The 225,139-nt window shown below is 68.0% G+C and carries 210 protein-coding genes, 2 pseudogenes and 2 riboswitches (2 of these 214 only partly in view); of the genes and pseudogenes, 104 read left to right on the plus strand and 108 right to left on the minus strand.

Features of this window, described 5'->3' with window-relative positions:
* From ABL843_RS18710 to ABL843_RS18720, 3 genes are all read left to right on the plus strand, one after another.
* Positions 1–493 carry the 3' portion of a TetR/AcrR family transcriptional regulator gene (locus ABL843_RS18710; RefSeq protein ID WP_126022003.1) on the plus strand. The gene continues 113 nt to the left of window position 1, outside the view, so the window shows 493 of its 606 coding nt (coding positions 114–606); the start codon falls outside the window, past its left edge; it ends in the stop codon at positions 491–493.
* Between the two features lie 365 nt (positions 494–858).
* Entirely contained in the window at positions 859–2,262 is a 1,404-nt protein-coding gene (locus ABL843_RS18715) for a DUF2868 domain-containing protein (RefSeq protein WP_418116833.1), read from the plus strand.
* Positions 2,259–3,677, plus strand: coding sequence for a GTPase/DUF3482 domain-containing protein (locus ABL843_RS18720; protein ID WP_418116834.1), 1,419 nt, complete (start codon positions 2,259–2,261; stop codon positions 3,675–3,677). The genes ABL843_RS18715 and ABL843_RS18720 overlap by 4 nt, the downstream gene beginning before the upstream one ends.
* A gap of 4 nt (positions 3,678–3,681) precedes the next feature.
* On the opposite strand, the gene ABL843_RS18725 is transcribed toward ABL843_RS18720, so the two are convergent.
* Positions 3,682–4,668, minus strand: a complete 987-nt coding sequence (locus ABL843_RS18725) for a sialic acid TRAP transporter substrate-binding protein SiaP (RefSeq protein WP_418116835.1) — start codon at positions 4,666–4,668, stop codon at positions 3,682–3,684.
* Positions 4,669–4,834: 166 nt separating this feature from the next.
* Here ABL843_RS18725 and ABL843_RS18730 point away from each other — a divergent pair, with 166 nt between their 5' ends.
* The 8 genes from ABL843_RS18730 (at position 4,835) to ABL843_RS18765 (ending at position 12,594) form a co-directional block, all read left to right on the plus strand.
* Complete coding sequence (locus ABL843_RS18730; protein ID WP_418116836.1) at positions 4,835–5,350, plus strand: O-acetyl-ADP-ribose deacetylase; 516 nt, start codon at positions 4,835–4,837, stop codon at positions 5,348–5,350.
* Between the two features lie 40 nt (positions 5,351–5,390).
* A complete protein-coding gene (locus ABL843_RS18735) occupies positions 5,391–7,145 on the plus strand; it encodes an IlvD/Edd family dehydratase (RefSeq protein ID WP_418116837.1) in 1,755 nt (584 codons plus the stop codon).
* A gap of 26 nt (positions 7,146–7,171) precedes the next feature.
* Positions 7,172–7,942 (plus strand): class I SAM-dependent methyltransferase, encoded by a 771-nt coding sequence (locus ABL843_RS18740; protein WP_418116838.1) that lies wholly within the window; start codon positions 7,172–7,174, stop codon positions 7,940–7,942.
* A gap of 161 nt (positions 7,943–8,103) precedes the next feature.
* On the plus strand, positions 8,104–9,555 hold the full coding sequence (locus ABL843_RS18745) for a glycerophosphodiester phosphodiesterase family protein (RefSeq protein WP_418116839.1): 1,452 nt from the start codon (positions 8,104–8,106) through the stop codon (positions 9,553–9,555).
* A 34-nt stretch (positions 9,556–9,589) separates the two neighbouring features.
* Positions 9,590–10,213, plus strand: coding sequence for a PAQR family membrane homeostasis protein TrhA (gene trhA, locus ABL843_RS18750; protein WP_418116840.1), 624 nt, complete (start codon positions 9,590–9,592; stop codon positions 10,211–10,213).
* Between the two features lie 35 nt (positions 10,214–10,248).
* A complete protein-coding gene (locus ABL843_RS18755) occupies positions 10,249–11,166 on the plus strand; it encodes a bestrophin family protein (protein ID WP_418116841.1) in 918 nt (305 codons plus the stop codon).
* A gap of 54 nt (positions 11,167–11,220) precedes the next feature.
* A complete protein-coding gene (locus tag ABL843_RS18760) occupies positions 11,221–11,649 on the plus strand; it encodes a hypothetical protein (protein ID WP_418116842.1) in 429 nt (142 codons plus the stop codon).
* Positions 11,650–11,706: 57 nt separating this feature from the next.
* Complete coding sequence (locus tag ABL843_RS18765) at positions 11,707–12,594, plus strand: amidohydrolase (RefSeq protein ID WP_418116843.1); 888 nt, start codon at positions 11,707–11,709, stop codon at positions 12,592–12,594.
* 12 nt (positions 12,595–12,606) lie between these two features.
* Here ABL843_RS18765 and bla read toward each other — a convergent pair whose 3' ends face one another.
* Positions 12,607–13,494 carry a class A beta-lactamase gene (gene bla / locus ABL843_RS18770; RefSeq protein WP_418116844.1) on the minus strand — a complete coding sequence of 296 codons (888 nt, stop codon included), beginning with the start codon at positions 13,492–13,494 and terminating at the stop codon, positions 12,607–12,609.
* A gap of 175 nt (positions 13,495–13,669) precedes the next feature.
* On the opposite strand from bla, the gene ABL843_RS18775 reads away from it, so the two are divergent.
* From ABL843_RS18775 to ABL843_RS18805, 7 genes are all read left to right on the plus strand, one after another.
* Positions 13,670–14,020, plus strand: coding sequence for an ArsR/SmtB family transcription factor (locus tag ABL843_RS18775; RefSeq protein ID WP_126021990.1), 351 nt, complete (start codon positions 13,670–13,672; stop codon positions 14,018–14,020).
* A gap of 51 nt (positions 14,021–14,071) precedes the next feature.
* Positions 14,072–14,608 carry an SRPBCC family protein gene (locus ABL843_RS18780; protein ID WP_184637025.1) on the plus strand — a complete coding sequence of 179 codons (537 nt, stop codon included), beginning with the start codon at positions 14,072–14,074 and terminating at the stop codon, positions 14,606–14,608.
* A gap of 241 nt (positions 14,609–14,849) precedes the next feature.
* Complete coding sequence (locus ABL843_RS18785) at positions 14,850–16,937, plus strand: LamG-like jellyroll fold domain-containing protein (RefSeq protein ID WP_418116845.1); 2,088 nt, start codon at positions 14,850–14,852, stop codon at positions 16,935–16,937.
* A gap of 51 nt (positions 16,938–16,988) precedes the next feature.
* Positions 16,989–17,177, plus strand: a complete 189-nt coding sequence (locus ABL843_RS18790; RefSeq protein WP_369661808.1) for a hypothetical protein — start codon at positions 16,989–16,991, stop codon at positions 17,175–17,177.
* Positions 17,178–17,226: 49 nt separating this feature from the next.
* Positions 17,227–19,425 carry a phosphocholine-specific phospholipase C gene (locus tag ABL843_RS18795; protein ID WP_418116846.1) on the plus strand — a complete coding sequence of 733 codons (2,199 nt, stop codon included), beginning with the start codon at positions 17,227–17,229 and terminating at the stop codon, positions 19,423–19,425.
* A gap of 173 nt (positions 19,426–19,598) precedes the next feature.
* Positions 19,599–20,375: a DeoR/GlpR family DNA-binding transcription regulator gene (locus tag ABL843_RS18800; RefSeq protein WP_126021986.1), complete on the plus strand. Its 777-nt coding sequence runs from the start codon at positions 19,599–19,601 to the stop codon at positions 20,373–20,375.
* Between the two features lie 119 nt (positions 20,376–20,494).
* A complete protein-coding gene (locus tag ABL843_RS18805) occupies positions 20,495–21,523 on the plus strand; it encodes a DUF2272 domain-containing protein (RefSeq protein WP_418116847.1) in 1,029 nt (342 codons plus the stop codon).
* Positions 21,524–21,538: 15 nt separating this feature from the next.
* On the opposite strand, the gene ABL843_RS18810 is transcribed toward ABL843_RS18805, so the two are convergent.
* From ABL843_RS18810 to ABL843_RS18820, 3 genes are read right to left on the minus strand one after another with little or no spacing between them, the layout of a single operon-like run.
* Entirely contained in the window at positions 21,539–21,787 is a 249-nt protein-coding gene (locus ABL843_RS18810; protein WP_126021985.1) for a DUF3297 family protein, read from the minus strand.
* 46 nt (positions 21,788–21,833) lie between these two features.
* On the minus strand, positions 21,834–22,310 hold the full coding sequence (locus ABL843_RS18815; protein WP_369661806.1) for a ribonuclease HI family protein: 477 nt from the start codon (positions 22,308–22,310) through the stop codon (positions 21,834–21,836).
* Positions 22,311–22,317: 7 nt separating this feature from the next.
* A complete protein-coding gene (locus tag ABL843_RS18820; RefSeq protein WP_418116848.1) occupies positions 22,318–22,788 on the minus strand; it encodes a hypothetical protein in 471 nt (156 codons plus the stop codon).
* Positions 22,789–22,899: 111 nt separating this feature from the next.
* Between ABL843_RS18820 and ABL843_RS18825 the strand changes: the two genes are divergently transcribed.
* From ABL843_RS18825 to ABL843_RS18860, 8 genes are all read left to right on the plus strand, one after another.
* Entirely contained in the window at positions 22,900–23,643 is a 744-nt protein-coding gene (locus ABL843_RS18825; RefSeq protein WP_418116849.1) for a glutamine amidotransferase, read from the plus strand.
* Between the two features lie 160 nt (positions 23,644–23,803).
* Positions 23,804–24,442, plus strand: a complete 639-nt coding sequence (locus ABL843_RS18830; protein ID WP_418116850.1) for a CDP-alcohol phosphatidyltransferase family protein — start codon at positions 23,804–23,806, stop codon at positions 24,440–24,442.
* 34 nt (positions 24,443–24,476) lie between these two features.
* Entirely contained in the window at positions 24,477–25,058 is a 582-nt protein-coding gene (locus tag ABL843_RS18835) for a glutathione S-transferase family protein (RefSeq protein ID WP_126021980.1), read from the plus strand.
* Positions 25,059–25,156: 98 nt separating this feature from the next.
* Positions 25,157–27,559: an acylase gene (locus ABL843_RS18840; protein WP_418116852.1), complete on the plus strand. Its 2,403-nt coding sequence runs from the start codon at positions 25,157–25,159 to the stop codon at positions 27,557–27,559.
* 22 nt (positions 27,560–27,581) lie between these two features.
* Entirely contained in the window at positions 27,582–28,226 is a 645-nt protein-coding gene (locus ABL843_RS18845) for a histidine phosphatase family protein (RefSeq protein WP_418116853.1), read from the plus strand.
* 55 nt (positions 28,227–28,281) lie between these two features.
* Entirely contained in the window at positions 28,282–29,244 is a 963-nt protein-coding gene (locus ABL843_RS18850) for a DnaJ C-terminal domain-containing protein (RefSeq protein ID WP_418116854.1), read from the plus strand.
* Positions 29,245–29,246: 2 nt separating this feature from the next.
* Positions 29,247–29,564: a chaperone modulator CbpM gene (locus ABL843_RS18855; RefSeq protein WP_126021976.1), complete on the plus strand. Its 318-nt coding sequence runs from the start codon at positions 29,247–29,249 to the stop codon at positions 29,562–29,564.
* Positions 29,565–29,680: 116 nt separating this feature from the next.
* Positions 29,681–30,190: a MerR family DNA-binding protein gene (locus ABL843_RS18860; RefSeq protein ID WP_418116855.1), complete on the plus strand. Its 510-nt coding sequence runs from the start codon at positions 29,681–29,683 to the stop codon at positions 30,188–30,190.
* On the opposite strand, the gene ABL843_RS18865 is transcribed toward ABL843_RS18860, so the two are convergent.
* A complete protein-coding gene (locus tag ABL843_RS18865) occupies positions 30,144–31,880 on the minus strand; it encodes a dipeptidase (protein ID WP_418116856.1) in 1,737 nt (578 codons plus the stop codon). The two genes, ABL843_RS18860 and ABL843_RS18865, sit on opposite strands and share 47 nt — an antisense overlap.
* 64 nt (positions 31,881–31,944) lie before the next feature.
* On the opposite strand from ABL843_RS18865, the gene ABL843_RS18870 reads away from it, so the two are divergent.
* Complete coding sequence (locus ABL843_RS18870; RefSeq protein WP_418116857.1) at positions 31,945–32,532, plus strand: DNA-3-methyladenine glycosylase I; 588 nt, start codon at positions 31,945–31,947, stop codon at positions 32,530–32,532.
* A gap of 84 nt (positions 32,533–32,616) precedes the next feature.
* Here the strand turns inward: ABL843_RS18870 and ABL843_RS18875 are convergent, their stop codons facing one another.
* The 4 genes and pseudogenes from ABL843_RS18875 to metE all read right to left on the minus strand — a co-directional run.
* Entirely contained in the window at positions 32,617–32,970 is a 354-nt protein-coding gene (locus ABL843_RS18875) for an alpha/beta hydrolase (RefSeq protein WP_184636997.1), read from the minus strand.
* Between the two features lie 328 nt (positions 32,971–33,298).
* Entirely contained in the window at positions 33,299–34,267 is a 969-nt protein-coding gene (locus ABL843_RS18880) for a Bug family tripartite tricarboxylate transporter substrate binding protein (RefSeq protein ID WP_418116858.1), read from the minus strand.
* A gap of 100 nt (positions 34,268–34,367) precedes the next feature.
* Entirely contained in the window at positions 34,368–35,171 is an 804-nt protein-coding gene (locus tag ABL843_RS18885) for a hypothetical protein (RefSeq protein ID WP_369661796.1), read from the minus strand.
* Between the two features lie 131 nt (positions 35,172–35,302).
* Positions 35,303–37,645 (minus strand): annotated as a pseudogene (metE, locus tag ABL843_RS18890) (5-methyltetrahydropteroyltriglutamate--homocysteine S-methyltransferase); the annotation flags it as partial.
* Between the two features lie 113 nt (positions 37,646–37,758).
* On the opposite strand from metE, the gene ABL843_RS18895 reads away from it, so the two are divergent.
* Complete coding sequence (locus ABL843_RS18895) at positions 37,759–38,685, plus strand: LysR family transcriptional regulator (RefSeq protein WP_418116859.1); 927 nt, start codon at positions 37,759–37,761, stop codon at positions 38,683–38,685.
* Positions 38,686–38,741: 56 nt separating this feature from the next.
* The gene (locus ABL843_RS18900; RefSeq protein WP_418116860.1) at positions 38,742–39,182 is read left to right on the plus strand and encodes a hypothetical protein; all 441 of its coding nucleotides are present in this window, start codon (positions 38,742–38,744) and stop codon (positions 39,180–39,182) included.
* On the opposite strand, the gene gcvA is transcribed toward ABL843_RS18900, so the two are convergent.
* Entirely contained in the window at positions 39,083–40,072 is a 990-nt protein-coding gene (gene gcvA / locus ABL843_RS18905) for a transcriptional regulator GcvA (protein WP_418116861.1), read from the minus strand. The two genes, ABL843_RS18900 and gcvA, sit on opposite strands and share 100 nt — an antisense overlap.
* 129 nt (positions 40,073–40,201) lie before the next feature.
* On the opposite strand from gcvA, the gene ABL843_RS18910 reads away from it, so the two are divergent.
* On the plus strand, positions 40,202–41,500 hold the full coding sequence (locus ABL843_RS18910) for an MFS transporter (RefSeq protein ID WP_418116862.1): 1,299 nt from the start codon (positions 40,202–40,204) through the stop codon (positions 41,498–41,500).
* On the plus strand, positions 41,497–41,661 hold the full coding sequence (locus ABL843_RS18915) for a hypothetical protein (RefSeq protein WP_184636983.1): 165 nt from the start codon (positions 41,497–41,499) through the stop codon (positions 41,659–41,661). Before ABL843_RS18910 ends, ABL843_RS18915 begins: the two co-directional genes overlap by 4 nt.
* Before the next feature lie 19 nt (positions 41,662–41,680).
* On the opposite strand, the gene mmsB is transcribed toward ABL843_RS18915, so the two are convergent.
* From mmsB to ABL843_RS18935, 4 genes are all read right to left on the minus strand, one after another.
* Positions 41,681–42,577, minus strand: coding sequence for a 3-hydroxyisobutyrate dehydrogenase (mmsB, locus tag ABL843_RS18920; RefSeq protein ID WP_418116863.1), 897 nt, complete (start codon positions 42,575–42,577; stop codon positions 41,681–41,683).
* Between the two features lie 147 nt (positions 42,578–42,724).
* Positions 42,725–43,840 (minus strand): enoyl-CoA hydratase/isomerase family protein, encoded by a 1,116-nt coding sequence (locus ABL843_RS18925; RefSeq protein WP_418116864.1) that lies wholly within the window; start codon positions 43,838–43,840, stop codon positions 42,725–42,727.
* A 142-nt stretch (positions 43,841–43,982) separates the two neighbouring features.
* Positions 43,983–45,137, minus strand: coding sequence for an acyl-CoA dehydrogenase family protein (locus tag ABL843_RS18930; RefSeq protein ID WP_184636978.1), 1,155 nt, complete (start codon positions 45,135–45,137; stop codon positions 43,983–43,985).
* 12 nt (positions 45,138–45,149) lie between these two features.
* Positions 45,150–46,673, minus strand: a complete 1,524-nt coding sequence (locus ABL843_RS18935) for a CoA-acylating methylmalonate-semialdehyde dehydrogenase (RefSeq protein ID WP_126021963.1) — start codon at positions 46,671–46,673, stop codon at positions 45,150–45,152.
* 161 nt (positions 46,674–46,834) lie between these two features.
* On the opposite strand from ABL843_RS18935, the gene ABL843_RS18940 reads away from it, so the two are divergent.
* Together ABL843_RS18940 and ABL843_RS18945 are read left to right on the plus strand one after the other, a co-directional pair.
* Positions 46,835–47,797 carry a LysR family transcriptional regulator gene (locus ABL843_RS18940; RefSeq protein ID WP_418116865.1) on the plus strand — a complete coding sequence of 321 codons (963 nt, stop codon included), beginning with the start codon at positions 46,835–46,837 and terminating at the stop codon, positions 47,795–47,797.
* Between the two features lie 41 nt (positions 47,798–47,838).
* Positions 47,839–49,008: a pyridoxal phosphate-dependent aminotransferase gene (locus tag ABL843_RS18945; protein ID WP_418116866.1), complete on the plus strand. Its 1,170-nt coding sequence runs from the start codon at positions 47,839–47,841 to the stop codon at positions 49,006–49,008.
* A gap of 3 nt (positions 49,009–49,011) precedes the next feature.
* Here ABL843_RS18945 and ABL843_RS18950 read toward each other — a convergent pair whose 3' ends face one another.
* The 3 genes from ABL843_RS18950 to ABL843_RS18960 all read right to left on the minus strand — a co-directional run bounded on the left by ABL843_RS18950 (position 49,012) and on the right by ABL843_RS18960 (position 51,603).
* Positions 49,012–50,085 carry a DUF4241 domain-containing protein gene (locus ABL843_RS18950; RefSeq protein WP_418116867.1) on the minus strand — a complete coding sequence of 358 codons (1,074 nt, stop codon included), beginning with the start codon at positions 50,083–50,085 and terminating at the stop codon, positions 49,012–49,014.
* A 74-nt stretch (positions 50,086–50,159) separates the two neighbouring features.
* Positions 50,160–50,798, minus strand: coding sequence for a 3-oxoacid CoA-transferase subunit B (locus ABL843_RS18955; RefSeq protein WP_019652014.1), 639 nt, complete (start codon positions 50,796–50,798; stop codon positions 50,160–50,162).
* 1 nt (position 50,799) lies between these two features.
* Positions 50,800–51,603 carry a CoA transferase subunit A gene (locus tag ABL843_RS18960; protein ID WP_126021959.1) on the minus strand — a complete coding sequence of 268 codons (804 nt, stop codon included), beginning with the start codon at positions 51,601–51,603 and terminating at the stop codon, positions 50,800–50,802.
* Between the two features lie 113 nt (positions 51,604–51,716).
* On the opposite strand from ABL843_RS18960, the gene ABL843_RS18965 reads away from it, so the two are divergent.
* Positions 51,717–52,283 carry a LuxR C-terminal-related transcriptional regulator gene (locus ABL843_RS18965; protein ID WP_126021958.1) on the plus strand — a complete coding sequence of 189 codons (567 nt, stop codon included), beginning with the start codon at positions 51,717–51,719 and terminating at the stop codon, positions 52,281–52,283.
* On the opposite strand, the gene ABL843_RS18970 is transcribed toward ABL843_RS18965, so the two are convergent.
* On the minus strand, positions 52,280–52,771 hold the full coding sequence (locus ABL843_RS18970) for a GNAT family N-acetyltransferase (RefSeq protein WP_418116868.1): 492 nt from the start codon (positions 52,769–52,771) through the stop codon (positions 52,280–52,282). The two genes, ABL843_RS18965 and ABL843_RS18970, sit on opposite strands and share 4 nt — an antisense overlap.
* Before the next feature lie 219 nt (positions 52,772–52,990).
* Between ABL843_RS18970 and ABL843_RS18975 the strand changes: the two genes are divergently transcribed.
* Complete coding sequence (locus tag ABL843_RS18975) at positions 52,991–53,137, plus strand: hypothetical protein (RefSeq protein WP_301509455.1); 147 nt, start codon at positions 52,991–52,993, stop codon at positions 53,135–53,137.
* Between the two features lie 53 nt (positions 53,138–53,190).
* Here ABL843_RS18975 and ABL843_RS18980 read toward each other — a convergent pair whose 3' ends face one another.
* The 13 genes from ABL843_RS18980 to ABL843_RS19040 form a co-directional block, all read right to left on the minus strand.
* A complete protein-coding gene (locus tag ABL843_RS18980; protein ID WP_126021956.1) occupies positions 53,191–54,168 on the minus strand; it encodes a Bug family tripartite tricarboxylate transporter substrate binding protein in 978 nt (325 codons plus the stop codon).
* 49 nt (positions 54,169–54,217) lie between these two features.
* Positions 54,218–54,598 carry a VOC family protein gene (locus tag ABL843_RS18985; RefSeq protein WP_126021955.1) on the minus strand — a complete coding sequence of 127 codons (381 nt, stop codon included), beginning with the start codon at positions 54,596–54,598 and terminating at the stop codon, positions 54,218–54,220.
* Positions 54,595–55,584, minus strand: a complete 990-nt coding sequence (locus ABL843_RS18990; RefSeq protein ID WP_418116869.1) for a hydroxymethylglutaryl-CoA lyase — start codon at positions 55,582–55,584, stop codon at positions 54,595–54,597. Before ABL843_RS18990 ends, ABL843_RS18985 begins: the two co-directional genes overlap by 4 nt.
* Positions 55,581–56,756: a CaiB/BaiF CoA transferase family protein gene (locus tag ABL843_RS18995; protein WP_418116870.1), complete on the minus strand. Its 1,176-nt coding sequence runs from the start codon at positions 56,754–56,756 to the stop codon at positions 55,581–55,583. Before ABL843_RS18995 ends, ABL843_RS18990 begins: the two co-directional genes overlap by 4 nt.
* A gap of 129 nt (positions 56,757–56,885) precedes the next feature.
* The gene (locus ABL843_RS19000; RefSeq protein ID WP_418116871.1) at positions 56,886–57,665 is read right to left on the minus strand and encodes a hypothetical protein; all 780 of its coding nucleotides are present in this window, start codon (positions 57,663–57,665) and stop codon (positions 56,886–56,888) included.
* Positions 57,662–58,396 (minus strand): phospholipase D-like domain-containing protein, encoded by a 735-nt coding sequence (locus ABL843_RS19005; RefSeq protein ID WP_369661780.1) that lies wholly within the window; start codon positions 58,394–58,396, stop codon positions 57,662–57,664. The genes ABL843_RS19000 and ABL843_RS19005 overlap by 4 nt, the downstream gene beginning before the upstream one ends.
* Before the next feature lies 1 nt (position 58,397).
* Positions 58,398–63,653, minus strand: a complete 5,256-nt coding sequence (locus ABL843_RS19010) for a DNA repair ATPase (RefSeq protein ID WP_418116872.1) — start codon at positions 63,651–63,653, stop codon at positions 58,398–58,400.
* A gap of 12 nt (positions 63,654–63,665) precedes the next feature.
* Positions 63,666–64,211, minus strand: a complete 546-nt coding sequence (locus ABL843_RS19015) for a zf-TFIIB domain-containing protein (protein WP_126021949.1) — start codon at positions 64,209–64,211, stop codon at positions 63,666–63,668.
* Positions 64,208–66,400, minus strand: coding sequence for a hypothetical protein (locus tag ABL843_RS19020; RefSeq protein WP_184636951.1), 2,193 nt, complete (start codon positions 66,398–66,400; stop codon positions 64,208–64,210). The genes ABL843_RS19015 and ABL843_RS19020 overlap by 4 nt, the downstream gene beginning before the upstream one ends.
* A gap of 70 nt (positions 66,401–66,470) precedes the next feature.
* Positions 66,471–67,124: an OB-fold-containig protein gene (locus ABL843_RS19025; RefSeq protein WP_126021947.1), complete on the minus strand. Its 654-nt coding sequence runs from the start codon at positions 67,122–67,124 to the stop codon at positions 66,471–66,473.
* Positions 67,125–67,149: 25 nt separating this feature from the next.
* Positions 67,150–67,530, minus strand: a complete 381-nt coding sequence (locus ABL843_RS19030) for a hypothetical protein (RefSeq protein WP_126021946.1) — start codon at positions 67,528–67,530, stop codon at positions 67,150–67,152.
* A 5-nt stretch (positions 67,531–67,535) separates the two neighbouring features.
* Positions 67,536–68,249 carry a PspA/IM30 family protein gene (locus ABL843_RS19035; protein ID WP_184636948.1) on the minus strand — a complete coding sequence of 238 codons (714 nt, stop codon included), beginning with the start codon at positions 68,247–68,249 and terminating at the stop codon, positions 67,536–67,538.
* A gap of 11 nt (positions 68,250–68,260) precedes the next feature.
* Positions 68,261–68,677: a YjfI family protein gene (locus tag ABL843_RS19040; protein WP_184636946.1), complete on the minus strand. Its 417-nt coding sequence runs from the start codon at positions 68,675–68,677 to the stop codon at positions 68,261–68,263.
* Positions 68,678–68,817: 140 nt separating this feature from the next.
* Here ABL843_RS19040 and ABL843_RS19045 point away from each other — a divergent pair, with 140 nt between their 5' ends.
* Positions 68,818–69,738, plus strand: coding sequence for a LysR family transcriptional regulator (locus ABL843_RS19045; RefSeq protein ID WP_418116873.1), 921 nt, complete (start codon positions 68,818–68,820; stop codon positions 69,736–69,738).
* A 12-nt stretch (positions 69,739–69,750) separates the two neighbouring features.
* Here ABL843_RS19045 and ABL843_RS19050 read toward each other — a convergent pair whose 3' ends face one another.
* Positions 69,751–70,149, minus strand: coding sequence for a DUF779 domain-containing protein (locus tag ABL843_RS19050; protein ID WP_418116874.1), 399 nt, complete (start codon positions 70,147–70,149; stop codon positions 69,751–69,753).
* Positions 70,149–71,669, minus strand: a complete 1,521-nt coding sequence (gene adh / locus ABL843_RS19055; protein WP_418116875.1) for an aldehyde dehydrogenase — start codon at positions 71,667–71,669, stop codon at positions 70,149–70,151. Before adh ends, ABL843_RS19050 begins: the two co-directional genes overlap by 1 nt.
* Positions 71,670–71,883: 214 nt before the next feature.
* On the opposite strand from adh, the gene ABL843_RS19060 reads away from it, so the two are divergent.
* From ABL843_RS19060 to ABL843_RS19070, 3 genes are all read left to right on the plus strand, one after another.
* Positions 71,884–73,764 carry a sigma-54-dependent Fis family transcriptional regulator gene (locus ABL843_RS19060; protein WP_418116876.1) on the plus strand — a complete coding sequence of 627 codons (1,881 nt, stop codon included), beginning with the start codon at positions 71,884–71,886 and terminating at the stop codon, positions 73,762–73,764.
* 124 nt (positions 73,765–73,888) lie between these two features.
* Complete coding sequence (locus ABL843_RS19065) at positions 73,889–74,731, plus strand: class I SAM-dependent methyltransferase (RefSeq protein WP_418116877.1); 843 nt, start codon at positions 73,889–73,891, stop codon at positions 74,729–74,731.
* Positions 74,732–74,922: 191 nt separating this feature from the next.
* Positions 74,923–76,521, plus strand: coding sequence for a glucan biosynthesis protein (locus tag ABL843_RS19070; RefSeq protein WP_369661772.1), 1,599 nt, complete (start codon positions 74,923–74,925; stop codon positions 76,519–76,521).
* A 27-nt stretch (positions 76,522–76,548) separates the two neighbouring features.
* On the opposite strand, the gene ABL843_RS19075 is transcribed toward ABL843_RS19070, so the two are convergent.
* Positions 76,549–76,917 carry an FKBP-type peptidyl-prolyl cis-trans isomerase gene (locus ABL843_RS19075; protein WP_221297473.1) on the minus strand — a complete coding sequence of 123 codons (369 nt, stop codon included), beginning with the start codon at positions 76,915–76,917 and terminating at the stop codon, positions 76,549–76,551.
* Positions 76,918–77,077: 160 nt separating this feature from the next.
* On the opposite strand from ABL843_RS19075, the gene eat reads away from it, so the two are divergent.
* The 7 genes from eat (at position 77,078) to ABL843_RS19110 (ending at position 84,398) form a co-directional block, all read left to right on the plus strand.
* Entirely contained in the window at positions 77,078–78,505 is a 1,428-nt protein-coding gene (gene eat / locus ABL843_RS19080; RefSeq protein ID WP_184636932.1) for an ethanolamine permease, read from the plus strand.
* Between the two features lie 19 nt (positions 78,506–78,524).
* Positions 78,525–79,919 carry an ethanolamine ammonia-lyase subunit EutB gene (locus tag ABL843_RS19085; RefSeq protein ID WP_418116879.1) on the plus strand — a complete coding sequence of 465 codons (1,395 nt, stop codon included), beginning with the start codon at positions 78,525–78,527 and terminating at the stop codon, positions 79,917–79,919.
* Positions 79,916–80,722, plus strand: a complete 807-nt coding sequence (eutC, locus tag ABL843_RS19090) for an ethanolamine ammonia-lyase subunit EutC (RefSeq protein ID WP_126021933.1) — start codon at positions 79,916–79,918, stop codon at positions 80,720–80,722. Before ABL843_RS19085 ends, eutC begins: the two co-directional genes overlap by 4 nt.
* A gap of 119 nt (positions 80,723–80,841) precedes the next feature.
* Positions 80,842–81,117, plus strand: a complete 276-nt coding sequence (locus ABL843_RS19095) for a helix-turn-helix domain-containing protein (protein WP_240650619.1) — start codon at positions 80,842–80,844, stop codon at positions 81,115–81,117.
* On the plus strand, positions 81,107–82,360 hold the full coding sequence (locus ABL843_RS19100; protein ID WP_418116880.1) for a type II toxin-antitoxin system HipA family toxin: 1,254 nt from the start codon (positions 81,107–81,109) through the stop codon (positions 82,358–82,360). Before ABL843_RS19095 ends, ABL843_RS19100 begins: the two co-directional genes overlap by 11 nt.
* A 102-nt stretch (positions 82,361–82,462) precedes the next feature.
* Positions 82,463–83,725 carry a haloacid dehalogenase-like hydrolase gene (locus ABL843_RS19105; RefSeq protein ID WP_418116881.1) on the plus strand — a complete coding sequence of 421 codons (1,263 nt, stop codon included), beginning with the start codon at positions 82,463–82,465 and terminating at the stop codon, positions 83,723–83,725.
* Between the two features lie 79 nt (positions 83,726–83,804).
* Positions 83,805–84,398: a peroxidase-related enzyme gene (locus ABL843_RS19110; protein ID WP_126021929.1), complete on the plus strand. Its 594-nt coding sequence runs from the start codon at positions 83,805–83,807 to the stop codon at positions 84,396–84,398.
* 9 nt (positions 84,399–84,407) lie between these two features.
* Here ABL843_RS19110 and ABL843_RS19115 read toward each other — a convergent pair whose 3' ends face one another.
* Genes ABL843_RS19115 through ABL843_RS19125 form a run of 3 tightly spaced genes read right to left on the minus strand, consistent with a single transcriptional unit; the run spans position 84,408 to position 87,493 of the window.
* Positions 84,408–86,159 (minus strand): phosphoethanolamine transferase, encoded by a 1,752-nt coding sequence (locus ABL843_RS19115; protein WP_418116882.1) that lies wholly within the window; start codon positions 86,157–86,159, stop codon positions 84,408–84,410.
* 46 nt (positions 86,160–86,205) lie between these two features.
* On the minus strand, positions 86,206–86,802 hold the full coding sequence (locus tag ABL843_RS19120; protein WP_418116883.1) for a phosphatase PAP2 family protein: 597 nt from the start codon (positions 86,800–86,802) through the stop codon (positions 86,206–86,208).
* Positions 86,789–87,493 (minus strand): phosphatase PAP2 family protein, encoded by a 705-nt coding sequence (locus ABL843_RS19125; RefSeq protein WP_418116884.1) that lies wholly within the window; start codon positions 87,491–87,493, stop codon positions 86,789–86,791. Before ABL843_RS19125 ends, ABL843_RS19120 begins: the two co-directional genes overlap by 14 nt.
* Before the next feature lie 142 nt (positions 87,494–87,635).
* On the opposite strand from ABL843_RS19125, the gene ABL843_RS19130 reads away from it, so the two are divergent.
* Positions 87,636–88,310 (plus strand): response regulator transcription factor, encoded by a 675-nt coding sequence (locus ABL843_RS19130; protein WP_126021925.1) that lies wholly within the window; start codon positions 87,636–87,638, stop codon positions 88,308–88,310.
* A complete protein-coding gene (locus ABL843_RS19135) occupies positions 88,307–89,659 on the plus strand; it encodes a sensor histidine kinase (protein WP_184636915.1) in 1,353 nt (450 codons plus the stop codon). Before ABL843_RS19130 ends, ABL843_RS19135 begins: the two co-directional genes overlap by 4 nt.
* A gap of 15 nt (positions 89,660–89,674) precedes the next feature.
* Here the strand turns inward: ABL843_RS19135 and ABL843_RS19140 are convergent, their stop codons facing one another.
* Genes ABL843_RS19140 through ABL843_RS19155 form a run of 4 tightly spaced genes read right to left on the minus strand, consistent with a single transcriptional unit; the run spans position 89,675 to position 92,491 of the window.
* Positions 89,675–90,379: a M949_RS01915 family surface polysaccharide biosynthesis protein gene (locus tag ABL843_RS19140; RefSeq protein WP_418116885.1), complete on the minus strand. Its 705-nt coding sequence runs from the start codon at positions 90,377–90,379 to the stop codon at positions 89,675–89,677.
* The gene (locus ABL843_RS19145) at positions 90,376–90,801 is read right to left on the minus strand and encodes an acyl-CoA thioesterase (protein WP_126021922.1); all 426 of its coding nucleotides are present in this window, start codon (positions 90,799–90,801) and stop codon (positions 90,376–90,378) included. Before ABL843_RS19145 ends, ABL843_RS19140 begins: the two co-directional genes overlap by 4 nt.
* Positions 90,798–91,688, minus strand: coding sequence for a DMT family transporter (locus ABL843_RS19150; protein WP_418120490.1), 891 nt, complete (start codon positions 91,686–91,688; stop codon positions 90,798–90,800). Before ABL843_RS19150 ends, ABL843_RS19145 begins: the two co-directional genes overlap by 4 nt.
* A 20-nt stretch (positions 91,689–91,708) precedes the next feature.
* On the minus strand, positions 91,709–92,491 hold the full coding sequence (locus ABL843_RS19155) for an SDR family oxidoreductase (protein ID WP_126021921.1): 783 nt from the start codon (positions 92,489–92,491) through the stop codon (positions 91,709–91,711).
* 163 nt (positions 92,492–92,654) lie between these two features.
* On the opposite strand from ABL843_RS19155, the gene ABL843_RS19160 reads away from it, so the two are divergent.
* On the plus strand, positions 92,655–94,352 hold the full coding sequence (locus ABL843_RS19160) for an electron transfer flavoprotein-ubiquinone oxidoreductase (RefSeq protein ID WP_418116886.1): 1,698 nt from the start codon (positions 92,655–92,657) through the stop codon (positions 94,350–94,352).
* Positions 94,353–94,427: 75 nt separating this feature from the next.
* Here the strand turns inward: ABL843_RS19160 and ABL843_RS19165 are convergent, their stop codons facing one another.
* Positions 94,428–95,489, minus strand: coding sequence for a hypothetical protein (locus ABL843_RS19165; protein WP_418116887.1), 1,062 nt, complete (start codon positions 95,487–95,489; stop codon positions 94,428–94,430).
* Positions 95,486–95,758, minus strand: coding sequence for a hypothetical protein (locus ABL843_RS19170; protein WP_418116888.1), 273 nt, complete (start codon positions 95,756–95,758; stop codon positions 95,486–95,488). The genes ABL843_RS19165 and ABL843_RS19170 overlap by 4 nt, the downstream gene beginning before the upstream one ends.
* 144 nt (positions 95,759–95,902) lie before the next feature.
* Here ABL843_RS19170 and denD point away from each other — a divergent pair, with 144 nt between their 5' ends.
* The 4 genes from denD to ABL843_RS19190 all read left to right on the plus strand — a co-directional run bounded on the left by denD (position 95,903) and on the right by ABL843_RS19190 (position 99,859).
* On the plus strand, positions 95,903–96,922 hold the full coding sequence (denD, locus tag ABL843_RS19175) for a D-erythronate dehydrogenase (RefSeq protein ID WP_418116889.1): 1,020 nt from the start codon (positions 95,903–95,905) through the stop codon (positions 96,920–96,922).
* 45 nt (positions 96,923–96,967) lie between these two features.
* Complete coding sequence (locus ABL843_RS19180; protein ID WP_184636904.1) at positions 96,968–97,942, plus strand: TRAP transporter substrate-binding protein; 975 nt, start codon at positions 96,968–96,970, stop codon at positions 97,940–97,942.
* A 100-nt stretch (positions 97,943–98,042) separates the two neighbouring features.
* On the plus strand, positions 98,043–98,555 hold the full coding sequence (locus tag ABL843_RS19185; protein ID WP_176666913.1) for a TRAP transporter small permease: 513 nt from the start codon (positions 98,043–98,045) through the stop codon (positions 98,553–98,555).
* A gap of 11 nt (positions 98,556–98,566) precedes the next feature.
* Positions 98,567–99,859, plus strand: a complete 1,293-nt coding sequence (locus ABL843_RS19190; protein WP_184636902.1) for a TRAP transporter large permease — start codon at positions 98,567–98,569, stop codon at positions 99,857–99,859.
* Between the two features lie 18 nt (positions 99,860–99,877).
* Here ABL843_RS19190 and ABL843_RS19195 read toward each other — a convergent pair whose 3' ends face one another.
* Complete coding sequence (locus ABL843_RS19195) at positions 99,878–100,660, minus strand: AraC family transcriptional regulator (RefSeq protein ID WP_369661761.1); 783 nt, start codon at positions 100,658–100,660, stop codon at positions 99,878–99,880.
* Positions 100,661–100,758: 98 nt separating this feature from the next.
* Here ABL843_RS19195 and ABL843_RS19200 point away from each other — a divergent pair, with 98 nt between their 5' ends.
* The 8 genes from ABL843_RS19200 to gcvP all read left to right on the plus strand — a co-directional run bounded on the left by ABL843_RS19200 (position 100,759) and on the right by gcvP (position 109,101).
* Positions 100,759–101,946: an MFS transporter gene (locus ABL843_RS19200; RefSeq protein ID WP_418116890.1), complete on the plus strand. Its 1,188-nt coding sequence runs from the start codon at positions 100,759–100,761 to the stop codon at positions 101,944–101,946.
* An 81-nt stretch (positions 101,947–102,027) separates the two neighbouring features.
* Complete coding sequence (locus ABL843_RS19205) at positions 102,028–102,486, plus strand: hypothetical protein (RefSeq protein WP_418116892.1); 459 nt, start codon at positions 102,028–102,030, stop codon at positions 102,484–102,486.
* A gap of 113 nt (positions 102,487–102,599) precedes the next feature.
* Positions 102,600–103,148, plus strand: coding sequence for a hypothetical protein (locus ABL843_RS19210; RefSeq protein ID WP_126021911.1), 549 nt, complete (start codon positions 102,600–102,602; stop codon positions 103,146–103,148).
* Between the two features lie 49 nt (positions 103,149–103,197).
* The gene (locus ABL843_RS19215; protein ID WP_418116893.1) at positions 103,198–103,608 is read left to right on the plus strand and encodes a YkvA family protein; all 411 of its coding nucleotides are present in this window, start codon (positions 103,198–103,200) and stop codon (positions 103,606–103,608) included.
* Between the two features lie 313 nt (positions 103,609–103,921).
* On the plus strand, positions 103,922–104,131 hold the full coding sequence (locus ABL843_RS19220) for a DUF6506 family protein (RefSeq protein ID WP_418116894.1): 210 nt from the start codon (positions 103,922–103,924) through the stop codon (positions 104,129–104,131).
* Positions 104,132–104,151: 20 nt separating this feature from the next.
* Positions 104,152–104,248: riboswitch (glycine riboswitch) on the plus strand.
* 12 nt (positions 104,249–104,260) lie between these two features.
* Positions 104,261–104,374, plus strand: a riboswitch (glycine riboswitch).
* Between the two features lie 45 nt (positions 104,375–104,419).
* On the plus strand, positions 104,420–105,592 hold the full coding sequence (gene gcvT, locus ABL843_RS19225; RefSeq protein ID WP_418116895.1) for a glycine cleavage system aminomethyltransferase GcvT: 1,173 nt from the start codon (positions 104,420–104,422) through the stop codon (positions 105,590–105,592).
* 53 nt (positions 105,593–105,645) lie between these two features.
* On the plus strand, positions 105,646–106,017 hold the full coding sequence (gene gcvH / locus ABL843_RS19230) for a glycine cleavage system protein GcvH (protein WP_126182265.1): 372 nt from the start codon (positions 105,646–105,648) through the stop codon (positions 106,015–106,017).
* 168 nt (positions 106,018–106,185) lie between these two features.
* Complete coding sequence (gene gcvP, locus ABL843_RS19235; protein WP_418116896.1) at positions 106,186–109,101, plus strand: aminomethyl-transferring glycine dehydrogenase; 2,916 nt, start codon at positions 106,186–106,188, stop codon at positions 109,099–109,101.
* A gap of 34 nt (positions 109,102–109,135) precedes the next feature.
* Here the strand turns inward: gcvP and ABL843_RS19240 are convergent, their stop codons facing one another.
* The 5 genes from ABL843_RS19240 to ABL843_RS19260 all read right to left on the minus strand — a co-directional run bounded on the left by ABL843_RS19240 (position 109,136) and on the right by ABL843_RS19260 (position 113,675).
* Complete coding sequence (locus tag ABL843_RS19240) at positions 109,136–109,390, minus strand: hypothetical protein (RefSeq protein WP_126021907.1); 255 nt, start codon at positions 109,388–109,390, stop codon at positions 109,136–109,138.
* A gap of 107 nt (positions 109,391–109,497) precedes the next feature.
* Complete coding sequence (locus ABL843_RS19245; RefSeq protein WP_418116897.1) at positions 109,498–110,406, minus strand: DUF3014 domain-containing protein; 909 nt, start codon at positions 110,404–110,406, stop codon at positions 109,498–109,500.
* Positions 110,407–110,530: 124 nt separating this feature from the next.
* Complete coding sequence (locus tag ABL843_RS19250) at positions 110,531–111,208, minus strand: alpha/beta hydrolase (RefSeq protein WP_418116898.1); 678 nt, start codon at positions 111,206–111,208, stop codon at positions 110,531–110,533.
* A 26-nt stretch (positions 111,209–111,234) separates the two neighbouring features.
* Positions 111,235–112,281 carry an NAD(P)H-dependent flavin oxidoreductase gene (locus ABL843_RS19255; protein ID WP_418116899.1) on the minus strand — a complete coding sequence of 349 codons (1,047 nt, stop codon included), beginning with the start codon at positions 112,279–112,281 and terminating at the stop codon, positions 111,235–111,237.
* Between the two features lie 92 nt (positions 112,282–112,373).
* Positions 112,374–113,675, minus strand: coding sequence for a UDP-N-acetylglucosamine 1-carboxyvinyltransferase (locus ABL843_RS19260; protein ID WP_418116900.1), 1,302 nt, complete (start codon positions 113,673–113,675; stop codon positions 112,374–112,376).
* Between the two features lie 309 nt (positions 113,676–113,984).
* On the opposite strand from ABL843_RS19260, the gene ABL843_RS19265 reads away from it, so the two are divergent.
* Positions 113,985–114,407: a GFA family protein gene (locus tag ABL843_RS19265; protein WP_418116901.1), complete on the plus strand. Its 423-nt coding sequence runs from the start codon at positions 113,985–113,987 to the stop codon at positions 114,405–114,407.
* A gap of 9 nt (positions 114,408–114,416) precedes the next feature.
* On the opposite strand, the gene ABL843_RS19270 is transcribed toward ABL843_RS19265, so the two are convergent.
* Positions 114,417–114,776, minus strand: coding sequence for a hypothetical protein (locus tag ABL843_RS19270; RefSeq protein WP_369661748.1), 360 nt, complete (start codon positions 114,774–114,776; stop codon positions 114,417–114,419).
* Between the two features lie 364 nt (positions 114,777–115,140).
* Between ABL843_RS19270 and ABL843_RS19275 the strand changes: the two genes are divergently transcribed.
* The 3 genes from ABL843_RS19275 to ABL843_RS19285 all read left to right on the plus strand — a co-directional run bounded on the left by ABL843_RS19275 (position 115,141) and on the right by ABL843_RS19285 (position 118,050).
* The gene (locus ABL843_RS19275) at positions 115,141–115,719 is read left to right on the plus strand and encodes a dihydrofolate reductase family protein (RefSeq protein WP_418116902.1); all 579 of its coding nucleotides are present in this window, start codon (positions 115,141–115,143) and stop codon (positions 115,717–115,719) included.
* 310 nt (positions 115,720–116,029) lie between these two features.
* Positions 116,030–117,031, plus strand: coding sequence for a Bug family tripartite tricarboxylate transporter substrate binding protein (locus tag ABL843_RS19280; protein WP_418116903.1), 1,002 nt, complete (start codon positions 116,030–116,032; stop codon positions 117,029–117,031).
* Between the two features lie 71 nt (positions 117,032–117,102).
* On the plus strand, positions 117,103–118,050 hold the full coding sequence (locus ABL843_RS19285) for a TauD/TfdA dioxygenase family protein (RefSeq protein WP_418116904.1): 948 nt from the start codon (positions 117,103–117,105) through the stop codon (positions 118,048–118,050).
* A gap of 67 nt (positions 118,051–118,117) precedes the next feature.
* Here ABL843_RS19285 and argC read toward each other — a convergent pair whose 3' ends face one another.
* Positions 118,118–119,047, minus strand: coding sequence for an N-acetyl-gamma-glutamyl-phosphate reductase (argC, locus tag ABL843_RS19290; protein WP_418116905.1), 930 nt, complete (start codon positions 119,045–119,047; stop codon positions 118,118–118,120).
* An 82-nt stretch (positions 119,048–119,129) separates the two neighbouring features.
* On the opposite strand from argC, the gene ABL843_RS19295 reads away from it, so the two are divergent.
* From ABL843_RS19295 to ABL843_RS19325, 7 genes are all read left to right on the plus strand, one after another.
* Positions 119,130–120,020, plus strand: coding sequence for a LysR family transcriptional regulator (locus ABL843_RS19295; RefSeq protein ID WP_418116907.1), 891 nt, complete (start codon positions 119,130–119,132; stop codon positions 120,018–120,020).
* A gap of 184 nt (positions 120,021–120,204) precedes the next feature.
* The gene (locus ABL843_RS19300; RefSeq protein ID WP_418116908.1) at positions 120,205–121,131 is read left to right on the plus strand and encodes a LysR family transcriptional regulator; all 927 of its coding nucleotides are present in this window, start codon (positions 120,205–120,207) and stop codon (positions 121,129–121,131) included.
* Between the two features lie 227 nt (positions 121,132–121,358).
* On the plus strand, positions 121,359–122,309 hold the full coding sequence (locus tag ABL843_RS19305) for an N-carbamoyl-D-amino-acid hydrolase (protein WP_418116910.1): 951 nt from the start codon (positions 121,359–121,361) through the stop codon (positions 122,307–122,309).
* Positions 122,306–123,040 carry an aspartate/glutamate racemase family protein gene (locus ABL843_RS19310; protein WP_418116912.1) on the plus strand — a complete coding sequence of 245 codons (735 nt, stop codon included), beginning with the start codon at positions 122,306–122,308 and terminating at the stop codon, positions 123,038–123,040. The genes ABL843_RS19305 and ABL843_RS19310 overlap by 4 nt, the downstream gene beginning before the upstream one ends.
* Before the next feature lie 60 nt (positions 123,041–123,100).
* The gene (locus ABL843_RS19315) at positions 123,101–124,087 is read left to right on the plus strand and encodes a Bug family tripartite tricarboxylate transporter substrate binding protein (RefSeq protein ID WP_126021889.1); all 987 of its coding nucleotides are present in this window, start codon (positions 123,101–123,103) and stop codon (positions 124,085–124,087) included.
* Positions 124,087–125,565, plus strand: coding sequence for an N-acyl-D-amino-acid deacylase family protein (locus tag ABL843_RS19320; protein ID WP_418116914.1), 1,479 nt, complete (start codon positions 124,087–124,089; stop codon positions 125,563–125,565). The genes ABL843_RS19315 and ABL843_RS19320 overlap by 1 nt, the downstream gene beginning before the upstream one ends.
* Before the next feature lie 58 nt (positions 125,566–125,623).
* Complete coding sequence (locus ABL843_RS19325; protein WP_126021887.1) at positions 125,624–126,706, plus strand: type II asparaginase; 1,083 nt, start codon at positions 125,624–125,626, stop codon at positions 126,704–126,706.
* A 25-nt stretch (positions 126,707–126,731) separates the two neighbouring features.
* Here ABL843_RS19325 and ABL843_RS19330 read toward each other — a convergent pair whose 3' ends face one another.
* Positions 126,732–127,748, minus strand: a complete 1,017-nt coding sequence (locus ABL843_RS19330) for a patatin-like phospholipase family protein (RefSeq protein WP_418116916.1) — start codon at positions 127,746–127,748, stop codon at positions 126,732–126,734.
* A 270-nt stretch (positions 127,749–128,018) separates the two neighbouring features.
* A complete protein-coding gene (locus tag ABL843_RS19335; protein ID WP_369661738.1) occupies positions 128,019–128,423 on the minus strand; it encodes a RidA family protein in 405 nt (134 codons plus the stop codon).
* Positions 128,424–128,558: 135 nt separating this feature from the next.
* Here ABL843_RS19335 and ABL843_RS19340 point away from each other — a divergent pair, with 135 nt between their 5' ends.
* Complete coding sequence (locus ABL843_RS19340) at positions 128,559–129,506, plus strand: LysR substrate-binding domain-containing protein (RefSeq protein WP_418116917.1); 948 nt, start codon at positions 128,559–128,561, stop codon at positions 129,504–129,506.
* A gap of 29 nt (positions 129,507–129,535) precedes the next feature.
* On the opposite strand, the gene ABL843_RS19345 is transcribed toward ABL843_RS19340, so the two are convergent.
* The gene (locus ABL843_RS19345; protein WP_418116918.1) at positions 129,536–130,900 is read right to left on the minus strand and encodes an NHL repeat-containing protein; all 1,365 of its coding nucleotides are present in this window, start codon (positions 130,898–130,900) and stop codon (positions 129,536–129,538) included.
* A gap of 318 nt (positions 130,901–131,218) precedes the next feature.
* Between ABL843_RS19345 and ABL843_RS19350 the strand changes: the two genes are divergently transcribed.
* Entirely contained in the window at positions 131,219–132,049 is an 831-nt protein-coding gene (locus tag ABL843_RS19350; RefSeq protein ID WP_184636853.1) for an HDOD domain-containing protein, read from the plus strand.
* Between the two features lie 9 nt (positions 132,050–132,058).
* On the opposite strand, the gene ABL843_RS19355 is transcribed toward ABL843_RS19350, so the two are convergent.
* The 14 genes from ABL843_RS19355 to ABL843_RS19420 form a co-directional block, all read right to left on the minus strand.
* Complete coding sequence (locus ABL843_RS19355; RefSeq protein WP_418116919.1) at positions 132,059–132,787, minus strand: tRNA-uridine aminocarboxypropyltransferase; 729 nt, start codon at positions 132,785–132,787, stop codon at positions 132,059–132,061.
* A 37-nt stretch (positions 132,788–132,824) separates the two neighbouring features.
* Positions 132,825–133,334 (minus strand): hypothetical protein, encoded by a 510-nt coding sequence (locus ABL843_RS19360; protein ID WP_418116920.1) that lies wholly within the window; start codon positions 133,332–133,334, stop codon positions 132,825–132,827.
* A 66-nt stretch (positions 133,335–133,400) separates the two neighbouring features.
* Entirely contained in the window at positions 133,401–134,612 is a 1,212-nt protein-coding gene (locus ABL843_RS19365) for a DUF1501 domain-containing protein (RefSeq protein ID WP_418116921.1), read from the minus strand.
* Between the two features lie 25 nt (positions 134,613–134,637).
* On the minus strand, positions 134,638–136,203 hold the full coding sequence (locus ABL843_RS19370; RefSeq protein WP_418116922.1) for a DUF1800 domain-containing protein: 1,566 nt from the start codon (positions 136,201–136,203) through the stop codon (positions 134,638–134,640).
* A gap of 44 nt (positions 136,204–136,247) precedes the next feature.
* Positions 136,248–136,730: a hypothetical protein gene (locus ABL843_RS19375; protein WP_418116923.1), complete on the minus strand. Its 483-nt coding sequence runs from the start codon at positions 136,728–136,730 to the stop codon at positions 136,248–136,250.
* Positions 136,731–136,853: 123 nt separating this feature from the next.
* Positions 136,854–137,543: a DsbA family oxidoreductase gene (locus tag ABL843_RS19380; RefSeq protein WP_126021874.1), complete on the minus strand. Its 690-nt coding sequence runs from the start codon at positions 137,541–137,543 to the stop codon at positions 136,854–136,856.
* A 63-nt stretch (positions 137,544–137,606) separates the two neighbouring features.
* Positions 137,607–139,016, minus strand: a complete 1,410-nt coding sequence (locus ABL843_RS19385; RefSeq protein ID WP_126021873.1) for an MFS transporter — start codon at positions 139,014–139,016, stop codon at positions 137,607–137,609.
* A gap of 80 nt (positions 139,017–139,096) precedes the next feature.
* A complete protein-coding gene (locus tag ABL843_RS19390; RefSeq protein WP_418116924.1) occupies positions 139,097–140,974 on the minus strand; it encodes a bifunctional sugar phosphate isomerase/epimerase/4-hydroxyphenylpyruvate dioxygenase family protein in 1,878 nt (625 codons plus the stop codon).
* A 134-nt stretch (positions 140,975–141,108) separates the two neighbouring features.
* Positions 141,109–141,873: an alpha/beta fold hydrolase gene (locus ABL843_RS19395; RefSeq protein WP_369661729.1), complete on the minus strand. Its 765-nt coding sequence runs from the start codon at positions 141,871–141,873 to the stop codon at positions 141,109–141,111.
* Positions 141,870–143,105: a Bcr/CflA family efflux MFS transporter gene (locus ABL843_RS19400; protein WP_418116925.1), complete on the minus strand. Its 1,236-nt coding sequence runs from the start codon at positions 143,103–143,105 to the stop codon at positions 141,870–141,872. The genes ABL843_RS19395 and ABL843_RS19400 overlap by 4 nt, the downstream gene beginning before the upstream one ends.
* On the minus strand, positions 143,102–143,533 hold the full coding sequence (locus tag ABL843_RS19405) for a carboxymuconolactone decarboxylase family protein (protein WP_126021869.1): 432 nt from the start codon (positions 143,531–143,533) through the stop codon (positions 143,102–143,104). The genes ABL843_RS19400 and ABL843_RS19405 overlap by 4 nt, the downstream gene beginning before the upstream one ends.
* A complete protein-coding gene (gene pcaB, locus ABL843_RS19410; protein WP_418116926.1) occupies positions 143,530–144,744 on the minus strand; it encodes a 3-carboxy-cis,cis-muconate cycloisomerase in 1,215 nt (404 codons plus the stop codon). The genes ABL843_RS19405 and pcaB overlap by 4 nt, the downstream gene beginning before the upstream one ends.
* A 21-nt stretch (positions 144,745–144,765) precedes the next feature.
* A complete protein-coding gene (locus ABL843_RS19415; protein ID WP_418116927.1) occupies positions 144,766–145,599 on the minus strand; it encodes a shikimate dehydrogenase family protein in 834 nt (277 codons plus the stop codon).
* Between the two features lie 144 nt (positions 145,600–145,743).
* On the minus strand, positions 145,744–146,667 hold the full coding sequence (locus tag ABL843_RS19420) for a shikimate dehydrogenase family protein (protein WP_418116928.1): 924 nt from the start codon (positions 146,665–146,667) through the stop codon (positions 145,744–145,746).
* Positions 146,668–146,866: 199 nt separating this feature from the next.
* On the opposite strand from ABL843_RS19420, the gene ABL843_RS19425 reads away from it, so the two are divergent.
* From ABL843_RS19425 to ABL843_RS19450, 6 genes are all read left to right on the plus strand, one after another.
* On the plus strand, positions 146,867–147,661 hold the full coding sequence (locus ABL843_RS19425; protein WP_369661724.1) for an IclR family transcriptional regulator domain-containing protein: 795 nt from the start codon (positions 146,867–146,869) through the stop codon (positions 147,659–147,661).
* 76 nt (positions 147,662–147,737) lie between these two features.
* Positions 147,738–148,748, plus strand: coding sequence for a Bug family tripartite tricarboxylate transporter substrate binding protein (locus ABL843_RS19430; protein WP_418116929.1), 1,011 nt, complete (start codon positions 147,738–147,740; stop codon positions 148,746–148,748).
* Positions 148,749–148,773: 25 nt separating this feature from the next.
* Positions 148,774–149,439, plus strand: coding sequence for a response regulator (locus ABL843_RS19435; RefSeq protein ID WP_418116930.1), 666 nt, complete (start codon positions 148,774–148,776; stop codon positions 149,437–149,439).
* Entirely contained in the window at positions 149,440–150,882 is a 1,443-nt protein-coding gene (locus ABL843_RS19440; RefSeq protein ID WP_418116931.1) for a sensor histidine kinase, read from the plus strand. It begins immediately after the preceding gene.
* 13 nt (positions 150,883–150,895) lie between these two features.
* Entirely contained in the window at positions 150,896–151,921 is a 1,026-nt protein-coding gene (locus tag ABL843_RS19445; protein WP_418116933.1) for a tripartite tricarboxylate transporter substrate binding protein, read from the plus strand.
* Positions 151,922–151,943: 22 nt separating this feature from the next.
* Positions 151,944–152,342: a DUF6194 family protein gene (locus tag ABL843_RS19450; RefSeq protein ID WP_418116934.1), complete on the plus strand. Its 399-nt coding sequence runs from the start codon at positions 151,944–151,946 to the stop codon at positions 152,340–152,342.
* Here the strand turns inward: ABL843_RS19450 and ABL843_RS19455 are convergent.
* The 14 genes from ABL843_RS19455 to ABL843_RS19520 all read right to left on the minus strand — a co-directional run bounded on the left by ABL843_RS19455 (position 152,339) and on the right by ABL843_RS19520 (position 172,180).
* Positions 152,339–153,568 (minus strand): ROK family transcriptional regulator, encoded by a 1,230-nt coding sequence (locus ABL843_RS19455; RefSeq protein ID WP_418116935.1) that lies wholly within the window; start codon positions 153,566–153,568, stop codon positions 152,339–152,341. The two genes, ABL843_RS19450 and ABL843_RS19455, sit on opposite strands and share 4 nt — an antisense overlap.
* Positions 153,561–154,361 carry an ATP-binding cassette domain-containing protein gene (locus ABL843_RS19460; protein WP_418116937.1) on the minus strand — a complete coding sequence of 267 codons (801 nt, stop codon included), beginning with the start codon at positions 154,359–154,361 and terminating at the stop codon, positions 153,561–153,563. Before ABL843_RS19460 ends, ABL843_RS19455 begins: the two co-directional genes overlap by 8 nt.
* Positions 154,361–155,326, minus strand: a complete 966-nt coding sequence (locus ABL843_RS19465) for an ABC transporter permease (protein ID WP_418116938.1) — start codon at positions 155,324–155,326, stop codon at positions 154,361–154,363. Before ABL843_RS19465 ends, ABL843_RS19460 begins: the two co-directional genes overlap by 1 nt.
* Positions 155,327–155,366: 40 nt before the next feature.
* A complete protein-coding gene (locus tag ABL843_RS19470; RefSeq protein WP_418116939.1) occupies positions 155,367–156,383 on the minus strand; it encodes a sugar ABC transporter substrate-binding protein in 1,017 nt (338 codons plus the stop codon).
* 275 nt (positions 156,384–156,658) lie between these two features.
* Positions 156,659–157,027 (minus strand): hypothetical protein, encoded by a 369-nt coding sequence (locus tag ABL843_RS19475; protein ID WP_418116940.1) that lies wholly within the window; start codon positions 157,025–157,027, stop codon positions 156,659–156,661.
* Between the two features lie 152 nt (positions 157,028–157,179).
* A complete protein-coding gene (locus ABL843_RS19480; RefSeq protein ID WP_184638818.1) occupies positions 157,180–157,443 on the minus strand; it encodes a hypothetical protein in 264 nt (87 codons plus the stop codon).
* Positions 157,431–162,143 (minus strand): RHS repeat-associated core domain-containing protein, encoded by a 4,713-nt coding sequence (locus ABL843_RS19485; protein ID WP_418116942.1) that lies wholly within the window; start codon positions 162,141–162,143, stop codon positions 157,431–157,433. The genes ABL843_RS19480 and ABL843_RS19485 overlap by 13 nt, the downstream gene beginning before the upstream one ends.
* Positions 162,144–162,196: 53 nt before the next feature.
* Positions 162,197–162,592, minus strand: a complete 396-nt coding sequence (locus ABL843_RS19490) for a hypothetical protein (protein WP_418116943.1) — start codon at positions 162,590–162,592, stop codon at positions 162,197–162,199.
* A 46-nt stretch (positions 162,593–162,638) separates the two neighbouring features.
* Positions 162,639–163,133 (minus strand): pentapeptide repeat-containing protein, encoded by a 495-nt coding sequence (locus ABL843_RS19495; protein WP_413316405.1) that lies wholly within the window; start codon positions 163,131–163,133, stop codon positions 162,639–162,641.
* A 26-nt stretch (positions 163,134–163,159) separates the two neighbouring features.
* Positions 163,160–163,414, minus strand: a complete 255-nt coding sequence (locus ABL843_RS19500; protein ID WP_369661713.1) for a hypothetical protein — start codon at positions 163,412–163,414, stop codon at positions 163,160–163,162.
* Between the two features lie 80 nt (positions 163,415–163,494).
* A complete protein-coding gene (locus ABL843_RS19505) occupies positions 163,495–163,833 on the minus strand; it encodes a hypothetical protein (RefSeq protein ID WP_418116945.1) in 339 nt (112 codons plus the stop codon).
* Complete coding sequence (locus ABL843_RS19510) at positions 163,830–164,228, minus strand: hypothetical protein (RefSeq protein ID WP_418116947.1); 399 nt, start codon at positions 164,226–164,228, stop codon at positions 163,830–163,832. Before ABL843_RS19510 ends, ABL843_RS19505 begins: the two co-directional genes overlap by 4 nt.
* 92 nt (positions 164,229–164,320) lie before the next feature.
* The gene (locus tag ABL843_RS19515) at positions 164,321–169,096 is read right to left on the minus strand and encodes an RHS repeat-associated core domain-containing protein (protein ID WP_418116948.1); all 4,776 of its coding nucleotides are present in this window, start codon (positions 169,094–169,096) and stop codon (positions 164,321–164,323) included.
* A gap of 75 nt (positions 169,097–169,171) precedes the next feature.
* Positions 169,172–172,180, minus strand: coding sequence for a type VI secretion system Vgr family protein (locus ABL843_RS19520; protein WP_418116949.1), 3,009 nt, complete (start codon positions 172,178–172,180; stop codon positions 169,172–169,174).
* Positions 172,181–172,494: 314 nt separating this feature from the next.
* Here ABL843_RS19520 and ABL843_RS19525 point away from each other — a divergent pair.
* Positions 172,495–172,662: pseudogene (locus ABL843_RS19525) on the plus strand (hypothetical protein); the annotation flags it as partial.
* Between the two features lie 306 nt (positions 172,663–172,968).
* Here ABL843_RS19525 and ABL843_RS19530 read toward each other — a convergent pair.
* The 7 genes from ABL843_RS19530 to ABL843_RS19560 form a co-directional block, all read right to left on the minus strand.
* A complete protein-coding gene (locus ABL843_RS19530) occupies positions 172,969–175,155 on the minus strand; it encodes a LamG-like jellyroll fold domain-containing protein (protein ID WP_418116951.1) in 2,187 nt (728 codons plus the stop codon).
* An 89-nt stretch (positions 175,156–175,244) separates the two neighbouring features.
* On the minus strand, positions 175,245–176,444 hold the full coding sequence (locus ABL843_RS19535; RefSeq protein WP_184636803.1) for an MFS transporter: 1,200 nt from the start codon (positions 176,442–176,444) through the stop codon (positions 175,245–175,247).
* Positions 176,444–177,562 (minus strand): chorismate synthase, encoded by a 1,119-nt coding sequence (gene aroC, locus ABL843_RS19540; protein WP_418116953.1) that lies wholly within the window; start codon positions 177,560–177,562, stop codon positions 176,444–176,446. Before aroC ends, ABL843_RS19535 begins: the two co-directional genes overlap by 1 nt.
* 32 nt (positions 177,563–177,594) lie before the next feature.
* Positions 177,595–177,780, minus strand: a complete 186-nt coding sequence (locus ABL843_RS19545) for a hypothetical protein (protein ID WP_126021843.1) — start codon at positions 177,778–177,780, stop codon at positions 177,595–177,597.
* Positions 177,781–177,829: 49 nt separating this feature from the next.
* Positions 177,830–179,404, minus strand: coding sequence for an MFS transporter (locus ABL843_RS19550; protein ID WP_418116955.1), 1,575 nt, complete (start codon positions 179,402–179,404; stop codon positions 177,830–177,832).
* A 20-nt stretch (positions 179,405–179,424) separates the two neighbouring features.
* Positions 179,425–179,886 carry an SRPBCC family protein gene (locus tag ABL843_RS19555; RefSeq protein WP_418116956.1) on the minus strand — a complete coding sequence of 154 codons (462 nt, stop codon included), beginning with the start codon at positions 179,884–179,886 and terminating at the stop codon, positions 179,425–179,427.
* A complete protein-coding gene (locus ABL843_RS19560; protein WP_418116957.1) occupies positions 179,775–180,233 on the minus strand; it encodes an ArsR/SmtB family transcription factor in 459 nt (152 codons plus the stop codon). Before ABL843_RS19560 ends, ABL843_RS19555 begins: the two co-directional genes overlap by 112 nt.
* A gap of 102 nt (positions 180,234–180,335) precedes the next feature.
* Between ABL843_RS19560 and pip the strand changes: the two genes are divergently transcribed.
* The 3 genes from pip to ABL843_RS19575 all read left to right on the plus strand — a co-directional run bounded on the left by pip (position 180,336) and on the right by ABL843_RS19575 (position 182,812).
* Entirely contained in the window at positions 180,336–181,289 is a 954-nt protein-coding gene (gene pip / locus ABL843_RS19565) for a prolyl aminopeptidase (RefSeq protein ID WP_418116959.1), read from the plus strand.
* A gap of 79 nt (positions 181,290–181,368) precedes the next feature.
* Complete coding sequence (locus ABL843_RS19570; protein WP_418116960.1) at positions 181,369–181,791, plus strand: cupin domain-containing protein; 423 nt, start codon at positions 181,369–181,371, stop codon at positions 181,789–181,791.
* Positions 181,792–181,879: 88 nt separating this feature from the next.
* Positions 181,880–182,812 (plus strand): DUF2167 domain-containing protein, encoded by a 933-nt coding sequence (locus ABL843_RS19575; protein ID WP_418116962.1) that lies wholly within the window; start codon positions 181,880–181,882, stop codon positions 182,810–182,812.
* Between the two features lie 12 nt (positions 182,813–182,824).
* On the opposite strand, the gene ABL843_RS19580 is transcribed toward ABL843_RS19575, so the two are convergent.
* The 6 genes from ABL843_RS19580 to ABL843_RS19605 are packed head-to-tail and all read right to left on the minus strand — an operon-like array spanning position 182,825 to position 188,157.
* Positions 182,825–183,613 carry an enoyl-CoA hydratase/isomerase family protein gene (locus ABL843_RS19580; protein WP_418116963.1) on the minus strand — a complete coding sequence of 263 codons (789 nt, stop codon included), beginning with the start codon at positions 183,611–183,613 and terminating at the stop codon, positions 182,825–182,827.
* A gap of 2 nt (positions 183,614–183,615) precedes the next feature.
* A complete protein-coding gene (locus tag ABL843_RS19585; protein WP_019658647.1) occupies positions 183,616–184,446 on the minus strand; it encodes an SDR family NAD(P)-dependent oxidoreductase in 831 nt (276 codons plus the stop codon).
* Between the two features lie 28 nt (positions 184,447–184,474).
* A complete protein-coding gene (locus tag ABL843_RS19590; protein ID WP_418116964.1) occupies positions 184,475–184,894 on the minus strand; it encodes a MaoC family dehydratase in 420 nt (139 codons plus the stop codon).
* A 17-nt stretch (positions 184,895–184,911) separates the two neighbouring features.
* On the minus strand, positions 184,912–185,352 hold the full coding sequence (locus tag ABL843_RS19595) for a MaoC family dehydratase N-terminal domain-containing protein (RefSeq protein ID WP_184636781.1): 441 nt from the start codon (positions 185,350–185,352) through the stop codon (positions 184,912–184,914).
* Positions 185,353–185,367: 15 nt separating this feature from the next.
* Entirely contained in the window at positions 185,368–186,552 is a 1,185-nt protein-coding gene (locus ABL843_RS19600) for a lipid-transfer protein (protein WP_418116965.1), read from the minus strand.
* Positions 186,553–186,597: 45 nt separating this feature from the next.
* Positions 186,598–188,157 (minus strand): long-chain-fatty-acid--CoA ligase, encoded by a 1,560-nt coding sequence (locus ABL843_RS19605; protein ID WP_418116966.1) that lies wholly within the window; start codon positions 188,155–188,157, stop codon positions 186,598–186,600.
* A 110-nt stretch (positions 188,158–188,267) separates the two neighbouring features.
* On the opposite strand from ABL843_RS19605, the gene ABL843_RS19610 reads away from it, so the two are divergent.
* Positions 188,268–189,293 (plus strand): AraC family transcriptional regulator, encoded by a 1,026-nt coding sequence (locus tag ABL843_RS19610; RefSeq protein WP_418116968.1) that lies wholly within the window; start codon positions 188,268–188,270, stop codon positions 189,291–189,293.
* A 49-nt stretch (positions 189,294–189,342) separates the two neighbouring features.
* On the plus strand, positions 189,343–189,924 hold the full coding sequence (locus ABL843_RS19615) for a GbsR/MarR family transcriptional regulator (protein WP_184636773.1): 582 nt from the start codon (positions 189,343–189,345) through the stop codon (positions 189,922–189,924).
* A 22-nt stretch (positions 189,925–189,946) separates the two neighbouring features.
* On the opposite strand, the gene cydX is transcribed toward ABL843_RS19615, so the two are convergent.
* From cydX to ABL843_RS19665, 10 genes are all read right to left on the minus strand, one after another.
* Complete coding sequence (gene cydX, locus ABL843_RS19620; protein ID WP_093201312.1) at positions 189,947–190,096, minus strand: cytochrome bd-I oxidase subunit CydX; 150 nt, start codon at positions 190,094–190,096, stop codon at positions 189,947–189,949.
* Between the two features lie 22 nt (positions 190,097–190,118).
* Positions 190,119–191,273 carry a cytochrome d ubiquinol oxidase subunit II gene (gene cydB, locus ABL843_RS19625; RefSeq protein WP_418116970.1) on the minus strand — a complete coding sequence of 385 codons (1,155 nt, stop codon included), beginning with the start codon at positions 191,271–191,273 and terminating at the stop codon, positions 190,119–190,121.
* Complete coding sequence (locus tag ABL843_RS19630; protein WP_418116971.1) at positions 191,270–192,889, minus strand: cytochrome ubiquinol oxidase subunit I; 1,620 nt, start codon at positions 192,887–192,889, stop codon at positions 191,270–191,272. The genes cydB and ABL843_RS19630 overlap by 4 nt, the downstream gene beginning before the upstream one ends.
* A 41-nt stretch (positions 192,890–192,930) precedes the next feature.
* A complete protein-coding gene (gene cydC, locus ABL843_RS19635) occupies positions 192,931–194,646 on the minus strand; it encodes a thiol reductant ABC exporter subunit CydC (protein WP_418116972.1) in 1,716 nt (571 codons plus the stop codon).
* Positions 194,643–196,334, minus strand: coding sequence for a thiol reductant ABC exporter subunit CydD (cydD, locus tag ABL843_RS19640; RefSeq protein WP_418116973.1), 1,692 nt, complete (start codon positions 196,332–196,334; stop codon positions 194,643–194,645). Before cydD ends, cydC begins: the two co-directional genes overlap by 4 nt.
* 156 nt (positions 196,335–196,490) lie before the next feature.
* Complete coding sequence (locus ABL843_RS19645) at positions 196,491–197,603, minus strand: acyltransferase family protein (protein ID WP_418120491.1); 1,113 nt, start codon at positions 197,601–197,603, stop codon at positions 196,491–196,493.
* A 62-nt stretch (positions 197,604–197,665) separates the two neighbouring features.
* Positions 197,666–198,628 carry an NAD(P)H-dependent flavin oxidoreductase gene (locus ABL843_RS19650; protein ID WP_418116974.1) on the minus strand — a complete coding sequence of 321 codons (963 nt, stop codon included), beginning with the start codon at positions 198,626–198,628 and terminating at the stop codon, positions 197,666–197,668.
* A 165-nt stretch (positions 198,629–198,793) separates the two neighbouring features.
* On the minus strand, positions 198,794–200,584 hold the full coding sequence (locus tag ABL843_RS19655; protein WP_418116975.1) for an acyl-CoA dehydrogenase: 1,791 nt from the start codon (positions 200,582–200,584) through the stop codon (positions 198,794–198,796).
* Positions 200,585–200,658: 74 nt separating this feature from the next.
* Positions 200,659–201,591 carry an electron transfer flavoprotein subunit alpha/FixB family protein gene (locus ABL843_RS19660; protein ID WP_418116977.1) on the minus strand — a complete coding sequence of 311 codons (933 nt, stop codon included), beginning with the start codon at positions 201,589–201,591 and terminating at the stop codon, positions 200,659–200,661.
* Between the two features lie 2 nt (positions 201,592–201,593).
* Entirely contained in the window at positions 201,594–202,343 is a 750-nt protein-coding gene (locus ABL843_RS19665) for an electron transfer flavoprotein subunit beta/FixA family protein (protein ID WP_418116978.1), read from the minus strand.
* 443 nt (positions 202,344–202,786) lie between these two features.
* Here ABL843_RS19665 and ABL843_RS19670 point away from each other — a divergent pair, with 443 nt between their 5' ends.
* The 14 genes from ABL843_RS19670 (at position 202,787) to ABL843_RS19735 (ending at position 217,900) form a co-directional block, all read left to right on the plus strand.
* On the plus strand, positions 202,787–203,545 hold the full coding sequence (locus ABL843_RS19670) for a class II aldolase/adducin family protein (protein ID WP_418116979.1): 759 nt from the start codon (positions 202,787–202,789) through the stop codon (positions 203,543–203,545).
* 48 nt (positions 203,546–203,593) lie between these two features.
* Positions 203,594–205,156, plus strand: coding sequence for an ABC transporter substrate-binding protein (locus ABL843_RS19675; RefSeq protein WP_418116980.1), 1,563 nt, complete (start codon positions 203,594–203,596; stop codon positions 205,154–205,156).
* Positions 205,157–205,233: 77 nt separating this feature from the next.
* Positions 205,234–206,208, plus strand: a complete 975-nt coding sequence (locus ABL843_RS19680; RefSeq protein WP_418116981.1) for an ABC transporter permease — start codon at positions 205,234–205,236, stop codon at positions 206,206–206,208.
* A 15-nt stretch (positions 206,209–206,223) separates the two neighbouring features.
* The gene (locus ABL843_RS19685; protein ID WP_019656076.1) at positions 206,224–207,066 is read left to right on the plus strand and encodes an ABC transporter permease; all 843 of its coding nucleotides are present in this window, start codon (positions 206,224–206,226) and stop codon (positions 207,064–207,066) included.
* A 2-nt stretch (positions 207,067–207,068) separates the two neighbouring features.
* Positions 207,069–208,706 carry an ABC transporter ATP-binding protein gene (locus tag ABL843_RS19690; RefSeq protein WP_418120492.1) on the plus strand — a complete coding sequence of 546 codons (1,638 nt, stop codon included), beginning with the start codon at positions 207,069–207,071 and terminating at the stop codon, positions 208,704–208,706.
* Complete coding sequence (locus tag ABL843_RS19695; protein ID WP_418116982.1) at positions 208,703–209,611, plus strand: 2-hydroxyacid dehydrogenase; 909 nt, start codon at positions 208,703–208,705, stop codon at positions 209,609–209,611. The genes ABL843_RS19690 and ABL843_RS19695 overlap by 4 nt, the downstream gene beginning before the upstream one ends.
* 29 nt (positions 209,612–209,640) lie before the next feature.
* Entirely contained in the window at positions 209,641–211,014 is a 1,374-nt protein-coding gene (locus ABL843_RS19700) for an aspartate aminotransferase family protein (RefSeq protein ID WP_418116983.1), read from the plus strand.
* A gap of 1 nt (position 211,015) precedes the next feature.
* The gene (locus tag ABL843_RS19705; RefSeq protein WP_418116984.1) at positions 211,016–212,053 is read left to right on the plus strand and encodes a histone deacetylase family protein; all 1,038 of its coding nucleotides are present in this window, start codon (positions 211,016–211,018) and stop codon (positions 212,051–212,053) included.
* 82 nt (positions 212,054–212,135) lie between these two features.
* The gene (locus ABL843_RS19710; RefSeq protein ID WP_418116985.1) at positions 212,136–213,071 is read left to right on the plus strand and encodes a DMT family transporter; all 936 of its coding nucleotides are present in this window, start codon (positions 212,136–212,138) and stop codon (positions 213,069–213,071) included.
* A 31-nt stretch (positions 213,072–213,102) separates the two neighbouring features.
* Positions 213,103–213,795, plus strand: coding sequence for a GntR family transcriptional regulator (locus ABL843_RS19715; RefSeq protein ID WP_418116986.1), 693 nt, complete (start codon positions 213,103–213,105; stop codon positions 213,793–213,795).
* 1 nt (position 213,796) lies between these two features.
* A complete protein-coding gene (locus ABL843_RS19720) occupies positions 213,797–214,501 on the plus strand; it encodes an SDR family NAD(P)-dependent oxidoreductase (protein ID WP_418116987.1) in 705 nt (234 codons plus the stop codon).
* Between the two features lie 9 nt (positions 214,502–214,510).
* Positions 214,511–215,539: a histone deacetylase family protein gene (locus ABL843_RS19725; RefSeq protein WP_418116988.1), complete on the plus strand. Its 1,029-nt coding sequence runs from the start codon at positions 214,511–214,513 to the stop codon at positions 215,537–215,539.
* A complete protein-coding gene (locus ABL843_RS19730; RefSeq protein WP_418116989.1) occupies positions 215,539–216,633 on the plus strand; it encodes a phosphotransferase in 1,095 nt (364 codons plus the stop codon). The genes ABL843_RS19725 and ABL843_RS19730 overlap by 1 nt, the downstream gene beginning before the upstream one ends.
* Positions 216,626–217,900: an aspartate aminotransferase family protein gene (locus tag ABL843_RS19735; RefSeq protein ID WP_418116990.1), complete on the plus strand. Its 1,275-nt coding sequence runs from the start codon at positions 216,626–216,628 to the stop codon at positions 217,898–217,900. The genes ABL843_RS19730 and ABL843_RS19735 overlap by 8 nt, the downstream gene beginning before the upstream one ends.
* 15 nt (positions 217,901–217,915) lie before the next feature.
* On the opposite strand, the gene ABL843_RS19740 is transcribed toward ABL843_RS19735, so the two are convergent.
* Together ABL843_RS19740 and ABL843_RS19745 are read right to left on the minus strand one after the other, a co-directional pair.
* Positions 217,916–219,199: a mechanosensitive ion channel family protein gene (locus ABL843_RS19740; protein ID WP_126021810.1), complete on the minus strand. Its 1,284-nt coding sequence runs from the start codon at positions 219,197–219,199 to the stop codon at positions 217,916–217,918.
* A 40-nt stretch (positions 219,200–219,239) separates the two neighbouring features.
* On the minus strand, positions 219,240–220,193 hold the full coding sequence (locus tag ABL843_RS19745; protein WP_418116991.1) for a histone deacetylase family protein: 954 nt from the start codon (positions 220,191–220,193) through the stop codon (positions 219,240–219,242).
* 80 nt (positions 220,194–220,273) lie between these two features.
* Between ABL843_RS19745 and ABL843_RS19750 the strand changes: the two genes are divergently transcribed.
* The 4 genes in view from ABL843_RS19750 to mltB are tightly spaced (at most 53 nt apart) and all read left to right on the plus strand, a layout consistent with a single transcriptional unit that may run on beyond the window.
* Positions 220,274–221,194 (plus strand): AAA family ATPase, encoded by a 921-nt coding sequence (locus ABL843_RS19750; protein WP_019656061.1) that lies wholly within the window; start codon positions 220,274–220,276, stop codon positions 221,192–221,194.
* Entirely contained in the window at positions 221,191–222,168 is a 978-nt protein-coding gene (locus ABL843_RS19755) for a DUF58 domain-containing protein (RefSeq protein WP_418116992.1), read from the plus strand. The genes ABL843_RS19750 and ABL843_RS19755 overlap by 4 nt, the downstream gene beginning before the upstream one ends.
* Positions 222,169–222,181: 13 nt before the next feature.
* Positions 222,182–224,206 (plus strand): transglutaminaseTgpA domain-containing protein, encoded by a 2,025-nt coding sequence (locus ABL843_RS19760; protein WP_418116993.1) that lies wholly within the window; start codon positions 222,182–222,184, stop codon positions 224,204–224,206.
* 53 nt (positions 224,207–224,259) lie between these two features.
* A protein-coding gene (gene mltB / locus ABL843_RS19765) for a lytic murein transglycosylase B (protein WP_418116994.1) crosses the window boundary here: on the plus strand, positions 224,260–225,139 show its 5' portion. It continues 245 nt past the right edge of the window; the window shows 880 of its 1,125 coding nt (coding positions 1–880); it begins with the start codon at positions 224,260–224,262; its stop codon lies beyond the right edge, outside the window.

A 225,139-nucleotide genomic window follows, 5' to 3' on the forward strand; every position in this document is an offset into this window, starting at 1 on the left:
CACCTCCACGCCCGAGATCGCGGTGGCCGCGGGCATCACGCGCGGCGCGCTGTACCACCACTTCGCCGACAAGCGCGACCTGTTCCGCCAGGTGCTGCAGCGCGAAAGCCAGGCCGTCGCGGCCGACATCGAGGCCGCCGCGCCCGAGCAGCTCTCGCCGCGCGAGGCGCTGCTGGAAGGCAGCAAGGCCTACCTGAACGCGATGACGGCGCCGGGCCGCACGCGGCTGCTGCTGATCGACGGGCCCGCCGTGCTCGGCATGGAAGAAATCATGGCGCTGGACGACACCACCTCGGCCGCTTCGCTGCGCGAGGGCCTTGTGCGTGCCGGCGTGGGCAAGGACGAGGTTTCGCTGGACGCCCTCACCCCGCTGCTCTCGGCCGCCTTCGACCGCGCCGCGCTGGCCATCGACGCGGGCGCCGATGTGGAAGAGACCCGCACGGCGATGCTGTGGCTGCTGGAGCGCGCGCTGGGCCCCGCTCGTAAACGCTGACAGCCCCCTCCGGCCCGGCGCTTCACACCCGCCTACAGCACGCGCCGCCCCCTGCCGACAGTCGGGCCGCGATGCCCGCGCGATGCTGGATTCATCTTCAACACAGAGGAGTCCTCGCGTGAATTCCATCATCTACATCGTCGGTCTGGTCGTGGTGGTCGTTGCCGTGCTTTCGTTCTTCGGCCTTCGCTGATCCCACCCACCGCTCATCCCGTGAAACGGGGCCGCTCGCGGCCCCGTTCTTCGTCGTGGCCGCGTCGTGGCCGGCCGGAAAGCGGCGGGCATAATTTGCGCGGCCTCGCCCTGCGCCGGGCCTCGATGACTGATGACTGATACAGATACAGACTGGCTGCGAAGGGACCCTGTTGACCAACACCGCGCTGCGCGAACCCGCCTTTACGGACGCGGTGATCACCGAGGCGATCCGATGGACCGAGCAGAACGGTCCGCTCGACGACGCGCAGGCCCTGCGCACCGCGACCTCCCGCACAGCGGATTCCCACCGCCAGGTCACCGAGCGCGCGCTGCTGCTCGGCGAGCGCATCGGCCTGCAGCCTGAACTCGCGCGTGCCCGGCAATGGGCGCCCTGGGTGCTGCTTGGGCTCGCGGCGCTCATCGTCGTGGCCGGCCTCGGGCTCGCGGGCAACGTGGTCGGCGGCGGGGAGCGCCACATCAACGTGATCGTCGCGCTCGCGAGCCTGCTGGGGCTGCATGCGCTGACGCTGCTGCTGTGGCTCGTCGGGCTGTGGCTGCCGATCGGCTCCTTCAACACCGCCTCGCTGGGCTGGATCTGGCTGTCGCTCACTGCGCGCGTGGCCGGCGGCAAGCGCGGGCAAGCGCCGGTGCTGGTGCGCGCGGCCACGGGGCTGCTGTCTCGCGCGAAGCTTCTGCCTTGGGCCTTCGGGCTCGTGAGCCATGGCATCTGGTCGCTGTCGTTCGCGGTGGTGCTGGCCGCGATGCTGTTCGCGCTCGCGTTTCGCAGCTACACGCTGAGCTGGGAAACGACGATCCTCGAGCCGGAATTTTTCGTGCGTGCCGTGCAGGCACTGGGGTGGCTGCCGGCGAAGCTGGGCTTTCCGGTGCCCGATGCCGCCACGGTGATGGCCGCCCCTGGCGTCGCAAGCGCCGGCGGGCAACGCACCTGGGCGCTGTGGCTCACCGGCTGCATCGCCGTCTACGGACTGCTGCCGCGCATCGCGCTGGTGCTGCTGAGCGCAGGCGTCCTGCGCAGCCGCCGCAAGGCGCTGCAGCCCGACTGGCACGAACCCTACTACCGCAAGCTGCTGGCCCGCTTCGCCGCGATGGCGCCTGCCGCCATCGTCGATGCCGACCCGGGCCGCCTGCGCGGCGCCACGCCTTCGAGCCTGCCTGCATCGGAACTGCAAGACGCCATCTTCGTGCTCGGCTTCGAGCTGCCGCCCGACATGCCCTGGCCGCCGGCCGCGCTGCCCGCGGCCATTGCAGCGCAGGCGCAGCGCATCGACGGCAGCGCCCCCGCACGCCGCGCCCTGCTCGACCAGCTGGCCCGGGTCCATCCACGCACGGTGCTGATGGTCTGCCACGCCGCCTCCAGCCCCGACCGCGGCACCGAGCGCTTCCTGCGCGAGGTGCTGGCGCATTGCGGCGAATGCCGCCTGTGGCTGGCCGACTCGCCCGATGCCAACGCCACGCAGCGTTGGCTCGACTGGCTGCGCGACACCGGCCTGGAACGCATCATCGCCACCGATCGCCTCGAAGCCGCCCTGCCCGAAAGCGCCATCGCCCCATGACGCAGCAAGCCATCCGCATCGCTGTGGTCGGCCACACCAACGCCGGCAAGACCTCGTTGCTGCGCACGCTCACGCGGCGCGTCGATTTCGGCGAGGTGTCGCAACGCCCCGGCACCACGCGCCATGTCGAATCGGTAGATCTCGAGGTGAACGGCGAGGCCGTCGTGCGCTTCTTCGACACGCCGGGGCTGGAAGACGCCGTTGCGCTGCGCGAGCACCTTGCCGCCGGCTTCGACGCGCAGGCGACGCCACCGGAGCGCATCCGCCAGTTCCTGCGCGGGCCCGAGGCGCACGGCGTGTTCGAGCAGGAGGCCAAGGTGCTGCGCACCATGCTCGAGATCGACGCCGCCTTCCTGGTCATCGACGTGCGCGAGCCGGTGTTGCCCAAGTTCCGCGACGAGATCGAACTGCTCAACTCCTGCGCGCGCCCGGTGCTGCCGGTGCTCAACTTCGTGCGCGACGCAGCCAGCCGCGAGCCGGCGTGGAAGGAGCTGCTCTCGGCCTATGGCCTGCACGTGCAGGTGCGCTTCGACGCGGCGGCCCCCTTCGTCGGCGCCGAGCAGGACCTGTACGGCGACCTCGCCACGCTGCTGCGCGACCGGCGCGAGCTGCTGCGCGGCGTGGTCGATTCGCTGGCCGCCGAGGCCGCGCGCCGGCGCGGATCGGCGTGCTCGCGCATCGCAAGCCTGCTGGTCGATGCCGCGGCGGTGCGCCGCACGGTGTCGTCCACCGAGTTCGCCGACGATGCGCGCCGCAAGGCCCTGGTCGCCGCGCTGCAGAAGGACGTGTTCGACAAGGCCCAGCACTGCACCGACGACCTGCTCGCGCTCTACGGCTTTCGCCAGGGCGATGCCGACGAGGCGCCGCTGCCGATCATCGAAGGCCGCTGGACGCTCGACTTCTTCAGCCCCGAGGCCATGAAAGACGCCGGCCTGCGCCTGGGCAAGGGCGCCGTCATCGGCGCGGCGGTGGGCGTGGTGGCCGACCTGGCCGTAGCCGGCATCTCGCTGGGCGCGGGCGCGGCACTCGGCGGCGCCATCGGCGGCGCGGTGTCGCAGGGCCTGGGGCCGCTCGGGCGCAAGATTGCCAACAAGCTGCGTGACGTGCACGAGCTCACCGTGGAAGACGGCGTGCTGTTCACGCTGGCCGCATGGCAGCTGAAGCTCACGCAGGCGCTGGAACTGCGCGGCCATGCGGCCACGCAGCGCATCGCCACCGAATCGCCAGAGGACGGCGATGCGCCCACGCGCGCCGCGGCGGCCGCGGTGCGTGGCGCGCAGCCGGCGCGCAACCATCCCGAATGGGAATCCGGCGGCATCGCGTCTCGCGGCTTCTGGCGCCCGTCACCCCAGCGCGAGGCCTTGGTGGCGGAGCTGTCGATTGCGCTGCAACGCGCCTTCGTCGAAACGCCCTAGCGCCCTAGTTCACCAGCGCCTGCAGCCGCGCATAGTCGCCCGGCCGCGCGCCCAGTTGCTCTGGCGTCGAGCGCCTGACGACCCGCTCCTGGAACAGCTGCCGGTTGGCCGGCGACACGGTCATGCCCTTGTCGCGCAGGAACTTCTCGTCTTCCAGCTCCCCGGCGATCACGCCGACGTTGGTCCACTTGGCTGTTTCCACCAGCGCCTTTTCGACCATCGCCTGCTGCTGCGGAGTCAGCTTGCCCCACGCGGCCTTGCCGATGACGATGCCCAGCGTGTCGTAGACGTGCGCGGTCAGCAGCACGTACTTCTGCACCTCGTAGAGCTTCTTCGACTTGACGATGTCCAGCGGGTTTTCCTGCGCCTCCACCTCGCCCTTCTTGAGCGAGCCGTACAGGCTCATGAAGGGCAGCGTCACCGGCTTGGCGTCGACCGCGGTGGCGAAGAGCTGGTAGGCCGCGGCGGTCGGAACGTACAGGCGCAGGTCGCGGAAGTCCTCCGGCTTGGCCAGCGGCTTCGCCGATGTGACCTGGCGCGCGCCGTAGTAGACGGAGGCGACCATGCGATTGCCGCTCTTCTCGTTGTAGCCCTTCATCAGCTCGGCCAGCAGCGGGCTCGCCAGGTACTTGCGCATGTGGTCGAGGTCCTTGAAGGCGAAGGGGTAGCTCCCCAGGCTCAGCGGCGGATAGCCCTCGGCCAGCGTGGCCTGCCCGACGTAGGCGATCTGCATCGAGTCGTTGGCCAGCATCAGCGGATAGTCGCCCTCCTGTCCCAATTTGGAAGAAGGCACCACCTCGATCCTGATCTTGCCTTCGGACTGCTCGGCGATCTTGCGCGCCGCCAGTTCGGCCTGCTGGTGGAAGATGCTCGTGGGCTCGTAGACATGGCCCCACTTGAACTGCAGCGCCTGCGCATGGGCAGCCACCGCGCCCGCGAACGCCAGGCAGAGAAAAACACCGGCGCGGCGCCACGGCAACAAGCTTTTCATCGACTCTCCCTCGGGTTGAGAACAGCCCGCACCCCATGCAAGATCGAAGCCACGCGGCGACGGGTGCCAGGCGAATGCGTCCGGCGCTGGAATCGTAAGTATTTGAAACCTTCTTCGTAATCGGGTTTGCCCGACTCCGGCCAGCGCGCCTACGATGCCTTTGCACATGACAGATACGACCAGACTGCGCGCCATCCGCGCCGACATCACGACCCTGCGGGTGGACGCCATCGTCAACGCCGCCAACTCCTCGCTGCTGGGCGGCGGCGGCGTGGATGGAGCGATCCACCGCGCGGCCGGGCCCGAGCTGGTGCACGAATGCCGGCTGCTGGGCGGCTGCAAGACGGGCGACGCCAAGCTCACCAAGGGCTACCGGCTGCATGCGCGCTTCATCATCCATACGGTCGGTCCGGTGTGGCGCGGCGGCGACTCGGGCGAGCCGGAGCTGCTGGCGTCGTGCTACCGGCGGTCGATGGCGCTCGCGGCGGCGCACGGCGTTCGCAGCGTTGCGTTTCCGGGCATCAGCACCGGCATCTACGGCTACCCGGTCGAGCCGGCGGCAAGGCTGGCGGTGAGCACGGTGCGGGAGGCCTTGGCGGATGCCGCATCGCCGGTGGAAGAAGTGGTCTTCTGCTGCTTCTCCGCCGGAGACCTTGCCATCTATGAAGCCGTGCTGGCCTGATGCCGCATCGGCCCCTGAAGAAAAACCACCCCCCACACCCATGACCGAATCCAAGTTCGAGCCCGACGACAACGACGGCAACGCCAAAGCCGGCATGCGCAAGGGCCTCACCAGCTACGGCGACCGCGGCTTCTCGCTCTTCCTGCGCAAGGCCTTCATCAAGGGCGCGGGCTATACCGATGCCGCGCTCGACCGCCCGGTCATCGGCATCGCCAGCACCGGCAGCGCCTACAACCCCTGCCACGGCAACGCGCCTCAGCTCATCGAGGCGGTGAAGCGCGGCGTGATGCTCGCGGGCGGGCTGCCGATGGAGTTTCCGACCATCTCGGTGCACGAGAGCTTCGCCGCGCCGACCAGCATGTACCTGCGCAACCTGATGGCCATGGACACCGAGGAGATGGTGCGCGCGCAGCCCATGGACGCTGTGGTGCTCATCGGCGGCTGCGACAAGACCGTGCCGGCGCAGCTCATGGGCGCGGCGTCGGCCGGGCTGCCGGCCATCCAGCTCATCACCGGCTCGATGCTCACCGGCAGCCATCGCGGCGAGCGCGTGGGCGCCTGCACCGACTGCCGCCGCTACTGGGCCCGCTACCGCGCGGGCGAGATCGACGCGGAGGAAACGGCCGACGTCAACAACCAGCTGGTGGCGAGCGTCGGCACCTGCTCGGTCATGGGCACGGCCAGCACCATGGCCTGCATCGCAGAGGCGCTGGGCATGACAGTGGCGGGCGGGGCCTCGCCGCCGGCCGTGACGGCCGACCGCATCCGCATCGCCGAGCAGACCGGCGCGCAGGCGGTGCGGATTGCCCGCGAGCGCCTCACCATCGACAAGGTGCTCACCCCGGCCGCCTTCGAGAACGCGATGCGCGTGCTGCTGGCCATCGGCGGCTCGACCAACGGCATCGTGCACCTCGCGGCCATCGCCGGGCGCATGGGCCTGGAGATCGACCTGCACGCGCTCGACCGCATGGGCCGCGAGACGCCGGTGCTGCTCGACCTGAAGCCCTCGGGCCAGCACTACATGGAAGACTTCCACGCCGCAGGCGGCATGGCCACGCTGCTGCGCGAGCTCAGACCGCTGCTGCACCTCGATGCGCTCACGGTCACGGGCCGCACGCTGGGCGAGGAGATCGAGGCCGCCGGCCCCGGCTTCGCGCAGGACGTGGTTCGCCCGGTGGCGCAGCCGATCTACCCGCAGGGCGGCATCGCCGTGCTGTGGGGCAACCTGGCGCCGGGCGGCGCGATCATCAAGCAGTCGGCCGCCGACCCGGTGCTGATGGAGCACGAAGGCCGCGCCGTGGTCTTCGAGAACGCCGAGGACCTGGCGCGCCGCATCGACAGCAACGAACTCGACGTGACGCCTCACGACGTGCTGGTGCTCAAGAACATCGGCCCCAAGGGCGCCCCGGGCATGCCGGAGGCGGGCTACCTGCCGATTCCGCGCAAGCTCGCACGCGCCGGCGTGAAGGACATGGTGCGCATCTCCGACGGCCGCATGAGCGGCACCGCCTTCGGCACCATCGTGCTGCATGTGACACCCGAGTCGGCCATCGGCGGGCCGCTGGCCTACGTGCGCAGCGGCGACCGCATCCGCCTCAGCGTGGCGAATCGGGAGATCTCGCTGCTGGTGACCAACGAAGAGCTGGCAAGGCGCGCAAAGGAATCGCCGGTGGTGGAGCCCACCGCCGAGCGCGGCTACAGAAAGCTCTTCCTGCAGACCGTGACGCAGGCCGACAAGGGCGTGGACTTCGACTTCCTGCGCGCGCCGGACACCACCGGCAAGGTGCCGCGCTAGCCGGCGCGCGCCCGCACAATGGGCGCATGACCGACCGCTTCTACGACGAACTCGCCCCGCTCTATCACCTGATCTATCCGGACTGGAACGACAGCATCCGCTTGCAGGGCGAAAAGCTCTCGCAGCTCTTCGAGGCCGAATGGCCGTGCGGCGAGGCAAGCCGCAAGGTGCTCGACGTGTCTTGCGGCATCGGCACCCAGGCGCTCGGCCTCGCGGCACTCGGCCATGCGGTGACGGCTTCGGACCTGTCGGCCAACGAGGTCGAACGCGCGCGGAACGAGGCCCGTCAGCGCGGCCTCGACATCGACGTCTCGGTGTGCGACATGCGCGAGGCGCACACGCATCACGGCGGCGGCTTCGACATCGTGATCTCCTGCGACAACTCGATGCCGCACCTGCAGACCGACGCCGACCTGCTGACCGCCCTGCGCCAGATGACGGCCTGCCTGCGCCCCGGCGGCGGCTGCGTGGTCAGCGTGCGCGACTACGCGAAGGAAGAGCGCGGCAGCAACCTCGTGAAACACTACGGCGCTCGCGTGGACGACGGCAAGCGCCACGTGCTGTTCCAGGTCTGGGACTTCGATGACGGCGGCAAGGGCGAGCGCTACGACCTGGGCTTCTTCTTCGTCACCGAGGACCTCGCCACGCAGGCGGTGAGCACGCGGGTGATGCGCTCGCGCTACTACGCCATTTCGACGACGCGGCTGTGCGAGCTCATGCAGGAGGCAGGGCTGAAGGACGTGCGGCGCGTCGACGGTGCCTTCTTCCAGCCCGTGCTGGTGGGCACGCGGCCCTGATCCGGAGCCGAGCCGGAGCCGAGCCGGAGTTGATCCGGCGCTGGTTTTCAGGCTGTTTCAGATGGAGTTTCGAGGGCCCCCGCTGGTCACTGTCCCGTCACGGGGCATACCTAGCATCCGGCGGCTTTCGTTTCTTCTTCAACAACACCTGAAAACCACATATGAAAAAGAGCGTTCCCGCGCCTGCGCCCCGTCCCGTTCTCGCAACCATCGCAGCAATCACGCTCGTCGGCGGCAGCCTGCTGATGACCGCATGCGGCGGCGGCAACGGCGGTGGCATCTCCCTGCCGGTGCTCCCGCCGGCGCCCGCTCCCGCCCCGGCCCCCACGCCGGCTCCGCCCGCCCCCGCGCCGCTGGGCACGCTCGATGGCTCCGTGCCCCTGGTCATCGGCCACCGCGGCCTGCCGGGCCTGTATCCGGAAGAAACGAAGACCGCCTACGAAGCCGCCGCCGACGCCGGCGCCGACTCGCTCGAAACCGACCTGCACCTCACCAAGGACTGCGTACTGGTCGCGCGCCACAACCCCTGGCTGAGCGACAACACCAACATCGCCGAGGTCGCCAAGACCAACACCACTGTGGCTGCGCGCCAGCGCACCGTGCCGGGCGTCAAGGTCAACGTGAAGTATCCGGTCACGCCCGAGAACGGCCCCGCACAATACTGGAGCGATCTGACCGACCCCAACGATCCCAAGTCGGTACTCAAGTCGCTCATCGTGGATGGTCAAGACCACACTGGGGACTGGTCCATCACCGACTTTACGATGGACGAACTGCGCCAGTGGATCCGCGGCACCACCTACGACGCCAGGGACCAGCGCCCCACCGACCTCAACGGCAAGCTGCCGATCATCAGCTTCCAGGAGCTGATCGACATCGCCAAGGCCAAGAGCGCCGCCACCGGCCGCACGCTCGCCGTGTACCCGGAAACCAAGAACCCGATCTGGAACAACGCCCAGGCCATCGCCAACGGCTGCGGCCCGGCGGACAGCCATCCACTGGAAGACGCGCTCCTGAAGGTCATGAATTTCAACGACCTCAACCGCAAGGACGCGCCGATCTTCGTGCAGAGCTTCGAGCCCGAGAGCCTGAAGTACCTGCGCTCGGCCGGCATGAGGGCCCGCGCGGTGCAGCTGATCGACGGCAACGAAGTCAACTACCAGACGGGCGAGATGATCTACGTCACCAACGACGAGTACACCTTCATCGATGGCCGCCCCTACAGCTGGACCCTGGCGGGAAATCCGAAATTCTTCGGTGAAATGCTCACGCCCACAGGGCTAGCAGAGATCAAGACCTACGCCGACGGCATCGGCCCGTGGAAGCCGCAGGTCATGGCCCACACCATCGTGCCCTTCGTCGCGGGCAAGGGCCTTGCCGACGTGAACACGATCAAGCCCACCAGCCTGATCGCCGACGCGCACAAGGCCGGCCTCTTCGTGCACAGCTACACCTTCCGCAACGAGGCGAACTACCTTGCCGGCGTCTACAAGGGCGACCCGACGGCCGAGTACCTCGCCTTCTTCCGAGCGGGCATCGACGGCGTGTTCTCGGATTTCGCGAACACCGCCTTCGCGGCACGCAAGACCTACCTGAAGGAAACGGGCCGCTGAGCGAGGCCGAAAGCGAAAGCAGGCGACGAACACGATGTACCCCGGAGAGCGCCTCAACGGATACAGCCATCTGTTCGGCCTGCTGCTCGCTCTGCCCGCGATGGCGCTGCTTCTCGTCAAGACAGTGCCCACCGGCGACGCCGCGCGCATCGCCGGCGCGCTGGTGTTCTCCCTCTCGGCGGTGGCGCTGTACGCCGCCTCCACCCTCTTTCACAGCACGCGCGGGCGCCTCAAGCGCATGTGGGAGCGCGCCGATCACTGCGCAATCTTCCTGCTGATCGCCGGCACCTACACGCCCTTCGCGCTGGTCACCATGCAGGGCCCCTGGGGCCTGCTGCTGCTGGCGACGATCTGGGGCGCGGCGATCTTCGGTATCCGGCGCGAGCTGGTTCCGGCGAAGAACGGCGCGCCGAAGAAGCCGTCGCTGCCGATCTACATCGGCCTGGGCTGGCTGGTGGTTCTGGCCGCGGTGCCGCTGGCCGCGCGACTCGATACAGCGGGACTGGCGTGGCTGCTGGTCGGTGGCGCCTTCTATACGACGGGCACCGTGTTCTATCGCAACCGGTCGGGCTTCAAACATGCCCACGGGGCTTGGCATCTGTTCGTGCTGGCGGGAACGACGAGCCACTACGTGGCTGTGGGCTGGTTCGTCCTGTAGTCCCCACGGCGGCGTCGCGGAGATAATCCCCGCCGATGATCGTCCGACCCCGCCCCCACTGGCTGCGCATGCTCTTCGTATGGCGCGGCTCGGTCCTGTCGGACATTGCGCCCCAGTTGCTGTGGACCACCGCCTTCGCGGTGCTGGTGACGGTGCTGCACGGCAGGCTCTTCCAGTGGAAGGTGCCGCTGAACTTCGTGCCCTTCTCACTCATCGGCCTGACGCTGGCCATCTTCCTGGGCTTTCGCAACAGCACGAGCTATTCGCGCTACTGGGAGGCTCGCACGCTGTGGGGCACGCTGCTCAACGAAACGCGCACGCTGGTGCGGCAGGCGTTGACGCTGGCGGACGCGCCCTCGGAGGCGACGACACCCGCGATGCGGCTCATCGCCTTCGTCCACGCGCTGCGTCATCAGCTGCGAGGCACCGATCCTTCCGCCGATCTCGCCCGGCTTCTGCCCGGGGAAGACAGCGCGCGCCTGCGTGCCGCGCGCTTCAAGCCCGCCATGCTGCTGCTGATGGTGGGCGAATGGCTGCGCGACCAGCGCCAGCAAGGCCGGCTGGACCCTACCCTCGCTCAGGCCATGGAGCACCCGCTGGGCCGCCTGACCGAAGCGCTGGGCGGCTGCGAGCGCATCGCGGGCACGCCCATACCGTTCACCTACTCCGTCATCATCCACCGCACCATCTACCTGTACTGCGTGCTGCTGCCCTTCGGGCTCGTGGACGCGATCGGCCCGATGACGCCGGTGGTGGTCGCCTTCATCGCCTATACCTTCTTCGCGCTGGAGGCACTGGGCGCGGAGATCGAGGAGCCCTTCGGCACGCAGCCCAACGACCTTGCGCTGGATGCGATGTCGCACACCATCGAGTCGACCCTGCGCGAGATGCTGGGGGAGCCGCAGGCTGTGTCGTCTCCGATGGCCGGACCCGCGGGATACATACAGACCTGAGGAGCGAGCGGCCGGGCGCTGGCGGTCTGCGATTCCTCGAACACGCAATTTCCCATGCTGACAAAGCCCAGGCATCCACTGCCCACCATGCTCGCGATCGTGGCGGGCGCCGTGGTCACGCTCCTCGCGGGCTGCGACCGCGCCGGCACCGCTTCGCAACCCGGCGCCGAAGAAATCGCCATCCGCACCGCGCCTGCCGAGCAGGTGTTCCAAGGCACGCTCGCGGGCCAGCCGGTTCATCTGGTGGTACACGACTGCGAAGTCCTTCGCGTGCAGCAGGGCGCGCAGGGCCGGATCGAATGGACGAGCGTGCTCGCCCCCGAGCCGTATCCCTTTCCTACCGCCTGCGAGCGCCAGTCGCTGAGCTTCGATGCGGGCCAGGTCACGGCGAAGCTCGGGCGTCGCGCCTTCGGCGCGGGCGGCTGCTGCGCCAGCGGCGGCACCTATCGTTCGGCCGATGGCCTCAACTGGAAGAAGCTCTAGCGCCCGGGATCGCGTCGAGGGCCGGATAATCCGGCTCCTTTCATCAAGAGGGTACGCATGAGAGCCGTCGCATCCGCCATCGCCATGCTCCTGGCCGCCGGCACGGTGTTCGCCCAAGGGACACAGGGCCCGTACAAGGGCCCAATCTTCGATACCCACCTGCACTACAACCAGGAAGCCTGGGACGGCAACACCGGCCCCTTCCCGCCTTCCGAGGCGCTTGCGCGCATGCAGCGCAACGACGTCCGGGCGATCATCGCGAACTCGCGCCCCAACGCCGGCACGCAGACGCTGGCTGCGTCGCGCGAAACGCGCGCGGCGGGCGTGACGGTCGTGCCCTTCGTGCGGCTCTATCGCAACCGCGAGGACTACACCAACTGGTTCCGCGACGAGACCATCTACGAGATGGTGCTGACCGAACTCGCGCGCGGCACCGCCAGCGGCCCGTATCGAGGCCTCGGCGAATTCCATCTGTACGAGAGTGCGAACGCCAATGGACCGGTGGCGAAGAAGCTGATTGCGCTGGCTGAGCGCGAGAAACTCGCGGTACTCGCGCATGTCGACGACGTGGCGGTCGACCTGCTGATGGCGAATGCACCCTCGAAGGGCCAGTCGCTTCGCCTCATCTGGGCCCACACGGGCATCGGCGGCACGCCGGTCGAACGGGTGCAGGCGATGCTGGAGCGCTATCCGCTGCTGATGGGCGAGCTCTCGTACCGGCCGGGGCTGACCTGCGAGGGCGGCAGGCTCTGCCCCGAATGGCGCTCGCTGATCCTCAAGCATCCGGGGCGCTTCATGGTCGGCTCCGACACCTGGATCAACCAGCGCTGGAGCAGCTACGACGAAACGATGCGCGGCTACCGGGCCTGGCTGGGCGATCTGCCGGACGACGTGGCGCAGCGCATCGCCTGGGGCAACGCGGCCGGGCTGTTCGGCCTGCGCTGAACCCGCGAAGCCTCAACCTGCCAGAGCCGCTGCAGCAATCCGCGTGGCCGATGCGACCACGTCGTTGCGGTTCCTGGCATCCTTCTGCGGGAAGGTCAGGTACACGGACAGCACGATGGGCGCACCGGTCGGCGGCCACAGCACGCCGACATCGTTGGTCGAGCCGTAGGAGCCCGCTCCGGTCTTGTCGCCCACCTTCCAGCCTGCGGGAACGCCCGCCAGGAAGCGCTCGGTGCTGGTGGTGTTGCCCAGCAGCCAGGTGCGCAGCTGGTCGCGCTGCCCGGCGCCGAGCGCATCGCCCAGCACGAGGCGCTGGATGCTGTCGCTCATGGCCGCCGGCGTCGTCGTGTCGCGGGGATCGCCGGGAATGCTGGTGTTGAGCTCGGGTTCGGTGCGGTCCAGCCTGAAGGCCTGGTCGCCGATGCCGCGCGCGAAGGCGGTGACGGCGGACGGTCCGCCCAGCACCTTCAGCAGCAGGTTGGCGGCGGCGTTGTCGCTGTACTGAATGGTGGCGGCGCACATCCCGGCCACCGTCATGCCGGTGGCGACGTGCTTCTCGGTGATCGGCGAATGGTCGATCAGGTCGCCCTTGCCGTAGCTCACGTTCCTCGGCAGCAGGCTGGCGTCCTTCGCGCTGCGTTCGAGCACGGCGGCCGCCAGCATCAGCTTGAAGGTGCTGCACAGCGGAAAGCGCTCGTGCGCCCGATGCTGTATGCGCGCGCCGCTGCCGGTGTTGAAGCCGACCACGCCCAGGCGGCCACCCGCGGCGCTTTCGAGCGCGGCAAGCCGGGCCTCGGCGGAAGACTGCGATTCGGTGCCGGACCACGCGGTGCACGCGCCGGCGAGCGGCAGCACCGAGGCACCGAGCAACAGGGTTCGGCGCTGGATGAGAGGGTTCATTTCGTTTTCTCTTTCTTTCTGCGAGTGGATGGAACGAAGCGAATGCTAGGAGCGCCCCTTGTGGCGATCCACCCTCCCGACGGTGTTTCTCGTCCCGGGTGTATCGGGTGTAACAACCCTGTTTTGCTAAACCGTTCGGTTGAACATCGCTCGGAATCGATCTATATTCAACCTCATGGTTGAACTAGAACTTGCAGACGACCGGCTCGACGCCGTCTTCCACGCCCTCGCCGACAGCACGCGGCGCACCATGCTGCAGCTGCTGTCGCACGGCGAGTGCAGCGTGGGGGAACTGGGCGCGCCCTTTCGCATGTCCTTCGCAGGAGCATCCAAGCACGTGAAAACGCTGGAGCGCGCGGGCCTCGTCTCGCGCACCGTGCAGGGCCGCGCACACGTCTGCCGGCTGGAGCCGTCCGCGCTGGCCATGGCCGATGCGTGGCTGAGCTACTACGAAGGCTTCTGGAGCAACCGTCTCGACGCGCTGGAGCAGGAACTGCGGCGCGATGCGGCATCCCGCAGGAAGTGAGCCTCTTTCTTCCTTCCTTCATTCATCCATCCACCCAAGGAGAGACTGCAAATGACGATCAAGCACAGCCTGGGCACCCAGGTCGAGCCCGGCACCCTGCGCATGGAGCGCACCCTGCCCGCGCCCATCGAGCGCGTGTGGGCCTATCTGGTCGATTCCGACAAACGCGCCGCCTGGCTGGCAGGCGGCGTGTTGCCGAAGCAGTCCGGCGAACTCTTCGAGCTGCGCTTCGAACACACGAAGCTCACCGGTGAAGTGGCGCCCGACCGCTTCGCCGAGTGCCGCGAGCCGATCCACCAGAAATCGCGGCTGCTGCGCATCGAGCCGCAGAAGCTGCTGACCATCAGCTGGGACGAAGGAAGCGCCGCGCCGTCGGAAGTCAGCTTCGAACTCACGCCGCAGGGCGACAGCACGCGGCTCGTGCTCACACACAGGCGCCTGGCCAGCCGCAAGGGAATGCTCAGCGTGGCGGGCGGCTGGCACGCGCATGTCGATGTGCTCATCGACGTGCTCGCGGGAAACAAGCCCCAAGGCTTCTGGACGAATCTCGCCGAGGTCGCGAAGGAATACGAGACGCAGATTCGCTGAGCCGCGACGTTCCTCCTTTTCATTTTTCTCTCTCACGGGGCCCTCGGGCCCCGTTTCTTTTTCTGACTTCGAAGTTCGGAGAGCTTGTCAAACCGCTGTCACTCGGCAAACGCAATATTCGAGGCATTCAGAGCATTTGTGTGTTTTGTTGCAAATGAATTCTCTTGCACAAACACATGTGGAAACACGCAAGCCCAGGGCTCGAGCCACGGGCCGGCATCTCAATACTTCGAGGGAAAACATGACCAGAGGAATGAACGCGCGTCGTGCGCGGGCGTGGGGAAGCGCTTGCGTACTGCTGCTTCTCGCGGCTTGCGGTGGCGGTGGAGGCGGCGGCACGGGCGTCCCGCTCGTGGGCACGCCACCGGCCAGCGGCGGCGGCAGCAATACGCCACCGCCGTCGGTCAACCAGGGCAAGAGCGGACCCAAGGCACTGGTCGTCGAGATCGACGGCCTCACGCATTCGGCGCTTCGCGATGCGATGGCGCAGAACAAGGTGCCGGCCCTGCAATCGCTGCGGGTCGCGCCGGCCTGGACCGGCGGCGCCAACGGCACGCCGAGCGAACAGCGCACCACCGACGGCCCCGGCTGGGCCACGCTCCTCACCGGCACCTGGGCCCAGCGCCACAACGTGCGCTGGGACACAACCGACCAGCGCATCGACATCAAGCTCGCGCCCTCCGTCTTCGCTCTCGCTAGGCAAAACAACAAGGCAGCCGGCTACAGGACGGCCTCCGTCACTGCCGGCTCGCTCTATCCGCTGCTGCTCGCGAACGAAGCGGGCACGGTGGACAGTGCCGTCGACTGTGCGGGCGCCGACGCCTGCGTCACCGACCGCACCGCGCAATTCATCGACGCCGGCTACGACCTGCTGGTGGCGCAGTACGGCGCGCCGGCCACGGCCGCAGGCAACGGCCTGAAGAGCGACGCCTACCAGCGCTCCATCGCCGACACCGCCACCAGCGTAGGCAAGTTGCTCGCCCGCATCGCGCAGCGCACCACCAACGACCCGAAGGAAGACTGGCTGGTGATCCTCACCACCGGCCACGGCCTCGACGCCTTCGGCAGCGCCACCGGCCTGCAGGACAACAGCAGCAAGACCATCTTCATCGCGAGCAACAAGACGCTGGCGGCCCAGCCTGGCGTCGGCGCCGCCGCTGCGGCCGACGATACGCTGCTGGCGCTCGCGTCCGCCACCGACATCGCCCCGACCGTGCTGCGTCACCTGGGCGCGCTGCCGGCGGCGACGGACTACCGCTTCGCCGGCCAGGCCCTGCAGGCCTCGACGTCGTTGCGCAGCCTGGCTGCCAGGACGGGCGCGGACAAACGCAGCATCGAACTGTCGTGGACCCTGGCCGGCAACACGACCTCCGCGGTGCAGGTGCTGCGCGACGGCAAGGTGGTGGCCACGCTGCCGGCCGGCTCCACCGCCTACACCGATCCCATCGTCGCGGCGAGCGACGGCCTCTATGCCTTCCAGTACACGGTCGTCGCGGGTGAAGCCAGCGTGACGCTTGCCGCGCAGATCTCGTATGTCGCGCCCGAAGCACCTGTGACGCTCGCTCCCACGCTCGCGAACGGACTGCTCAACTACTACCCGCTCGACGCGCTGCCCGGCGTGGACGCGAAGAACGCTTCCACGCTCGCGCCGTGGGCCTCCGATGCCAACGGCGGCTCGCTGGTCGATGACGGCTTCGGCGCTCCCTACAAGGCCAAGGCGCTGCGCATCGACAGCACGGTGAAGAACGCCAGCGGCATGGCCGGCTACCGCCTCGTGCAGAACAACGACGTCACCACCAACGCCGCGGTCACGGCTTTCACCATCGGGTTCTGGATGCGCACCGATGCCACCTGCAGCCAGGGGGTGAGCAATGGCGGCACGGTGATCGGCAACAAGAACTACACCACAGGCGGCAACGCGGGCCTGGCCATCGGCCTGTTCGGCAGCTGCGAGATCCGCTTCAACGTGGGCACGGGCAGCGCGCGCGCCGACAGCAACGGCTACAGCCTGAGCGCAGGCCAGTGGGCCTACGTGGCGGTGGTCATCGACAAGGCGGCACTCACCATGCGCGGCTACGTGATGGACCCGGTCAGGGGCACGCAGACCAACAGCACCGCCATCACCACCGCGCTGGTCGACAAGCTCGGCGGCCTGGGCAACGGCCTGGGCCTCAACGAGGACGGCACCGGCCTGTACTACCAGCGCGAAAGCAGCTCGCCGCGCGGCGCCATGGACTTCAACGACTTCGCGATCTGGAACCGCGCGCTCACGAGCGCCGAGCTCAACAGCATCTTCAAGTCGGGGCAGCCCCTGTCGACGCTGCCCTGACCCCGATCACCTTCAGCCCCAAGACAACGACGCCTTCAGAGGACTCCAACCATGCAACTTCACCCACGTCTCCTCGTGCGCCTCGCACCCGCGCTCATCCTGGCCTGCGTCCTGTCCGCCTGCGGCGGCAGCGGCGGAGGGGGTGGCGGCTTCGTCGGCACGCCGACGACGCCCACAACGCCGACGACACCCACGCAACCCGATACCGGCGCCGCTCCCGTGAAGAGCTGCGCCCCCTGAGCTCCACATCAAGCCCTACGCCATACCCCAACAAGAGAAGAACAGATCCATGACGAATTCACGTCGCAAGTTCCTCACCGGCACCGCCACCACCGCCCTCGCGCTCTCGGCCTTTCCGCCCAGCATCCGGCGCGCGCTCGCCATTCCGGCCAACAACGCCACGGGCACCATCAAGGACGTCGAGCACATCGTCGTGCTGATGCAGGAGAACCGCTCCTTCGACCAGTACTTCGGCACCCTGATGGGCGTGCGCGGCTTCGGCGACCGTTTCACCATTCCGCTGCCCAAGGGCATGAATGTGTGGCAGCAAAGCGATGCCAACGGCAAGGTCATCCTGCCCTACCACCTCGACAGCCGCAAAGGCAACGCACAGCGCGTGAGCGGCACGCCGCACTCGTGGAGCGACGGCCAGAACGCCTGGGACGGCGGCCGCGCCTACCAGTGGCCGCGCTACAAGAACAACGCGTCGATGGGCTACTTCAAGGAAGCCGAAGTCACCTTCCAGTTCGCGCTGGCCAATGCCTTCACGCTGTGCGATGGCTATCACTGCAGCATGCACACCGGCACCAACTCGAACCGCATGTTCCACTGGACCGGCACCAACGGCCCGTCGGGCGAAACCGCCGCCGGCCCCGCGGGCGTGGCCTCGGTCGTCAACGAATGGGACGACATCGGTGCCTCGACCAGCGGCTACGAGTGGAAGACCTACCCCGAGCGGCTGCAGGAGGCCAAGGTCAGCTGGTTCATCTACCAGAACATGCCCGACAACTTCACCGACAACCCGCTGGCCGGTTTCAAACAGTACCGCAAGGCCAACGAGGCCTCGGGCAAACCCGTGAGCAACGACACGACGTCGCCCGCCTACGACCCGGCCAGCGACGATGCGGGCAACCCGCTCTACAAGGGCATCGCCAACACCATGCCCGACGGCGGCTTCCTCGAACAGTTCCGCCAGGACATCAAGAACGGCAAGCTGCCGCAGGTGTCGTGGATCATCGCGCCGGCCACCTACTCCGAGCACCCCGGACCGTCGAGCCCCGTGCAGGGCGGCTGGTACATCCAGCAGGCGCTGGACGCGCTCACCGCCGTGCCCGAGGTGTGGAGCAAGACCGTGCTGCTCATCAACTTCGACGAGAACGACGGCTACTTCGACCACTATCCGTCGCCCGCGGCACCCTCGCTCAACCCCGACGGCACGATGGCCGGCAAGACCACGCTGCCGGAGTCGGACCTTGCCGTGGAGCGCTTCACGCACCCGAAGCCGCCGGGCACCAGCAGCCAGCCCGCACCCGACGGACGCGTGTACGGCCCCGGCGTGCGCGTGCCGATGTACGTCATCTCGCCCTGGAGCCGCGGCGGCTGGGTCAACTCGCAGGCCTTCGACCATACCTCGGTGCTGCGCTTCATCGAGGCGCGCTTCGGTGTGAAGGAAACGAACATCTCGCCGTTCCGCCGCGCGGTGTGCGGCGACCTCACGAGCGCGTTCAACTTCGCAACGCCCAACAGCGAAGCACTGCCCACGCTGGCGGGGCGCACCACCAAGGACGCCGCCGACAAACTGCGTGCCGACCAGCAGGCGCTGGCACAGGTGGCGCTGCCGCTCGACCCGCAACTGCCCCGCCAGGCCACCGGCTCGCGCCCCTCGCGCGCCCTGCCCTACGAACTGCACGTGAGCGGACGCAGCGACGCCGTCAAGGGCCAGATGCGGCTGATCTTCAAGAACAGCGGCAAGGCCGCCGCCGTGTTCCATGTCTATGACAAGCTCAACCTCGACCGCCTGCCGCGCCGCTACATGGTCGAGCCCGGCAAGCAGCTCGACGACACCTGGAACTCGGGCGCTGACAACAGCGGGTTCTACGACCTCTGGGTGCTTGGCCCCAACGGCTTCCATCGCCACTTCAAGGGCGACTTGAACCGGCTGCGCGCAGGCGGCGCGCCCGACCCCGAGGTGCGCGTGTGCTACGACATCACCAACGGCAACGTCTCGGTGGAAATGCTCAACGGCGCGAGCGGCACGGCCAGGTTCACGGTGCGCGCCAAGGCCTACCGCGATGACGGCCCGTGGACCGCAACGGTCGCGGGCGGTGCCAAGGCCGAGCAGGCCTGGGTGCTGGCCAGCAGCGGCCAGTGGTACGACTTCGCGGTCACCTGCGACTCCGACCCGGCCTTCTACCGCCGCTTCGCCGGCCGCGTCGAAACGGGCAGGCACTCGGTGAGCGACCCGGCCATGGGCCTGGCCGATCTCTGACCACGGCATCGATGCGTGATCACGCGATCGCGTGATCGTGCGATCGCGAAGTCGCCTGATCACGCCCGCGCCGGACATTCGGCGCGGGCACAATGGCGCGGCTTTCGCGCCTGTTCCGGGGCGACCGTCTCGCAACGCCGCCTTTTTCATTTCTTCCCATAAGCCGCGTTTCCATGCTCCAAGAAGAACGATTCCTGCGTATCCGCAGCCTGCTGGCCACCTTCTCGCGGCTGAGCGTGGAGCGCATCGTGCAGGACCTTGCCGTGTCGCGCGAAACGGTTCGGCGCGATCTGGTCGAGCTCGAGGGCCTGGGCGAGCTGCGGCGCGTGCACGGTGGCGCGGTCGCGGTCAAGGCGGAGCCCGAGCCGCCGCTCGCCGTACGGCTGGTGGCGCGGCAGCGCGAGAAGCGCGCCATCGCCAAGGCCGCCGTCGCCCTGCTGCAACCCGGCCAGACCATCTTCATGGACGCGGGCAGCACCATGTCGATCTGCGCGGAGGAAATCGCCACGCTCAGCGGCATGACGGTCATCACCAATTCGCTGAGCATCGCGCTCAAGCTCGCTGGCGCGGGCGAAGGCCGGCTCACCGGCAACCAGACCATCCTGCTGGGCGGCCAGATCGACGTGAAGGGGCAGGCCACCTTCGGCGACACCACGCTGGAGGCCATTCACCGCTACCGCGCCGACATCGCGCTGCTGTCGCCCGTGGGCCTGCACGCGAAGCACGGCGCCATGAGCTTCGAGCACCACGAGGCCACCGTGGCGCGAGCCATGGCCGAGCAGTCGCAGCAGCTCGTGCTGCTGGCCGATCACGCCAAGATCGGCCAGGCCAGCCGCGTGACCTATGCGCGGACGGCGGACATCGACGTGATCGTCACCGACGCCAAGGCACGCGAACTGCCGGGACTGCCCGGGCTGCGCAAGGCCTGCGAGCGCGTGATCCTGGCCTGACGCCGGCGCGGCGGCGCAGCCGCCTCTTTCCGCTCCCAAGTCACGAAGACGTGGCGGCCGGTGCGCGGTTATCTGCTCGACCAACACTGAACGGGCACGAGGGCTATGCTCGCCGCCAAATGCCGCCACGCACCGACCTCTTCTCCTTCCCGCGCAGGGCGATGGCCGTTCTCGGGGCACTGTGGCTCGGCGCTGTGCCAGCGCTGGCGCTCGCCGCGCCAGACTGCCTCGACACCGCCACACGGATCCCGCCGCCCTCGCGCGCGCTCGCCATGGCCACCTTCGCCATGCAGGAGCACGAGGCCTTCGGCGGCCAGGCGATGGATGCCGAAGGCCGCATGACCGAGGCCGGCGACTCCGAAGCGGAGGACACGCGCCGCACCGTGCCTGCTCTTGCGCCCTGGCAGCGGGTGCTGGGCTACTGGAAGGCAGTCGATCCGCGCCTGCCCTCGCAGGTGCGCTTCGGCGCCCTGCGCCCGGCCGACCGCCATCTGCTGATGCAGGCGCTGAACGAGGCGACGGCCGGGCGCCTTCAGGGCATGGGCGTAGGCCCCGACGAGGGGCTGGATTCAGCGGAGCTGCGCGCCGTGCAGGCCGCGTTGGCAAGGGTCGCGGTGATCGACACGCCCTGGTCGGCAGCCTTCATCAGCTGGCTGGCGCGTCAGGCAGGGCTCACGGACGAGGAATTCGTGTTCTCCGAAGCGCATGCCGACTACGCGGGAGCCGCGTGGCAGGCCGGCATCGATGAAGCTTCGGGCCGCGGTACGCGCCATGCGCTACGGGCCTGCGACCTCAGGCGCACGCCGCCGCGCGTCGGAGACCTGGTCTGCCAGGCGCGTGGAACCGGCGCCGGGCTGGACACCTTCGACAAGATCGGTGAAGTGCTGGCCGCGCGGGACACCGGCGGCGAGTTGCTGCCCATGCATTGCGACGTGGTGGTGGCGGTGGATGCCACAGGCTTCGACACCGTGGGCGGCAACGTGCTGCAGTCGGTCACGCGGCGCCGGCTCGATTTCGCGCCGGGCACGCGCCGGCTGGACCCGAGCTACCTGCCCGAAGGGTGCGTACCGGGCACGGTGGGCGTGCCCGGGTGCATCGACCGCCACATGAGCCGGCAGCCCTGGTCGCTGCTGCTGCAGTGGCGCTGAAGAGGCCGGCGGCGGTTACTTGTAGTACGCCTCGACGGTGCCCTTGAGCTTGATCAGCAGCGGCTTGCCCTTGCGGTCGAGGGTCTTGCCGGCGGGCACCTTGATCCAGCCTTCGCTGATGCAGTATTCCTCGACGTCGAGGCGGTCCTTGCCGTTGAAGCGGATGCCGATGTCGTGCTCGAAGGCGGCCGCCACGTGGTGCGGGCTGCGCGGGTCGATGGAAAGATGGTCGGGAAGAGGTGGGCGGGAGGTGGCTTCTGTCATGGCGCGTGATGATAGGGGCTTCCGGATCGGGCTCCCTTTTTGGCGCCTACCGGCGCTTGCGGGTCCGTCGGGCCGGCGGCTTGGGGCCGAAGCCCAGCGCGGCGCGTGCCAGCGCGTCGGCCTCGCCGTTGCGATGGCGCGGAATCCATTGCAGGCGCACATCGTCGAAGCTGCCGAGCAGCACGCGGGCCTCGTCGAACAGGGCGGCCAGCCGGACGATGGGCGCCACCGGCTCCGGGCCTGCCGCGCCGAGTTGCTCGACCAGGATGCTGTTGTCGCTGTAGGCCCGCACAGCGGTGGCGCCGCGCTCGCGCAGGTCACGCAGCGCGAGGGTCAGCGCCAGCAACTCGGCTTCGTTGTTGCAGCCCGTGGTGTGCGTGGCCTGCGACAGCGTGTGGCGGCTGCCGTCGGGCGCGGTGATGACTGCGCCGATGCCCATGCGGCCCGGATTGGGCATGGCGCTGCCGTCGCAATAGATGGTCCACGGCAGGTTGCCGCAACCCTGTTCTTCTCCCACGCTCATCCGGACTTCAGCAGTTGCTGCGCTTGATGCCCGCGAGGTTCTGGCACGGCCGCTGGCCCGGCGGCGGACCGGAGTCGTGCGCATGCGGCGGCCGCGGCCTGCGGATGGGACGCACGCCGTCGTAGTAAGGGTCGGGGCTCAGGATCACCACGCCCGGTGGCTCGGCCGCGGCCTGCGGCTGGCTCTCGGCCGGGTAGCGCGGAATGATGGCCGGGCCCGGGGGCGGATTGCTGGCCACCTGGCTCGGCGGCACGACCGGCGGCACCGACGAGGTCTGCGGCGGCGTGTAGTCGCGGCGTGCCGGGTCGGGCGGCGGCGATTCGAGGATGGGCACCTGCCGCGACTGCTTGCTGCCCGGCGGGCAAGCGACATTGGTGTACGAGATGGCTCCGCTGGCATCGGTGCAGCGCACCACCTCGGCCGCATGCGCGCCGAGCGCCGCAGCGGAGATCGCGAGGAAGGCAGCCAGTGCGCGCATCGATGTGTTTCCGGCAGGGTTCTTCGGTCAGGTCAGGTACCGGGAACGGCTCCCGATGGCGCCCACTTTAGCCGTTGCGTGCCGGTTGCGCACCTGCGGCATGATCGCGGGATGGACATTCCCCGACCGCATCCCCTCGTCATCGTCAAACTGGGAAGTACTTTCGAAGCCCTGCGCGCGCGGCAGGGCGGCGACTTCGAACACTGGATCGCCGACGGGCTCGGCGCGCACGCGCTGCCCCTGCTGGCGATCGATCCGCGACGCGGCGACGCCCTGCCCGACCCGGCCGGGGTTTCGGGCGTGGTGGTGACCGGCTCTCATGCGATGGTGTCGCACCGCGAGCCCTGGAGCGAGGCCACGGCCGCGTGGCTCGCGAAGCTGGTCGCGCACGATACGCCCGTGCTGGGCATCTGCTACGGCCACCAGCTGCTGGCGCACGCGCTGGGCGGCGAGGCCGGCGATCATCCGCAGGGGGCGGAAGTCGGCACGGTGACAGTCACGCTCGGCGAGGCCGCCGCCACCGATCCGCTGCTGCAGGGCCTGCCCGCGCAGTTCCCGGCACATGCGGTGCACTGGCAGAGCGCGCTGCGCCTGCCCGAAGGCGCGGTGCTGCTGGCCGGCAACGAGCACGAGCCGGTGCACGCCTTCCGCGCGGGCAGGAACGCCTGGGGCGTGCAGTTTCATCCGGAGTTCGACGCGGACGCCATGCGCGGCTACATCGAGATGCTGGCCGGCGAGCTGGCCTCGATGGGCGCCGATGCGGCCGCGATGCGCGAGCGCGTGGTCGACACCGGCGCGGCCGCCAGCCTGCTCGGGCGCTTCGCGCGGATCGTCGAGGCGCACCAAGGCGCCTGAGCGCCCATCCCATCCCATCCCATCCCACCCCACCCACCCATCCCACCCGGCCTGTCCGACGGCGGCTTTCGCGCGTCGGACCGCGACTACAGGCTACGCTCGCCGCTTCGGTTAAGGTGCGGTCAATCGGCCGCCCGCCGGTTCCTTTTTCTTCCCCTTCATGAACACCCCCTCCCCTGTGCCGGCCCGCAAGCATTTCTCGATGATCCGGGAGTTCCACCTCGCCGACGTGTTCACGCTCGGCAACGCGGCGTGCGGCGTGGGGGCGGTCTTCCTGGCGATGGCCTTCATGGCGAGCCATTCGCTCGCGCAGTTCCTGTGGGCCGCCGCGCTCGCGCCCACGGCCTTCGTGTTCGACGTGCTCGACGGCCGCATCGCGCGCTGGCGGCAGACACAGTCGGCCCTCGGGCGCGAACTCGACTCGCTGGCCGATGTGATCTCCTTCGGCGTGGCGCCCGCCGCACTCGGCTTCGCGGCCGGGCTGAACGGCGGCTGGGACTGCGCGATCCTGGTCTATTTCGTCTGCTGCGGCGTGAGCCGGCTCGCGCGCTTCAACGTGACGGCCGAGGCGCTCTCGGCCGGCTCCGACAAGGTGAAGTATTTCGAGGGAACGCCCATCCCGACCAGCGTGGTGCTGGTGGGCGTGCTGGCGTACGCCGCGTGGCAGGGCCGCATCGGCGCCGACGTGTGGGGCGGCGCCTGGGTCTTGGGGCCCTGGCAGCTGCATCCGCTGGCGCTGCTGTTCGCGCTCTCGGGCACGCTCATGATCAGCAAGACGCTGCGCATCCCGAAGTTCTGACCCATCGCCGATCAAGGCCACAGGAGACACGCCCATGACCATGAAGCTGTATTTCGACCCGCACAGCCGAGCCCAGGTCGCGAAATGGATGCTCGACGAAGCCGGCGTCGACTACGAGATCGTGCCCACCCTCATCAGGGAGAAGGCGCACAAGACGCCCGAGTTCCTGAAGATCAACCCGGCGGGCAAGCTGCCCGCGCTGGTCGACGGCCGCACGCGCATCTTCGAGAACGCGGCCATCTGCATGTACGTGGCGGAGAAGTTTCCCGGCAAGCGGCTAGCGCCGCCCGTGGGTTCGCCCGAGCGTGGCCGCTACCTGTCGCTGATGGTCTATTCGACCTCGCAGCTCGAGCCCGCGATGGGCGACGCCATCATGAAGATCCGCAGCAACAACAGCGCGCGCGGCTGGACCAATTTCGAGGCTGCCAAGGACGCGGTCGAACGCGAACTTGGCGACGGCCCCTACCTCTTCGGGGCGCAGTTCACGGCCGCCGACGTGATGATCGGTTCGATGTTCATCTGGCACCGCGCATTCGGCGGCCGCTCGAACCGGCCGAAGATCGATGCGTACATCCACCGGCTGCAGGCCCGCCCCAAGGGCATGAAGTTCGGCTGAACGCGGCGCGGCGTGCCGCGCTGGTGACAACGCGCGGCGAAGGCACGCTCTTTAATCGGCTTGCTTGTTCCCCTCCAAGAAAGAAGAGAGACGCCCGCATGACATCCAAGAACGCCACGCCCTCCCGGTTTCCGCTCGCGGCCCTTTCGCTGGGCCTTGCCGCCCTGCTCGCCGCCTGTGCCAGCGCGCCGCCGCCCGGCGGGCGAAGCGTGACCATCGAGCGCACCACCTTCGGCATCGCGCACATCACGGCGCCGGACTACGAGGGCCTGGCGTACGGCAGCGCCTATGCGCATGCGCAGGACAACGTGTGCCAGACGGCCGAGCACCTGCTCACGCTGCGCGGCGAGCGCTCGCAGTTCCTCGGCGCGCAGAACACCGGCGAGTTGGGCCTGGGCCGCGCGCCGAACGCGCAGATCGACCTGTTCATCCGCTATCACATGGACGACGCGGCGCTGGCACGCGCGGGCGCCACCGCCAGCCCCGAAGTGCAGGCCGCGCTGCGCGGCTACGTGGCCGGCTACAACCGCTACCTACAGGACGTGGGGCCGAATGGCTTGCCCGAAACCTGCCGCGGCAAGCCCTGGGTGAGGCCGATGACCGCCTCCGACCTGTCGCGCGCCACCGAGATGTCGATGATCCAGGGCGGCCTGGGCGCGCTGGCCGGCGCCGTGCTGGCCGCCGTGCCGCCCGCGCCCGGCGCGAAGACCGGCGCCGCGCCCGTCGAACTGAAGGAAGCCGTCGCCGAGATCGGCCGCCACAGCTTCAACGCCAACCCCGAGGGCGGCGAGCTCGGCTCCAACGGCTGGGCTTTCGGTCGCAACGCCACGCCGGACGGCCGGGGCCTGCTGCTGGGCAACCCCCACTTCCCGTGGAACGGCACCAACCGCTTCTGGGAAATGCACCTGACCATTCCCGGCAAGCTCGACGTGATGGGCGCCACCGGCGGGCTGAGCCCCGTGGTGGCGATCGGCTTCAACAAGGACGTGGCCTGGACCCACACCGTCTCGACCGGCAAGCGCTTCACCCTGTACGAGTTGAAGCTCGACCCCGCCGACCCGACCGTGTACCTGGTCGACGGCCAGCCGCGGAAGATGCTCGCGCGCACCGTGACGCTGCCGGCCGCGGCAACGGGGGGCAACGCGCCTGCGGTGCAGCACACCTTCTATTCGACCGAGTGGGGCCCGGTGATCTCGCTGCCGCGCGCCGGCCTCGGCTGGACCGCGCAGAGGGCGTATGCCATCCGCGACGCCAACACGCTCAACGTGCGTTCCGCCGAGGCCTGGATGAAGATGGCGCAGGCCCGCAACGTGGCCGAACTGCGTGCCGCCATGGGCAACCAGGGCATGCCATGGATCAACACCATCGCGGCGGACCGTGACGGCAACGCGATGTATGCCGATCTTTCGGTGGTGCCCGACGTGTCGGCCGACATGCTGAAGAGCTGCGCGCCCTCGCCCGCCGCCGCGGCGCTGCTGAACGCGGCCGGGCTGGCGGTGCTCGACGGCTCGCGCGCCGCCTGCGCATGGAATCGCGACAGCACGGCCGCCTCGCCCGGCATCATCGCGCCGGCGCGCATGCCGGTGCTCGTCACGCCGGACTACGTGCAGAACAGCAACGACAGCTTCTGGCTCAGCAACCCCGACATCGCGCCGATGGCGGGCATTTCGCCGCTGGTGGGCCCCGTCGGCGTGCCGCAGCGGCTGCGCACGCGCAGCGGCATCATGGAAATCCGCGGCCGGCTGGCGGGCACCGACGGCCTGCCCGGCAACCGCATGGGCGCGGCCGAGCTGCGCAGCGTGATCTTCCGCGACCGCAACCTCGCCGGCATGCTGGTGATGGACGACCTGCAAGCCGCCTGCCGCGCCGCCGGCGGCTCGCTCGGCACCGACCAGGCGCTGGGCTGCCGCGTGCTCTCGGCCTGGGACCGCACCAGCAATGCCGACTCGAAGGGCGCGCCGCTCTTTCGCGAGTTCTGGCGCAAGGCCAAGGACATTCCGAAGGTCTGGCGCGTGCCCTTCGACCCCGCGCAGCCGGTGGCGACGCCGGCGGGGCTCGACATGGCCACGCCGGCCACGCGCGAGGCCGTGTTCAAGGCGCTGGGCGACGCGGTCGGCATCCTGCGCACCGCCGGCTTCGCGGCCGACGTGCCGCTGGGCGTGCCGCAGTCGCGCCTGGTGCGCGGCCAGAAGATCGCGCTGCACGGCGGCGACGAGTTCGAGGGCGTGCTCAACAAGCTGGAGTCGCAGGGCCAGTCGCTGATCGACCCCAAGGGCTACAACATCAACTACGGCAGCAGCTACATGCAGGTCGTGAGCTTCGACGCCAACGGCCCCGTCGCCCAGGGCCTGCTGACCTACGGCCAGAGCAGCGACCCCGCATCGCCGCGCGCCTACGACCAACTGCCGCTGTTCGCCGCCAAGCAGTGGCACCCGCTGCCCTTCCATCGCGCCGACGTGCAGGCGCAGCGGGTGGGCGCGCCGCTGCAGCTCGCGTACTGATCGACAACGCTTCCTCTCATCCATGTCATTGCAGACCGCTCCCACCCACACCAGGCCCAGCGGGCTCGACCAGCTGGTCCGCATCGCGGCGGACCAGCCGCTCTCGCCCGACTGCGACCATTTCTACTTCCTGCGCCACGGGCAGACCGGCCGCAACGCGCTGCGCATCTTCCAGGCCGTGGACGAGCCGCTGAGCGAACTCGGCCTGCAGCAGGCCGCGCGCGCCGCCACGCTGCTGGCGGGCGAGCCGATCCGCACCGTGGTTTGCAGCGACGCGCGGCGCGCGAACGACACCGCCTACGCAGTGGCCACGGCGCTGAAGCTCGTGCCCGCCGCGCAGGCCACGCTGCGCGAGCGCAACTTCGGCGCGCTCATCGGCACCTCGTCCGCCAACATCGACTGGGCCTGCGAGCCCGAGGGCGGCGAGACGCTCTCGCAGTTCGTCTCGCGCACGCGAGAGGCCATCGACACCGCCCTGCGGCTGCCCGCACCGGTGCTGGTGGTCGCGCACGGCGGAACGCTCTACGCACTGGCCGCCCTGCTGGGCGTGCCGGTCGACCTCGGCCTGCTCGGCAACGCCCAGCCCTTGCGTTTCGAGCGCCGCGGCCCCACATGGGCCGTGACGCCGCTGCTGCGGCACGCCGACGGCGACGCGGCCCTGGCCTAGCTGCCGGGGACATTCCCCACCTCGATGCCGTCCACCCAACGAAGCACCACGCACCATGGAATTCAAGGACTACTACAGCGCACTGGGCATCGACCGTACCGCGTCCGACGACGAGGTGCGCAAGGCCTACCGCAAGCTCGCCCGCAAGTACCACCCCGACGTCAGCACCGAGGCCGATGCCGAGCAGCGCATGCGCGACATCAACGAGGCCAAGGACGTGCTGGGCGACAAGGAAAAGCGCGCCGCCTATGACGCGCTGGCCGACCGCGTCGCGCGCGGCGGCAGCCCCGAGGGCGACTTCCGCCCGCCGCCGGGCTGGGACGAAGGTTTCGAGTTCCATCGCGGCCCGCGCCAGGGCCCGGCCGACCATGCCGACTTCAGCGACTTCTTCTCGTCGCTCTTCGGCGAGGCCGAGCGCCGCGGCGCCGCGCGGCAGAACTTCCGCGCGCGCGGCGAAGACCACCATGCGGCCATCGAGATCACGCTGGAAGACGCGCTCAGCGGCGCCGAACGCGAGATCACGCTGCGCGCGCAGACCATCGACGCGCAGGGCCATCCGCAGTGGACCAATCGCACGCTGAGCGTGAAGATTCCCCCAGGCGTGCATCCGGGCCAGTTCATCCGCCTTGCCGGCCAGGGCATGCCCGGCCACGGCGGCGAGCCCGCGGGCGACCTGTACCTCGAAGTGCGCATCGCGCCGCACAAGCTCTACCGCGTGGAAGAGCGCGACCTGTACATGACGCTGCCCGTCACGCCCACCGAGGCCGCGCTGGGCGCACAGGTGCAGGTGCCGACGCCGACCGGCGGCGTGGTCGAGGTGACCGTGCCGCGCAACGCGCGCAGCGGCCTGAAGCTGCGCCTGAAGGGCCGCGGGCTCGCGGGCAAGACGCCGGGCGACCTGTACCTTCTGCTCGACATCGCGCTGCCGCCCGCTGACGGCGACGAGGCCCGCAAGGCCTACGAGCAGCTGGCGCAGGCCACCTCTTCCTTCCACCCACGCCAGCATCTGGGAGTCTGAGCATGGTGAATTTCACCCTCACGAGCACCACCGCCATCAGCGCCTCGCAGCCGCTCGCCGCGAGCGAACTGGCGCACGCCGTCGGCGCGGATACCGCCTGGGTCGTGCAGCTGGTCGAAGTCGGCATCCTGCGCATCGAAACCGCCGAGGCGCCGCCAGAGCGCTGGGAGTTCTCGAGCACCGACCTGCAATGCGCGCTCGAGGCACGCAGGCTGGAGCGCGACTTCGGCGTGAATCTCGACGCAGCGGCGCTGATCCTCGACCTGCAGCACGAGGTGCGAAGGCTCAAGGCGGCGCTGCACGCGCACGGCCTCCGATAGGAGGCCGTGGGCGAGCGCATCGCCCCTCCTATCCTCAGGGGAAAGCGGCCCGCCCCTTGACCTTGACACCATGCGAAGCCGAAGACTGCGGGCCTTCTCAACAGGAAGGAGCCCGCATGAACCCTCGCACCCTTGGCACGCCCGAGCCGGCACCGGCAACGACGCAGTCCGGCCGCCGATTCGGAATGGAAGAGGCCATGGCCCGCGCCGGCGTCTCCGAGCGGCTGCTGCGCCAGTGCGAAGCCCGCGGCCTCATTCAGGGCACCGTCGGCTGCGGATTCACCCGCGAGCACGTCGACGTGCTGCGCTTCGTGCGCAGGGCGCACGCGCTGGGCTTCGGCATGAGCGACATCGCAAGGCTGCTCGCGCTCAGGCAGGACGAGCACCGCATGAGCGCCGAGGTGAAACTCATCGCGCTGACGCGCACCGAGGAACTCGAATCGCAGATCGAGGAACTGCAGGCCACGAAGCGCGTGCTGGAGCGCCTCGCCGGCCTGTGCCTGGGCAATCATCAGCCCGCCTGTCCCATCCTCGATGAACTGCTGGAGCTCAGGGGCTTCGCCTCCCAGCCGGTTGGCGCTACTGCATCTGCTTCAGATTGCCGATGCGCACCAGCATCTCGGTGAACATCTGCAGGTCGGCGTCGAGGTCGGGCACTTCCTTGTACTCCTTGGCGTTGTGCGCCGTGTACTTCTTGCCGGGCATCGCGGGGCCGAAGTTGATGGCGTTGGGCATCAGCTTCGCGGTGGTGCTGCCGGCCGTGGGCACGGGCCTGGCCTCGAGGCCAGTGGTGTCGCCATAGATGTTCAGCAGCGTGGACAGCCATGCGCCCTTCGGGTCTCGCGCCATCCAGTTGCCTTGCTCGTAGGCGACTTCGAGCTTCACGCTGTTCGCGTTGGCCCACGCATCGATCTTCTGCGTGACTTGCGCCTTGAGTTCTTCGGGCGTACGGCCGCGAGGCATGCGCGCATTGACCGTGACTTCAAGCCTGCCATCGCTGCCCATGCGCACGAGGTTGGGCGAGAAGGTTAGAGGCCCCATGAAGTCGTCGGCATAGCCCAGGCCCATCTTCTCGCCGAGGTAGCCGGTGCCGTAGAGCGCGTCGATGTACTTCACGGCTTTCAGGTAGTGATTGGGCGCGAGCGGCACGCCGGATTCCTGCAGGAAGAGCGCGAGGCGAGGCAGCGGGTTCACGCCCTCCTCGGGCCGCGAGCCATGGGCGGAAACGCCCGTCACCTTCAGCTCGATGCCGTCGGCGCCGCGCGCGATGTCGATGGAGAACTTGCCGCCCTGCCCTTCGTACTTCTGCAGGAAGGCCGGCTTCGCGGCCTCGAGCTTCGCGAGCGCGGCGGCCTGGTCGCCGCCCTTGAGCACGGCCGTCGCCGTCTGCGAGATCGCGTTGGCCGATGCGGCGGCGCTCATGGCTGTGATCGCCGTCGATGCGCCATCGGCAGTTTCCGCCGGGAAAAACACCTTCAGCGCGCCCGAGCCCTTCTCGGCCACCACCGCCGGGTATTTGCTGTCGAGCACGATGTTGTAGGCCGGCAGCTGCGTCTTGGTGCGGTAGTACTGCATCGCGTCGCCGCCGGTTTCCTCGGTGGTCTCGATCATCAGGCGGATGCTGCGCTCGATGGGCAGGCCGCTTTCCTTCACCGTCTTCATCGCATAGAGCACCGCCGCGATGGAGCCCTTGTCGTCGATGGTGCCCCGGCCGTAGAGGAAGTCGCCCACGCGCGTCATCTTGAACGGATCGAGCCGCGTGCCGTCGTCTAGCACCCATTCGGACAGCACCGCCGGCACCACGTCGGAGTGAGTGAGGATGCCGAACTCTTCGGAGCCCGTGCCCTTGAGGCTGACTTCGAAGATGCGGTTGTCGACGTTGCGGTAGGCCAGGCCGAAATCGCCCGCCATCTTCTGCACGAGCTGGCCGAACTCGATGATCGGCGCACTTTCGTGGGGCGGAACCTGCACGTTGCGCACCGTCGGGATCGCCACCATGGTGCCGATGCTCGCGATCACGGCCTGCTGGTTGTTCAGGCGGTTGTAGAGGCCGAGCAGGCGCGCGATGTTGACGAGGTCGTCGCCGGCCAGCGGCGCCTTCTTGCGGTAGGCGGCCCCTCCCGGCTTGAGTTCCGGGTTGGTCTTCTCGGCCTGCGCCAGGAACGCGTTGAAGTCGGCGGACGGCTTGCCAGCCTGCCAGGCGGCGGCGAGCTGATCGAGCTGGGGCTTCCTGATCGTTTCCGCATGCGCCAGAGAGCCGAGCGCGAGCGCAAGGCCCAGCGAAAGCGCCGACAATGAAAATCGAGATTGCTGCATCAGGGTCTCCCCCTCATTCTGAAAACATCCCGCGACGATAGCCGAGCGAAGAATCGAAAGAACAATGAGCAACAGCACCGACAAGATCCGCTGCGCCTGGGCCCAGACCGACCCGCTGCTGATGGCCTATCACGACGCCGAATGGGGCGTGCCCGAGCGAGACAGCCGCGCGCTGTGGGAAAAGCTCATGCTCGACGGCTTCCAGGCCGGACTCTCGTGGCTCACCATCCTGCGAAAGCGCGATGCCTTCCGCAAGGCCTTCAAAGGCTTCGTCCCCGAGAAGATCGTCAAATTCACCGAGGCCGACGTCGAGCGGCTGCTGCAGGATCCGGGCATCGTGCGCTCTCGCTCGAAGATCGAGGCCACCATCGGCAACGCGCGCGCCTACCTCGCGATGCAGGCCAAGGGCGAGGACTTCTCGGAATTCATCTGGGGCATGGCGGGCGGCAAGCCCGTCGTGAACCGCACGGGCAGCGTGCCGGTGAAGACGCCGCTGTCCGAAGACATCTCGGCTGCGCTGAAGAAGCGCGGCTTCAAGTTCGTGGGGCCGGTGATCGTCTATGCGTGGATGCAGGCCACGGGCATCGTGGACGACCATGCGCACGATTGCCACCGGCACGGGACGAAGCACGGACGCGGCAAGGCCCAATGAAAAAACCGGACGCTGCCTTCGCAGGTCCGGTTTCTCCTGATGTGTGACTTGTGATTCGATGAAGCGGCTTGCGCCGCTTTCGAATTACAGGCCGGCTTGGCGCGTGAAGGTCAGGCCCTTGGCTTGCGCGGGGATCACGCTGCCGGCGAAGGTTTCGGGACGCAGGTTCTGGCCCGGAGCGTGTGCGGCGGCGACGGCCTGGCTACGGACGGCGGCGCGGTCCACCGAAGCGGTCAGAGCGGGCGTTGCGGTCGAAGCGGCGCCTTCGCTGTCGTTGTAGGCGTTGCCGGCACGGGCGGCTGCCACGGCCTGGGGCGCCACATCGGCGCGGCTGTAGCCGGAAGTCAGGGGCTGGACGCCTTCGTAGGTTTCTGCGTGGGCGCCAGCGGCGGCGAGCAGGGTCAGAGCGGCGGCGGCGAGGATGTTCGAGGTCTTCATTTCAATTCCTTCTTCATTGGGCTTTTCGGTGCCGCAAGTGTGCACCAGGATTACTAGGGCAAACCCTATGAAGAATGAACCGCAGTGTTCACGAAATTGAAACAATAGCCAGGAACTTTCTGACAACGCTAATCCAAGTGCTCCTTGCGCCGTCAAGAACGTGGGCAGTTTGCATACTTTGTCTCTAGACCGTCAAGCGGAACCTGGCAGCCTGGCTCGGCCTTTCAGCAAAAGGTGCTAGGGCAGCCTCGCCCCTCACCGCGCCTTTCAACAAGCTCCTGCAGGTTGCATGCCAACCGGTGCGCCTGTTCCGGAGCGCTTCGCCCGCTCAGTCCTCCTTCATGCCGGTCGCCTTGACCACGCTGCCGAGCCGCGCACGCTCCTCGTCGACGAACTTGGCAAAGCTCGCGCGGGTGCCACCGACGGGCTCGATGCCCATGTCCTTCAGGCGCTTCGCGATCTCGGGCGACTTCATTGCGGCGTCGACTGCCGCGGCCATCTTGTCCATGATCGCGTCGGGCGTGCCGCGCGGCGCGTGCACGCCGGCCCAGTGCGCGATGCGGATCTCGGGGAAGCCCTCCTCCGCCGCAGTCGGCAGCTCAGGGTAGGCCGAGATGCGTTGCGTCCACGTGCCCGCCAGCGCCTTGAGCTTGCCGCTCTTCACGTAGGGCAGCACCACGATGCTGGCCTCGGAAGTCGCCTCGACCTGGCTGCCGAGCACCGCGGTGATCGACTCCGAGCCGCTCTTGTAGGGCACCACGTCGAGCTTGCCGCCGTATTTCGTCTGCAGGATGCCCTCGACGAAATGCGGCGTGCTGCCCGTGCCGGCGGTGGCCCAGTGGAAGCCGTTGCCCGACTTCTTCGACGCGGCGACGAATTCCTTCAGGTCCTTGTACGGCGCATCGGCCGGCACCACCACCACCGAAGGCGCCAGCCCGATCATGGCCACCGGCACCAGCGCCTCGTCCTTGTACGGCATGCTCTTCTTGATCATGCTGTTCGACACCACGCCGGCCGCGCTCACCAGGAAGGTGTAGCCGTCGGGCGCGCTCTTGGCGACCACGTCGGCGCCGAGGACCGCGCCCGCGCCGGGCTTGTTGTCGACGATCACCGGTTGCCCCAGTTGCTTCGACGCGCCTTCGGCCGCCGCGCGTGCCATCAGGTCGTTGGCGCCGCCTGCGGAAAAGGGAACGACCAGCCTGATCGGCTTGGTTGGCCAGGCCTGCGCGGCGGCGCCTTGGGCGAGGACGGACACGGCCAGCCCGACGGCGAGCGATGCGATGCGGTTGGAAAGCATGGGAAGTCTCCTGCGTGTTGTGAGTCGTTGTCAGGTACAGCGCCCATTGCACGCTCCTGGGTCGGCTTTGACCTCGGTATTTCTCCCAGAGGCCTGCCGATCAGGAACGCGGCCAGGCGCGGATCAGCGTGCGCAGCGCCACGCCGCCGCTGCCCTTGACCTCGGCGCGATAGGTGCCCACCAGCGCCTCGCGCTCGGCGGCGGCCTGCGGATCGTTGCGCCATGCGAGCAGCGCGGCCACGTCGGTATCGGGCAGCGCGGCGAGCAGCGCCTGCGTCACCTGCCTCTCGAATTCGCGCGCCACGAGCATCAGGTTGCGCGGGCGGGTCGAGGTCACGCCGCGCGACCAGAGCGTGTCGAGGGCCATGTCGAGCGTGCGGTCGGGCAGCGAGCTGAACTGGCCGCCATTGCCCCGCGCGAGTTGCTTGACGACGGCGCTCATCAGCAACTGGCTGGAGAAGTCGATCTCGCGCACCTCGGCCACCGCCATGCGCTCCAGCAGTTCCGCGCGCGCGGGGTCCACGGGCTTGGCGCGCTCGCGGTTGAAGAACTCCGCCTTGCCGGCATCGCTCATCGCCGCGTAGTCGGTGCGCAGCTTCACGAAGCGCGACACGGCGGCGAGCAATTGCGGGTTGGGTGCCGCACCACCGTTACCGGCCGATGCAACTTCCTGCTGGATGGCAGACACCGAGGCCTTCGTGTCGAAGGCGCGCGTCGCCGCCGTGTCCAGCGCCTTGAGTGCCTTGTCGGCGATGGCCTGGTCGTCGGGGTCCAGCAGCTCTCTCGCACCACGCGAGACGGCGCCAGGCCCGTAGGAGGCCTGGTAGCGCTGCTGCACGCCTTCGAACTGCAGCAGCGCTTCCGCACGGCTCTGCGCCCAGCCCATCAAGGGGGTCGGGAGCAAGAGAAGCAACAGGGAGAAACGGAAGAGGAAGAGACGGTTCGGGGAAAGCATGGCGCCATTATTGGCACGCCGGCATTTCCCTCCCGCTGCCCCGGTCCGCCCCCGTCCGCCCCGGTCTCTTCCGTGCTTCAGGCCTGCGCCAGCTCCCTGCGCAGCTGCTTCGCAGCCGCCACCATGTTCGAAAGCGCCGCCTCCGTCTCGGGCCAGCCGCGAGTCTTGAGGCCGCAGTCGGGGTTGATCCACAGGTTGGCGGGCGGCACCACGTCGGCCGCCTTGCGCATCAGCCGCACGATTTCTTCGACCGAAGGCACGCGCGGCGAGTGGATGTCGTAAACGCCCGGGCCGATCTCGTTGGGGTAGCGGAAACCGCCCGCGTTGTGCTCGCCCCCGAAGCCGCGCAGCAGCTCCATGTCGGAACGGCTCGTCTCGATGGTGATCACGTCGGCGTCCATGGCCGCGATCTCCGGCAGGATGTCGTTGAACTCCGAATAGCACATGTGCGTGTGGATCTGCGTCTCGTCGCGCACGCCCGAGGCGCTGATGCGGAAAGCGCGCGTGGCCGACTTCAGATAAGCCGGCCAGCCGGCGCGGCGCAGCGGCAGGCCTTCGCGAATGGCCGGCTCGTCGATCTGGATGATGCCGATGCCCGCACTCTCCAGATCGACCACCTCGTCACGGATCGCCCAGGCGATCTGCTCGCAGGTGGTGGCGCGCGGCTGGTCGTCGCGCACGAAGGACCACTGCAGGATGGTGACGGGGCCGGTCAGCATGCCCTTCATTGGCAGCTTCGTGAGGCCTTGCGCGTAGGCGGTCCATTCGACCGTCATAGGCGCGGGGCGCGCCACGTCGCCGAAGATCACCGGCGGCTTGACGCAGCGCGAGCCGTACGACTGCACCCAGCCGTTGGCGGTGAAGGCGAAGCCGTCGAGCTGCTCGCCGAAGTACTCGACCATGTCGTTGCGCTCGGCCTCCCCATGCACCAGCACGTCGATGCCCAGCTCCTCCTGCTTGCGCACGGCAAGCGCGATCTCGACGCGCATCTTCTCGCGGTAGCCCGGCGCATCGAGCTCGCCGCGCTTGAAGGCGGCGCGGGCGGCGCGGATGTCGGCGGTCTGCGGGAAGGAGCCGATGGTGGTGGTCGGCAGCGCGGGCAGCGCGAAACGCGTGCGCTGCACCAGCTGGCGCATTCCGAACGACGAGACGCGGCAGTCGTCGCCCGCCACGCTGCGCGCAAGGCGCAGGGCCACATCTGCACGATGCACGCGTGGGCTGGTGCGGCGAGCTTCCACCGCGGCGCGGGCCGCCGCGAGTTCTGACGCGACCGAGGCCTCGTCGCCATCGACGGCCGCGCGCAGCACGCGCAGCTCGTCGAGCTTCTCGACGGCGAAGGCGAGCCACGATTTCAGTTCCGCATCGAGCTTCGTTTCCGCCGCAAGGCTGAAGGGCACATGCAGCAGCGAGCACGAAGGCGCGATCCACAGCTCCCCTTGGTGCTTCTCCGCCACCGGCCTGAGCCTGGCAAGCGCCGCATCGACGTCGGTGCGCCAGATGTTGCGCCCGTCCACCACGCCAACCGACAGCACCTTGTGCGCCGGCAGCCAGTCGGCCACGCCCGTGAGTTCCTGCGGGGAGCGCACCGCGTCGACGTGCAGGCCGGCCACCGGCAGCTGGCAGGCCAGGCGCAGGTTGTCCGACAGCGGCGAGAAATACGTGGCCAGCAGCAGCTTCGGCGCGCTGCGGGCGAGTTGCCAGTAGGCGCGCTCGAAGGCGTTGCGCCATGCATCGGGCAGGTCGAGGCCGAGGATGGGCTCGTCGATCTGCACCCACTCCACGCCCTGCTGCTTCAGCCGCGTGAGCACCTGCTCGTACACCGGCAGCAGCGCATCGAGCAGCGAGAAGCGGTCGAAGCCGGCCGCCTTCTCCTTGCCGAGGTACAGGAAGCTCAGCGGCCCCAGCAGCACGGCCTTGACCGCGTGGCCGGCCTGCTGCGCCTGCGCCACCTCGTCGAAGAGGCGCGTCGAGGCCAGCCTGAACTGCGTGCGCGCATCGAACTCGGGCACGAGGTAGTGGTAGTTGGTGTCGAACCACTTGGTCATCTCCAGCGCGAAGGTGCCTTCGCCGCCGTGCGCGCAGCCTTCGCCGTGCGCGTGGGCCGTTTCGCTCTCCACGCCGCGCGCCATCTTGAAGTAGCGCGAAAGTTCGGGCTCGTCGCCATGGAAGCCGAAGCGCGCCGGCTCGCAGCCGAGCAACTGGATGTGGTTGGCCACATGGTCGTAGTAAGCGAAATCGCCCACCGTCACGAAGTCGAGCCCTGCATCGCGCTGGGCCTGCCAGTGGCGGGCGCGCAGTTGCTCGCCGACCGCTTCGAGCGCGGAACGGTCGATCTCGCCGCGCCAGTGCTTCTCGAGGGCGAACTTGAGTTCCCGGTGCGCGCCCATGCGCGGAAAGCCGAGGGTGTGGGTACGGGTGGTCATTTGAAGGTAATCCGGTCGCTGATCTTGGGAATCCGGGATGGTCGGCGTTTGCGGCATATGATTCAAACGAAACCTTTTGCCCATTCGATTGAATATTTTTCATGCAGCCCGCCATGCAGCAATCGATCCTTGAAATACGCCACCTGCGCACGCTCATCGCGCTGCGCGACACCGGCAGCCTCGTGCGCGCCGCGCAGCTGCTCAACCTCACGCAATCGGCGCTGTCGCACCAGATCAAGCTGCTGGAAGACCGCTACGGCGCGCAGCTGTTCGAGCGCAAGTCGGTGCCGCCGCAGTTCAGCACCACCGGCCTGCGGCTGCTTCAGCTGGCCGACACCGCGCTGCCGCTCATCGAGGAAGCCGAGCGCGACGTGGCCCGGCTTGCGCTCGGGCGCAGCGGCCAGCTGCGCATCGTGGTCGAGTGCCACACCTGCTTCGACTGGCTCATGCCAGCCATGGACGCCTTTCGCCAGCGCTGGCCCGAGATCGAACTCGACATCGTCTCGGGCTTCCACCCCGACCCGATCGCGCTGGTGATGCAGAACCGCGCCGAGGTGGCCATCGTGTCCGAGCAGGACCCCGGCGAAACCGTGGACTACCACGCGCTGTTCCGCTTCGAGATCGTGGCACTGCTGGCCAACGAACACCCGCTCGTTGCCAAGGCCTACCTCACGGCGCGGCACTTCGCCGACCAGACGCTCATCACCTACCCCGTGCCCGACGAGATGCTCGACATCGTGCGGCAGGTGCTCGGCCCCGCCGGGGTGGAGGCCGCGCACCGGCGCACCACCGAACTCACGGTCGCGATGCTGCAGCTGGTGGCCAGCGGGCGCGGCGTGGCGACGCTGCCGCTGTGGGCGGTGCAGAACTACCTGGACCGCGGCTATGTCACCGCGCGCCGCGTGGGCAGCAAGGGGCTGACCGGCCGGCTCTACATGGCGTGCACACAGGGCACCTCGGCACAGCCCTGGCTCGCCGACTTCGTGCGCATCACGCGCGAGAGCTGCTTCAAGAGCCTGCCGGGCATCGAGCTGCTGTAGCTGGCGCGCGCCAGAATCTGCCGTACACCGAACAGAGGAAAAAAAAGGAAGACCGCATGGCTCTGAAGAAGAAAGGCCGCTACTGGTACGGCGACGGCCCCGAAGACACGCAAGCCGAGATCCAGCGCTACAGCAAGGCCAACAAGTACCCTGCCACCCGCTTCGCCGCATCGGCATGCATCTGCGGCCATCGCGTGTTCGGTCTGGAAAGCGACGAGGAGACCGGCGCGGCACGCCGCACCTGCACGGCCTGCGGCAACGTGCACCTGATGGGCGACGCCGCCGAATACGCGGACGAAGCCGAGTTCGAAGGCCACGAATGCGTCTGCGGCGAGGAAAGCTTCGAGTTGCTGTCGGGCGTTGCGCTCTACGCCGAGAGCAACGACGTGCGCTGGTACTACCTCGGCTGTCGCTGCACCAGCTGCAGCCTCGTCGGCGTCTTCGCCGACTGGAAGTGCGAAGGCGGCGACGCCGACGTTTTTCTCGCCGCGGTCTGAGTACCGCCGTCGCGCATCGCCTCGGCAAGCCACGAACGGAAGGCCGCCACCTTCGGCCGGTCGCGGCTGGCCGGCGGATACACGAGGTGGTAAGCAAAGCCGTCGAGCAGCGCGGCCTTGAAGAGACGCACCAGCCTGCCCTCGGCCACGTCGCTCGCCACCAGTGCAGCCGGCAGCAAGGCGACGCCCTGCCCGGTCTGCACAGCCCCCAGCAAAAGGCCGGCATCGTCGAAGGACGGTCCGCGCACCGAGCCCGTATCGGCCACGCCCTGCGCCGCGAACCACAGGCGCCAGCCCTTGCGCTGCGCGTCGTTCACGCGCGGCCAGCGCAGCAGATCGGCTGGCTTCGCGGGCTTGCCCAGCTCGGCCACCAGCGAAGGCGCAGCAACGGGAACAACCTCGACGGTCAGCACGCATTGGCTGACGAGCCCCGGGTACTGGCCCGTGCCGTGGCGAATGGCGACATCCACGCCGTCGCGCGAGAAATCGGCCAGCGCGTTGCTCGCCTGCACCTGCAGGTCGATGTCGGGATGTGCCTTCTGGAATGACTTGAGCCTCGGCACCAGCCACGCCGAGGCGAAGAACGGCGTGGTGCTCACGGCGAGCAGGCCGCTTTCGGCGGGCACGGCCAGCCTCTGCGTCGCATCGCTGATCTGCCTGAAAGCACTGCGCACCGGCGGCAGGTAGGCCTGGCCCGCGTCGGTCAGAAAGATGCCCCGGTTGACGCGGCGGAACAGCTGCACGCCCAGGTGCAGCTCCAGCGCCTTGACGAGCTGGCTCACGGCGCCCGGCGTCACGCAGAGCTCGTCGGCCGCGTTCTTCACCGACAGATGGCGCGCGGTGGCCTCGAAGGCGCGCAGTGCGTTGAGCGGTGGGAGCTGGTGTTCCATCGTTTAGCCAGACTGATTCGAAAGAGGCAGAAATTCTGGTTTGTGCCGCAGACAGCAAAGAGGGAATATCGTCATCCGCGTGGCCAGAACGAGTCTCGCGAGCTTAGATATTTTGATCCGGACACCCGCATGAAGACCACACCTCCGAGCCAGCCTTCTTCCGCATCGCAGCAAGGCGCGGGCCTTTTCCGAGGCTGGCTGGTGGTCGCGGGCGCCTTTGCCGTGACCTTCGTGGGCTTCGGCTGCGCCTACACCTTCAGCGCCTTTCTCGAATCGCTGCAGAAGGACTTCGGCGCCTCGCGCGGGTCGGTGTCGCTGGTGTTCTCGCTGGCGGGCTTTCTCTACTTCGGCCTCGGCGTGCTCAGCGGGCCGCTGGCCGACCGCTGGGGTTCGCGGCGGCTGGCCGCGGCGGGCATGGTGCTGGTGGGGCTGGGGCTTGCGCTCGCAGGGCAGGCACGGAGCCTGACGCAGATCTACCTCGCCTATGGGCTCGGCGTGGGCCTGGGCGTCGGCGCTTCGTACGTGCCGGTGCTGGGCGCGGTGCAGCGCTGGTTCGTCCGGCGGCGCGGCTTCGCTTCGGGGCTGGCGGTGAGCGGCATCGGCGTGGGCACGCTGGTGATGCCGCCGCTGGCATCGCTATTCATCGAGACGCTGGGCTGGCGCAACGCCTACCTGGCGCTGGGTGTGCTGGCGGTGGTGGTGGGCGTGGGCATGGCGCTGCTGATCGAGAACGACCCGCGCGACCGTGGCCTGGGGCCGGATGGCGATGCTCCCCAGCCTCAGGCCCAAACAGCCCGGCCCGAGGGCTTCACGGTGCGCGATGCCGTGCGCTCGCGGCGCTTCGCCGGCCTGTACGTAGCCTGCCTCATCAGCTCGTTCGGCCTGTTCGTGCCCTTCGTGCACCTGGTGCCCTATGCGCTGGACCACGGGGTGCCGAACGCGTCGGCGGTGCTGCTGCTGGGCGCCATCGGCGTGGGCAGCACGGCCGGGCGTTTCTTCCTGGGCGGGCTTGCCGACCGCATGGGGCGCGCGCAGACCATGCTGCTGATGTCCACCGGCATGGCGCTGTCGCTGCTGGTGTGGGCCTCATCGGACGGCTTCCGGGGGCTGGCGGTGTTCGCCTTCTTCTACGGCGCGTTCTACGGCGGCTTCGTCGCGCTGCTGCCGGCGCTGGTGATGGACTACTTCGGCGGGCGCAACATCAGCGCGATCATCGGCGTGCTCTACACCAGCGTGGCCTTCGGCACGCTGGTCGGTCCGGCCGCCGCGGGCTATGCCTTCGACATCAGCCGCAGCTACCTGCTGCCGATCTTGTTCAGCGTGGGAGCCAACCTGGTGGCGGCCGCCATCATGTGGACGATGTCGCGGATGGATGCCCGTGCAAAGCCGGCCACGGCCGGCGAACTGCGCTGCACAGTGGGGAAATGACACAACCGCAACCCGACGTTACCGTCAGCCCGCCTCCCGCCGCGGACGCGCAGCCCGAGCTCACCGAGACCCAGGCGTTCATGCGCGCCTGGGTTATGTTCGCGGTGCTGTTCGCTGTCGTGCTCGGCCTGCTGTGGCTGCTTCAGTCCCACTTCAGCTGAACCGGCAAGTGCAGGAGGCTCAGGAAGCCTTCTGCACCAGCTTCAGCACGCTCGAAAAATCGAGCGCGCCGTGGCCGGCGAGGCTGTGGGCCGCATACAGGCTGCGTGCCAGCCCGCCCAGCGGCGTGGCCGCGCGCACGGCGGTGGCGTTCTCCTGAGCCAGCCCCAGGTCCTTGAGCATCAGGTCGGTGCCGAAGCCACCGGCATAGTTCTTCGAGGCAGGGGCGGTCTCCATCACGCCGGGCATCGGGTTGTACTTCTCCAGCGCCCAGTTGCCGCCCGAGCTGCGGCGCATGATTTCCGACAGCACCTTCGGATCGAGCCCGTTGGCCACGCCCAACGCCAGCGCTTCGGAAGTGCCGATCATCAGAATGCCCAACAGCATGTTGTTGCAGATCTTCGCGGTCTGCCCCGCTCCGGCCGCGCCGGCGTGGAAGATGTTCGCGCCCATCTTTTCGAGCACGGGGCGGGCACGCTCCAGATCCTGCGTCTCGCCGCCGACCATGAAGGTCAGCGTGCCTGCGATGGCGCCGCCCGTGCCACCGGACACCGGCGCATCGATCATCGCGATGCCCTTGGCGGCAGCCGCTTCGGCGACCTTGCGCGAGGTGGCCGCCGCGATGGTGCTGCTGTCGATCACCAGCGAACCGGCGCGGATGCTCTCGAGCAGGCCGGGCTTGCCGGCACCGCCCAGGAACAGGCCATCGACGTGCGCGCTGGCCGGCAGCATGCTGATGACGACCTCGGCATCGGCCACCGCCTCGGTGGCCGACTTGGCGATGGGCAGGCCATCCGCGCCGAACTTCGCGCAGGCCTCCTTCGAGAGGTCGAAGGCGGCGAGCGCGTGACCGGCCTTGTGCAGGTTCATGGCCATCGGGCCGCCCATGTTGCCCAGGCCGATGAAAGCGATCTTCATTGCTTTGTCTCCAAGTTGTTTGAATACGGGTTCAGAACGCAGAAGTCGCGAAGGTTTCGCAGAGGTCGCAGAAGAAACACAAAAACAGGTTTCTCCTTCGCGACTTCTGCGTAGCTTTTGTCTTCCTTCTGCGTTCGGCTGTCCGATTTACTTCAGCGATGCCAGCTCCGCCGGCATCTCGCCGCGCGGACGCAGGTGGTCTTCGATGAAGGCGGGCGTGATCTCCTCGAGCGTGGCCGGGCTCCAGCGCGGATTGCGGTCCTTGTCGACCAGCACCGCGCGGATGCCTTCGGCGAAGTCCTTGTGCGCGCAGAAACCGAGCGATGCCCAGTATTCGAGGCGGAACACCTCGGCCAGCGACATGCGCAGAACGCGCTGCCACAGCTCGAAGCTCAGCGCGGCCGAGCTGGGCGCGCCCTTGGCGAAAGTCTTGGCCGCCGTCTGCAGCCATGCGTCGTCGCTCTGCAACTCGCGCAGGCGCTTCGCGATGTCGAGCAGGTCGTCGCCCGCCATCAGCGCGTTGATGGTGTCGTAGTGCTCGCGCACCTTCGATGCGGGCATCTCGGCGCCCTCGCCCGCCTTGGCGAGGATGCGTGACAGCGTCGCGCGGTCGGCCTTGTTCTCGCAGGCCCACTTCGTCGAAGCGATGGTTTCCAGCACTTCGCCCTTGCGCTCCTGCGGCACCAGCACGTCGGCCAGCCCGCAGAAGATGGTGTCGGCCGCGTTGATGTTCGCGGCGGTGAGCGCCAGGAACAGCCCCGTGCGGCCCGGCGTGCGGCGCAGGAACCAGCTGCCGCCCACGTCGGGGTACAGGCCGATGTTGATCTCGGGCATGGCGATGCGGCTTTGCAGCGTCATCACGCGGTGCGAGGCGCCTGCCAGCAGGCCCACGCCGCCGCCCATCACGATGCCGTGGCCCCAGCACAGGAAGGGCTTGGGGAATGTGTGGATCAGGTAGTCGAGCTCGTACTCCTCGCGGAAGAAGTCTTCGGCGTAGGTGTTGCGCGCGGGGCCGCAGTCGAGCAGCGTCTGGTAGAGCTGGCGCAGGTCGCCGCCGGCGCAGAAGGCCTTGTCGCCCGCGGCCTGCAGCAGCACGCCGACGATACCGGCATCACCGGCCCATTCGCGCAGCTTCGGGGTGAGCAGGCGCACCATGTCCACCGACAGCGCGTTGAGCGAAGCCGGTGCGTTGAGCGTGGCCACTGCGAAGCGCTGGCCGCCGGCGGTCTTGATTTCGTCGAAGAGAACTACTGAGTCAGTCATGTTTTGGGGTTGCTTGAATACGGGAACCGAACGCAGAGACCGCAAAGGTTTCGCAAAGGTCGCAGAAGGAATATCAATTTTCTTTTGTCTTTTCTGCGACCTTTGCGAAACCTTCGCGACTTCTGCGTTCTGAAGTTGGACTTCAGCGGATGTCGCTGTCCCCTTCCAGCAATTTTCGCGCAACGATCACGCGCATGATCTCGTTGGTGCCTTCGAGGATCTGGTGCACGCGCGCGTCGCGCACCAGGCGCTCCAGCGGGAACTCGCCGAGGTAGCCGTAGCCGCCGTGCAGCTGCAGCGCGTCGTTGCAGACGTTGAAGCCCGCGTCGGTCGCGAAGCGCTTGGCCATCGCGCAATAGGTGCTGGCGTCGGCATGGCTGGCGTCGAGCTTGGAGGCCGCGAGCCGAACCATCTGCCGCGCCGCAACCAGCTCGGTCGCCATATCGGCCAGCTTGAACTGCAGCGCCTGGAAGCTCGCGAGCGGCTTGCCGAACTGCTGGCGCTCGTGCAGGTAGCGGCGCGCCGCGTCGAGCGCGCCCTGCGCCGCGCCCACCGAACAGGTCGCGATGTTGATGCGCCCGCCGTCCAGGCCCTTCATGGCGATGCGGAAGCCCTCGCCTTCCTTGCCCAGCAGGTTCTGCGCGGGAATGCGAACGTTGTCGAAGCTGATGGTGCGCGTGGGCTGGCTGTTCCAGCCCATCTTGTGCTCCTTCTTGCCGTAGCTGATGCCCGGGGCGTCGGCCGGCACCGCGAAGGCCGATATGCCACTGGCGCCAGCGCCGCCCGTGCGCGCCATCAGCACCAGCACGTCGGTCGAGCCGGCACCGGAGATGAACGCCTTGCCGCCGTTGATGACGTACTCGGCGCCCTGCAGCTCCGCGCGCGTCTTGAGCGAGCCGGCGTCGGAGCCCGCGCCCGGCTCGGTCAGGCAGTAGGAGGCCAGCTTGCGCCCGCTCGTCAGGTCCTCGCCCCACTGCTGCGCCACTGCGTCGGTCGCCCAGGTGCCGAGCATCCACGTCGCCATGTTGTGGATGGTGATGAAGGCGGTGGTCGAGGGGTCGACCGCGGCCATCTCCTCGAACACCAGCGCGGAATCGAGCCGCGGCAGGCCAAGGCCGCCGATGCGCTCGGGCGCATACAGCCCGCAGAAGCCCAGCTCGCCGGCCTTGGCGATGGCCTCTCTCGGAAAGATGGCTTCCGCGTCCCACTGCGCCGCATGCGGCGCGAACTCGGCCTGTGCAAAGTCGCGCGCCGTCTCGGCGAAGGCGCGCTGCTCCTCGGAAAGTTCGAAGTCCATCCTCCGGACTTCTTATTTGAGGCTGATGGTCGTGTTCACGCCGTGCGAGACGGTGCTGTCGTCGAACCAGCGAGCCGTCACCGTCTTGGTCTGCGTATAGAACAGCACCACCTGCTTGCCGTAGGGGCCCAAGTCGCCGAGCTTCGACGCGCGCGAGCCGGTGAACGAGAACATCGGAACCGGCACCGGGATCGGCACGTTGATGCCCACCTGGCCCACGTCGATGTCTTCCTGGAAGCGGCGCGCCGCGGCGCCCGACTGCGTGAAGATCGCGGTGCCGTTGCCGTTCGGGTTGCTGTTGATCAGGTCGATGGCCTCGTCGATGTTCTCGGCGTCGGCGATGCACAGCACGGGGCCGAAGATTTCCTGGTCGTAGATGGTCATGCCGGGCTTCACGCCGGTGAAGATCGTCGGGCCTACAAAGTTGCCCTTCTCGTAGCCGGGCACCGTGGGCTTGCGGCCGTCGAGCACCAGCTTGGCACCGTCGGCTTCACCGCGTTCGATGAGGCTGTTCACGCGGTCGTAAGCGGCGCAGGAGACCAGCGGGCCCACGTCCACGCCCTTGTCGACGCCGGCGCCGACCTTCAGCGTCTTCGCCTTCTCGATGAGTTCGGGCACCCAGTTGCGCGCCTCGCCCACCAGCACCGCCACCGACACCGCCATGCAGCGCTGGCCCGCGGCGCCGAAACTGGCGCCGGCCAGTGCGTTGAGCGTCTGCTCCTTGTTGGCGTCGGGCATCACGATGGCGTGGTTCTTCGCACCCATCATGCATTGCACGCGCTTGCCGGCCAGAGTGGCGCGGTTGTAGACGTGCGTGCCGACCTTGGTGGAGCCCACGAAGCTGATCGCCTTGATGTCCTTGTGGTCGCAGATGCCGTTGACGATGGCTTCACCGCCATGCACCACGTTCAGCACGCCGGGCGGAACACCGGCTTCGAGCGCCAGTTCGCACAGGCGCATGGTGACCATCGGGTCCTGCTCGGAGGGTTTCAGCACGAAGGTGTTGCCGGTGACGATGGCCATCGGGAACATCCACAGCGGGATCATGGCCGGGAAGTTGAACGGCGTGATGCCGGCGCACACGCCCAGCGGCTGCAGCAGCGTGTAGGTGTCGACGCCGTTGGCCACGTTGTTGGCCAGCTCGCCCAGTTGCAGGTTGCCGATGTTCGATGCGTGCTCGACCACTTCGAGGCCGCGGAACACATCGCCTTCCGCGTCGGGCAGCGTCTTGCCCTGCTCGGCCGTGAGGATCGCGGCGAGCTCGCCCATGTTCTCGCGGATGAGCTGCTGCAGCTTGAGGAAGATGCGCGCGCGGGCGCCGATGGGCGTCTTGCGCCAGGTCTTGAAGGCCTCCTTGGCGGAAGCGACTGCCGCGTCGAGCTCTGCCTGCGTGGCGAAGGGCACGCGCGCCAGCACTTCCTGCGTGGCGGGGTTGACGACGTCGCGCCATTCGGTGGTCTTCGATTCGACCAGCTTGCCGCCGATCAGCAGCTTGACGGTGGCGACCTGGGTCGAGGGCGTGGTGGTGGCGTCCATGGGGTTTGTCTCCTGTGAATCCTGTGAAAGCGGCGCCGGACGAGCCGGGGCGGTGACGCATCCTAGCTTTGCAGATTTGCCATGACAATAGACAAAATTGCGCGGCGACTTTGCAAAAATGCAAAGCCTTCCATTCGAGACCACCCGAGGCACGAAAGCACATGGACTGGGACAACCTGCGGTACTTCCTGGAGCTGGCCCGCTCGGGCACGCTGATGAGCGCGGCGCGGCGGCTGGAGGTCGACCACACCACGGTGGCGCGCCGCATCCAGGCGCTCGAGAAGGAAGTCGGCGCCCCGCTGTTCTCGCGCGAATCGGGCGGCCACCGGCTCACCGAGGCGGGCCGCAGGCTGCAGCCGCAGGTCGAGGCGATGGAGAGCGCGTTCCAGGCCGTGGAAAGCACCGCTCCGGCCTCGCAGGAAGGCCTTTCGGGGCTGGTGCGCATCGGCGCCACCGAGGGCTTCGGCACGGTGGTGCTGGCACCGCAGCTAGCATCGTTCGCGGTGCGGCACCCGAAGCTCACCATCGACCTGCTCGCGATGCCGCGCCTCGTGCACTTGTCGCGGCGCGAGGCCGACATCGTGATCTCGCTCGAACGCCCGGCGCGCGGGCCGGTGGTGGTCGCCAAGCTCACCGACTACACGCTGCGCCTGTACGCGTCGAAGCAGTACCTGTCGGCGCACAAGCCCATCCGCACGCGCGAGGACCTGCGCGGCCACACCTTCATCAGCTACGTGGACGACCTGCTCTTCAGCAAGGAGCTGCAGTACCTCGACGAGTTGCACCGCCCCGACGCCTTCGCGCTGCGCAGCACCAGCGTGCTCGCACAGCACAGCGCGGTGGCGGCGGGCGCGGGCATCGCGGTGCTGCCGGCCTTCATCGCCGAGCACGACACCGCGCTGCGCCCCGTGCTGCCGGGGCAGGCGAACTTCACGCGCACCTTCTGGATGTCGATGCCGGCGGAGACCAAGCACCTCGCGCGCATGCAGGCGGTGTGGAACTTCCTGCGCGAGACGGTGCAGGAGCAGCAGCCGCTGTTGCTCCTGCAGCCGCCCGGCGAAGAAAATGGCGCAAGCGGCCCGCCGCAGCGCCCGGCCCGCCCGCGCAAGCCACCAACCCCGTAACGAGCAACGCAATTCCCTACACGGAGCCTGGAGACACGCCCATGCCACGCCACCGCCCCGCCCGCCTCGAACACATCGCCGGCATCGGCGTCGACCGCATGGGCGCGATCGCCGACGACGCCGACGGCCCGCCCTTCCTTCGGCTGGAGAACCTCGACGTCGACATCCCGCCCGACCCCGAGGCCGTCGCGCGCACCGTGCACGCGGCATCGTTCGACCCCGACAACAGCTACCTGCCCTTCATCGGCCAGTCGCGCCTGCGCGACGTGGCGGCGCGGCATGTGTCGGCGCTCTCGGGCGTGGAATACAGCGGCGCGCGCAACTGCGTGATCTCGGCCGGCGGCCTCTCGGGCATCCTCAACGCGCTGCTCGCCACCGTCGAGGTCGGCGACGAGGTGCTGGTGACCGACCCGACCTACGCGGGCCTGCTCAACCGCATCCGCCTCGCGGGCGGCACGCCGAAGTACGTGCCCTTCAGGTTCACGCCCGGCGGCGAATGGAAGCTCGACCGCGAGGCGCTGCAGGCCGCCATCGGCCCGCGCGTGCGCACCATGCTGCTGATGTCGCCCTCGATGCCCTCGGGCGGCTGCTTCGACGAGGAAGACTGGCGCGCCATCGCCGCGCTGTGCGTGCAGCACGACCTCACGCTGATCCTCGACACCGCGATGGAGCGCCTGCTGTACGACGGCCGCAAGGTCATCCACCCCGCGGGCCTGCCCGGCATGGCCGAACGCACCATCACCGTGGGCTCATCCGCCAAAGAGTTGCGCATGATCGGCTGGCGCGTGGGCTGGACCGTAGCGCCCGAAAGCTACATGCCCGACCTCGTGGCCGTGTCGCTGGCCAACGTGGTGGTGCCCGTCGGCATCGCGCAGAACGCAGTGGCCACCGCGCTGGAGCAATCGCCCCGCACGCTCGGGGCCTACGTGGCGGAGCTGGAACGGCGGCGCGACACCGTGCTCGACGAGCTCAAGGGCCTGCCGGTGGGCGTACCCGGCGGCGGCTGGTCGCTGCTGCTGCGCGCCAGCGACTTCGGCATCGACGGGCAGACGCTGTCGGAACGCCTGCTGGCGCACCGCGTCTGCGCCACCGCGATGAAGGGCTGGGGAGAGACGCACAGTGCGCAGTACCTGCGCTTCGTGTTTTCCAACGAGCCGGTGGAGCGGCTGCGGGGGTTGGGAGACAAGGTGCGGGCGGCGCTGGGGGCCTGACGCTCAGGAAAAGAGGCGCTTCCAGAGACTCTTGCCCCCTGCAGGTTCAGCAGCCGCAGCGGCCTCAGCCCGTTCGAGCAGCTCGACCAGCCCCGGCACGCGCGGCTTCTTGAGCCATCGCGCAAAGGCCGAGTAGCTTTCCGCCTTGCCTTCGATGCGCAGATGCTCGGGCATGGCGGGGCACGGCGCGCTGCCCAGCAGCACGCGCAAGGCTTCGAGCTGGTTCATGCGGATCGCACTGAAGAGCGCGGTCTCGCCGAGCGACGGAACGATGTCGTTGGCCCCCGCGAGCCCGCCGTCGAGCAGAGGACGGATCGCGGCCGCGTCGCCCTTGATCGCCGCGGCTCCGAGGGCTTCGAGGGCCGCGAGCCTTTCGGGCGACAGGCTCGCCAGGTAGGCATCGTCTCGCTTGTCGTCCTCGCTGCGCGCATCGCCGTCCTGCATCGTCATGAAGTCGGTCACCAGCGCCACCGGCTCGCGGGCGGCGTCGAGCGCCCAGAAGCTCGGATAGCTGCCGTCACCCCAGCCCGAGCTGAAGATCAGCACGTTGTTCGCGCTGCCCTCGCCCAGCGGGTAGTGGTCGGCCATGTCCTTGCTGCCCAGCTCCTCGTCGAGCACGTCGTCGTAGTAGCTGCCGTAGTCGGGGTTGGCCGACGATTCGCGCGCCTCGCGCTCGGCGATGGCGGCCGTGCAGTCGGCATCCATGAAGCAGCCGACGCCCGCGTCGACCGGATAGCCGTAGAACTCGTCGTCGCCCAGCTCATTCTGCGACTGGCCATCGAGCAGCGCGGGTTCCCAGTGCAGGTCCGCGGGCTGCAGTCCGCGGCGATCACGCAGCCAGAGCACCGCGAGCGCATGCCGGCCTTCGTGTTGAAGCAACTCGGCAGGGAAAGCGCCCCGGCCGGAAACGCTGCGCACGAAAGGGGGGCGTTCCGGCTGCACCAGCGGATCGCACGCCACGATGCGGCCGCTCGTGACCTGGAGCGACCCGCAGGACTGCCGCTGCAGGCGCCGCACGCGCAGCGCCTCGTCGTCGAGGAAAACGGTGCGCAGGTTTTCGAGGTCGAGGTAAGCCATGCGCCCAGTGTCTCACCCCAACGGGAAAGGGCCGCGAAAGCGGCCCCTTGCGTGCTGTCGGGTCGATGCCGTCTTTACTGGATCAGCTTGGCGCCCGTCTTGGCCTGCAGCGCGTCGAAGGTGACGCCAGGCGCCAGCTCGACGACCTTCAGGCCCTCGGGCACCACGTCCATCACGGCCAGGTCGGTGATGATGCGGTCGACCACGCCCACGCCGGTCAGCGGCAGGGTGCACTTCTCGAGGATCTTCAGGTCCTCGGTGCCGTCCTTCTTCTTCGCGACGTGCTCCATCAGCACGATCACGCGCTTCACGCCGGCCACGAGGTCCATGGCGCCGCCCATGCCCTTGACCATCTTGCCGGGGATCATCCAGTTGGCGAGGTCGCCCTTGGTGCTGACCTGCATCGCGCCCAGGATCGACAGGTTGATCTTGCCGCCGCGGATCATCGCGAAGCTGTCATGGCTGCCGAAGATGGCCGAGCCGGGCAGCGTGGTAACGGTCTGCTTGCCGGCGTTGATGAGGTCGGCGTCGACCTGGTCTTCGGTGGGAAACGGGCCGATGCCGAGCATGCCGTTCTCGCTCTGCAGCCACACTTCCTTGTCGCCGGTGTGGTTGGCCACCAGCGTCGGGATGCCAATGCCGAGGTTGACGTAGAAGCCGTCTTCGAGTTCTTGCGCGGCGCGGGCCGCCATCTGGTCTTGGGTCCAGGGCATCTCAGGCTCCTTCTTTCTTGTTGACGACCTTGGCGGGCACTTCGCTGCCTGCGGCGGCAGCAGCGGCGATGGCGGTCTGGGCCTCGACCTTCGCGGCGGCGGCATCGACCGATGCGCTCACGGTGCGCTTCTCGATGCGCTTCTCGGGGTTCGCGTTGAGCACGATGCGGTGCACGTAGATGCCTGGCAGGTGGATGTCGTCGGGGGCCAGCTCGCCCACCTCGACGATCTTCTCGACTTCGACGATGCAGATCTTGCCGGCCATGGCGGCAGCCGGGTTGAAGTTGCGCGCCGTGAGGCGGAAGCGCAGGTTGCCCGACTTGTCGGCCACGTCGGCCTTCACCAGCGCCACGTCGGGCACCAGCGAGCGTTCCATGACGTAGGTTTCGCCGTCGAACTCGCGCAGCTCCTTGCCTTCGGCAACCTGGGTGCCCACGCCGGTCTTGGTGAAGAAGGCCGGAATGCCGGCGCCGCCGGCGCGCAGCTTCTCGGCCAGCGTGCCCTGCGGCGTGAATTCGAGGGCCAGTTCGCCCGCGAGATACTGGCGTTCGAACTCCTTGTTCTCGCCGACGTAGGACGCGATCATCTTCTTGATCTGGCGCGTCTCCAGCAGCTTGCCGAGGCCGAAACCGTCGACGCCCGCGTTGTTGGAGATGACGGTGAGGTTCTGCACGCCGGAGTCCTTGAGCGCGTCGATCAGCGCTTCGGGAATGCCGCAGAGGCCGAAGCCGCCGACCGCGAGCATCTGCCCGTCGGCGACGACTCCCTTGAGTGCCGCGTCAGCGGTGGGAAAAATCTTGTTCACTCGTGCTCCTTGATGGATGAATGAGAGAGGTGGAAGCAGGAAAAAAGCCGGAGGAAGAGGCCTGAACGATACTACGTACCCGCATACGTAGTATTTCGTAATGGTGACCCCCGATGCCCGAGATCGATTACCGGCTGGCCTTTGAACACGCCCCCGTCGGCATGGTGGTGTCGAGCAACCGCACCATCGTGGCGTGCAACCTGCGCGTTTGCGAGATCTTCGGCGCAACGCCCTCCGCGCTGGTCGGGCATTCGTTCAGCATCCTCTACCCCAGCGTGGCCGAGTTCGAGCGCATCGGCAAGCGCATGGAGCCCTTTCTGAATGCCAGCGGGCACTACGCCGACAACCGCATGATGAAGCGGCTCGGCGGGCTGCATGGCGCCATCGCCGGCGAAACCTTCTGGTGCCACGTCACAGGCCACGCCATGAACCGCGCCGCCCCGCACGAGGCCGGCATCTGGACCTTCGAGGACCTGGGCTCGCGCCGCGCCGTGAAGGCAGAGCTCACGCCGCGCGAGCGCGAGGTGGCCGCGCAGGTGATGCGCGGGCTGACTTCCAAGGAGATCGGCAAGGCGCTGGGCATCAGCCACCGCACGGTGGAACTGCACCGGGCCCGGCTGATGCGCAAGTACGCGGCCGCGACCACGGCCGAGCTGGTGCAGAAGCTGATCGCCGGCTAATCGGCGAGCTCGATGCGCAGGCGCACCATGTCGCGCAGCACGATACCGTCCTGCTTCTGCAGCCTGCCGCCGGCTGCGCGGCGCACGAAGAAGTCGCGATCCACCCCGGCGATGCGGAAGCCGAAGCGCTGGTAGAAGGCCAGCTCGCGCAGGCTGCTGTTGCCCGTGCCGACTTCGAGCAGGTGTGCGCCCCGTTCCACGGCCAGCGCCTTAGCCTTGCGCAGCAGCGCTGTGCCCACACCCTGGCCGCGCAGATCGGCGCTCACCGCGATGTTCATGATCTCCCAGGTGCCGATGCGGGTTTCGAGCAGCACCATCTGGCCGACGGCCCGGCCGGCAGCTTCCGCCAGCCAGAGCTCGCCGCGCGACAGGTACTTGCGGATCTCGGCGCGCGGGCCATCGGCGGCCAGCAGCAGCGGCCATGGGGTCGAGTCGTCGGGGGTGGCACGGCGTATCTGCGGCCGGAGCGCCGCCTTCTTGCTCGTCATCTATTTCTGTCTGCTTTCATCGGTTGTCGGCGCCGGATTCTCGCGCCACACGAAGCGTCGCCGATCCGCAGAACCAGCCTGAAGTTCCGGCCGAACGCCGACGGATCGTTGCGAAAACGGAAACGCCGTGTCCTCGAAACGCCCGCGCCACGGCAGGCTGCGAAGCCTATCGTGGAGGCCATCAAGGGCAACAAGCCCGCAACCACACAGGAGTCCGAAATGTCCACACCCATCCATTCCGAACGCAGCCTTCTGCTTCAGACGCAGGCTTCCGTCGCCCGCGCCCATGCGCTCGCCGTGCGGAAGCTGCCCGTCGCGATGACGCTCTCCGCGATCATCCTGTCGATCATCAACGTCAAGCTGTAGCCGGTCGTATCCGTGGCAGGCCGGGCAGAGGGCACCGGCACCACAAGGCCCGATCAATCGGGCTTGATGTCAGCCGACTTGATCACCTTCGACCATGCAGCCAACTCCTGGTCGACGAATTTCGCCAGCGTCGGCGGGTCCATGTAGGTCGCGAAGGCGCCCTGCTCGTCCACCTTCCTGCGGAAGGCTTCGCTCTCCACGATCTTGCGGAGTTCCGCGCTGAGCCTGTTGACGACCTCGGGCGGCGTCTTCGCCGGCGCGAACACCGCGAACCACGATTCCACCTCGTAGCCCGGCAGTCCCGCCTCGGCCGAGGTCGGCACGTCGGGCATCGACGGATGCCGCTTGCTGCCCGTGTACGCCAGCGGCTTGATGCGGCCACCCGCGAAATGGCCGATGACCGAGGGCGGCGTGGTGATGAACATGTCGACGTTGCCCGAGATCAGGTCGTTGATCGCCGGCCCCGAGCCCTTGTAAGGCACGTGTGTCATCGCCTGTTTCGTCTGCCGCGACAGCAGTTCGCCCGCGATGTGCTGGATCGAGCCGTTGCCCGAGGACGCGAAGAAGAGCCCGCCCTCCTTCTTCTTGCCGTACTCGATGAGTTCCTTCATCGACTTCACCGGCAGCTTGCCGCTCACCGCGACCACGTGCGGCGCGCGCATCACCATCGCCACCGGCACGAAGTCCTTGGTGGGGCTCCACCGGATGTTCGGGTAGAGCGAGGGATTGCCGACGTGGTAGCCCGAATACTGCATCAACAGCGTGTAGCCATCGGGCGCGGCGCGCGCCACGAACTCGGTGCCGATGTTGCCGCTGGCGCCGGGCTTGTTGTCGATGACGACAGGCTGGCCCAGCGCGCGCTGCAGCGGGTCGCCGACCAGCCGCGCCATGATGTCGGTCGAGCCGGCCGGCGCGGTCGGCACGACCATGGTGATCGGTTTCGAGGGCCAGGCGTCGGCGGCGGTTGCGGCGGTTGCGGCCGAACCGGATAGCACGAGGCCGACCGCGAGAAGGCGGTGGATGGGTTTCATGGTTTGTCTCCGGTGGTTTTGTATTGCTGGCTGTTCTTGGGGCTTCGCCTCAGGGCGACAGCTCCGAGATCTCGATCAGGTTCAGGTCGGGGTCGCGCACATAGACCGAACGGATGCGCGAGGTGGCTCCCGTGCGCATCACCGGCCCTTCGAGGATCGGCACACCCTTCTCGCCGAGCCGCGCGACGACCTCGTCGAGCGGCACGCTGGCGATGAAGCACAGGTCCAGCGAGCCGGGCGTCGGCAGCTGCGCCTTGGGCTCGAACTCGTGGCCCTTCACATGCAGGTTGATCTTCTGGTTGCCGAAGCGAAAGGCCTTGCGGCCGGCGCCGAAGCTCTCCAGCGACATGCCCATCACGTCGACATAGAAGCGGATGCAGGCTTCCTCGTGCGAGGTGGTCAGCACGAGGTGGTCCAGGTGGTCGATCATGGTTGCAGCTCCTTGTGTGCTTGGCCGCGCTCCCGGGCGCGGATGACGATGTCGTCGAAGTCCGGCGGGGGCGCATGCCGCGTCAGCCGATGGCCTGCGCGCGAGACCTGGGCCGGCAACTCGTGCCGCACCAGCGCTTCCAGTTCCGCCGCAGTGGCGATCAGGCCCTCTAGGTGCATGCCGGTGTCATAGCCCATGCACTGCAGCATGTGGACCACGTCCTCGGTCGCCACATTGCCTGTCGCACCCGGCGCGTAGGGGCAGCCGCCGATGCCTCCGAGCGACATGTCGAGCCGGCGGATGCCGGCCTCCACCGCCGCCACGGTATTCACGAGGCCCATGCCGCGCGTGTTGTGGAAGTGGGCCGTCCATTCCAGCGCCTGGTGGCTCGCCAGCACGGATTCGCAGAGCTCCCGCACCTGCGTCGGATAGGCCATGCCCGTCGTGTCGCACAGCGTGATGCCCTGCACCTCGAGCGCGGCGAAGCGGTCGATCCAGCCTTGCACCGTCGCGAACGGCACTTCGCCTTCCATCGGGCAACCGAACACGCACGACAGCGACACGTTCACCGGCACCCCGGCCTTCTTCGCCAGCGCGATGACGCCGGCCAGCTGCGCGAACGACTGCTCCCTCGTCATGCGCAGGTTGGCGAGGTTGTGCGTCTCGCTCACCGACATGACGATATTGAACTCGTCGATGCGGCTCTCCAGCGCGCGCTCCGCCCCTCGCAGGTTTGGCACCAGCGCGGTGTAGACCAGGCCTGGCCGGCGGGCGATGCGATTCATCACCTCCTCGCCATCGCGCAGTGCGGGAATCGCTTTCGCCGAGGTGAACGACGTGACTTCGATCTTCGCGTAGCCCAGGCCGCTGAGCCGGTCGATCAGCGCGATCTTGTCCTCCGTCGGGATGAAGCGGCTCTCCATCTGGAAGCCGTCGCGCGTCGCGACCTCGTTGAAGAACAGCCGCGTGCCGTTGCCCGCCTTCATGCCGCAACTCCTTCCGCGCGCCGCGCGGGCCATCCGGCACCGCGCAGATCGCCGTCATGCTCGCCCAGCCGTGGCGCGGGGTGCGCGATGCGCCCCGGCGTGGCGCTGAGCTTGGGAACCACGCCCGGCACCTTCAGCGTGGCGCCGTCGGAAGTCGACGCTTCCACGATCATCCCGCGCGCCAGGTACTGCGGGTCGCTCGCGATGTCGGCCACCGTGTAGATGCGCCCGACAGGCACGCCCGCCGCATCGAGCGCGGCCAGCACCTCGTCGCGGCTGCGCTGCAGCGTCCATGCCTCGATGGCGGCGTCGATCTCCTCCACGCGCAGCACGCGGCCGTCGTTGTGCACCAGCCCGGGGTCGTTCTCCAGGTCCTCGCGGCCGATGGCGCGCATCAGCCGGCGGAAGATGCTGTCGCCGTTGCCGGCCACCAGCACGTACTGCCCGTCCTCGCAGCGGTAGGCATTGGTCGGCGCGATGCCGGGCAGCGCGCTGCCGGCACGCTCGCGCACGGCACCGAAGGCGTCGTACTCTGGCAGCAGGCTTTCCATCACGTTGAACACCGACTCGTAGAGCGCCACGTCGATGAACTGGCCTTCGCCGCCATGCGCCGTGCGGTGGTGCAGCGCGGTCAGCACGCCGATCACGCCATGCAGCGCCGCCAGCGTGTCTCCCAGAGACACCCCCACGCGCACCGGCACACGGCCCGGCTCGCCGCTCAGGTAGCGCAGCCCGCCCATCGATTCGCCGAGCACGCCGAAGCCGGGCTTGTCGCGGTAGGGCCCGGTCTGCCCGTAGCCCGAGATGCGCAGCATGATGAGCCGGGGGTTCAGCGCATGCAGCGCCTCCCAGCCCAGGCCCCAGCCTTCGAGTGTGCCGGGCTTGAAGTTCTCGATCAGCACGTCGGCTTCGAGTGCCAGTGCGCGCACGGCCTCCTGTCCCTCGGGGCTGCGCAGGTCCAGGCACACCGAGCGCTTGTTGCGCGACTGGACCTCCCACCACGCCGAGGTACCGTTGTCGCGCAACAGCCGCCACTTGCGCAGCGGGTCGCCGACGCCGGCCGGCTCGACCTTGATCACGTCGGCGCCGAACTCCGCCAGCGTCTTGCCGGCGAAGGGGCCGGCGATGAGCTGGCCGAGCTCCAGCACCTTCAGGCCTTCGAGTGCATTCATGTCCGCGTCCGTCTCCTTTGTTGGGCTGGCCCCGACTCTAGGAACGGATCGCGGAATGCGGAATTGCTTTGGCGGCAGCAGTCCTTCGCGAAACGCGAAGGACCCGGCTGACGGCGGCGTTGCCCGCCCCTACTTTCTCTTCGAGATGCCCGATCCGGCGGCGGCCGGTGGCACAGGCGCATCGGGCGCCTTCACCCATCCGCGCAGCAGCACGCCCATGAAGAGCCCCGCGCCGAAGATCGCCCAGTACACCCAGCCCGGCAGGTTCTCGACGCCACTGTGCAGGTTCATGCCGAAGGCCGCGCCGATGGCCATCAGCGGGAATGTCAGCGCAGCGATGGTGTTGAGCTTGTGCTGCGCCCGGCTGACTTCGTTGGCCGCGCGCGCCTGCTGCTCGGCGGCGTGCGCGAGCCTGTAGTCGAGCGACATGCGGGTGTCCGCCAGCAGCAGTTCGAGCCCGCGTCCGATCTCGACCGCGCGGTCGCGCAGGTCGGTGATCATCGGGTCCCCCGGCACGGCCTCGCGCGCGGCCTGCAGGGTGGCCTGCATGTTCGACGCTGCGCGCGAAAGCGGAATCAGCGGCCCGAGGATCTGGAACAGGGCCTCCGAGTTTTCGGCGGCCTCGTGCCGGACCTCGAAGGCGCCCAGGGTCGCGCGGTAGTTCTCCACCAGCTTGGCCAGCGGCCGCTCGCCCGGGTTGTTGCCCTTGTGCAGCCAGGTACCGTCGGGCTTGCGCAGGAACACCGCCGACTTGCGCTCCGACCCCGTGCCTGCGGGCGGCTCGTGCAGGATCACCATCAGGTGCCCCTGCTCGTGAATGACGCGTTGCGCGCCGTAGCTGGAGCCACCCAGCCGCTGCTGCATCTCGGGTGGCAGCTCCCAGTCGTAGTCGATGCGTCGGGTGCTCATCGGGGGGCCTGCAGTTCTTTCCAGAGGCTGTCGAACTCGTCGGCGAAGCGCCGCACGAGCTGAGGGTCGTTCGTCAGCACCAGGTTCTCCTCGTTGAACTCGCAGGCGCTGCGCGTCCAGTTGTAGCTGCCGTTGAGCAGCCGGGCGCCGTCGAAGATGGCGAACTTGTGGTGCATGTGCGCCTCTGTGCGGTCCACCGCCACCGGAATGCCGGCGGCGCGCAGCTGGCCGATGTCGCTGCCGGCATCGAACTCCTTGTCGTTGTCGGAGATGCAGCGCAGCGACACGCCGCGCCGGTGCGCGGCCAGTACCTCGGCCGTGATGCGATCGTCCGACAGCGTGAACACGCACAGGTCGACGGAATGCCTGGCCGAGCGCAGCTGATGGTTGATGGCCTGCAGGCAGGCCGTGCCGGGGCTGAAGAAGGCCTGCGAGCGCACGGTCACGCTGCCGTCGGCCGAGCGGCCGGTGTCGATGGCGCGGACCACGCCCTCCAGCCACTTCAGCAGAGCCAGCTGCTCGGGGTCGGCAGTGCGGGCACGCACCAGGTCGAAGGCGCGGTTGCGCAGCTGGCGCAGGCCGTCTTCCGGCGGCTGGGCCTCGCGCAGCGTGTGGACCAGCACGCGGCGCTCGTCGTCGCTCAGGCGGGCATCGGCGAGGGTGTCGTCGAGCTGGGCCAGCAACGCGGGCAGCGTGGACGGTGCTTCTGTGGTCGCGGGCAGGGCCGACATCTCATTGCTCCTTGTTGTCCGGTCTGGGCGTGCGCTTCGGCTGCGCACGCGTCGCCATCGCCTCCGCCGCCAGCCGCTCCATGTTCTGTGCGATGGAGCGGTCCAGCTCCAGGCGGCGCTCGGTGGCGGTCACCAGCGGCAGGATCAGCTCGCGATAAGTCACGGCGATCTGCAGCACGGCATCGGCCAGTCGCTGGCCTTCGCTCGGCCCTTCCGCGGGCGCAACGGGTTCGGGCTTGAGCCTGTCGACCGCGCGCGCCACGTCGAGCATGCTGCTGGCGATGCGCTGGCTGCCATCCACGTCGGCCCCGCCCAGCTTGCGCTGGCGCACGAACTCCTCGCAGATCTCCTTCCAGCGCGCGTCCTCCTCGGGCGTCGGGCTGCCCAGGAGCTGGGCCAGGCGTAGCAGGTTCTCCTCGGCGCCGGTGGTCAGGGTCTGGGCCTCGCCGCGGTAGTGGTCGCGCAGCAGCGCATCGAGTTCGTCGTCGCGCATCAGCGCGGTGATCTTGCCCGCGAGCTTGGTCATGTTGCGGTAGCTGCCCTGCAGCTTGAAGGGCGGCGCGGCGCGGTACGACTCCTGCTGCGCGGCCGACTCGATGTAGGCGAGATTCACCTTCAGCAGCAGATCGCGCGCACGGAAGAGCCGCTGCAGCAGCGCCTTGATCTCCTCCAGCTCGACCGCGCTGTACGCGTGCGACAGCGCGCTGCTCGGCACCTCGTGGCCCTGTGCCATCTTCACCAGCAGCTGCACGTCCTTGGGGTCGCGCGAGGCCAGCGGCATGAGCGTGGGGTTGGAGGTCAGGCTGTTCTCGATGTACGAGAGCGCGAATGCCGCCTCGCGGCCCGAGAGCACGTCGCCGAGGTTGTAGATGTCGGCGCGGTTGGCCAGCATGTCCGGGATCTTGAACACGTCGCCCGACTCGGTATACGGGTTGCCCGCCATCACGACCGCGAAGCGCTTGCCGCGCATGTCGTAGCTGCGCGGCTCGCCGTTCCACACGCCCTCGATGCGGCGGGTGCCGTCGGCCAGCGCGATGAACTTCTGCAGGAACTCGGGGCTCGTGTGCTGGATGTCGTCGAGGTACAGCATCACGTTGCTGCCCATGGCCAGGCCTAGGTTGAGCTTCTCCAGCTCCTGCCGCGCCGCGCTGTTGGGCGCGTTCGCCGGGTCGATGGCCGTCACGCCGTGGCCCAGCGCCGGGCAGTTGATGCGCACGAAGATCAGGCCCAGCCGGTCGGCCACGTACTCCATGAGCGTGGTCTTGCCGTAGCCCGGCGGCGAGATCAGCAGCAGCAGGCCCATGCGGTCGGTGCGGCTGCCCTCGCCCGCCGAGCCGATCTGCTTGGCGAGGTTGTCGCCGATGATGGGCAGGTAAAGCTCGTCGATCAGCTGGTTGCGCACGAAGGTGGAAAGGGGCTTGGCCTGGAACTGGCTCAACTTGAGCCGCGCCTTCTCGCCCTCGAGCAGCTCGTGGCGCAGCCGTTGCAGCGCCTCGAAGCCCGGCACCGCGTGCTGCGTGTGGAAGAGGAAGCGGCGCCAGAAGTCGTTGAGGTTCAGCGTCAGGCGACCATCGGCCACGCGCGGATGTTCGCCGCGCAGCCCTTCCACCGTCTGGTCGAGCGCCACGTTGACGCGGGTGCGCTGCAGCGGCATGGCGAGCACGCTGGCCGCGTCGTCCACCCAGTCGACCGATTGCGGCGACTGGTGCACGGCGAAGGCGCGCACCCAGTCGCGCGCCAGCCGCCAGCGCTCGGCCGGCGGCGCGGCGTCGAGATCGGCCTGCCAGGCTTCGCGTCGGCGGCCACGCTCAAGCTCGCGCAGCAACGCTGCGGCAAGGTCTTCGCCGGCCCCCGAGACCACCCAGGTCTCGCCGCCATGCGCCGCAAGCTCGCGCACGAGGTAGGCGGCCGACTGGTCGCACAGCGTGGCGACGAGCGCCTTGCGGCCCTCGGGCTCCTGCTCTTCTTCCGCCTTCTCCGCCACCGCGAGCATGTCTGGCAGCACCTCGCGCAGGAAATGGCCCAGCGAGCGGGCGACGTCGGCCTCGAGCTGGTCGAGGGCGTCGCGCCGCCCGAACAGCTCCTGCATCTGCAGTGCCGCGCGCGCACGGCGCAGCAGCGACTCGCGGTGTGCGATGAGGTGGCCGTGCTGCCAGTAGAGCAAGGCCAGCGCGCGCTCCGTCGGCCCCCAGGCCAGCAGCCCGGCCTGGTCCTGCATGGCGACCAGCGCGGCCAGCAGGCGAAGCGCGTCGTCGTCGTGGATGCCCTTCTGGTAGCCCTCCTGGTAGCGCGCGGCGGCGAAGCGGCGGACCATTTCGAGCAGCTGCGGATGCTGCGGGTCTTCGGCCAGCAGCGTGCGCACGTCGGTCCAGCTGCGTTCGGCCTTGCCTTCGAGCAGCGCCTCGAGCAGGCACCCGGCGAGATACTCGGCGCGCGACAGATCGGGCGTCTCGGAGACCAGCGACTGGCCCCAGTAGGCCTGCAACGCGCGCAGGCGCTCGTCGTCCACCGGGCTCATGTAGTCCGTGCCCGTGACCTGGTAGGCCATGCCCTCATCGCGGGCCACCAGCGTCAGGTCGACCGGCTGGCGGTGCACGGTGAAGGCGTGGCGGCCCAGGCGCAGCGTGTCGCCACCCTCGCTCACCAGCTCGCGCTTGTCGCGCACGGCGCGCAGGGCCTGGTCGCGGGCGGTCTTCAGGCGGGTGTCGAGCTCGTCGGCCGGCACCGCCGAGCCCAGCGTGCGCAGGTCGGCGATCAGCGTGTGCAGCTTGCCGATCATCGGATCGGCGGCGAAATAGCTGTGGACCTGCCCCAGCTCGGCGAACTGCGCGATGCGGCGCGGAATGCCGTCGAGGATGCGCCCCGCCGCGTCGATCACGCCCTGCGCACGGCGCTGCCTGGCCTCGACCAGGGTCTGGCGCCTGGCCGACAGGGCCTCGTAGACGTTCTCGCGCTTCTCGGCGATGTCGCCCAGGAACTCGTCCTGCTCGGCGAAGCGGCCTTCGATTTCTTCCAGCTGCGCCAGAAGACGCGTGAGCGCGTCGTCGCACTTCTCGGGTGTGTCGGCGAACTCCAGCGCGTTCTCGACCGCCTGGCCGAAGAGCTTGAACTGCGCGCCGAACTCGGCCCTCGCCTCGGTCGCGCCCAGCGACTTGCGCCGCGCACGCGCATCGGCGCGCATGCGGTTGATGTCGGCGTAGATCAGCGAGATGCGGTCGAGGATGGAGGTGCGGACGACCGCATCGCCACCCGGCAGGCTGCCCAGCTGCTCGGTCAGCAGGTCGAGCCCGGCTGCCTGTTCGTCGAGCGTGGCGAGCAGTTGCCCCAGCGCCGGCGAGGTGGCGAGGTTGGGCAGCTCGGTCGCGAGCTTGTCCAGCGCATGGCGCTGGCCGGCGAAGGCCGTGTCGGCCGCCAGGAACTGCATGGCTCGCTCGCCGATGCGCTGCTGCTCGGATTCGAGCGCGGCGTCCATCGCGGCGATGCGCGGCAGGTCGGCGTAGCGCAGCTCCTTGAGCATCTGCAGCGCGCCGCGCCGTTCGCGCAGCCGGCCCAGCGCCTTCACGAAGTCGTCGGGTGCGCGCCAGAGCGTGCTGGCGATGTCGACCAGCAGCGCGCGCTGCTCTTCCTCCGCGCGGGCCAGCGCACGCGCCGTCTCGCGGCGGATGGTGTCGACCTTCTCGAACTCGGCCAGCGTGCTGCGCGCCACCTCGGCGATGCTGCGCAGCTCGGCCATGAGGCCGGTGGCCTCGGGCGCATCGAGCCAGAAGTAGGCATCGCTCACCCGGGTGCACTGGCGGATCAGGTCCTCGTAGGCCGCCTTGGTCGGCGCCTGCTCGCGCACCGCGCGGGCGATGCCCATCAGGTCGCTCACGCCACGGACCAGCTCGGCGTTGCCGATCTTGCCGAAGAAGCCGGTGGCGGGCGGCTGCGCGCTCACGTACTCTTCGCTGGCGAACGGCGTCTGCCACAGCTGCATCGGGTGCACGCGCGTCGGCTCGCTGTCGTTGTCGTGGAACACCAGGATGCGGCCGTCGGCGAAGCGTGCGTATCCGTTGGCGATGATCGGCGTGGCGAGCTTCTTCTCGATCAGGTTGTAGTTGAAGAGCGCGTAGCGCCCGGGCCTGGGGTCGTAGAAGATGTAGGCCACGTCTTCGCCGTTGGGCGAGCGCAGCATGCGCTTGAAGCGCAGGTTCTCGACCGTCTCGGCCGGCAGGTCGAAGCGCTTGTGCTCTCCCGACTGCAGGTAGTAGCCGCCCGGGAAGATGATGCCGTGGTCTTCCGGCAGCTGCACGCAGGAGCCGCCGATGGCATCGATGCGCTCGACCTGCTGGGTACGGATGTTGAACACCAGGTAGCGCGTGACCTGCTCGCGATAGGGCCTCACGCGCAGCAGGATCAGCATGCCGAGCTTCGCCCACGCGATCTCGGCGTCGGCGAGCGACTGGCTGCGGTCTTCCACCGGCTCGCTGTAGATGCCCAGCCCGGTCTCGGTGTTGTTCTCGATCTTGATCGTGAGGTCGCCGCCCAGCGTTTCGACGAAGACGGTGTCGAGCACGTTGACGTGCGGGTGCTTGCCGCCCACGTGGTCTTCGCGCGTGGCCACCGTCCACTCGAAGTCGTGGCTGGGCGGCAGCGCGATGTCGCGCTCGCCGCGGTTGTCGATGTACTGGATGCGGCCGTCACGCTCGATGGCCCAGCGGAAGACGCGCACGTCGGTGAGCTGCTGGCCGATCTGGAAGGAGGCGAGCAGCTTGTCCTGCGTCACGCGCAGCTGCAGCAGCGTGGCCTGCTTGTAGTAGGCGTACAGCTCGCGGAAGTCGGAGGCGAAGCGTGCATCTTCGAGGAAGCTGCCCGCCAGCGGCACCGGCTGCAGCTCGTCGCTGTCGGCGCCCTGCCCGGCCTCGCCCGGAGACACCAGGCGGTACAGCCCGAACACGTCGCCGACCGTGGTTTCCTTGCGCAGGCCGATGAACACGTTGTAGCCGAACAGCAGCAGGTCGCCGATGCGCACGAGGTCGCGTGCCACGGCGTTGTTCTCGGTGCGCGCGCGGGTGCGCAGCACCAGGGCCTGGTCGGAGCGGCCGAACTCTGCCAGCCGCTGCTCGTTGAGCGCCTGCGTCTTCTTCAGCAGGCCCTCGCCCTGGTTCTCCAGCCGCTTCTTCAGCAGGTCGTAGCTGCCGCTGCCGGACACAAGCGCCTCGGTCTGCGATTCGGCGGTGCCGCCCGGCGGCGCGCCTTTTTCATCCGTTGGTTGCATAGATCGGCGCGGTCAGTCCGCGCGCAGCAAGGCGAGCAGTTCGTCGCGGTGGGGCTGGGTATCGAGCCAGGCGCGGATGCGGTCCAGCTCGTCGATGCATACGTCGCCGTAGCGGCGGCGCAGCGCGGCAACGCGGGCCTCGCGGACCACCTCGGTCTGCAGGCGGCGCTGCCATCCGTCGGACAGCATCTCGTCGAGCCGGCCGGCCAGGCCCCGGCTCACGATGGCGCGCCACTCGCCCTGGTCGAACCAGAGGTTCTGGCAGGCCACGCAGCGGTCGACGCGGAAGTCGGGGCCTGCGCTCATGCGCAGGCGCTGCATCAGGCGTTGGCATTCGGGGCAGTGCCGCACCGCCGTGGCATCGAACACCTCGATGACCTCGTCGTCGACCGCCTGGGGCACGCGGCTCGCGTCGCCCGCCTTCCAGGCGCGCCAGTCGTCCATGTCCATCAGCATGCCGTGGCAATCGTCGCACTGCACCGCGAGCAGCCCCTCGGCCAGCGCCACCGGCCGCATCGGCGAGTGCGCGGGGCAGCTGCACGTGAGGCTCGGGTTCATCGCGCCACTTCCCCGGCGGCACCGTTGCGGAAGGTGGCGACCAGGTTGCGCAGCGCGCTCTTCTGGCTCTCGCTGCCGTCGCTGGCGATCCTGTTCATCAGCGCTGCCACGCTGAGGTTCTGCACCTCGCCCGACGAACTGCCGAGCGCACCGACGATGTCGCGCAGGTCCTTCACCACGTCGCGCTCGCCGGAGAGCTGATCCTTGAAGGCTACCTGCAGCGCGTTGCTCTTGGAGATGACGCCGTCGATGCCCTTGCCCACCGAGAGCGAGCGCACGAAGCTGTCGAAGTAGTCGCCCTGCCCGCCCACGATGTCGATCTTGGCGTTGGCCAGTGCGGTGCCCAGCACCTCGGCCTGTTCCTTGGCGATGGACGTCTGTGCGTCGATGCCCTTGAGAGTCTCGATGTGCGACTTCTCCAGGCGCATGCGGAACTCTTCGTGATCGCGCGTCTCGGGGCTCATGGCCTTCATGGCCTCGAACTTCTCGTGCAGGCCCTTGGCCTCGGCACCGAAGCGCGCTTCGATGACCTGAGCATCGGCCTGGCCCGACTTGAGCGTGGCCTCGGCGTCGGCCGTGCGCACGTTGACCTCGGCGAGGCCGAGCTTTTCCTTGCCCGAGGCCTCGGCCTCGAACTTGGCGCGCATGCCCGCGGCTTCGGCCTGCGAGCGAGCCTCGATCACCTGCGCGTCGGCCTGGCCGGCCTTGAGGATCGCATCGGCATCGGCCTGGCGCACGTGCACGTCGGCCAAGCCCAGCTTTTCCTTGCCCGAAGCTTCCGCCTCGAAGCTCGCGAGCTTGGCCTGCGCGGTGGCGATCTCGACCTTGGCGGCGGCCAGCCCCGGCGCGGCGGAGATGGCCTCGACGCCCTCGGCCTCGCGCTTCTTCGACTCGGCCTCGCGCTCGGCCACCTTCAGCTTGGCATCGGCCAGCGTGAGTTCTTCCGCGGCCTTGTGGCGTGCGCGTTTCTCCTGCGTCTCGGCTGCCTTCAGGTCGAGCACCATCTTCTCGTCGGCCTGCCCCTCGGCCATGATGACGACCGACTTCTTGGTGCGCTCGGCCTCTGCGACCACGCGCAGTTCCTTGATGGCCTCTTCCTGCTCGGCCACCGTGCGCTCGACCACGATGCGCTCGCGGATCACGTCGGCGATGGCCTTCTTCTGCACTTCGACGGCCTTGTCCTTCTCTATGCGCTGCAGCGTCACTTCCTTCTCGCGGTCGACAATTTCGAGGTCGCGGGCGCGGATGACCTTTTCTTCCTCGACGGCCACAGCGCGCTTGCGGTTGTTCTCGGCCACTTCCTTCTCGCGCTGCACGTTCTCCTGCTGCACCGACACCGACTGCTCCGCCAGCAGGCGCGCGGTTTCGGACTTGGTGCGCTCCTCGGCCTGGATCTTGGCGGTCTCGGCCTCCTCGCGGGCACGCACGCTGGCAATTTCGCGCTGCTGGCGCGCGGTGGCGTCGGCCTGCTGGCGCTCCAGTTCGAGCAGGGCTTCCTGCGTCTCGACGTTCTTCTTCTTGATCTGCATCTCCTCGTTGCGGCGCAGCTCGTTGGTGCGCACGTGCTCCACCGCCGTGAGCTCGGTGATCTTCTTGATGCCCTGCGCGTCGAGGATGTTGTTGGCGTCGAGTTCCGACAGCGGCGTCTGCTCGAGGAAGTCGATGGCCGCGTCTTCCAGCACGTAGCCCGAGAGGTCGTTGCCGATCTGGCTCACGATCTGGTCGCGGAAGTTGTCGCGCGCCTGGTAGAGGTCGACGAAGTCCATCGACTTGCCCACCGTCTTCAGCGCCTCGGAGAACTTGGCGGAGAACAGTTCTTCCAGCGTCTCGTGGTTGGAGGCTCGTGCGCAGCCGATGCCCTGCGCCACCTTCAGCACGTCGTCGGCGGTCTTGTTCACGCGCACGAAGAATTTCACCTTGATGTCCGCGCGGATGTTGTCGCGGCAGATCAGGCCCTCGTTGCCCGAACGGTCGATCTCGATGGTCTTGACCGAGATGTCCATCAATTCGGCCTTGTGGATGATCGGGTAGACCATGCGCCCGGTGAAGGTCACCTCGGGCTCCGCGCGCAACGTATTCACGATGAGCGCGTGGCCCTGCTCGATCTTGCGATAGAACTTGGCGAACATCGCGAACAGGCCGAGGATGACGACGGCCAGTATGACGATGGCGAAGATGATGGGCTCCATTTTTTCTCCAGAAATGCTTGAGAGCGAAAGAAACGGGTGAAAGGTGTGGCGCGCCCGGCAGCGCGCGCGATCAGGCGGACTGCTCGTCGTGCGCGACGATGAGGTAGCGCGCGGCCGCCTCGTCGTACTCGACGATCAACGCCTGCGAACCGCGCTTGAGGGCGTTGGGCGTTGTGGCCCATACCCGGATGTTCAGGCTGGCGCCGCGCCGCGCGACTTCGGCGCGGCCGTCCTTCTCGTTGACCACGCCGGTCACGACACGGCAGAGCTGGCCGACCAGCGCCGCGTTGCTCACGGCCGTGTGGCTCACGAAGAGGCCGCGCAGCGGACGGATCGCGACGGCGGTGATCGGAATGGCGATGACCGCGCTGGCCACCAGCAGCGCGGTGCCGGCCAGCAGCTGCAGCGCCATGGTGGGCACCAGCGGCAGCAGCCACTCGCCGCCGAGGCAGGACACGGTCCACGCGACGAGCACCAGCAGGCTCACGGCCACCGAGAACGGCACGCCGTTCAGGCCCAGGGCCACCACGTAGCTGGCCAGGTGGCCGATGTCGCTGGCGTCGCCGTCGGCATGCGTGTGCACGCCGACGTCGACATCGAGGCCGCTGTGTTCGATGTCGACCATGCCGAGCATCGCGAGCACCCAGTAGATCACCACGACGCCGAGCAGCACCGTGTAGATCGCGGTCGGGTACCCCGTCACCGCTCCCAAGAAATCGCCCATTGATCCTCCCGCGTGCGGGTTGTTGTCAGTTGTTCTGCTTGCTGCTGCGTACCGGCATCCTCCCGCCGGTGTTCTTCTTCGTTGCCGCCGCCGGCTTGCCCGCGAAGGCAATCAGGTCGCGCGTGGCCCTCTCCTTGATGGCCAGTCTGTCGTCTGCGGCGAGGTCGTAGCGCTTCGCCAGGAATTCATAGTCGGCGCCGCTCAGCGACACCGTGAGGCGCGGCCGTTTCGGCTTGGCGGTAGTGGCGAGGCCCAACACCTGCCGGATCTGGTCGGACGTGGAGACGTGCTGCCTGAAGGCCGCTGTGCGCACGGCCTCGAGCACGGCTTCTTCCACGTCGAAGGCGACCTGGACGGCGCGTATCGCCTCGTCCGAGCCTTGCCAGCGAACCGGCTTGACGCGCATGGTGCCTACTGCGCCTCGGGCCCTGCGGGCTTGGCCTGGCGGGCGCGGATGCGCTCCATCACCTTGCTGGCACGGTCGGCGTCGCCGCCGATGCCCGCGGCGGCCAGCTTCTTCTCGAGCGCGCCGTGGCCGAATTCATCTTCCAGCTGCTTGCTGGCGGTCATGCGGTCGGACAAGTCTTCGTGGCGCGCGCGGATGCGCTCCAGCGACTCGCGCGCGTTGGCCAGGCGCGAACCGCCGGCGCCGATGTTCTCGGAGATCGACTGCGTGGCGCGATAGACGCTCTCGGTGGTCTTGGCGATGCCGATCTCGCGCTCGTGCTCGCGGATGCGGGCCTCGGCCGACTTGATCAGGTCCTTGAGCTTGGACACCTGCAGCGCGTAGGAGGCGTGGGCCTTGGCCTGCTCTTCAAGCTCCTGCTCGAGCGCGCCGACCTTGGCCGCGACGTCGAGCGCCAGGCCCTCCTGCGTCTTGTTGAGCGCTTCGAGCGCGAGGCCCTCGTAGCGCGCGGCCTCGTTCTTCAGCCGCTCGATCTCGCGGGCCGACTGCATCTCCTTGGCCATCACGCCCGTGAGGTCGCCCTTGGCCTTCTCGATGCTGTGCTTGGCGTCGATGATTTCCTGCTCGTAGATGCGCGTGGCGTTGCTGTCGACCACGCTCTCGCCGATTTCGCGCGCGCTGCCGCGCAGCAGGGTGACGAGCTTCTTGATGACTGTCATGGGACCTCCGCTTAATTCAGGAATTCGGAAAGAGCGTCGAGCGCATCGAGCGCGTTGTCGCTGAGCACAGCAACCTCGCGTGCGATGTCCTGCACGCTGGCATCGCGGCCCAGCGCTCCGGTGAGCACATAGCGGCCATCGACCCGACCGAAGGAAGACAAGGGAACCGAGGGATTCAAGTCGAGCAGCGATTCGAGCAGCTCAGTGCGGCGTGCGGGCTTCACCTCTTCCTCGCCCCAGAGGTAGCAGATGCAGATGATCTGCATGTCCGAACTCGTGACGAAGATCGGCAGTTCGTCGCGCCCCTCGATGCTCACCTGGATCACGGGCGTGTGGCCCGGAATGGGCTGCAGCTGCACGGACCGCCCGCCCATCTCGGCGCCTGCCAGCACATCCAGTCCCTTCAGTTGATCGAGCAGTGGTTGCATACCTCTCCTTGTGGTGAATACCGTTGGAAGCGAGCGGTGCTTCGATGGATTCACTATAGGTGCGCGGACATAACATGTCAAAAAATTTCTTTCGCCGGGCCCATGACTTTCGGCACTGGCGCGCTACCTAGAATTCGCCGATGGCCAACCCGATCAACCCCGCTCGTGTCGATTTCGTGACGCTGCGCCTGTTCTGCGCTGTCGCCCAGTCGGGCAGCATCACCAAGGGCGCGGAGGCATGCCACCTCGCGCTCTCCGCAGCGAGCAGGCGGCTCTCCGACTTCGAGGCCGCAACGGGATCGAAGCTGCTCGAACGCAGCTCGCAGGGCATCGCGCTCACGCCCGCGGGCCATGTGGCGATGCAGCATGCGATGCGCCTCTTCCAGGGCTTCGAGCAGTTCAGCAGCGAGCTCGGCGACTATTCGAGCGGCGTGCGCGGCCATGTGCGGCTGTGGGCCAACATGTCGGCGCTGACGGAGTTCCTGCCCACCACGCTAGCGACCTTCCTGGCGCAGCATCCGGATATCCGCGTCGAAGTCGAGGAGCAACTGAGCGGCGACATCGTGCGCGCACTCGTCGACGGCCTTGCCGACGTCGGCGTCTTCGCCGAGAACACGCCCGCCTACGGCCTCGATGTCGCACCCTTCCAGACAGACGAGCTCGTGGTGCTGTGCGCCAGGCAACATCCGCTGGCACGCAGCCGCGTGAAGCAGACCAGCTTCAAGGCCTGCCTCGCGCATGAGTTCGTCGGCCTGAATCGCAGCAGTTCGCTGCTCGAACTCACCTCGCGCGCGGCCGAACAGGCCGGCATCCCGATGCGCCTGCGCGTGCAAGTGCGCAGCTTCGATGCGATGTGCCACATGATCGCGGCCAACCTCGGCATCGGCGTGGTGCCGCTGGCCGCGTGCAAGGCGCAGGTGGAGGCGCTCGACCTGAAGGTCGTGCGGCTCAGCGATGCGTGGGCCACGCGGCGGTTGCTGATGGCGACGAAGACAGGGGCCGATCTCTCTCCCGCGGCGCGGCTGCTGGTGCGGCAGCTTGTGCACCCGACCGGCCCCTGAAACCGCGCTTCGTCACGCCCGGCGAGCCTGTCCCGCCTCCGCCGCCTCCAGCACCACCCACTCCTCATCAGTGAACAGCCGCGAGCGCGTCAGGAACCGCACGCCCTGCGGCCCCTCCAGCGAGAACATGCCGCCTCTGCCGGGCACCATGTCGATGATGAGTTGCGTGTGCTGCCAGTACTCGAACTGCGGCCCGCTGATGTAGAACGGCATGCCGCCGATGTGCCCCAGCAGACGGTCGTAGTCGCCCACGATGAACTCGCCGCGGGCGTAGCACATGGGCGCGCTGCCGTCGCAGCAGCCGCCCGACTGATGGAACATCAGCGGGCCGTGCCTGGCGGCGAGTCTGTCGATCAGCGCGAGCGCGGCATCGGTCGCGGTGACGCGCAGGACTTCGCCGGTGCCGCTCATCAGAAGAAGCCCAGCTTGTTCTCGCTGTAGCTCACCAGCAGGTTCTTGGTCTGCTGGTAGTGGTCGAGCATCATCTTGTGGTTCTCGCGGCCGATGCCCGACTGCTTGTAGCCGCCGAAGGCCGCGTGCGCCGGATAGTGGTGGTAGCAGTTGGTCCACACGCGGCCGGCCTGGATGCCGCGGCCCATGCGGAAGGCGCGGTTCATGTCGCGGCTCCACACGCCGGCGCCCAGGCCGTAGAGGGTGTCGTTGGCGATGGCCAGCGCCTCTTCCTCGTCCTTGAAGGTGGTGACCGAGACCACCGGGCCGAAGATTTCTTCCTGGAAGATGCGCATCCTGTTGTTGCCGCTGAACACGGTCGGCTTCACGTAATAGCCGCCGGCGAGGTCGCCCTCGAACTGCTGGCGCTCGCCGCCGATCAGCACCTTCGCGCCCTCCTGCCGGCCGATGTCGAGGTACGACAGGATCTTCTCCAGCTGCTCGCTGGAGGCCTGCGCGCCGATCATGGTGGCCATGTCCAGCGGGCTGCCCTGCCTGATGGCGGCCACGCGCTTGAGGGCGCGCTCCATGAAGCGGTCGTAGATCGACTCCTGGATGAGCGCGCGCGACGGGCAGGTGCACACCTCGCCCTGGTTCAGCGCGAACATCGCGAAGCCCTCGAGCGCCTTGTCGAAGAAGGCGTCGTCCTTGTCCATCACGTCGGCGAAGAAGATGTTGGGCGACTTGCCGCCCAGCTCCAGCGTGACCGGGATCAGGTTCTGGCTCGCGTACTGAGAGATCAGCCGGCCCGTGGTGGTCTCGCCGGTGAAGGCGATCTTGCCGATGCGGTTGCTCGACGCCAGCGGCTTGCCCGCCTCCACGCCGAAGCCGTTGACCACGTTCAGCACGCCCGGCGGCAGCAGGTCGCCGATGAGCTCCATCAGCACCAGGATCGACACCGGCGTCTGCTCGGCCGGCTTGATCACCACGCAGTTGCCGGCCGCGAGCGCTGGCGCCAGCTTCCACACGGCCATCAGGATCGGGAAGTTCCACGGAATGATCTGCCCCACCACGCCGATCGGCTCGTGGAAGTGGTACGCGAAGGTTTCATGGTCGATCTCGCTGATGCCGCCCTCCTGCGAGCGCACGCACGAGGCGAAGTAGCGGAAGTGGTCGATGGCCAGCGGCAGGTCGGCCGCCGTGGTCTCGCGGATGGGCTTGCCGTTGTCCCAGGTCTCGGCCGCCGCGAGGATGGCCAGGTTCTCCTGCATGCGGTCGGCAATCCTGTTGAGGATGTTGGCGCGCTCGGTGGTAGAGGTGCGGCCCCAGGCGGCCTTGGCCTTGTGGGCGGCGTCCAGCGCGCGCTCGATGTCGGCCGCGGTGGAGCGCGGCACCTCGCAGAAGACCTTGCCGGTGACGGGCGTGATGTTCTCGAAATACTGGTTGTCCGCCGGCGCGACCCATTCGCCGCCGATGTAGTTGCCGTAGCGCTTCTTGAACGGCACCGTGGTACCGAATTTGCCCGGTTCGAGCATGTCCATGACGTTGTCTCCATGTGCAGGGTGATGGCGCCGCGACATGCGGCGGCCGCACGCTGGAGCGCAAGCCTCGTACCCGGCCGGATCGGGACAATCCCTGAGTACTTCCGCCGTGCAGATGCGCGCGTCAGCGGGTTTTCATTCGCAATCTGCGACATGTTCCGGCGAACATGGCGACTACGATGTCGCACAAGGCGAAACCCCATCGGAGACACGCATGAGTGCACAAGCGCAGTTGCCGTCGATCGCAGTGGCACAGGCCCGGGAGCTCTTCTTCGGCCAGGGCTGCGACCCGGCACCGTGGATCGCGCCTCACATCTCGCGCTCCTGGCAGCGCAGCCGCCCGGTCGACCACCATGCCGTCGACCCCGAGCCGATGGCTCTGGCCCTGCTGAGCGAGCGGCGCGAGCAGGCCATGCGCCTGCTGAACTGCGCTCAGCCCGAGCTCGACGGGCTGGCCGAGCACGCGGTCGGCAACGGCTGCGTGGTGATCCTGTCGGACGCCAGCGGGCTGATCCTCGAGGAGATCGGCAGCGCCGACTTCCTGCCCAAGGCCCAGCGCATCGCGCTGCAGCCCGGCGTGGAATGGTCGGAGCACAACCGGGGCACCAACGCCATCGGCACCGCGCTGGCGGAGCGAGAAGCGCTGATGGTGCTGGGCGGCGAGCACTACCTGGCACAGAACAGCGAACTGGGCTGCGCGGCGGCGCCGATCTTCACCGGGCGCGGCGAGTTGGCCGGCGCACTCGACATCTCGGGCGAGACGGTGCGTGTGAACACCCACGCGCTGGGGCTGGTGCGCATGGCGGCGCAGCAGGTCGAGCACCGCATGATGCTGGCCGAGGCCGGCGGCCACGTGCTGCGCTTCCATGCGCGGCCGGCGCTGATCGGCACGGCGCGCGAAGGGCTGATGGTGATCGAGGGCGGCCGCATCGTCGCGGCCAACCGCGTCGCACTCGAACTCTTCGGCCGCTCCTGGAAAGAGCTGCTCGACCTGGAGGCCGAGGACTTCCTCGGCGCGAACTGGCCGCGCATGGAGCACCGGCGCGGCCTGCTCACGCTCCCGGGCGGGCGGCAGATCGCGACGGTGATGGAGCGCTCGAGCAACCCGGGCAGCGTTCGTCCACTCCAGCGCCGCGGCATGCATACCCAGGGCGCGGCCGAAACCGACGACGTGCAGCCTCTGCTGCACAAGGCGGTGCGGGTGCTCAACGAAGGCGTCTCCGTGCTGGTCAACGGCGAGACCGGCAGCGGCAAGGAGGTGTTCTCGCGCCGGCTGCATGCCGCCAGCCGTCGCAGCGCGGGGCCTTTCGTCGCGGTGGACTGCGCCTCGCTGCCCGAGACGCTGATCGAATCGGAGCTCTTCGGCTACGAGCAGGGAGCCTTCACCGGAGCGAAGCGCAAGGGCATGGCGGGGCGCATCCGCGAAGCCCACGGCGGCGTGCTGTTCCTCGACGAGATCGCGGAAATACCGCTGGCTCTGCAGACGCGGCTGCTGCGCGTGCTGGAGGAACGCCTGGTCACGCCGCTGGGTGGCGGCCAGGGCGTGCCGGTGGACTTCGACCTGGTCTGCGCCACCCACGGCCACCTGCCCTCGCTGGTGGAAGCCGGCCGCTTCCGCGCCGACCTGATGTACCGGGTGGCCGGCTTCACCGTCACGCTGCCGGCGCTGAGGCAACGCGACGACAGGCATGCGCTGATCTCGCGGCTTTTCCTCGAAGCGGGCGGCGCGGCGAAGCATCTGCAGCTGGAGGCCGACGCGCTGGAAGCCCTGGCTGCATACCGGTGGCCGGGCAACGTGCGCGAACTGCGCAGCACGCTGCGCTCCATCGTGGCGCTGGCCGACGCGGGCGATGCGGTGACCGCGGCCATGCTCCCGGCGCATCTGCTCGGCAATCACGCGCCTCCAGCCGAGCACGCGCCGACGCCGGCCGCACCGCAGGCGGCGCCCCTGCAGGCCATGACGCGCCACGCCCTCGACGAGGCACTGAAGGCCTGCGACCACGACGTCGCGAAGGCCGCGCGCAGGCTGGGCATCCACCGCAGCACGATCTACCGGCATCTCGCGCGCCAGCGCGGCAAGCCCGCCGGGAACTGACGTCGAACGTACGCGCGCGGGGCCACATTCATGCCCGGCACGCACCGGCGACCGCAACCAAAGACTGACTTGCCCCGTGGTGCCGGAGCGGCCAGACTTTGCGCGAAGCGCCGCTCCAGCATTCATGACCACCCGCAAATCCGTCCGCCGCCTGTCCGCCGTTCCTTCCACCTTGCGGATTCCCTTGGCCGCGCGAGCCTCGGGTGACACGATGTTCCCGCAGGTGGCCGTGCGCGATGCCTACGCCGCAGGCATCCTCGAACAGATCCGCGACGAGGGCGACCCGCTCCCGGAAGACCGGGCCACCATCTACGGCATCCTCTCGCGCACCCGGCGCTTCCGCAGCCTGGCGCAGGACTTCCTCAAGCTGCACCCCGGTGCGCGCATCGTGAACATGGGCTGCGGCCTCAGCCACTACTTCCAGTGGCTGGACGACGGCAAGTCCCGCATGACCGATGCCGACCTGCCCGAGGTGCTCGAGCTGCGCCACGAGCTGCTTCCCGAGCCCGGCGAACGCCATGACCTGCGCGAGCTCGACCTCACCACCACCGGCTGGTGGGAGCAGCTGGGCCTGCCGCGCAAACGCAGCGCGCAGCCGGTGTTTCTCTTCACAGAGGGCGTGCTGATGTACCTGGAGCCCGCGCAAGTCGAGGCGGTACTCGCCACCTTCGGCGAGCGCGCGCCGGCGGGTTCGGTGCTGGCCTTCGACGCGATGTGCTGGCTGGCGGTGGGGCGCGGCAGGCAGCATCCGTCGGTTCGCGTGACCGGGGCCGAGTTCAAGTGGGGCATCCGCCGCACGGCCGAGCTGACGCAGCCCCATCCGCGCCTGAGCCTCGAGGGCACCTACCGGGTGCTCGAAGGCTTCGGCCTGCCCTACACGCTGTTCGCACCGATGGTCATGTTGTTCCTGGGCGTGCCGCTCTATGCGCTCTACGCGCTGCAGGCGACGGATGCCGCGGATACATAAACGCACAATTTTGCGGATTGCCGGTTTTGTCCGGCGCGCGCTGCGCGGATCGGCTGACGCGGGCCGGGAACGGAAAGCGCCAAGCTTCGGGGGTGTGTACGGTCGCGGAAAATGCCATATCGTTTCCGCAGCAGACCTTCTTTCCTCTCCCTTTTTCCTCCCCCAAGAGATTCGCAACCCTCAAGAACCACATGCTTGATCGCCGATCCTTCCTTGCCGCCGGCGGTGCCGCTGCCGCACTCGCCGCCCTCGGACTGCCCGAAGAGGCCCTCGCCGCCAACGGCCTGCAACTGAGCCAGCCCACGCCCTTCTCCTTCGACGCGCTGGTCGCGCAGGCAAAGGCGCTGGCCGGCAAGCCCTACGCCGCCCCGGCGCCGCTGGCACCCGAGGTGCTCGACCGCATCGACTACGACGCGCACGGCAAGATCAAGTTCGACCCGGCCAACGCACTCTTCCGCGACGGGCCGGGCGCGTTCCCGGTCACCTTCTTCCACCTCGGGCGCTTCTTCCAGACGCCCGTGCGCATGAACGTGCTGGAGAACACCGACGGCGACGCCTTCTCGCGCGAGGTGCTCTACAGCCCCTCCTACTTCTCGATGCCGCCCGACAGCCCCGCGCGCTCGCTTCCGCCGGGCGCGGGCTTCGCCGGCTTCCGCCTGCAGGAAAGCCGACTGGGCGACCAGGGCAAGCTCGACTGGCAGAAGAACGACTGGGTCGCCTTCCTGGGTGCCTCTTACTTCCGCGCCATCGGCGAGCTCTACCAGTACGGCCTGTCGGCGCGGGGCATCGCGCTCGACGTGGCGGTGCCCGACCGGCCCGAGGAGTTCCCGAACTTCACGCGCTTCTACTTCGAGACGCCGGCCGCGAACAACACGACGTCGATGACGGTCTACGCGCTGCTCGAAGGGCCGAGCGTGACGGGCGTGTTCAAGTTCGTCATGCAGCGCACCAGGGCCGTCATCATGGACATCGACGCACGCATCTTCGTGCGCAAGGACGTGGCCCGCCTGGGACTGGTGCCGCTGACCTCGATGTACTGGTACTCGGAGACCATCAAGCCCACCGCCATCGACTGGCGCCCCGAGGTGCACGACTCCGACGGCCTCGCGATCTGGAACGGCGCGGGCGAGCGCATCTGGCGCCCGCTCAACAACCCCTCGCAGACGCGCGCCTCGGCTTTCGCCGATACGAAGCCGCGCGGCTTCGGCCTGCTGCAGCGCGACCGCGCCTTCGACCATTACCAGGACGGCGTGAACTACGAGAAGCGCCCGAGCCTGTGGATCGAGCCGCTGGGCGACTGGGGCGAAGGCTCGGTGCAGCTCATCGAGATCCCGACCGACGACGAGATCCACGACAACATCGTCGCCTTCTGGGTGCCCAAGGCCGACGCGAAGGCCGGCGCCAGCTACAGCCTGCAGTACCGGCTGCACTGGACCGACCAGGAGCCCTTTCCATCGCCGCTCGCGCGCTGCGTGGCCACGCGCATCGGCCGCGGCGGCCAGCCGGGGCAGCCGCGGCCGCAGGGCGTGCGCAAGTTCATGGTGGAGTTCATCGGCCAGCCGCTTACGACCGTGCCCTTCGGCGTGAAGCCGGAGGTGGTGCTGACGGCCGCGCGCGGCAAGTTCTCGTACGTCTTCGCCGAGGCCGTGCCCAACGGCGTGCCCGGCCACTGGCGCGCGCAGTTCGACTTCACGCCCGAGGGCAACGAGCCGATCGACATGCGCATGTACCTGAAGAACGGCGACCAGACGCTCACCGAGACCTGGCTGTACCAGTACCAGCCAGGTTGATTTCTTCGAGCGCTGCGGCTCGAAGCCTCAGCGCTTCGAGACGGAGATCAGCTCGACTTCGAAGTTGAGCGTGGCGTTCGGCGGGATCACGCCGCCGGCGCCACGCGAGCCGTATGCGATCGACGGGGGGCAGGTCAGCTTGGCCTTGCCGCCCGGCTTCATCTTCTGCACGCCTTCGGTCCAGCACGGGATCACGCCGTTGAGCGGGAACTCGGTGGGCTCGCCGCGCTTGTAGGAGCTGTCGAATTCCTTGCCGCTGTCGGGGAAGGTGCCGCGGTAGTGCACCTTGACCACGTCGGTGGCCGCGGGCGATGCGCCGGTGCCTTCCTTGATCGACTGGTAGACCAGGCCGCTCGGCGTGGTGACGGGCGCGGACTGCGCGAACGCGGCGGGCATGGCAACGAAGGAAACCAGGGCGGCACAGAAAAGAGACTTCACGGAACACCTCGAGGATTGAGAGACCTCGATTATGGCCAGCGGCCATGCAGGCCCACGGTGGAACAACCCTTGCTTTGGCGAATGTGCACTGTCAACATTCACGAAGAGAGGAAGTCGCATGAACTCCACCACTGCCGCCGGCACGGCCGCATCGCCTGCCCCCGCAGGCACAGGCCATCTCAAGAAAGTGCTCGGCCCCGTTCAGCTCTGGGGCATCGCGGTGGGCCTCGTCATATCCGGTGAGTACTTTGGTTGGAGCTACGGCTGGAACACGGCCGGCACGCTCGGCTTCCTGGTCGCCACTGTGCTGGTGGCCACCATGTACACCACCTTCATCTTCAGCTTCACCGAACTCTCGACCGCCATCCCGCACGCGGGTGGTCCTTTTGCCTACGCCCGGCGCGCCTTCGGTCCCAGCGGTGGCTTCGTCGCGGGCTTCGCGACGCTGATCGAATTCGTCTTCGCGCCGCCGGCCATCGCGCTGGCCATCGGCGCGTATCTCAACGTGCAGTTCCCGGGCATCAACCCGAAGTGGTTCGCGCTCGGCGCGTACGTGATCTTCATCGGGCTCAACTGGATCGGCGTGGGCATCGCGGCGGCGTTCGAGCTCTTCGTGACAGTGCTGGCCATCGTCGAACTGCTGGTGTTCATGGGCGTGGTCACGCCCGGCTGGACCATGGCCAACTTCGTGGCCAACGGCTGGGCCGGCGGCAGCGTGCTGAACGGCGCGGCCGTCGCGGGCATCTTCGCTTCGATCCCGTTCGCGATCTGGTTCTTCCTCGCCATCGAGGGCGCGGCCATGGCGGCCGAGGAGGCACGAGATCCGCACCGCACCATTCCCATCGCCTACACCACGGGCATCGTCACGCTGGTGGTGCTGGCCTTCGGCGTGATGATCTTCGCGGGCGGCGTGGGCGACTGGCGCAAGCTCGCCAACATCAACGACCCGCTGCCGCAGGCCATGAAGGCCGTGGTGGGCGACAACAGTGGCTGGCTGCACATGCTGGTGTGGATCGGCCTGTTCGGGCTGATCGCCTCCTTCCACGGGATCATCATGGGCTACTCGCGCCAGATCTTCGCGCTGGCGCGCGCGGGCTACCTGCCGCGCTACTTTGCAGGCCTGAGCCCGCGCTTCGACACGCCGCACCGCGCGCTGCTGGCCGGCGGCGTGATCGGCGTCATCGCCATCTTCAGCGACGAGTGGGTGCAGTTCGGCGGCCAGACGCTCACCGCCAACATCGTGACCATGGCCGTGCTCGGCGCCATCGTGATGTACCTGATCTCGATGGCCGCGCTCTTCAGGCTGCGCCGCACCGAGCCGGATCTGCCGCGCACCTACCGCGCGCCCTTCTACCCCGTGTTTCCGGCCATCGCCTTCGGCCTGGGCTTGGTGTGCCTGGGCGCGATGGTGTGGTTCAACGGCATGCTCACGCTACTGTTCATCGTGCTGATGGCCGCCGCCTACGGCTACTTCCTGCTGACATCGGGGCAACGCGATGCGGCCGCGCCCGACGAAATGCTGTCTTCCCGGACCACCGGCTCCTGACATCGGGCCCCTCCAGAAGATGCTCTATCGCACCACCATCGCCGGGCAGGTCTTCACCTTCGAAGACCTGCGGCAGGTCATGGCCTTCGCCAGCCCTGCGCGTTCGGGCGACTACCTCGCGGGCATCGGTGCGGCCACCGCGCAGCAGCGCATGGCCGCGCGGCATGTGCTGGCCGACACACCGCTCAAACAGTTCCTCACCGAGGCGCTGATTCCCTACGAGAGCGACAACATCACGCGCCTCATCATCGACAGCCACGACGCGCAGGCCTTCGCGCCGGTGTCGCACCTCACGGTGGGCGACTTCCGCAACTGGCTGCTGTCGGACGCAGCCACCACCGCCACGCTCACGGCACTGGCGCCCGGCCTCACGCCGGAGATGGTCGCGGCCGTGTCCAAGCTCATGCGCAACCAGGACCTGGTGTCGGTCGCGAAGAAGTGCAGCGTGGTCACGCGCTTTCGCGACACCATCGGCCTGCCCGGCCATCTCTCGGTGCGCCTGCAGCCCAACCACCCGACCGACGACCTGCGTGGCGTGGCCGCCTCCACGCTAGACGGCCTGCTCTACGGCGCGGGCGACGCTGTGATCGGCCTCAACCCCGCTTCCGACAGCATGCCCGTGCTGGGCCGCCTGCTGCACATGCTCGACGAGGTGATCCAGCGCTTCGAGATCCCCACGCAGAGCTGCGTGCTCACGCACGTGACCAACACGCTCAGGCTCGCCGAAGCCGGCGCGCCGGTCGACCTGGTGTTCCAGTCGATCGCGGGCACCGAGAAGGCGAACCTCTCCTTCGGCGTGACGCCGGAACTGCTCGACGAGGCCCATGCGGCGGCGCAGTCGCTCAAGCGCGGCACCGTGGGCGACAACGTCATGTACTTCGAGACCGGCCAGGGCAGCGCTCTCTCGGCCAACGCCAACTTCGGCGTCGACCAGCAGACCTGCGAAGCGCGCGCCTACGCGCTGGCGCGGCGCTACAGGCCGCTGCTCATCAACACGGTGGTGGGCTTCATCGGGCCGGAGTACCTGTACGACGGCAAGCAGATCATCCGCGCCGGGCTGGAAGACCATTTCTGCGGCAAGCTGCTGGGCCTGCCCATCGGCTGCGACGTCTGCTACACCAACCACGCCGAGGCCGACCAGGACGACATGGACACCCTGCTCGTGCTGCTGGGCACGGCGGGCATCAACTTCATCATGGGCATTCCGGGCGCCGACGACGTGATGCTCAACTACCAGAGCACCTCCTTCCACGACGCACTGTTCCTGCGCGACACGCTGGGCCTGAAGCGCGCGCCGGAGTTCGAGGCATGGCTGCAGCGCATGCAGATCACCGACGAGGCCGGCAAATTGGCGCCGCCTTCCTCTAACCGGCTGCTGGCCGACATGAGCGGGCTGTCCGCGCTGACGTCATGAGCAGCCCCGAATCGCCCGTCACCCCCAACCCCTGGTCGCAATGGCGCTCGGCCACGCCCGCGCGGCTGGCGCTGGGCCGCGCCGGCTCGGGCATGCCCACCGACGAGACGCTGCGCTTCGGCTGGGCGCACGCGATGGCGCGCGACGCGATCCATGCCGCGCTCGACGTCGACGCGCTGGCGGCTGCCCTCACCGCGCAGCGCTGGGAAGTGGCCCGCGCACGCAGCCGGGCGGCGGACCGCACCGAATACCTGCGCCGTCCCGACCTCGGCCGCCAGCTCGACGAGAGCGACGCAACGCGCCTGCTCGCCGAGCGGCGCTACGGCTGCGACGTCTGCGTGGTGATCGGCGACGGGCTTTCCTCGCTCGCCGTGGCACGCCATGCGGTGCCGCTGCTGGCCGCGCTGCGCCCGCACCTGCCGGCCGGCACGCGCTTCGCACCGGTGGTGATCGCCACTCAGGCGCGTGTGGCGCTGGCCGACGAGGTGGGTGAGCTGTTCGGCGCGGCGCTGTCGGTGATGCTGATCGGCGAGCGGCCGGGCCTCAGCTCGCCCGACAGCCTGGGCATCTACCTGACCCACACGCCCACGCGCGGGCGGCACGATGCCGAGCGCAACTGCATCTCGAACGTGCGGCCCGAGGGCCTGTCGAGCGAGGCGGCCGCGTTCAAGCTGGCATGGCTCATGCGGGAGTCCCTGCGCAGGGGGCTGACGGGCGTGGGGCTCAAGGACGAGAGCGACCTTGCGGTGCTGGAGCAGCGCGAGACCCCGGAGATCAGCCGGGCGGGCAGCCTCCCAAGTTAGAAAATTATGCAATAAAATGACTTTTAAGCCTTTTAACAGTCATTTTATTGATGCCAAAAAGCAGCCGCAGCCTCTCGGCCCTGCCTTCGCACACCATTCGCCCCCTTGAACAGCTGGGCTTGCGCCTGCGCGCGCACAGGATCCATCGCGAATGGACGGTTGCCGAAATGGCCGAGCGGCTGCTGTGCTCACCCAACACGCTGCGCGCGCTCGAATCCGGCAAGCCTGGCACCAGCATCGGCCTGCTTGCCCATGCGCTGTGGCTCTTCGGCGAAATCGATTCGCTCGACAACGTAGCCCCCGCCCCAGCAGGGCTGGCCGCAAAACGCCGGGTGCGCAAGTCGGCAACCCGCGGGGCGGCGGGCGTGATCGCGGAGGACGAGCGTGACTTCTGAAGCCGATGAAGTCGAGCGGCGTGTCTACGTCGGACTCGCGCACCGAACGGGCGCGCAGGTGCAACCGGCCGGACTGATGAAGCTCGTTCGCCGTGGTGTCATGGAATCCGGTGAATTCGCCTACGGCCGGCGCTACCTCGAAGACCCGGAAGCTGCACCGCTCAACCTCGAGCACCTGCCGCTGCGCGACGCCGCCTTCGTGCTGGCCGAAAGCCGCATCCGCGACGGTGGCGCCATGCCGCTCACGTTGCGCGACGCACTGCCGGACAGCTGGGGACGCAAGGTGCTCGAAATACGCCAGGGCAAGCCGCTTTCGGACATCGACGCGCTTTTACTGACCAACGAGGACCGCGTCGGCGCGATGGTGTTCGCCGAAACCCTGCCCATCCGCAGCGACGAACCACCGGTCGCGCTCCGGTCGCTCCAGGAACTCGCCGAAGCCTCGCATCGCATCGAACAAGGCCTGGAGATCGGCCCCGACATGCATCTGTTGCTGCGCGGCGGCAGCCTGGGCGGCGCGCGCCCCAAGGCAGCGTTCGTGCACGAGGGCCGGCGCTGCATCGCCAAGTTCGCATCACGCGGTGACGACCACGACGTGGAAGTGATCGAAGCAGCCACGCTCTGGCTGGCCGATGCCTGCGGGATCGCAGTACCGCCCTTCCTGCTGCAGCCTCTCTCATCCGGGCATGCCTTGCTGGTAGAGCGCTTCGATCGCGCGGGACCGGTGACCGACGAGCGGCGCTTTCACTATCTCTCGGCGTCGGCGCTGCTCGATGTGCCTTATGAATCCAGCCGGGGCAGCTATGTCGAACTGGCCCAGTTGCTGCGGCGCATCTCCGCGCAGCCACAAGAGGACCTGGCCGAATTGTTCCGGCGGCTGGTGTTCAACCTGGCGGCGGGGAACAGCGACGATCACGTCAAGAACCACGGCGCGCTGCGCGGCGACGACGGACAGTGGCGCCTGGCGCCTGCGTTCGACCTCGTCATGCAGCTTGGCGGTCACACGGGTTATCAGGAGCTCGCCATTCTTCCAGGGCAGCACGCGTCGAGCCTCGCCCTGGCGCGCGAGGCAGCGCCGCACTTCGGGCTATCGGCTGCGGCGGCGGAAGAAGTCATCCTGGCTATTGGTGAAACGGTTGCCGTCCATGCGGCGGCGAGCGTGGCGGCTGCCGGCGGCAATGTGGCACTGGTGCGGCGGGTGGCAGGCTTTGTCGAACAGCAGGCCGAACGCATCGCGGCTTAGCGCGCCGTACGGCGGAATGCATGGCCATCAGGCACGGCCTGGCACAGCTGATGCGTAGGTTGAGGTTTCTCTCAATCTGCAACGCTCAAAACCAGGAAAAGCATGCAACGCCGCCTCCTCCTTCTCACCCCCATGGCCGCAGCGCTCGTCGCCGCCGGATGTGCCAGCCTTTCGCCCGCAAAGAGCCTCGCGCCCGGCAACTGGGACGCCTTCAACCGCGCGCAGATCGAGGGCCTGATCGCCAGCGTCGGCAAGGCAAGCCCGGGCTATGACGCCACGAAGCCGCCCTACGTGGTGTTCGACTGGGACAACACCAGCGTCTTCCTCGACATCGAGGAGGCCGCGCTCATCTATCAGCTCGAGAACCTCGTCTTCGGCGCCACGCCCGCGCAGCTCGAAGTGGCGCTGCGCAAGAACATCCCGAAGAAGGACTTCCTGCCCGCCTACAACAACGCCGCCGGCCAGGCCGTGAACATCGACGCGGTGGTGCCCGACATCGTCGCGAGCTACACATGGCTCTACCAGAACTACAAGGGGCTGAAGGGCGACCAGTCGCTGGCCGTGGTGGCATTGAGCCCGCACTACGGTGCCTTCACCACCAAGGTGCGCTATCTCTATGAAGCCATCGGCGACACCTTCGACCACGACACGGCCTACCCGTGGGTCACCTATCTCTTCGCCGGCATGACCGAGGGGCAGGTGCGCAAGCTCACGGCCGACACGGTGGCCTGGCAGTTGAAGGAGCCCGTGGCCAAGGTCAAGTGGACTTCGCCATCCGCCCTGCCGGGACGCGCGGGCGTGGTCTCGGTGAGCTGGAAGAACGGCCTGCGGCTGCAGCCCGAGATGCAGCAGCTGTACGCCGCCTTCCGCAACGCCGGCTTCGACGTGTGGGTGTGCTCGGCCTCCTTCGTCGACGTGATCAAGGAGATCTCGTCGAATCCGGCCTTCGGCTACAACAACCCGCCCGAGCGCGTGCTGGCGATGGAGCTGGAGCGCGACGCCAGGGGCGTGATCCAGCCGGAGTTCCGCCGCGGCTACGACCAGACGCAGGGCCCGGGCAAGACGAAGAACATCCGGCGCTTCCTGGTCAGCAAATACGGCTACGGTCCGAGCTTCGTGGCCGGCGACAGCGAAGGCGACCAGAACATGATGGCCGACTTCGCCGACACGAAGAAGGTGCTGATCGTCAACCGCCTGCGCGACCCGAAGACCGACATCGGCAGGTTCTCCGCCATGGCGGTGCAGAACTACGGCAAGGCCGACACGCGCTACCTGCTGCAGGGTCGGGACGACAACACCGGCTCGTGGGTGAGCTCGCAGCTGCACACGCCGCTGGGCGCCACGCAAGGCAAGGTGCTCAAGTAAGAGAACGGGAGCGGTCGCAGGGTCTTCGGCGCGGCTTGCCTATGATGGCCCCATCAAGGCAACCCGAACCGGAGACAACATGGCCGCAGACCGCTACCCCCTCGCCGAACTCAAGGACCTGCCCGAGGACATCCGCACCGCGATCCTTGCCGTGCAGGAGAAGGCAGGCTTCGTGCCGAACGTGTTCCTCGGCCTCGCGCGCCGCCCCGCCGAGTGGCGCGCCTTCTTCGCGTACCACGACGCGCTCATGCTCAAGGAGGAAGGCTCGCTCACCAAGGGCGACCGCGAGATGATCGTCACCACCACCAGCGCGGCCAACAAGTGCCTCTACTGCGTGGTGGCGCACGGCGCGCTGCTGCGCATCTACGAAAAGAAGCCGCTGGTGGCCGACCAGGTGGCGGTGAACTACCGCAAGGCCGACATCACCCCGCGCCAACGCGCGATGCTCGACTTTGCGATGAAGGTCTGCGAACGCTCGCACGAGATCGACGACAGCGACTTCCCGCCGCTGCATGCGCACGGCTTCGATGACGAGGACATCTGGGACATCGCCGCCATCACCGCCTTCTTCGGACTGAGCAACCGCCTGGCCAGCTTCAGCGGCATGCAGCCGAACAACGAGTTCTTCCTCATGGGGCGGGTGCCCCGCGAGAAGAAGCAAGACCCCGAATAAGCCCCTGCCTCAGCCCTTGGCGCGGCAGGAGGCCAGCGCGTCGAGCGCCGGCTTGTAGGTCGGCGTGGTCACGTCCATCACGCCCAGCACCGTGTGGTACAGGTTGTCGTGCGTGAGCGGCGCATCGAGCCCCGCTTCCATGCACGAGCGCGAGAGCTTGCGCCGCTCGCTCATGCCTTCGCTGAACCAGGTGACCATGGGCACGTGCTTCTGCGCATCGGGCGCGAAGCTGTACGGCACACCGTGCAGGAACAGGCCGAACTCGCCGAGCGATTCGCCGTGGTCGCTGATGTACAACATCGCCGGGTCGTACTGCTTCGACTGCGCCTTGAGCCAGTCGATGGTCTGGCCGAGGAAGCGGTCGGTCTGAACGATGGAGTTGTCGTACACGTTCATCAGCTCGGCATGGCCGCAGTCGGCGAGCGCGTTGGTCTTGCACTCGGGCAGGAAGCGCTTCACGTCGGGCGCCGAGCGCTTGTAGTAGGCCGGGCCGTGGCTGCCCATCTGGTGCATGACCAGCACCACGCCCTTGGCGCGGCGCTCGGCCGGCAGCGCGGCGATGCGCGCGTCCAGGCCCTTGAGCATGACATCGTCCAGGCATTCGTCGCCGTCGCACAGCGCCTTCTTGGTCGCTGCGTCGAGTCCGTCGAAGGCCGAAGCGTTCGGAATGCGCTCGCACACGCCCTTGCAACCGGCCTGGTTGTCGAGCCAGAACACGGCCAGGCCGGCTGCCTGCAGCACGTCGACCAGGGTTTCGTAGTCGTCCTTGCGCGACTCGTAGCCCTCCTTGCCCAGCGGCGAGAACATGCACGGCACCGAGGCCAGGGTGTTGGTGCCGCAGGAGCGCACCTCGCGATAGCTCAGCACGCCGCGCTTGGCCAGTTCCGGCGTTGTGTCGCGCGCGTAGCCGTTGAGGGCGAAGTGGTCGGCCCGTGCCGTCTCGCCCACCACCACCACGAAGAGCGGCGGCCTGGTCTGCGCCGCGTAGCTCGCGCCCAGCGCCGTTCCGGCGGTGATGGAAACCAGCTTGCCGCTGCGCTTGAAGAGCGGCTTGATGAAGAGCGCACCCGTCGAATAGAGCGATGCGATCGGGTTCATCATGTAGCGCAGGTGCACGTTGTTGCGCATCAGTGGCGCCAGCTCGCGGTTCATGGCCACTGCCGTGCCCACGGCCACGGCCACGGACAGCAGCAGCAGCCCCACGTTGCGCGCGAGCTTGGGCAGGAAGCGCATCGGCGCGACGCGCACGCGCCAGATCAGCCAGGCCGCGGGCAACACCACCACCGCCACGTTGAAGGCCATGCGCCAGCTCAGCAGGTCGCGCGCCTCGTTGGGGTCGGTCTGCAGCGCGTTGGCGATCATGGTGGGGTCCATGACCACGCGGTATTCGAGCATGTAGTGCTGCACCACCGCGGCCAGGATTACCACCAAAAGCCACAACGGCTTCATCCAGCGCGACCAGGCCGTGAACGACAGGATGGCCGCCGACCCGCACAGCGTGAGCAGGCTCATCGACACCACGGTCGACATGTAACTGCTGGGAGCGCCGCCGATGCGGGCCAGTTCGTTCCACAGCGGCCAGTTGGTGGTCAGTACCAGGTAGAGACTGAGCCAGAGGACGACCATGGCGGCCGAGCGCGGACGCTGCAACCAGAGGTCGAAGCGGGTCCACGGGGCGCCCGAAGGAGGCGACTGTGGCGTTTTTGACTCAGAAGTACCCACCCGTTCCAATGGAACAGGCGAAATTCGTGAAACAGACATGCGGCGAATGTAACGACGCCGCCTGAAGCGAGGCTGAATTGCCCCTTCAGTCCGTGTTCAGACTCGCCGCCCTGCGCAGCCGCAATCTTGCCGAGCGCCGCCGCGCCACCAGTGCGACCGAGGCAGCCTGGCTCATCGGCCGGCTGGCGCCCCGCTCCACCACGATCGCCACCAGCGCGCCCAGCATGGTCGCCGCCACGATGTCGGACGGGAAATGCAGGCCTAGGTACACCCGGCTCCACGCCACCAGGGCCGCCACCACCAGCGCCGCCAGCATGGGCGCGCGCGAGGGCAGGCACCAGAGCGCGAAGGCTGCGGCGAAGGTGCCGGCCGCGTGCATGCTCGGAAAGCCCGGGCGCACACCCTGCGGCACCCATTGGATGCCCAGGCCGTAGTAGGCGGGCCGGGGGATCGGCGCCACCATGCGGATAAGGCTCACGACGATCCACGCCGCCAGTACGCTCAGCAGCACGGTGAACAGCGCATAGCGCCAGCGCCGGCTGAACAGCGCGCACACGCCGATGGCCAGCGTCAGCAGGGCCGGCAGCAGGTCGGAGCAGAACTCGGCGAAGCGCAGGCTCCACGGCGGCACCGTGGCGCTCGCGTTGATCAGCCTGAAGAGGGCGAAATCAAGGCCCTGCATGCGCGGGCACCGCCGTGCTGGTCGAGCGCGAACCGAATCGCGCAACCGCCATCTCGATGACAAGGCCCACCGTCCAGCAGACCCAGGCCGTCCAGAGGGTGTGGCTCATGTAGTGCGCGCCGCGCAGTTGCTGGGCCACGCCCAACACCAGCCCCGCGGCCACGGCCGTCCAGAGCCAGATCGCCGCCGCGCGGGCCGACACCCGCCGCAGAACGAAGTACCCGCCCACGTAGGCGAAGGCCGCCGAGGCATGGCCGGCCGGGAAACAGCCGCCGGGACCGCCATCGCTCACGCCCCACGACCAGTGGGACACGTACCGCGCCACGCCGCCGAACTCCTGCAGGTCCCAGGGGCAGCTGGTGTGGCTCGCATGCTTGATCATGCTGACCGCGATCACCGAGCCGAGCACGGTCAGGGCCAGTTGCGCGCGGGAGCCGGTATCGAGGCGGCGCAGCACGCCGAAGGGCCAGCGGATCGCGGCGAACAGCAGGATCACCAGCGCCCAGCTGAGGTTGCGCGCGCCCTCATGCATGACGTGGACCATGAAGGGGTTCTCGCGCAGGGGAAAACCGAGTTGCGAGCCTGCCATGCGTGCCAGAAGCAGATCGCCGCCCGTCGCGTCCCAGGCCATCAGCGCAACCAGCGCGACAAGGGTGAAAACCCCCAGACGAAAAATGGGCGGACGAGTCATGGACGAAGGCAGGACTGAAAAACAGCCGCGAGCCTACGTTTGCGGAATGAACCGAGCCTGAAGCAAGATGAACCGAACCTGACTGAAAGGCCTGCTTCAGCCCGGGGACGCTAGACTCTTTTTCTCGTTGAAAGGACATGGCGTGCGCATATTGCTGGTCGAAGATGACACTGCATTGGCAGATGCCGTCTGCAGCTACCTTCTGGCCAAGGCCTTCGTGGTCGACGTGGCGCCGAGCCTGGCGGATGCACGCGGCGCGCTGCTGTCGGTGCAGTACGCGGCGGTGCTGCTCGACCTGCACCTGGGCGACGGAGACGGCCTCTCGCTGCTGCCCCAGATACGTGCCCTGCCCGAGCGCCCCATCGTCATCGTGCTGACCGCGCGCGACCAGGTGACCGACCGCATCCGCGGCCTGGACGCCGGCGCCGACGACTACCTGATCAAGCCCTACGACCCAGCCGAGCTGCTGGCGCGCCTGCGTGCGGTCGAGCGGCGGCGCAGCTCCAGCAGCTCGCCGGTGCTGCAGCTGGGCACGCTGGAGATCGACCTCGCCCACGACATGGTGCGCAAGCACGGCTCGCCGATCACTCTCACGCAGAAGGAATGGGCGCTGCTGCGCGTGATGGCCACCCGGCCCGAGCGCATCCACACGCGCGAGAACCTCGCCGACGCGCTGTACGGCTTCGGCGACGAGGCCGACAGCAACACGCTCGAAGTCTTCATCAGCCGCCTGCGGCGCAAGCTCGGCCGCAGCCACATCCAGACACTGCGCGGGCTGGGCTACCGGCTGTCGTTCTCGACGGACGAGGACGAATGACCCCGGCCAGCTTCGCCGCCGGGCGCGACTCGCTCGCCGGGCGGCTGACCCGCACGCTGATCCTGTGGGTCGGCGGCGTGTGGCTGCTTTGCGTGTTCGCGGTGGTCTGGTACGTGGACCGCGAGATCAACCACAACTTCGACAACGAACTGGTCGAGGTCTCGCACCGCATGTTCGCGATGGCGGTGCAGGAGCTCGAGAAGCTGCAGCACCCGGGCGAGCAGCAGCCGCGAGAGCCGCTTATCGCGCCCAAGCAGCTCTTCTCCGAGGACGCGGTGATCTACCAGATCGTCGACCTGCACGAGCATGTGCTGCTGCGCTCCGCGGAGACGCCCGCCGACACCTTCGACGTGCCGCTGGCCGCCGGCTTCGCGAACAACCCGACCTGGCGCATCTACACCGTGCGCCACCCGACGCTGGGCCTGTTCTTCCAGGTGGCCGACCCGCTGGACGAGAGGCGCCATGCGCTCAACCGCACGCTCTTCGGCTTGATCATTCCGCTGGGCGCGGTGCTCCCGCTGCTCGCGCTGGTGCTGCGCAACGTGGCCCGCACCGAACTCCGGGTGCTGCAGGAGCTGGCCGCGGAGATCGAGAAGCGCAGCGGCGCCGACCTGAGCCCGATCACCCTGCCCGGCCTGCCGAAGGAGCTGCGCACCGTCGGCGACCACGTCAACCGGCTGCTGGAGCGGCTCTCCCATTCGCTCGACGTGGAGCGCGCGCTGGCCGCCAATGCCGCGCACGAGCTCCGTACCCCGCTCGCGGCCGCGAGGCTGCGGCTGCAGACCGCGCTGGAGCACGACCTGCAGCGCAACGACGTGCAAGCCGCGCTCGACGCGCTGCGCACGCTGAGCCATCGCACGGAAAAGCTGCTGCAGCTCTCGCGCGCCGAATCGGGCGCCTCGCTCGCGCGCTCGCGGGTCGACCTCGTGCAGCTCGCCGGCACCGTGGCGCAGGACTTCTGGCAGGACCCGCAGAACAGCGAGCGCCTCGCGCTCAAGGTACCGGACAGCGGTGCCCCAGCGGCCCTCGGCGACGTCGACGCGCTCGCCATCGCGTTGCGCAACCTGGTGGAGAACGCGCTGCGCTATGGCGGCGGCCGCGTCGTCATCGAGGTGATGGGCCCCGCCACGCTGGCCGTGCGCGACTCCGGCAAGGGCGTCACGCCCGAGCAGCTCGCCACCCTGCGCGAGCGCCATGTGCGCCACAGCTCCGACCGCGCGGGCTACGGGCTGGGCATCTCCATCGTGGGCACCATCGTGGAGAAGCACGGCGCGAAGCTGGAGCTGTCTTCGCCTCCGGCGGGCGCGGCGCAGGGCTTCGAGGCGCGGATCGTGCTGCAGCAGGCCTGACCGCGCGAAGCGACCTCAGCGCCGGGCTACATCCTTCCTCGGCACGAAGCCGTAGGAGTTGTCGAAGCCGAATTGGCCGGCGGAGTACATCGCCGCCATCTTCTTCACGAGATGCTGCTGCACCGGTTTCGGCAGCGCGAAGTAGCTGGCGTTGGCCGTGGTCCTGCGGTCGCCGTCCAGGTTGCCGGTGATCGCGTGGATGGTCGCCTTGCGGCCCTGGTGGAAGGTGACGATCTTGATGCGCCCGACGAAATCGTCGTTGACGATGCGGTCGGCACCGTCTGGCTCGAAGAAGCGGTAGACGAGGATGGGATCGACCAATCCGTCGCCGTCGATGTCCGTGAGTTCGATGAGCTTCGAGCGGAAGTTGACGCCGGCCTCGTCCCTGCCTGGGAAGTCTCGGATCGACCACTCGGACGTCAGGCCGCCGCCGTCGGCACCGACCTTGTAGAGCGCGGCCTGGATGGCCGAAGAGAGCTTTTCCTCGGGGAACGGCAGGTCCTGCTTCTCGCCGAGCAGCAGGACGTGGCTGCCCGCCTTGTCCGAGTAGCAATAGCGCTTGAACACCGGAAGTTCGAACCCGACCTTCTTCAGCGCCTCGGCGTTCAGGTACGGCGCTCCGGCGGCGCACTCGGTACCGTTCTTGCCGGGTGGCGTCTGCGCATGGCTGCCGGTGGCGAGCGATGCGAGCAAGGCGACCGCCAGGAGCGTTCTTCTCATTCGGCGCTCACGAGCGCACGCAGCCAGTCGGGCAATGTCAGCGCCTTCTGCTTCGGGAAGTCGACCCAGATCGTGGTCGCGCCTCCGGCGGCGCAAATCACGTCGGGTTCGGCCTCGCGGGCCATGGTGGCCCAGCTCTCGAAGGTGGTGCGGCCCGGATCGCTCACGTACATCTTGAGCAGCACGTTGCCCGGGTACTCGATCTGCCGGTAGAAGTTGCAGAAGGCGTTGACGATCACCATGCCCTCGCCGTTGGGCTGCGGCTCGAAGCCGATGGAGTGCATCCAGTCGATGCGAGCGGTTTCGAGGTAGCGGAAGTAGGTGCCGTTGTTGAGGTGGCCCATGGCGTCCATGTCGCCCCAGCGGATGGGAATGGACGTTTCGTACACCAGCTTCTTCTTTTCGGGGATTTCGATTCTCATCGGTGCGCCTTGATGGATGCGAGGATGCCCAGCACGAACAGCGCCGCCGCGGCCCACTCGGTGGCCTGCGGCCAGCGGCCGTCCCAGACGAAGGAATACAGGAGCGCGAACAGCGTCTCGCTGACGATCAGCTGCCCGCAGAGACTGGCCGACAGCCGCTGGCTGGCCACGTTCCAGAGAATGGTCGCGAGCCACGACGAGCCGAAGCCGCTGGCCAGCGCGATCCACACGAAGAGCATGCCATCGGGCTGCGCCTGGAGCGTGGCCACGTCGCTGCCCGCGATGAGCCACAGCAGCAAGGCGCCGAGCCCGGTCGCCACGCCCAGCCAGTTGGCCCAGTCGGCCGCGTTGAGCCCGGTGTGGCGCTGCAGCCAGGCCGCGTTGAGCAGGCCGTACACCGTCCAGCTCGCCATGGCGGCCAACGCCAGCGCGATGCCCCAGCCGAAGCGGGCACCGGTCGCCTCGCCCGCGCCGTGCTGCGCCGACCATGCGCCATAGATCATCAGCGCGATGCCCGCGCCCGTGAGCAGCAGCCCCGGCAGCAGCGCGCTCATGCGCAGGCCTGCGGGGCGGCCCAGCAGCATCATCCAGACGGGAATCGTGCCGATGATGAGGCTGGGCACCTCCGTGCCCGCCGCCTGGATGCCGAAGGCCAGCAGCAGGTAGTAGCCGCTGAAGCCGAGCACGCTGAGCCCCAGCGCCGCGAGCGCCTGCCGCCCGTTGGGCCAGCGCACGGCGGCCGGCCGCGCGAACACCGCCAGCGCCGAGACGGCACCGAAGATGGCGAAGCGCGCTGCGGTGATGTCGACCATGCCGAAGTGGCCCACCATGCGCGGCGCCACGAAGGTCAGGCCCCAGAGCGCACCTGCGGCCAGCCCGGCCGCGATGCCGACCCACGCCCGCGGGCTCAGAGCGCGAACCCGTCGTCGGCCGCGATGACGGCGCCGTTCACGAAGTGGCTCTGGCCGCTGGCCAGCAGCACGATCAGGCCGTCGAGGTCTTCGGGCTTGCCCACGCGCTTGCGCGGCAGCATGTTGACCAGCTTGGTGCCGCCCTCGGTGCTCCAGTGCTCCTCGTTGAGCTCGGTCGTGATGTAGCCCGGGCACAGCGCGTTCACGTTGATGCCGAAGCGGCCCCACTCGAGCGCCATGGCCTTGGTCATCTGCACCACCGCGGCCTTGCTCATGCAGTAGGTGCCGATCTGCGGCATGACCTTGAGCGCCGCGGCGGAGGCGATGTTGATGATGCGCCCGCCGATGTAGGTGCCCGGCGCCGTGCCCCTGGCGCGGGCCAGCATGCGCTTGCCGACCTCCTGCGCCACGAAGAAGCTGCCCTTCACGTTGGTGTCGAAGATGTAGTCGTAGTCGTCGGGCGTCACGTCCTGCAGGCGCTGCGTGGTGCTCACGCCCGAGTTGTTGACCAGGATGTCGATGGGGCCCACCTCGGTCTCGGCGCGCGCCACGGCGGCCTTGATGCTGCCGATGTCGGTCACGTCGAGCTCGACCACGTGGGCGTCGTGGCCCTCGCCCTCGATGCGCGCACGCAGCTCCTTAAGCTTCTCGACGCGGCGGCTCGCCAGCACCACCGCCGCGCCGGCACGCGCCAGCGTCTTCGCGAACTGGGCACCGAGCCCGCTGGAGGCGCCGGTGACGAAGGCCACGCGGCCGGAGAGATCGATGCTGTAAGCCATGAACTGGATCCTGTGGAGTCGCGCAGGTGACGCGGGAAGTCCCGCCCGCGAGCGCTGGGGAGCATGCCGGACGCGACAGGGAGCATGCCTGGACGCCGCATAAAATGCCCCGCAATCCCGGGAAGCCCCCGCGTCTCGAAAAATCATTATCGATCCAACCCAGATGACCCACGACGAAATCCTCGCTCAGTTCGGCCCTCGCGAAGCCATGGAATACGACGTGGTCGTGGTCGGCGGCGGCCCGGCCGGCCTGTCGACCGCGATCCGGCTCAAGCAGCTCGCCGCGCAGCACGAGAAGGAGATTTCGGTCGTGGTGCTCGAGAAGGGCTCCGAGCCCGGCGCGCACATCCTCTCGGGCGCCATCATGGACCCGCGCGCGCTCAACGAGCTGCTGCCCGACTGGAAGGAACTCGGCGCCCCGCTGAACCAGCCGGTCACCGACGACGCGATGGTGTTCCTGGGCGAGAAGTCGGGCCTGCGCACCCCCAACCTCTTCCTGCCGGCCTGCTTCCAGAACCACGGCAACTACATCATCAGCCTGGGCGCCTTCACCAAGTGGCTGGCCCAGCAGGCAGAGAACCTGGGCGTGGAGATCTTCCCGGGCTTCCCAGCCGCCGAGGTGCTCTACAACGAAGACGGCTCGGTGCGCGGCGTGGCCACCGGCAACATGGGTGTCGGCAAGGACGGCGAGCCCACCGAGAACTTCCAGCTCGGCATGGAGCTGCTGGGCAAGTACACCGTGTTCGCCGAAGGCGCGCGCGGCCACCTGGGCCGCCAGCTCATCGCCAAATACAAGCTCGATGCCGGCAAGGACCCGCAGACCTACGGCATCGGCGTGAAGGAGGTCTGGGAAATCGACCCCAAGCGCCACCAGCCCGGCTTCGTGCTGCACACCGCCGGCTGGCCGATGAAGAGCGACACCTACGGCGGCGCCTTCCTCTATCACATGGAGGACAACAAGGTCACGATGGGCTTCATCACGGGCCTGGACTACAGCAACCCCTACCTGAGCCCCTTCGAGGAAATGCAGCGCTGGAAGCTGCACCCCAACATCCGCTGGTACCTGGAAGGCGACGAGTCCAAGGGCGTCAAGCCCGCCAAGCGAATCGGCTACGGCGCGCGCGCCATCACGGCCGGCGGCCTGATGTCACTGCCCAAGACGGTGTTCCCGGGCGGCGCACTGGTCGGCTGCGAGGCCGGCTATCTCAACGTGAGCCGCATCAAGGGCAGCCATGCCGCCATCAAGACCGGCATGCTGTGCGCCGAAGCCGCCTTCGACGCGGTCATGGCCGGCCGCCAGCACGACGAACTCACGGCCTACCCAGCCGCCTTCGAGAAGAGCTGGCTGCACACCGAGCTGAACAAGGCCCGCAACTTCAAGGCCTGGTTCAAGAAGGGCCTGGGCATCGCCACCTTCATGAACGGCGTCGAGCAATGGCTGCTCAAGGGCCACATCCCGTGGACGCTGCGCCGCGACAAGCCCGACCACCTGTACCTGAAGCCAGCTTCGGAGTGCAAGCCCATCGTCTACCCGAAGCCCGACGGCAAGCTCACCTTCGACCGCCTCTCCAGCGTGTTCATCAGCAACACCAACCATGAGGAGCAGCAGCCGGCCCACCTGACGCTCAAGGACGCGACGGTGCCCGTGAACATCAACCTGGCCAAGTTCGCCGGCCCCGAAAGCCGCTACTGCCCGGCCGGCGTGTACGAGTTCGTCGGCACCGACGACGGCAAGCAGCGCCTGCAGATCAACGCGCAGAACTGCGTGCACTGCAAGACCTGCGACATCAAGGACCCGACGCAGAACATCGTGTGGGTCACGCCCGAAGGTGGCGGCGGGCCGAACTACGTGGGGATGTAAGGCTCCCGGCCCTCTTGCCGCTCGAGGCCCTCTTCGGAGGGCCCTTTTCTTGGCCTGGCCGGAAGACCCGCCGCTTCAGGCAAGGTAAGAAGCCACTTCCCCGGGCGTGAGCATGCGCACGAGCGACACGCGCGACTTCTGCTCCGAATGGAGCACGCGGTTGAATCCGTTCCAGGTGCGGCTGGGCTTGTCCTGCGTGTCCAGCGCCACCAGCACCAGCCGCCCCTGCCTGCGGGCGTTCTCGCGCAGCGAGCCTTCGCCCCATGACCACGCCATGGGATCGACCAGCTCGCCGTTCCTGAAGGCATCGGCCTGCAGCCACAGGTACTCGGCGCAGTCGGTGTCGCGGCTTGCGGTCGCGCCCGCCTCGCGTGCGGGCGGCTGGATGCCGAGCGCCTTGGCGCGCTTGCGCATCAGCTTCTGCAGCAGCGAGAACGCGTGGAAGTTGTTGTTGATGGCGTGGGCCTTCACCACCATGCCGGTGCCGGAGGCCGGGAGCACCACCACCAGTTCGTCCTCGTAGGCCAGTTCGGCGGCACCCTGCAGGAAGTGCAGACCGTCGATCGGCAGCGAATCGTTGACGGCCAACGCATCGATGCGCGCCACCAGTTCGCCGTCGGCCAGCAGGGCGCGGTGGTTGCGCACGTCGCGCATGAGCATGGTCATGAGTGGAAGCACCAGCAGGCCAGCCGCGGCCTGCCGTGCCTCGACCTCGAAACGCTCCGGTGCAGACAGCGCGCCAAGGGCCGCCTCCGCAGCCTGCCATTCGGCGACTTCTTCAGGGTCTGCCTCTTCGCCATCGTCCTGAGGCTGTGTCGCGCAGAACGCTTCGAGCGAAACGAGCAGGCCGGCCATGAGTTCGAGCGCCGCGCCGAAGAGCAGGCGCGGGTCGGCCCCGTCCTCCACGAGCGCGCCACAGAACAGCGCCAGCAGCGCGGCCCGGTGGGGATGCAGACGAGGCAGTTCGTCGGCCGCCAGCTGCAGCACATCGTTCTTCTCGGGGCTCTCGATCACCGAAAGATAGAAATCCCTGATCTCCTTGCGCGAGAAGAACGAGGACTGGCTGTCGAGATCGGCGTCGACGCGCACCGGCTGCCGCACGGTCTCGAGGAAATCGGGTGGGAACTTGATCGTCATGGCGTCGTTGTTTCTGCACCGGGGGCGGGCTTTCGCACGGCAACGAGGCTGCGCGCCACGAACCCGGCGGCCGCGGCACTGACGATGGAGCCCGCGAGCGAGAAGCCTGGCCCCGCCAGGCCGGCGAGCGCTCCCGCGCAACCGCCCAGGAACATCCAGGCCACCAGGGTTCGCCTGCGCCGGTACTGCGGCGAAGGCTTCTCGGCGAACATGCCGTTCGCAACGAGCCATGCCACGGCAAGAAGCCACAAGACGATGACCGTGAGCATGCAGTGTCTCCTGTCGATGAGGGGCGCTCGGTCGCGACGGTTTCCGCTGCACAAGCTGAGATCGAGCATGCCACAGGCCTCCCGCCCTCGCCGCTGCCCGCTTATCCTCGAAGCTCTCAGGAGACAAGACAGGAGACCCGACCCATGCAGATCATCATCACCGGCGGCGCAGGCTTTCTGGGCGCGCGACTCGCGCGAACACTGCTCGCGCAAGGCGGCCTTTCACTGGCCGGCGCCGCGGCCCGTCCCATCGAGCGCATCACGCTGGTCGACCGCGCGGCCCCGCCGGCCGACCTGACGGCCGACGCGCGTATCAAGGCCATCACCGGCGACCTGAACGACCAGCTCTCGGCGCAGGCCGATGCCACGCCCTGGCGCGAGGCCGACGCCATCTTCCACCTGGCGGCCGCGGTGAGCGGCGAATGCGAGGCCGACTTCGATCTCGGCATGCGCAGCAACTTCGCCGCCACGCATGCGCTGCTCGAGCGGGTTCGCGCTCTCGGCACGAAGCCGGTGCTGGTCTTCGCCAGCTCGCTCGCGGTGTTCGGCGATTCGCCCGAGCAGCCGCTGCCTAAGGTGATCGAGGATCACACGCTTCCCACGCCGCAGACCAGCTACGGCATCCAGAAATTCATTGGTGAACAGCTGGTGGCCGATTTCACGCGCAAGGGCTTCGTGCGCGGGCGCAGCGTGCGGCTCATGACGGTGAGCGTGCGCCCGGGCAAGCCCAACGGGGCGGCCTCGGGCTTCTTCAGCGGAATGATCCGCGAGCCGCTGGCGGGGCTGCGCGCGGCCTGCCCGGTGCCCGACGAGACGCCTGTCGCCATCGCGTCACCGGCTCGCACCATCGAGGGCATCATCCGCGCCGCCGAGGCGAGCGATGCGCAATGGGGACCACGCACCGCGCTGAACCTGCCTTCGCTGCCGACCACGGTGGGCGAGATGGCCGCGGCGCTGGAGCGCGTGGCCGGCAAGGCCGCCACCGCCTTGCTCGACCGCACGCCCGACCCGGCGATCATGCGCATCGTGAAGACCTGGCCGGGGCGCATCGAAACGGCGCGCGCGAAGGCGCTGGGCCTGGCGGCGGACGACAGCTTCGAGGCCGTCATCCGCGAATACGTCCGTGAAAATCCCGACGCGGTGAAGCTCCCCGGTGTTGCATAGTCCGTTGCGCCTGACGCGCACCTGACCCCAACCCCCGGAGACATCATGAAACTCGGCCACATCGCCGCCGCCTGCCTTTCGTTCGCCCTGGGCGCTTCCGCCTTCGCCCAGGCACCCACCGTTCTCAAGATCGGCTACGCGACCTCCAAGGAGTCGCACTACGGCGTTGGCTCCACGGTGTTCTGCGACGAGATCGAGAAGGGCACACAAGGCCGCTACAAGTGCCAGCACTTCGCCAACTCGGCGCTGGGCGGCGAGCGCGAGCAGATCGAGGCCATCCAGCTCGGCACGCAGGACCTGGTCAACACCTCGACCGGCCCGGTGGGCAACTTCGTGCCCGAGGTGAAGATTGTTGACATTCCCTTCCTCTTCCGCGACTACGACCACGCGCGCAAGGTGATGGACGGCCCCATCGGCCAGGACATCCTGACCAAGTTCCCGAGCAAGGGCATCATCGCGCTGGCCTGGACGGAGAACGGCTTCCGCCACATGACGAACAGCAAGCGCGACATCGTCAAGCCCACCGACGCGGCCGGCCTGAAGATGCGCACCATGGAAAACAAGGTGCACATGGACGGCTACCGCACCTTCGGCATCCTGCCCACGCCGATGGCCTTCCCCGAGCTCTTCGGCGCGCTGCAGCAGGGCACGGTCGACGGGCAGGAGAACCCGATTCCGGTGATCCTGGCCTCGAAGTTCTCGCAGGTGCAGAAGCACCTCTCGCTCACGGGCCACGTGTATTCGCCGGCGCTCCTGCTGCTGTCGCCGAAGGTGTGGAACAAGCTCTCGGACGCCGACAAGAAGGTGTTTACCGAGGCCGCGAAGAAGGCCGCCGTCGCCCAGCGCAAGAAGGTGAACGACGACGAGAACAACGGCATCGCGCAGCTCGAGAAGGACGGCATGAAGGTCACGCGCACCGTCGACGGCGCTGCCTTCCGCGAGGCGCTGAAGCCGGCGTACGTGAGCTACGCCAAGGAATTCGGCGCGGACAACATCAAGAAGATTACGGACGTCAAGTAAGCCGTCCCGAGCCGGTCTTCCGGCAACGCGCCCGGTCCGCCACAGTGCGCCGGGCGCTTCGTTTTTTCTTCTCTCCCGAAACAACAGAGAACAACTCAAAGTGCAAGCCTTCGAGCGCTACTTTCTCGCCGCCAACCGCTGGGCGCTGATTCTTCTGCTGGCCGCCATGTCGGTCATCATCTTCACCAACGTCGTGCTGCGCTACACCACCAGCCAGTCGCTCGAATGGGCGGAAGAGGTGTCGCGCCACATGATGATCTGGCTCACCTTCCTGGGCGCCGGGCCGGTGCTGCGCTACGGCGGGCACATCGCGGTCGAGAACCTGCAGGACGCGCTGCCGCGCAGCGCCGCGGTAGCGCTGCGCATCGTGGTGGCGGGGCTGCTCTTCGCCTTCTTCGGCTTCATGGTGTGGTACGGCTGGCTCTACATGCAGCGCACGATGTTCCAGCTCACCGCCGTCACGCAGATTCCGTTCGCCTACATCTACAGCGCGATGCTCTTCGGCGGCGTGCTGCTCGTCGTGCACTGGCTGCTGGTGGTGCGCGGCTACGTGCTGAACCGCGAGTTCGCGTCCGACGCGCACTTCGACGCCAACGCCAGCGCGTCGCTGTAAGGAGAACGACCATGGATGCAAGCCTCGTTCTCATCGTCTCCGCCTGCGTGTTCCTGGCCATCGGCGTGCCGGTGGCCTTCGCGCTGGGCCTTTCCACCGCCACCACGCTGATCCTGGCGGAAAACTATCCGCTGATGGTGCTGCTGAAAGAAACCTTCACCGGCATCGACAGCTTTCCGCTGATGGCGGTGCCCTTTTTCATCCTGGCTGCCGAGCTCATGAGCGGCGGCTCGCTCACCGAGGTGCTGCTGCGTTTCGCGGGCCAGTTCGTGGGCCACCGGCGCGGCGGGCTGGGCTACACCAACGTGGTGTCGCTGACCTTCTTCTCTGGCATCTCGGGCTCGGCGCTGGCCGACGCAGCGGGGCCGGGGTCGATGCTCATCAAGATGATGGACAAGGCCGGCTACGACCGCTCCTACGCGGCGGCGCTCACCGCCTCGACCGCGATCGTGGGGCCGATCATTCCACCCTCGATCATCATGATCATCTACGCGCTGCAGGACGAGACGGTCTCGGTCGGCACGCTCTTCGCAGCGGGCATCCTGCCGGGCATCCTGATCGCGGTGGCGATGTGCCTGGTGAACTTCTACGTCTCGAAGAAACGCAACTACAAGGGCGACGGGCAGACACCGCCGCTGCGTGAGATCCTCATCACGACCTGGAAGGCGATTCCCGCGATCCTGCTGCCGGTGGTCATCCTGGGCGGCATGCGCGCGGGCTGGTTTACGCCCACCGAGGCCTCGGTGGTGGCGGTGTTCTACGCGCTGGTGTGCGGCAAGTTCGTCTACCGCACGCTCGAATGGAAGGCGCTGCCGGACATTCTTTCGCGCTCGGCCCTGCTGTCGGCCTCGGTGCTGATCATCATCGGCCTGTCGGCCTCGTTCGCGTGGATCCTGACCATCGAGGGCATTCCGCAGCAGATGGCCGAGTGGCTCATCGGCATGAACCTCTCGCCGTGGATGTTCCTGATCATCGTCAACATCTTCCTGCTGCTCTTCGGCATCTTCATCGAGCCGCTGCCCGGCGTGATGGTGCTGGCGCCGATCCTCGCGCCGGTGGCGGTGAAGCTGGGCGTCGACCCGGTGCACTTCGCGATGATCGTGATCTTCAACCTCACGCTGGGCATGATCACGCCACCGGTCGGCGGACTGCTGTTCGTGACCTGCAACGTGTCGAAGGTGCCGATGACGGCGCTGGTGAAGGAACTGGTGCCGTTCCTGTGGGCGCACGGCGCGGTGCTGCTCATCCTGACCTTCGTGCCGGCGCTGAGCACCTGGCTGCCGCACACGCTAGGGTTCAAGTAGCGCCGCAAGCTGCGGCGCTCAGCCCGGCCGGTGCAGGTACTGGCTCGGCGGCACGCCCAGCGTGCGCCGGAACATCGCGGTGAAGGCGCTCGGGCTCTCGTAGCCGTGGGCCAGCGCCACTTCAAGAATCGACGCACCCGCCGCCAGCCGGGGCAGGCTCAGCAGCAGCCTCGCCTGCCGGCACCACGCACCGAAGTTCATGCCCGTCTCGCGCTGGAACAGGCGCGCGAGCGTGCGGGTGTTCATGTGCAGACGCGAGGCCCAGTCGTCCAGCGTCGCGGGCAGCGAGGGGTCGCGCACCAGCTCTTCGCACAGCGCGGCCAGCCGGGCGTGGCGCGGCATCGGCACGTACAGCGAGAGCGCAGGCGCGGCCTCGATCTCGTCGAGGATCAGCTCCATCACGCGCTCGTCGCGGCCGCCCGGCGCGTAGTCCAGCGGCAGCGACACGGCCGTGACGATCAGCTCCCGCAGCAGCGCGCCGACGTGGATCACGCGGCATTCGCTGCCCAGGTCGGCCCGCGTGCCGGGTTCGACGAACACGGTGCGCATGCGCACCTCGCCCGCCATGCGGATCTGGTGCTCCATGCCGCCGGGCACCCACACGCCGCGACCGGTCGGCACCACCCAGCTGCCGGCGGCGGCGCTCACCAGCATCACGCCCGAGATCGCGTGGATGAGCTGGCCGCGCCGGTGCGTGTGCGGCGGAATGAAGGCATCGCCCGCCGGGTCGGTCGCCAGCACCGCGACGGCGCGCGGGGTCGACTCGCCGTGCTCCGGCCGGAGATCAATTTCTTTGTCCATTTCTCGACGATGCTTGCCAATTCGTAGCAGGAACATCTTCTCACGGCTTCCTACGATGCTTTTTTCCACTCCTCCCGCAAACGAAAGAAGCATCCGTCATGAACAAGCGCCGACTCGGGCTGCTCACCGGCACCCATGCCGTCAACGACCTCTACCAGGGCCTCGTGCCCGCCCTGCTGCCCTTCATGGTGCTGGAGCGCGGCTACAGCTACACGGCAGTCAGCGGCCTGATGCTGGCGGCCACGGGCCTGTCGAGCGTGGTGCAGCCCCTCTTCGGCCTGTACGCCGACCGGCACCCGCGCAGCTGGCTGGTGCCCACGGGCTTCCTTGTCGCCGCGCTGGGCGTGGTGCTGGCGGGGCTGGGCCAGAGCTACCTGCTGACCTGGATCGCGATGGCGCTGTGCGGGCTGGGCATCGCGGCCTACCACCCACCGGCCACGGTGGCGGCGCGCGCGGCCGGCGGCGGCTCGCAGAAGGCGATGAGCGTGTTCTCGGTGGGCGGCACCATCGGCGCCTCTTTCGCGCCGGTGCTGGCGGCCACCGTCGTGGGCGGCGGCAGCCTGTCGCACAGCTACCTGTTGGGCGTGCCGGCGCTGGCGATGGGCGTGGTGTGGTTCGCCGTGAACGCGCGGCGCGGCGCGGCCTCGGGCAACGCAGCAGCGGCCCGCAAGGCCGGCGACCACCTGATGAAGCCCCACAACGACTGGCGTGCCTTCGGGCTGCTGGTGGCGACCATCGTGGGCTGGTCGATTCCGTACGTCACGGTGATGTCGATGCTGTCGCTGCGCATCACGCGCGACCTGCAAGGTTCGGCCTTCCAGGGCGCGGCGGCGCTCACCATGTTCACGGCGGCGGGCGCCGTGGGCACGCTGATCGGCGGCTGGCTGGGCGACCGCATCGGGCGCATGGGCACGATTCGCGCCGGTTATCTGCTTGCACTGCCCTCGCTCGCGGGCATCGTGCTCGCCCCGAGCGCAGGATGGGCGCTTGCCTGCACCGCGCTCTTCGGCCTGTGCATGTTCCTGCCCTTCGCCGCGCAGGTGACGCTCGCGCAGGACTATCTGCCGCGCAACCCGGCCACGGCCAGCGGCATCGCGCTGGGGCTGGCGCTTTCGGTGGGCGGGCTGGTGTCGCCGCTCTTCGGCATGCTCTCGGACGCGCGCGGCCTCGGCGTGACGCTGACGGCAGTGCTCTGCGTGCTGTGCGTGGCGACGGTCTTCGCGCTGCGGCTGCGCAACCGCGCCATACAGGCGATGCCGGCCGACGCCGAGGGGGCCGCCGCCTGACAGCGACCCGGCGCATGTTCGCTGCCAGAATCGGGCGCAGGGCCGAAGGGCCGGCGAAACGACAAGGAGGGACACCGCGCCATGAATCGATTCCTGAGCTGCCTACTGGGGAGCGTGCTGCTGGCTCCGGCGGCCTTCGCCGCCGGGCCGGCAACGACGGTCGCGCCGGCAGCCGCCGCCGCACCGGCCGATCCCGCAGCAGGCATCCGCGAAGTCGAAGCCGCAGTGCGCGCCTGGGCCGCCGCATGGTCCGCACGCGACGTGGCCCGCTACCTCGCCGCCTATGCGAGCGACTTCACACCCCCGCGCGGCCAGGATCGCAAGGCATGGGAGACCGATCGCCGCACGCGCATCGAAGAGAAGGCCGCCATCAGCGTGGAGATCGACAGCCTCGTCATCAGCCTCAAGGGGCAGGCGGCCACCGCCAGCTTCCAGCAGACCTACAGCGCCGACAAGCTGCGCGAGAAGAGCCGCAAGACGCTGGAGCTGCAGCGCGTGGAGGGCCGCTGGCTCATCCGCAAGGAGAGCGCGGGCGGCTGAGGCAGGCGCCCGGACGAGGCGGGACGCAATGGCCCTGTAAGCCAAACGGTTCACGAAGGTGTCACCACTTGCAACCATGCTGCAGCCTTCGTTTCCCCAAAGCTGTGGCTGCCATGTTTCCCACCAAGACCGACAAGGCGCGCAACGAACTCCAGGGCGGACAGCGCACGCTCACCCAGCGCGAACGCGCCCTGCTGCTGATGGCCGACGGCCGGCGCTCCCTGACCGACTTCAGTCCCCTCTTCCCCAACCGCGATGAAGCCGAGCGGACGATCCAGGCGCTGATCGACAAGGGCTACCTGCAGGGCACGAAGGCCGCGGCGGCGGAAGCCGAGCCCCCCGCACAGCCCGCGCCCTCGCCCATCCCCGCCGTCGAGCCGATCCAGGTCGCCACCTCGGCCGACACCTTCGACGGCAAGCGTTCGCTGGCGACCACGCGCATGTTCCTGTTCGACATCTGCGAGCGCATGTTCGTGCGCCGCGACCCGAAGTTCGCGCTGCAGATGCGCGACGCCCTGCGCGAGGCGCGCGACCGCAACGCCATGCTGACCATCGCCGCGCTGATGCTCACCGAGATCGAGAAGACCGCGGGCGCGGAGCGCGCCGAGTCGCTGCGCGAGCGCATCGACCGGCTGCTGCCGCCGGCCGAAGTGATTCACTGAGGACTTCGATCGGGGCGATGGCCGCCACGGCCTGTGACACCATCGCCGGGTGAATTCCCCGCTTCCCGCCTCCACCTCGTTGTCCGAGCGCCTTCGCAGCTGGGCCAGGCGCCTCAAGCGCGACGGCGTCACCCTCTGGTTCGCCTGCCGGCACGCCTCCACGCCCTGGTATGCGAAGGCGCTGGGTGTTTTCGTGGTGGCCTATGCGCTCAGCCCGATCGACCTGATCCCCGACTTCATTCCGGTGCTGGGCTACGTCGACGACGTGCTGCTGCTGCCGGGGCTGATCTGGCTCACGATCCGGCTGATTCCCGCGTCCGTGCTCGCCGAATGCCGCGAGCGGGCCGATGCCTGGATGCAAAGCTCGGGCTCGAGGCCGACCAGCCGCTGGGGCGCCGCGCTGGTCGTGGCCGTGTGGATCGCGGTCGCCGCAGGGGCGTGGTACCTGTGGGTGCGCTGAGCGCATCGAGAAGATGGTCGTTGCGGAGCGCGCCGAATCGCTGCGAATGAAAAGCCGGCCGACGCCAGCGGCTTCGGCATTGCTTCACCGTGTCCGACCGTACATCGGACATCTGGAACCGGTGGTCATGAATCTTGCGGATGCGAAGCGCTGCAAGGTGTACGCTGAACCGAGCAAGCAGCCGCCAGAGGCACCGCTTGCCTCAACGCTCATCAATGCATAAAGGGAGAACAAGCCCATGGCTCTCACAAGTTTCGGATTCATCGTGACGGGAGACCGATTTGTCCAGCATCAGGGAACAGACAAGTTCCGAATGAAGGTCGTAGGAGTCGCAACCGCCTCCGAAGGTATCGAGGTTGCGCAGGAGATGGTTCGGGAAGGTGTACAGCTCATCGAACTCTGCGGCGGATTCAGCCCCGTGTGGGCGGGCAAGATCATCGAGGCCATCGACTACGCCGTGCCCGTTGGCGTGGTCGCGTACGGGCCGGAGTCGATCGACTCGATGCACCGTCTGTTCTCCTAGCGATACCCGATCAACTACACTCTCGAAAGTCAGGAGAGAGCCCCGCATGCCGGGGCCGCCGAAGGCGCAGGGGGCTGTTTCCCCCGAACGCTCAGGCAAAAGGACTGACGAGGCGCCGGTGAAAACCGGCGTTTCCTTGCTGGAGAGAGGCCGCCGCATCCAAAACAGGAGCAGCGGCCCACCGAAGGAGCAAACCCCGATCGTGGGGCGAATCTCTCAGGTAAAGCGGACAGCAGGGGTGGCCCATGGCTTGCGTCATGGATTTCGACTGCCCCTTTGGAGTGCCCCGTGGCCGCTTCTTCCGCCCCCGCTACCGAACTTCTCAAGACGCCGCTGTATGACCTCCACCTGGAGCTGGGCGCCCGCATGGTGCCCTTCGCCGGCTATTCGATGCCGGTCCAGTACCCGGCCGGCCTGATGGCCGAGCACAAGCACACCCGCGACGCGGCCGGCCTGTTCGACATCTCCCACATGGGTCAATTGCGCCTGGTCGGCCCCGACGCCGCGGCCGCCTTCGAGACCCTGATGCCCGTCGACGTGATCGACCTGCCCGCCGGCAAGCAGCGCTACGGCCTGCTGCTGAACGACGAGGGCGGCATCCTCGACGACCTGATGTTCTTCAACGAGGGCAACGGCTCGATCTTCGTGATCGTCAACGGCGCCTGCAAGGTGGCCGACATCGCGCACATCCAGCAGAAGATCGGCTCGCGCTGCGAGGTGCGCCCCCTGCCCGACCACGCGCTGCTCGCGCTGCAGGGCCCGCAGGCCGCGGCCACGCTGGCGCGGCTGTCGCCCGGCATCGAGCGCTTCGTGTTCATGACGGGCGGCGCGGTGCAGATCGACGGCATTGCGGCCTTCGTCACCCGCAGCGGCTACACCGGCGAAGACGGCTTCGAGATCTCGGTGGCCGCATCCGACGCCGAGCGCCTCGCCCGCCTGCTGCTGGCCCAGCCCGAGGTCAAGCCCATCGGCCTGGGCGCGCGCAATTCGCTGCGGCTCGAAGCGGGCCTTTGCCTCTACGGCAACGACATCGACACCACCACCACACCCGTCGAAGCCTCGCTCAACTGGGCGATGCAGAAGGTGCGCCGCGCGGGCGGTGCGCGCGAGGGCGGCTTTCCGGGCGCAGCGAAGGTGCTGGCGCAGCTCTCCGCAGCCACTGCAGGCGCGGCCGGCCACACCGACCACGACACGCTGAAGCGCAAGCGGGTGGGCCTGGTGGCGCTGGAGCGCATTCCGGTGCGCGACGGCACGGTGCTGCAGTCTTTCGAAGGCCAGGACATCGGCCTCGTCACCAGCGGCCTGCTCGGCCCCACGGCCGACCGCTGCATCGCCATGGGCTACGTGGCCACCGCCTTCGCCGAGCCCGGCACGCGCGTGCAGGCCATCGTGCGCGGCAAGCCGGTGCCGATGGAAGTGTCGACCATGCCCTTCGTGCCCACCCGCTACTACCGCGGCTGACCGGCTAGGCTCTGCACCCCCGATCCATTTTTTCCACGAGGAGTTTTTCCACCATGAGCATCAAGTACACCAAGGACCACGAATGGGTGTCGGCCGAAGGCGACGCGGCCACCGTCGGCATCACCGTGCACGCGCAGGACGCGCTGGGCGACGTGGTGTTCGTCGACCTGCCCGAAGTCGGCAAGACCTTCGCCCAGGGCGAAGTCGCCGGTGTCGTCGAATCGGTGAAGGCCGCCGCCGACGTGTTCATGCCCGTCTCGGGCGAGATCACCGAAGTGAACGAAGCGCTGCGCGCCGACCCCTCTCTCGCCAACAGCGACCCGCTGGCCGCCGGCTGGTTCTTCAAGGTCAAGCTGAGCGACCCCTCGCAGCTCGACGCGCTGCTGGACGCGGCCTCGTACGACAAGTTCGCTGCCGAATCCTGATCCTCGAAATCGGACAGCCGAACGCAGAAGGAATACAAAAACTACGCAGAAGTCGCAGAAGAAACCGAATCATCTTTTGGTTTTCCTTCTGCGACCTCTGCGAAACCTTCGCGACTTCTGCGTTCTGACCCCGCTTCCCCGCCCCAAGCTCTTATCAACAGCACTGCCATGTCGAAGCCCGCTGCCCTCCCCACCCTGCAAGAACTCGAGAACGCCGAAGAATTCATTGCCCGCCACATCGGCATCGACGCGGCGGACGAGGCGCGCATGCTGCCGGCGATCGGGTCGGAAACGCGCGCGGAGCTGATCGACGGCATCGTGCCCGCCGCCATCCGCCGCTCGAAGCCGATGCGCCTGCCCGCGCCGGTCACCGAAGCCGATGCGCTGGCCGAGCTGAAGGCGATGGCATCGAAGAACAAGGTGTTCCGCAACTTCATCGGCCAAGGCTACTACGGCAACCACACGCCGGGCGTGATCCTGCGCAACATCCTCGAGAACCCCGCCTGGTACACCGCCTACACGCCCTACCAGGCCGAGATCTCGCAGGGCCGCATGGAAGCCCTGCTCAACTTCCAGACGATGGTGTGCGACCTCACGGGCATGGCCATCGCCAACGCCTCGATGCTCGACGAAGCCACGGCCGCCGCCGAGGCCATGACGCTGGCCAAGCGCAGCGTGAAAAGCAAGAGCAACGTGTTCCTCGTCTCGGGCGACTGCCATCCGCAGACCATCGAAGTCATCAAGACCCGCGCCGCGCCGCTGGGCATCGAGGTCAAGGTGAGCACCGTGTCGGAAACGCTGCCGCACCTGATGGTGAGCGGCGCCTTCTTCGGCGTGCTCGCGCAGTACCCCGCCACCACCGGCCATGTGCACGACCTGCGCCCGCTTGCGGGCCATGCGCACCAGTGCGACGCCGCCTTCATCGTCGCGGCCGACCTGCTGGCGCTGACGCTGCTCGCGCCTCCGGGCGAATGGGGCGCCGACATCGTGTGCGGCACCACGCAGCGCTTCGGCATGCCGCTTTGCAACGGTGGCCCGCACGCCGCCTACCTGGCCTGCCGCGACGAGTTCAAGCGCTCGCTGCCGGGCCGCCTGGTGGGCGTGAGCGTCGACACGCACGGCCAGCCGGCCTACCGCCTCGCGCTGCAGACGCGCGAGCAGCACATCCGCCGCGAGAAGGCCACTTCCAACATCTGTACCGCGCAGGTGCTGCCGGCCGTGGTGGCCAGCATGTACGCCGTGTACCACGGCCCCGACGGCCTCACCCGCATCGCGCAGCGCGTGGCCGCGCTCACCGCCGTGCTGGCCAAGGGCCTCTCGCAGATGGGCCGCGAACCCGTGAACGCCACCGCGTTCGACTCTCTGACCATCCGCACCGGCGAAGACACGCAGGCGATCATCGAGCGCGCGCAGGCGGCCGGCGTCAACCTGCGCCAGCGCCTGCAGCAGCACCTGGGCATCTCGCTGGACGAGACCAGCACGCGCGCCGACGTCGAGACGCTGTGGACCCTGTTCGCGCCCGCCGGCACGAAGGCGCCGCGCTTCGACGATCTTTCGGGCAGCACCGTGCCGCTGATCCCCGAAGACCTGCGCCGCACCAGCGCGTTCCTCACGCACCCGGTGTTCAACACGCACAAGAGCGAGACGGCGATGCTGCGCTACATCCGCAGCCTGTCGGACAAGGATCTGGCGCTCGACCGCAGCATGATCCCGCTGGGCAGCTGCACCATGAAGCTCAACGCGACCAGCGAGATGATCCCCATCACCTGGCCCGAGTTCGCCAACATCCACCCCTTCGCGCCGGCCGACCAGCTGCAGGGCTACGCCCAGCTCGACGCCCAGCTGCGTGCCTGGCTGTGCGAGGCGACCGGCTACGCGGGCATCAGCCTGCAGCCCAATGCGGGCTCGCAGGGCGAGTACGCGGGCCTGCTGGCCATCAAGTCCTTCCATGAGGCCAAGGGCCAGGGCCGTCGCAACATCTGCCTGATTCCGTCTTCCGCGCACGGCACCAATCCGGCCAGCGCGCAGATGGTGGGCCTGCAGGTGGTGGTGACGGCCTGCGACGCGCAGGGCAACGTCGACATCGACGACCTCAAGCGCGCCTGCGAGAAGCACAGCGCCAACCTGGCCGCGGTGATGATCACCTACCCCAGCACCCACGGCGTGTTCGAGACCCGCGTGAAGGAGCTGTGCGAACTGGTGCATGAACATGGCGGCCGCGTGTACGTGGACGGTGCCAACATGAACGCGCTGGTCGGCGTGGCCGCGCCGGGCGAGTTCGGCGGCGACGTGAGCCACCTGAACCTGCACAAGACCTTCTGCATTCCGCACGGCGGCGGCGGCCCCGGCGTGGGCCCGGTCTGCGTGGTGGAAGACCTCGTGCCCTACCTGCCGGGCCATGCCACGGCCGGCGTGGCGTCGAACGGCGTGGGCGCGGTGTCGGCCGCGCCGCTGGGCAATGCGGCCGTGCTGCCGATCAGCTGGATGTACTGCCGCATGATGGGCGCCAAGGGCCTGCAGGCCGCGACCGAGACGGCCATCCTGAGCGCCAACTACATCAGCGCGCGCCTGAAGGACCACTACCCGACGCTATATTCCAGCCCCAACGGCCACGTCGCGCACGAGTGCATCCTGGACCTGCGCCCGCTCAAGGACACCAGCGGCGTCACCGCAGAGGACGTAGCCAAGCGCCTGATCGACTACGGCTTCCACGCGCCCACGCTGAGCTTCCCCGTGCCCGGCACGCTGATGGTGGAGCCCACCGAAAGCGAGCCGCTGGCCGAGCTCGACCGTTTCATCGACGCGATGATCGCCATCCGCGGCGAGATCCGCCGCATCGAGGAAGGCGTCTGGCCGAAGGAGGACAACCCGCTCAAGCACGCGCCGCACACGGCCGCGAGCCTGCTGGGCACCGAGTGGAGCCACCCCTACTCGCGCGAACTCGGCGCCTTCCCGCTGGCCGAGCTCAAGAACGCCAAGTACTGGCCGCCGGTCGGCCGCGTCGACAACGTCTACGGCGACCGCAACCTGTTCTGCAGCTGCGTGCCGGTGAGCGAGTACAGCGAGGAAGCCGAAGAGGCCTGAGCGAAGTGACCGAAGGAAAGGAAGCCGCGTCCTTCTATGACGAAGGGTCGCGGCGGTAGGTCGCCCACTTCACGGTGAGGATGTCGGCCGCGATCTTCGCGGCATTGACGCCCGCATAGGCCTCCGACGGATCGAACATGAATGCCTCGCGGTAACGTTTGATCTGCGCGTAGTCCCGGTCGAAGGTCATCGGGCCCATGAGTTCGGCGGGGTCTGTGCCCGCGGGAAGCGCAAGGAATTTCTCCGAATCGGTGGCACTCTGGTAGAGGTCGACGCTCATCTGGTTCATACGGTTGTCCTCCGGAGCTTGGGTTTCGGCAACCAAGCCTCCGCGACAACCGCAGGGCATGCAATCGGTGTGCGCCTACACGGAGCGCCGGAAGAACGCCCGCTGCGTCAGGGCTGCTTCTTCCTGGCCACGTCGCCCGTGGCCACCTGCTCGCGGAAGGCGCGCATGGCGGCCTTCACCTTGCGCTCGTTCTCCAGGCCCATGCGCACCATGATCTTCTGGCCCGACGACATGGCCTCCAGCTGCGGATCGGCGTACTCGTAACGCACCCACGGGCGCTGCGAGGGAACGTCGCCCTTCACCTCGACCAGCCGCACCTGCACCGGACCGGCGGGCTCGGGCGCCTGCAGCAGGTGGTCGATCACGGCGACGAGCCTGTCGTTGAAGTAGCGCCCCGGATAGCCCAGCTCTTCATAGGCCTTCTGGAAGAGCGGATAGAGCCGCGCATAGGCCTTGGCCGCCTTCGCCGGATCGACCGACCCGGCGAACAGCACGATGGGGTTGTAGCGCGCCGCGTTGTTGGCGGCGATGACCTGCTTGTCGCCCTGCCCCGAGGTGATGAAGCGCTGTTTGGTCTGCTGCACCGGCCACGCGCTCGCGGGCGCCTGCTCGCGCGCGAGGTTGTCCACCGTCGCCACGAAGCGGCGCACGATGCCGTCGAACTGCAGGAAGTCGGCCACGTTCTTGCTGCCGAACAGGTCGACCAGCGCCTTCATCACGCGCGTATCGGTGTCGGTGGCAGTGGTCAGGCCCGCGTCGGGCACCGCGATCCCATCCATCGGGTTTCGCGGTTCCTGGGATTGAGGTGCGGGCGCGGGTGCCGGCGCGGGCGGCGCCCCGTCGTTCGGGGCCGTGGCCACCGGCGTGGCCTCGGGGGCCTGCTGCTGTTGCTGGTACCAGCGCCAGCCGAGGAACGCGGCCGCGAGCAGCACGAGCACGCCGACGACGATGGTTCCTATGGGCGTTTCGCGGCGGGGCCTGAACTCGGGGGTGTCGCGGGTGTCGCTGTCGGACATAGGGGCGGTTCCTTGTGCTGGAGTGTCAGGAAGGCGAGCGGCTATGGTGCACCAGATCGGGTCATGGCCGGCCCGCCTCGTCGTAACGCCCTGTGACGCGGCGACCGCGCTGAAGTTCAGTCGTTCAAGCTGGGCCTGCCTGCGCGCTCAGCGACTGCAGCCACGCCAGCGTGGCCTGCAGCTCGGCCGGACGGATCTCGTGCGCGCCCGGAAAGTCCGTGCCCGACAGCGCCAGCGGCAGCGTGCGCGCCAGTTCGCGCGTGGCCTGCGCCGCGCTCGGCGGAATCACGTTGTCGGCGCTGCCATGGCTCACCCACAGCGCCTTGCCCTCGAAGGCCTCGGGCGGCGCGATGTGCGGCACCACCTGCGACAGCAGCCGGCTGTGCCACACCATGGCGGCGCGCACGCTCTCGGGCTTGGTCAGCAGCAGCGACAGCGCCATGATCCCGCCCTGGCTGAAGCCGCCGACGATCACGCGCTCGGCAGGCACGCCCAGCTGCTGCGCGGCCGAGGCGACCATCTCGCCGACGAGAAAGCGGCTCTCGCGCTCCTGCTCCTCGTCGATGCGGCGTTCGCCGCCGGGCAGCACCTCGAACTCGAACCACGCGTAGGAGTCGGGCGACAGCACATAGGGCGCGCGCAGGCTCAGCACGTGAAACTGCGGTGGCATCATCCGCGCGAGGCCGAACAGGTCCTGCTCGTTGCTGCCGACGCCGTGCATCAGCACCAGCAGCCAGGGCTCGCGAACACCGGGTTGCGCGCCGTGCGCGAGGAATTTCAGGGGCAGGTGAAGCTGGGTCATGGTCCTGGACTTTTCTCTTGTCGTTCCTATCGGCGGAATCCTTCTGCCAGCGCACGGGTGAGCTCGGCCGCCGGAATCTCGCGGCAGCCGGTCGCGTTCTGCCCCGACCACAGCGCAGAGAAGTCGCCGCTGCCCTTCGCTTCGGCCTTGGCGCGCAGCGGCGCGATGGCCGAGGTGGCCAGCGGAAACTCAGGAGCCGCCGAACCGATCGGGCCCAGGTCGCGCATCACGCGATTGACGATGCCGCGCGCCGGCCGCCCGGTGAAGAGATTGGTGAGCGCCGTGTGCCGCGCCGCCTCGCTCTTGAGCGCCGCGCGATGCAGCGCGCTGGTCGTCGCCTCGGGCGTCAGCATGTAGGCCGTGCCGATCTGCACGCCCGCCGCGCCCAGCGACATCGCCGCCGCCACGCCATCGGCATCCGCAATGCCGCCCGCGGCGATCACCGGCAGCTTCACCGCCTTGACCAGCTGTGGCAGCAGCGCGAAGGTGCCGAGCTGCTTCGTCAGGTCGTGCGAGAGGAAATGGCCGCGATGCCCGCCTGCCTCCAGCCCCTGCGCGATGACCGCGTCGGCGCCATGCGCCTCAAGCCACAGCGCCTCTTCGACCGTGGTGGCCGAGGCCAGCACCTTGGCGCCCCAGCCATGCACCTGCGCCAGCAACGCCTCGGGAGGCAGCCCGAAATGGAAGCTCACCACCGGCGGCCGGAACTCGGCCAGCAAGTCGGCCACTTCGGCGCTGAAGGGGTTGCGCCCCGGCCCGGCCGGAATGCTCGCGGCGTCGATGCCGTACTCGGCGTAGTAAGGCGCCAGCGCTGTGCGCCAGGTGGCCTCGCGCTCGGCGCTGGGCACGGGCGGCGTGTGGCAGAAGAAATTGACGTTGTAGGGCTTGTCGGTGCCAGCGCGGATCGCGGCGATCTCGCTGCGCAGGGCGTCGGTGCCCAGCATGGCCGCCGGCAGGGAGCCCAGGCCGCCGGCATTGCTGACCGCGATGGCCATCGCGCTGACCTGTATGCCGGCCATCGGGGCCTGGATGAGCGGAAGTTCCGTTCCGAGGAGTTGTTGCAGCGTGGTCATTCGAGGGCGCTCCTTCTGTTTCGTCGAATGCCGGCCATTCTCCGGCCAAGCCGGAGGTCGCCGCGGCGGCAGGGTCATCGCCCCGCTTCAGCTCACTCCTCGCTCGTCCACTCCACCTGCACGCCCAGGCTGCGCAGGTTCTCGACGAAGCGCGGATGCGCGCGGCGGATGGGCGCCGCGTTGCGGATCTCGGAACGGCCCTCGATGCTGGCCGCCACCATGAAGAGCGCTATCGCCACGCGGATGATGTACGGGCTCTCGACCACCGCCGGCGTCAGCGGATTGCCGCCGAAGGTGATGAGCCGGTGCGGGTCGGACGAGAACACGTGCGCGCCGAACTTCGAGAGCTCGCCCGTCCAGCCCAGCGCGCCGTCGTAGACCTTGTTCCAGAACATCGCGTTGCCTTCGGCACGAACGCCCAGCGCGATGAAGATCGGCAGCAGGTCCACCGGGAAGTAGGGCCACGGCGCCGCCTCCACCTTGGTGAGCACGTTGCTCGTGAACGGCGTCTGCACCTTCAGCGGGCCGTTGCGGATGGCGCGCGACCAGCCTTCCTTGTGCTCGATCTGCACACCGAACTTGGCGAAGGTGCGGTCCAGTAGCGGAAAGTTTTCCGGCGCGCTGTTGCGCACGATCACGTCGCCGCCGGTGATGGCGCCCAGCGCCAGGAAGGTGGTGATCTCGTGGAAGTCTTCGTCGAAGCGGAACTCGCCGCCCTTGAGCGTGCCGCCGCCATGCACCGTGAGCCGCGAGGTGCCGATGCCCTCGATGCGCACGCCGATCATCGACATGAAGCGGCAGAACTCCTGCACGTGCGGCTCCGATGCCGCGTTGGTCAGCGTCGAGGCGCCGTCGGTTGCCGCCGCGCACAGCACGAAGTTCTCGGTGGTCGTGACCGAGGCGTAGTCCAGCCAGTGGTCGGTGGGCATCAGCCGGCCCTTGCTGCGCACCAGCAGCGAGCCCTCGGTGCGCTCCACCTCGCCGCCGAAGCGCTGGAACACCTCCACGTGCGGATCGATCTCGCGCACGCCCAGCGTGCAGCCCTTGACGTTGTCCTCCAGCCGCGCCACGCCGAAACGCGCCAGCAGCGGCGGCACCAGCATGATCGACGAGCGCATCTCCTCCGGCAGCCGATGGCGCGACGCGTCGAAGGCCGTCTCGCGGTGGTGCAGTTCGAGCGTGCCCGTTTCGTGGTCCATGCGCACGTCGCTGCCGAGGGTGCGGAAGATGTCCAGGATCTTGCGCACGTCGGTGATGTCGGGCACCCCATGCAGGCGCAGCGGCTCCCAGGTGAGAAGCGTGGCGCAGAGCACCGGCAGCACTGCGTTCTTGTTGGCGGAAGGGGTAATGCGGCCACGCAGCGGCGTACCGCCGTGCACGATGAGGTTGGACATGGAGAAGAGCGCGCGAGAAGGCGGGAAAGCGACCGGGGTGGAGGCGGCAGGAAAAGGTTCGGAAATAGTCCGAAACGGGAGACAGGACTTTACCGTCTGAAAGCGGCATGAACGGGGCCGAGTTGTAAGAACTCAAGGCAGAAGACGCCAGATTGGCAACTCTTTCGCATTACTTTCGGATTCCATCGGCGCGTTCGCGGACCGACTCGCGACGAACTTGTTACTCCCCCACCCACGCCGGCTCCCCTAGATTGGCTGCACCCAGCCCCCTTCGCTGGAGAAACAACCAACATCCGAAGGAAAAGCGAAATGAGCCACGCCCCCTCCTACACCGGCGGCTGCGCCTGCGGCGCGATCCGCTACGAGATCCCCTCCGAGCCGATCTTCCAGAACCACTGCCAGTGCCTCGACTGCCAGCACAAGAGCGGCACCGGCCACGGCTCGTACCTGAGCTTCCCCCGCGGCGGCGCGAAGCAGACCGGCAGCGCCACGCTGTGGGACATGGTCGGCGACAGCGGCAACGTCAAGACCCGCGCGTTCTGCCCCACCTGCGGCTCACCCGTCTACATGACCTATGCGGCGATGCCGGACGTCATCACCGTGCATGCAGCGAGCCTCGACGACCCGAGCCGGTTCAGGCCGCAGGCGGTCACGTACGGCGTGCGGGGGCATGCATGGGACGTTCTCGACCCGGAGCTGGTCAAGTTCGAGAAGATGCCGCCGGGCAAATAAGAAAGCGCTCTACCCCGTCATCGCCTCGCACTGGATTTCGATCCGGGCATGAAGCAGACCCAGCGTCGCCGAAAGCAGCCGCTGCAGCGAGTTGCGCTGGCAGGCATCGAAGAGTGGCGCGGGGTCTGCGTCGGACGAAGCGGCATCGCGCCGGTCTTCGTCCCAGCCGAGCAACTGGATCAGCGTCTGCGCGCCCTGCACCACGTCGCGGGCATCGTTGAGGAATGCGGCCTGGCTTTGTTGCGAAGAGTCGCCGAGCCGGTCGCCCTGAATCCACTCGAAGGGCTTGAACTGGGCGTCGGGGCGATAAGGCGTGCAAGCGCAGCGAGCGTCGGCGCTTGCCGCGTCGTTTGAAGAAGCATTGGCCATGAATGGGCCTCCCAAGGATGTCGATTTGCAGAAACCGACGCACCCGCTGCTAAACGAGGGCGGCAGCTCGAACGGGTTAGCAGACCGGGACATCCTTGCGGAAACCGGCAGGGCGCGAGCCCTCCCGTTCGAGCCGCCTAAAAAGAGGCACGAACGAAAAAGCCGCAGACCAGTGCGGTGGCTGCGGCTCTCGTCGCAGGATGTCGGCGGGCTGCTAAACCCGGCCCCGCTCATCACGAGGCGGGGGCAATGTAAGCGCTGCGGACAGAGCTAGTCAAGTTTGGGACGTCAGAGTTGCGCGAAGCTGGACGACGGTTCAGCATCCCCAGTCCTCCAACCCCAACAATCAAACACGGAGACCCGGATGAGAAAGCTCAAGCTCATGGAGCACGTGTCGCTCGACGGCGTGATCCAGCCCTCCAGCGAAGACGGCTTCCCCTATGCCGACTGGACCGCGCCCTACCGGACTCCCGCCGGCCGGGACGAGGTGCTTGCCGCGCAAGGTGGGCGCTTCGATCTGCTGCTGGGCCGGCGCACCTACGACATGTGGTCGGACTACTGGCCGAAGGCGCCAGCCGGTCCGATGGCGGATGGATTGAATGCGGCGACCAAGTTCGTCGTCACCCATCGCCCGGAGAGCCTCGCGTGGGGGCCGTTCGAAGGCGTCGGGCCGGACTTGGTCGAGGGCGTGCGGCGCATCAAGTCGCAGGCCGGCCCCAACCTTGTGCTGTGGGGCAGTTCCACGCTGACTTCGGCGCTGCTGGCGCATGGGCTTGCAGACGAAGTCCTGCTGATCGTCTATCCGGTGCTGGTGGGCACGGGCAAGCGCCTCTTCGCTGAAGGGACGCCGGGTTGTTCCTTCGAACTCGCCAGCACCAAGACGACGCCGTCCGGCCTCCTTCTCAATACCTACAAGCTCGCCGGGCCGCTGCAGCCCGCGTAGCGAGTCGGACAGCGCGGGCCAACCCGCCCAGGCTGCGCAGCGACACCACAGGCTGGCGCGCGAGCAGCGAAGACTCCTCGGATCGATCTGGCTCATCTGCAGCCCTGAACGCGGCGCAGCGCCGCTTCGGCGGCTGGGCCGCGCCCATACGATTCTCATATGCCTGCCCGGTCAAACGGTATTGGACGAGGCCCTCACCCCAGTTCGATGATTGTTCGATGGCAAGCCATTCGGGCAATTGAGCGCAGACGCACGCGGTGCGTGCACGTGATTCGGGCGCCATCTCTTAGAGCAACGATGGAGACAACGGATGAAAGTTCGATTCCTGTTCGTGTGGATTGCCGCGTCCATGGGCCTGCTCTCCATCGGCATGTTCGGTCAGGCCGAAGCACAGACGCAGACGCAGGCGGGCGACGCTTCCCAGCGCTCGTCGCGGATCGTCATCGGCTATCCACCGGGTCAATCCGTCGACACGGTGGGGCGGTACCTGGCATCCGCGCTGAGCAGGAAGCTGGACCGCAATTTCTTCGTCGAGAACGTTCCGGGCCAGAGCGGAAGCATCGCGCTGGGCAACGTCGCCAGATCGGCCGGCGACCTGAACACGCTGACGTTCTCGGCATCTTCGGCGCTGGTCATCAATCCGATCCTCTTCAAGGCCGTGCGATACAACACGCTGAAGAACTTCGAGCCTGTCGCGACGCTGTACGACACCCCGCTGCTGCTGCTCGTCAATTCCAGGCTGCCGATCGATTCGGTGGAGTCGCTGGTCAGCTATGCGAACAGCCATCCGGGGGAGATCAGCTTTTCATCGCCGGGCGTGGGGAGCGTTTCGCATCTGGCCATGACGGAGTTCATCCGGCGTACCAGGCTGAAGTTCGTGCACGTCCCCTATCAGGGGGCCGCGCCGTCGCTGACGGCCCTTGCCGCAGGCCAGGTTCAGGTGACCTTCGAAGGGGTGGCTGCCGCGACACCGCTCTTGCAAGGCGGCCGCATCAAGGCCTTGGCCATCAGCAGCGCGAAGCGGCTGCCCAAGCTCGAGTCGATTCCCACGGTCGCCGAATCGGGGCTTCCGGGATTCGATGTCGTGCCATGGGTCGGCCTGCTGACGCCGAGCGGTGTGGCGCCGGACAAGGTCGCAGAGATCTGGAACGCGATGCAGGCCATCCTGCTAACCGACGAGTACACGGCCTTGATCGAGCAGGTTGGGGGACGGCAAGCGGTTCGATCACCGTCGGAATTCCGCAAGTTCCTCGAAGCGGAGGTTCCGCGTTGGCAGGAGTTCATCAAGGTTTCAGGAGTGACTGCGGAATAAGAAAAAGCTGTGCGAACCGGGCCCGAGGTTCCGCTCGTTGAATTGCATCGATAAATTGAATGGAGACAAGAATGTCATTGAACATTGCCGATGAAATGGCCTCACGCTGGACGCCTGTCGAATCGAGCCCGGCCATGAAGCAAGCTCTCGAAGGATTGCCTTCGGGCTGGAAGACCCGTCGACTGGCCCCGTCGCTCGGTCTGGAGTTGCAGGATCTGTTTCTGCCGGATCTCGATGACGACGGCATCGCCAGGATTCGTGCACTGCTGCTGGCTTTCCGGGTGCTGGTCATCCGGCGCCAGCCTGTCTCCCCCGCGCAGCATGTGGCGTTCGCCCGAAAGTTCGGCAATCTCGAGACGCAGAATCCGCTGCTGGCCGCCAACGCGGATTTTCCCGAGCTTGTTCAACTCAAGGCTTCCAGGGAAAAGAAAGGCGCCGAAAACCTCTTTCACTCCGACACCGCGTTCTACGAGAAGCCCTCGATGGGTTCGATTCTTCGTTGCATCAAGTGCCCGGAAGTTGGAGGAGACACCATCTTCTGCAACATGGTTCAGGCGTACGCCGGGTTGCCGGAGGAGGTCAAGCGCAAGATCGACGGCATGGTGGCAGTCAACGACGTCAATGTCGCGTTGTTCAAGAAGATGGATCCGAACGAACGCGCCGCGCATCGGGATCGGCATCGCGCCGTGGAACACCCGGTGGTCATCACGCACCCTGAAACCGGGGAGTCGATCCTGTACGTGAACGAAATCCACACCACGCACATAGCCAACTACCGGGAAGTCCTGGGCTCGGATTGGGGCATGGATACCCCGACCCAGATTCGCGAACTGTTCGACCTGCTCGTGCGCCAGGCCAAGATCCCGGAATACCAGGTGCGCGTGCACTGGGAGCCGGACACGATCGTCTTCTGGGACAACCGGGCGGTCCAGCACTACGCGGTTTCCGACTACTACCCCTCGGAACGCCACATGATGCGCGCGACCATCATTGGGGATGTTCCGAGGCGGGTTCGATAGCGAACGGACAGGTCCGCCTCCGTTGCGAACATCGGCCCCATCCGAAAGCGCTCGCTCTGCATCGAACTCACAACGTGCGCCGTGAAGCGCTCGCCATCAGTCGCAGGTTCTGCACCGCCGCGCCCGCGGCCCCCTTCCCCAGGTTATCGAGAACCGCGCCCAGGACGATCTGACCCTTGCGCTCATTGCACGCAACGGCCAGGCTCATGTCGTTCGAGCCGTTGTGGACCTGCGGGTCGAGCTCGGTCATCGGCACGGCAGGCGACATCGGCAGCACATGCACATGCGCCGCATCGCGGTATCGCTGCGCAAGGCATTCGTGGATGCGCATGCCCGAGACATCGGAGGGAAGCATTCGCGCGTGCAACCCGATGGTGAGCACGATGCCCTGCCGGTAGCTGCCATAGGCCGGCACGAAGATGGGTCGCGCCGTCAACCCGGCGTAGGTCTCCATTTCCGCCACGTGCTTGTGCTCGAGTGCAAGGCCGTAAACCTTCAACGAATGCGCTGCCGCCCCGGCCTCGTGCGCTTCCGCCCCCGCCCTGCCCTGGCCGGAATAGCCCGAGACCGCATGGATGACAAGCGGATAGTCGGCGGGCAAGAGGCCCGCATCCGTCAACGGTCGCAGCAGGGCAACCGCGGCGGTGGGATAGCAGCCCGGATTCGTGACCCGCGCTGCCGAGGCAATGCGTTCGCCCTGCCGTGCATCGAGCTCGGGCAGGCCGTAGACCCAGCCCGGGCTGGTGCGGTGGGCCGAGCTGGCGTCGATCACGCGCACCGAAGGGTTCTCGATCATCGCCACCGCGTCGCGCGCCGCTGCATCGGGCAGGCAAAGGATGGCGATGTCGCACTCGTTGAGAGCGGCCCGTCGGGCAGCCGCGTCCTTGCGCAGGTTCGCCGGCAATGTGTGGATGCGGAATTCCCCACCCCGGAGCCGGTTCTGCAGGTCAAGGCCAGTGGTGCCCTGATTGCCGTCGATGAAGATCTTGAGGTCCATGGAGCGCGATCGTAGGCATCCGCCCTCGATGGCTCCAGCTAAATATATGGAACCCGGAATTAAGAAAAGTTAAATTTGCGCTATGCGAGAACTGAGCCTCGACCATCTGCGCACCCTTGTCGCCATCGCCGACCTCGGCTCCCTGGCCAACGCCGCGCGCGCCCTTCACCTGGCGGCACCCACGGTCACCGTCCAGATCGCCGAGCTGGAGTCGCGCCTGGGTGGCCAGTTGCTCGTTCGAGGACGGGGGCCCGCGCAGGCAACCGCCCTGGGAGAGCGCTTCATCGCGCGTGCCCGCAGGCTGCTGGCCGACGCGGACGAAGCGGTGGAGGACGTCAGACGCCAGCTCGCGGGCCAGACGGGCCGCGTGCGGGTGGGTGCCTCGACGGGTGCCATCGCGGATCTGCTGCCGCCCGCGCTCGGACGCCTCGCCCGCAACCATCCCGGCATCGACGTGAACGTGCAGGTGCTGACCTCCAATGAGAGCATGGCCCGGCTCGCCGCAGGCAGCCTGGACCTGGCGGTCGTGGCGCTGCCGCAGGCGCCCGTGCGGGGCGTCCATGTCACGCCCCTGCGGCGCGAGGCGGTCGTCGCCTTCCTGCCGGCAGACTGGAAGGCACCGAAGCGGCTGACCCCGCAGTGGCTGGCCCAGCAGCCGTTGATCATGAACGACTCCTCCACGCGTCTCTACAGGCTCACCGCGGAATGGTTCTCCGCGGCAGGCGTCCATTGCCGGCCGCGCATCGAGCTCAACTACAACGACGCGATCAGAACGCTGGTTGCCGCGGGCTACGGCGCAGCGCTGCTGCCGGAGGAATCGCAACAGAGCGCGCGCGACCCTCGCATCGCCGTGCGCCCGCTCAGCCCGGCCCTGTGGCGGCAACTCGGCCTCGCGGTCAGCGACCGGGGCGCCAGCGGACCGACGCGTTTCGTCATGAACGCCTTGCTGCCTGGAAAGGGTTCAGCTGGCTGAAGCCTGAATGCCCGGTCAGGCGGGGATAATTCTGAATATCTTTGTACTCACCGCCCGCAACCGCTATCGCCATGCCTTCGGGAATCGGGTTTTCGAACATGCCGGCCACGCTTGACCAGCACCTGAAGCGGCAAAGGAGGCTGGGGCGCGTAATCCGGCTCAACCTCGGGCTGCAAATTCAAGCATGAACCTGCGACAGATCGAGGTGTTCCGCGCGGTGATGATCACCGGCTCCGTGAGCGGCGCGGCGCGGCTGCTTCACGTATCCATTCCTGCCGTCAGCCGGCTGCTCTCGCATACCGAGAGCCGGCTGGGCTTTCTGCTTTTCGAGCGCGTGAAGGGGCGCCTGCATGCCACAGCGGAGGCGCGGCGGCTGTATCTGGAGGTCGAGCAGGTCTACGGCGGCGTGCAGCGCATCGGCAGCCTTTCGCACGAGCTTGCGCTGCGGCGACGCAGCCTGCTGAGCATTCTTTCGAGCCCCAGCATCGGGCAGACGCTGGTGCCGCAGGCGATCGCGCAGTTGCGCAACGCCATGCCCGACGTGCAGGTTCATTTCCACTGCCTCACGCATGAGGCGCTGAAGGAACGCATCCTGCAGCAGCGGGCCGACCTGGGCATTTCCACCTTTCCGGTCGACCATCCGAACCTTGCGACGAGGCCGCTGGCGAGCAGCCGGCTGATGTGCATCTGCCCACGCAGCCATCCGCTGGCCGCGTTCGAAGAAGTCGGCCTCGACGAACTGCTGCCCCACGAGTTCATCGGCTATCCGCACGGCTCGCCGCTGGGCCTGCGCATCGACCAGATGTTCGAGACGCGCGATGCCGCGCCGCGCATCAGCGTGGAGGTCACCTCGCCGCAGTACGCCTGTTCGCTGGTGCATGCCGGGGCCGGCATCGCGCTGGTGGACGAGTACTCGCTGCAGGGCTGGCTCGGGTCGTCTTTCAAGGCGATACCGGTGCGCGACGCGCTGCCCATCGTGGCCGACCTGGTGTACCTGCAGACCGAGCCCCTGTCGCCAGCGGCGCAGGCGCTGCTGCGCGCATTGCACAGCGTGCTGCTGCAGCGCGGGCTGGCCTTGCCGCTCACGGACGACGACGAGATCCTGCGCTGACGAGCCGGGGCGCCGCGCCCCCTTCTCCCTTCTTCTCCGCCCGCTGCGGCGGCCCTCATCCGATGCCTCCGCGCCCTGCCCCGGTGCAGGCGCGCGCGTGCGCACCACCGGAAGGCGGACCTTTAGCGTGTTGTTAAACCCGAGCGACAAATCGTCATTCGACGCCACGGGCACCGCTTCGAATAATCGATCGCACCAGTCACACGGCTGCAACGAAGAAGGTTCAGATGACATCGCGCCCCGGCACTCCCCCACGTTTTCTCGGCCTTGCGGTCGCCCAGATGGGCCCGGTCCACCTGTCCGACAGCCGCGAGTCGGTGGTGGCCCGGCTGGTCGACATGCTGCGCCAGGCCCACAGCCGCGGCGCGGAGTTCGTGACCTTCCCCGAGCTTGCGCTCACCACCTTCTTTCCGCGCTACTGGATGAGCGAAGAAGAAGCCCATGAGCGCTTCTTCGAGCGCAGCATGCCCGGCCCGGCGACGCAGCCGCTCTTCGACGAGGCCCGCAGGCTCGGCGTGGGCTTCTACCTCGGCTACGCGGAACTCACCGAGGACGGGCGCGGCTTCAATTCGGCGGTGATCGTGGGGCGCGACGGCAGCATCGCGGGCCGCTACCGCAAGATCCACCTGCCGGGCCATTCGGAGCACAAGCCCGAGGCACCCTTCCAGCATCTGGAGAAAAAGTTCTTCGAGGTCGGCGACCTGGGCTTCCGCGCCTTCGACACCGACGGCGTGCGCATGGGCATGTGCCTGTGCAACGACCGCCGCTGGCCCGAGACCTACCGCGTGATGGCGCTGCAGGGCGCCGAAGTGGTGGTGCTCGGCTACAACACGCCCTCGCTCAACATCCACTGGAACGAGCCGGTGCACCTGCGCACCACCACGCACCTGATCTCGCTGCAGGCCAACGCCTACCAGAACGGCATCTGGGTGGCGGCTGCAGCCAAGTGCGGGTCGGAGGACGGCCACCACATGATCGGCAGCTCCGTGATCGTGGCGCCCAGCGGCGAGATCGTGGCGCGCACGGTGAGCGAGGAAGACGAGGTCATCTGCGTGCGCGCCGACCTTGCGCTGGGCGCGCACTTCCGCGAGCACGTCTTCAACTTCGCCAAGCACCGCCGTCCGGAACACTACCGCCTGATCGTCGAGCGCACGGGCGCTGGAGATCCGCTGCCATGAGCGGGCAGCAGCAGCACCCATCCGCGCCAAGGGCGCTGGGCATCCTCGGCGGCATGGGGCCGCTGGCGGGCGCGACCTTCGCGCTGCGGATGGTGCAGCTGACAGAGGCTGCCGCCGACCAGGACCACATTCCGACGATCCTGTGCAACGACCCGCGCATCCCCGATCGTTCGAGCGCCATGCTCCAGGGCGGCGAGAGCCCGCTGCCCGCCATGCAGCGCGGCATCCGCCTGCTGGAGGCGGCGGGCGCCGGCTGCATCGCCGTGCCCTGCAACACCGCGCATCTCTGGTTCGACGACCTGAAAGGCGCGACCCGGCTGCCGGTGCTGAACATCGCCGAGGCGGTGGTGCAGAACCTGCGGCGCCACAGTGTCGTGCAAGGCAAGGTGGGCGTGCTCGGCACGCCGGCCACGCTGGCGCTCGGCCTGTACCAGCGAGCGCTGGAGCAGGCGGGGTACGAGGCGATCGTTCCCGAAGCTGACGACGTGCAACGCCACTGCGTAGCGTCCATCGCGGCGGTCAAGGCCGGGCAGATCGATGCCGCCTGGGAGCCGGCCGCACAAGGCATCCGCGCGCTGGTCGCACGCGGCGCGCAGGCCGTGGTGCTCGGCTGTACCGAGCTGCCATTGGCGGTTCCGCACCACCGGCGCGGCGAGTTCGACTGCGTGCTCACGGACTCCATCGACGCGCTGGCGCTGGCCGCGATCGCGCACTGCCGCCAGCAGCACTGAGGCTGCCTCCCCTTTTCGCCTCCCCTTGTCGCCTCTCCACTTCCACGAAAGACCCTTCCGATGATCCATCGCAAGTTCTCCCGCCCGATGGCCGTGCTGGCCACCGCCTTCGGCCTGCTGGCGAGCGCCGCCCCGACGTGGGCCGCCTGGCCCGACCGCCCCATCACCTTCGTCGTGCCCTCGGCGGCCGGCGGCTCGCCCGACGTGCTCTCGCGGCTGGTGACCAACGAGGTCTCCAAGTCGCTCGGCGTGCCGGTGGTCATCGAGAACCGCCCCGGCGCAGCAGGCAACATCGGCATCCTGCAGATCAAGAGCAAGCCGGCCGACGGCTACACCATCGGCTACGGCAACGTGAACACGCTAGCGGTCAACCGCACGCTGTTCAAGAAGCTGCCTTACGACGTGGACCACGACCTGATGCCGGTGGCGCAGGCCTTCGACCTCTACAACGTGCTGATCGTGCCCAAGGACTCGCCCATCCAGGACGTGGCCGGGCTGGTGGCCACAGCGCGCAAGCAGCCGGGCAAGCTGTCCTTCGGCGCCCCCGGCATCGGCACCACCGGCCACATGGGCGGCGAACTGTTCCGCAGCATGGCCGGCATCGACGTGCTCTTCGTGCCCTACAACGGCGGCCCCGCCGCGCTGCAGGACCTGATGGGCGGTCGCATCGACTACCTGTTCGCCAATTCTTCCGAAGTCGGCCCGCTGGTCTCGTCCGGACGGGTGCGCGCGCTCGCGGTGAGCAGCGCCAAGCGCATCGCGCTGCTGCCGAACGTACCCACGCTGGACGAAGCGGGCATCAAAGGCTACGAGACGGTGGCCTGGGGCGGCGTGGTCGCGCCACGCGGAACGCCGCGCGAGGTGATCGAGAAGCTCAACGCCGCAATCAACGCAGCGCTGGCCACCCCCAGCGTGCGTGAGGGCCTCGCCAAGCTCGGCGCCGTGCCGGCCGGCGGCACGCCCGCCGACTTCCAGCGCACCATCGACCGCGAAACCAAGCGCTGGGGCGAGCTGATCGAGCGCAACCGCATCGAGAAGCTCGACTGATGGCGGGCCTCGCGACTCCATCCGGGCAACAGCAGCAACAACAGCAGCAGTTGCTGCTGCGCGGCGGCACGGTGATCGACGGCAGCGGCGCCCCGCCGCGCCGCGCGGATGTGCTGATAGAGGGCGACACCATCGCGGACATCCTGCCGCCAGGCAGCGAGATCGCTGGCGCCGGAGTCGTCGAGCTCCACGGCCTGGCCCTGGCACCCGGCTTCATCGACTCCCACACCCACGACGACGGCTACCTGCTGGCGCATCCGGACATGGTGCCCAAGGTTTCGCAGGGCGTGACCACGGTGGTGACCGGCAACTGCGGCGTGAGCCTCGCGCCCGTGCCGCCCGGCAGCCCCCTGCCCCAGCCGCTCGACCTGCTGGGGCCGCCCGAGCTGTTCCGCTACGCGAGCTTCTCTTCCTGGATGGACGCGCTGCGGCAGACGCCTGCAGCGGTCAACGTGATTCCCCTCGTGGGCCACGCCAGCCTGCGCGTGAGCGCGATGCACGACCTGCAGCGGGCCGCGACGGCGCAGGAATGCGACACCATGCGGCAGTTGCTCGCCGAAGCGCTGGACGCCGGCGCGTTCGGCATGTCCACCGGCACCTTCTACCCGCCCGCGCAGCACGCCGCCACGCAGGAGATCATCGACATCGGCGAAACCATGCGGGGGCGAGGAGGCATGGTCTATGCGGTGCACCTGCGCGACGAATCCGACCGGATCGACGAGGCGATCGAAGAAGCCCTGGAGATCGGGCGCGCGCTGACCGCGCGCGTCGTGTTCTCGCACCACAAGCTGGCGGGCGAGCGCAACCATGGCAGGTCGGCACAGACCCTCTCGCGCATCGACGAGGCCGGCGCGATGCAGCCTGTCTGCCTCGACTGCCACCCCTACCCGGCCACCTCGACCATGCTGCGGCTCGACCGCGTGCGGCTGGCGAGCCGCACGCTCATCGCATGGTCGAAGAACGAGCCGTCCGCGCAGGGGCGCGACTTCGCGGACCTGCAGCGCGAATGGGGGCTGGACGACGAGGCCATGCTGCAGCGGCTCGCACCCGCGGGCGCCATCTACTTCCTGATGGACGAGCGCGACGTGGAGCGCATCCTGGCGCACCCGCGCACCATGGTCGGCTCCGACGGGCTGCCCTTCGATCCGCATCCGCACCCGCGCCAGTGGGGCACCTTCACGCGCGTGCTGTCGCGGCTGGTTCGCGACAAGGGCCTGCTCACGCTGGAAGCCGCCGTCCACAAGATGACCGGCCTGGCCGCGAGCAACTACGGACTGGTCGACAGGGGCCTGCTGCGCCCGGGCCTGCGGGCCGACCTGGTGGCCTTCGATGCGCAGCGCGTGACGGACCTCGCCACCTTCGACAACCCCGTGCAGGCAAGCCGGGGCATCGAGGGCGTGTGGGTCAACGGGCAGCGGGTCTGGGACGGGCAGCGCCCCACCGGCCTGCGGCCGGGCAAGGTGCTGCAGCGGCACTGATCCGGGACCTCCCTTTCTCTCTCCCTCCTCTGTTCCCCTCCTTCAAAACCGTCGAATCATGAACCCCAAGAAAATCGCCTTGACGTTTCTGACCGCCATCGGCCTCCTCGGAGGCGCCGGGCATGCCATCGCGCAGGCCCCGGCCAAGCCCAACGTGGTGATCCTGGCCACCGGCGGCACCATCGCCAGCCGGGGCGCCGACAGCCTGGCGCTCACCGACTACGGCCTGAGCAAAGGGCTGCAGCCCGTGGGCGTCGAAGCACTGGTGACTGCCGTTCCCGAGATCCAGAAGTTCGCCAACATCACGGGCGAGCAGATCTTCAATGTCGGCAGCTCCAAGCTGAGCATCGACAACTGGCTGACGCTGGCGAAGCGCACCAACGAGATCCTCGCGTCGAAGAACGTGGACGGCGTCGTCATCACCCACGGCACCGACACGCTGGAAGAAACCGCCTACTTCCTCAACCTGGTGGTCAAGAGCGCCAAGCCCGTGGTGATCGTGGGCTCCATGCGCCCCAGCACCGGCATGAGCGCGGACGGCCCGCTGAACCTGGTCAACGCGGTCGCACTGGCCGCGAGCCCCAGCGCCCGGGACAAGGGCGTGATGGTGAGCATGAACGAGGTCATCAGCAGCGCGTTCAGCGTGACCAAGACCAACACCACCAACGTCGCCACCTTCAAGAGCCTGGACGGCGGTGACCTGGGCTACATGCAGAACTCCACGCCCTACTTCGTCGCGCAACCGCTGAAGCGGCACACCGTGCACAGCGAGTTCGACGTGTCGAACCTGCAGAAGCTGCCGCGCGTGGACATCAACTACACGACCCTGGGCTCCGACGGCGTGCTGGTCGACGCCGCAGTCGCAGCCGGCGCGAAGGGCATCGTCAACGCGGGCGTCGGCCATGCGAACATGCCCGACGTCACGCTGCAGAGCCTGAAGGCCGCGCGCCAGAAGGGCGTGGCCATCGTCGTCGGGTCGCGCGCCATGAGCGGCATCGTGACCCCGGTCGGGCAGTTCACCGAAGCCGGCTTCGTGACATCGATGATGCACACGACGCAGAAGGCGCGGATCCTCCTGATGCTCGGCCTGACGAAGACGAACGATCCGAAGGAGCTTCAGCGGATGTTCGAGGAGTATTGAAAGATGGCTGCGGCTGGAGGCCGGCTCACGTCCAGTTCGCCTCCACCCAGTTGCGCACCTTCGCCCACTCGGGCGAGTTCTTGATGTAGTTCTGCGTCGCGCTCACCAGTTCGCCGACGTTCTTGTAGTCGTCCAGTCCGAAGGGCTGCGCCAGCGGCACGTTGCCTCGCATGTAGTTGCTGCCGAGCATCTGGCCGGCCTGGATCGCCGCCAGCTCGGCGGTGGCATCCATGGTGAGGTTGAGCAGCGCGGTCGCCGGCACCGTTCCATCGCTGAAGGGCCACAGCCAGTGCGTGACGCCCCAGTCCAGCGGATTCGACACCGAGCTTGGCGAGATGCCCACCGGGTTCACGCCGGTGCCGAGCGAGAGCATCAGGATGTCGAACGTGCCGCTCGCGTAGCCCTGGTAAATCGCCTCCACCACCGCCGTCATCGACGGGTTGTTGGCGAAGGTGCCGCCATCGGCGAAGTAGCCGTAGCTGCCCACCTGGTACGGAGGGAAGTAGGTCGGCGCGGCCGAGGTGGCCAGCGCGGCGTCCACCATGCTGATGCCGCGATAGGCATTGCTCGGTCCGTTGGAGATGGTGCAGGGCTCCCAGCTGTTCTGGCTCGGATCCCACAGCCGCGCGGAGTTGACGGCCACGAAGCGGCTCGCCGACGACAGCGGGCCGCTGCCCACCAGCTGCTGCGCGACCGACTGCAGGCCGGTGTTGACGTACTGGCACTCGAAGATGCCCGGGCCGCTGCCCAGCAGTTCTGCCGTCGACTGCGCCGGGGCCCTGTCCTGCTGCCTGGCCTGCGCGTCCAGCAGCCAGCCGTTGGGCTTGAAGATGGTGGCGCCGTCGTTCTCGTAGACGTTCACGATGTCGCCGATGGCCACGCCGTTCACCAGCCCCAGCGAGATCAGCCCGCCGGTGGACGTGCCGGCAAAGCCGTTCGCGCCCGCGACGATGCCGAAGCTCTTGTCCAGGTCCTGGATCAACAGCGCCGTGATGACGCCACGAATGCCGCCGCCGTCGCAGCAGAGAATCTTGAAAGACATGCCGTGCTCCTTGCTCGAGTGGATGGATGGATGAATGGACGCAAGGCGCCCTCTTTCCATCGAAGGCGCCGGGACTTTCAATGCGGGGGTTTGCCGATGTGATGAAGTGATCGTTCCCCACGCCGAACGATCGATAGCCACGGATCTCAGGGCGGAATGTGGGTCAATTCGCGGGGCGATGCATCACTTGAACAAGTGAGGTTCGGCCTCTCTACAGCAATCTCCATACAAAGAAAGTCGTCATTCCTCCGCTTCGGCTTCGCGAGCGATTCAGCCTTCGCCGTTCCCGGGCAGCTTCGCGATCACCTTGATCTCGAACTTGAAGCCATAGAGCCAGGTCACGCCGATGCCGGTCAGCGTGGGATGCGGCGCATCGCCCCAGAACTCCGGCACGATCTTCCAGGCCTTCTCGAAGTTCGCCTCGGGGTCGACGATGAAGACGGTGACGTCCACCACGTCGTCGAAGGTGCAGCCGGCGGCGCCCAGCACCGCGTTCAGGTTCTTGAAGGCGAGGCGCACCTGAGCCTCGAGGTCGGGCTCGGGCGAGCCGTCCTCGCGGCTGCCGACCTGCCCCGACACGAACAGGAATCCGTTGGAGCGGACTGCGGGCGAATAACGGTTCTTTTCGTAGAGCGCCTGGCGCCCGGGCGGGAAGACGACGTCGCGTTTGGCCATGGAATGCTTTCCTTTCTCTCTTCTTCAATGAATGCGATGAAGGGACTTTAGGAATTCGCGCCGCGCCGATAAACGGGCAATGCCGACAATGACTGTTTGGGGAATCCAAACAATCGGCAACTCAGGAACAGCACCATGGACCGTTTCGACGCAATGCAGGCCTTCGCCCGCGTGGTGGAAGCAGGCAGCTTCACCAAGGCGGCCGAGACGCTTCATACGAGCAAGACCAGCGTGACCCAGCTGGTGCAGCAGCTCGAAGCGAGGCTGCGCGTGAAGCTGCTCAACCGGACCACGCGCAAGGTCGGCCTCACGGCCGACGGCGCCGCCTACTACGAGCGCGTGGTGCGCCTGCTGGCGGACATGGACGACGCCGAGACCAGCCTCTCGGGCGCATCAGCCTCTCCCAGAGGCCGCCTGCGCGTGGACGTGCCCAGCCCGCTGGCCCGCATGATCCTGGTGCCGGCGCTGCCCGCGTTCCACGCGCGCTACCCCGACATCCAGCTCGACATGGGCGTGAGCGACCGCATGGTCGACCTGATCGGCGAGAACGTCGATTGCGTGGTGCGCGGCGGCGAACTCACCGACCAGTCGCTCATGGCGCGCCGCGTGGGCGACCTGCAGCTGGGCGTGTATGCCGCGCCCAGCTACCTGGAGCGCGCCGGCGCGCCCTCCGATCCGCGCGAACTGGAAGACACGCACCACCGCATCGTCGGCATCCTGTGGTCGCGCAACGGCAAGACCTTTCCGTACGCCATGTACCGCGATGGCGAACGCATCGAGGTGCAGGGGCGGTACGTGCTATCGGTCGACGACGGCAACGCGTATCTCGCGGCTGGGTTGGCGGGTCTTGGAGTGCTCTGGCTGCCCGACTACATGGCGAAGGTGCACCTGCCCAGCGGCGAGCTGGTGCCGCTCTTCGAGGGCTGGAGCTTCGACCCGATGCCGCTGTACGTGGCGTTTCCGCCGAACCGGCATGTCAGCGCGAAGCTGCGGGTGTTCATCGATTGGGTGGCGGAGCTGATGGCGCGGCATGCGCCGGTTGCGGGCCGGCCCCTGCGCTCGGGGCCGGCGAGAAGCCGCTGAGACAGAAGAAGAGGAAGAAAGAATCTTCTTCAGGACGCCGGCACCGGCGTGACCTTGCGGATCAGATTGTTGAACGTGTCGGCGATGTACAGCGTTCCGTCGGCGTCCACGACCACGCCATAGGGCTGCTTGAACCTGGCGGCGGAGCCTATGCCGTTCTGCGCTCCGGTCATTCCCGCCTGGCCGGCCAGCGTGGAGACCACGCCCGCTCGCGTGATCCTGCGCAGAAGATTGTTGCCCGTGTCGGCCACGTAGACGTTGCCGTCGCCGTCCAGCGCGACGCCGCCCGGCGCATTGAAGGAAGCGGTATCGCCGGGGCCGTCGGCCGAGCCGCTCGTGCCGGAGCCGGCGAGAGTCGTGACGACGCCACCGGGCGTGATCTTGCGGATCCGGTTGTTGCGACTGTCCGCGGCGTAGAGGTTGCCGTCCTTGTCCATCGCCATGCTGTAGAGCCCGCTGAAGAGGGCCGCAGCGCCGGTGCCGTCGGCGAAACCCGGCAGGTTCGGGGTGCCGGCGATTGTGGTGACGTCGCGGGCGGGGGTGATCTTGCGGATGACGTGGCTGTAGTACTCGCTCACGTAGATGTTGCCGGTGGCATCGCGGACCAATCCCGCCGGACCCGCGAACGAAGCGGCGGTGCCGTTGCCGTCGAGCGTCCTTCTCGCGCCGTCGCCCGCGAAGGTGGTCACGTCGGCCGACGGCGTGATCTTGCGGATTCGATTGCCGCTGAGCTCGGTCGCGTAGATGTTGCCGTCGACGTCCAGCGCGATGCCGCCGAGGCCGTCGAAGTACGCGGCCGGGCCGTTGCCGTCCACCGGGCCGTTGAAGCTGCCCCCGCCCGCGATGGTCGTGGTCTCGCCCGCAGGCGTGATCTTGCGCAGGAGCCCCGTTTGCACATCGGAGACGAACAGGTTCCTGTCCTTGTCGAAGACGATGCCGTAGGGCAGCGAGAACGATGCGGCAGGGCCGGCTCCGACAGCGGAGCCCGCGGCGCCGGAGCCGGCGAACACCGACACCTGCGCCTGTGCCGCCGAACAGGCGACCGCGACGTCGGCCACGTCGGCCGAAACCTTGCCGCTGCCCATTGTCACGGTGCAGAACTGCCAAAGCGGCTGGGTGCGCACGCTGACCTCGTAGGCCGAGCCTTCGGCGATCGCGGTCGCAAAAGTGAACTTGCCGTCGGCCGTGAGCTTCAGGTCGTCACCCGCGTTGTTCTGGAGCACCACGCTGCCGGCAAGGCCGCTGAGGGTGCCGCCGACCGTGTGCTTCACGACGACAGGGGGTTCCGGCGTCTGGGCCGGTGGAACGGAGGGCACGAAGGGTACGAAGCCCGTTGCGCCACCACCTCCGCCGCCACCGCCGCAGGAGGCCAGCAGCACGATTGCGCCAGCCACGGCGCCGCGGCGCCCACAAGAACTCACTCTATTCAGGAACATCCTCTGCCTCTTTGGTTTTCTGCGGATTCGCACAAACAGGAAAGCGCGAATCCATCTGTCGCCGGGGCCCTCCAGCTGGCCTGGACGTATCAGATTGTTAGATCTTGTTATCTTTTGGACTCATATGCCATAGCCGAAATTGGGTATGGCGCGCGCCAGCCCTCGATGCCTACCGGATTCCGTAGAAATGACGGATTGGCGCAAACCGGGGGCCCACTGGAGCGTGCACTGGAGGAAAATCCATTGCATACAAAGGCAATAACACCTCCCAGCGCCATGAAGACACTCGACGAACTCTTTGCCAATGACGAGTCGCTGCCCACTGTTCCGAGGGTGGTGTCCGACCTGATGGAGATGCTGAGGGACGACGACGTGTCCTTCTCGGCGGTCGCTCACCGCATCGAACTCGACCAGGTGCTGGCGGCCAAGGTGCTGCAGATGATCAATTCGCCACTCTTCGGGCTGCGGCGCAAGATTTCCTCGATACAGGGCGCGATCCTGATGCTCGGGCTCTCGGCGATCCGCTCGGTGGTGGTGAGTTCGGGCCTGGCGGGCGCCTTCAGGAAGGTGGAAGGCGTCAGCCTCCCGGCGTTCTGGGCCCACAGCCTGCGCGTGGCTTCTGCGTCGCGGTATCTGGCTTCCAAGACCCGGCACGTGGACCCCAACCTGGCGTTCACCGCGGGCAGCATGCATGCCATCGGCCACCTGATCATGGCCCAGGCGATGCCGGGCCGGATCGCCGCGCTGAACGCCCTCCATCCCTTCGAGGCGCTGGGGCGCGCGCAGCTGGAGCTGGTCGAGTTCGGCTACCACTACGGCGACGTGAGCGCCTCGCTGGCGCAGCGCTGGGGCTTCGCGCCCGACCTGGTCGGCGGGCTTTCGAGCTTCGTGAACCCCGACAAGTCGGAGCATGCCGACGCACTCGGCGGCGTTCTGCACCTGGCCGTGTGGCGCGTGGCGCTGGAGCGCCAGGGCGTGGACCTGGGCAATCTGGGCGGCGTCTGGCCGAGCCAGTCGGCCATCGCTGCCGGCATCACCGAGGACATCGTCCAGGAAATGCCTGCGCCGCGCGAACTGGCGGCGGAACTCGAATCGATGATCGCCTGACGGCGGCCGTCACGAGGCCTGCGCGGCGACCACCTCGCGCAGCCGCTGGTGCTCGGCACCGTCCCACTCAACGGGCTGCTGGTTCTTCGCGCGCAGATAGTGGTGCGAGAACACCGGCAGATAGGCTTCGAGCGTCTGCCCTGCCGCATGCTCGCCTGCCAGGTTCAGGCACATCGCGGCGACCTCGCTGGTGCAGAAGTGGTCTTCGCGGCCTGAGTTGCGCAGCTTGTACTGCGTGATCTGCTCCGGGCGAAGGCTCAGCACCGGCAGCCGGTCGAGGTACGGGCTCCTGCGGAACATCTTGCGCGCCTCGGCCCATGTCGCGTCGAACAGGATGAAGAGCGGGCGCTTCGCAGCGGGCGGCTCCACGCCCAGCACCACCCGCTCCGGCTGCGCGTACTGTCCCGGAAACACCACGTAGGGCTGCCATTGCGGGTCGTTCAGCAGCGCCAGCAGCGCAGAATCGACCTCGGTGCGGGCCCAGCCGAAGGCGAAGGTGTCGGCCACCACGTCGGCGACCAGCCAGCCGGTGTTGGTGGGCTTGAGCGGCTCGATGTCCGCCATGATCAGGCAGACGCCCGCGCGCGTTGCGACCGAGGGGCGGATGGCGCACATGCAGTGGCTGGGCACCAGCCGGCAGCCCGCACAGCGCTCGCGCTTGAAGCCGCCACGGGCAAGAAAAGGCTTGGCGCTTCGCGCCAGCCGTGCGGCGCGAAGAAGGGAAACGGCGTGAGGCATGCGGGGATTCTCGGCGGTGTTGCAGCCCGCCCTGCGATCAGGCTGAAGTGGCGTCCCGGTCGATGCCGGCGACCAGCTCCTGAAGCCACGCCCGATGGGCGCTGAAGCTGCCAAGCTGCTCCTCGAAGGCTTCCCTCGCCGTCAGGTACCGCTCCAGGAAGCGGAATCCGACCATTCCGGCGGCGTCGCGCAGCACTTCATCGGACAGGTCGCATTCGCAGAGGAAGTCGAAGCGCGTCGCCCAGAACCCCTGCTCGGTGCCGGCGACCCTTTCGAAGTCCTGAGGCAATTCGATGCTGAACTCGATGAACTCCAGGCTGCCCTCCGCTGCCCGGAGGCCGCAGACCCTGCTGCCGTGGTCCCACAGCGGAACCAGCGTGGGCCCTTCGGGCACGTCCGCGCCGTTGTAGACGTAGAACGGCGGTCCCAGGCAGGAGTCCCGCAACGCCTCGTGGATGCACTGGCCGGCAGCCAGCTGCATCAGCGGGGCGGATGCTCCGAGCCGCTGCAGCTCGGACATTCGCAGGTGTTCGGCGATCACGGCCATGTTTCTTTCCCGATCCGTCCTGTATCAGCCCGGATCATGGCTCATGACGCCTTGGAGCCGACGCCGCTAGACCAGCCGCAAGTCCTTCGGCGCCACGCCCTCGAACACCCGCCCCAGCTGCGCCGGCGACAGCCCGTACATCCGCTGGAACAACCCGCCGAACACCGCCCGGTACTCGTTGAGCACCGGATAGTCGCGGTTCTGGAACAGCGTCGCCTGCGTCAGCGCCTGCTGCTCGCCCACCACGCGCCCGCCGGCCTGCGCCGAGAGGCCGCCGCCGAGCACCCAGTAGACGGTGCCGTGGCCGTGGTCGGTGCCGCGGTTGCCGTTTTCGCGGAAGGTGCGGCCGAACTCGCTGATGACGACCACCACGGTCTGGCGCCATGCGTCGTCGCCCATCTCCTGGGCGAAGCCGGCCACGCCGCGGCCCAGTTCTTCGAAACGGTTGGCAAGGTAGCCGTTGGCGCCGCCCTGCCCCACGTGGGTGTCCCAGCCGCCGACGTCGACGAAGCCGAGGTCGAAGCGGTCGCGCATCAGCAGCGCCATGCGGCGCGCCACCAGCTCGAAGCCCTTGGCGGACATGGCGTTGCGGCTGGCGGCGTCCATCTCGGCCTGCACCGCGCGCATGACTTCGTCGCGCACCTGGAAGCCCTCGGCTACGGGCTGGGCCAGCGTGGTATTGCGGTACATGGAGGCGATGACCTGGCTCTGCCGCGCGTCGATGCCCGAACGCGCATTGCCGGCCAGCGCCATGTTGGCGGCCTTGGCGTTGCCGCGCATCGAGATCGGCAGCTGGTCGGTGAAGGCGATGGGCGACACGTCGGTGACGGGCCCCGCGCCGAGCACGCCGGCCAGCCGGTTGAGAAAGCCCGAGCGGTAGTCGCGGCGCTTGTCGAGCGCCTGCCCGAGCTCGATGGAGTCCTGCGTCTCGAAGTGGCTGCGCGTGAGGTCGTCGGTGCCCGCGAAGGCGACGAAGGACGCCTGCTTCTGCTGGAACATCGGCAGCACGCTCTGCGCCAGCGCGGGGTGCAGGCCCCAGCTGCCGTCCAGCGGCAGCGCGCCATTGGGCGAACCGGGCCGTGCGATGGCGATGTTGGGGCGCGAGGCGTAGTAGAAGTCGCTGCCCGTGGGCACGAGCAGGTTGCTGCAGTCGTAGGCGCCGCGCAGGAACACGACCAGCAGCTTGGTGCCTTCGGCGGCCGGCGCGGCCATCACCCTGGCGGCGGTGCCCGCGAACGGCACGGCGGCCGCGAGTTTCAGGAGTTCTCGACGTTGCATGACGGATGCCCTCTTCCTTGCTGTTCTATCGCCGCATCAGCTCGGGCGAGGCCAGCAGGAAGGTGTTCCATTCCTGCGGGTTCTTCGCCTGCGCCAGCGCCTCGCGCGTGTCCGCGCTCATGCCGGCCTGCATCTTGCGCACCGCGCGCGAATCGGCCAGCGGGGGGAACGTGGGCTTCTCCAGCGGCGCCTTGTCGTCCGCGCGGAACAGCACCGCGCCGTTCGCGCCGATGGCGCGCGCGATCTCGAAGCGGGTGTTCATCTGCCCCGCGCTCGCCCATGCGGCCTCGTTGAGCGGATAGCCGTCGGGCGTCTCGTGGCCGTAGAGCTGCTCGCCCATGCGGTTGATCCAGCCGAGCATCGGGTTCACGTTGGTGACCACGCGGTCGTCGTAGGCGAGGCGCACGCCGGCCATCACGTAGTGCACCGGGTCGCGGAACTTGCGGCCCAGCGAAGCCGAGAACTCGGGTGACTCGAACAGCGCCTTCAGCGTGATGGCAATGTCGCCGTCGCTGCGCGTGAAGGCTGCAGCCATGCGGTCGACAAGCGCCTGCGGCGGATCGTCGGCGACGAAGTACACGGCGAGCTTGCGCGAGACGAAGCGCGCGGTGGCCGGCGCGCGAGCGAGGCGGTCGAGCGCCTCGTCGGCCTCGGCCAGCCCGCGGCTCTGGATGGGCTGGCCCAGCAGCGTCTTCGGGCCGTAGTCGTGGCGGTTCGGGTTGAACTCGAAGAGGCCCTTGCGCACATAGTCGGCACGCACCGCCGGCCGCACGTTCGGCGGCGGCGCGTCGAGCGGCTGGTAGCTCACGCCCACGCCGGTGAGCACGCGTGCCAGCTCCTGCACGTCGGCCTGCGAATAGCCGCCACCGACGCCCAGCGTGTGCAGCTCCATCAGCTCGCGCGCGTAGTTCTCGTTGATGCGGTTGGCCGCGTTCTGCGCGTTGTCGAGGTAGCGCAGCATCGCCGGGTGGTGCAGCGTGGCGCCGAGCAGGTCGCGGAACCTGCCGAGCGCGTGCGGGCGGATGGCGTTCTCCTCATAGTCGCCCACCATCGCGCGGATGTTGTCCTTGCGCAGGTTGACGTTGAAGTGGTTCATCCAGAACCAGGTCATCTGCTCCTGCAGTTGGTTGGGTGAGTAGAGGGCGCGCAGCACGAAGCGCTGCTGCGCCTCGCGCACCAGCGCGTTGAGGTGCTGCTGGTAGGCCTGCCGCGCGGCCTTCTTCTGCTCTTCGTCGGGCAGCGCATCGGCCGCCTTGCGTTGCGCGTCGAGCCCGGTGACGAGCAGGTCGAGCGGCGTGCGCGAGATTTCCATCGCGTCGATCTGCGCCTGCGCGGCCGCAGGCAGCTGCGCGGGGCGCGGGTTGAGCTGATCGCGCATCCACAGCGGGAGGCCGCGCTTAGCGAGTTGCGCGTCGCTGCTCGCATTGGCGCCCCAGCTCACGCGGTCGAGCCAGCGCAGCCGCGTGGCCTCGTCCACTTGCTGCGAAGGCAGCGACACCGAAACCAGCGGCCGATGGTCTCCGGGCGCGGTTGCGCAGGCCGCGAGCAGCGCCAGCGCGCAGGCGCCAAGCGCCATCGATGCGCGCCGCATCGGGAAAGAGAAGATCGGCGAAACAGCGGCGGCCGGCACCGCCCTCACTCCCTGCGCAGGTCGTGGCGGCGGACATCGCCGACGGCGTGCTGCGCGGTGGAGAGCGCGAGGTCGACATGCTCGAGGCCGCGCTGCTGATACGGCCGCGAGCGCGGGTCGTCTTCCTCGCGCGCCACATCGGAATGCACCTTGCGCAACAGGTCGATCGCCGCGTGCAGGCGGCCTTCGCGCGGCAGCCATGCATCGGTGGGCTCGCGCCATTCGACGGGCTTGCCGTCGAGCCATGCGGCGTGCTGCAGGTCGCCGATGGCGGCGTGGATCTCGTCGATCACCACCTGCTCGTCGCGCGAGACCTGTCCGTCCTCGGGGCGGCGGTGCTCCACCTTCCAGGCCGCGGTGCGCAGGTCGGACAAGGCGTGGAGATAGAACGGGTGCCTGCCGTACTCGTCCGCCAGTGCCGGCAGCGAGGCCGCGGCCAAAAGAGCGAATAAGGGGGCGAGCGCGGCGATTAGGCTTTTCTTCTTCATCTTCGGGGCTCCTGTGTGTGACAGTGGTTTGGAGACGCCTCCTCAACCGCCGGAGCCCGCTTTGGGTTGACGGTCTTTACCGTCGTAACGCCGGGCAAAGATGGCGCCTAAGCGCCAGCTAAGTCAGGCTGTGGCAAGGCCCGAAGGTGCAGCACCCGCGATCTGGCGCAGGGCCCGCTCGAACACTTCGACGGGCTGGCCGCCCGAAATGAGATGCCGGTCGTTGATGATGATCGCGGGCACCGAGTGGATGCCGGCGTCGGTGTACATGCGCTCGCGTTCGCGGGTTTCCTGCGCGAACTCGTCGCTGTCCAGTATCTGACGGGCACGGGCCGCGTCGAGCCCCGCTTCGGTGGCGGCGCGCACCAGCACCTCGTGGTCGGAAGGGTTCTGGCTGTCGGTGAAGTAGGCCTTCAGCAGCAGCTTCTTGAGCGCCGCCTGCTTGGCCGGGCTTTCCAGCTCGGCCCAGTGAAGCAGCCGGTGTGCATCGAAGGTGTTGTAGACGCGCGGACGGCCTTCGGGGCTGAACTCGAAACCAACAGCCGCGCCGCGCTGGCGGATCATCTCGCGCGACTGCGCCTGCTGCTCGCGCGTGGAGCCGTACTTCTGGTTGAGGTGCTCGAAGGTGTCCTGGCCTTCAGGCGGCATCTGCGGGTTCAGCTCGAAGGGCTGGAAATGCAGTTCCGCGGTGATCTCCGGCGCCACCTTCCCGAGCGCCGCCTCGAGCGAACTCAGGCCGATGGCGCACCAGGGACAGGACACGTCGGAGACGAAGTCGATCTTGAGGCGGGAGGGGGAGGATGTGGAGGTCATGGCGCCATTCTTCCCGGCGCCACAACCCTTGGCAGGCGAAAGGTCTTCGCCTGCCAGCGCTCCTCAGGCCGCGGCCTTTGCCAGGCGCGCGTCCTGCAGCGTCTGCTCGCGCATGCGGTCGTATTCCTGCTTGTCGACCGGCACGGCGTTCGGGTCGCCCAGGTCGCGCATGTGGATGCGGTAGGTTTCGCGGGCGCTGAAGGCGGCCAGGGCGGCGAGCACCGTCACCGCGAAGGTGATGGCACCCACGGTGAACCACACGTTGGTCGAGCCCGGAGGCGCGACGGCGGCGAACAGCGCCGGCAGCAGCGCGGTGAAGGTGGTGCCGATGTTCTGCGAGATGGCCATGGCCGAGACGCGGTTGCGGGTGCGGAACAGCTCCGGATAGAAGCTCGGGAAGGTCGCGTTGTAGCCCTGGTAGATCACGCCCCACATCAGCAGCGACATGCAGATGGCCAGCGGCACGTTGCGGATGCTGATGGCGTACAGGTACACGAACGACAGCAGGCCCGAGACCAGCGCGCCGACGATGATCGGCGGGCGGCGGCCGATGCGGTCCGACAGGTTGCCCACGAACGGGATGACGATCACGGCCAGGATGTTGCCGAGCACCGGGATCCACAGGTACACGTCCTTCTGGAAGCCGATGCCGTAGGCGGCCTGCACGGCGTAGGCCGCGCCGAACACGGTGGCCACCACCGGAATGACGTTCATCAGCGCCATGCACACCACGCGCAGCATGTCGGCCCAGCTGTCGGTGAAGGCCTGGATGATCGGCGCCTTGGCAGTTTCACCCTTCTTGTCGACTTCGGCGAAGGCCGGGGTCTCGTCCACCTCGCGGCGGATGATGTAGCCCGCCACGATCACCAGGAAGCTCAGCAGGAACGGAATGCGCCAGCCCCAGGAGTTGAACGCGTCCTCCGGCATGTAGTGCGCCAGCGGCAGGAACACGGCGGCCGCCAGGATCTGGCCGGCCTGCACGCCCTGCAGCGTGAAGCTCGCGAAGAAGCCGCGTCGCCCGAAAGGAGCATGTTCAAGAATCATCGAGCTCGCGCCCGAGATCTCGCCCGCCACCGCGAAGCCCTGCACCAGGCGCAGCAGCACCAGCAGCACCGGAGCCAGCAGGCCGACCTGGTCGTAGGTCGGCAGCAGGCCGACGGCCACGGTCGAGAAGCCCATCAGGAACATGCAAAGCACCAGCACCTGCTTGCGCCCGTGCGTGTCGCCCCAGTGGCCGAGCACGAAGGCGCCGATGGGGCGTGCCACGTAGCCCACGCCGTAGGTCGCGAGCGAGGCGACGATGGCCGTCGTCGGGTCGCCCTTGGGGAAGAAGATCTGCGGAAAGATCAGCGCCGCCGCGGTGGCGTAGATGAAGAAGTCGTAGTACTCCAGCGCCGAGCCGATCCAGCCGCTTGCCGCGGCCTTTCTCGACTGGTGCCTGCCTTGCGGCTCACGGGCTGTGTTGCTTGCCATGTGTTGTCTCCAGTGGTGACGTGAAAAAAGAAATCAGCTCTCTGTCGGTCAATCGATCTGTCGATGCGCCGGCGGGCCTGTCAGTCCTGTGCCTGCGATGCCATGCGCGCCGGCGCATTGAGGGCGCCGTAGGCGTCGTAGTCGCCCACGCGCTGCGCGACCTCGAAGAACAGTCCGCCCTCGAAGCTCTCGGTATAGATGTGCAGGTAGTCGCCGGCGGGCGAGCGGTCGAAGAGCACGCCCGCCTCGCGCATGCGCGAAAGCAGCGCGGGCTCGACGTCGATGCGCGTGGCCAGGTCGTCGTAGTAGTTGTCGGAAATCGGAACGAAGCGCGTGCCGTTGGCGCGCAGCTTCGCGGCGGTCTCGAAAATGTCGGAGCAGCTCAGCGCGATGTGGTGCACCGCGCCACCGCCGGTCACGCTCAGCGTGCGCGCGGTGCGGGTGCGCTGGCTCAGCGACACGTTGAGCACCAGCCGCAGGCTGCGCTCGGCATTGGCGACGCCGCGGCTGCGGATCAGGCCGAACGGGTCGGCCAGCTCCAGGCTCTCGCCGGGCTCCAGGCCGAGCACGGCGCGCGTGAACAGCACCCAGGTGTCGAGCTGGTCGAGCGCCAGGCCCAGCGCCACGTGGTCGATGCGCTGCAGGCCGGCGTCGTTGGTGCCGGCGCCCTGGTCTTCGAGAATGAAGTCGGCCTCGTACAGACCGTTGGCGCCCAGCGCCTCGGGCACGAAATGGATCAGGTTGCCGCCCGGCGCCACGATGGCCGGCACACGCAGTTCGTTGGGCCCGACCGGACTGTCGTGCCGCTGCGAGCGCATGGCGGTGGCGCGGCCCACCGCAGCCAGCGGATCGCCGCAGCGCACGCCCAGCGCGCACACCGAAGTGCCGTGCGCCTCGAAGCGCTCTCGCGCGAAGGAATCGGGCTGGGCATTGACGATCAGGTTGATCTCGCCCTGGCGGTACAGCGTCACCGCCTTGGAGCGGTGCCTGCCGATGCGGCGGAAGCCCAGTTGCTTCACCAGCGTGGCCAGCGTCGCGGCCGAAGCCTCGTCGGCGGCGAACTCGATGAACGAAAGGCCCGAGAGCGCCGGCACCGGCGGCGGGTCGAACAGCGTCACCTGCTGCGCCACTGCCGGCTTGGCGAGGCGCTGGCGCGTTTCGCTCTCCAGATACAGCAGCGAGCGCATCGCGTCCACCGCGGTGCGGCGGTTCGGCGTCTCGCGAAAGATGTCGTTGAAGATCTCCAGCGACAGCGGCCCGGTGTAGCCGGCGCGCAGCACCTGCTCGAAGAAGCCGACCACGTCGAAGTCGCCTTGCCCCGGGAACGAACGGTGGTGGCGCGCCCACTGCAGCACGTCCATCGACAGCAGCGGCGCGTCGGCCATCTGCAGGAAGAAGATCTTGTCGCCCGGAATGGCGGCGATGCCGGCCGGGTCGTCCTTCAGCGAGAGCGTGTGGAAGCTGTCCAGGATCAGCCCCAGGTGCGGGTGGTTCGCCTGCTTCACGATCTCCCAGGCCTGGCCGTACAGCCAGGTGTGGCGGCCCCAGGCCAGCGCCTCGAAGCCCACGCGCAGGTTGCGGCGCGCGGCGCGCTCGGCCAGTTCGTGCAGCTGGGCGGCCGCCAGCGAAGGGTCGTTGACGGACAGCGGCGAGGTGTTGGAGCAGCACAGCATCGTCGGTGCGCCCATGGCCTGCATCAGATCGAACTTGCGCTCGGCGCGCTCCAGACTGCGGCGGAACTGCGCCTCGGGCATGCCTTCGAAGTCGCGAAACGGCTGGTACAGGTCGATGCTCAGGCCCAGGTCGCCGGCGATGCGGCCCAGTTCGGCGGCCGTGCCCTTGAAGTTGATGAAGTCGGCCTCGAACAGCTCGATGCCGTCGAAGCCGGCGGCGGCGACGGCTTCGAGCTTCTGGCGGAGCGTGCCGCTGAGCGAGACGGTGGCGATGGAGCGATGCATGGGGGTGGACTTTAGGAACACCCGGGCGTCGTCACAATCTATTCAGAGCCGTTTTGATCGATCATCGATCACACTCAACCGTTATTCGCACGAAATACGGGATACACCTAGGCCGCCCGCCCGGCTCCGGCCGCTCAAAGGCTGCGCCAGAAATCGATCAGCAGCCGCGCAAATTCCTCCGGCCGCTCTACGGCGCTCAGGTGCGCGGCGTCGATGGTCTCCAGACGGGCATGCGGAATGGCCGTGGCCATGGCCTGTGACATCGCCATCGGCGTGGCCTCGTCCTGCAGCCCGCCGATGACGAGCGTGGGCACGGCGACGCGGTGGTTGCTCTCGCGGAAGTCGATGGCGGCGACCGCATTGCAGCTTTCGATGTAGCCCTGCGCGTCGGTGCGCACCAGCACGTCGTGCAGCTTCTTCGCGGCTTCCGCGCCTTCCGGCGTGGCGGCCCAGGCCGGCGTGATCCAGCGCGACACCGCACCGGGGGCGATGGCAGCCACGCCCCTGGCGGCCACCGTCTCGACGCGCGTGCGCCAGGGCGTCTGGTCGGGGTAATGCGCGGCCGAATTGGCGATCACGATCGTCTTCAGCAGCTCGGGGTGGCGCACCGCCAGCGCCTGAGCCGTCATGCCGCCCATCGACAGGCCGACGAAGTGCACCGGCTCGCCGCCGGCCTCCCGGTGGATGAGCTCGGCCGCGTCCTGCGCCAGCGTCTCGATGCGCAGCTCGCCGGGCAGCACCTCCGAGGCGCCATGGTTGCGGTGGTCGTAGCGCAGCACCGTGTGGGCGCGCGAGAGTTGCGCGGCCACGCCGTCCCACATGCTCAGGTCGCAGCCGAGCGCATGGCTGAGCACGACGATGGGGCCATCGCCCTCGCGAACGACATTCAAACGGGTCATGGTGTGGTTTCCTTTTTCGGGTGTTGCAGACGCGGCAGCCAGAAGAACGCGATCGCCACCAGCACGCTGCCGGCCAGCAGCATGGGCACGACCATCGGCCAGGCGCCGTTGGAATAATCGGCATCGACGAAGCGCGCGGCCAGTTGTCCCGCGCAGAACGCGACCATCATCATGCCGAAGCCGGACCACGACACGGCGCGGCCCGCCAGGTGCGGCAGGTCGCCCACCGCGCCCGCCTGCCCGCAGGGCTGGTGGATGCCGTGGCCCAGGCAGTAGACGGCGTGGCCGAACAGCAGCGGCACCGCGCTCAGCGGCATCAGCCAGCAGCCCAGCGCCTGGATGACGGCGCCGCCGAGGCTCAGCGATGCGCCCAGCCGCACAGTGCGCACCGGCCCGTAGCGCCGCAGCAGGCTGCGGCACATGGTGGTGCTGAAGATGTAGACCAGCGAACCACCGGCCGGGATCCACCCGTACCAGGCAGGCGACCAGCCCAGGTAGCCGATGTAGACCATGGGCGACAGCAGCAGGAAGCAGAACAGCCCGCCGTAGGTCGTGGCCGCCACCGAGGCCCAGGCACGGAACGAGCGGCTCGCGAACACGGCGCGCGTGCTGCCGCGCGGCGCGGACGACTCGCCCTCGCCCAGGGGCCGGCGCGTCTCGCCGAACGAGCGCCAGCACAGCGCGAACAGCGCCGCGGCGTAGAGCGCCATCGCCGCCATCACCCAGCGCCAGCCCGCGCCCTGCACCAGCCACGCGCCCAGCAGCGGCGCCATCAGCCCGACGATGCCCAGGCCGGTGAGGCCGCGCGCCATCACGTGCGGGCCTTCGTGCGCCGGGTACAGGTCGCGTACGGCGGCGCGCGAACACACGAGGATCGCCGCCATCGAGAAGCCCTGCAGCGTGCGCCAGCCCGCGAGCAGCGCCACGCTGCCCGCGAAGGCGCCGCCCAGCGCCGCGAGCGCGTAGCAGCCCAGCCCCGCCAGCAGCACCGGCCGCCGCCCGAAGCGGTCGGCCAGCGGACCGCACAGCAGCTGCGCAAAGCCGAAGGCCAGCACGAACAGCGTGAGGCTGGTGCTGGCCGAGCCGAGCTCCTTCGCGATGGCGGGGAGCGCGGGAAGATAGCTGTCGGTGGCTACGGGCTGCGCTGCGAGCAGCAGCGGCAGCAGCAGCGCAAAGGTGACGTCGAAGCGGCCCTTCGTTCGTCCCCTACCTGGAGCAGGCGGCGCGGTCACTGCGCCAGCGGCGGCAGCAGGCCCTTCTCGCGCAGGATGCCCGTCGCAATGCCGAAGGCGTGATTGGCCACGGGCACGCCGCAGTAGATGGCGGCCATCATGATCACTTCCTTGATCTCGTCCGGCGTGAGGCGCGACTCGGGCGGCCCGTCGAGCGCGGCGCGCACGTGCATCGCGAATTCTTCGTACGCGTGGATGCCCAGCATCATCGACAGCACCATGAAGCGGCGCGTCTTGTCGCCCAGCGCGGGACGGCCCCAGATGTCGTTCCAGGCATGGCGCGTGATGAGCTCCTGGAACTCGGCGTTGAAGCCGTTGCGGTTGGCCAGCGACTTGTCGACCCAGGCATCGCCGAGCACGCGGCGGCGGTTGACGAGGCCGGCTTCATAGGCGCCGGGTTCCACGGGCGGGTTTTCGGGAGTGGTCATTGGGAGAGTTCCTTGTGTGCGTCGAGCCGGGCCTGCAGCGCCTTCACTTCGGCGAGCGCGGTGTGTCCGGCTTCGTGGGCGAGCGCGGGGGCGAACCATTCGTCCGCCGCGTCGCGCGGGAGTTCGGCGCGCAGCCGGTCGATGTTGGCGCGCATGCGCGCGGCGTCGACCTGCAGGCCGGGCAAGGCGCCGGCCATCGCGCGCACGCTGCCGTGCGCCGACATCAGCAGCTGCGGCCATTCGCCCAGCTCCGCCTGCCAGGCGCCGAGGGCGCGTTCGTGCTGCTGCGGCATGGCGCCGAGCAACGCGGCCACGCGCTGCGGCGCGCGGTGCGCGGCGGCGATGGCGACCATCGAGGCCACCGGGTTGCGCTTGTGCGGCATGGCCGACGAGCCGCCGCGCCCCGGCTCGCTGGGCTCGGTGACTTCGCCCACCTCGTACTGACCGAGCAGCGAGATGTCGACCGCGATCTTGCCCAGGCTGCCGGTCATGAGGCCCAGCTCGCAGCCGAGTGCCACCCATTCGTCGCGCTGCGTGTGCCAGGTCGCGCCGGGATCGCCCAGGCCGAGTTCCTTGGCCATGCGCTTGCGCACGGCAGCGCCCTGCCCCTTCATCTGCGCCAGCGTGCCGATGGCGCCGCCGAGCTGCAACTGCAGCGCATGTTTCGCGGCCTCGCGCAGGCGGATGCGGCTGCGCACCAGCGGCGCGGCCCAGCCGGCGCACTTGAAGCCGAAACTGGTGACCGATGCCGGCTGCATCAGCGTGCGCGCGAGCATAGGCGTCTCGGCATGCGTCACCGCCAGGCGCAGCAGCGCGTCGGCGGCCTTGGCGAGGTCGGCCTCGACGAGCGCCACCGCCTCGCGCGTGACCAGCGCCATCGCGCTGTCGATCACGTCCTGGCTGGTGCTGCCGAAATGCACGAATTGCGCGGCCTCGGCGTTGAAAAGGCCTACCGCCTCGCGCAGCGCCTTCACCAGCGGGATCGCGACGCTGCCGGCACGGCCGCTCTCGCGCACGATCTTGGCGACGTCGAACAGCTCGACCTTGCAGCTGCTGACGATCGAGTTCGCGGCGCTCTCGGGGATCAGCCCCTCGGCCGCCTGCGCGCGCGCCAGCGCGGCCTCGAAGCGCAGCATGGCGTCGACGAAGGCGCGGTCGCTGAAGGCGCCGAGCGTTTCGGATGTGGAGAGGAAGCCTTCGAAAATGCTCATCGGGCGAGCCTTCTTTCTTTTTCAATATTTCAGTTGCGCCACGGCGCGCAGTTCCTCGGGCGAGGCGGTGCCGAAGCCGAAGAATTCCAGGTACGCCGGAATCATCTCGAACAGCATGTCGGTGCCTACCTGCACCTGGCAGCCCTTGGCCTTGGCGGCCTGCAGCAGCGGCGTGTATTCGGTCTTCATGACCACCTCGCCGACGAAGGTCGAAGGGTCGATGCGGTCGACATCGAAGGGCAGCGGATCGCCCTCCTTCATGCCCAGCGGCGTGGCGTTGACCACCACGTCGTAGCCGGCCGGGTCCTTCGAGCCAGTGGCCACCTTCATCTGCGGATAGTGCTCGCGCAGCCGGGCGGCCAGCGCGTTGGCCGAGGCCTCGCTCATGTCGAACAGCATCAGCTCGGCGGCGCCCGCGGCGGCAATCGACGCCGCGATGGCCGAGCCCACGCCGCCCGCGCCCGACACCAGCACCCGCGTGCCCTTGAAGAGCCGCCCCTTGCGCTCCACGCCGCGCACGAAGCCGGCGCCGTCGAACTGGTCGCCCAGCAGCGTGCCGTCGGGGCGCTTGAGGATGGCGTTGCAGGCGCCGGCCACGCGCGCGGTGGGCGTCACCTCGTCGACCAGCGACATCGTCGTCACCTTGTGCGGCATGGTCACGAGCGCGCCGCGGATGTTGCTGAACTTGAAGATCTGCGGCAGCGACACCGCGTAGTCCTCGGGCTTCACGCCCATGGGCACGACCACCGCGTCGATGCCCTGCTTATCGAACCAGGGGTTGTAGATCATCGGGGCCTTGAAGGCCTCCGTGGGAAAGCCGATGTGGGCGATGAGGGTGGATTTGCCGGAAATCATTGGTGAATCAATCTGTGCAATCAAGGGTCGATGAAGGCTTTTTCAAGGAATGCCGCGGAACCGGCTTTGCCGGGCCGCAGGCGTTGCCCCTGCAAGGGGGTTGGCGAAGCGACACGAAGTGCGCGAAGCCTGGGGGTGAGCCATTTACGCCACGCTCGGGGAGCGATAGCGCAAGGGCTGCGCGATCTCGGCGTGCATCGCGGGCGGATAGATGATTTCGCGCAGGAAGCCGGCGTCGGCAGCCATCGCATCCGCCGCGTCCATGTGGCCGAAGTAGCGGAAGTAGTGCGGCATCTGCTGAATCAGCATCTCGAAGCCGGCCTGCGCATTGAGCCCGCGCGCACGGGCCGCGCGCACCAGCGGCGTGGGCTGGTTGCGCAGCAGGATGTCGAAGAGCGCGGCGTGGCTGTCCATGCGCGCCACATCGACCGGCGCCGCGTCGTCGTCGCTCAGCCCCAGCTGCGTGGCGTTGATGACGAGGTCGAAGCCCTCGGGTGCGTTGCTGTCGGCGGCGACCACGTTCGCGTCGAAGAAGGCGTCGAGCTTGGCCGCCACGCCGGCCGCCTTGCCGGCTGCCTTGTCGTACATGGCGATGTGCGCCGCGCCGTTGACCGTGCCGCCCTCGGCCAGCGCCACGCCGATGGCCGCGGCGCTCACGCCCGCGCCCAGGATCAGCACCCGCTTGCCGCGGAAGGGAATGTTGTAGTGGTCGAGCGCGCCTATCAGGCCCTCGCCGTCGAAGAGATCGCCCTCGAGCTGGTCGCCCTCGGTGCGGCGCACCACGTTGACCGAGCCCGCCACGCGGCCGAAGAGGCCGCAGCCTTCGAGCAGATCGACCACCAGCGGCTTGTGGGGCGGCGCGATCACCATGCCGCGCACGTTGCGCGCGAGGAAGGCCGACTTGAAGAACACCGCGAAGTCGCGCACCGGCACCTGCATGGGCAGCAGCACCGCGTCGATGCCGTAGCGCTCGAAGGCGGCATTGAACATGCGCGGCAGCCGCACGTTGCGAACCGGGTCACCGGGGATCAGGTAGGCCTGGGTGCTGCCGCTGATGGAATGGCTCATGTGCGTGCTTCCGTTCGTCAATCGCTCTTTTGGAGGGCGGATGGCGAGCTTTATAGTCCCTCCAGGCAACCCCTGCAGCCTTTGGGGCATCAAAACGTGCGACTATCGATCTTTTAAATTCAATGATCGATCACTTCGAGGGTTTTCACCTGCACCAATTGCAAACTCGAACCTTTCCGCACAGATCACACTTCCGCCCATGAGCAAGGACAGCAATCACGACCCGGCACCGCCTCCCGGCCTGGACAAGCGCGACTGGATCGCCGGCCTGGAGCGCGGCGTGAGCATCATCGAGGCCTTCGACGACGCCAACCCGCGCCTCACCGCCAGCCAGGCCGGCCAGCGCACGAACATGACCCGCACCGCCGCGCGGCGCTACCTGCTGACCCTGCAGCACATGGGCTACGTCGCCAGCGACGGCAAGCTGTTCTGGCTCACGCCGCGCGTGCTGCGCCTGGGCCAGTCGTACCTGGAGTCGGCCCGCCTGCCGCGCGTGGTGCAGCCCTTCCTGCAGCGTGTGGCCGCCGGCACCAACGAGATCGCCTACCTCAGCGTGATGGACGGCGACGAGGTGGTCTACATCGCCCGCAACGGCCCCAACCGCAGCATGAGCACCGGCTACGTGCTCGGCGCGCGCGTGCCGGCGCAGGTCACCGCCTCCGGCATGCTGATGCTGGCGCTGCGCAGCGACGCCGAGCTCGACGAGTGGCTCGCCACCCGCAAGCTCACCGTCTTCACCTCGCACACCATCGCGAGCATGGAGCGCATGAAGCTCGAACTTGCGCGCATCCGCGCCCAGGGCTGGGCGCTGTCCGAACAGCAGCTCGACCTGAACTCGCGCGGCATCGCCGTGCCGCTGCGCGACCGGCACGGCACGCTGGTGGGAGCGCTGAACATCACGATGCCGATGGGGCACGAGAGCTCGGAGGATGCGGTGGCGCGGGTGCTGCCGGTGCTTCGGGAGACGGCGCAGGCGATGCGCAACCTGATCTGACCCGACTGACAGCATTCCGACAGCATCCCCCGGGCACGATGTGCGCTTTCAATCCAAAAAGCGCTGGAGACAACCCATGTCCGACCTCTTTTCCCCCGACGACGCCCGCCTGAACCGCCGCGGCCTGCTCCAGGCCGGCGGCGCGGCAGCCCTCGGCGGCCTGCTGCCCTCGATGGCTTTCGCCGAAGACACCTGGCCGAGCAAGTCGATCCGCTTCGTCGTGCCCTTCGCGCCCGGCGGCAGCTCGGAGATCGTCGCGCGTTCGACCGCCGCCGAGCTCTCGCGCACCATCGGCCAGAGCGTCTTCGTCGACAACAAGCCGGGCGCGGCCGGCAACATCGCGATGGGCGAGGTGGCGCGCGCCACCGACCAGCACACGATCATCCTGGGCCACATCGGCACGCTGGCGGTCAACCCGTACATCTTCGCCAAGCTGCCCTACGACGCGAACAAGGACTTCAAGCCCGTGAGCCTGCTGGCCAAGGTGCCCAGCCTGTACGTGGTGCACCCCGACGTGCCGGCGAAGAACCTGAAGGAATTCATCGCCTACGCCAAATCGAAGCCGGGCAAGCTCAGCTACGGCTCGGCGGGCAACGGCAGCGCGGGCCACCTGGCCTTCGAGTACCTGAAGATGACGGCCGACGTGTTCATGCTGCACGTGCCCTACCGCGGCACCGGCCCGATGGTGACCGACCTGCTCTCCGGCCGGCTCGACGCATCGGCCATCGGCGCTGCGGCGGTGCTGCAGTTCATCAAGGCAGGCAAGGTGCGCTGCATCGCGACCGGCTCGGCCAAGCGCCTGCCGCAGCTGCCCGACGTGCCGACCGTGGCCGAGCAGGGCTTCCCCGGCTTCGAGATGACGCAGTGGTACGGCATGCTCGCGCCGGCCAGCATCACGCCGGCGCAGCTCGCCAAGCTTTCGGCCGAGACGATGAAGGCGGTGAAGTCGCCCGACTCGATGCAGCGGCTGACCAACGACGCGGCGGAAGCCATCGGCGGCACGCCCGAGCAGTTCGCGCAGTTCATCGCGTCGGAGCAGGCACGCTGGCAGAAGGTCATCGCAAGGGCAAACATCAAGCCGGATTGAGCCCCGTCGGCTCTAGCATCGGGCCATGCGCATTCTCCTGGCCGAAGACGAACACACCCTGGGCACCTGGCTATGCAAGGCGCTGGAGCACGCGGGCATCCAGGTCGAATGGGTGGACGACGGGCGCCTGGCCGACCGGGCGCTGCAGCAGCGCGACCATGACGCGCTGGTGCTCGACCTGGGCCTGCCAGGGCTCGACGGGCACACGGTGCTGCAGCGGCTGCGCGAGCGCGACCAGCGGCTGCCGGCGCTGATCCTCACGGCGCGCGATTCGGTGAACGAGCGGGTGGCCTCGCTCAACGCGGGCGCCGACGACTTCCTCGCCAAGCCCTTTGCGCTGGCCGAGCTCGAGGCGCGGCTGCATGCGCTGGTGCGCCGCGCGCGCGGCGTGGAGCATCCGCGCCAGACCTGCGGCCCGCTGGTGTACGACGGCGCGCGGCGGCACTTCACGCTCAATGGCGAGGCGCTGGCGCTCTCTCCACGCGAACTGGCGGTGCTGCGGGTGCTGGTGCAGCGCAGCGGCGAGCCGCTGTCGAAGCAGCAGATCCTGGAGCGCGTGTTCTCCGACGACGAGGAAGTGCACCCCGAGGCGGTGGAGGTCTTCGTCTACCGGCTGCGCAAGCGGCTGGACGGCAGCGGCGTGCGCATCGTCACGCTGCGTGGGCTTGGGTACGTGCTGGAAGCAGACTAAGTGAACGTGACGCAGGGCATCGTCAACCGCCTGCGCCGCGCGAGCCTCTGGCAGCGGCTCGCGCTGCTGCTCTTTCCCGCCCTGCTCGTGGTGACCGCGCTGGAGCTGTGGATGACGCGGCACGACGCGCTGGCCGCCGCCAACGCGGCCTACGACCGCTCGCTGCTCGGCGCGCTGAAGTCCATCGACGCCAACATCTCGACCGCGTCGGGCGGGCTCTCCGTCGAGCTGCCTTACACGATGTTCGAGTTCTTCGAGCTTACGGCGAGCGGACAGGTGTTCTTCCGCGTCTCGACCTCCGACGGGCTGGTCGAACTGGGCAGCGCCGACCTGCCCGCCCCGCCCGCCGAGCTGAAGATGGGCGTGCCGGCCTTCTACGACGCCACCTACTTCGGCGAGGCGGTGCGGCTCGCGGCCTACCGCCGCGACCTCGACCGTGCGCCGGCCGGCAGCACCGGGCGCAGCGTGCTGATCCAGGTCGGCGAGAGCACGCGCTCGCGCCAGGAATTCAGCGCGCGCTTCGTGCGCAGCGCGGCGCTGCGCGACGGGCTGGTGCTGGCGATGCTGCTGTGCGGCACCGCCATCGCGCTCGCGGCGGCGCTGCGCCCGCTTTCGCGACTGGCGCGCGAGGTGGGCGCGCGCACGAGCGACGACCTCACGCGCATTGCCGAGACCGACCTGCCCGCCGAGGTGCGGCCGCTGGTGGCTGCCGTCAACCAGCAGATGTCTCGCACGCAGGAGCTGGTTTCGCAGCAGCGCCAGTTCCTCGACGACGCCTCGCACCAGCTGCGCACGCACCTGACCACGCTGCAGATGCAGGCCGACTACGCGCAGCGCGAGGAAGACCCGGCGCAGGTGCAGGTGGCGCTCGATGCGCTCGGCACCGAGATCGGCCGCGCCACGCGCAGCGCGCAGCAGCTGCTGGCGCTGGGCCGCAGCGACACGGTGTCGGTGGAGCCCGCCGAATTCGATCTGGCGGGGCTGCTGCGCGAAGTGGCCGTCGACCTGCTGCCGCTGGCGCGCGCAAAACGCATAGATCTGGGCATCGACCTGGGCGTCCATTCACCCGCGCCCGAATTCCCCGCCGTGGCCGATCGCGGGCTGATGCGCGAGGCACTGGGCAACCTGGTGAGCAACGCCATCGCCTACACGCCAGCCGAAGGCACGATCACGCTTTTTGCTGCCGGCGACGCCGCGGGCTGGAGCCTCAACGTGGAAGACAACGGCCCGGGCATCGACGAGGAGGAACGCGCCGCGCTGGGCCAGCGCTTCCGGCGTGGCGCACGCGCCGGCAAGGGCGGCTTCGGGCTCGGGCTGGCCATCGCGCGCTCCATTGCGCAGCGGCACCGGGGCGAACTGCGGCTCGAGGCACGCGAAACCGGCCCGGGGCTGCATGCGATCATCTGGTGGCCGCGCGCTTCATCGGCCCCGGCCTCCGACTGACGGGCCCGCCGCCATGCCTTCCTCCGCTACCTCCAACCGACGCCATGCATTGCGCGCGCTGTGTGCGCTGCTCGCGCCGCCATTCGGCATGCGCGCGATGGCCGCGGGCGATCCTTCCGAAGAAGCGGCCGACTGCGTGATCCCCGCTAAGGCGGGCGGCGGCTTCGCGCTGACCTGCGCACTGGCGCGCGACGCGCTGCAGGCCGTGCGCCCCGCGCGCCCACCGCTCGCGCAGCGCTACCTGCCGGGCGGCATCGGCGCCGTGGCCTTCGACCGCATCGCCACCGGCAAGCTCGGGGGGCCGGGCACGCTGGTGGCGTTCTCCAGCGGCTCGCTGCTCAACCTCGCGCAGGGCCGCTTCGGACCGCATTCGCCCTCGGCCGTGCGCTGGATCGCCACGCTGGGCACCGACTACGGCGTGATCGCCGTTCACCGCGATTCGCCTTTCAGGCGCCTGCAGGACCTTGTCGCCGCACTGCGGCAGGACCCGTCGCGCATCGCCTTCGGCGCGGGCGGCACGGTAGGCAGCCAGGACTGGGTGAAGGCCGCGCTGCTGGTGCGCGCCGCGGGACGAGACCACAAGGCGATGCGCTTCGTCTCCTTCGAGGGCGGCGGCGACGCACTGAGCGCATTGCAGGGGCGGCATGTGGACGCGTTTCCGGGCGATGCGGCCGAGGCGCTCCAGGCCATCGCGGGCGGAGCGGCCGTGCGGTTGCTCGCGGTGCTGTCGGAGAACCGGCTGGGCGGCGCCCTCACCGGCGTGCCGACCGCGCGCGAGCAAGGCGTGGACCTGGTCTGGCCCACGGTGCGCGGCCTCTACCTGAGCGCGGACGTGCCCGATGCCGCCGTGCGCGCCTGGACCAGCGCGTTCCGCGAGGCGAGCGCGGCGCCAGGCTACGCGGCGCTGCGCGAGCAGCACGGGCTCTACCCTTTCGCCCTCACCGGCCCCGCGCTCGACGACTATGTGCAGGCGCAGATCAAGGCCTACCGGCAGCTGGCGGACGAACTGGGGCTGCGGCGCTGGCCGACTTCCCGATGAGAATGCGGGCAAGATCGCGCCCATGACCGAAGACGCGATCACCCAACACATCATCGACATGCTGGCCGGCGGCCATTTCCAGGTCGCCGACGACAACACCTTCTTCTTCCACGACGGCGACGACAAGTTCCCTTTCGCGACCATCGTGACGAAGGACAACGAGTTCGACAACGCCTCGAAGCTGGACCGCGCCGGCGTGTTCCGGCTGAACCTCGGCGTGGGCAAGGAAACGTTCCGCGCGCTCTTCGGCGAGCAGCCGGCCTCGCCCGACTACAGCGCGCTCGACACGCTGATGCCGCATCCGCTGTACGCGAAGATGTACTGGGTCAGCGTGATCAACCCGAGCGCGAAGACCTTCGAGACGGTCAAGCCGCTGATCGCCGAGGCACTGAGCCTCGCACGATCACGCCGTACGGGCTAGGCCGCCTTCAGGAACACGTCGTGGTCCGGCGCGAAGTTCGCGTGCAGCGGCAGCATCGCGCCGCCGAGCGCGCAGGCCTGCGCACCGGCCTTGCCGCCGTGCAGCTGCGGCTGCCAGAGGCCTTCCCAGTTGCAGTGGTCGAGCGCGTCGCGGGTCTGGTCGAGCAGCGCCTGAAGCAGCGGGCGTGACATGGAGCCGTCCACCACCACGTCGGACAGGTCGAGCATGGCGGTGCCGCACACGATGGCATGCGCCAGCGCCTGCGATGCGCTGGCCAGCCAGGCTGTCGTGGTCTGCGCGAAAGGCGGCTGCAGCGCGCGGTCGTCGTAGGCGGCCATGGGATCGAGACCTTCGGCCGACAGGCGCTGCTCGAGCTCCCACAGCGACGCCTGCGCGACCAGTTGCGGCGGTAGCGCGCCGCGAGTGCCCGGCGGCTGCATCGGCAGCGATGCCAGCGCGCCCGCATTGCCATGCGCGCCGGTGTGCAGGTGCGAGTTGATGACCAGCCCGCCGCCCACGAAGGTGTCGACGAAGATATAGAGAAAGCTCTTCAGGTCGTGCCCCCGCCCTCCCACCAGCTCGGCCACGCAGGCGGCCACGGTGTCGCGCGCGAAGCTCACCGGCAGGTCGATGCGCGAACGCACCTCGGCGGCCAGGTCCATCTGGTTCCACAGGTCGGACTGCGCCTTCGACAGCCCCAGCGTGCGGTGCCAGCCGCCGAGCAGGAAAGGCGCGGCCAGCCCCACGCCCACGTTGCGCGCGGCCAGCGGCCCCAGGCCGTCGCGCAGGCGGTGGATGTGCTGCGCGATGGCGGGCAGCAGCGCGTCGGCATCGGGAAAGTCGTAGCCGATGGCGTGGCGCTCGCGCACCTGCGCGGCGAAGTCGATCAGCAGCCACTCGGCACCGCGCCGGCCGACCTTGATGCCGATGGCGAAGGCGCCGTCGGGGTTGAGCGCCAGCGGCACCGAAGGCTGGCCGATGCGTCCGCGCACGCGGCTTTGCTTGACGATGAGCCCGTCTTCCTCCAGCCGCGCCGTGATGAGCCCGATGGTCTGCGCGCTCAGCCCGGTCAGCCGGGCCAGGTCGGCCTTGGGCAGGCTGCCGTGAACGCGCAGCGCCTGCAGCACCGTGCGCTCGTTGAACTGGCGCATGCCGACCTGGTTGGAGCCGCGGGGCCGCAGCAGGTCGGGCGTGCGCGCAGCGGCGGGTGCATGCGCATCAGGCATGCGCCTCCGCGGGCAGCTGGTCGGCCGTCATCGCGCCGGTCATCACCGCGACCGTGTCGCTCATGCTGATCTTCTTCGGGTCGAGCACGGCCGCGCGGCGGCCCAGGCGGGCCACGTGGATGCGGTCGGCCACCTCGAACACGTGCGGCATGTTGTGGCTGATGAGCACCACGGGCAGGCCGCGGTCGCGCACGCGGCGGATCAGCTCCAGCACCATGTTGCCCTCCTTCACGCCGAGCGCGGCGGTGGGCTCGTCCATGATGACCACGTGCCGCGCGAAGGCCGCGCTGCGCGCCACGGCCACGCACTGGCGCTGGCCGCCGGAAAGCGTCTCGACCGCCTGCGTCATCGACTGGATGCCGACCTTCAGGTCGGCCATGCGCGCTGTGCTTTCCTGCAGCATCTTCTTCTTGTCGAGCATGCGCAGCACGTTGCCCATGAAGCCGGGCCGGCGCAGCTCGCGGCCGAGGAACAGGTTCTCGTAGATGGTCATGGCGGGTGCCACGGCCAGGTCTTGATAGACCGTCTCGATGCCCGCGCGCCGCGCCTCCAGGGGATTGCGGAAGTTCACCGGCTTGCCGTCGAGCAGGATCTGCCCCTCATCGGGCACGATCGCGCCCGACAGCGCCTTGATGAGCGAGGACTTGCCCGCGCCGTTGTCGCCGATCACCGCGAGGATCTCTCCTTCGCGCAGCTCGAAGTCGACACCGGCCAGCGCCGTGACCTGGCCGTAGCGCTTCACCAGGCCCTTGGCCTGCATCACGATCTTGCGGGGGTTTGCTGCGGCGGTCATCAACGAGCCCCCCTGCGCGAGAGTTGGTCGGCCGCGACGGCGAGGATCACCAGGATGCCGGTCACCAGCACCTGGTAGATCGACGACACCCCCATCAGCGTGAGCCCGTTGCGGAACACGCCCACGATCAGCACGCCGATCAGCGAACCCAGCACGATGCCGCGGCCGCCGAAGAGGCTGGTGCCGCCGAGCACCACGGCCGTGATGGCATCGAGGTTCTCGGTCTGGCCCGCGTTGGGGTCGCCCACGCCGGTGCGCGCCACCGACAGCAGCGAGGCGATGCCGTAGAGCACGCCCGCCATCACGTACACGCCCAGCAGCACGCGCTGGGTCGGGATGCCCACGAGGCGCGTGGCCTCGGCGTTGTTGCCCACGGCGTAGACGTGGCGCCCCGCCGCCGTCTCGCGCAGCACGAACCACGCGAGGAAATAAAGCACCACCATCAGCACCGAACCCCAAGCCACCTCGGCGCCGCCGATGGTGAAGGTGGCGCCCAGACCCGTGAGGCCGCCGGGCAGGTCGGTGATGGTCTGCGACGACGAATACAGCTGCGTGATCGCGAAGGCGATGTTCAGCGTGCCCAGCGTCACGATGAAAGGCGGCAGCTTGATGCGGGTGACCAGCAGGCCGTTGGCAAGGCCGAACAGCGTCGTCACCCCGATGCCGCAGAGAATGGCCACCGGCGCCGGCAGGCCGAGCTCGGTGGCGAACTTGCTCATGATGATGCCGCCCAGCGCCATCACCATGCCGCACGACAGGTCGATGCCCGCCGTGAGGATCACCAGCGTCTGGCCGATGGCGATCACGCCGACCACCATCACCTGCTGCAGGATCAGCGAGAGATTGCCGCCCGTGAGAAAGCGGTCGGACTGGGTCGCGAAGAAGATGCATGCGCCGAGCAGGGCCAGCCACGGCCCCAGGGCGCCCCACGGGATGTGGTGCGTGGCTGATGCGGATTTCGCCATCGAGATGTGCCTCCCTGGAATTCGTCGTCAGCTCGGCTGCTTACTTCTTGCCCCAGCACAGCTCGGCACCGGTCTTGGTGTCCTTGCTGTCGACGCCCGCCACGCTCTTGCCAGCGATCAGCGTCACGCCGGTGTCGACGTAGCCCGAAGCCTTCTTGCCCGTCTTGGCGTACTCGACGCCCGCGGCAACGCCCATGGCGGCCATCTTCAGCGGGTACTGCTGCGAGGTCGCGGCGATGATGCCGGCGGCCGTGTCCTTGATGCCCTGGCAGCCGCCGTCGACCGACACGATCATCACGCCCTTCTCCTTGCCGGCGCGCTTGAGTGCGTTGTACGCACCGGCGGCGGCGGGCTCGTTGATGGTGTAGACCAGGTTCACGTCGGGCGCCTTCTGCAGGCAGTTCTCCATCACCGTCTGCGCCTTGGCCTGGTCGCCGTAGCTGTCGGCCATGCAGACGATCTCGGGCGCCTTAGACAGCTCATTCGACTTCGCGTCGTTGGCCTGCAGGCCGAAGCCCTTCATGAAGCCGTTGTGGCGCTGCGCGCCCACGGGGTGGCCCGGCAGCAGGTCGAGCGCGACGATCTTCGCCGGCTTGCCCGCCATCGCGGCCTTGGCGTATTCGCCGATCAGCACGCCGGCGGTGTAGTTGTTGGTCGCGAAGAGCGCGTCGGTCGCATCCGGCGGATCGGCCGGGCTGTCGAGCGCGATCACCATCACGCCTTTGTCGCGCGCCTTCTTGATCGCGGGAACGATGGCTTTGGCATCGCTCGGCGTGATGAGGATGGTCTTGGCGCCGGCCGCGATCATGTTCTCCATGGCGGTGATCTGGCCCGCGTTGTCGCCGTCGGCCTTGCCTGCGCCGGAGAGCAGCTTGGCGCCCTGCTTCTTGGCCTCTTCCTGGGCGCCTTCCTTCATCTTCACGAAGAAGGGGTTGGTCTCGGTCTTGGTGACGAGGCCGATGATGGGCTGGTCGGCGGCGAAGGCGGCGGTCGACGCAGCGGCTGCGGCGAGCGACAGTGCCGCCAGGGCGAGGACGGAGCGGGGGCTGGTGTGCATGGGTTGTCTCCTTGGGCGGGCGGTTGGTTTGCGCCTGCGGTTTTGGATCCGGATCGCATGAGGGGAAGCGGGCGTCCGGGCGCAAGGGGACTATCGGACAGTGGAAGGACTAAATCAAGGTGATTTAGTTATCGAAAACCCGAAGACAGCGGGGGTAGAGGCGTGAAAGCCTGTGGCTCAGACTGCGGCCAGATGAACGAGGGGTTTTGCGCAGGGGGACGTTTGTCGTGCACGCAATCCTGACGGAGGTCTGCGCAGCCTCCGAGTTGGCCCTCTCAAGCCGGCGTCAAAAAAGTCATCTTCACGAAGGTGAGCTTGCCGAAGAAAACCTGCGTATCGTACTTTCGGCCCTCTCTTGAAAAGCTCCAGAATTCGGAAGGGAAGAAGTACCCTGTCAACTGATGAAACGCATACTCCAAGGCATCTGAGCTCATATCCAAGAGGAGCGAATTATTTTTCATTTCGAGGCGATCGAGCACATTCAATCGCAGTTCAATCATCGCTTCTTCTGGATCACCTCGAAGCAACCGAAGACAGCCAACATGCTCGACGTTACCTTTTCCATCCAGCAATTCGGAAATCTTCGAGAGAAGTAAATCAGCGCCTTCTCCGTCGAAATAAATCGCTAATTCATCTTTACTCAACGGCCCAAACCGAAAAACCATCAAACTACGACCTCCCCTGCCGGAACCGCCATCGGAGCATCAATTTATTTCATCCGATCCGACTTCGATAATAGCTCCCAATCCATCAGAAACCAGAGCACAGAAAAATCTCGACATGCCATTCCCGTCAACTACCAAACCCGGAGGGACGGCGAACAAAATCCGCTAACAATATCCATTAACTCCAATAATTTATCTTCAAAAGCTTCTGCCACACAAGAGTCGCGAAGACTAACAAGATACTCCATCATTTCCTCAGCAGAAACCCCAAGCTCCTTGTATCTCTTCAGATACTCGCGCAACTCCATCAAATCCTCATTGATCTGAACTTCTTTTAAAAATTCTTCGTCAATTGCTGTTCTTAAGCTGGTTTTTGAGCCCATCAATTTCTCCATTTACCTTGCGTCTTTGCCAGTGCATTTTGATATTCCTGCGCAGACATTTTTCGGGATGGCTGTATTGTTCCATGAGAATCGCAGTCTTGGACATACTTTAAATCAGGCCCAAGATCGCTTTCATCGAGTTGCCAAACTTCGTCCTTTCCAGTTCCTCCCAAGGCCGGCGGCCGACGATGCGCAGGCAAATTCCTGGCGATGCGAGGGGCTACAGAAATTCCGCCGGTATTTGGATGAACATTGCCGTCCTCATCAATTGGAATATCTGCCGGAATACGGGCTCCCAAACCTCTTGCAGATGGCTCAACTACGGGAAGCCCATCACCGCCCTTTTTCATACCACGAAAAAGAGGGAGTTTCGTCAAGCCCAAAGGATCAATCCACCCGATAGGATTGGGAGCATATCTATTTAAATTTATCCCTCCATTAAATCCAGCAGGATCACTCGAAACGTATCTTCCGCTGTGAGGGTCGTAGTACCGATACCGGTTGTAATGCAACCCCGTCTCTTCATCCCAATACTGCCCCTGAAACCGAATCGGATTCCTGAGCCCCGCCCTTCTCCCAGCCTCGCTGATCGCCTCCCGCGCCTCTCCCCACGCCTTGTACTGCGCCGACCACGCAATGCTCCCCTCATGGTCTGTCAGTTCCTGCGGCGTGCCCAGGTGGTCGCACTGGTAGAACGCCATCTCTTTCCGGTCAAACGCCCGCGGCACCTGCCTCTGCTCGCCGTTCCACAGCGGATCCTGCTCGATGTCGTAAACGCCGCCGTTGGCCTCCATCAGCGCCTTCGCATCCGTCGTCTCGCTCAGCGCCATCGCGCTCGCCCGGCGCACCTGCATCAGCGGCACGAACGAGTTCGGCTCGTGGATGTAGTGCACGCTCCAGCCGTGCTCGCCGCCCTCCTCGATCGCTGAGCTGCTCTGGGTGCTCTCGAATGCGAGCACATCGCCGTCCCAGCCGAACAGGGTCGTGGTGTCGCCCGAACTCTTGGACAGACGCCGTCCCAGCGCGTCGTAGCTGAAGGTGGTGGTGATGCCGCTGTGGTCGGTCGCCGCCGTCATGCGGTTGAAGCCGTCCCAGGCGAAGACGGTGCGCCAGCCGTTGCGTACGCGCTCGGTCATGTTGCCGCGTTCGTCGTAGCGATAGCTAGTGCCGGCGTAGTTCTTCAGCAGGTTGTCCAGCAGCTTGCCGGCCGGGTGCCTCAGTGGCTCGTTGGTCGGGGGCGGATCGACGATGTTGCCTGCGGGGTCGAAGGCGAAGGTCTCGCGTCCGAGGCGGCTGTTGGCTTCGAGCAGGCGGCCCACGGGGTCGTAGCGGTAGTTCAGGCTGCCTCGGCGGCTGTCGCCGATGGTCACCAGCTGGCCAGCCTTGTCGTAGGTATAGCGGCGCTGGATGCCGGTAGTCGACTCGATGGCGCCCGGCTTGGTGCGGGAAATGTGCTGTTCGAGCAGCCTGCCCGCCGGGTCGTACTTCTGCCGCTGGCTCAGTCCGTTGCCCTGCTCGCGTGCAATCTCCCGGTGCAGGTCGTCGCGCTCGAAGCCCAGGATGTCCTGGCCGTCGATCATCAGGCCGTGCACGTGACCGGAGCCATAGGTCAGCCACTGGGTGACGTGCCCGTCGGGCCGCACGGTGGCGATGCGATGGTTGAGCTCGTCGTAGCGGTGCTGCCAGACTGCCGTGCGCTTGAGCTGCAGGTAGTGGTGGTGCTCGCGGGTGAGGTTGCCGGCTGGGTCGTAGAACCACTGCAGGCGTGCATCGCTGTTGGTCGCCTCGAGCAGGCGGCCGTTGCGGTCGTAGGCGAAGCGTTCGGACTGCCCGCCAGCGCGGCGTTCGCTCAGGCGGCCGAGAGGATCGAATTCGAGTTCGGTGCGGTGGCCCGCCTCGATCACTTCGGCGAGCACGCCCGTGGTCTCTTCGTGGACGTACTGCGTGGCCTTGCGGTCGAAGCCGGTTTCTTCGAGCAGTCGGCCTACGGGGTCGTAGCGGAAGTCGTACCGGCCGCCGTTCTCGTTGTGCAGTTCGGTCAGGCGACCCAGCAGGTCCCAGTGGTACCTGAGCGAGCGGCCAGCGGCATCGGTGCGGCCGGAGATCAGGCCGGCGCGCGTGTAGCTGTAGCGCGTGGCGCGCCCCAGTGCGTCGGTGTGCAGAAGCAGGCGGCCTTCGGCGTCGTGCGCGAAGTGTTCGCTCGTCCTGTCGGGCTGTTCGATCTCTTCCAGCTGGCCGGCTGCGTAGCGATAGCTGGTGGCGTTGCCTGCGGCATCGGTGGCCTTGACCAGACGGCCGCGCTCGTCGTATTCCCAGCGGCTGGTCTTGGCGGAACAGTCGGTGTAGCTCAGCAACTGGCCCGATGGCGAGTAGACGAGCGCCTTGACGCCGCCCTTGGCATCGGTGATGCGCACGGGCCTGCCCGCCTTGTCGTAGGCGTACTCGGTCTTGTGGCCCAGCGGATCGATCTCTTCCGTGAGATGGCCTTGCGCGTCGTAGTCGCGCTTCCACACGCCGCCCTCCGCATCGCGGATGCCGGTGAGCCGGTGCAGCCTGTCGTACTCGTAGTGCACCCGGCTGCCGTCCGCGCGCGTGTGCGTCTGCAGGTTGCCGTCGGCGTCGTAGGTGTAGTCGTCGGTCGTGCCGTCGGTGTGCACGTGGCGCGAGATGTTCTTCGCGTCGTCGCGGAAGAACCATTCCTGCAGCCCGTCCGGATGGATGATGCGGTAGGTGTAGCCCTGGATGTCGTAGTAGTGCCAGGTCTCTCCGCCCAAGGCATCGGTCACGTAGGTCAGGCGGATGTTCCTGTCCCACTCCAGCTTCAGCGCGAAGCTGCCGTCGTCGGACCACTCGCGCACGGCCTTGGCGTCGGGGCCAGTGCCGTCGTACTCGAGGTTCATGCCCCGGCCGGTGCGGTCGGTGTAGCGGGTCACCAGGTGGTGGCTGTAGGTGTAGCTCCAGCTGGCGCCGTCTTCGTCCTGTGCGGCGACGAGGTCCCGCTCAGCGTCGTGCGTGTAGGCGGCCAGCTGGCGCACGACCTGGCCGTCCTTGAGCTCCCACAGCGACTGGATGAGCCCGGTCTGCGCATCAGGCTTCGTGCCTACATGCGCGATGACGGCTTCGCCGTGCTTGCTGATGACGTCGCTGAGCACGCGCTCGCCCGTCGCTGCAATGACGTGGTCGTAGCGCAGGCCGATGGCCACGCCGTCCTTGGCCTGCTGCGCGACCAGCCGGAAATGGGGTTGTTTGCTCTCGACGTACTCGTAGATCTCGCGCCATTCGCTCTGTTCGCCTTCGGGCAGGGGCTTGCCGAAGTCCAGCACCAGCAGGCTCTCGCTCAGGCGAGAGACGCGGACTTCCTCGATCGCATCGAAGTAGCTCTGGCCCACGGCCAGCACGGGGTAGGCGTGGCTGCGGCCGTCGGCCGCGTGGTGGATGAGACTGGGCTGGCCCTGGCGCGCGCCTCGCGTGGGCGTGGCGATGTCCACGCGCATGCTGTAGGGGGTGATCCAGCGTGCGCCCAGGCTGCCGTGGTCGAAGGCGTCGAGGTCGCTGGCGTAGGTGCGCGCCCATTCGATAGGCAGCGGCGCTGCGAGAACGAAGTCGGTGTGGGTGAAGCTTTCGTCACCCAGTGAGAGGCTGATGGAGCCGCCCTTGCGCACCGGCGCTGGGCGATTTTTACCGCAACACGGTTTCCCGCTCGCTGGCGCTTGCTTGCCAATATGCGCCAAAGCCGTCCCTGGCTTGTCCTTTTCCGCGCTGGCTCCCGCCTGCGGTGGGAGCATCGCTGCACGACTGCTCTTCTTTTTCAGCAGCGCATCCCGCAGCTTGTGCAGCAGCCACATGATGCTGGCCTGCGCCTCCTTGTCCGCCAGCCTCGACAGCTGCCCTCTCAGCAGCCGCTTGAAGTCCAGCATCTGCGCGATCACGCTTTCGACCTTGCTCGCGATGCCGTCCGGCAGTTGGCTCGCAGCCGCTTTCGCCACGTAGTTCGCCGACTGCTTCGAGTAGCGCACCGCCGCACCCCACATCCGGCTCCACGTGCTCTGCGTCTTCGGGTCGTGCACCTTGGTTTCGGGTGATGCAGGCGTGCCCACCGTGAACAGGTCCTTCTGCCCCAGCACCCGCCGCAGGATGTCCACCAGGTTGTCGATGATCTTGTCCGCAAGATCGGCGCAGCTCTTCAGGATGCCGTCGAGCTTGGCGATGGCTCCGTCGATGAACTTGTCCAGCTCGCCCATGATGGTGGCGTTCAGGTGACCCACCAGCGTGGTGACGATGGCTTCCCCCAGATTCGAGGCTGCCGACTTCAGCTCCTGCTTCACCAGATGCAGCGTCGGGCGCAGGCTCATGCGCGCCGCTGCCATGCTCGGCGGTATCGGGATCAGCCCGATCAGGTTGATGCCCAGGCTCACCCAGTTCAGGAACGCATCGACACCGTCCTTGGCCTTCTTCTCGACGATGTTGATGATGTCCAGGAACACATCCACCAGCGCCATGATGTTGCCCACGATCGGGATGCTGCCCAGCACCATCGTCAGCCGCTCCAGCGTCACGTAGCCGCCACTGAACGAGCGCAGCCAGTCGTCCACCGCCTTGCTGGCAGCGGCGACGTCCTCCTTCACGATCGTGTTCAGTGGCGCCACCGCCGTCTGTGGTTCGCGCTCGGTCGGCTTCTGGCCTTGTTGTTGCGGGCCTTCTGTTCCTGCCATCTTTTCTCCCTGCCTCTAGCGAATACCCTGGCTGTGCTGTGAATCCGTGCTCTTCAGGGCCGGATCACGCAGTCCTTCATCGTGAGAAACGCCGACCCCATCGCGAAGCCGACCTCGCAGCTCGCGGTGAACTTCGCACCGCTGCGCATCTCACCCATCTTCTGGTTCTGTGCGTCGTCCGCCGGGGTCAGGCGCGCCAGCTCCTGGCTGCCGCGCACATCGGCGGCGCGGATCAGCGACGTACCGCCGAAGGAATCGGATGCCTCGACAACCACCGCCGGGAACTGCACGCGCTTGCCGTATTCCGGCATGCCAAGCGCACGGCGGCCCTGTTTCTCGTAGCTCTGGTGAAGCTTGGTCAGCGTGGTTTTCGTCTCGGCTTGCGCGGCACACAAGGAAGCAGCGCCGAGGAAAGCAGCGGCGACGAATACGGTCTTGATGTTTTTCATGAACATGGAATCGATGAAGTGATGGGATGTGGTTGCCCCTCAGGGCTCAGTTGATGTTGGCGCCCTGGAACTCGAGCTGCTCGAAGGTGCTGCCGGTGAAGTCCACGCTGCGTCCCTGCAGCCCCTGCGCATGCACCACGGTGCCGCTGCAGTCCAGCACGCCGACGTCATTCCAGCTGCCGCCCGCGAAGCTGATGTCGTCCCACTGGCACTGGCGGAAGGTGCTGCTTCCGATGCTCGCGCCATCGAAGTTCGCGCCCGTGAAGCTGCAATTGATGAACGTGCAGCCGGTGATCGAGATGCTGCTGAAGTCGCACTGGGTGAAGCTGCAGCCCGTGAACTGGCAGCCGCTCCAGCCCGCCTGCTTGAAGCTGGTGGCGGTGAAGCTCGTGCCTGCGAAGGTCGTTGCGGCGAACTGGGCAAGGCCCAGGTCGAGCCCCGCGTAGGCGAAGCTGTCGGCCTGGCCGACGAGCCCGGCGGGAGCACCGCCAGCGCCTTTGCGCCACATGTCGTGGGCGAGGATGATGATCTGGGAAGACACTCGATGCCCCTCGGTTGGCTATCTCTTCAGCGAGACAGATGCTTCTGAAGGACTCGGCCGCTGAACTTGTCGATCAGCAGTTGCGGTTCCGCCAGGCCCGGCAGGGCACCGCGATGACCCTGCGGCTTGTTCGACGCTTCCCACGTAACCCGGTATCCGTCGGATGCATCGACCAGCACAAGCTTGTAGTTCTCGAGCCGCAGGCCAGAAGACCTTCCATCCTCCCAGGCCACTGCAATCGCCTGTGCTACCAGGCCATCGACTTCGATGATTTCGTTCATTCTTTTCTCCCTTTCAAAATTGAAAGCCACAGACTCGGTCGGTCGCGGCGTCTTTTGAAACAGTCCCAGCGTCGGGACCACTACCTGCTTCCTCGCTCCCGAAGCATTTCGCCCGTGATCCTCGAGGCGATGTACATGATCGACCGCCCCAACCTGCTGGCGTTGCCAAGTCCCTTCTGCCCGGGCGGCAGCTTGGCAGAGAAGGCTATGCCGATGGTGTCGACACCGTCTTCGTCCTCGCCGTTCTCTTTCCGCCTTTCGGCAATGCGGACATCGAAGTTATTCAGGTCTTGCCCGGTCCTCTCGAACAGCCTGAAAGCGTTGCCCAATGCGATCACCACCGGGGTGTTGAGCAGCAGCCGATCCGGCGGCTCGATCTCGAAGAGCGGCGCGGCCGAACCATCGAGGCCGTCGCTCACGGACGCGAGCCCCGGGCCTTCGCGCGGGCCGCTTCGATCTCCTTGAGCAGATCTCCTGCCTCCGCATTGCCGCTCTTCGACGACTCCGCCGCCCAATGCGCGGCTTCGGCGAGGTCCTTGCCGCCCATGTAGAGGTCGTAGGCCAGGTTGTGCTGCGCGACGACGTGTCCGGCCTTGGCCGCGATCGTCAGCCAGCGGATGCGCTGAACGTCGTCGGAAGACGTGAAGGTGTAGTACAGCGAGAGACGGAACGCGGCCTCGGCGTCACCGGCCTCGGCCTTCGTGATCAGTTCGGCTCGTTGCGCATCTGTCAGCGCGTAGGACTGCGCACCCGAGATGGGCGAAGAAGAAGAAGAAGAAGAAGAAGAGGCTGGTGCGGCGTCGGGCTTGTCCATGGCTTGGTTCTCCGTTGCGTAAGAGACTGGGAGGTTCAGAAGAAGAGGAAGAAGCACTGCCAGCTTCGTGCCGAACCTGAGATCGATGTTCTTCATGGCTTGGGGTTGAAGGTATGCCAGACGCCGGGATCGGCGGTGTCCATGCTTCCGTCGGCCTTCTGGCCAGCAGGCTTGTAGGCGCCGTGGGGCCAGATCCACAGGAGCTTGTCGGGCGCCACGACAGGCGCATTGAGCTCGTTGGCCAGTTTCTGCGCGTAGGGGTCCGTTCCCTTGCCGGTCTCGCATGACATAAGCTGAACCTGCTGGCCTTCCGTATACGACGGATGCGCCTTGATCCGCTGCGCCATTTGCGCAGGGGTGATGCCCTTGAGCGCGGTGTCGGTCATGATGCTCGGATTGCCGTGGGAGCCGACCGTGAAGGTGCCGGGCGGGCTCGGGATGTTGTCTGCCGATTGGCGGATAGCCTCGTTGTGCGGGAACAGGTTGATGTCGACCAGTCCCAGCGGATCGATGCCGCGCACGGGGTTGCCGCCGACGTACGCATACAGGTTGAGGCCGCCCGCGAGCCCCAGCGGGTCGGGCGAGACATACCGGCCGCTCGCCGGATCGTAGTAGCGGTAGCGGTTGTAGTGCAGCCCCGTTTCGGCATCGAAGTACTGCCCCTGGAAGCGGATCGGATTCACGATGCCGGCACGTCGCCCCGCCTCGCTGATGACCTCGCGCGCTTCGCCCCAGGCCTTGTACTGAGCCGACCATCCGACCCGGCCTTCATGATCGGTCAGGTCCCGGGGCGTGCCGAGGTGGTCGCACTGATAGAAGGCGATCTCGTCCGCCTCGAAGCTGCGCTGCCCCGGCTGGAGTTCGCCGTTCCAAAGCGGATCCTGCTCGATGTCGTAGGCGCCACCGTTGGCGGCCATGAGTTCCCGCACGTCGGGCGTCCTGCCCGGCACGATCGCATGCGCCTGGCGCAGTTGAACCAGCGGAGCGAAGGAGCGCGGCTCGTGGACGTAGTGCACGCTCCAGCCGCGTCCGTCGTCTTCCTGCTCCGCGGCGAGGCTCTGCGTGCTCTCGAAGGCGAGCGTGTCGCCATCCCAGCCGAATCGGGTGATGCTGTCTCGCGAACGCTTGGAAATGCGACGCCCCAGCGGGTCATAGGCGAACGAGGTTTGCGTGCCGTCTTGGTCCGTGGCGGAACTCAGGCGCCCGAAACCGTCCCACGCGAAGGTGGTCGCCCGGCCGTTGTACACGCGCTCGACCATGTGGCCGTGCTCGTCGTAGCGATAGCGGACGCCGGCATAGGCCTTGAGCAGGTTGTCGAGCAAGGGAACGGCAGGAGCCCGGCTTGCTGCGCTCGCACCATCGGGCTCGGCGATGTTGCCCGCTGGATCGAAGGCGAAGGTCTCGCGGCCGAACCGGCTGCTGGCCTCGACAAGGCGGCCGACCGGGTCGTAACGGTAGTCGAGGTTGCCATGATGGCTGTCGCCGATGGCGACGAGCTGCCCCGCCTTGTCGTAGCCGTAGGTGCGCTGCAGCTGCAGCGCGCCGGGTGCGCTCGCCTGGCCCGGCACGACCTGCTGCTCCAGCCGACGTCCTGCGTTGTCGTAACGCAGCTTCTGGGTCAGGCCGTTGCGCTGCTCGCGCACCACTTCGCGATGGAGGTCGTCGCGCTCGAAGCCGAGGATGTCCTGCCCGTCGAGCAGCAGGCCGTGCACGTGGCCCGAACCGTAGGTGAGCCATTGGGTCGTGTGGCCGTCGGGGCGGATCGTGGCGACGCGCTGGTTGAGTGCGTCGTAGCGGTGCTGCCATATCGCGGTGCGCCCGGCCTGCAGATCGTGCTGATGCTCGCGCGTCAGGTTGCCGGCCGGGTCGTAGAACCACTGCAGGCGCGCGTCGTTGTTGGATGCCTCGACCATGCGTCCATTGCGGTCGAAGGCGAAGCGCTCGACCTGGCCGCCAGCGGACCGCTCGGTCATCCTGCCCATGGCATCGGCCTGCAACTGCACCACTCGCCCGCCCGCGTCGACCTCGGCGAGCCGGCCGGTGCTTTCTTCGTAGCGGTACCGCGTGGTCCGGCGGGCGAAGTCGGTCTTCTCCAGCAGCCGGCCCACGGGGTCATAGCGCAGGCTGTGGCGGCTGCCGTTCTCGTTGCGCAATTCGACAAGACGACCCAGCAGATCCCACTGGTACCTGAGCGAATGCCCGTCGGCATCGGTGCGGCCGGCGATGAGCCCTGCGCGGTTGTAGCTGTAGTGCGTGCGGCGCCCGAGCCCGTCGACATGCGCGAGCATGCGTCCCTCGGGGTCGTGCAGTGTCTGCTCGCGCGTGCCGTCGGGCAGCACGAGCTCGTGGAGCAGGCCCGGCACGCTGCCTTGGGCACGCAGTACCGCGTCTTCCTGCGGAAGGCTGTAGAGATGGCGCGTGACGTTGCCCGCCGGATCGACGGCCGTGGCGAGTCGGCCGCGATCGTCGTAGCTCCAGCGGCTGGTCTTGCCCGAGCAATCGGTGAGGCTCGCGAGCCGACCGCGAGGCGTGTAGCTCATCAGCTTCGTGCCGCCCTTCGCATCGGTGATGCGCACGGGCCTGCCCGCCTTGTCGTAGGCGTACTCGGTCTTGTGGCCCAGCGGATCGATCTCTTCCGCGAGATGGCCCTGCGCGTCGTAGTCGCGCTTCCACACGCCGCCCTCCGCATCGCGGATGCCCGTGAGCCGGTGCAGGCTGTCGTATTCGTAGTGCACCCGGCTGCCATCGGCTCGGGTGTGCGTCTGCAGGTTGCCGTCGGCGTCGTAGGTGTAGTCGTCCGTCGTGCCGTCGGTATGCACGTGGCGCGTGATGTTCTTCGCGTCGTCGCGGAAGAACCACTCCTGAAGCCCGTCCGGATGGATGATGCGGTAGGTGTAGCCCTGGATGTCGTAGTAGTGCCAGGTCTCGCCACCCAGCGCATCGGTCACGTAGGTCAGGCGGATGTTGCGGTCCCACTCCAGCTTCAGCGCGAAGCTGCCGTCGTCGGACCACTCGCGCACGGCCTTGGCGTCGGGGCCGGTGCCGTCGTACTCGAGGTTCATGCCCCGGCCTGTGCGGTCGGTGTAGCGGGTCACCAGGTGGTGGCTGTAGGTGTAGCTCCAGCTGGCGCCGTCTTCGTCCTGCGCGGCGACGAGGTCGCGCTCGCCGTCGTGCGCGTAGCCGGCGAGTTGGCGCACGACCTGGCCGTCCTTGAGCTCCCACAGTGACTGGATGAGCCCGGTCTGCGCATCGGGCTTGGTGCCCACATGCGCCATGACGACTTCTCCGTGCTTGCTGATGACGTCGCTGAGCACGCGCTCGCCCGTTGCCGCGATGACGTGGTCGTAGCGCAGGCCGATGGCCATGCCGTCCTTGGCCTGCTGCGTGACCAGCCGGAAATGGGGTTGTTTGCTGTCGACGTACTCGTAGATCTCGCGCCACTCGCTCTGCTCGCCTTCGGGCAGAAGCTTGCCGAAGTCAAGCACCAGCAGGCTCTCGCTCAGGCGCGAGACGCGGACTTCCTCGATCGCGTCGAAATAGCTCTGGCCCACGGCCAGCAACGGGTAGGCGTGGCTGCGGCCGTCGGCGGCGTGGTAGACGAGGCTGGGCTGGCCCTGGCGCGCGCCTCGCATGGGCGTGGCGAGGTCCACGCGCATGCTGTAGGGGGTGATCCAGCGTGCGCCCAGGCTGCCGCGGTCGAAGGCGTCGAGGTCGCTGGCGTAGGTACGCGCCCATTCGATCGGCAGCGGCGCTGCGAGAACGAAATCGGTGTGGGTGAAGCTCTCATCCCCGAGAGCGAGACTGATGGAGCCGCCCTTGCGCACCGGCGCCGGACCGTTCTTGATGCTGCACCCTCGCCCGTTCGCGGGCGCCTGCTTGCTGATGTGCCCCAACTGGTCACCGGGCTTGTCCTTCTGGGCAACCGCCCCCGCCTGCGGCGGCACGATCGCGGCCCTCCTGCCCTTCTTCTTCAGCAGCGCATCCCGCAGCTTGTGCAGCAGCCACATGATGCTGGCCTGCGCCTCCTTGTCCGCCAGCCTCGACAGCTGCCCTCTCAGCAGCCGCTTGAAGTCCAGCATTTGCGTGATCACGCCGTTGACCCTGCTCGCTACGCCATCGGGCAGCTGGCTCGCAGCCGCCTTCGCCACGTAGTTCGCCGACTGCTTCGAGTAGCGCACCGCAGCGCCCCACATCCGGCTCCAGGTGCTCTGCGTCTTCGGGTCGTGCACCCTGGTCTCCGGCGACGGCGGCGTGCCCACCGTGAACAGGTCCTTCTGACCCAGCACCCGACGCAGGATGTCCACCAGGTTGTCGATGATCTTGTCCGCAAGATCGGCGCAGCTCTTCAGGATGCCGTCGAGCTTGGCGATGGCTCCGTCGATGAACGTGTCCAGCTCGCCCATGATGGTGGCGTTCAGGTGACCCACCAGCGTGGTCACGATCGCCTCACCCAGGTTCGAGGCCGCCGTCTTCAGTTGCTGCCTCACCAGGTGCAGCGTCGGGCGCAGGCTCATGCGCGCCGCAGCCATGCTCGGCGGTACCGGGATCAGCCCGATCAGGTTGATGCCCAGGCTCACCCAGTTCAGGAACGCGTCGACACCGTCCTTGGCCTTCTTCTCGACGATGTTGATGATGTCCAGGAACACATCCACCAGCGCCATGATGTTGCCCACGATCGGGATGCTGCCCAGCACCATCGTCAATCGCTCCAGCGTCACGTAGCCGCCGCTGAACGAGCGCAGCCAGTCGTCCACCGCCTTGCTGGCGGCGGCGACGTCTTCCTTCACGATCGTGTTCAGTGGCGCCACCGCCGTCTGCGGCTCGCGCTGCGTTGCCTGCGGCTTCGACGCCGCCTCCTGTTCTGCCATTTTTTCTTTTTCTCTCGAACTCTCGTTTCAGGTTGGGTGGCCCGCTGGAGGGCCATTCGGGGCGACTAGGCAGGGTCAGCCTGCGAAGCCAGGCGTCCGGCCTGTGGCGACTGGATTTGCAACTGCGGTGGCGATGCCTGGCTGCTTCATACCGCCGGAAGCGATGCCGCTCATCACGCCGGTGATCGGCACGCCCATCGGGCCTAGCTTGGCACCGACCGCCTGGATCGCCATGCCGGTCGCCGCCTGGCTCGCCTGGCCGAGCAGCGCCTTGGCGCCGCCCTGCTGGATCGCCTGCGCCGCGCCCACGGCCTGCTGCGCGACGCCGGCCGCTTGCGTGACCTGGTTCAGCGCACTCGCCGCCTTGCTGCCCATGCCGGCCACGCCTGCGAGGGCTCCTGCGGCGCCGCCCGCAGAGCCGGCCAGTCCGGCAGCGTTGCCCACGAGGCCGGAGATGCCGGAGATGCCCGACACGCCCCCGCCCGCTCCGCCGGCGGCCGCGCCGGTTGCGCCTTTCGCCTTCCAATCCTCCGGCGTACCGTAATAGCTGCCTTCTTCCCAAGGGTCTCGCGGGTCCTTGCCGAACGTGACCTTGGCGGTGCCGATGGGCAGGCCCGACACCGTCGCGAAGCCGTTGCGGTCGAAGGTGCCGGCGTGCGTGCCGCCTTCCGAATCCACCACGGTGAAATCGCCCTGCGCCACGCCCTGGCGCTTTTCGCCGGTCGGCTTGATGTACTGGTGATAGAGGTCGAGCTGGCCCTTGGGCACCGGCGGCGGGTTGGGCAGCGCGGGCTTGCCGTCGTTGGCCGGCCCCACGAGGCTGTGGACGGCGGCATGCTCGCGCCATGTGCCGGCCGTGCCGTGCTCGATGCCGCCCGAGCTCCAGCGGCTGTAGCTGGAGCCGCCGTTGATGACCACTTCTTCCTTCGCCTGGATGGTGATCTTGTTGGCGGTCTGCGTGATGTTGAGCTTGGCCAGCACGTTGACGCTGTCCTTCAGCGCCTTGATGTCGATGTCCGCGCCCGCAGCCACGAGCCGCATGCCGGCCTTGGCGGCGAACATGCGGATCGCGCTCTGCACGCTGACCAGCATGCTCTTGCCCGCGCTCACGCTCGTATGACCGCCGCTGGTGAGCGCGGTGTGCTCGTTGCTCACGACGTGCGTCGAGCCCTGCGCCACGGTCTGCAGGCCCTTGGCGCTGGCCAGCGTCAGGTGCGACTCCTGGAACTCGGGGAAATCGCCCTGCTCGCGGTTGCCGCCCTGGCCCTTGATGGCGTCGTTCTGTTCCTTGATGCTCGTGGTGACTTCGTCCTGGTCGCCGGCTTCATGGGCCTGCGCGCCCTGGGCCAGGCCGCTGAGGCCTTCGTGCAGATCGCGCGCCTGCGTGAGGCGGCCCACCGTCTCGCCCATGTCGGTGGCATGCGCCTGCGCATTCGGCCGGGCCTCGGTGGTCACGAGCAGGCCCTTGCCCGAACGCAACACGCCATGCCCGTCGGTGCGCAGCTCGAAGCCCTGCCCGCGCGGCTCCTTGCGCCCTGCCGTGTCCTCGATGCGGCCGATGTGCCCCACGCTCAGCTGGCTGGACTGGTGGTCGCTGCGCAGCTGCGCCTGGATCTTGCCCTGCGTGTCGTCCAGCACGAGGTGGTTGCCGCGTCCGCCTCCGAGCTCCCGGCTGCGGATGCCCGACAGGTGCTTCTGCCCCGGCAGCTCCCACGACGGCATGGTGTCGGCGTTGTGCACGCAGCCAGTGACGATGGGGTAGTCGGGGTCGCCGTTGAGGAAGTCGACGATCACCTCCATGCCGACGCGCGGCACGCTGGTCATGCCGAAGGTGGCGCCGGCCCACGCGGTTGAAACGCGCACCCAGCAGCTGGAGTTCTCGTTGTCCTGTCCGAGGCGATCCCAGTGGAACTGCACCTTGATGCGCCCGTACTGGTCGGTCCAGATCTCCTCGCCCGCCGGGCCCACGACCATGGCGGTCTGCGGACCGCGCGTGCGCGGCTTGGGCGTGGTGCGCGGTGCGCGCCATGCGTAGCTGGTGGGCTGGGCCTCGAAGGCGAAGCGCTGCACGGAGCCTTCGGTCCCTTCCACGCCTTCGCTGGCCTGCAGGTTCTCCTGCAGGTGGTAGCTCACGCCCACGAGCAGGTACTGCTGGTTCTGGTCGGCCTTGGGGTGGCCGGTCAGGCGCAGGGTGTGGCCGGTGGCCAGCTCGCGCAGATTGGCACGGCCCGTGACGCGGCTGCGCTGGCTGAGCTGCTCCTCGTTGCGGATGCGCGCGTAGGTCTCGCCGTCGCCGTGCTGCACGAAACCGCCGGGCCATTCGTAGTTCTCGAAGGCGTCGTGGTCATGCCCCGGGGGCATCTGGCGCAGGTGCGAGAGTTCGGCCTTGGGCTTCTCGAAGTCGTAGTCGTCGTTGTAGTGATGGCCCGAGCGCACCTCCTCGGCGATCTCCCACGCGTAGATGCGCTCGCGCTGGCCCATGCCGGACTTCTCGAGCGGGTGGTAGCGCACCTCCTCGCCGCCGGGCAGCGGGCTGTGGGAATTGGCGATGTCGTCGGCGAAAACGAGCACGTGCTGGCTGGCCTCATGCCGGAAGTGGTAGTAGATGCCTTCGAGTTCGCACAGGCGCGAGACGAAGTCGAAGTCGCTCTCGTGGTACTGCACGCAGTAATCCCAGCGCCGGTAGTCGCCGCGGCTGAGCTTCTGCTCGATGGGATGGCCATAACGCCCGAGCACTTCCATGACGATCTCGGGAACGCTCTTGCCCTGGAAGATGCGGAAGTCGCTGCGCCGCGTGGCCAGCCACAGCCAGGGGCGAAGGCGCAGGCGGTAGAAGGAGTGGCGCGCATCCTCCTGCTGCAATCCGAAGCGGGTGGCGATACCGCCCAGGTACCTCACCCCGCCTTCGGTCTCCACCGACACGTTGCAGGCCTTGCCCAGCAGGCTCTTGGGGTCGATGGCGTTGCTGTTGCCCAGCAGTTCGACGTCGAAGGCGTACAGCTGGCTCAGCGCTTCGCGGCCTACCAGCTGGCGGAATTGCAGTGCCTCGCCTGCGGGCGTCTCGATATTGACGCGCCGGGTCATTGAGCCTCGGCTTGCAGATAAGACAAACCGCCTAATTGAAATTCAATTGATAAGAATATTGTTTGCAAATTGAGCGGCATGCTCACCTCCCTGATGCATATTTTCACAATTATTCTAAGTGTTGATTTATCGCAAGAACCAATGCGAAAAATAGACGATTCTTCGAATCAGCATAAAGTTCGCGATCCATGGCTGCCGGTGTCCGCAGTCACGCTGGTGAGATTCGAATGAATTACGGCGCCCTCCGAACCGGCCACCGGCCAATTGAGGCTGCGCCCCGCCTGCAAGCACATTCCGGGCAAGGGATCTGATTCGTGATTGGCGGTCTGGTCGAAATACTCGGAAACCAGTCCGAAATTGCGCTATTCCTCGTGCTCGCCATTGGCTATGCAGTGGGCCAGATCCGCTTCGGCCCCATTCAGCTCGGCGGCATCTGCGGCACATTGATTGCCGCCCTCGTCGTCGGCGCCGCAGGGAGGCGCTGTACCGTGAGCTCGGCCGCCGCCGGAAGTGGACCCCGATTCGGTCAGCCGCGTCGCCGAGGAAACCGGCATCGTGTGCTGCCGGGCGGGTGTCGCTGGCGAATCTCAACGAATACGACTACGCGAACACCGGGCGATCGCTGCGGAAGCTGGCTTCGGAGTACTTTGCGATGTTCGAGAAGGAGAACGGCAAGGGTGCCGCGAAGGCGGGGAAGACAGCGAAGACGGGAAAGACCGGCAGGAAGAAATAGGAGAAAGCAGCCTCCCCGCATCACTCACTGATCGCGGGAAGGCCGGAGCCTCTGCTTATGCCGGCTTGCGTGCCGTGAGCCACTGGGCAGGGGTCAGTGCTGCTGCCACGACGCGGACTTCGCCGATGTTGCCGAAGAAGCCATCGGCGCGCGCGCCGTCCCACGAGCCGCCGCCCACGACCCATGGCGAGGTGGCCGAAAGCGTGGCAAGGCCCGGAATGGCGGACGCATTGCGCAGCACCGGGGCTCCTTCCACGTACATGGTGGTGTCGTGCGACACGGGATCGTTCACGATCGCGATGTGCACCCAGCGGTCGGCAATGACCTCGCCCGACCAGTTGGCCTTGGGCGACCGGGTACCGGCAGGGCTCGGAGTTACTTCCCATTGCACTTCGCGCAGGCTCGAGATGGCGAACAGCATCGGAGGCGATTCGGGGTCTCCGCCCGAATAGCCGGCCAGGTCGCCGCGCTTGCCGTCGCGCGTCATGATGTTCATCCACGCCTGGTTGGCGCTGGTCCAGCTCTTGTCGATCTTGATGAATGCCTCGATGGTGTAGCCGTTCTCCAGCGTCTGCGCGTTGATCGGCGCCGCAGCATCGGTAAGGAAATAGCTCAGGCGAGGCGTGTTCTTGTTGGTATTCAGGAAACGTACCGACCCCGGCGCGGCCGAGAGGTAGTGACGGTCGTCCGTCCACACGATGTCGCCATCTGTCGCACCGACGACGCCCCCCTGATTCAGCGCATCGCGGTGCAGCGGATTGCTGCCCGCGACGTCGGCGATGACCGTGCCCGGCAGCACTGGCTGGTTGGCCGTGCCGCCGAAGAAGCGCCAGTGCGCCAGCGTGTTCGCGACCTTGGGGTAGTCGTCCGAATTCGTGGCCGGCCGCTGCACGAGCGTCGCCGGTTCCTTGTAGTTCGCAAGGATCATCGCGCGGGCCTTGTCCACCAGCGAGCCTTCGATGGTGGCGCTGCCGGCACCGAAGCTCTTGTTGAAGCCTGAGAAGCGCTGGGCGAAATCCATGTCGATGGTGAAGGCCTCGTTGGCAGTGGTGAGCACCGCCTGGTCGAAGCTGTTGAGCGTGGCCGCCGGCTTCTGCGGAACCCACGGCGAGAACGACAGCACCTTGATCTTCTTGTTGGTCAGGTCGAACTCGTACAGGCGCATGAGGCCGTTGCCGCCCTGGTAGGCCATCTGGTAGTCGACCACCATCTCCTCGACCTTGCGGCCGAAGTCGTTGATCTTCGTGAGGTGCGCGGCGCCATGGTGGTGGCCGTTGAGCGTCATGAAGATCTGGTCGTTGTCGCGGATCAGCTTCTCCCACAGCATCTTGCCGTAGTCGGTTTCGAGCGGGCTCGTGCCATCGGGCGCGATGTTGAGCAACTGGTGGTTCACCAGGATCACCGGCAGCGTCGGGTTCTTCCTGATCACCTGGCGGGCCCATGCAATGCCGGCATCGGAAATGCGCCACGACAGCGACAGCACCATGAACTTCTGGCCCTGGGCTTCGAACACGTGGTACTCGTGGAAGCCGCTGGTGTCGCGCTCGCCGAAGGTGGCCTGCTTCTTCGCGCGCTCGGTGCCGAACCACTGGATGTAGGGTTCGTTGGCAGGGGTGCGGTCCTTGTCGGTGCCGCCGACTGAATCGACGCTGTAGTCGACGTCCCTCAGCACGTCGTGGTTGCCGGCCAGCACGCTGTAGGGCAGCTTCGCATCTTCAAGGATCTTCATGGCGGCATCGGCAACCTTCCACTGGTCGGGCTTGCCGACCTGGTCGACCACGTCGCCGAGGTGGATGGTGAAAGGTATGTTCAGTCCCTTGGCGTTGTCGGCGATCCACTTCGTCTGCGCTGCGAAAGGAGCGCTGCCGAAGCGCTTGTTGTACTGGTCGCTTTCGGCCGCCGTGGCATAGCGCGCATAGAACTGCGTGTCGGGCATCACAGCGATCGAGAAGCTCGAGATCTTGGCGGCTGCCGCGGGCGGAGCGGGCGTTGCCGCCGGCGCGGGCGCCGGTGCAGGCGTCGAAGCCGGGAATGGACCGAGAGCCGGCCCGTCGCCTCCACCGCCGCCGCATGCCGCGAGCAAGGCGCCGCTGCTGCCGACCGTCAGAAGCGAAGCCCCGAGCTTCAGCACCTGGCGGCGCGGCGGCGTGTTGTTGTCGTTGTTCTGTTCTGAGGCGTTCGATGCGGCAGGAGCAAGGAGACGCGGCGTGCGTGCGCCGCGCGAGTCGTCTGAAACGGACATGAGAAATTAGGAGAAAAGATTACGGAGCGCGCAGCGTAAAAATCCGCGGTGACGTGGGCATGTAAGGCCCATGACACTTTGTCGGGAGATCAGGAGGTCCTGACCGCGCGCTCCATCCGATCCAACTTCATCACCCGCCACGCACACACACTGCCAAGCACCGCCAGCAGGGCCGCAGCTGTAAACATCGTGCGATATCCAAACGCCTGCGCGACAGCACCACCGAGCAGAACACCCAGCACGCCACCGAAGCCATAGCCGATAACCGTGAACAGCGCCTGCCCTCGCCCGCGCAGATGGCCGGGGAATCGGCGCGAGACCACCGCGATGCAGGTCGTGTGGTGCGCCGCGAAGCTCAGCGCGTGAAGCCACTGCGCCACGACGAGCGCCGCGATCCAACCGCCCAGGCCCGCAGTCAACCCGAGCCGCGCGACGGCCGCGATGCCGCACACCAGCATCCAGCGCGGCATCGGCATCAGGCCGATGAGCCTGCCCTGCAGGAAGAACCACACGATCTCCGCCACCACCGACAGCGCCCACAGCAGGCCGATGGTGCTCTTTCCGTAGCCGATCGAATCGAGGTACAGCGAGAAGAACGCGTACACCGAGAAGTGCGACATCACCTGGAAGAAGAGCGACGCGAAGAACCACTGCACCGAGCGGTTGCGCAGCACAGGTCCGATGGGCTCCTTCACCGTGCCGTGCGCGGCCGGAGGCTCGCGAACGTCGGGCAGCTTCATCGTCGCGATCAGCACGATGGCAAGCGTGCCCGCAGCCCATGCCGGAAAGTGCTTCATGCCGAAGCGGTCGAACCACTCCCCCGCCACGAACACCGTGAGCAGGAAACCGGCCGAGCCGCACAGCCGGATGCGGCCGTAGCGCCCCCAGTCGCCGGCCACCAGTTGCGCCATAGCGGCCTCGGTGAGCGACATCATCGAGCTGGTGTGGGTGAACATCACGAGCAGCACCAGCGCGAGCCACCATGCACCGCCGTGCCACCAGAGACCGAAGGAACTGGCCAGCGCCACCGCCGCACTGAAGCGCAGCAGCTTCACGCGCTGCCCGGTGTGGTCGCTGAGCGCGCCCCATGCATAGGGCGCGAACACGCGCGTGATCGACTGCACCGAAGCCAGCAGGCTGATGGTGAAGATCGGCAGCCCCAGGTCCTTCAGCCAGAGCGGCAGGTAAGGATTGAAGAAACCGATGTGCGCGAAATAGCTGGCCGACAGACCAGCGAATGCCAGCAGGTGGCCGCGCCTGGCGGCGGCCACTGGTGGCGGCTCGGACACTAGAGGAAGGACGCCTGCGGCGACGCGGCTTCTGTCTTGCTGCCCTGGGGCCCCTGTGGCACATCGCCGCACTGCGCGCGGTTGCGCAGCACGTGCTCGATCACCACCAGCGCCAGCATCGCCTCGGCGATGGGCGTGGCGCGGATGCCCACGCACGGATCGTGGCGGCCCTTGGTGACGACCTCGACCGGGTTGTTGTGGATGTCGATGGACTGGCGCGGGCTGATGATCGAGCTGGTGGGCTTGATCGCGATGCTCACGTCCAGGTCCTGCCCCGAGCTGATGCCGCCGAGGATGCCGCCCGCGTTGTTGGTGACGAAGCCCGTGGGCGTGATCGAGTCGCCGTGCGTGGTGCCGCGCTGGGTGACGCTGTCGAAGCCGGCGCCGATTTCCACCGCCTTCACCGCGTTGATGCCCATCATCGCGTAGGCGATCTCGGCGTCGAGCTTGTCGAAGAGCGGCTCGCCCAGACCCACCGGGACGTTCGAGGCGGTCACGCGGATGCGCGCGCCGCACGAATCGCCGGCCTTGCGCAGGCGGTCCATGTAGTCCTCCAGCGCGCTCACGTCGGCGATGGGGGCGAAGAAGGGGTTGTTGGGTACGTGGTCCCAGCTCTCGAAGGGAATGGCGATCTCGCCGATCTGCGTCATGCAGCCGCGGAACACCATGCCGTACTTCTCGGCCAGCCATTTCTTGGCGACCGCGCCGGCCGCGACCATGGGCGCGGTCAGCCGTGCCGAGGAACGCCCGCCGCCGCGAGGATCGCGGATGCCGTACTTCTTCCAGTAGGTGAAGTCGGCGTGGCCCGGGCGGAACTGCTGGGCGATCTGGCCGTAGTCCTTGCTGCGCTGGTCAGTGTTCTGGATCAGCAGCGCGATGGGGGTGCCGGTGGTCTTGCCTTCGTACACGCCCGAGAGGATCTGCACGGCGTCGGGCTCGTTGCGCTGGGTGACGTGGCGGCTGGTGCCGGGGCGGCGGCGGTCCAGGTCGCCCTGGATGTCAGCTTCGCTGAGTTCCATGCCCGGGGGGCATCCGTCGATGACGCAGCCGATGGCCGGGCCATGCGACTCGCCGAAATTGGTGACCGCGAAAAGAGTTCCGAAGGTGTTGCCGCTCATGGCGGGGATTATCCCGCCAAAGCGCTCCCCTCTCAGTCGGTCGTGCTTTCGAGCCGTTTGGACAGGGCCGCCACCTGCAGCTCGATGGCGAAGAGCCGCTCGTTCAGCACCGCCGTCTGGAGCCGGATCGCCTCGATGAGGGCCTTGGTCTGCGGGTCGGGGGCCTTGTCGCCCAGTTCGGCCAGGTCGTGCAGCTTCTTGCGCAGTTCGTTGCTCATGGAAGGGGCTCCGGTGGTCGCGTCGTGGAAGCCCCAGTATGGGGTTTCATCAGCGCTCCGGCAATGCGGCGGCACTCGGGGAATCCACGGGGAGCGCCTGCCCGGCGCCACCCGCCCCGCGCAGCCGGATCGCCACCAGCCCGGCCACGAACAGCAGCACTGCGGCACAAACGCCCGCCGTGAGCCGCATACCGCGCATCAGGGCATCGCGGCCCGCGTCGAGCAGTTCAACGCCTGCGCTCCCGCCGATCTGCCCGGCCAGCGCGACCGCGCCACCCAGCGTGCTGCGGGCGGCTTCCACCTCCGAAACGCCCGCCAGACCCGCGGGCACGGCATCGGCCATGGTGCCGCGGTAGATCGCGGCGCCGATGGCCCCGAGGATCGCGATCCCCAGCGCCCCGCCGAATTCGGAGCTGGTCTCGGAGATCGCCGAGGCCACGCCCGCGCGCTCCGGAGGCGCGCTGCCCACCACCAGGTCGGTTGCCAGCGTGAATACTGGCGCCAGCCCGAGCGAGGAGACGACCGCGCTACACACCATCCAGGCCAGCCCGTCCTGCGCGGGCAGCACGGCCAGCATGCCGAAGCCCAGCGCCGCCACTGCCAGCCCGCCGCCCATCACGAAGGCCGGCCGCATGCGCCGCACCAGCGCCGGAACGACCATGGAGCCGACGATGAAAGCGCCCGCCCCCGGCATGCTCCAGAGGCCGGCATGCAGGGGCGAGAGGCCCAGCACCAGCTGCAGGTACTGGGCGTTGTAGAGGAAGATGCCGAACATCACGAAGCAGGCCAGCATGTAGGCGCCGAGCGAGACGGTGAAGGCCGGCAGGCGGAACAAGCCCAGGTCGATCATCGGGTCGACCAGCCGCTGCTGCCGACGCACGAACACCCATCCCAGGGCCAGGCCCAGCGCGATAGACAGCGCGGGCACCACGTCCGGCCCATGCTCGGCGATCTGCTTGACGCCGTAGATCACCGGCAGCACCGCGCCCAGCGAGAGCGCCACGCTGGCAAGGTCGAGCCCGGCCGCGTCGGGGTCGCGGTATTCGGGCAGCAGCAAGGGCCCGAGCACCAGCAGCAGCACCATCACCGGCACGCCGATCAGGAACACCGAGCCCCACGGAAAGAACTGCAGCAGCACGCCGCCCAGCACCGGGCCGATGACGGCACCGGCCGAATAGCTCGAGATCCACACGCCGATGGCGATGGTGCGCTGCCCCGGATCGAGGAACATGTTGCGGATCAGCGAGAGCGTGGACGGCGCCAGCGTCGCGCCCGCCACGCCGAGCAGCGCCCGCGTGGCGATGAGCATGCTGGCGCTGGTCGAGAACGCCGCAAGCACCGAGGCGACGCCGAACGCCGCCGCGCCGATCAGCAGCAGGCGCCGCCGGCCGATGCGGTCGCCCAGCGTGCCCATGGTGACCAGCAGCCCGGCCACGAAGAAGCCGTAGATGTCGACGATCCACAGCAGCTGCGAGGCCGTGGGCTTGAGCTCTTCGCTGATCGACGGGATCGCGAGGTTCAGCACCGTGAGGTCCATCGAATAGAGCATGCAGGGCAGCGCTATGACGGCGAGGCCGATCCACTCGCGCATCGTGGCGCGGGCCGGCGGCGGGGTGTTCTTCATTCGTTACGTGGCGAAAGGTCTCAGGCGGCGAGGTTCAGCCAAGCCTCCAGCTTGACGAGCGCACCGGTCCAGCCGTGGTTGTGGGCGTCGCGCGCGGCTTCGTCGAAGAACTGTTCGTGCAGCAGCACCAGCTCGCAGCCCTCGGCATCAGGCTCGATGCGCAGCGTGACGCGCGACTCTCGCTCCGGCGTGCTGCGCCAGGCCCAGCTGAAGACCAGCTTGCGGTTCGGAACAACCTCGAGATACGTGCCGCTCACGTCGTGCGTCTCACCGTCATTGGCGAGCATGGCGACCCGGAAGCGGCCGCCCACGCGCAGGTCGACCTCGGCGATCGGCACCGAGACGATTTCCTCTGGGCCGAACCAGAGCTTCAGCGCTTGCGGGTCGGTCCACGCGCGCCAGACCTTGTCGGGCGAGACGCGGAAGTGCCGCCTGAGGGTGAGCGAGGGGCGCTCTGCGCAGCCGGCGGAAGGGTTCTCCATTCGGTCTCCTCCTGGTGATAGAGAAAGCGCGCCAGTGCATCGAGACGCCCGGCCCAGAACTTCTCGTAGCGAGACAACCACACGGCGGCCTCCTGCATGGGCCGGGGCGAGAGTTCGCAGCGCACGATGCGGCCCTCCTTCGTGCGGGAGATCAGGCCGGCGTCTTCCAGCACGCGCAGGTGCTTCATGAAACCGGTGAGGGACATGTCGTGCGGCTCGGCCAGTTCGGTCACGCTGAGGCTGCGTTCGCCAAGGGCTTCGAGCACGGCGCGCCGCGTGGAATCGGAGAGCGCAGCAAAGACTGCGTCGAGCGCATCGCTGTCGGGTCGGGTTGCTGACTGAACCATGCGGTTGAGTATCTGGAAGGCCCTCGGTGCCGTCAAGCCACTTCACGTCATGCGACGATGCGCAGCGATCAAGCCCATCCAGCACCGACAGAGGAAGCCCCAATGACCGAACTGCGCCAGCCCTATCCCCCCATCGCGCCCTACGAAAGCGGCATGCTCGACGTGGGCGACGGCCACCAGATCTACTACGAGCGCTGCGGCACGCCCGGTGCCAAGCCGGCGGTGTTCCTGCATGGCGGCCCCGGCGGCGGCATCTCGCCGGAGCACCGGCGCCTGTTCGATCCGGCACGGTACGACCTGACGCTCTTCGACCAGCGCGGCTGCGGCCGCTCGCTGCCGCACGCGGGTCTGGAGGCCAACACGACATGGCATCTGGTCGCCGACATCGAGCGCCTGCGCGAGCGCGCGGGCGTCGACAAGTGGCTGGTGTTCGGCGGCTCCTGGGGTTCGACGCTCGCCCTCGCCTACGCCCAGAAGCATCCGGAGCGCGTGAGCGAACTGGTGCTGCGCGGCATCTACACCGTGACCCGGGCGGAACTCCAGTGGTACTACCAGTTCGGCGTGTCGGAGATGTTCCCCGACAAGTGGGAGAAGTTCCAGGCGCCCATACCCGAGGCCGAGCGCGGCGACATGATCGCCGCCTACCGCAAGCGGCTCACCGGCGACGACCCGGTGGCGCAGATCGAGGCGGCACGTGCCTGGAGCGTGTGGGAGGCCGAGACCATCACCCTGCTGCCCAGTCCGGCGATTGCCGCGGCACATGGCGAAGATCATTTCGCGCTGGCCTTCGCACGGCTGGAAAATCACTATTTCGTACATGACGCCTGGCTGGAACAAGGCCAGCTGCTGCGCGATGCGCACCGGCTGCACGGCACCCCCGGCGTGATCGTGCACGGCCGCTACGACATGCCCTGCCCCGCGCGCTATGCCTGGGCGCTGCACAAGGCCTGGCCGGAGGCGGAGTTCCACCTGATCGAGGGCGCTGGGCACGCCTACTCGGAGCCCGGCATCCTCGACCGATTGCTTCGCGCGACCGACGGTTTCGCAAGCCGCTGAATCGCTCGCGGCCGGCCCAGCCCGGGAACGCTTTATGCGTGTTGCACCGCAACACCCACCACCTGCGAAGGAGCGCCCCATGCTGGACCGTACCGCCACCCAGTTCTCCCATGTGAAGCCCGGTGACACCGAGTTCGTATCGGGTGGTTTGCGTGACTTCTTCCTCTATCGCGACCTGGGCATCGCCGAAGCCACCAACGGCAAGGTGATCGCGCATCTGGTCAAGGCCAACATGGCACCGGAAACGGGCACCGGCTGGCACCGCCATGAGGCGGACTTCCAGATCGTCATCATGGTCAAGGGCTGGGCCCGCTTCATGTACGAAGACAAGGAAACGCTGGTCGAGGCCGGCGACGTGGTGCACCAGCGCCCGGGCATCCGGCACTTCCTGTTCGACTACTCGCCCGACATGGAGTACCTGGAGATCGTCTCGCCGGCGGACTTCAAGAGCCTCGATGTGGAGCCGGTGTGCGAGGTGCCGGCGCCGACGCCCTGGAAGTAGCAGCTTCGCGCTCCACGACCCGCCACTTTCCGCACAACCCCTAAACTCCCTCGGCTCACCAGACTGATAACAACCGAGGAGAGAGAACTTGCGTCTTCAAACCACCCGCCTGACGGCCGGCGTGCTGCTCGCGTGCGCCGCTTTCGTGGCGCAGACCAGCCAAGCCGCATCGCCGACCACCACCCCGTCCGCTCCATCGACTCAGGCATCGACGGCCAGTTCGCTCGAAGCCGAACAGGACGCCGCGTTCAAGGCCGCCAAGGCCGTGCAGAAGGTCGGCCCCGTCGACATCACACTGCGCGACCAGGCCCACCTGCACCTGCCCGCGGGCTACGTGTGGGTGCCGACGCCCGCCGCCGCGCAGCTCATGCGCAGCATGGGCAACCGCACCGACGACACCTTCGTCGGCGCGATCTTCCCCGCCGACGACGCCGACTGGATGGCGGTGGTGAAGTTCGTGAAGGAGGGCTACATCAAGGACGACGACGCCAAGGACTGGAACGCCGACGACCTGCTCAAGAGCCTGAAGGAAGGCACCGAGGCCGCGAACGAGGAACGCGCCAAGCGCGGCATTCCTTCGATCGAGGTGACCGGCTGGGCGCAGAAGCCGCAGTATGACGCATCCTCGCACCGCCTCGTGTGGTCGGCCCTGTCGAAGCGCAAGGGCAGCACCGACGGCAACCAGGGCGTCAACTACAACACCTACGCGCTGGGCCGCGAGGGCTACCTGAGCCTGAACCTCATCACCAACGCGAAGGACCTGGACAAGTACAAGCCCGACGCGAGCAAGCTCCTCGGTGCGATCCAGTACGACGACGGCAAGAAGTACGCCGACTTCAACTCGTCCACGGACAAGGTCGCCGCCTACGGCCTGGCCGCGCTGGTGGCCGGCGCGGCGGTGAAGAAGCTGGGCCTGTTCGCGATCATCGCGGCCTTCCTCGCCAAGTTCGCGAAGCTGGCGGTGGTGGCCGGCGGCGCGGCGCTCTGGGGCATCGCGAAGCTGTTCAAGCGCAACGGCTGACGGCCGTGGCGTTCAGCTTCCCTTGAACCTGGGCGCTCGCTTCTCCACGAAGGCGGCCACGCCCTCGCGCGCATCGGCGCTGGCTGCACGCTCGCGCAGCAGCCTGTGCTCCAGCGCAAGGTGCTGCTCGAAGGGCCGGCCGGGCGCGCCGGCGCAGAGCTGCTTGATGCCGGCGAAAGATGCGCTCGCACCATGCGCGAGCCGGGCCACCAACGCTTCGGTGGCGGCCGCGAGTTCGTCATCCGGATGCAGCGCATCGACCGCGCCCCACGCAAGGCAGCGCTGGCTGTCGATGGAGTCGCTGAGCATCAGCAGCTGCTGTGCACGCACCGGCCCCACACGGCGCGCAAGGAAGTACGACGCGCCCGCATCCGGCGAAAGCCCGATGGCCGCATAGCCCGTACGCAGCTTCATCGATTCCGCGGCGAGCACGAAGTCGCCGCACAGCGCCAGCCCCACGCCCGCGCCGCCGACGGATCCGTTCACCGCGACGACCAGCGGCGCGGGGTTGTTCGACAGTCGCAGCAGCGCCGGGTGCAACCGGTCCAGGATCTCGTCGACCAGCGACGGCAGCGCTTCGCCGGCCGCCACGAACTCGTCGATGTCTCCACCGGCGCAGAACACGCGGCCTTCTCCGGTCAGCAGGATGACGCGCGGCTTGCCCGCCAGCACTTCGTCGATGGCCCGCACCAGCGCGCGGCCGCTGCGAACACCTATCGCGTTGGCGCGCTCCGGCCGCTTCAGCACGATGCGGCCGATGCTCGCCTCCACACCCCAGGCGATGCCTTCGGCGGTCTGCATGCTCAGATGCCCGTCAGGCCGCCGCTGCACATCAGCGTCTGGCCGCTCACATAGTCCGACTCGGGCGCGCACAGGAGGTACACGGCGCCGGCCGCCTCCTCGGGCGTGCCGCCGCGCCCCAGCGGAATCGACTGCTCCATCATCGCCAACAGCCCCGGGTTGATGCCGACCTTGATCTCTCGGCCCTCGATGTTCGCGGTGGACGCCTCGGCGGTGCTGGCCGTCAGCCGCGTCTGGATGAAGCCGAAGGCCACGCAATTGACCGTCACGTTCATGCGGCCCCACTCCTTGGCCAGCGTCTGCGTGAGTCCGACGATGCCCGCCTTGCCCGCCGCGTAGTTCGCCTGCCCCGCATTGCCGAACAGCCCCGCCACCGACGAGATGTTGACCACCTTGCGCACCACGCGCCGGCCCGCCTCGGTCTCGGCCTTCGACAGCGCGCGGATCACCGGCTGCGCCGCGCGCAGGATGCGGAACGGCGCGGTCAGGTGCACGTCGATCATGGCGTACCACTGCTCGTCGGTCATCTTCTGCACCACGCTGTCCCAGGTGTAGCCGGCGTTGTTGACGATGATGTCGAGCCCCTTGAACTCGCTCACCGCCGTGCCGACGAAGCGCTCCGCGAAATCGGGCGCGGCCACGCTGCCGGTGCATGCCACCGCCTGGCCGCCGGCCGCACGTATTTCCTGCACTGTTTCTTCCGCCGGCTGTGCGTCGAGATCGTTGACGACGATGCGCGCGCCTTCCGACGCGAGCTTGAGCGCGATGGCCCGGCCGATGCCGCGGCCCGAACCGGTGATGAGGGCGACCTTGCCGTCGAGCTTGGGTGTCATGTCTGCGTTCTTTCCTTGTCGTGTTGATTCAGCGCAGCGCGATGAGCGCCTCGCCGGCGATGCGCGTCTGCCCGTATTGATTGGCGCTGTGCACTTCCACGCGCACGCAACGCTCGCCTTCGTGCTCCAGCTTCTCGACCACGCGCCCGCCGCAGCGCACCGCGTGCCCCAGGTGCGTGATGCCCTGGAAGCGCACGTCGAAGCGGCGCAGCTGCGACTGCGGCGCCCACTGCGTGAGCAGCCTGCCCAGCCAGGCCATGCCCAGCATGCCCTGCGCGAACACGTCGGGCATGCCGGACTTGCGCGCGAAGTCGGTGTCGATGTGGATGGGGTTGTGGTCGCCGGACGCGCCCGCGAACAGTGCGAGCGTGGTGCGGTTCACGGGCGGCAGCTGCAGCGCGGGCAGCTCGTCGCCGACGTTCACGGCGTCGTAGGTCGGTGCGGTCATCGGTGCAGGCTCCTTCGTCAATGGCGGCAGACGATCACCGAGCGCAGCTCGGCCACCAGCTCGTCGCGCTGATTGGTGGCGCGCGATGTCTTGACGACGAATTCGAGCGCGCCGTTCTTCTTGTCGTAGATGTCGGTGATGGTGGAACGCACCGTCACGGTGTCGCCCACGCAGGCCGGCCGGTGGTAGCTGAAGCCCTGCTCGCCGTGCAGCAGCTTCGACAGCGGAATGCCCAGGCCGGCCAGCAGCCGGTCGGAGGCGCCCGAGTCCAGCTCGGCCGCGAACAGGAAGGTCGGCGGCGCGGGCAGGTCGGGGTAGCCGGCGTCGCGCGCGGCGGCGGCATCGGTGTAGACGGGGTCGGTCTCGCCGATGGCTTTGGCGAAGAACTGCAGCCGGCTTCGCTCGATGGGCAGCACCGATGCTGGCAGTTCGTGGCCGATCCACTTCCTGTCGATCATCTGGCAGCCCTTCTCTCAGACGCGCTCGTAGAGCGTGACCACGCAGGCGCCGCCCAGCCCGAGGTTGTGCTGCAGCGCGAGCCGCGCGCCCTCCACCTGCCGCTTTTCTGCCGTGCCGCGAAGCTGCTGGACCAGCTCCGTGCACTGCGCCAGCCCCGTCGCGCCGAGCGGGTGTCCCTTCGACAGCAGCCCGCCCGACGGGTTGGTGACGACCTTGCCGCCATAGGTGTTGTCGCCGTCCACCACGAACTTCTCCGCGCCGCCCACCGGGCACAGGCCCAGCGCCTCGTAGCTCAGCAGCTCGTTGTGCGCGAAGCAGTCGTGCAGTTCGACCACGTCGACGTCCTGCGGCCCGACGCCTGCCGCGTCGTACACCTTCTGCGCGGCCTCCTGCGCCATGCTGAAGCCGACCACCTCGCGCATGTCGCGGCTCTCGAAGGTGATGGGGCGGTCGGTGGTCATGGCCTGCGCCTTGATGCGCACGCTGCGGTCCAGCCCGTGGCGTTCGGCGAAACGGGGAGAACAGACGATGGCCGCCGCCGCACCGCAGGTGGGCGGACAGGCCATCAGGCGCGTCATCACGCCGGGCCACATGACGGGCGCGGCCATCACCTCTTCTTCGGTGACGACGGTGCGGAACAGCGCCACGGGGTTGTTCGCCGCGTGGCGGCTGGCCTTGGCGCGGATCTTCGCGAAGGTCGACATCTGCGTGCCGTACTGCTGCATGTGCTCCAGGCCTGCACCGCCGAAGTAGCGCAGCGCGAGCGGCACCTGCTCGTTGCCGACCAGCTCGTCGGTGATGTTCTCGAAGTGGTCGAAGGGGCTGGGCCGGTCGTTGAACACCGCGCCGAGCGCGCCGGGGCTCATGTGCTCGAAGCCCAAAGCCAGCACGCAGTCGGCAGCGCCGCTGGCCACCGCCTGGCGCGCGAGGAACAAAGCCGTCGAGCCGGTCGAGCAGTTGTTGTTGACGTTGACGACCGGAATGCCCGTCATGCCCACTTCGTAGAGAGCGCGCTGGCCGGCGGTGGAGTCGCCGTACACGTAGCCCACGTAGGCTTGCTGCACCAATTCGTAGCCGATGCCGGCGTCCTTCAGAGCTGTGTTCGTGGCCTGTGCGGCCATCTGGGGATAGGGCTGGTTCGCGCCCGGCTTGGTGAACGGGATCATGCCGACTCCGACCACGTGAACGTCTTGACTCATGAAAGGCTCCTTGTCTGGAAGTTCGAAAAGAAAGGTAGAGCGGGCTCAGGCCACGCTGCGCTGCCGGCCCTGCCAGAAGGGCTCGCGCAGCTTGGTCTTGAGCACCTTGCCTGCGCCCGAGAGCGGCAGCGCATCGACGACGGCCACGCTGCGCGGGCACTTGTAGCCGGCGATCAGCGTCTTGCAGTGGGCGATCAGCTCCTCGGGCTGCACGCCCTGCCCCGGCTTGAGCACCAGCACGGCATGCACCGCCTCGCCCCACTCTTCGCTGGGAATGCCGATGACGGCGCAGGCAGCCACCGCGGGATGCTGGTTGATGGCGTTCTCGACCTCGGCCGAGTAGACGTTCTCGCCGCCGCTGATGATCATGTCCTTCATGCGGTCGACCACGAAGATGAAGCCGTCGTCGTCCATGTAGGCGCCGTCGCCGGTGTGCATCCAGCCGTCGCGCAGCGCGGCCGCCGTCTGCTCCGGCTTGTTCCAGTAGCCCTGCATCACGTTGGGCCCGCGCACCACCACCTCGCCGACGGTGCCGCGCGGCACCTCCTTGTCGTCGGCATCGACCACGCGCACTTCCATGCACACGCTGGCGCGCCCCGCCGAGCGCAGCTTGCCGCGCTTGCGGCCCTCCGCCGTGTGGAAGTAGGCCGGGTTGAGCGTCGCAATGGGCGAGAGTTCGGTCATGCCGTAGGCCTGCACGAAGCCCACGCCCGGAAATGCGTCCATCGCGCGGTTGAGCACCGCCTCGGAGATCGGCGAGGCGCCGTAGGTGATGTTCTTCAGGCTGCTCAGGTCGCGCGGCTGTCGCATCGCGGAGTGGTCCACCAGCATCTGGATCATGGTGGGCACCAGCAGCAGGCTGGTCACGCGGTCGCGCTCGATGGTGTCGAGCACGCCCTCGGGCGTGAACATGGGAATGATGGCGTGCGCGTTGCCCGTGAACCAGTGCGGCGTGGCCAGCCCCATGTCGGCCAGGTGGAACATGGGCGCGGCATGCAGGTAGCAGCCGTCGGCCGGTGCCAGCCCTTCCGCTTGCGCAGCGAGCGCCGAGCTGCAGATGTTGGTGTGGCTCAGCATCACGCCCTTGGGAAAGCCGGTGGTGCCACCGGTGTAGAAGATGCCGGCCAGGTCCTCGCCGCGGCGCACGGCGTCGGGCACCGGTGCCGCCGCGTCGATCAGGCCCTCGTAGCTGTGCATGCCGGCGGGCACGGGCCCGTCGCCGCAGTAGACGACCTCGCGCAGGCTCTTCGACTGGCCGCGCATCTGCTCGACGACCGCGCGGAAGGTCTCGTCGACCAGCAGGATGCCCGAGCCCGAGTCTTCCAGCGAGTACAGGATCTCGGCGGCCGACCAGCGGATGTTGCACGGGTTGAGCACGCCGCCGCCCCAGGGCACGGCCATCTGGTATTCCAGGTAGCGGTCGGAGTTGAGCGACAGCATGGCGACGCGGTCTCCCGCCTGCATGCCCAGCCGCTGCAGCGCGCCGGCCAGGCGGGCGACGCGTTCGGCAAAGTCGCGGAATGTCCGGGCACGGCCGGCGAAACGCACGGCAATGGCGTCGGGGCGCTGCTGCACGGCCCGGTGAAGGCCCTGGGTCAGGTACATGGGTTTGTCTCCGTCTCGTTCTTGTGCAGACGCATGGTAGAAATCCAGCCGCCGCCCGGCGATTGCACTTCGCTTCGATCGCATGGCAGAAAAGGTCAATCGACACAGACATGCTGCAGCCGCCCGTCACCATCCCGATCGCCTTCGTCCTCGGCATGCTGTCGGGCATCCGTGCGCGGCCCGGCGAGGCGCTGGTGGACGTGGAAAAGGCGCTGGAAGACGCGGGCATCGCCCCGGCACTCCTCGACGAGGCTGCAGCCCGCGTCACGGCCGAGCAGTACGTGGCCCTCTTCGCGCTGCTGATGGAGCGCATGGACGACGAGGCGCTGGGTTTTCTCACTCGGCGCCTGCGCTGCGGCAGCTTCGCGCTGATGACGCGCTCCACCCTGGGCGCGCGCACCTTCGAGGTGGCGCTGCGCCGCGTGGCCCGCACATTCGACCTGCTGCAGGACGACCTCTCGCTGGTGCTGCTGCACGACGGCCCCCTCGCGGGCTTCGGGCTGCGGCTGAACATCCAGCCGCCCAAGCACCAGAACTTTTTGCACGAGCTGATGCTGCGGGTGTACTGGCGGCTCTTCGCCTGGCTGCACGGCGGCCGGCTGCAGGCTCGCCGCTTCGACTTCGGCTTCGAGCCGCCGCCCTATGCCGACGGCTACGCCAAGGTGTTCCCGGGCCCGCTGCAGTTCGGCCAGCCCCTGTCGGCCGTGTGGTTCGACGCCGCCGCGCTCGACACGCCGGTACACCGCGACGCGCAGGAGATCCAGGCCTTCCTGGCGGCCTCTCCGGCCAACGTGATCCTGCCCCGGCTGGCCGAGCAGGCAGTGAGCGCAAAGGTGCGCGCGGTGCTGCAGCAGCACCGCCCGGCATGGGCCGACCTCGCCACCACCGCGAGCGTGCTGCACATGTCGGTCAGCACGCTGCAGCGGCACCTGGCCACCGAGGGCACATCATTCCAGGCGCTGAAGGACCAGCTGCGGCGCGACCTCGCCATCGTGCGGCTCAACACCAGCACCGTGCCCCTCGCGGCGCTGGCCGACGAGCTGGGATTTGCCGACAGCGCGGCCTTCCAGCGGGCCTTCAAGGCATGGACCGGCGGCGCGCCGGGCTCGTACAGGCGACGCCAGCAGGCCGATTGAGTTTTCAGGACTTTCCGGAATTACAGCCATCCGCGCGACAATCCCGCGCATGGCCAACTCTTCCGATCTCCCGCCCCTCAACCGCCAGTTCGTCGCCCATTTCGGCGAAATGGGCAGCAAGTGGGGCATCAACCGCACAGTCGGGCAGATCTACGCGCTGATCTTTCTCTCGGAGCGCGCACTCAACGCCGACGAGATCGCCGAACTGCTCGAGTTCTCGCGCTCCAACGTCAGCATGGGCCTGAAGGAACTGCAGGCATGGCGGCTGGTGCACCTGCGGCATCACCCCGGCGACCGGCGCGAATACTTCGAGGCACCTTCCGACGTGTGGGAAATCTTCCGCGTGCTGGCCGAGGAGCGCCGCCGCCGCGAGATCGAACCCACGCTCTCGATGCTGCGCAACGCGCTGCTCGAATCGCCCCGCAGCGACGCCGAACGTCACGCGCAGGAGCGCATGCGCGAGATGCACGACCTGATCGACCGGCTGATGAAATGGTTCGACGACGTGCAGCGGCTCGCGCCCGAGACCGCCATGAAGCTCATGGGCATGGGCGCGACGGTGACGAAGGTGCTGACGCTGAAAGACCGCATCACCGGCGGCGCGGCGTCGAAAAAGAAGGCTGCCGAGTAAGCCGGCCGCCCTCTTCCGGGGGCTACAGCCGCTCCTGCCCCGATGACGGCTCGGGCGTCCCGAGCTTGGCCTTGCGGACGGCCTCGTCGTCCATCAGCTCGTACCACATGGCGTTGAGCACGGCGAATGCGGCCGCCAGCGGCAGGCCGAGAATCCAGGCGAAGTACCACATCTTCGATTCCTCCTTTGATTGGTCAGTAGGCGTGGCCGCTCTCGTCGCGGATCGCCTGTTCGTCGACCTTGCCCCACAGCACGCGGTAGACCCAGCTCGTGTAGGCCACGATCAGCGGAATGAAGACGGCCGTGACCACCAGCATGATGAACAGCGTGAGGTGGCTCGATGACGAGTCCCATACCGTGAGGCTGGCGCGCGGATCGATGGACGACGGCAGGATGAACGGGAACATCGAGGCGCCCACGCTGAGGATGATGCCGGCGATGCCGAGCGCAGCCGCGAGCAGCGCGAGCACCGGGCGGCGCAGCGCGAGCCCCAGCAGCGCACCGAGCGCGCCGACGAAGCCGGCCGCCGGAGCCGCCAGCGTCCATGGGTGCGCCGCGTAGTTGGCGGTCCACGCGCCCGCATGCAACTCGACCGTCTTCAGCAGCGGGTTCGAAGGCCCCGTCGCGTCGATCACGCTGCTGATGCGAAAGCCGCCGATGCTCGTGGCCAGCAGCACCCCTGCCAGCGCGTAGAGCACCACGGTGAGCACGGCGGCAACCATGCCGTAGGTGCGCGCACGCTCGGCCACCGGCCCGGCGGTCTTCAGCAACAGCCACGCGGCGCCGTGCATCACCAGCATCGCCACGGACACCAGCCCGCACAGGATGGCGAACGGATTCAGCAGGCCGAAGAAGCTGCCGTCGTAGAAGATGTGCATGTCGGGGTTGAAGCGGAACGGCACGCCCTGCAGCACGTTGCCCACGGCCACGCCACAGATCAGCGCCGGCACGAAGCCGCTGAAGAACAGCACCCAGTCCCAGCGCGCGCGCCATTGCGGCGACTCGCGCTTGCTGCGGAACTTGAAGGCCACGGGCCGCAGGATCAGCGCCGTGAGGATCACGAACATCGCCAGGTAGAAGCCCGAGAAGGAGACGGCGTAGAGCTGCGGCCATGCCGCGAAGATCGCGCCGCCGCCCAGGATCAGCCAGACCTGGTTGCCCTCCCAGACCGGGCCGACGCTGTTGATGACGACGCGGCGCTCGATGTCGTTGCGCGCGGCGAAGGGCAGCAGCATGCCGCTGCCCAGGTCGAAGCCGTCGGTGACGGCGAAGCCCACCAGCAGCACGCCGATCAGCAGCCACCAGATGAAGCGCAGGGTGTCGTAGTCGAGAAGTGTGTGAAGGATCATGCTGCGCTCCCGGTGGATGGCGTTGCGATGGCCGCGCCCGCGTGGGCCGGCGGAATGTGCGAGAGCGTGTCGCCCTCGTCGGGCGCGTGCTCGGCCTGCGGCCCCTTGCGGATGGCCTTGAGCATGAGCTTCATCTCGATGACGAGCAGCGCGGTGTAGATCGCGATGAAGCCCGCCAGCGTGAGCAGCAGCGTCTTCACGCCGAGGTTCGACACGGCCACCGCGGTCGGCAGAACGCCCTCGATCACCCACGGCTGGCGCCCGAACTCCGCCACCAGCCAGCCCGACTCGATGGCGATCCACGGCAGCGGGATCGCGAACACGGCGAGCTTCAGCAGCCAGCGGTGGCTGTCGAGCCTGCGGCGCGCGGAGAGCACGAAGAAGGTGCCGGTCAGAACGATCAGCAGCACGCCGATGCCCACCATCACGCGGAACAGCCAGAAGAGCGGCGCCACCTGCGGCACGGTGTCCCACGCGGCCTTGGCGATCTGCTCGTCGGTGGCCTGGCGCGGGTCGTCCACGTAGCGCTTGAGCAGCAGCGCGTAGCCCATGTTGATGCCGTTGTCCTCGAAGTCGCCGCGCACGCCCTGCGTCACCTTGTCGGTGCCGCCGGCCTCGCGGATCTTCTGCAGCGCGTCGTAGGCCTTGATGCCTTCGCGGATGCGCACCTCCGCGCGCTTCACCAGTTCGTCGATGCCGGGCATGACGGTGTCCAGCGAACGCGTGCCGATGAGGCCCATCACGCCAGGAATGTGGATCGCGTAGTGCGTCTCGCGAGCCTCCTGGTCGGGGAAGCCGACCACGGTGAAGGCGGCGGGCGCGGGCTGCGTCTCCCACATGGCCTCGATGGCGGCCAGCTTCATCTTCTGGTGCTCGCCCGAGAGATAGCCGCTCTCGTCGCCGAGCACCGCCACGGAGAGCGCTGCGGCCAGGCCGAACGAGGCCGCGACCGTCATCGAGCGCTTGGCGAGTTCGAGGTGACGCCCCTTGAGCACGTACCACGCAGAAACGCCGAGCACGAACACCGCCGCGCACACATAGCCCGCCGACACGGTGTGGACGAACTTGGCCTGCGCGACCGGGTTGGTCAGCACCGCGGCGAAGTCGGTCACTTCCATGCGCATGGTCTGCGGATTGAAGGCCGCGCCCACCGGGTTCTGCATCCAGCCGTTCGCGATGAGGATCCACAGCGCCGAGAAGTTGGAGCCGATGGCCACCGCCCAGGTGGAGATCAGGTGGCCCACCTTCGAGAGCTTGTCCCAGCCGAAGAAGAACAGCCCGACAAAGGTGGCCTCCATGAAGAAGGCCATCAGACCCTCGATGGCCAGCGGCGCGCCGAAGATGTCGCCGACGTAGTGGCTGTAGTAGCTCCAGTTCATGCCGAACTGGAACTCCATCACGATGCCGGTGGCGACACCCATCGCGAAGTTGATGCCGAAGAGAACACCCCAGAATTTCGTCATGTCGCGCCAGATCACGCGGCCGGTCATGACGTAGACCGTCTCCATGATGGCGATGATGATCGAGAGTCCGAGCGTCAACGGCACGAACAGGAAGTGGTACAGCGCCGTGACGGCGAACTGCAGGCGCGATAGCGCGACGATGTCGAGGTCCATGGGGGTTCTTCCTTTGTGTTCCCTGTTTTTCGTTTCCGGATTCAGTCGGGCCGCAGGCTGCGCAGCGCGGCGTCGAAGCTCTCGCTGCCGCGCCGCAGGTCGGCGACGATGCGGCCCTGGTTCATGCACACGAGGCGGTCGGCGAGCGCGGCCTCGCGGCGCAAGTGGGTGGCGATCAGCAGGGTTCGGGCGCCTGCGTGCCGGGCGAGGCGATCCAGCACGTCGTGCGCGGTGGCTGCATCCAGCGCTTCCGTGGGCTCGTCGAGCAGCCAGAACGGCACGTCGCGCAGCAGCAGGCGGGCCAGCGCGAGGCGGCGCGACTGGCCGCCGGAGAGGCCGAGGCCGCCTTCGCCGAGGCGGGTGTCGAGGCCGGTGCTCAAGGCACGCACCTCTTCTTCCAGCCCCGCGGCTTGCAGCACGGCGTGCAGTCGTTCGTCGGTGGCTTCGGGGGCTGCGAGGCGGAGGTTGTCGCGCAGGCTGTCCTGGAAGAGTTCGGTGCGCTGGGTCAGCAGGCAGGCTGGCTGGGCGAGGACGCTGCCGGAACGGGGGGTGATCTCGCCTGCGATGGCGGCGAGGAGCGTGGACTTGCCGGCGCCGCTGGCGCCGATGAGGGCGACGCGCTCGCCTGCTTGCAGAGCCAATGAGGCTTCGGTCAGGACGGGGATGCAACTGCCGTCGTGGGCTACGGTGACTTCCTCCAGCTGGAGTGCGAGTCGGGAATCGGGAGCCTTCGCCGTTGCGGCGGGCTCATCCGCGGAAGAAGTCATGCGGGGCGCCAGGTGCCGCACCGCCAGCCAGGTGCGGCCCGCGTCGAGCGCGCCGCGGCGCAAGGCTGCGAAAGGCTCCGTCGCCGTGAGCGCCACCAGCAGAGCCAGCGCTGCGGCCGGTGCGCCGATGACTCCCTCATTCACCAGCAAGCCAACGGCCAGCAGCACGCCGACGAGGGTCAGGGTGCCTGCGCTGCCGTAGGCGAAACCGGCGGCTGCCTCGAGCTTGTTCAGTGCGAGGTCGGCCTTGGCAAGCTGCGCGTCGGCAGCAATCAATGCCTCGCGTTGCGCGTCGATGCGGCCGGCCATCACCAGGTCGGTCTGCCCTGCCACCAGATCGACGGCACGTGCGCGCAGCGTCTCGACGCCATGCGCGCGCCGCACGGCTGGCCGGCGCGCGCGCCTTGCCACGAGGAATGCGATGCCCCAGCCGGCGATCACGAGCCAGAGCGTCAGCGCAAAACCCATCGCCACATGCATGAAGCCGAGCACCGTGCCGGCGAGCAATGCGGCCCCCAGTGCGGCGGCCGCTGGAACGAGCAGGCGGAGATAGAGCGATTCGAGCGCGTCGATGTCGGCGGTGAGGCGGAACAGCAGGCGCGCCGGGCGCATCAGCAACTGGCGCGCTGCCTCGGCCCTGGCCCAGCCGCGGAACAGGCGCACACGAAGTTCGGCGAGCACGGCGAAGGTGGCGTCGTGCGTCACCAGCCGCTCGCCGTAGCGCGATGCGGTGCGGCCCAGCGCGAGCAGGCGGATGCCGGCGGACGGCATGAATACGTCGAAGGTGAAGGCTGTGGCGGCATGCAGGCCGGCAAGTGCCGTCGCGGTGATGAACCAGCCGGAAAGGCCCAGCAAGGCCATTCCTGCGAGAACCGTGATCGCCGCGAGCAGGCAGCCCAGGAGCAGCCGGCGCGGCTGCGTGGCGAGGAAGGGACGCAGGACCCGGCGCAGGTCGCGCCAGTTCGTGCCTATGTGGGAAGGCTTGCTCATGCGGCCTTCTCCACCGCTTCTGCGCTGCCGAGGCTTATCGTGCGGTCCATGCGCGCGGCGAGCACCGGGTCGTGGGTTGCGACGACGAGGGTCTTGCCGCGTGCCAGCGTGATCAGCGCGTCGATCACTCGCTCGGCGGTTTCGGTGTCCAGATGCGCGGTGGGCTCGTCGACCAGCAGCAGATCGGCGTGCGGGTGGACTGCGACGCGTGCGAGCGCGAGGCGCACGGCCTCTCCGCCGGACAAGCCCTGCCCACCCTCGCCCAGCGAAGTGACGGGATGGGCCTGCGCCACGGCTTCGAGCGATGCGAAGAGCATGGCATTGGCCACACGTTGGCTATCGGCATCCGGACGCCCCAACGCCACGTTGGCTTCGACGGAACCGGCGAAGACGTGCGGCGCCTGGCCCATCCAACCCATGCGCTGGCGCAGTACGGCCACCGTGTGGCTGGTGAGCGCGACGCCGCCGATGGAGATATCGCCGTGCGTGGCAGGCACCAGACCTGCGAGCAGGGAAAGCAAGACGGTCTTGCCGCTGCCGCTGGAACCTGTCAGGGCGACGTGCTCTCCGGGAGCGATGCGGAGCTCGTAACCGTCGAAGACCTCCTGCTGCTCGCCGGGCCAGGCGAAATGCAGGTTGTGGATGGTGACTGCCGGCGGGCCTGCGTGGGCGTTCCTCGTGGCGCGTGTCAGCGAAGCATTCGCACCGGGCAGAGGCAGGTCGTTGCGCTGCAGGCGGCCGAGTGCCTCCAGCGCAGCCTCGCCCGCGGCGCGGTCGTGCCAGACCATCGACAGCTCGCGCAGCGGCTCGAAGAACGCGGGCGCCAGCAGCAGCACGAACAGGCCCTCACCGAGGCTCAGCGTGCGGCCCCAGGTGCCGAAGCCGAGGGAGCCGAGCAGGTGGAAGCCGACATACGCAGCCACCAATGCCACGCCCAGCGCGGAGAAGAGTTCGAGCACGGCGGAAGAGAGGAATGCGATACGCAGCACGGCCATCGTCCGGCGGCGCAGGGATTGGGCTGAATCGCCCAGGCGCTGTGCAGTGAGTTCCACAGCGCCCAGGGAGCGCAACGTTGCCAATCCACGGAGCCTGTCGAGCAGGAAGGCGTTCATGCCGCCGAGCTCCACCATCTGCGCCTCGCTCGCGGCCCTGGCGCGCCAGCCGACGATGGCCATGAAGATCGGAATGAGCGGTGCCGCGAACAGCAAGACCAGCGCTGCCACCCACGAAAAGGCAGCCACCGCGCACAGGATGAAGATCGGCACCACCGTCGCGCGCCAGCGGGCGGGCTGGTACCGCACGAGGTACGGAACCAGCGCCTCGGCCTGCTCGGCGAGCACGCTTGCCGCGAGCCCGGAATGCGCGCGGCTTCGATCCAGGGGAGAGCCGGCGGCCAGCGCGGCGGCGGTTTGGGCGCGCAACGCGGTGAGCTGTGCGCGTGCGCGGGTGAAAGTCCGGCGCGCGCCCCAGGACTCGCAAGCCGCTCTCGCCAGGCCCAGCAGCAGGATCGCGGCAGCAGGCCAGACCACGGCGTCGAAACCGCGCCCCGAAGCCAGCCCCTGCACAGCCATCGCCAGCAACGCAGCTTGCGGCAACCAGAACAGCGCCGCGGCACCCTGCACCATCCCGCCGACGTCAGGCGACGCGAAAGCCCGCAGCGGCGATCGGGATGGCGAGTGCTTGGTCATTCCTTAGTTTCGTGAATTTTCAGTATTTACTGAAATTTCCACAATCATACCGGAGACTGAGGCGGCTGACGAGCCCGCAGACTGCACGCTCCCGCGCGCTAACGCAACCGGTTCAGGAAGATTCGGACGGTGCGCCTGCGCGGGCGCGCCCGTTCTTTAATGAGAAACGACTACTCCGCTGACCAGCAGCGCGGCGAACAGCGCGAACACCGCGCGCCAGGAGGCCGGGCGCGCTTCCACCCAGCGATGGAGCAGCGCCGCGGCGACCACCGACAGGCCGAAGGTCGCCACGAGGCCGGCCGCGTCGAACCACGAGCCGTGCGGACCTGCATTCGCAACCGCCGCATTCATGGCGAGCAGCACCGGAAAGTGGATGAGGAACAACGAATACGACATCCGCCCCAGCCGCACCAGCGGCATCGCCGTCGCGGGCCAGTGCTTCGGCGACAGCCAGTTCCGCCGCTGAGCAATGGCAATCAGCAGCGCCGTGACCAGCGCGGTCGCGATGCGGCTGCGCCAGTCGATCGCCAGCGCGCCCGCCCCAACCAGCGCCAGCAGCGCGATCGCGCTCTGCCACGTGCTGTATCGCGTCGCGCGCCCGATCCAGAACACAAGCATGCCCAGGCCGTAGGTGCCGAAGAAATAGAAGGCCGTGTCGTCCAGCCCCGCATTGCGATTGAAGAGCGCGAGCGAAGCCACTGCCAGCCCGAAGACCAGCGCCACGGGCAGCCATCGCGCCCGCAGGCCCTGCGGTGCCGGGCCGCCGGTGCGCTGCAGCATCGACGGCAACCCCACCAGCACCAACGCCAGCGCAAAGAGCTGGAAGTCGATGGCCACGTACCAGACGCCCGTGGAGAGCGACTCGTAACCCAGCAGATCCTGCAGCAGCAGGCCGTGGGCGATCAATTGCCCGAAAGTCGGCGCAGCCGGCACCACCTCTTCGTCGAGCCAGGGCCGCACGACCGCCGCGACCAGCACGCACACGGTGAGCGCGGCGAGATACGGCATGATCAGCCGCCCATAGCGCTGCAGGATGCGCGCCACCGGCCGGTCCACTCGCAGCGTGCCGTCGGGCGCAAGACTGGCCGCCGCCAGGAAGCCTGCGATCACCAGGAACACCTGAACCGCCAGCCGCCCTTCGTCGGCCAGCCAGGCGAAGAAATCGGGTGCGAGCGCGTATGCGCCCGCCGGCATCGGGCCGTAGCGCGAAAGGTGATGTCCGACGATCACCGCGCAGGCGACGCCCTTTGCCGCATCGAGCAGCGGCATGCGTCCCGCGGATGAAGACGGCGGCGCGCTCGCAACGGGCGCGGCGCCGTCGGCAAAGGCAGTCAAAGCGCCAACCGCTGCCTTGCCTCCGTGTATTCGCGCTTGAGCTTCTCGATGAAGGCGCCGGCGGTGGCCACCTCGGTCACGGCACCGATGCCCTGGCCCGAGCCCCAGATGTCCTTCCAGGCCTTGGCCTTGCTGCCTTCGCCGCCGCCGAAGTTCATCGTCTTCACGTCGCCTTCGGGCAGGTTGGCCGGGTCCATGCCGGCCTTGACGATGCTGGGCGCGAGGTAGTTGCCGTGCACGCCGGTGAAGAGGCTCGAATAGACGATGTCGTCGGAGGTGCCGTCGACGATGGCCTGCTTGTACTCGTCGCTCGCGCGCGCCTCCTCGGTGGCGATGAACGCCGTGCCGATGTAGGCGAAGTCGGCGCCCATGGCCTGTGCCGCCAGCACCGCCCCGCCGGTGGCGATGGAGCCCGACAGTGCGATCGGGCCGTCGAACCACTGGCGGATTTCCTGCACCAGCGCGAACGGGCTCTTCGTGCCCGCATGGCCGCCGGCGCCGGCCGCCACGGCGATGATGCCGTCGGCCCCCTTCTCGATCGCTTTCTGCGCGAACTTGTTGTTGATGATGTCGTGCAGCGTCACGCCGCCGTAGCTGTGCACTGCCTCGTTCACGTCGGTGCGCGCGCCCAGCGAGGTGATGACGATCGGGACCTTGTATTTCACGACCATCTCCATGTCGTGCTCGAGCCGGTCATTGCTCTTGTGCACGATCTGGTTGATGGCGAACGGCGCGGCGGGCTTGTCCGGGTTGGCCTTGTTGTAGGCCGCCAGTTCCTCGGTGATCTCGGCGAGCCAGTCTTCCAGCTGCGCGGCGGGGCGCGCATTGAGCGCCGGCATCGAGCCGACCACTCCCGCCTTGCATTGCGCGATCACGAGCTTGGGGTTGCTGATGATGAACAGCGGCGAGCCGATGATCGGCAGCGGCAGGTTCGCGAGGACGGGAGGCAGTTTCGACATGATGCTTGTCTCTTGAAAGTTGTGTTGAATGCGGGATCGGGCAGCCGAACGCAGAAGGAAGACAAAAACTACGCAAAGGTCGCAAAAGAACCCGAAGACAAATTCTGGTTTTTCTTCTGCGACTTCTGCGTAACCTTTGCGACTTCTGCGTTCGGCTGCCCGTTTTCAGAAAGCCTCGAGCGCCAGCGCCGTTACGCTCTCGGCACCCTCGACGATGCTGTCGCGGATGCCCGGCACCTTGTTGAGGATGTGCTCGGCATAGAAGCGCGCGGTGGCGATCTTCGCCAGCATGAAGTCGGTGTCGAAGCTGCGCGAGGCAAGGTCCTGCGCAATGATCAGCGAACGCGCGAGCTGCCAGCCTGCCACCAGGTTGCCCGCGAGCATCAGGTAGGGCACGCTGCCCGCGAACACCGCGTTGGGCACGGCCTTGGTCTGGCCGGCCACGAAATCGACGACTTCGACGAAGGCCTGGCGCGCAGCCTTCAGGCGCTTGAGCACGGCCGCCGCAGCAGGGTTGTCGATCCGGGCCAGCTCGGCTTCGGTCTTCTCGATCTGCGCGGCGATCGCCTTGGCCGTCTGGCCGCCGTCGCGCGCCGTCTTGCGGCCCACGAGGTCGTTGGCCTGGATGGCGGTGGTGCCTTCGTAGATGGTCAGGATCTTGGCGTCGCGGTAGTACTGCGCGGCGCCGGTCTCCTCGATGAAGCCCATGCCGCCGTGCACCTGCACACCCAGCGACGCCACTTCGAGGCTCATCTCGGTGCTGTAGCCCTTCACCAGCGGCACCATGAACTCATAGAAGGCCTGGTTCTGCTTGCGCGCGTCCGCGTCGGGGTGATGGTGCGCGGCGTCGTAGGCCGCAGCCGCCACGCTGGACATCGCGCGGCAGCCCTCGGTATAGGCGCGCATCGTCATCAGCATGCGCTTGACGTCGGGGTGATGGATGATCGGCGCGCTGGCGTTGATGGAGCCATCCACCGGGCGGCTCTGCACGCGATCCTTCGCGTAGGCCACGGCGTGCTGGTAGGCGCGCTCGGCGATCGCGATGCCCTGCATGCCCACGGCGTAGCGGGCGGAGTTCATCATGATGAACATGTATTCAAGGCCGCGGTTCTCCTGGCCGACGAGATAGCCGATGGCACCGCCGTGGTCGCCATACTGCAGCACGGCCGTGGGCGACGCCTTGATGCCCATCTTGTGCTCGATGCTCACGCAGTGCACGTCGTTGCGCTCGCCCAGCGAGCCATCCTTGTTCACGAGGAACTTGGGCACGACGAACAGGCTGATGCCCTTCACACCCTCGGGCGCACCGGCCACGCGGGCCAGCACGAGGTGCACGATGTTCTGCGCCATGTCGTGCTCACCGTAGGTGATGAAGATCTTGGTGCCGAACACCTTGTAGGTGCCGTCGGGCTGCGGCTCGGCGCGGCTGCGCACCATGGCGAGGTCGCTGCCGGCCTGCGGCTCGGTGAGGTTCATCGTGCCGGTCCACTGGCCGCTCACGAGCTTCTCGAGGTAGGTGGCCTTGAGCTCGTCGGAGCCGGCCGTGAGCAGCGCCTCGATGGCGCCGTCGCTCAAGAGCGGGCACAGCGCGAAGCTCATGTTGGCCGAGTTGAGCATCTCGCCGCAAGCAGCGCCGATGGTCTTGGGCAGGCCCTGGCCACCGAAGTCCGCCGGATGCTGCAGCCCCTGCCACCCACCCGCCACGTACTGCGCGAAGGCTTCCTTGAAGCCTGGCGTAGTGGTGACGGCGCCATCCTTGAACGACGAGGGATTGCGGTCGCCCGCCACGTTCAGGGGCGCGATCACGTCCTGGTTGAAGCGCGCGCACTCTTCGAGCACGGCCTGCGCGGTTTCGAGGCCGGCATCCTCGAAGCCCGGCAGCTTCGCGATCTCGCCGATGTTGGCCAGGTGCTCGATGTCGAACAGCATGTCCTTGATGGGGGCTGTGTAGCTCATGTCATGTCTCCAGATACAGCGGATACGAAAAGGGCATCGCGAACGATGCCCTCTGGCTCAGTGCAGCGATGCGATCAGAGCGCCTTCACCAGTTCCGGCACGGCCGTGAACAGGTCGGCCACCAGACCGTAGTCGGCCACCGAGAAGATCGGTGCCTCTTCGTCCTTGTTGATCGCCACGATCACCTTGGAGTCCTTCATGCCGGCCAGATGCTGGATCGCGCCGGAGATGCCCGCTGCGATGTACAGCTGAGGGGCGACGATCTTGCCCGTCTGGCCCACCTGCCAGTCGTTGGGGGCGTAGCCCGCATCGACGGCTGCTCGGCTGGCACCCAGGCCGGCATTGAGCTTGTCGGCCAGAGGTGCCATCACTTCGGTGAACTTCTCGGCGCTGCCGAGGGCGCGGCCGCCCGAGACGATGATCTTGGCGGCCGTCAGCTCAGGACGCTCGCTCTTCGTGACTTCGCGGCCCACGAAGCTGCTCTTGCCGCTGTCTGCCACGCCTGCTGCCGATTCGACGGCGGCGCAGCCACCGGTGGCTGCTGCAGCGTCAAAACCGGTCGTGCGAACGGTGATGACCTTGGTCGCATCGCTGCTCTGCACGGTGGCAATCGCGTTGCCCGCATAGATCGGGCGCTCGAAGGTGTCTGCGCTCACCACGGCCGTGATGTCGCTGATCTGGGCCACGTCCAGCTTGGCGGCCACGCGCGGCGCGACGTTCTTGCCGTTGGCGGTCGAGGGGAAAAGGATGTGGCTGTAGCTGCCGGCGATCGCGAGCACCTGGGCTGCGACGTTCTCGGCGAGGTTTTCAGCGAGGCTCGGGCTGTCTGCGGCGATGACCTTCGAGACACCGGCGATCTGGGCGGCGGCCTTGGCCGCTTCGGCTGCATTGGCGCCGGCCACAAGCACGTGGACGTCGCCGCCGCAGGCCAGTGCTGCGGTCACGGTGTTGAGGGTGGCCGGCTTGATGCTGGCGTGGTCGTGTTCGGCAATAACAAGTGCGGTCATGTTCAGATCACCTTCGCTTCGTTCTTCAGTTTCTCGACCAGGGTGGCGACGTCCGGCACCTTGATGCCAGCGCCACGCTTCGGCGGCTCGGCGACCTTCAGGGTCTTCAGGCGCGGCTTCACGTCCACGCCCAGTTCTTCGGGCTTGACCGTGTCCAGCTGCTTCTTCTTGGCCTTCATGATGTTGGGCAGCGTCACGTAGCGCGGCTCGTTCAGGCGCAGGTCGGTGGTGATGACCGCGGGCAGCGTGAGCGCCACGGTCTCCAGGCCGCCGTCGACTTCGCGGGTGACGGTGGCCTTGTCGCCAGCGACCTCGACCTTCGAGGCGAAAGTAGCCTGGGGAAGATCGGCCAGCGCAGCCAGCATCTGGCCGGTCTGGTTGGCGTCGTCGTCGATGGCCTGCTTGCCGAGGATGACGAGCTGGGGCTGCTCCTTGTCGACCAGCGCCTTCAGCAGCTTAGCGACGGCCAGCGGCTGGAGTTCTTCGGCGGTTTCCACCAGGATGCCGCGATCGGCACCGATGGCCATGGCGGTGCGCAGGGTTTCCTGGCTCTTGGCGTCGCCGCAGGAGACGGCGATGACTTCGGTGACCACGCCCTTTTCCTTCAGCCGCACCGCTTCTTCAACGGCGATCTCGTCGAAGGGGTTCATGCTCATCTTGACGTTGGCAATGTCCACTCCGGTGCCGTCGCTCTTCACGCGCACCTTCACGTTGTAATCGACGACCCGTTTGACAGGCACAAGAACCTTCATTGACTTGACTCCATTGGATTGCAAAAAGGGGGCTTCGAGGGCAAACCGGTCATTCTAGGGCGCGACCTTTGCCGCCTCTCCATTCTTCCCGTCGGCGCCGGCGCCATAAAAAAGAACGATCGTGCTTTTTCGTGATTATAAGGCAGCGCCGGAGCACTGAGCCTTTAGGGCGACAAAGATATTCGTGAGGCCGCCGGGGCGGGGCGCATTCGCGCCATCAAGCTGCACGGCTTGCACGCAAATCGACAGGCGTGCCCGCTCGCGGTGCATGCGAGGCCGGCTGAAACGCCAACTGCAGCCAATTTGCGGGTTTTCGCCGATATCTGGGCTGGCACGCAAACTGCAAGATGAATACTGTCGACAGATGACAGTCGATCTTCGGAGATTCAATGGAAATAGCAGAACGAAGCATCCCGGACGTACGCGGCGGCGCCCTCCCTCCCATGGCATCCGCGGAGCGCCAGCTCCGGCAGGACCTCGCAGCCGCCTACCGGCTCGTCGCCCTCTACGGGATGGACGACAGCATCTACACCCACATCTCAGCCCGCGTGCCCGGCACCACGGACCAGTTCCTGATCAACCCCTTCGGCATGCTGTTTCGCGACATCACGGCGTCCTCGCTCGTGAAGATCGACCTGGACGGCAACATCGTCGAGCCCTCCGAGTACGACGTGAACCCGGCCGGCTTCACGATCCACAGCGCCGTGCATGCCGCGCGCCATGACGCCGTCTGCGTGCTGCACACCCATACCGTCGCCGGTGTCGCCGTGTCCTCGCTGGCCGGCGGGCTGCAGCCGTGCAACCAGTGGGCGCTGCAGTTCCACAACCGCGTGACGTACCACGAGTTCGAAGGGATCGCGCTCAACCACGAGGAGCGCGATCGCCTGGTCGCCGACCTCGGCCCGAATTCGCGCGCACTGATCCTGCGCAACCACGGACTGATCACGCTCGGCCGCAGCGTGGCCGAGGCCTTCATCCTGATGCACAACCTGGAGCGCGCCTGCCGCGTGCAGGTCGCCATCCAGGGCACCGGCCAAGCCGTGCACCCGGTGCCCGAGGAGGTCTGCGAGCTGACCGCGCGCCAGTACGAAAGCGGCGACACCAACCGCCTCGCCTCCGCACCGCACGACCCCTACGCGCGCGAATGGCGCGCGCTCCTCCAGCGCCTGGCCCCGCCCAGCCCGGCCTCCTTCCGCGACTGAGATTCACCCGTTCTTCACTGCCCTACCCACTTCGAAAGGTCCGCTCCGATGAAACGCCGCAACCTGATCCAAGCCGGCTCCGCCGCCCTAGGCCTGTCCATCGCCGGGGTGCCCCTGCACAGCCTGGCGCAAGGCAAGAAGGGTGTCGTCAACGTGCTGGTCCAGCCCGAGCCGCCTGGCCTGATGATGGGCATCGTGCAGAACGGCCCCACGCAGCTGATCGCGGGCAACATCTACGAAGGCCTGCTGCGCTACAACGAGAAGCTCGAGCCCCAGCCGCAGCTCGCCACGTCCTGGACCGTGAGCGCGGACAGCAAGACCTACGTCTTCAAGCTCAAGCCCAACGTCAAGTGGCACGACGGCAAGCCCTTCACCGCCGACGACGTGGTGTTCTCGTGCGACGTGTTCCTGCGCAAGACGCACGCGCGCTTCCGCGCCAGCCTGGCGCAGGTGGAATCGATCAAGGCGCTCGACCCGCTCACCGTGGAGTTCAAGCTCAAGCAGCCCTTCGGCCCCTTCATGGGCATCTTCGAGAACGGCACCATGCCGATGGTGCCCAAGCACATCTACGAAGGCACCGACTTCGCGACCAACCCCGCCAACGCCACGCCGATCGGCACGGGCCCGCTCAAGTTCAAGGAATGGGTCAAGGGCTCCTATATCAACCTCGTGGCCAACGAGAACTACCACCAGCCGGGCATCGTGAGCGTGGAGAGCGTGTATTTCCACGTGATCCCCGACGCGGCCGCGCGCGCCGCGGCGTTCGAGTCGGGCAAGGTCGACATCGCGCCGGGCGGCACGGTGGAATACTTCGACGTGGGCCGCCTGGCCAAGCTGCCGGGCGCGGCCGTGACCACCAAGGGCTGGGAGTTCTTCGCGCCGCACAGCTGGCTGTGGATGAACAACCGCACGGCGCCCATGAACAACGTGAAGTTCCGCCAGGCCGTGTGGACCGCCATCGACCGCGAGGCCATGGCCAAGGTCGCCTGGTACGGCTACGCCAAGCCGGCCACCGGCCCGTTCAACAGCCACATCGCCTACGCCAGCGACGAAGTGACCAAGTACCCGCGCGACCTCGCCAAGGCCAAGAAGCTGCTGTCCGAATCGGGCTACAAGGGCGAGACGCTGCGCCTGCTGCCGCTGCCCTACGGCGAATCGTGGCAGCGCCAGGCCGAGATCGTGCGCCAGAACCTCACGCAGGCCGGCATCAAGATCGAGATGGTCGCCACCGACGTGGCCGGCTGGAACCAGCGCAACAGCGAGTGGGACTTCGACCTGGCCTTCACCTACGTCTACCAGTACGGCGACCCGGCGCTCGGCGTGGCACGCAACTACACCAGCGACAACATCGCCAAGGGCTCGCCCTTCAACAACGTGGCCGGCTACTCCAACCCCAAGGTCGACGAGCTGTTCGCCGCCGGTGCGCGCGAGAGCGACCCGGCCAAGCGCCGCGCGATCTACCTGGAAGTGCAGAAGCTGCTGGTCGACGAGGTTCCCGTGGCCTGGCTGCACGAGATCAACTTCCCGACGCTGTACCGCACCAAGATCCAGAACGTGGTGTCCTCCGGCATCGGCCTGAACGACAGCCTGGGCCGCGTCAAGCTGGCCTGACCTCCCTCCCCCGCGTGCGGCGCCGGGCCATGCCGACCTGATGGGCCGGGCCACCGCATGCCCGAATCGAGCTTGCCATGAAACGACTGCAGTTCATGTCCGTGCGGCTGCTGCAGGGCCTGATGGCCCTGCTGGTGATCGCCACCGTCAACTTCCTGCTGGTTCGCGCGGCGCCGGGCGATCCGGTGTCCGTCATGGCCGGCGAGGCCGGCGCGTCCGACGCGCAGTTCGTGGCCCAGCTGCGCCAGCAGTTCGGCCTCGACCAGCCGCTGCCCGTACAGCTCGGCAACTACCTGGGCCACGTGCTCAAGCTCGACCTGGGCTTCTCCTACCGCCAGCAGCAGCCCGTGGTTGACCTGATCCTGCAGCGCCTGCCCGCCACGCTGCTGCTGACGGGCACGGCCTTCGGGCTCTCGCTGCTGTTCGGCATCGTGCTGGGCGCGCTGGCGAGCCGCAACGCGGGCAAGTGGCAGGACAGCCTCATCACAGTGGTCGCGCTGGTGTTCTACGCAACGCCTCTCTACTGGCTGGCGATGATGGCGGTGCTGCTCTTCACGGTGCAGCTCGACCTGCTGCCCGCCTTCGGCTTCTTCACCGTGGGCGCGGACCTCACGGGCATCGACAAGGCGCTGGACATCGCCAGGCACCTGATCCTGCCTTCGCTCACGCTGGCGCTGTTCTACATGGCGGTCTATGCGCGCATGACGCGCGCCTCCATGCTGGAAGTCGCGCAAATGGACTTCGTGAAGACAGCGCGCGCCAAGGGCGTGGCGCCCGGACGCATCCAGCGCAAGCACATCCTGCGCAACGCGCTGCTGCCGGTAGTCACGCTCGCCGGTATCCAGGCCGGCGGAATGATCGGCGGCGCCGTGCTCACCGAGACGGTGTTCGCCTGGCCCGGCATCGGCCGGCTCATGTTCGACGCGCTGCTGCAGCGCGACTACAACCTGCTGCTCGGCTGCTTCCTGTTCACCGCGGCCATGGCCGTGCTGTTCAACCTGATCACCGACTTCGTCTACACGCTCGTCGATCCCCGCATCGAGCTGAGCTGAGCCAAGGAGCCCTTCATGAAAAGCAAATTCTGGCGGCGCTTCAGCCGCAACAAGGGCGCGGTCTTCGGCCTGATCGTGCTGATGCTGGTGGCGCTGGTCACGGCCCTCGGGCCCTTCGTCGCACAGAACAACCCTTGGGACATGGTCGGCACGCCCTTCGCGGCGCCCATGGCGGAACAGGGCCTGCTCCTGGGCACCGACACCATGGGCCGCGACATCCTGTCGGGCATCGTCACCGGCGCGCGCGTCTCGCTGCTGATCGGCGTGGTGTCCACGGTGGTCTCGCTGCTGATCGGCGTGAGCATCGGCGCCGTCTCGGGCTACTTCGGCGGCTGGATCGACGCCACGCTGATGCGCTTCACCGAGCTGTTCCAGGCCATCCCGAGCTTCGCGCTGGCCATCGTGCTGGTGGCGATCTTCCAGCCTTCGGTGCAGTCGATCGTCACGGCCATCGCGATCGTGTCGTGGCCGCCGGTTGCGCGGCTGGTGCGCAGCGAGTTCCTCACGCTGCGCCAGCGCGACTTCGTGGCCGCGGCGCAGCTGGCGGGCCAGTCCACGCCGCGCATCATCCTCACGCAGATCCTGCCCAACGCCGCCTCGCCCATCGTGGTGATGGCCTCGTTGATGGTGGCCACGGCCATCCTGCTGGAGTCCAGCCTGAGCTTCCTGGGCCTGGGCGACCCGAACCAGATGAGCTGGGGCTACATGGTCGGCTCGGCGCGCACGGTGCTGCGCCAGGCATGGTGGATGGCGGTGTTCCCGGGCGTGGCCATCCTGCTCACGGTGCTCGCCCTGAACCTGGTCGGCGAAGGCCTGAACGACGGACTCAACGCGCGCGCCGACGGGAGGGGCAAATGAAAATGGAAAAGCTCGTTCTTCCCGTGCTCGACGTCCAGGGCCTGGACATCCGCCTGCCCCCGGGCGCCGACCGCGAACTGGCGGTGCGAGGCGCTTCGCTGCAGCTGCTGCCGGGCCAGACGCTGTGCGTGGTCGGCGAATCGGGCTCCGGCAAATCGATGATCGCCAACGCCATCATGGGCCTGCTGCCGCGGCCGCACGTGAAGCCCGTGGCCGGCCGCATCCTCTTCGACGGACAGGACCTGCTGCAGCTCGACGAGGCACAGCTTCGCACCCTGCGCGGCCGGCGCATCGGTATGGTGTTCCAGGAGCCGATGACGGCGCTGAACCCGGTCATGCGCATCGGCGAGCAGATCGCCGAGGTGTTCGACGCCCACGTGAAGCTCTCGGCCGCGCAGAAGCGCCAGCGCATCCTCGCGGCGCTGGCCGACGTCGGCCTGCCCGAGCCCGAGGTGCTGATCGACAGCTATCCGTTCCGCCTCTCCGGCGGGCAGCGCCAGCGCGTGATGATCGCCTGCGCGCTGGTGCTGGAGCCGGCGCTGCTGATCTGCGACGAACCCACCACCGCGCTGGACGTGACCACGCAGGCGCAGATCCTGAAGCTCATCCGCGAGCTGCAGCAGCGCAAGGGCACGGCGGTGCTTTTCATCACGCACGACTTCGGCGTGGTCTCCGAGATCGCCGACCAGGTCGTCGTGATGCAGACCGGCGAGGTGGTCGAGGCCGGCCCGGCCTCCGCCGTGCTGGCCCGGCCGCAGCATGCCTACACGCGCAAGCTCATCGCGGCCATTCCGAACGGCCAGGTGCGCGCGCCTTCCGGGCAGCGCCCCGTCGAGCACGTGCTGCAGGTGCAGGAACTGCGCAAGATCTACGTGACCGGCGGCGGCCTGTTCAGCAAGGGCCGGCGCGTGGAAGCGGCCAAGGGCCTGTCGTTCGAGCTGCGCCGCGGCGAGACGCTGGGGCTGGTCGGTGAATCGGGTTCGGGCAAGTCGACCGTGGGCCGCTGCATCGTGGGGCTCGCGCCCTTCGACAGCGGCCGCGTGCTGTTCAAGGGCCGTGCGCTGCAGTCGGGCGCTCAGTTCCGGGCGCAGTCGCAAGGAAAGATCCAGATGGTGTTCCAGGACCCGTATGCCTCGCTGAACCCGCGCCACCGCATCGGCCCGGCCATCGCGGCCGGCCCCATCGCGCAGGGCGTTCCCAAGGCGCAGGCCATGGCCCGCGCGATGGAGCTGCTCGAGCTGGTGGGCCTCAAGCCCGACGCGGCGGAGCGCTTTCCGCACGAGTTCTCCGGCGGCCAGCGCCAGCGCATCGGCATCGCGCGCGCGCTGGCCATGGAGCCGCAGCTGCTGGTGGCCGACGAGCCGGTCTCGGCGCTCGACGTGTCGGTGCAGGCCCAGGTGCTGAAGCTCTTCGCCGAGGTGCGCGAGCGCTTCCAGCTGGCCATGGTGTTCATCACGCACGACCTGCGCGTGGCCGGCGAGATGTGCGACCACATCGCAGTGATGCAGCGCGGCGAGATCGTCGAGTACGGCGAGACCGCCAGGGTGCTGGCGAACCCGCAGCATGCGTACACGCGCACGCTGATCGAGGCGCAGCCGAGGCTGTCGGCAGCGGCAGCCGAACAGGCGGTGGCCGCATGACGCACGAATTCGACATCGCGCTGGTCTCCGACCAGATCGCCATGGACTACCTGCAGCCCGCCTTCCGCGAGCGCTTTCCGAAGGCCCGGCTGCACCGCATCGACACCGAGGTGCAGGAGCTGGACGCGCTCGACCGCATCGACACCGTGGTCTGCTGGTCGCCGCCGCCGGGGCTGCTCGCGCGCATGCCGCGCCTGCGGCTGGTGCAGTCGGTGGGCGCGGGCACCGACCACATCACGCGCGACCCGGCGCTTCCCGACGTGCCGGTGCGCCGCATCGTCGACCCGGACATGGCCGATGGCATGAACGCCTATGTGGCGTGGGCCGTGGTGCACGGCCAGCGCCACATGGGCGCCTATCTCGAGAGCCAGCGCCGCGCGGCTTGGGAGGAAGCGCCCATCGAGCCACCGGGCCGGCACCGCGTGGGCATCGCGGGCCTGGGCGTGCTTGGGCAGTCGGCCGCGCGCGCGCTGCGTGCCATCGGCTACCGGGTGCGCGGCTGGAGCCGCAGCCCCAAGGGCGATCTGCCCGAGGGCATCGAGGCCTTCCACGGCGATGCGGCGCGCGCCGAGTTCCTGGCCGGCTGCGACACCCTTGTCTGCCTGCTGCCGCTGACCGACGACACGCGCGGCATCCTCGATGCGTCGTTGTTCGCGCAGCTGCCGCGCGGCGCGCGCCTCGTCAATGCCGGCCGTGGCGCCCACCTCGTACAGGACGACCTGCTGGCCGCGCTGCAGAGCGGCCAGATCGCCTCGGCCGTGCTCGACGCCTTCGTCGAGGAGCCGCTGCCGCAAGGCCACCCGTTCTGGCGCCATCCGCGCATCACCGTCACGCCGCACATCGCGACACGCACACGGCCCGAGGCCATCGCGCGGCAGACCCACGACAACCTGGCGCGGCTGTAAACGCCGCCCGCCATCCACGGAGGAACCCCATGGCAGAACCCCTAGGCACCGGCGACAAGGACGTCGCCACCCACCTGCATTCGTACACCAACCTGGCGGCGCTCCCGCAGACGCCACCGCTGGTCATCGTCGAAGGCGACGGCATCCACGTCGTGGACGAGAGCGGCCGACGCTACCTGGAGGCCATGTCGGGCCTGTGGTGCGCCTCGCTGGGCTTCTCCAACAAGCGCCTGGCCGAGGCCGGAGCGAAGGCACTGAAAACCCTGCCCTACTACCACACGTTCAACCAGCGCACCAACGTGGCGGTGGCCGACCTGGCCGAGCGGCTGCTGACGCTGGCACCCGTGCCCATGGCCCGAGTGTTCTTCGCCAACTCGGGCTCCGAGGCCAACGACAGCGCGGTGAAGATGGTCTGGTACTACCACAACGCCATCGGCCAGCCCGAGCGCAAGAAGATCATCGCGCGGCGCAACGCCTACCACGGCGTAACCGTGGCCGCCGCCAGCATGGGCGGGCTCGACGGCAACCACCGCGACTTCGACCTGCCCATCGCCACCGCGCCCGCGCGCTTCCTGCACGTGGACTGCCCGCACCACTACCGCTACGCCGAACCCGGCGAGACGGAGCAGGACTTCTCCAGCCGCCTCGCTCAACAGTTGGAGCAGACCATCCTGGCCGAAGGACCCGAGACCGTGGCAGCCTTCATCGCCGAGCCGGTGATGGGCGCGGGCGGCGTGCTGGTGCCGCCGGCCGGCTACTTCGAGAAGGTGCAGGCCGTGCTGCGCAAGTACGGCGTGCTCATGATCGCCGACGAGGTCATCTGCGGCTTCGGCCGCACGGGCAACATGTTCGGCTCCACCACCTTCGGCATCCAGCCCGACATCCTGAGTTGTGCCAAGGCGCTGTCCTCGGGCTACGTGCCGATCTCGGCCGTGATGGTCAACGAGAAGGTGCACAGCGCCATCGCCGCCAACAGCGGCAAGCTCGGCAGCTTCGGCCATGGCTATACCTACTCGGGCCATCCCGTCGCCTGCGCCGTGGCGCTGGAGACGCTAAAGGTGTACGAGGACGAGCGCATCCTCGACCACGTGCGCGAGCTCGCCCCTGCGTTCCAGGCCGGGCTGCGCGCCTTCGCAGAACGCCCCTGGGTGGGCAACGTGCGCGGCGTGGGCCTGATCGGCGCCATCGAGCTCATGGCCGACAAGGCCACGCGCACGCCTTTCGCCGCCGACCGCAAGGCCGGCTACCGCTTCGCGGCGCTGGCGCTGGAAGAAGGCCTGATCGTGCGCGCCATGGGCGACAGCATCGGCCTGTGCCCGCCGCTGATCATCACGCGAGCCGAGCTGGACGACCTGTTCGCGCGCCTGGCGCGCGCCATGGACCGCTTCGAGAAGGAGTACTGACATGCAAGCCTTCTTCAGCGACGACCAGTTGCTGCACGAGCCGCAGCAGTACATGCGCGTGGGCCGCATCTGCAAGCCCGCCGACCTGCCCACGCGCGCCGAGGCCTTGATGGCAACGCTGGCCGCACGGGGCATCGCGGTCAGTGCGCCACCGGACGCCGGGCGCGCCGCAATGGAGCAGGTGCACAGCACGGACTACCTCGACTACCTGGAGACCGCGTTCGAGCGCTGGCGCAAGGTCGAAAGCTTCGGGCTGGAGCCGGGCATCGAGGTGCTGCCCAACATGTCGCCGCACGGACCGCGCGTGGGGCCCTGCCCTTCGCCCTCGGTGCTGGCGCAGACGGGCTGGTACGTCGGCGACCTGTCATGCCCCATCGGCCCGAACACCTGGCGCTCCGTCCTGCGCTCGGCCCACGCCGCGCTGGCGGCGGCCGAGGCGGTGCTCGACGGCGGCCCCATCGCCTACGCCCTCTGCCGCCCCTCGGGCCATCATGCGCAGCGTGCGCGCGCGGCAGGCTTCTGCTACGTGAACAACAGCGCCATCGCGGCCGCCACGCTGCGAAAGCGCCATGCGCGCGTGGCCGTGCTCGACATCGACGCCCACCACGGCGACGGCACGCAGCAGATCTTCTATGAACGCAGCGACGTGCTGACCGTCTCCACGCATGCCGACCCGTCCGGCTATTACCCCTGGTACACCGGCTACGCGCACGAGCGCGGCACCGGCGAGGGCGAAGGCTGCAACCTGAACCTGCCGCTGGCGCACGGCAGCGGCAACGCCGAGTTCGCGCAGGCGCTGGACCAGGCCACCGCGGCCATCGAGCGCTTCCAGCCACAGGCGCTGGTGCTGCCGCTGGGCTTCGACACCTACAAGGACGATCCGATCAGCGTGCTCAAGTTCGACATGGAGGCCTTCCGCCTCGCGGGCGAGCGCGTGCGCGCGCTGGGCCTGCCCACGGTCGTGGTGCAGGAAGGCGGCTACATGGTCGAGGCCATCGGCGCCGCGCTCGACGCATTCCTCGAAGGGCTTCGCGCATGACCGTACCGGCGACGGCCTGCCGCGATGCAAATACCGGCGCAAGCCCCGATGCAGTGACGGAAGCGACACGGTCGCAGCCGGCATGAGCACCGCACGCGCCGCCGTCTCCCTTGCGCGCGACGAGCGCGGCGAGAACAGCGCGGGCGCGGGCATCGCGCTCTTTCTTTGCGCGCTGGTGCTGTTCGCGGCGTACGACGCCTTCGCCAAGCAGATGGTGGCCACGCATGCACCGGCCGTCGTCAACCTGGGCCGCTACAGCGCGATCGGCGTCATCGCGCTGGTGCTGCTGATGCGGCACGGCGACCTGCGCCTGTGGCGCCAGCCGCACCAGAAGCTGCTGGCCGCGCGCAGCGTGGCGCTGGCCATCGTGGCCACCTGCTTCATGACGGCGCTCGTCACCATGCCGCTGGCGGAGGCCACGGCCATCTACTTCACAGCCCCGCTGATCATGGTCGCGCTGTCGCCCTGGCTGCTTGGCGAGCGCGTGGGCCGCGCGCAGTGGACTGCCGTGCTGCTGGGCTTCGTCGGCATGCTGTGCATCGTGCGGCCGGGCGGCAGCCTGCCGCTGGCGGGCACGCTGCTGATGGCGGTGTCGGCCGTCTGCTATGCGCTCTTCCAGGTGCTCACGCGGCGGCTCTCGGGGCTGGTGCCGGCGCCCGTGCAGTTCGCGCACATGGCGCTGGCCTGCCTGGTCATCACGAACCTGCCGGTGCTGTTCATGCCGCACGTCACGTTACCGCCATGGCCGGAGATGGCGCTGCTGGTGGCCGGCGGCGCCGTCAGCGGCAGCGCGCAGCTGTTGCTGCTGGCCGCGTTCCGCCGCGTCGGCGCGGCCACGCTGGCGCCTCTGAACTACGTGCAGCTGCTGCTGGCGGTGCTGATCAGCACGCTGTGGTTCCAGCGCCCGCCCGATGGGCCGGCACTGGCCGGCATGGCGCTGATCGCGGTGGCGGGCGTCTACCTGGCCCGTTCGGGCGGCGGCCGGCGCGGGGCGAGCGGCACGGAGGGGCCGGCATGATACGGACAAGAGACCGAGACAAGGAATTCCGATGACCACCAGCCGGCCCGAAGCCGCCACCCCTCCCGCCTTCTCGTCGATCCAGGTGCCCGACCTGGTCGGCGTGGTGGAGGCGCAATTGCAGCAAGCCATCCTGTCGGGGCGCATCGCGCCCGGCGAACGCATCGTCGAGGCCGAGCTGGCCCGGCAGATGGGCGTGAGCCGCGCGCCCGTGCGCGAGGCCGCGCGCCGCCTCGAAAGCCTGGGCCTGCTGATCTCGCGACCGCGCCACGGCTTCGCGGTGCGCACCGTCTCGCCCAAGCAGGTCAACGACCTGTACGAGGTGCGCATCCAGCTCGAACTGCTGGGCGCCTCCCTGGCCTGCACGCACGCCACCGATGCCGAGTTGGCACAGCTCGACGCGCGCGTGGACGACATGGTGGAGCGCGCCGAGATTTTGTCGTCGCCCGAGCGCGTGGCGCTCGACCTGGACTTCCACTTCGCGATCAGCGCGCTGTCGGGCAACCACTACCTCCACCGGCTGTTCGACAACATGCAGACCGAGGTGCGCATGTTCCTCGCGCTCAGCGAAGACAGCTACGGCGACCTGAAGGCGCTGGCCGAGACGCACAGGCCCATCGCCAAGGCAATGATGGCGCGCGACGTCGGTGCCGTCGAGCACGCGCTGCGCTACCACCTCGAGACCGCCAAGGACCACGTGCGCGGCCTTTTCACCAAGACCTGAGATGAGCCCGCTGCCCCGCGTCGCCATGGTCAGCGGAGGCAACCGCGGCATCGGCCTTGCCATCGTGCGCGAACTGCGCGCGCACGGCTGGCGCGTGAGCGTGGGCACGCGCAGCGCCACCGATGCCTTCGACGGCCGCGACCCGGCGCAGGTGCGCATCTATCGCTTCGACGCCGAGGACGCACGCAGCGAGACCGACTGGGTGGCCGCGACGGTGCGCGACTTCGGCGGCATCGACGCGCTGGTGCACAACGCCGGCATCCTCAGCACGCGCTCGGTCATCGATGCGGACGACGCGGAGGTCGACCGGCTGCTGGAAGTCAACGTCAAGTCGCCGCTGCGGCTCACGCGCAAGGCCTGGCCGCATCTGCTGGCGGCCGACGAAGGCAAGGTGCTGGTGATGGCCTCGCTCGCGGCCAAGCGCGTGCGCACGGCCGATGCCTCGCTCTACGCGCTGAGCAAGGCGGCGGTGCTGTCGCTGGCCCATGGCATCCGGCATTGCGGCGCCGAATCGCGCGTGCGCTGCACCGCGTTGTGCCCGGGCTTCGTCGCCACCGACATGGCGGCCGGCCTGCCGCCCGAGCAGCAACGGCAGGCCACGCGGCCCGAGGACGTGGCCCGCATCGCACGGACGGTGCTCGAACTGCCGGCCTCGGCCAGCGTCGCCGAGATTCCCATCAGCTGGACCGTCGAACCCCAATACTGAAAGCCCGACATGAAAGTCATCTACAGCGACCAGCACACCGGCCACGATCCGCAGCAGTTCATCGTGCGCGGGCGCATGAAGCGCAGCAACGAGCAGCCCGAGCGCGGCACGCTGCTGCTGAACGCCGCGCGTGCGCAGGGCCACGACATCGTCGCGCCCGAGGACCACGGGCCCGGCCCGCGCGCGGCGATCCACACGCCACAGTACCTGCGCTTCCTGGAGACCGCCTGGGAGCGCTGGCAGCAGCTCGAGGGCGCCTCCGAGGAGGTCATGCCCAACGTCCACCCGTTTCCGGGCCAGCCCTTCACCTACCCCGACAGCCTGGTCGGCCAGGCCGGCTACCACATGGGCGACATGGCCTGCTCCATCGGCCGCCACACCTGGCATGCCGCGACCTGGTCGGCGCACGTGGCCACGCATGCCGCGCAGCTCGTGCTGGACGGCGAGCGAGCAGCCTACGCGCTGTGCCGGCCGCCCGGCCACCACGCCTACGCCGACCGCGCCAACGGCTTCACCTACCTCAACAACGCGGCCATCGCGGCGCAGCACCTGCGCAGCAGGCACGACCGCGTGGCCATCCTCGACATCGACGTGCACCACGGCAACGGCACGCAGGGCATCTTCTGGCGCCGCAAGGACGTGCTGACCGTCTCGCTGCACGGTGACCCGCATTTCTGCACGCCCTTCTTCACCGGCCATGCGCACGAGACCGGCGAAGGCGAAGGCCTGGGCTACAACCTGAACCTGCCGCTGGCGCGCGGTACCGGCGACGAGGGCTTCCTGGCCGCGCTCATGACGGCGCACGCGACCATCCGCGCCTTTGCCCCCGGCGCGCTGGTCGTGGCCATGGGCCTGGACGCACACGAGAACGATCCCTACCAGGCGCTGGCCGTGAGCACCGCGGGCTTCGGCCGCATCCTCGGCGAGATCGCGCGCCTAGGGCTGCCCACGGTGCTGGTGCAGGAAGGCGGCTACCTGTCGGAAGACCTGGGCCTCAACCTCGCCAGCGCGCTAGGCGGCTTCGAGAAGGCGGCCTGATGACGCACGACCTCGACGCCGCCATCCGCACTGCCCTGCCCGAAGCGGTGGTGCTGACTGCGCCGCCCGCACCCGTTGAGACGGACTGGGCGGCGGACCTGCTGCAGCGCCTCTACGGAATGCAGGGCAGCCTCAAGCCGCTCACGGGCGAGCGCGATGCCAACTTCCTGCTGGAGCCGGAAGGCGGCGGCGCGCGCTGCATGCTCAAGCTCTCGCACCCCGACGAAGATCCGCTGGTCGCCGACTTCCAGACGCAGGCGCTGTTGCACCTCGCGCGCACGGACCCCGGCCTGCCGGTGCAGCGCCTGCTACCCGACCGTTCCGGCGCAGCCTCGGTGCAGATCGAAGACGCCGAGGGCCGCACGCGCGTGGCGCGCCTCTTCAGCTACCTCGAAGGCCTGCCCATGCCGCAGGCGCCACGCTCGGCGGCACAGCGCAGCAGCGTGGCCCGCATGCTCGCGCGGCTGGACCTGGCGCTGGCCAGCTTCGAGCACCCTGCCGGCGCGCGCGAGCTGCCCTGGGACATCCAGCGCGCCGATCGCGTGCGCGCACTGCTGGTGCACGTGGCCGACCCCGCCCGCCGCGCGCTGGCCGAGACCGCGCTCGACGGCTTCGTGCAGCGCACCAAGCCCACGTTGGCCGCGCTTCGCCGCCAGCCCATCCACAACGACTTCAACCTCTACAACCTGCTGGTCGATCCGGACGAGCCGGCGCGCGTGGCGGGCATCCTCGATTTCGGCGACATGGTGCATGCGCCGCTTGTGGACGACCTGGCCGTCGCCACCTCGTACCACATCGACGAACAGGGCGACGCGCTCGCGACGATCGCGCGCTTCGCGGCCGACTACCACGCCGTCTCGCCGCTGACCGACGCCGAGACCCACGCCCTGCTCGACCTCGTGCGCGCGCGGCTGGCCATGGTGGTCGCCATCAGCGGCTGGCGCGCGGCGCGCCAGCCCGACAACGCCGCCTACCTCATGCGCAACAACGCCGTCTCGTGGGCAAGGCTGCAGGCCTGCGCCGCACTGACGCCCGAACAGGTGCAGGCCGCCATCCAGGCCGCCTGCCGCACCACGGAAGCCATCCATGACTGAGAAGAAAACTACCGACGACCTGCTCGCGCGCCGCGCCCGCCTGCTCGGGCCGGCCTACAGGCTCTTCTACGACGAGCCCTTCCACCCCGTGCGCGGCGAAGGCGTGTGGCTCTACGACGCCGCCGGCACGCCCTGGCTGGACGCCTACAACAACGTGGTGCCACTGGGCCATGCGCGGCCCGAGGTGGTCGAGGCCATCGCGCGACAGGCGGCCGTGCTCAACACGCACACGCGCTACCTGCACGAAGGCATCCTCGACTATGCGGAGCGCCTGTTGGCCACCATGCCGCCCCAGCTCGGCCACGCCACCTTCACCTGTACCGGCAGCGAGGCCAACGACCTCGCCATGCGCATCGCCACGGCGCACACCGGCAACACCGGCCTGATCGTCACCCGCTTCGCGTACCACGGCGTGACCTCGGCCCTCGCCTGCGCCTCGCCCTCGCTGGGCCAGTACGTGCGCGTGGGCGAGCACGTGCGGCTGGTGGATGCGCCCGAGGGCGGAGATGCCACGACGGGCCAGCGCTTCGCCGACGGCGTGCGCGCGGCCGTGGCCGACCTCGAGGCGCACGGCATCGCGCCCGCCGCGCTGCTCGTGGACACGGTGTTCTCCAGCGACGGTGTGTTCACCGCCCCGACCGGCTTCCTGCGCGAAGCGGTGGAGGCGATCCACGCCGCAGGCGGCGTGTTCATCGCCGACGAGGTACAGCCCGGCTTCGGCCGCACCGGCGAGGCCTTCTGGGGCTTCATGCGCCACGGCGTGGTGCCCGACATCGTGACCATGGGCAAGCCCATGGGCAACGGCCACCCCGTCGCCGGCTTGGTGGTGCGCCCCGAGGTCATGAAGGAATTCGGCCAGGCCAGCCGCTACTTCAACACCTTCGGCGGCAATCCGGTGTCGATGGCTGCAGCTGCGGCCGTGCTCGATGTGATCGAGCAGAACGATCTGCAGCGCAACGCCCTAGAAGTCGGCAGCTACCTGCGCGAGCGCCTGGCCGCGCTCGGCCAGCACCATGCCCTGGTCGGCGAAGCGCGCGGCGCCGGACTCTTCATCGGGCTGGAACTCGTGACCGACCGCGCCACGCGCGCGCCGGCCACCGCGCAGGCGGCCAAGGTGGTCAATGGGCTGCGGCAGCGGCAGGTGCTGCTGAGCGCGACGGGGCCGCAGGGCAACGTGCTGAAGATCAGGCCGCCGCTGGTGTTCACGCGCGAGCATGCCGACCTGCTGGTCGAGCGGCTGGACGGGGTGCTGGGCACGCTCGGTTAGCGCCCCCGAGGGCGGCTATTTTTCCGTGGGCACGGCCACGGACTCCGCCCCGGCCGGCAAAGACTCCACCCGCACCACCCGCTGCGGATACGGAATGTCGATCCCCGCCCCGCGCAGCCCGTCGAGGATCGCGATGTTGATCGCCGAGCGCAGGTTGTCCTTGCCCTTGTCGGGGTCGGCCACCCAGAAGTTGAGCGTGAACTCCAGCCCGTCGGGCGCGAAGTTCATGAGGAAGGCCACCGGTGCCGGGTCGGTCATCACGCGCGGCTGGGCCTTGGCGGCCTCGCAGAGGATGGATTGCACCTGCGCCACGTCGCTGTCGTAGCCGACCACGATGGTGGTCGTGATGTTGAACTTGCGGTCGGCCAGCGAGAGGTTCTCGACCCGGCTGGTGATCAGCGACTCGTTCGGCACGATGGCCTCGCGCCCGTTGCCCGCGCGGATCAGCGTGTAGCGGGTCTTGATGTCGGTGATGCGGCCCTCGAAGGTGTCGACCTTCACGTTGTCGCCGATGCGGATGGAGCGCTCCAGCAGGATCACAAAGCCGCTCACGTAGTTGGCCGCCAGCTTCTGCAGGCCGAAGCCCAGGCCCACGCCGAGCGCGCCGCCCAGCACCGAAAGCGCCGTGAGATCCACCCCAACCGCCGAGAGCGCGAACAGCAGGCCCACCAGCAGCAGGAAGGCGCGCACCGCGTTCGAGGCCACCTTGCGCATCGAAAGGTCGGAAACCGCCTCGCGCAAGATGCGCTTCTCGATGGTGCTGGAGATCCACAGCGAGATCATCAGCACCACGCCCGCCGACAGCACGCCCTGGAAGATGGTCTGCAGGCTCACCCGCGTCTTGCCGAAGGCGAGCGTGATGTCGTCGAGCTCGGCCAGCACCGGCGGCAGCAGCCCCACGATCCAGAGCACCGCCGCGATCCAGGCCAGCCAGGAGATGGTGCGCTCGATCAGCCTGACGAGGTTGGAGGCCGGAAACACCGCCCTGAGCACCCGCGCGAACAGCCGGATGACCGCCAGCGACAGGAACACCGGCACCGCGATGCGCAGCACCAGCACGGTCTGGAAGTCGAGCGCCGCTCGCCGGGCCAGGTCGGTGAACACCAGCGCCAGCAGCGGGAACAGCAGGCCGTCGAAGGTGCTCTCGCCGAACCAGATCGAGTCTTTCGGCTGGTCGCGGCCGAACCACTTGCAGATGGCCCAGGCCAGCGCCACGCAGGCCACCAGCGCGACCAGTTCGATGCCCAGGCCGCGCGCGTCGACCTGGTTCAGCCGTTGGAGGAAGTCGTTGAAATTCATCTATTGAGAGAAGAAACGGGCGCCGACAGCGCCCGCTGCGTCACAGCGCCGCCAGCACGCGGATGTGGGCTTCCACGCTGCGCGCCAGCGCGTCGAGGTTGTAGCCGCCTTCGAGCATCGAGACGATACGGCCCTTCGAATGCCGCCTGGCAACATCGTGTATGCGGCCCGTGATCCAGGCGAAGTCGTTCTCGTTGAGGCCCAGCTGGCCCAGGTCGTCCTCGCGGTGCGCATCGAAGCCGGCGCTGACGAAGATCATCTGCGGCTTGAATTCTTCCAGCCGCGGCATCCAGGTCGCCTCGATCATCTCGCGCACGTCCATGCCCCGGGTGTACGCCGGGATCGGCAGGTTGAGCATGTTCGGCGCCGGGTGGCTGGTGCCGCTGTACGGGTAGAACGGATGCTGGAAGAAACCCACCATCAGCACGCGCGGGTCGTTGGAAAGAATGTCCTCGGTGCCGTTGCCGTGGTGCACGTCGAAATCGACGATGGCCACGCGCTCGATGCCGTGCGCCTCGATGGCGTGCCGCGCGGCGATGGCGACATTGTTGAAGAAGCAGAAGCCCATCGCCTGCTCCCGGCAGGCATGGTGGCCGGGCGGGCGCACCGAGCAGAAGGCGTTTTCCAGGTCGCCCGCGATCACGGCGTCGGTCGCGGCGATCGCGGCGCCGGCCGCCCGGCGCGCGGCCAGCAGGGTGAAGCGGGTGAGCGTGGTGTCGGGGTCGACCTGCGCGTGGTCGGGGCCGCCGGCAGGCTCGTCGGCCACCAGGCGCTGGTGCAGCGACTCCAGGTGCTCGACGTGCTCGGTGCTGTGCGCCCGGGTGAGTTGCTCCAGCGTGGCCAGCGGCACCTCGCGGTGCTCCAGCGCGTCGCCCACGCCGGTGAGCAGCAGGCGGTCCTCGATGGCATCGAGCCGGCCGGGGCACTCGGGATGCCCTGCGCCCATGTCGTGCTTCCAGAAGTCCCGGTGTGTGAAGTAGCCTGTCTTGCCCATGTGTCTCTATCGCCACGTCTAGACCTCACGCGGCATGGGGCCGGCAGGTCTTACGGTATCGTTTGCATATGGATACAAATATGGACGTTGCCGCAAAGCTAGCCACTTTGTTAACCCAGCTTAACACGGTGATCGTGGGCAAAGAGGCCCAGGTTCGCGACTGCGTGGCCTGCCTGCTGGCGGGCGGCCACCTGCTGATCGAGGACGTGCCGGGCGTGGGCAAGACCACGCTCGCACACGCGCTCTCGCACACCTTCGGACTGCAGTTCTCGCGGGTGCAGTTCACAGCCGACCTGATGCCGGGCGACCTTTCGGGCGTGGCGATCTACGACCGGGGCCAGCAGGCCTTCACCTTCCACCCTGGGCCGATCTTCGCGCAGGTGCTGCTGGCCGACGAGATCAACCGCGCCAGCCCCAAGACCCAGAGCGCGCTGCTGGAGGCCATGGAAGAGAAGCAGGTCACCATCGAAGGCGAGACCCGCCCCCTGCCCTCTCCCTTCTTCGTCATCGCCACGCAGAACCCGCAGGACCAGCTCGGCACCTTCGCCCTGCCCGAGTCGCAGCTCGACCGCTTCCTGATGCGCATCTCGCTCGGCTACCCCGACCGCGCCGCCGAGCGCCAGCTGCTCGCCGGCATCGACCGCCGCGAGATGCTGGCCACGCTGCCAGCGATGCTGACTGCCGGCGAGCTGACCGCGCTGCAGCAGCGCGTGCAGCAGGTGCACGCGGCCGATCCGCTGCTCAACTACGTGCAGGATCTGATCGCTGCGACCCGCTCGGGCCGATGGTTCCTGCAGGGCCTGTCGCCGCGCGCCGGCATCGCGGTGCTGCGCGCCGCCAAGGCGCAGGCGCTGCTGGCCAACCGCAACTACGTCGCGCCAGACGACGTGCAGGCCGTGCTGCCGCAGACCATCGCGCACCGCCTCACGCCCGTGGGCGACGCCGGACGCGGCGCTGTCGAGCAGGTCCGGGCCATGATCGCCGCGGTGCCCCTACCGTGAACCCTGTGGGCGTCCTGCGCTCGCGCATCGACGGCTGGTTCCTGTCGCGCCGGGCGCCGTCCGACACGCTGGAGCTCACCCAGCGCAACGTCTACATCCTGCCCACGCGGGCCGGCTGGACGCTGGGCGCGACGCTGCTGGTGCTGCTGATCGCCTCGATCAACTACCAGCTCAACCTGGGCTACCTGCTGACCTTCCTGCTCGCCGGCAGCGTGGCCGTGGGCATGCATGTGTGCCACGGCACGCTGCGCGGGCTGGCGATGCACATGGTGCAGCCGGAGCCGCACTACGCGGGCGCGGCAGCCGTGTTCCGGGTGGTGCTGCACAACACCCGGCGCCGCGTGCGCTACGGCATCGGCATGGCAGTGCGCGGCAGCGGGCAATGGGCCTGGACCGACGTGCCGGCCGAAGGCACGTCCACCGTCGAGATCGCCTTCCAGCCCGAGCGGCGCGGACTGCACCCGGTGCCGCCGCTCACGGCCGAAACGCGCTTTCCGCTCGGCACCTTCCGTGTGTGGACGGTCTGGCGGCCGGCCGCGCAGATGCTGGTCTACCCCACGCCCGAGGCGCACCCGCCGCCGCTGCCTCCCGGCGAGCCCCTTTCCGGGCCGGCCGCGCTGACCGCCTGGATGCGCGCCCACAGCGCCGGCGAATACGACGGCGTGCGCGCCTACCGCCGCGGCGATCCGCTCAAGCTCGTGGTCTGGAAGAAGGCCGCGCGTGCGCAGGCGACCGGCTCCGAAGACCTGGTCAGCCGCGATACCCAGCAGGCCCAGCGCGAGGAGCTCTGGCTCGATGCGCAGGCCACCGGCCTCGCCGACACCGAAGGCCGACTCTCGCGCCTGTGCGCCTGGGTGCTGATGGCCGACCGCCTGGGCGTCGACTACGGCCTGCGGGTGGCCGGCCGGGTCGTGAAGCCCTCCCAGGGCGAGGCCCACCGCCGGGCCTGCCTCGAGGCCCTGGCCCTCTGCTGAACGGAAGCGCCGCATGAACAGAGTGATGCGCGAACTCGCCTCGCTGCCGCGCGACGCACGGGACACCCTTTTTCTTCTCTGCGTGATCGGCCTGATCCTGCTGCCGCAGATCGAGAACCTGCCGTGGTGGTGCTCGTCCCTCACCGCGATGGTGCTGCTGTGGCGCGCCTCGCTGGCCGTGCAGGCGCGTCCGCTTCCCGGCCGGTGGTGGCGCCTCGCCCTGCTGGCGCTGATATTGGGCGCCACCTACGCCACCCACCGCACGCTGCTGGGCCGCGACGCGGGCGTCACGCTGATCGTGAGCCTGCTCGCGCTCAAGACACTGGAGCTGCGCGCGCGGCGCGATGCCTTCGTCGTCTTCTTCCTGGGCTTCTTCGCGATGCTCACGAACTTCTTCTACTCGCAGTCGCTGCTGACGGCCTTCACCATGCTGCTGGCGCTGCTGGGCCTGCTGACCGCGCTGGTCAACGCGCACATGCCCGTGGGCCGGCCGCCGCTGATGCAGGCCGCGCGCACCGCCGGATGGATGGCGCTGGCGGGCGCGCCGATCATGCTCGCGCTGTTCCTACTTTTCCCGCGCTTCGCGCCGCTGTGGGGCACGCCCAGCGACGCGATGATGGGGCGCAGCGGCCTGTCGAACACCATACGCGTGGGCACCATCGCCGAACTGGCACTCGACGACCGCATCGCCGCGCGCATCAAGTTCGAGGACGGCCGCGCGCCGCCGCAGAGCCAGTTGTACTTCCGCGGACCGGTGCTGGCGCAGTTCGACGGCCGCGAGTGGACCGCGCTGCCCTCTTGGGCACGCGGCTCGCAGTGGTCGTCCAACCTGCGCGTGAGCGGCGCACCGGTGCGCTACGAAGTGACGCTCGAAGCCAGCAACCGCCCCTGGCTGCTGACGCTCGACGTCGCGCAGCGAGCTCCCGAGGTGCCCGGCTTCGAGGTCAGCGGCACGCCCGACCTGCAGTGGTTCGCCAGCCGCCCCATCAACGACCTCGTGCGCTACAACGCCGAGAGCTACACGCAGTTCCAGAGCGGCCCGCTCAAGCGCGTGGGCGGCCAGTTGCAGGCCTACCTTTCGCTGCCGCCCGGCACCAATCCGCGCACCGCCGCGCTGGCGGCCGAGATGCGCGCCGACCCCGCGCTGGCCCAGGCCGACACGCAGGCCTTCGTGCAGGCCGCGCTGCGCCGCCTGCGCACCGGCGGCTACAGCTACACGCTGGAGCCGGGCGTCTACGGCAACGACACCGCCGACGAGTTCTGGTTCGACCGCAAGGAAGGCTTCTGCGAGCACATCGCCTCGGCCTTCGTGGTGCTGATGCGCAACCTGGGCATCCCCTCGCGCATCGTCACCGGCTACCAGGGCGGCGAGCTCAACAACGTCGACAACTACTGGATCGTGCGCCAGAGCGATGCCCACGCCTGGGCGGAGATATGGCAGGAAGGCACCGGCTGGATGCGCGTGGACCCCACCGGCTCCGTCGCGCCGGGACGCATCGGCCAGTTCCAGCGCCTGACCCCGCAACCCGGCCTGTTCGCGGGCGCCATCGGCTCGATGAGCCCCACGCTCGCGCAGAACCTGCGCGCCGCCTGGGAGGCCGTGAACAACGGCTGGAACCAGTGGGTGCTCAACTACACGCAGAGCCGCCAGCTCAACCTGCTGAAGAACATCGGCTTCGATGCGCCGAGCCTCGAAGACCTGGCCTATGTGCTGCTCTACCTGCTGGTGGCCGCCAGCCTGGCCGGTGCCGGCTGGACGCTGTGGGAGCGCAGCCGGCACGACCCGTGGCTGCGCCTGCTGGGCCAGGCCCGCGCACGCCTGGCCAAGGCCGGACTGAAGCTGCCCGAGACCACGCCGCCGCGGCAGATGGCGCAGGAGGCCGACGCCCGCTTCGGCCCCGCCGCCCGATCCGTGCGCGACTGGCTGCTCAAGCTGGAGGCGCAGCGCTATGCGCCGGCCTCGCCGCAGTCGCTTTCTGCGCTGCGCACCGAGTTCCGCCGGCTCGCCTGGCCCAGCGCCAATCCGGCAAGGGGCTGAAACCACATGTGTCGCTGAAGAAGGCCCGCGCGGGCGGACGGCACAATGGGCCCATGCGATTCCTTCTTCCCAAGCCTTCGCGCACCGCCACGGCGGCCGCAGTCCTCCTGGCCGCCTGCGGCTTCGCATGGTCCACGGGGGCCCTGGCCCAGAAGTCCGTCAACGGCCGCGCCGGGGCCGCCAGCCCCGTGCGCGGCAGCACGCCCTACGCCACGCGCGACGACGCGATGCAGTTCGCCGACGACGTCGCAGAGCGCCGCGGCCTCGACCGCGAATGGGTGCGCGCCACCATCGGCAGCGCGCGCTTCCTGCCCAACGTGCCGCGGCTGATGCTGCCGGGCCCGGTGGGCACGGTGAAGAACTGGCAGACCTACCGCGGCCGCTTCATCGACCCGGTGCGCATCGCCGCCGGCGTGCGCTTCTGGCGCGCCAATGCCGACACGCTGGCGCGCGCCGAGCAGGTGTACGGCGTGCCGCCGGAGATCGTCGTCGGCATCATCGGCGTGGAAACCATCTACGGCCGCAACATGGGCAACTTCCGCGTGATCGACGCGCTGGCCACGCTGTCCTTCGACTTTCCCGATGCCCATCCGCGCGCGGCCGACCGCCGGGCCTTCTTCCGCGGCGAGCTCGAAAGCTTCCTGAGCACCGAGAGCCGCACCGCCGAAGACCCGCTGGTGCCCGTGGGCAGCTACGCCGGCGCCATGGGCATGCCGCAGTTCATGCCCAGCAGCATCGCCAAGTACGCGGTCGACTTCGACGGCGACGGCCGCATCGACCTCGTCAACAACCCGGCCGACGTGATCGGCTCGGTCGCCAGCTACTTCAAGGCCTTCGGCTGGCAGCCGGGCGTGCCCGCCATCTACCCCGTGCACTTCGAAGAGGCACGGCTGCAGAAGGCGCTGCTGCTGGCGCCCGACATCCTGCCGACCT

Source organism: Variovorax sp. 350MFTsu5.1, from assembly GCF_048302515.1.
Lineage (GTDB): Bacteria > Pseudomonadota > Gammaproteobacteria > Burkholderiales > Burkholderiaceae_C > Variovorax > Variovorax guangxiensis.

Bases quoted from the DNA above. Each gene is read 5' to 3' on its own strand.
- ABL843_RS18720 (WP_418116834.1), top strand. From the start codon at position 2,259: ATGACGCAGCAAGCCATCCGCATCGCTGTGGTCGGCCACACCAACGCC.
- ABL843_RS18725 (WP_418116835.1), bottom strand. From the start codon at position 4,668: ATGAAAAGCTTGTTGCCGTGGCGCCGCGCCGGTGTTTTTCTCTGCCTG.
- ABL843_RS18730 (WP_418116836.1), top strand. From the start codon at position 4,835: ATGACAGATACGACCAGACTGCGCGCCATCCGCGCCGACATCACGACC.
- ABL843_RS18735 (WP_418116837.1), top strand. From the start codon at position 5,391: ATGACCGAATCCAAGTTCGAGCCCGACGACAACGACGGCAACGCCAAA.
- ABL843_RS18740 (WP_418116838.1), top strand. From the start codon at position 7,172: ATGACCGACCGCTTCTACGACGAACTCGCCCCGCTCTATCACCTGATC.
- ABL843_RS18745 (WP_418116839.1), top strand. From the start codon at position 8,104: ATGAAAAAGAGCGTTCCCGCGCCTGCGCCCCGTCCCGTTCTCGCAACC.
- trhA (WP_418116840.1), top strand. From the start codon at position 9,590: ATGTACCCCGGAGAGCGCCTCAACGGATACAGCCATCTGTTCGGCCTG.
- ABL843_RS18755 (WP_418116841.1), top strand. From the start codon at position 10,249: ATGATCGTCCGACCCCGCCCCCACTGGCTGCGCATGCTCTTCGTATGG.
- ABL843_RS18760 (WP_418116842.1), top strand. From the start codon at position 11,221: ATGCTGACAAAGCCCAGGCATCCACTGCCCACCATGCTCGCGATCGTG.
- ABL843_RS18765 (WP_418116843.1), top strand. From the start codon at position 11,707: ATGAGAGCCGTCGCATCCGCCATCGCCATGCTCCTGGCCGCCGGCACG.
- bla (WP_418116844.1), bottom strand. From the start codon at position 13,494: ATGAACCCTCTCATCCAGCGCCGAACCCTGTTGCTCGGTGCCTCGGTG.
- ABL843_RS18775 (WP_126021990.1), top strand. From the start codon at position 13,670: ATGGTTGAACTAGAACTTGCAGACGACCGGCTCGACGCCGTCTTCCAC.
- ABL843_RS18780 (WP_184637025.1), top strand. From the start codon at position 14,072: ATGACGATCAAGCACAGCCTGGGCACCCAGGTCGAGCCCGGCACCCTG.
- ABL843_RS18785 (WP_418116845.1), top strand. From the start codon at position 14,850: ATGACCAGAGGAATGAACGCGCGTCGTGCGCGGGCGTGGGGAAGCGCT.
- ABL843_RS18790 (WP_369661808.1), top strand. From the start codon at position 16,989: ATGCAACTTCACCCACGTCTCCTCGTGCGCCTCGCACCCGCGCTCATC.
- ABL843_RS18795 (WP_418116846.1), top strand. From the start codon at position 17,227: ATGACGAATTCACGTCGCAAGTTCCTCACCGGCACCGCCACCACCGCC.
- ABL843_RS18800 (WP_126021986.1), top strand. From the start codon at position 19,599: ATGCTCCAAGAAGAACGATTCCTGCGTATCCGCAGCCTGCTGGCCACC.
- ABL843_RS18805 (WP_418116847.1), top strand. From the start codon at position 20,495: ATGCCGCCACGCACCGACCTCTTCTCCTTCCCGCGCAGGGCGATGGCC.
- ABL843_RS18810 (WP_126021985.1), bottom strand. From the start codon at position 21,787: ATGACAGAAGCCACCTCCCGCCCACCTCTTCCCGACCATCTTTCCATC.
- ABL843_RS18815 (WP_369661806.1), bottom strand. From the start codon at position 22,310: ATGAGCGTGGGAGAAGAACAGGGTTGCGGCAACCTGCCGTGGACCATC.
- ABL843_RS18820 (WP_418116848.1), bottom strand. From the start codon at position 22,788: ATGCGCGCACTGGCTGCCTTCCTCGCGATCTCCGCTGCGGCGCTCGGC.
- ABL843_RS18825 (WP_418116849.1), top strand. From the start codon at position 22,900: ATGGACATTCCCCGACCGCATCCCCTCGTCATCGTCAAACTGGGAAGT.
- ABL843_RS18830 (WP_418116850.1), top strand. From the start codon at position 23,804: ATGAACACCCCCTCCCCTGTGCCGGCCCGCAAGCATTTCTCGATGATC.
- ABL843_RS18835 (WP_126021980.1), top strand. From the start codon at position 24,477: ATGACCATGAAGCTGTATTTCGACCCGCACAGCCGAGCCCAGGTCGCG.
- ABL843_RS18840 (WP_418116852.1), top strand. From the start codon at position 25,157: ATGACATCCAAGAACGCCACGCCCTCCCGGTTTCCGCTCGCGGCCCTT.
- ABL843_RS18845 (WP_418116853.1), top strand. From the start codon at position 27,582: ATGTCATTGCAGACCGCTCCCACCCACACCAGGCCCAGCGGGCTCGAC.
- ABL843_RS18850 (WP_418116854.1), top strand. From the start codon at position 28,282: ATGGAATTCAAGGACTACTACAGCGCACTGGGCATCGACCGTACCGCG.
- ABL843_RS18855 (WP_126021976.1), top strand. From the start codon at position 29,247: ATGGTGAATTTCACCCTCACGAGCACCACCGCCATCAGCGCCTCGCAG.
- ABL843_RS18860 (WP_418116855.1), top strand. From the start codon at position 29,681: ATGAACCCTCGCACCCTTGGCACGCCCGAGCCGGCACCGGCAACGACG.
- ABL843_RS18865 (WP_418116856.1), bottom strand. From the start codon at position 31,880: ATGCAGCAATCTCGATTTTCATTGTCGGCGCTTTCGCTGGGCCTTGCG.
- ABL843_RS18870 (WP_418116857.1), top strand. From the start codon at position 31,945: ATGAGCAACAGCACCGACAAGATCCGCTGCGCCTGGGCCCAGACCGAC.
- ABL843_RS18875 (WP_184636997.1), bottom strand. From the start codon at position 32,970: ATGAAGACCTCGAACATCCTCGCCGCCGCCGCTCTGACCCTGCTCGCC.
- ABL843_RS18880 (WP_418116858.1), bottom strand. From the start codon at position 34,267: ATGCTTTCCAACCGCATCGCATCGCTCGCCGTCGGGCTGGCCGTGTCC.
- ABL843_RS18895 (WP_418116859.1), top strand. From the start codon at position 37,759: ATGCAGCAATCGATCCTTGAAATACGCCACCTGCGCACGCTCATCGCG.
- ABL843_RS18900 (WP_418116860.1), top strand. From the start codon at position 38,742: ATGGCTCTGAAGAAGAAAGGCCGCTACTGGTACGGCGACGGCCCCGAA.
- gcvA (WP_418116861.1), bottom strand. From the start codon at position 40,072: ATGGAACACCAGCTCCCACCGCTCAACGCACTGCGCGCCTTCGAGGCC.
- ABL843_RS18910 (WP_418116862.1), top strand. From the start codon at position 40,202: ATGAAGACCACACCTCCGAGCCAGCCTTCTTCCGCATCGCAGCAAGGC.
- ABL843_RS18915 (WP_184636983.1), top strand. From the start codon at position 41,497: ATGACACAACCGCAACCCGACGTTACCGTCAGCCCGCCTCCCGCCGCG.
- mmsB (WP_418116863.1), bottom strand. From the start codon at position 42,577: ATGAAGATCGCTTTCATCGGCCTGGGCAACATGGGCGGCCCGATGGCC.
- ABL843_RS18925 (WP_418116864.1), bottom strand. From the start codon at position 43,840: ATGACTGACTCAGTAGTTCTCTTCGACGAAATCAAGACCGCCGGCGGC.
- ABL843_RS18930 (WP_184636978.1), bottom strand. From the start codon at position 45,137: ATGGACTTCGAACTTTCCGAGGAGCAGCGCGCCTTCGCCGAGACGGCG.
- ABL843_RS18935 (WP_126021963.1), bottom strand. From the start codon at position 46,673: ATGGACGCCACCACCACGCCCTCGACCCAGGTCGCCACCGTCAAGCTG.
- ABL843_RS18940 (WP_418116865.1), top strand. From the start codon at position 46,835: ATGGACTGGGACAACCTGCGGTACTTCCTGGAGCTGGCCCGCTCGGGC.
- ABL843_RS18945 (WP_418116866.1), top strand. From the start codon at position 47,839: ATGCCACGCCACCGCCCCGCCCGCCTCGAACACATCGCCGGCATCGGC.
- ABL843_RS18950 (WP_418116867.1), bottom strand. From the start codon at position 50,085: ATGGCTTACCTCGACCTCGAAAACCTGCGCACCGTTTTCCTCGACGAC.
- ABL843_RS18955 (WP_019652014.1), bottom strand. From the start codon at position 50,798: ATGCCCTGGACCCAAGACCAGATGGCGGCCCGCGCCGCGCAAGAACTC.
- ABL843_RS18965 (WP_126021958.1), top strand. From the start codon at position 51,717: ATGCCCGAGATCGATTACCGGCTGGCCTTTGAACACGCCCCCGTCGGC.
- ABL843_RS18970 (WP_418116868.1), bottom strand. From the start codon at position 52,771: ATGACGAGCAAGAAGGCGGCGCTCCGGCCGCAGATACGCCGTGCCACC.
- ABL843_RS18975 (WP_301509455.1), top strand. From the start codon at position 52,991: ATGTCCACACCCATCCATTCCGAACGCAGCCTTCTGCTTCAGACGCAG.
- ABL843_RS18980 (WP_126021956.1), bottom strand. From the start codon at position 54,168: ATGAAACCCATCCACCGCCTTCTCGCGGTCGGCCTCGTGCTATCCGGT.
- ABL843_RS18985 (WP_126021955.1), bottom strand. From the start codon at position 54,598: ATGATCGACCACCTGGACCACCTCGTGCTGACCACCTCGCACGAGGAA.
- ABL843_RS18990 (WP_418116869.1), bottom strand. From the start codon at position 55,584: ATGAAGGCGGGCAACGGCACGCGGCTGTTCTTCAACGAGGTCGCGACG.
- ABL843_RS18995 (WP_418116870.1), bottom strand. From the start codon at position 56,756: ATGAATGCACTCGAAGGCCTGAAGGTGCTGGAGCTCGGCCAGCTCATC.
- ABL843_RS19000 (WP_418116871.1), bottom strand. From the start codon at position 57,665: ATGAGCACCCGACGCATCGACTACGACTGGGAGCTGCCACCCGAGATG.
- ABL843_RS19005 (WP_369661780.1), bottom strand. From the start codon at position 58,396: ATGTCGGCCCTGCCCGCGACCACAGAAGCACCGTCCACGCTGCCCGCG.
- ABL843_RS19010 (WP_418116872.1), bottom strand. From the start codon at position 63,653: ATGCAACCAACGGATGAAAAAGGCGCGCCGCCGGGCGGCACCGCCGAA.
- ABL843_RS19015 (WP_126021949.1), bottom strand. From the start codon at position 64,211: ATGAACCCGAGCCTCACGTGCAGCTGCCCCGCGCACTCGCCGATGCGG.
- ABL843_RS19020 (WP_184636951.1), bottom strand. From the start codon at position 66,400: ATGGAGCCCATCATCTTCGCCATCGTCATACTGGCCGTCGTCATCCTC.
- ABL843_RS19025 (WP_126021947.1), bottom strand. From the start codon at position 67,124: ATGGGCGATTTCTTGGGAGCGGTGACGGGGTACCCGACCGCGATCTAC.
- ABL843_RS19030 (WP_126021946.1), bottom strand. From the start codon at position 67,530: ATGCGCGTCAAGCCGGTTCGCTGGCAAGGCTCGGACGAGGCGATACGC.
- ABL843_RS19035 (WP_184636948.1), bottom strand. From the start codon at position 68,249: ATGACAGTCATCAAGAAGCTCGTCACCCTGCTGCGCGGCAGCGCGCGC.
- ABL843_RS19040 (WP_184636946.1), bottom strand. From the start codon at position 68,677: ATGCAACCACTGCTCGATCAACTGAAGGGACTGGATGTGCTGGCAGGC.
- ABL843_RS19045 (WP_418116873.1), top strand. From the start codon at position 68,818: ATGGCCAACCCGATCAACCCCGCTCGTGTCGATTTCGTGACGCTGCGC.
- ABL843_RS19050 (WP_418116874.1), bottom strand. From the start codon at position 70,149: ATGAGCGGCACCGGCGAAGTCCTGCGCGTCACCGCGACCGATGCCGCG.
- adh (WP_418116875.1), bottom strand. From the start codon at position 71,669: ATGGACATGCTCGAACCGGGCAAATTCGGTACCACGGTGCCGTTCAAG.
- ABL843_RS19060 (WP_418116876.1), top strand. From the start codon at position 71,884: ATGAGTGCACAAGCGCAGTTGCCGTCGATCGCAGTGGCACAGGCCCGG.
- ABL843_RS19065 (WP_418116877.1), top strand. From the start codon at position 73,889: ATGACCACCCGCAAATCCGTCCGCCGCCTGTCCGCCGTTCCTTCCACC.
- ABL843_RS19070 (WP_369661772.1), top strand. From the start codon at position 74,923: ATGCTTGATCGCCGATCCTTCCTTGCCGCCGGCGGTGCCGCTGCCGCA.
- ABL843_RS19075 (WP_221297473.1), bottom strand. From the start codon at position 76,917: ATGCCCGCCGCGTTCGCGCAGTCCGCGCCCGTCACCACGCCGAGCGGC.
- eat (WP_184636932.1), top strand. From the start codon at position 77,078: ATGAACTCCACCACTGCCGCCGGCACGGCCGCATCGCCTGCCCCCGCA.
- ABL843_RS19085 (WP_418116879.1), top strand. From the start codon at position 78,525: ATGCTCTATCGCACCACCATCGCCGGGCAGGTCTTCACCTTCGAAGAC.
- eutC (WP_126021933.1), top strand. From the start codon at position 79,916: ATGAGCAGCCCCGAATCGCCCGTCACCCCCAACCCCTGGTCGCAATGG.
- ABL843_RS19105 (WP_418116881.1), top strand. From the start codon at position 82,463: ATGCAACGCCGCCTCCTCCTTCTCACCCCCATGGCCGCAGCGCTCGTC.
- ABL843_RS19110 (WP_126021929.1), top strand. From the start codon at position 83,805: ATGGCCGCAGACCGCTACCCCCTCGCCGAACTCAAGGACCTGCCCGAG.
- ABL843_RS19115 (WP_418116882.1), bottom strand. From the start codon at position 86,159: ATGTCTGTTTCACGAATTTCGCCTGTTCCATTGGAACGGGTGGGTACT.
- ABL843_RS19120 (WP_418116883.1), bottom strand. From the start codon at position 86,802: ATGCAGGGCCTTGATTTCGCCCTCTTCAGGCTGATCAACGCGAGCGCC.
- ABL843_RS19125 (WP_418116884.1), bottom strand. From the start codon at position 87,493: ATGACTCGTCCGCCCATTTTTCGTCTGGGGGTTTTCACCCTTGTCGCG.
- ABL843_RS19135 (WP_184636915.1), top strand. From the start codon at position 88,307: ATGACCCCGGCCAGCTTCGCCGCCGGGCGCGACTCGCTCGCCGGGCGG.
- ABL843_RS19140 (WP_418116885.1), bottom strand. From the start codon at position 90,379: ATGAGAAGAACGCTCCTGGCGGTCGCCTTGCTCGCATCGCTCGCCACC.
- ABL843_RS19145 (WP_126021922.1), bottom strand. From the start codon at position 90,801: ATGAGAATCGAAATCCCCGAAAAGAAGAAGCTGGTGTACGAAACGTCC.
- ABL843_RS19155 (WP_126021921.1), bottom strand. From the start codon at position 92,491: ATGGCTTACAGCATCGATCTCTCCGGCCGCGTGGCCTTCGTCACCGGC.
- ABL843_RS19160 (WP_418116886.1), top strand. From the start codon at position 92,655: ATGACCCACGACGAAATCCTCGCTCAGTTCGGCCCTCGCGAAGCCATG.
- ABL843_RS19165 (WP_418116887.1), bottom strand. From the start codon at position 95,489: ATGACGATCAAGTTCCCACCCGATTTCCTCGAGACCGTGCGGCAGCCG.
- ABL843_RS19170 (WP_418116888.1), bottom strand. From the start codon at position 95,758: ATGCTCACGGTCATCGTCTTGTGGCTTCTTGCCGTGGCATGGCTCGTT.
- denD (WP_418116889.1), top strand. From the start codon at position 95,903: ATGCAGATCATCATCACCGGCGGCGCAGGCTTTCTGGGCGCGCGACTC.
- ABL843_RS19180 (WP_184636904.1), top strand. From the start codon at position 96,968: ATGAAACTCGGCCACATCGCCGCCGCCTGCCTTTCGTTCGCCCTGGGC.
- ABL843_RS19190 (WP_184636902.1), top strand. From the start codon at position 98,567: ATGGATGCAAGCCTCGTTCTCATCGTCTCCGCCTGCGTGTTCCTGGCC.
- ABL843_RS19195 (WP_369661761.1), bottom strand. From the start codon at position 100,660: ATGGACAAAGAAATTGATCTCCGGCCGGAGCACGGCGAGTCGACCCCG.
- ABL843_RS19200 (WP_418116890.1), top strand. From the start codon at position 100,759: ATGAACAAGCGCCGACTCGGGCTGCTCACCGGCACCCATGCCGTCAAC.
- ABL843_RS19205 (WP_418116892.1), top strand. From the start codon at position 102,028: ATGAATCGATTCCTGAGCTGCCTACTGGGGAGCGTGCTGCTGGCTCCG.
- ABL843_RS19210 (WP_126021911.1), top strand. From the start codon at position 102,600: ATGTTTCCCACCAAGACCGACAAGGCGCGCAACGAACTCCAGGGCGGA.
- ABL843_RS19220 (WP_418116894.1), top strand. From the start codon at position 103,922: ATGAAGGTCGTAGGAGTCGCAACCGCCTCCGAAGGTATCGAGGTTGCG.
- gcvH (WP_126182265.1), top strand. From the start codon at position 105,646: ATGAGCATCAAGTACACCAAGGACCACGAATGGGTGTCGGCCGAAGGC.
- gcvP (WP_418116896.1), top strand. From the start codon at position 106,186: ATGTCGAAGCCCGCTGCCCTCCCCACCCTGCAAGAACTCGAGAACGCC.
- ABL843_RS19240 (WP_126021907.1), bottom strand. From the start codon at position 109,390: ATGAACCAGATGAGCGTCGACCTCTACCAGAGTGCCACCGATTCGGAG.
- ABL843_RS19245 (WP_418116897.1), bottom strand. From the start codon at position 110,406: ATGTCCGACAGCGACACCCGCGACACCCCCGAGTTCAGGCCCCGCCGC.
- ABL843_RS19250 (WP_418116898.1), bottom strand. From the start codon at position 111,208: ATGACCCAGCTTCACCTGCCCCTGAAATTCCTCGCGCACGGCGCGCAA.
- ABL843_RS19255 (WP_418116899.1), bottom strand. From the start codon at position 112,281: ATGACCACGCTGCAACAACTCCTCGGAACGGAACTTCCGCTCATCCAG.
- ABL843_RS19260 (WP_418116900.1), bottom strand. From the start codon at position 113,675: ATGTCCAACCTCATCGTGCACGGCGGTACGCCGCTGCGTGGCCGCATT.
- ABL843_RS19265 (WP_418116901.1), top strand. From the start codon at position 113,985: ATGAGCCACGCCCCCTCCTACACCGGCGGCTGCGCCTGCGGCGCGATC.
- ABL843_RS19270 (WP_369661748.1), bottom strand. From the start codon at position 114,776: ATGGCCAATGCTTCTTCAAACGACGCGGCAAGCGCCGACGCTCGCTGC.
- ABL843_RS19275 (WP_418116902.1), top strand. From the start codon at position 115,141: ATGAGAAAGCTCAAGCTCATGGAGCACGTGTCGCTCGACGGCGTGATC.
- ABL843_RS19280 (WP_418116903.1), top strand. From the start codon at position 116,030: ATGAAAGTTCGATTCCTGTTCGTGTGGATTGCCGCGTCCATGGGCCTG.
- ABL843_RS19285 (WP_418116904.1), top strand. From the start codon at position 117,103: ATGTCATTGAACATTGCCGATGAAATGGCCTCACGCTGGACGCCTGTC.
- argC (WP_418116905.1), bottom strand. From the start codon at position 119,047: ATGGACCTCAAGATCTTCATCGACGGCAATCAGGGCACCACTGGCCTT.
- ABL843_RS19295 (WP_418116907.1), top strand. From the start codon at position 119,130: ATGCGAGAACTGAGCCTCGACCATCTGCGCACCCTTGTCGCCATCGCC.
- ABL843_RS19300 (WP_418116908.1), top strand. From the start codon at position 120,205: ATGAACCTGCGACAGATCGAGGTGTTCCGCGCGGTGATGATCACCGGC.
- ABL843_RS19305 (WP_418116910.1), top strand. From the start codon at position 121,359: ATGACATCGCGCCCCGGCACTCCCCCACGTTTTCTCGGCCTTGCGGTC.
- ABL843_RS19310 (WP_418116912.1), top strand. From the start codon at position 122,306: ATGAGCGGGCAGCAGCAGCACCCATCCGCGCCAAGGGCGCTGGGCATC.
- ABL843_RS19315 (WP_126021889.1), top strand. From the start codon at position 123,101: ATGATCCATCGCAAGTTCTCCCGCCCGATGGCCGTGCTGGCCACCGCC.
- ABL843_RS19320 (WP_418116914.1), top strand. From the start codon at position 124,087: ATGGCGGGCCTCGCGACTCCATCCGGGCAACAGCAGCAACAACAGCAG.
- ABL843_RS19325 (WP_126021887.1), top strand. From the start codon at position 125,624: ATGAACCCCAAGAAAATCGCCTTGACGTTTCTGACCGCCATCGGCCTC.
- ABL843_RS19330 (WP_418116916.1), bottom strand. From the start codon at position 127,748: ATGTCTTTCAAGATTCTCTGCTGCGACGGCGGCGGCATTCGTGGCGTC.
- ABL843_RS19335 (WP_369661738.1), bottom strand. From the start codon at position 128,423: ATGGCCAAACGCGACGTCGTCTTCCCGCCCGGGCGCCAGGCGCTCTAC.
- ABL843_RS19340 (WP_418116917.1), top strand. From the start codon at position 128,559: ATGGACCGTTTCGACGCAATGCAGGCCTTCGCCCGCGTGGTGGAAGCA.
- ABL843_RS19350 (WP_184636853.1), top strand. From the start codon at position 131,219: ATGAAGACACTCGACGAACTCTTTGCCAATGACGAGTCGCTGCCCACT.
- ABL843_RS19355 (WP_418116919.1), bottom strand. From the start codon at position 132,787: ATGCCTCACGCCGTTTCCCTTCTTCGCGCCGCACGGCTGGCGCGAAGC.
- ABL843_RS19360 (WP_418116920.1), bottom strand. From the start codon at position 133,334: ATGGCCGTGATCGCCGAACACCTGCGAATGTCCGAGCTGCAGCGGCTC.
- ABL843_RS19365 (WP_418116921.1), bottom strand. From the start codon at position 134,612: ATGCAACGTCGAGAACTCCTGAAACTCGCGGCCGCCGTGCCGTTCGCG.
- ABL843_RS19370 (WP_418116922.1), bottom strand. From the start codon at position 136,203: ATGCGGCGCGCATCGATGGCGCTTGGCGCCTGCGCGCTGGCGCTGCTC.
- ABL843_RS19375 (WP_418116923.1), bottom strand. From the start codon at position 136,730: ATGAAGAAGAAAAGCCTAATCGCCGCGCTCGCCCCCTTATTCGCTCTT.
- ABL843_RS19380 (WP_126021874.1), bottom strand. From the start codon at position 137,543: ATGACCTCCACATCCTCCCCCTCCCGCCTCAAGATCGACTTCGTCTCC.
- ABL843_RS19385 (WP_126021873.1), bottom strand. From the start codon at position 139,016: ATGGCAAGCAACACAGCCCGTGAGCCGCAAGGCAGGCACCAGTCGAGA.
- ABL843_RS19390 (WP_418116924.1), bottom strand. From the start codon at position 140,974: ATGCATCGCTCCATCGCCACCGTCTCGCTCAGCGGCACGCTCCGCCAG.
- ABL843_RS19395 (WP_369661729.1), bottom strand. From the start codon at position 141,873: ATGACCCGTTTGAATGTCGTTCGCGAGGGCGATGGCCCCATCGTCGTG.
- ABL843_RS19405 (WP_126021869.1), bottom strand. From the start codon at position 143,533: ATGACCACTCCCGAAAACCCGCCCGTGGAACCCGGCGCCTATGAAGCC.
- pcaB (WP_418116926.1), bottom strand. From the start codon at position 144,744: ATGAGCATTTTCGAAGGCTTCCTCTCCACATCCGAAACGCTCGGCGCC.
- ABL843_RS19415 (WP_418116927.1), bottom strand. From the start codon at position 145,599: ATGATTTCCGGCAAATCCACCCTCATCGCCCACATCGGCTTTCCCACG.
- ABL843_RS19420 (WP_418116928.1), bottom strand. From the start codon at position 146,667: ATGAGCCATTCCATCAGCGGCAGCACCCAGGCCTACCTGATCCCCGGT.
- ABL843_RS19425 (WP_369661724.1), top strand. From the start codon at position 146,867: ATGAGCAAGGACAGCAATCACGACCCGGCACCGCCTCCCGGCCTGGAC.
- ABL843_RS19430 (WP_418116929.1), top strand. From the start codon at position 147,738: ATGTCCGACCTCTTTTCCCCCGACGACGCCCGCCTGAACCGCCGCGGC.
- ABL843_RS19435 (WP_418116930.1), top strand. From the start codon at position 148,774: ATGCGCATTCTCCTGGCCGAAGACGAACACACCCTGGGCACCTGGCTA.
- ABL843_RS19445 (WP_418116933.1), top strand. From the start codon at position 150,896: ATGCCTTCCTCCGCTACCTCCAACCGACGCCATGCATTGCGCGCGCTG.
- ABL843_RS19450 (WP_418116934.1), top strand. From the start codon at position 151,944: ATGACCGAAGACGCGATCACCCAACACATCATCGACATGCTGGCCGGC.
- ABL843_RS19455 (WP_418116935.1), bottom strand. From the start codon at position 153,568: ATGCCTGATGCGCATGCACCCGCCGCTGCGCGCACGCCCGACCTGCTG.
- ABL843_RS19460 (WP_418116937.1), bottom strand. From the start codon at position 154,361: ATGACCGCCGCAGCAAACCCCCGCAAGATCGTGATGCAGGCCAAGGGC.
- ABL843_RS19465 (WP_418116938.1), bottom strand. From the start codon at position 155,326: ATGGCGAAATCCGCATCAGCCACGCACCACATCCCGTGGGGCGCCCTG.
- ABL843_RS19470 (WP_418116939.1), bottom strand. From the start codon at position 156,383: ATGCACACCAGCCCCCGCTCCGTCCTCGCCCTGGCGGCACTGTCGCTC.
- ABL843_RS19480 (WP_184638818.1), bottom strand. From the start codon at position 157,443: ATGGAGAAATTGATGGGCTCAAAAACCAGCTTAAGAACAGCAATTGAC.
- ABL843_RS19485 (WP_418116942.1), bottom strand. From the start codon at position 162,143: ATGGCAGGAACAGAAGGCCCGCAACAACAAGGCCAGAAGCCGACCGAG.
- ABL843_RS19490 (WP_418116943.1), bottom strand. From the start codon at position 162,592: ATGAAAAACATCAAGACCGTATTCGTCGCCGCTGCTTTCCTCGGCGCT.
- ABL843_RS19500 (WP_369661713.1), bottom strand. From the start codon at position 163,414: ATGAACGAAATCATCGAAGTCGATGGCCTGGTAGCACAGGCGATTGCA.
- ABL843_RS19510 (WP_418116947.1), bottom strand. From the start codon at position 164,228: ATGGACAAGCCCGACGCCGCACCAGCCTCTTCTTCTTCTTCTTCTTCT.
- ABL843_RS19515 (WP_418116948.1), bottom strand. From the start codon at position 169,096: ATGGCAGAACAGGAGGCGGCGTCGAAGCCGCAGGCAACGCAGCGCGAG.
- ABL843_RS19520 (WP_418116949.1), bottom strand. From the start codon at position 172,180: ATGACCCGGCGCGTCAATATCGAGACGCCCGCAGGCGAGGCACTGCAA.
- ABL843_RS19530 (WP_418116951.1), bottom strand. From the start codon at position 175,155: ATGTCCGTTTCAGACGACTCGCGCGGCGCACGCACGCCGCGTCTCCTT.
- aroC (WP_418116953.1), bottom strand. From the start codon at position 177,562: ATGAGCGGCAACACCTTCGGAACTCTTTTCGCGGTCACCAATTTCGGC.
- ABL843_RS19545 (WP_126021843.1), bottom strand. From the start codon at position 177,780: ATGAGCAACGAACTGCGCAAGAAGCTGCACGACCTGGCCGAACTGGGC.
- ABL843_RS19550 (WP_418116955.1), bottom strand. From the start codon at position 179,404: ATGAAGAACACCCCGCCGCCGGCCCGCGCCACGATGCGCGAGTGGATC.
- ABL843_RS19555 (WP_418116956.1), bottom strand. From the start codon at position 179,886: ATGGAGAACCCTTCCGCCGGCTGCGCAGAGCGCCCCTCGCTCACCCTC.
- ABL843_RS19560 (WP_418116957.1), bottom strand. From the start codon at position 180,233: ATGGTTCAGTCAGCAACCCGACCCGACAGCGATGCGCTCGACGCAGTC.
- pip (WP_418116959.1), top strand. From the start codon at position 180,336: ATGACCGAACTGCGCCAGCCCTATCCCCCCATCGCGCCCTACGAAAGC.
- ABL843_RS19570 (WP_418116960.1), top strand. From the start codon at position 181,369: ATGCTGGACCGTACCGCCACCCAGTTCTCCCATGTGAAGCCCGGTGAC.
- ABL843_RS19580 (WP_418116963.1), bottom strand. From the start codon at position 183,613: ATGCAGACCGCCGAAGGCATCGCCTGGGGTGTGGAGGCGAGCATCGGC.
- ABL843_RS19585 (WP_019658647.1), bottom strand. From the start codon at position 184,446: ATGACACCCAAGCTCGACGGCAAGGTCGCCCTCATCACCGGTTCGGGC.
- ABL843_RS19590 (WP_418116964.1), bottom strand. From the start codon at position 184,894: ATGACCGCACCGACCTACGACGCCGTGAACGTCGGCGACGAGCTGCCC.
- ABL843_RS19595 (WP_184636781.1), bottom strand. From the start codon at position 185,352: ATGATCGACAGGAAGTGGATCGGCCACGAACTGCCAGCATCGGTGCTG.
- ABL843_RS19600 (WP_418116965.1), bottom strand. From the start codon at position 186,552: ATGAGTCAAGACGTTCACGTGGTCGGAGTCGGCATGATCCCGTTCACC.
- ABL843_RS19605 (WP_418116966.1), bottom strand. From the start codon at position 188,157: ATGTACCTGACCCAGGGCCTTCACCGGGCCGTGCAGCAGCGCCCCGAC.
- ABL843_RS19610 (WP_418116968.1), top strand. From the start codon at position 188,268: ATGCTGCAGCCGCCCGTCACCATCCCGATCGCCTTCGTCCTCGGCATG.
- ABL843_RS19615 (WP_184636773.1), top strand. From the start codon at position 189,343: ATGGCCAACTCTTCCGATCTCCCGCCCCTCAACCGCCAGTTCGTCGCC.
- cydX (WP_093201312.1), bottom strand. From the start codon at position 190,096: ATGTGGTACTTCGCCTGGATTCTCGGCCTGCCGCTGGCGGCCGCATTC.
- cydB (WP_418116970.1), bottom strand. From the start codon at position 191,273: ATGATCCTTCACACACTTCTCGACTACGACACCCTGCGCTTCATCTGG.
- ABL843_RS19630 (WP_418116971.1), bottom strand. From the start codon at position 192,889: ATGGACCTCGACATCGTCGCGCTATCGCGCCTGCAGTTCGCCGTCACG.
- cydC (WP_418116972.1), bottom strand. From the start codon at position 194,646: ATGAGCAAGCCTTCCCACATAGGCACGAACTGGCGCGACCTGCGCCGG.
- cydD (WP_418116973.1), bottom strand. From the start codon at position 196,334: ATGACCAAGCACTCGCCATCCCGATCGCCGCTGCGGGCTTTCGCGTCG.
- ABL843_RS19645 (WP_418120491.1), bottom strand. From the start codon at position 197,603: ATGCCGCTGCTCGATGCGGCAAAGGGCGTCGCCTGCGCGGTGATCGTC.
- ABL843_RS19650 (WP_418116974.1), bottom strand. From the start codon at position 198,628: ATGTCGAAACTGCCTCCCGTCCTCGCGAACCTGCCGCTGCCGATCATC.
- ABL843_RS19655 (WP_418116975.1), bottom strand. From the start codon at position 200,584: ATGAGCTACACAGCCCCCATCAAGGACATGCTGTTCGACATCGAGCAC.
- ABL843_RS19660 (WP_418116977.1), bottom strand. From the start codon at position 201,591: ATGACCGCACTTGTTATTGCCGAACACGACCACGCCAGCATCAAGCCG.
- ABL843_RS19665 (WP_418116978.1), bottom strand. From the start codon at position 202,343: ATGAAGGTTCTTGTGCCTGTCAAACGGGTCGTCGATTACAACGTGAAG.
- ABL843_RS19670 (WP_418116979.1), top strand. From the start codon at position 202,787: ATGGCATCCGCGGAGCGCCAGCTCCGGCAGGACCTCGCAGCCGCCTAC.
- ABL843_RS19675 (WP_418116980.1), top strand. From the start codon at position 203,594: ATGAAACGCCGCAACCTGATCCAAGCCGGCTCCGCCGCCCTAGGCCTG.
- ABL843_RS19680 (WP_418116981.1), top strand. From the start codon at position 205,234: ATGAAACGACTGCAGTTCATGTCCGTGCGGCTGCTGCAGGGCCTGATG.
- ABL843_RS19685 (WP_019656076.1), top strand. From the start codon at position 206,224: ATGAAAAGCAAATTCTGGCGGCGCTTCAGCCGCAACAAGGGCGCGGTC.
- ABL843_RS19690 (WP_418120492.1), top strand. From the start codon at position 207,069: ATGGAAAAGCTCGTTCTTCCCGTGCTCGACGTCCAGGGCCTGGACATC.
- ABL843_RS19695 (WP_418116982.1), top strand. From the start codon at position 208,703: ATGACGCACGAATTCGACATCGCGCTGGTCTCCGACCAGATCGCCATG.
- ABL843_RS19700 (WP_418116983.1), top strand. From the start codon at position 209,641: ATGGCAGAACCCCTAGGCACCGGCGACAAGGACGTCGCCACCCACCTG.
- ABL843_RS19705 (WP_418116984.1), top strand. From the start codon at position 211,016: ATGCAAGCCTTCTTCAGCGACGACCAGTTGCTGCACGAGCCGCAGCAG.
- ABL843_RS19710 (WP_418116985.1), top strand. From the start codon at position 212,136: ATGAGCACCGCACGCGCCGCCGTCTCCCTTGCGCGCGACGAGCGCGGC.
- ABL843_RS19715 (WP_418116986.1), top strand. From the start codon at position 213,103: ATGACCACCAGCCGGCCCGAAGCCGCCACCCCTCCCGCCTTCTCGTCG.
- ABL843_RS19720 (WP_418116987.1), top strand. From the start codon at position 213,797: ATGAGCCCGCTGCCCCGCGTCGCCATGGTCAGCGGAGGCAACCGCGGC.
- ABL843_RS19725 (WP_418116988.1), top strand. From the start codon at position 214,511: ATGAAAGTCATCTACAGCGACCAGCACACCGGCCACGATCCGCAGCAG.
- ABL843_RS19730 (WP_418116989.1), top strand. From the start codon at position 215,539: ATGACGCACGACCTCGACGCCGCCATCCGCACTGCCCTGCCCGAAGCG.
- ABL843_RS19735 (WP_418116990.1), top strand. From the start codon at position 216,626: ATGACTGAGAAGAAAACTACCGACGACCTGCTCGCGCGCCGCGCCCGC.
- ABL843_RS19740 (WP_126021810.1), bottom strand. From the start codon at position 219,199: ATGAATTTCAACGACTTCCTCCAACGGCTGAACCAGGTCGACGCGCGC.
- ABL843_RS19745 (WP_418116991.1), bottom strand. From the start codon at position 220,193: ATGGGCAAGACAGGCTACTTCACACACCGGGACTTCTGGAAGCACGAC.
- ABL843_RS19750 (WP_019656061.1), top strand. From the start codon at position 220,274: ATGGACGTTGCCGCAAAGCTAGCCACTTTGTTAACCCAGCTTAACACG.
- ABL843_RS19760 (WP_418116993.1), top strand. From the start codon at position 222,182: ATGAACAGAGTGATGCGCGAACTCGCCTCGCTGCCGCGCGACGCACGG.